Raw genomic sequence first — 230,686 nt, 5'->3', positions numbered from 1 at the left:
CACGGTGTCGTCGCGCTCGGTCACCGCGATCACGCGGAAGCCGAAGCCGGGCCCCGAGTAAACCTGCGCAGACTCGGGCAGCACGCGCGCCAAGGGTCCCTCGTAGGCCTTCGCGGCCGGCACCTCGGCGCCGCGATCGCGATCGCGGGGCTTGGCCGCCGCCGCGGGTGCGAACGCGAGCACCGCGATCGCGAGGCTCAACGAACTCGCGACGGCGGCCACGGCCGCGCGCGGTCGCGGTGCGTCGATGACGTCGGTGGCGCGCTCGCGTGCGGGTCGGTTCATGTGCCGCCGTCGAGCCAGGTCTGGATGAGGTCGAGCTCGGGACCGTCGGCCTTGAACAGGTCGCCGCCGCCGTGCGCGAGCGTGTTGCCGCCGGCGGGCTCGGAGTACAGCGGTGCGATCTCGGCGAGGTCGCAGTCGCTGACCTGGGCCGTGGTCGCGCGGAAGTTCTCCTGCCACGGCACCGGCCACGCCGACAGCGGATCGCTGGGCAGCGGCGCCAACACCATCGAGGTGTCCTGCAGGCGGAAGATGCTGTTGGCGTTGCTCGCCAGGTGGCAGCCGGCCTTCTTGGTGCAGCCGATCTTGGTCAGGTACTCGGGCTCGATGTGCTCGACGAAGTACGACGCCGTGAGCACGCAGCGGTTGGCGACGCCGACCTCCGGGCCCGGATCGACGATCTCGCAGCCCAGGGCCAACACGGCGAAGCAGGGCAGCACGCAGCGCACGTTCGCATCGTACCAAAGTGAAGCGTGCGACCAAGGGGTGCCAAGACCACAGGGGGCCGGATCGACGACCGGCGATCGCAAGCGCATGGGTCCGCGCGTCCGCGCGGCCCCTGGCCGTCGGGGTGGTGGTCCTGTTAGCTTCGGCGTCGCTGGCCCTCGCGAGTCGGCGGACGACGCATGACGCAGGGCAACGAGGTGATCCACGAGGTACCGGCCGATGCCGTCGCGGCGGCGCAGCGGCTGCGCGCCGCCGCGGTTCCGCCCGAGATCCTCGAGGTCGCGCAGACGCTGCAGCGGGGCGGGCACGCGGCCGTGCTGGTCGGAGGTGCAGTGCGCGACGTGCTGATGGGGCGCGGCGCCGACGACTGGGATCTGGCCACGTCGGCGCGCCCCGAGGAGGTGCAGGCCGCCTTTCGTCGCACGATTCCGACCGGCATCGAGCACGGCACCATCACCGTGCTGGTGCGGCAGTCGCGGGAGCGCGGCGGCGAGACGGTGCCGGTCGAGGTCACGACCTTCCGTGGGGAAGGGGCCTACATCGACGGCCGAAGGCCGAGCGCGATCACGTTCCTGCGTGACCTCGAGGAGGATCTCGCGCGGCGCGACTTCACCGTGAACGCTTTCGCGTGGGATCCGATCGCGTGCCGCTTCACCGATCCGTTCGCGGGCCTCGACGATCTCCGCGCGGGCATCCTGCGGGCGGTCGGTGAGCCCGCGCGGCGCTTCGGCGAGGACGGCCTGCGGACCATGCGAGCGGTTCGGCTGTGCGCGACCCGGCGGTTGCAGCTCGACCCCGCGACCGAGGCGGCCATCGGCGGCGCGCTCGAGGTGCTCGCGAAGGTGAGCCGCGAGCGGGTGCACGTCGAGCTGAGCAAGCTGCTCGGTTCGGCGGTGCCGTCGGTCGGGCTGTGGCCGATGGCACGCACCGGCATGTGGGCGCTGGTGCTGCCCGAGCTCGACGCACCGGCGCAGGCCGCCGCGATCGCGGCCGTCGACGCGCTTCCGGCCGACCCCGTGCTGCGACTGGCGCGGCTGCTGTGGCCCGCGGTCTCGACCACCGTCACGCCGACGCTCGATGGGTTGCGCCACGGCCGAGCCGAGCGCGCGCGACTCGGCGCGCTGCTCGGTGAGGGGGCCCGCGCGCTCACGGTTGCCGCGGATGCGGTCGCGATCCGTCGCGCCGCGAGCGTGCTCGGTCGCGCCAACCTCGACGACGCGATGGCGGTGGCCGAACTCGACGACGACGCGCGCGCGCGGGTGCACGACGCCGTACGGGACGCGGCGCTGTCGACCGACGAACTCGTGCTCAAGCCGCGCGACCTGATCGCGCAGGGCGTGGCGACCCCGGGGCCGGCCATGGGTGCGCTGGTGCGAGCGATGTTCGAGGCGGTGCTCGTGGATCCCTCGCGCAACCACGTCGACGCACTGCTGGCGCTCGCGCGCGAGCGCGGCGCGGCGCCCTGATCTCAGCGGCCTTCGACGTGGGCGAGCTGGCGCAGGCGCGCGTCGAGGATCACATAGCCGCGCTCGTCGCCGGTCAACCGCACCGGCGACAGCTCGAGCTGCTCGAGGCGCGCGGCGAAGCGCTCGACCAACATCGAGGTGCGCAGCAGCACCTGTGCGAGCACGCGGGGATCGGGGTCGCTGCCGCGGCGCAGCGCGGGCACCGGGATGCCCGCGAGCACGGCGTGGGCGAGCTGCAGCGCGTCGGTCGGCGAGCAGGGGGCCAGCGCGAACGCGGGCTCGATCGCGATCTGCCCCGCCAGCGCGCACGCGTGGATCGCATGCTCACCGCCGGGCATTCGCAGCACGCCCACCTGCACGTCGAGCCCCTCGGGCACGTGCTCGGCCACGACCACGCCGTCGAGCCGCGCGGTCGGGGCCCGTCGCTCGACGTTGTCGACGATCGCCGCGTACGCGCGGCGGACCGCGGCTGCGTTGGCCAGCTCGAGCTCGATCGCACCGATCTCGCTGCGACGCCGCAGCGCAGGCGACAGCGCCTTCAAGACCACCGGGAAGCCGATGCGCTCGGCGTAGCCCGCCGCACCCGAGGGCGAGTTCGCGACCGCCTGCCGCGTCACCTGCAGGCCGACGCCGCGCAACACGACCTTGCTCTCCTGATCGGAGAGCTCCTCGGCGGCCTGCTCGAGCACCTCGCGGGCGCGCTGCAGGCCGTCGTCCGGCGGCGCCGTCACGGGGCCGAGCCCGGTCGCCAGCACCGCCCGCAGCGATCGCTCGCGCAGCAACGCGCGCTGGGCCAAGAACGTCGCCGTCGGCGCGGTCATCGGCAGCGACGGGTCGGGCTCGTGCATGCCGAGCACCGCCCCGGTCATCGGCAATGCGCGACGGGCCTGGTCCCACACCGCCAGTGTCGCGGGGTCGGGCTCGTGGGCGGGCGCGGTGCCGCCGTGGCGGTGGCCGTGCAGGATCGCGATCACCCGCGGCGACGGAAACACCGGCCCTGTGAAGCGCTCGAGCGCGTGGGCGGCCACGATCGCGTCGAGCGCGGGCGCGCGCGGTCGCGGCGGCGACAGCTTGGGCACGCCGACCGGCACCAGCACGTCGCGACCGTCACCTGCGATCGCGCGGCGGGCCCACGCGACGTCGAGCACCGCGGCGGCGACGGTGCCGAGCAGCGGTGCACCGTCGAGCTTGCTGTGGGCCAGCGAGGCCGGCAGCCAGCGGGGCGTGGGGGCCAGCGCCAGCCGCACGGCGGTACTGCCGAGCGCGCGCACGAGGCCCGCCAGCTCGCCGGCGGCGTGGGCGACCACCACCGCCGCGCCGCCGCCGACGTGCACGCTCGCGTGGGGACCGAGCCAGCTCAGGTGCGCGATGTCGTCGAGCGCCGCGATCTCATCGGGCGCGAGCGCCCCGCGAACCACCAGCAGCGCGGGTCGGTGCTCGCGCAGCGTCCGTCGCAGCGCCGCCGACGGCCGATCGACGAACACCACGTCGGGCGCCCGCGCGGCCCGCAACGCGTCGAGCAGCTCCTTCTCCCGCATCGCGGTCGCGACGAAGCCCGACTCGCGCTCGGCGATCGCGTCACCGAGCGCGACCACGCGACGCGCGGCCGGACGGGCGCCCAGCAGCGCATCGATCGCGCCGCTGGTTCGCGTGGTCATGTCAGCGCGCGTCGCCACGCCGGCGTCTGCAGGGCGGCGAGGACATCGGGCCATGCGCCCGGCAGCACCCAGTCGGCCAGCGCCCACGTGGCGTCCAAGGTGCCGTCGGGGCCAGGGAGCAGCAGCACGCGGCTGCCCGGACCACGGTGCGCGAGCGCGTCGGGCAGCGGCCCCGCGCCGGGCTGCAGCCACAGGGTGTGACCGATGGTGGCGAGCGCGACATCCTCGACGCGCGTGGGCTTGGCCCCGACCGCAGCGAGCTTGGCCCGCAGCTCGTGATCGATCGCGTCGGGCGCGACGTAGCGCAGCTGCGGCTCGCCGATGATGAGGCGGTCGGTGCCGCCGGCCCCGACCGGCGGCGGCACCTCGGCGACCCACGCCGGCATCGGCACCTGATCGACATCGCCCTGGTACTCGGCCTCGAGCTGCTCGTCGAAGTCGTGCCAGGGCAGCACGCCCGCCACGATGCCACTGGTCGCGTCGGGCGAGCCCCAGTCGGGGCGCCGCGCGTCGACCCAGCGTGGAATCGCAGCGCCGCTGACGAGCCCGGAGGCGGCGGCGATGCCCTCCGCGGTCCACGGCACCAGCGTGTGCACCGGCGACAGTCGCTGCTGCAGTCGCTCGATGCCGCCCGGTCCGCAGAACACCATGACGTCGGCGCCGTGACGACCGGCCGCCGACACCATCGCGCGATCGAGCTCACCGGCATCCCCCGCACACATCGCGGTCACGGTCGCGCCCCGCTCCGAACCCAGGTCCCGCGCCAGGCACAGCGCGACCGCACTCGCGGGGTGCAGCCCCTGCGGCGTGCGCTGCAGGTAGACCAGGATGTGCGCCATCAGCTCAGTCCGTGCTTGCGTTTCACCAGCTCGAGCTGCTTCTGGTACTCGATCTCGAAGCTCGAGGTGCCCTCCTCGAGGTGCTTCAGGTGGCGACGGACCTCGCGATCGAGATCGTCGTCGGCCTGCATGTTGCGGCGCAGGATGTCCTTGAGCGTGCGTCGGAGCGCGCCGTCCTCGGCGAACACCTCGTCGACGAACTGCGACTGCATGAACATCTCGACCAGCTGGTTGGCGATCCAGTTGACCGAGTCGTCGCCGATCGCGAAGTCCTCGCGCTCGGCGAGCTGGCGCTTGGTCTTGTAGAGCTCGGAGTAGGGCAGGCCGCGCGCCTCGAGCAGGTCCTTGGCCGACTCGGTCAGCACCCGGTCCTTGCGCAGGTACTCCTTCAAGATCGACTCGATGTCGCGCTTGAACTCCTCGCGGTTGCTGATCTCGAGATCACCGGCCTCGACGAGCGTGCGTGTCACGACGTCGGTGATGTGGGGAATCTTGCTCGCGAAGAGGCGCATGCGTACTCGGGCTGGAGGATAGTGGGGGAGATCGCGGGGAGTCCAGTCCGATTGCCAGCAAACCCGTCCGATGCGGGCGTGCGTTGCACCGCGCGGGGCTTTCGGGGCGCGCGGGCGCCGTGGCACGCTGGCCCGGTGGACGTCACGCAGGCGCGCCTGTTCGTGGTCGCGGGCCTCGTCTGGCTCGACGACGCGCGGTTGCTCGTGCAGCGCCGCGGGCCCCAGGCGCGCTTCGGCGCGGGGATGCTCGAGCTGCCCGGTGGCAAGCTCGAGCCCGGTGAGGCGCCGACGACGGGCCTGCGGCGCGAGCTGGTCGAGGAGTGGGGCCCCGCCGCGGCGCAGCTGCGCGTCGGGGCCGTGCTCGAGCTACTGCACCACGTCTACCCACCACCGGGGCCCGAGGTGCTGATGGCGGTCTACGACGTCGACGCACGCGCGTGGGGCCAGCGCTGGCGCGAGCTCGCGGTGCCCGAGCCGGGCGCGACGCTCGAGGTCCACGCGGCGGCGGCACTGCCCGTCGAGGCGTTCCTGCCGGCCGATCGCGAGTTCATCGCGGGCGTGCGCGCGCGCGCAGATCGGTGAAGCGATCGGCTGCGCGCCATCACTGCGTCGCGCATCGCCAAGGGTCGAGGCTGATGCCATCGTCGGCGCCGAAGTACAGCGCGCCGCCGGTCGCCGTGAGCGCCTGCACGCCGTTGTCGCCCGCCTCGCTGAAGGCCTGCACCACGTGGGTGCCCGCGACGGTGCCGTCGGAGACCCACAGCCGTCGACGGCCGGTGAAGTAGTCGGGCAAGAACGCGAACAGGTGCCCGCCCACCACCGCGGTGGGGCCGATCGCGCCGCTGCCCAGCAACACCAGCAGGGTGGTGCCGGCCTCGCTGCCGTCGGTGACCCACAGGCCGTGCAGGCCCGCATCGCGGGCGTCGACGAGGCCGAGCCCGCCGAGGCCGACCAGGGCGGTCGTCTGCTCGAAGGTGCGGATGCGGGTGGTGCCCGCGACGCTGCCGTCGGTGCGGTAGAGGCCGTCGGCGGCGCCGAAGATCGCCGCGCCATCGACCTCGCCCGGGGCGATCGCCTGCGACGACGCGCGCACCAGCGTGGTGCCGAGCGCGGTGCCGTCGCTGCGCCACAGATCGACGCCGCCGCCCGCCCGCGCCACGGAGAAGAACGTGAGGCCGAGGCTCGCGACCGGCGGTCGCACGACCGGCGCGCAGCTGCCCGCGCCGCCGACCTCGGCGATCATCGTGGTGCCGCCCGGGGTGCCATCGGTGGTCCACAGCTGCTGGCCGAGCGCGCTGCAGGGGCCGGTCGTGAACCACACCGCGTCGTCGATGCGGGCCAGCGAGCGCGGCCAGCCGTGCGCAGCACCGGGCGCCAGGTCGGCGAGCAGGCTCGTGCCCGCGGGCGTCCCGTCGCTGACGTCGAGCTCGAGCCCGACCACGTTGGTGCCGCCGCGGTAGACGAGCGCGTCGTCCAGCACCGCGCCCTCGAACACCGAGTCGTAGAGCTCCTCGACCCAGGTGGTGCCGGCCTCGGTGCCGTCGCTGCGCCACAGAGCGATGGGGCCGGTCGTACGCCCGCCGAACACCACCGCGTCGCCCAATGGGATCGGCGCCGAGGCGTCGAAGTAGACCTCGGTGGTCACCGGCGCGGCGACGCCCTCGGCGGCGCGCCACAGCGTCGCCTGCGACTGACCCTCGACGTTGCGGCGGTGCCAGAACAGCACGCCGTCGTCGAGCGAAGCGAAGCCATCGAGACGGTCGCCCACCGCCGCGCCCGCGATCGCGACCCGCTCGCAGCTGGCGGTGCAATCGTTTTGGCAGCCGTCGAGCGACACCGCGTTGCCGTCGTCGCAGGTCTCGCCGAAGTCGACCACGCCGTTGCCACACTCGCACGCATCACCGACGCCATCGGCGTCGCCGTCGGGCTGATCGGCGTTGGCCACGTGCGGGCAGTTGTCGTCGCGGTCGGCGAGGTCGTCGCCGTCGGGGTCGAGCACGCGATGCAGATCGGGCGCGGTCGCGGTCGCACCGATCGCGTCGAAGCGCGACTGCAGCGCGGCGATCGCCGCGTCGGCGTCGAGGTGAGCCTCGGCCTGCGCGAGCGCGGTCTGCCGCGCGATCGACAGCGTGCCGTCGACCGCGAGCTCGGCCGCGATCGCGTTGGCCAGCTCCTGGACCGCGGCGTCGACCGGACCGTCAGGGCCGACCTCGTCGCGCGCGGCCTGCAGCAGCACCGCACCGACGGCGAACGCGTACGCGTTGGCGTCGTCGTCGCCGCCCAGCAGGTTCATCGCCGTGCCGGTGACGCCGGGATCGAAGCCGGTGGGGCCGATGCCGAGCGCCGCACGCAGCTCGGCCTCCGCCTGCGCGGTGGCGGTGGCCAGCGGCGCGCCGCCTTGCACGAGGGTGCCGACGCGCAGGTGCGCGAGGTGGGTGACGAGGTTGAGATAGACCTCCTGGGTGCCACCGGTGGTGAGCTCCGCGAGCGCGCGCAGGGTCATCGGCGCGCCCGAGAGCGCGCCGGCGACCTCGTCGAAGTGGAAGCCCTCGCCGACCAGCGCGACCACGCCCGGCACGCCGAGCTCGACGGTCAGCTCGAACTCGCCGCGATCGCTGGCGGTCTGGCTGTGGAACACCAGGCCGGTGGGGTTGCCGTCGTCGTCGAGCGCGGCGAGCTCGATCGACGAGCCGATCACGAACGGGCCCTTGTGCACGCCGCCGACGATGCGCGTGGTCGTGGCGGGCTCGCCCTGCGTGGTCGCGTCGTCGTCGAGCGAGGTGCTGGTGACGTCGGCCGCGGTCTCCCCATCGTCGGCGGCCGGGCTGATGGTCTCGTCGCCGCCGCAGCCAGCCGCGAGCACGAACACGAGATGCCGAGCGAGGTGATGCTGCACGGAGGTACCCATTGCCGGGCCGCCATGGCGGCATGACGCGGGATCCGTGGCGAGACGCGAGAACGTCACCGACCGCGCGCCACGGGCGGGTGCGAAGCTCGCTGCGCTCGGTGTGAACCCCGACGGTCCGTGATCGATCGACCGGTTGTCTAGCCGCGGTCGCCCGCGCCCGGCTCGAGCCAGCCGCGCATCGCGTCGAGCACCGCGGCGCTCGACAGCAGCTCGAGGTGGCCGGTGTCGAACACCAGCGCGCAGTGCAGCGGTGGAAACGCCAGCGTCAGCTCAGCGCGCTCGCAGCGTCCGAGCGCGCTGTCGACCGGCACCAGCCCGTCGCCCGGTGGCGTGGGCTCGGGGGCAGGCGCCAGCGAAGCCGCGACTGCGTGGCATGCGACGCCCTCGGGCAGCGGCAGCGGGCGTCGGCGATCGACGTGGTCGGCGAAGCGATCCGCGTCGTCGTCGCCGCGGCGCACGTCGCCGAAGCGCAGGCACGTGACGCCGGCGCTGCGGATGCGCGCGAGCTGGGCCAGCGGCGCGCTGTAGCGACTGACCGACAGCAGCGGTCCGACCCAGTTGCCGGCGCGCTCGAGCGGGGCGCCGTGGTGGGGCGTGCCGAGCGTGACGATCGCCCGCAGCAGCTTGCGCCACGCGTGACCGGCGAGCTCGCCCTCGTGACACGCGCTGCGCGTCACGAGCCCGCCCATGCTGTGGCCGACGATCGTCAGCGACGCCGGTGCGACCGGCCACTGCGCGACCAGCTGCTCGAGCAGCGCCGCGAAGCGCTCGCCGTTGTCGGCGACGTGCAGGCCGCTGTTGTAGTGCAGGTACACCGGCGTCAGCCCCAGCGCCTCGGCCAGCGCCGCGCCGTGGTCGTGGTCGTGGCCGCGGTGGCGCCACTGGCGATCGTTCATGCACGAGCCGTGGACGAGCACGAGCAGGTCCGCGCTTGCACTCGGCAGGGCGGCCGCCAAGGCTTCGCGCTCGAGTCGCAATGCGCGGCCGTCGACCCGCAGCGCCATCTCGATCGCCAGCGGGTTGTCGGTCGCGTGCAGGTAGTCACCGAGCACGCCGTTCAGCGCCGCCAGCACGGCGTCGTGCTCGCCCCGCGCGGCCGCCTCGGTCGTCGGGGCGCCGTCACCCCGCAGCGTTCGCGTCGCCTGCGACAGCCCCGGCGCGAGCGCGGCCACCTGCGCGAGCGCGGCGTCGATGCCACCGCCGACCAGGCCGGTCGCCGCCTGCACGCCGCGATACAGTGGCGACAGCAACGCCTCGGCCGCGCCCTCGAGCGGCTTCCCCAACACCGCGGGCCCGCCGAGGATCGTGCGATGCATCGTCTCGACCAGGCCGGTCACGCCCTGCACGGCCGCGATCGCGAGCCGGCTCGCGCCGCGGAGATCGTCGACGGGATTGCGCGGCTTGGTCATGGCGCTTCGCGACGCTTGATGGCCGGGGTGCATGGGCACCCGCTCGAGTGCGCCTCAGATCGCCGCCCCCTCGAATCGTGCGATCTCGACGTACCGCTCGCCGTCCTGCCGGAACAGCTTGGCCTCGACGATGCCCTGATCCTGCACGTCGACCACCAGGTAGTCGCAGGGATACCCGGCCCCGAGCGCGGCGCGGGTGTCCTCCTCGGAGAAGTACGCGCCGACCCGCGGATGCGAGTGGTAGATGATGCGGGCCGGCTGCTCCGATTCGAAGCTGCGCACCAGCTGCAGCAGCTGCTTGCCGCCGATGTTGTAGCCGTTCTCGGCCGTGCGGGGATGGGCCTCGGGGTCGAGCGCGTGCAGCTGATCCTGGCGGTTGATGCACGGCACCAGCTCGGCGCGGTCGCCCTCGCCGAGGATGAAGCCGCAGCACTCCTTGGGGAACTCCGCGCGCGCCTGGCGATAGATCGCCTCGAGGTGCGCGGGCGCGATGACGTTCGAGCTCGATTCACCAGACAAAGTTCCGCTCCCACTTCAGCGGCGCGAAGTAGCGATCGCCGCGGTCACACAGCACCGTCACGACGCAGCCGCGCTGACCCTGCTGCGACAGTTGCTTCGCCACCCGCAGCGCGCCGGCCACGTTGGCCCCCGAGGAGTGCCCGACGAACAGCGCCTCGTGCGTGGCGAGCTGCTCCGACACGTCCCAGCCCTCCTCGGTGGGCATCCAGATGGTGTCGTCGAGCACGCCCTCGTCGTAGATCGGCGGCACCAGGCTCGACGGGATGTGCTTGAGGCCCTCGAGCCCGTGCATCGCGTCGTCGGGCTGCACCGCGATGCAGCGCACCGCCGGGTTGCACTCGTGCAGCCGTCGCGAGGTGCCCATGACGGTACCGCTGGTGCCGATGCCGGTCACGAAGTGCGTCACGCGACCCTCGGTCTGGGCCCAGATCTCGACCCCGGTGCCGTCGTAGTGCGCGCGCCAGTTGGAGTCGTTGGCGTACTGGTTGGGGTAATAGTACCGATCGGGATCGGCGTCGACGAGCGCGCGCGCGTGCACGATGGCACCGTCGCTGCCCTCCATCGGATCCGAGAAGATGAGCTCGGTGCCGAACGCCCGCGTGACCTGCTTGCGCGGGTTGCTGACGTTCTCCGGCATCACCAGCGTGATCGGCACGCCCAGCGCCGCGCCGACCATCGAGTACGCGATGCCGGTGTTGCCGCTGGTGCTGTCGATGAGTCGCACGCCGGGCGGCAGATCGCCGCGGGCCTGCGCGTCGCGGATGATCCGCAGCGCCGCGCGGTCCTTCACCGAGCCGCCGGGGTTGGCGAACTCGCACTTGGCCCACAGCTCGACCCCCGGGCACGCGGCCTCGAACCACCGCAGCCGCACCAACGGGGTGTTGCCGACCAGCTCGACCACCGAGTCGACCGCGCGCGGCCGGGCGCGCGCCGCCAAGGCCACGCCAGCCGGCGCGTCGACACCGTCGATCCGCGGCGCGAACCCTGGCTCGCTCGGACTCACATGCCCCCTGCGATGGCCGGGATGATGCTGACCTCGTCGCCATCCTTGACCGCGGTGTCGAGGTTGTCGAGGAAGCGGATGTCCTCGTCGGCGACGAACACGTTGACGAAGCGACGCACCGCGCCGGTCTCGTCGCAGATGCGCTCCTTGATCCCGGGGTAGGCGCTCTCGAGGTTGCCCAGCAGCTCGCGCACGTTGGCGCCGGCGACCGTGACCTCCTCCTTGCCTTGGGTGAACTTGCGCAGGGGCGTGGGGATGCGGACTTGGGCCATGGCTGCTTCTCCTTTGGGGCTGCTCTCGTCGTGCGAAGGCGAGTCGTCTTCGAGTGGGGTGGGCGGTACGAGGACGCGGGAGGTCTACAACGATTCGGACGTCACGGCAGCGGTTGCGGTGACGCGGGCGCTCGCGCAGCGGCAGTCGGGCCGGCTACGGCCGGACAGCGCGCGCAGGTGTCCAACGCCGAGCTCGAGCACGAACAGTCGGCCGACGGCGTCGTGCCCGGCGTCGCCGGCGAGCAGCGCCGCGAGGTGGGCCATGAACATGCCGACGGTGCCGACCGCGGGCCCGAGCACGCCGGCCTCGGCGCAGGTCGGCACCAGCTCGACCGGCGGCGGCGCCTCGTACACGCAGCGGTAGCACGCCGAGCCCGGCGCGACGGCGATGGCCTGGCCCCGCAACGCCAACGCAGCGCCGATGACCCCGCGGCGACCGAGCGCGACCAGGGCATCGTTGCAGGCGAACTTCACCGCCGGCGCGTCGGTGCAGTCGAGCACGATCGCGGAGTCCGGCAGCGTGGCGATGCGATCGTGGAGCTGCTCGGACTCGACCCGCTCGACGTGGGCGCGCGCGTCGACCCCGAGCGCACGCAGCCGGGCCGCCGCGACCTCGGCCTTGGGCGCGCCGATGTCCCCGTGATCGAACAGCACCTGCCGCGGCAGGTTGCCCAGCTCGACGCGATCGTGATCGATGATGTCGATGCGCGCCGCGCCTGCGGCCCGCAGGCCCAGCAGCGCGGGGCAGCCCAGGCCGCCGGCACCGATCACCACGAAGTGCGCCGCCACCACTTGCTCCTCGCCGCTAGCGACGCTCGGCGTCGGTGAAGAACTCGTCGAGGCTGAAGTAGCGCTCGCCGGTATCGCACAACACGGTGATGACGTTCTTGCCGGGTCCGAGCTCGGCGGCGAGCCGCTCGGCCACCAGCACCGCGGCGCCGGCCGAGATGCCGACCAGCAGGCCCTCTTCGTGGGCCAGCCGCTGCTTCATGCGGTAGGCCTCCTCGTCGTGCACGCCGACGATGGCTTCGTAGACCTTGGTGTCGAGCACGCCAGGCACGAAGCCGGCGCCGATGCCCTGGATGCGGTGGGGCCCGGGCAGGCCGCCGCGCAGCACCGGGCTGCGCTCGGGCTCGACGCCGAGGATGCGGATCGCGGGGTTGTGGGCCCGCAGCACCTGGCCGACGCCGGTGATGGTGCCGCCGGTGCCGATCGAGGCCACGAAGCCGTCGATGCTGTGGCCCTCCATCTGCGCCAGTAGCTCGGGGCCAGTGGTGCGGCGATGGATCTCGGGGTTCGCGGGGTTCTCGAACTGCTGCAGCATCACGTGGCCCGGGCGGCGGCACAGCTCCTGCGCGGCCGCGACCGCGCCTTCCATCGTGCGATCGTCGGGCGTCAGCACGATCTCGGCGCCGTAGGCCTTGAGCAGGTTGCGACGCTCGAGGCTCATGCTCTCGGGCATGGTGAGGATGAGGCGATAGCCCTTCACCGCGGCCACCAAAGCCAGCCCGATGCCGGTGTTGCCCGAGGTCGGCTCGACCAGCACGGTCTCGCCGGGGCGCAGCTTGCCGCTGCGCTCGCCGTCCTCGATCATCGCCAGCGCGATGCGGTCCTTCACGGAGCCGCCGGGGTTGGTCATCTCGCACTTGCCCCACACCGTCGCGTGGGTCTTGTCACCGCCGCACACGCGGCGCAGGCGGACGATCGGCGTGTTGCCGATCAAGCCGAGGATGTTTCCGACCAGGGGCGGGCGTTGCATGTGTCGAGGTCTCTTCGGACGCGGGGCGTGGCGAGGGCAGGGGCTTCGCGGGCGGCTGCTCAGATGACGTAGTTGGCGGCCGAGCGACGGTGACGCTCGCGCGCCTCGCCGAGCAGCTGCTCGAGTCGGAGATCGCCGACCGCGGCGCGCAGTCGATCGTCGATGGCGCGTTCGACCAGCACGGTGATCTCGTCGGGCGCCGCCGCGGGGCTTGGATCGGACTGGCCGCTGCTCAGGGCCGCGAGCACCTCCGACAGCGCGATCTCGGCGGCCGGGCGTGCGAGTCGATATCCCCCACGCGGCCCGCGTTTTCCCACCACGAGGCCGGCGCGGCGGAGCTCGCCGATGATCTCTTCGAGGTAGCGTGCGGGAATCGCCTGGCGCTCGGCGATGGCCTGGGCGGACGCGTACCCCCGGTGCGCCACGTCGACGAGCGCGCGCAGGGCATAGCGGACCTTGGTCGAGAGGCGCATTTCCCGGTAACCTTTGAGGTAAACCGTGAAATAGGCTGCCACAGGTCGGCCCGCCCCGCAAAGGGCGCGGGCGTGACCCCGCCATGGGTGCGCCGGCCCCGGCGCTCGGGCGCTCGGGCGCCCGGGTTGACAGGGGCCCCACCCGTGAAGGACAAGCCCCGCGCGACCCGTGGGATCACGGGATCGCAGGAACCGAACATGGCAGCCCTCGACGTCAGCGAACTCAAGAAGAACTCCAAGGTCGACATCGACGGCGTGCCCTTCGTCGTGGTCGAGTTCCAGTTCGTGAAGCCCGGCAAGGGCCAGGGCCTCTACAAGTGCCGCATCAAGAACATGATCACCGGCGCGGTCATCGACCGCACCTGGCGATCGGGTGAGCGCTTCGAGCCCGCCAACGTCGAGTCGAAGAAGATGCAGTACCTCTTCTCGTCGGGCGAGAGCTTCACCTTCATGGACAACGCGACCTACGAGCAGGTCGAGATGGCCGCCGATCTGATCGGCGACGACAAGTGGTTCCTGCTCGACAACATCGAGGTCGAGGTCCTGTTCTACAACGAGCGCCCGGTCGGGGTGAGCCTGCCCAGCCACGTCGTGATGGAGATCGTCGACTCCGAGCCCGGCGTGAAGGGTGACACCGCCACCAACGTGACCAAGCAAGCCACGGTCTCGACCGGCTACGCGGTCGCGGTGCCGATCTTCATCAAGGTCGGCGAGCGCATCAAGATCGACACGCGCACGGGCGCGTACATCGAGCGCGTCAACACGTGACGACCGGCGGCCGCGCGCGGCCGCTCGAGCTCGCGGACCGCATCGAGCTGTGGGACGCCGCGCTGGCGGCCACCGCCGCGTGCATGCGTGCGCGTGGCCTCCGCGAGGTCCGTACGCCACCGGTGGTCGACGAGGTCGCGCTCGAGCCGTGGATCGAGCCGGTCGCGGTCGGTGCTCGCTTCGTCCAGACCAGCCCCGAGCTGGCCATGAAGCGCCTGCTGGCCCACGGCGCTGGCGACATGTTCCAGCTGGCCGCGGTCGCGCGGGCCGGCGAGCGCGGCCGCTGGCACGCCGAGCAGTTCACCCTGCTCGAGTGGTACCGCCGCGGCGACGCGCAGCTGCAGGTGCGCGCCGACGTGGAGGCCGTGGTCGAGGCGCTGTTCGACGCGCTCGCGCCGTGGCAGCGCGCACCGACGCGGCGCCCGCGGACGTGGTCGAGCGTCGCGTGGCTCGACGCCTTCGCCGACGCCACCGGCGTGGCGCTCGTCGGCGACGAAGACGGGGACGAGCTGGTCGCACGCGTGCACGGCTGCTGGCCCACGCCGGCGCTGCGCGGGGTCGATCCCGATGCGCGCACGCTGGAGGCGTGGACCTCGTGCTTCACCGGCTTCTGCGACGCGCATCTCGACGGTTGGCTGCGTGCGCGCGCCGACGAAGGCGTCGCCGTGCACCTGGTCGAGTTTCCGCGGGCCCTCGCGGCGCTGTCCGAGACCAGCCGCGACGCGCACGGCCGCACCGTCGCGGCGCGCTTCGAGAGCCACGTCGGCGGTCGCGAGCTGGCCAACGGCTACGGCGAGCTGCGCGACGCCGTCGAGCAGCGGCGGCGCTTCGCCGCGGTCGCGGCCCTGCGCGCGGCCTACGAGCTGCCCGCGCTGCCGCTGCCTTCGGCGTTCCTCGACACGCTCGCGCACCCGGGCCTGCCGCGCTGCGCCGGCGCGGCGCTCGGGCTCGAGCGCATCATCGCGATCGCGATCGGTGCCGACGGCATCGAGGCCCACGCATTGTCGCCATGAGCACCGCACCGGCGTGCTGTCAGCAGCGACGGCGCGCCGCGTTGGACCTGCCGTGACGGCGCGTGCGCCCCTGCGCATGCACGCCGTCGTGGGAGGACGAGCGCATGTTCGACACGTACATGATCGCCCACGCGATCGACCCGGGCTTCCGTCGCCGCGTCACGATCTCGCTCGGTGCGGCCCTCGTGGGCAGCGCGCTCGCGATTGCGAGCTACCTCGGCGTCGAGAAGCTGGGCGTCGCCCGCGTCGGCGCACCCCACGTCGAGCTCGACGTGTTGATGGCGACCACGGTGCCGGCGCCCAGCGCTGCGCCACCACCGGCTGCGCCACCGGCCGCTGCGGCGCCCGAGGAGCCGGCGGCCGCCGATGATCCACCCCCCGAGGATCACCGCGCGCGCGTCGAGGAGGTCCCCCTCGAGTCGTCGCGGCCCCGTGCCCGCGGCGAAGCCGGCACTGGCGTGCCCACCGGCAGCGGCATCCCCGGCCTGCATGGCCTCGGCGTGGGTCCCGTGCGCGACGGCCCGCCGTGCCCGATTCCCGGCACCTGCGTGGCCACGCCGCCGCCGGTGCGGCCGCCGACGCCGGTCGCCGCGGCGTCCACCAAGGTCCCGCTGTCGGTGGTGAAGAGTCGTCTGCGCTTCTCGCCGAACCCCACGCAGGCCGAGCTCGCGCGCACGCCCGCCGGCATCGCCCGCCGCGGCGGCACCAGCGTGGTCGAGTTCTGCATCGATCCCGCGGGCAAGGTCGAGCAGGTGCGCACGCGCAAGTCCGCCGGCGATCGCGAGATCGATCGCCTGTGTCGCGAGGCGGTCGCGCGCTGGCGCTTCAGCCCCACACAGGTGCAGGGCCACGGCGTGCGCACGTGCAGCGAGTCCTCGTTCGAGATCACCTTCGACTAGCGCCCGCGAGGACCCTCGCGTCGACGTCGCGTCCGGTGCGTGTAAGCGCCGCGCGCGTCGAGGGTTGCAAGAGCCCGCGCATCGCCGCCCGGGTGGGGCGGCGCGGCCGCGCGCGCGCCATCGAACGTGCCCGCGTTTCGCCGCGATTGCACGAGCATCCACGATCACACGACGAACCGCAGGCAATGCCAAGATCGCGTGACCAGCAAGCATGCACCGTCGAGGCCCGGCCGCGCGGCCCCGATCCGACGACGGCCCGCCACGCAGGCGAGCTGCGTCCGCGAGAAGCGGCGTGCGCGGGCCCACACGCCGATCCGCTTGATTCTTCACGGCCTCCATGCTGTAGACTGCAGCCTTCCATGGGTCGCGATCATCGCCCCACCACACGCATGAGCACACGCGCCATCACCTGCATGACGGCGCTGCTGCTGTCGTTGGCCACCCCTGGCTGTGCGAAGATCGAAGCTCGCGACGCGATCCGCGACGGCAACAAGCTCTACAACGACGGCAAGTTCCTCGACGCCATCGCGAGCTACGACAAGGCCGAGCAACTCGAGCCCGACGGCGTCACGGTGTTCTGGAACCGGGCCTGCGCGGCCGAGGCCCAGGTCCTCAAGATGAAGGACCCGACCGAGAAGGCCGAGCGCAAGCAGTACGCCGACATGGCGCTGAAGGACTTCCAGACCTGGTACGACCGCCTCGAGCAGAAGACGCCCGAGGACGAGGAGCAGGTGAAGGGCCACCGGCTCGCCATCTTGAAGGCCGACGAGCGCTGCGACGATCTCATCGAGCACTGGCTCGAGCGCCACCGCGCCGACCCCAAGGACGAGCGGCTCTACAGCAAGATCGCCGCGCAGTACGACGAGTGCGGCAAGCCCGACCAGTACATGGAGTGGATCGCCAAGCGCACGAAGGACTTCCCGGAGTCCGTGCAGGCCTGGCACACGCTCGCGACGCTGACCTTCATGCCGCTGTTCCCCGACCCCGAGAAGGGCCTCGGCTACAACGAGGCCATCTCGCCGTCGGACCGCATCGCCAAGGCCAACGAGGTGATCAAGCTGCTCGACAAGGTCACGCAGCTCGACCCCAAGTTCGCCGACGCCTACCGCTGGCGCTCGATGGCGTACACCCAGCGTCAGCTCGCGCGGGTCATCATCGAGACCCCGGAGAGCCCGGACGAGCGGCTCGAGCCGATCCTCGCGCGCGAAGACACCATGCTGGCCTGGAAGCAGCAGAAGGCGGTCTGCGACCTCGAGGAGCTGGGGGAGTGCCCCAAGGACAAGGTCCCCGATGCGCCGTGCTGCCCGCCGCCGCCGCTCAGCTCCGAGGAGCAGGCCAAGGACGCCGAGAGCCGCCGCCAGATCGAAGAAGAGCTCAAGATGATCGAGCAGGGCATCGATCCCGCCGACCCCGACGGCAAGGGCAAGAAGAAGAAAAAGAAGGGGAAGGGCCGGTAGCCCGCGGGCCTACGCTCGCGCGTGTAAGCAGCCGAGGATCGAAACGCGATGTTCGACAACTACATGCAATATCAGCATGCGGACCCGAAGCGACGGCTTCGGCTCCAGATTGCATCGGCATCCGCAGGGGTGATCACCTTCTCGATCATCCTGTTCATGTGGGTCGCGAACAAGATGTCGATCATGCGGGTCGACCCGCCGCCCGGCATCGAGTTCATCATGACCCAGCTGGTGGAGGAGGAGGCCGTCGCGGCCCCGCCACCACCGCCGCCGCCGCCCCCGGCGGCCGCGGAAGAAGAAGAGGAAGAAGAAGAGGAGATTCCCGAGGAGGAAGTGCCCCTCGAGGAAATCGTCCAGCCGAAGGAGACCCCGGACAAGGTGCCCGATCCCAACAAGAAGGGCGGCACCAAGGGTCCGAGGGTCCCCGGTGGCGTGCCGGGCGGTGTGCCCGGTGGCGTGCCGGGCGGTGTGCCCGGCGGCATGCCCGGTGGCGTGCCCGGTGGCGTGCCCGGTGGTGTCGCGACCAAGCGCGACGTGCAGGAGAAGGACGTCGCGAAGGCGCCCATCTCCTCGGTGCGATCGCAGGCCATCTACGACCCCAACCCCGACCAGCGCAAGCTCGCCGGTACCAAGGCCGCGACCTTCGACAAGCGCCCCGGCACCGTGAAGATCGCGTTCTGCGTCGATCCGGGCGGCAAGCCGACCGACGTGCGGGTCTCGAAGAAGTTCCCCAACGATCCGCAGGTGGATCAGATCGTCAAGGAGACGGTCCAGAAGTGGCGCTTCAAGCCCTTCATCGTCGACGGCAAGGCCAAGACGACCTGCACCGAGGCCTCGTTCGACATCGTGTTCGAGTGAGGCACTCCCCGCCGGTGCCGCGCGTCGCGGCCCGGTGCTCCGTTCCCCGATGCGGGCGCCCGCCCGCGACCAGCAGTCCGTAAGCAACAGGAAACACCATCATGCACACCCTTTCGATCCTCATCGCCGAAGGCAGCGATTTCTCCCTCACGGGCATGTGGGAGCAGATGGGCCTGTTCGCCAAGATCGTGCTCATCGGCCTGGTCGTGATGTTCGTGATCGCACTGGCGGTCATCATCGAGCGGCTGCGTGCCTACGCCCGCGCGAAGCGACAGTCGATCAACTACATCATGCTGCTGCGCACCTATCTGCAAGAGCGCAAGATGCAGGAGGCCGTTGCGGCCGCCCAGCAGCACGGCGACAGCCCGGTGGCGAAGGTCGTCGGTGCCGGCTTGAAGGAGTACCTCGATGGGCTCGAGGCGCTGCGCGAGGAGGGCCCCGACGATGTCGGTGACTTCGACCTCGTCGACGCGGTCAACCGTCAGATGGAGCGCGCCAAGGAGCGCGAGACCGCCAACCTCAAGCGCGGCCTCACCTGGCTCGCGACGGTCGGCTCGACCGCACCGTTCGTCGGTCTGCTCGGCACGGTGGTCGGCATCATCAACTCGTTCCAGGGCCTGTCCTCGGACGGCGGCGGCGGCCTGTCGGCGGTCGCGGGCGGCATCTCCGAGGCGCTCGTCGCCACCGCGGTCGGCCTCCTGGTCGCCATCCCCGCGGTGATGATGTTCAACGCCTTCAACGCGCGCGTCGAGTCGTACCAGATCGACATGAACGACGTGGCCTCGGAGCTGGTCGACTTCGTGTTGAAGGAGGGTCGCTACTCGTGAAGCACGTCGGCAAGCGGACCCGTTCGATCCCGTACAAGTCGGATCACGGCGTCGATCACTCGGCCCCCAACAGCGACATCAACGTCACGCCGCTGGTGGACGTGTGCCTGGTGTTGCTGATCATCTTCATGGTCGTCACGCCCATGCTCGGGCGCGGCAAGGACGTGCGCCTGCCGGTGCTGTCCGACGCTGCGGAGCACAAGGAGGGCGACCAGGTCTTCGTGTCGGTCGACGACGCCGGCGCCTGGATCGAGCAGGACCTCTACAACGACAAGGCCTCGTTCCTCGGTCGACTCGAGGAAGACCTCAAGATCGCGTTCGGCAAGGCGGCCGCGGTCGGGTACAAGGGACCGATCCTCTTCGTGAAGGGCGACCGCGACACCGACTATGGCCGCGTGCGCACCGTGATGGAGTGGATCAACTCGAGCGATGCGGCGGTGACCGACATCGCGCTGGTGGTCGACAAGACCGAGAATTGATCGCGCAAGAGGCCGGTGATGTCACCGGCCGCGCAAGGAGACCCGCACCATGGGAATGTCAGCCGGCGGCGGCAAAGGCGCCAAGAGCGAGATCAACGTCACCCCGCTGGTGGACGTGTGCCTCGTGCTGCTCATCATCTTCATGGTGATGGTGCCTCGCAACGTGCCCGAGATCTCGGTGCGGGTGCCGCCCGATTCGAAGATGCAGCAGCGTAAGCCGCCGACGGAGGAGCCGTTGGTGATCGGTCTGACTGCCGATGGTGCGCTCACGCTCAACAAGGCACCGACCGACAAGAGCAAGCTCGCCGAGCAGATCACCAAGCAGCTCGAGTTCCGCGAGAAGAAGGTCGTGTTCATCGACTTCGAGGACAAGGCCAAGTACGGCGAAGCGGTCGACGTGCTCGACCTCGCCAAGCGTGCCGGTGCCGAGGTCCTGGGAATCATGAAGCCCAAGGACAAGACTCGCACGCCCGACAAGCTCAACGGATGACCGAACCCATGCCTCGCCGCGTCGAAACCGCGTCGACCCTGTGGCCGCGGACGACGGCGGCGACGCTGACGTCGGCGCTCGCCCTGGTCGCGCTCGCCTCCACCTCGGGGTGCCTGCAGGACACCGATTGCGGCATCTGCGACGAGAAGAACCTCGTGCTGCAGATCGTGTCGGGGCCCAACTACGCCGGCGAGCTGATCCACATCGTCAGCCCGGAGTGTGTCGGGCCGCGCTGTCCGGAGCCGTTCACCGCCGCGCGTCGCTTCGTCGAGCGCATCGGCCCCTGCGAGGACACCGACGCCGCGATCGGTAGCGCGCGGGCCCCGAGGAGTACTGCAAGATCGCGCCGATCGTGGTCTCGGACGGGCTGCAGTTCGTCTTCAACAACCTGCTCGAGGACACCAGCATCGAGCTCGTGCGCAAGCGGCCCGACGTGCCGGCGCTGTTCGAGATCTACGACTGGAAGACCCAGTTGCTCGAGCTGCGAGGGCCGGTCTCACGCTGGGCCGGCGACTGGCGCCACGACAAGACCGAGGACCGCGACGTGGTCACGCGGCTGGTGAACCACTCGTGCGTCGCCAACCTCCGCGATGCCGGCATCGGCTACCCGTTCGACGCCGCGCGGGGGGACACCACTGCGCTGTGCGACGAGCTCGACGAACACGGCGTGCCCCGCAAGCTCCACGCCGCCCAGGTCGTCACTGCCACCCGCGGACGCTGGGACGACCGTGCCATCGGCGAGGCCGTCGGCTACGACTGCGAGACCCCGGCGGCTGGCGTCGATACCTGCTGCTCGGTGTGCGACCACGCGCTCGGGGTCCGGGTGGCGAAGTACGGCGCCGGTGAGCGCATCGCCTGCGATCCGGCCGGCGATCGGCTGATCGAGTGCGCGGGCTTCGTGAGCCAGACCGATCGCAGCGACGAGGTCCACTGCGATCCCGCCGATCCCGAGTGCACGCCATTCGAGCTCGACCGCGCGGATGCGATCCGCGAGCTGCACCCCGACGCGCGCCAGGGCGATCGCATCGGCGCGGCGTGTGAGAGCGACGACGAGTGCCGCGACGTGTCGGGGCAGGGGCTGCCCGGCGCGGAGTGCATCGGCACCAACGCGGCCGGTCAGGCCTGCTCGCCGCAGGGCGGCGACCCCGAGTGCGGCGGCGGCCGCTGCCGTGCGCCGTGGTTCGTCGACTGCGTGGCCGACCCCGACACCACCGGTGCGCAGGGCTACTGCGTCGATGTCCGCCACGACGCCGACGCGGCGGCGGCGTGCTTCGTGGGCGATGGCTTCCGCATCTGTGACGCCAACGGGAACTGCGGCACGGCGGCGGGCGACGAGCGCCTGTCGAGCTGTGATGCCAACGCCGACGGTCACCTGACGGCGGCCGAGTGCTGCCCCGACGGTGAGGCCTGCGACCCGGTCTACGATAGTGCCGTCGAGCCGCTCATCCGCTACGAGCGCAAGGCCACGCTGCCGAGCGTCACGCGTGAGCTCAACTGTGGCGACACCTTTGCCGCGCACCTGTGCGACGGTGCGGACTGCTGCGACGGCGATCTCTGCGAGGCGCCCTCGGGCGCGACGTGTCGGCTGTCGACCGGCAGCTGCGACGGCTGCACCCACGAGGAGGCGGCGCTGTGCGCCGTGCAGCCCGATCGGCTGCAGACCTGCGCGTCGTTCGAAGACGCCGGCGACTACGCCGTCAACCTCGTGACCAAGCTCGGCGGCATCATCTACGACCCCGCGCTCAAGGGCATCAAGTGGCTGCCGGCCGATCGCGGTGGGCGGCCGCGCGCGGTGATCGAGGCCTGTGCCGAGTCGCGTGGCCGCATCGCGCCACGCAACGTCGCCGACGGCTGGCGTGCCCACGACGGGCTCGGCCTGGGCGTGGAGCTCGAGGCCGACTGGGACCTCGGGCTCTGCTCCGATCAGACCTACACGGTGGTGTTCGCCACGGACGCCGGCCACGAGCGCCTGAAGGACAAGCCGGGCAACACGCTGGCGGGCAAGTCGGAGTACACGTTCCAGACGCCCGCCTTCCACGTGGTGCCGAACTCGGGCTTCCCGGCCGACAACCTTCGCATCGGGCCCTGCGACACCTTCAGTCTGTCGTTCTCCAACAAGTACGATCTCTCGCCCGGCAACCTCGCCAAGATCGAGCTGCACCGCGTCGACGGTGCCGGCGGCGTGCGGGTCGCGGGTGGTCGCGACTGCGCGAACACGCGGGCCGAGATCGAGGCTGGCGTGGCGCCGGTGCCGTGCCTGCAGACCGACGTCAGCGGTCACGAGCGCGGCGAGGTGCACGTGCGCATCGACCCGGTGGCGTTCGGGCCGTGGCTCGAGGACGGCGTCACCTATCGCATGGTGGTGCCCGGCCTGCACGACGGCGACGACCCAGCCGATCCGAGCGTGTACGCCAGCGCGTTCTGGGACGTCTGCGGCATGCCGCTGCAGCTCGGCGGCGCCAGCGATCCGTCCGACTACGACTACACCTTCGCGGTCGATCCGACCCGCTGCGACGAGGACGAGGACCGCGACGGCATCACGCTGTCGTGCGACAACGCGCCCGATCTCTACAACCCCGAGCAGTTCGACGTGGACGGCGACGGTGTCGGCGACGCCATCGACCTGTGCCCGGCGTCGCCGGGCTTCGCCCGCGACACCGGCGACTCCGATCGCGACGGCATCGGCAACGCCTGTGACGCCTGCGCCAAGCCGGTTTCGCGCTACAACGAGCTCGCGGTCGCCAACGCCGTGCCGGCGTACATGCAGGTGCGCGCGGTGCCGTCCCAGGACGACGCCGATCGCGACGGCGTCGGCGATGTCTGCGACAACTGCCCCGCCACGGCCAACTGCGGTGTCTACGGCGACGATCGCCCGTACCGGCTCGACGACCCGCTCGACGTCGACGCGGCGACCTGCCAGCGCGACGTCGATGCCGACATGATCGGTGATGCATGCTTCGGCACCCAGGACGAGCTCGCGGCCGGTCCGGTGGGCTACGGCGACGGCGACGACTTCGACCAGGACGGCCTGGCCAACCTCGTGGATGCATGCCCGCGACAGCCCGAGCGCGACCGCGTGGCTTGCGAGGACGATGCCGGTTGCCCCGTCGATCGCAGCTGCGTGCGCGCCCTGCCCGACGACGCCACCGGGGTCTGCAACCACGCCGACGCCGATGGCGACGGGGTCGGTGACGCCTGCGACACCTGCCCGGCTGTCGCCAATGCAATGCAGACCTTCGACGGCGGCGCGCAGGCCGACGACCCGGACGGCGACTTCGTGGGTGCGGCGTGCGAGCTCGACGTCGCGTGCGGCGATCAGGCCAGCCCCCGACCGCTGGCGTTCTACGCGGTGGCCGCGGCCGGTCAGTGCTGCACCACGCTGCTGGTGGAGCAGGGCACCGACCTGTTCGATCGCGCGACCATGCGGCGCGTCGAGGACAGTGACGGCCTGCCGATTCGACGCAGCTGTGACGGTGACGACTGCCGTGCGCTGCCCGCCGTGTTGGCCGCGACCCCGGGCGTGTTGGTGGCGCCGGCGGGCTGCGACGACGCGCTCGCGGGCGCCGGCGTCTCGCTCGACGGCAACGTGCCCGTCGGTGCCGCGTGGACCTCGGGTGATCTGGACGCGCTGTGGCGGCTGCAGTGCCGCCTGCCCACGCTCGACCAGGACTTCGACGGTCTCGGCGACGCGTGCGACCTGTGTCCGTTCGCGTTCGATCCCGACAACGAGCCCTACACCGACGAAGCGGGCAAGCTGTGGCCCAACGATGGTGCGGCGTGCAGCGGCGCCAACAGCCCGCAGGCACGCTGCAGCGGGGCCGTCGACCCCGCAGACGGCGGCGCCACGGACGACGGCGGCTCGAGCGACGGCGGCGGCTCGAGCGACGGCGGCTGACCCCGGGCAAGGGGCGATGATGCGATGATGCGATGATGGGCGATCGGCCGCGCATCAGCTCGCAGCTCGCCCTTCGCCCGCTGCGCTTTCGCGTCGCCGCCGACGTGGACGCGCTGTGGCAGCGCATCGTCGAAGACCCGGACGTGCGCGTGAGCGACGACGCTTCACCCGAGCCTGGCCCGCCCCACGGCGCACCGCTGCTCGCGAGTCGTCGCGACGCGAGGACCATCGTCGTGCGCCACTGGTCGGGCCCCGCCGACGCCATCTCGCCGCTGTTGGCACTCCACCTCTCGCCGCGCGGTGATGTCGTCGGCGTCGAGGCCGAGCTGCAGCAGCCCAGCACGCGCGCCATGCCGGGCGAGGTCCGCGAGGGCAGCGTGTGGCACATCGCGATCCCGATCGTCGCGCTGGCCGCAATCGTGGTGCTCGCGTGGGCGGTCGCGGGCTCAGGGCTGCTGTGGGCGTTGCCGCTGTTGCTGCTGCTGTTCGCGATCCCATCGGCGCTGGTGATGTTGCCGGCGCTGGCGCTGTGGAACGCCGAGAGTCGACGGACCCAGCGCGAGGTGCTGATGGCGTGGGTCGGGCGGGTGTTCGTGCCGATCGCGTTGCCGCCCGGCGATGACGACGATCCGTTTCGCTAGCAGCCCAGCCCGGTCACGGCGCTGCCCTCAGCAGCGATGGCAGCACGGCCTCGATCTCGGCGGGCGTTTGCTTGGGCTCGAAGCGTCGCAGCACGCGGCCGTCCTTCGCGACCAGGAACTTGGTGAAGTTCCACGTCACGTCGGTGGTGCCGTCGGGGTTGGGCTGGGCCGCGCGCAGGAACTGGTACAGCGGCGCAGCGCCGTCGCCGTTGACCTCGAGCTTGGCGAACATCGGGAACGTGACGCCGTAACGCGAGGTCGCGAACTCGAGGATCTCGGCGTTGCTGCCGGGCTCCTGACGCCCGAACTGGTTGCAGGGGAAGCCGAGCACGGTCAGCTCGGGGTGATGCTCGTGGAGGGCACGCAGACCTGCGTACTGGGGCGTGAGCCCTCAGGCGCTGGCGACGTTCACCACCAGGCACGCGGTGTCGGCGTAGATCGACAGCGACACCGGCTCGCCGGTGATGGCGGTCACGACGAAGTCATGGAAGCGGGGCACGTGGGACGAGCATAGCGGAGCTCGCCGCGGCACGCTCGCGAGGCATCGGGTCAGCCCTCGGGCGTGGGGTTGATGACGCCGGTGCCCAGACCACCCGGGTACGCGTAGCTGTCGACGGTGGTGTAGCCCGCCACCAGCACCCCGAAGGCGGCGTCGCCCTCGAGCACGTGCACGCCGTCGGCCGCAGGTACCCGCGCGACCTCGTGCGCGCCGACGGTCACGAAGGCGGCGCCGGGCACGGCCACGCCGTCGAGCAACACCGGTGCACCGGGCTCGCGCATGAGCGTGATGACGTCGGTGGTCCACGAGGTCGGCACCAGCACCACGTATCGCGGCAGGTACTGCTCGACCGGGGGCAGCTGCACCATCACCGGGTCGCCTTGGCTGCCCGCCAGCGAGCTGCCGGTCATGTAGTTCACCACCGCGATGGGCTTGTCGGCGTGCACGGCGAAATCGCCGGGCTCGCTCGCGTCGCCGCCGACCTCCAGCGTGACGAGTTCGCCGGCGTCGAGCGACACCGGGGCCGCGGGCAGGCCCGTCGTCGCCGCCGAGCCCTCGAAGTCGACGGTGGTGCCGTCCTCGCTGGCGTAGATCTGCCACACCGAGGTCTCCGGCGCGGCGGCGACCCGCGGCGGCACGCGGGCGGCCACGAAGTCGAGGCCCCACTGGCGCACGCCGGTGAGCTGCTCCTCGATGTGATCGCAGGAGTACGCCAGCACGAAGGTGCACTCGGCGCCCGAGAACACTGCAACGGGGTGCTCGGCGTCCGACTCCACCCGCGTGCCCGACAGCGTCTGCATGCCGGTGGCGACGTTGAGCTCGACGACGTCGCCGGCGTCGAGCGACACCTGCATGGCGACGCCGGGGATCCCGGCCGGCACCATCGCGCCGGCCTGCGTCGCGATCGTCGGCGTGATGTCGACGACGGTGCCGTCGACCGCCGCGACCACCGTCAAGTACGCACCATGGCCGTTCTGCGCCAGCGGCTCCCAGCCGACCACATGATTGATGTAGTCCCAGCTCGACACCGGCAGCAGCAGCGATGCGTCGGACGACGCCGAGTCGGGCTCGATGTTGAGCGGATTGAACTGGTAGGCCACCACCGGCACGTCGGCGCGGATGCGGTACGAACCACCGACGAGCACGCCGCTGCCCTCCTGGTGGAGATCGGGCAGCAGGAACGTCGACTCGTCGAGCGACGCGATCGCCATCGGGCCCGCGACCGTGGTCCAGGCCCCGCCGACGCGTTGCTCGATCGTGACGTTGGCGACCACGTCGGTCTGCACGTTGGAGACCGCGATCGCGAACTGTAGATCATCGAAGCCGTCGAGCTGATCGAGGTCGACCGCGAAGAACTCGCAGCCCACCGAGGTCGCGCCGCTGGCCGCTGCCGCGCAGGTGGTGGGGATCGGCTCGACCGGCATCTCGCCGACGTCGGGCAGCGGCCCGAGATCGAGCTTGAGCGTGCCGCCGTCCGAGGACGAGTCGGCCTGCGTGGTGGAGGTGGTGGTGCCGGCGGTCGTGGTCGCAGTGGTGCCGTCGGTCTGCGAGCCACTGCCGCTGGTCATCACGCCCGCGTCCGAGCTGCCCTGCGTGCCGCTCGCGGCGGTGCCGTCGTCACTGCAGGCCGCGAGCGCCAGCAGCAGCGCCGCGCCGCCGGCACGACACGCCATCGTGCATTCCATCTCCATCGTCCACCGTGGCCGCATCGTCCGATGCTACGTGGGTGGGATCGATCCACGCAACCGCATGTGCCAGTGCCCGGGGCGGGACTCGAACCCGCACTCTTTCGAAGGGGATTTTAAGTCCCCCGTGTCTACCGTTCCACCACCCGGGCGAGGGGCGTGCGGCGTCGCGTCACGCCGCGCGCGCGTCGGTCATGCGCTGCCGTAGACCTGGATCGCGCTGCCTCGCAGGTCGCCGGCCTCCTCCGAGGCGAGGAAGCCGATGGTCTCGGCGAGTCGCTCGGGCTTCACCCACTTGGCCGCGTCGGCGTCGCCCATCGCGGCGCGGTTGGCCGGGGTGTCGATGATGCTGGGTAGCACGCAGTTGGCGGTGATGCCGGTGCCGCGGGTCTCGTCGGCGACCGCACGGGTGAACGCGAGCACGGCGGCCTTGCACGCCGAGTACACCGAGGTGGCGCCGCTGGGCTCGAGCGCCGCCCGCGAGGCGACCGTGACGATGCGACCGCTGCCGACGGTCTGCATGCGCGCGAGCGCGTGCTTCACCGCGAGGAAGGTGGTGGTCAGGTTGAGCTCGATCTGCTCGTGGTAGGCGGTCAGCGTGAAGCTGGTGGTCGGGCCCATCGCGAACCCGCCGACGAGGTGCACCAGCGCATCGAGTCTCGGCATCTCGGCGGCGATCGCCGCGACCTGGGCCTCGTCGCGCAGGTCGGCCTCGACCAGGCGCACGTGGCTCGACAGCGGGCCGAGCTCGGCCTGCAGCCTGTCGCCCTCGCTGCGTGCGTGCACCGGCACCGTCACGCGCGCGCCGCGACGGATGAGCGCCGCCGTCACCTTGTTGCCCAGGCCACCCGCACCGCCGGTGCACAGCACGTGTCTGTCTCGCATCGACGGGAGGATACGGGACCGAACGGGCGGCGTCTGCCGGTGCTGAACATGCGTGCAGAGAGCGCGGGGCCGTGCTAAGCATTCGCCCGCGCGGCTGCTCGCCCTGGGGATCGGCCGCCGCCCCAAGCACCGCGATGCCTGCGCCCAAGCTCCGTTCCGTCGCCGCCGCCCCCCGCCTGCGCCGTCCCGCCTCCGCCGAACCCGATGCGATCCAGGTCGTCGGCGCGCGCACGCACAACCTCCGCATCGACGAGCTGTGGATCCCCAAGCGCCAGCTGGTGGTGTTCACCGGCGTGTCGGGCTCGGGCAAGTCGAGCCTCGCGTTCGACACCCTCTACGCCGAGGGCCAGCGTCGCTACATCGAGAGCCTCTCGGCCTACGCGCGGCAGTTCCTCGGTCAGCTCGACCGGCCCGACGTCGAGCACCTGCGCGGGCTTTCGCCGACCATCGCGATCGAGCAGAAGAGCGCCAGCAACAACCCGCGCTCGACCGTCGGCACCATCACCGAGATCTACGACTACCTGCGGGTGCTCTACGCTCGCATCGGCATCCAGCACTGCCACGTGTGCGGCAAGCCGGTGCGGGGCCAGAGCGCCGAGCAGATCGTCGCCGACGTGCTCGCGCAACCGGAGGGCACCAAGCTGGTGTTGGTGGCCCCGTTGGTGGTGCACCGCAAGGGCGAGTTCCGCGACCTGTTCGAGGAGCTGGCCGGGCGTGGCTTCCTGCGCGTGCGGGTCGACGGCGAGATCCACCGTCTCGATGCGCCGCCCAGCCTCGACAAGAAGCTCAAGCACGACATCGAGCTGGTGGTCGATCGCATCACCGTGCGGGCCGCCGACAAGCGCCGCCTGACCGAGAGCGTCGAGCTGGGCCTGCGCGAGGGCAAGGGCGAGCTGCGGGCCGAGTTCGACGGCGACGATCGCCGCGCGCCGCTGGTCTACTCGGAGTCACGCACCTGCTGCGGGCACTCGTTTCCCGAGCTGTCGCCGCAGTCGTTCTCGTTCAACAGCCCGCTCGGCATGTGCCCCAGCTGCAACGGCCTCGGCACCCGCATGGAGGTCGATCCAGAGCTGGTGATCCCCGATGCGCGCAAGAGCATCCGCGACGGTGCGATCGCACCCTGGGCCAGCGCGATGGACCGCGGCGAGGGCTGGACGTACCGCATCATCGAGGCGCTCTCGAAGGCCTGCGAGGTCGATCTCGACGTGCCGTGGAAGAACCTCGGCAAGAAGAAGCAGGGCCAGGTGCTGTTCGGGCTCGGCGGCAAGCGCATCAAGGTCAGCTGGGGGCAGGAGGGCAGCGAGTCCCACGGCAGCTGGGGCATGCGCTACGAAGGCGTGATCCCCAACCTCGAGCGGCGCTTCCAGCAGGCCGCCTCCGACAGCGCGCGCGACATGTACCGGCGCTTCTTCGCCGAGCTGCCGTGCGAGGACTGCAAGGGCAAGCGCCTGCGGCCCGAGAGCCTGGCGGTGAAGGTCGCGGCGCGCAACATCTCGGAGATCACCAGCTACACCGTGCGCGCGGCCTCCGACCACTTCCACGGCCTCGCATTGGTCGGCAACCAGCAGAAGATCGCCGAAGGCGTGCTGCGCGAGATCCATGCCCGCCTGGGCTTCTTGCTCAACGTCGGGCTCGACTACCTCACGCTCGATCGCGCCGGGCCGTCGCTGTCGGGGGGCGAGGCCCAGCGCATCCGCCTCGCCAGTCAGCTCGGCAGCGAGCTCTCCGGCGTGATGTACGTGCTCGACGAGCCCAGCATCGGGCTGCACCAGCGCGACAACCAGCGGCTGGTCGCGACCCTGCAGCGGCTGCGCGACCTCGGCAACACCGTGCTGGTGGTCGAGCACGACGAGGACACCATCCGCGCGGCCGACTACGTGATCGACTTCGGCCCCGGCGCTGGCCACCTCGGCGGCGAGGTCGTGTTCGCGGGCACGCCCGACGAACTCGAGCGCGCCAAGGGCAGCGCGACCGCCGACTACATGGTCGGGCGTCGCCGCATCGAGGTGCCCGCGACCCGGCGCAAGCCCAGCGGCAACATCTTCGTGCGCGGCGCCAGCGAGCACAACCTGCAGGACGTCGACGTCGCGTTCCCGCTGGGGGTGCTGTGTGCGGTGACCGGGGTCTCGGGCGCCGGCAAGAGCTCGCTCGTCAACGGCATCCTGCTGCCGGCGCTGTCGCGCCTGCTGCACTTCTCGAGCGATCGCGTCGGCGTGCACCGCAGCATCGAGGGCCTCGACGCGCTCGACAAGGTCATCGCCATCGATCAGCGCCCGATCGGTCGCACGCCCCGCAGCAACCCCGGCACGTACACCAAGGTCTTCGACGAGATCCGTAACGTGTTTGCGCAGCTGCCCGAGTCGCGCACGCGCGGCTTCAAGGCCGGGCGCTTCTCGTTCAACGTCAAGGGCGGCCGCTGCGAGGCGTGCGAGGGCGACGGCGTGGTCAAGGTCGAGATGCACTTCCTGGCCGACGTCTACGTGCCGTGCGAGGTGTGCCAGGGCAAGCGCTACAACGCGCAGACCCTCGGCATCCGCTACAAGGGCCTCAACATCCAAGAGGTGCTCGAGCTCTCGGTCGACGACGCCCGCGACATGTTCGAGAACCACCCGCCGATCGTGCGCGTGCTCGAGACCCTGCGCGATGTCGGGCTCGGCTACATGAAGATCGGTCAGAGCGCGCCGACGATGTCCGGCGGCGAGGCCCAGCGCGTGAAGCTCAGCCGCGAGCTCGGCAAGCGCCACACCGGCCGCACGCTGTACATCCTCGACGAGCCGACCACCGGCCTGCACTTCGAGGACATCCATCGCCTGCTCGGCGTGCTGCAGCGGCTGGTCGACGCCGGCAACACCGTGGTCGTCATCGAGCACAACCTCGACGTCATCAAGTGCGCCGATTGGATCATCGATCTCGGCCCAGAGGGCGGCGAAGGTGGCGGCAAGATCGTCGCCGAGGGCACGCCCGAGAAGGTCGCGAAGGTGAAGGCCAGCCACACCGGGCGCTTCTTGGCGCCGCTGTTGGGGCGCTGACGGCGGGCGGCGCCGGGCGTCGTCAATCCGCCTTCGGCCAGCTGCGATCGCACTGCGGCGCCATCACCAGCGCATCGTCGGGCCCGATCAGGTTCGCGGGCCCGTACATGTCGACCACCAGCGCTCGCGCGTCGTCGGGGCCGCCGACGCGGTCGATCGACTCGACGAAGAAGGCCTGCTTGTCGCCCTCCATGCGCACGTGGATCGGCAGGTAGCGCGCGCCGACGACGGTCGCGTTGCCGTCGGCGCCGCGGCGCAGGCCGAGGTAGGCGATGATCGAGCTGCGCCGCGGCAGCGAGCGCTGGTGGTGGGCGAAGTTGCCGAGCGAGTAGAGCACCAGCGCCTGGCGACCATCGGGGGCGACGAGCTGCTCCCACGGCTGCAGCACATGGGGGTGGGCGCCGAGCACCGCGGTGGCGCCGGCGTCGACCAGCTGCTGCGCGAGCACGCGCTGCTTGTCGGCGGGCTGCGGATCGTACTCCTTGCCCCAATGCGGCGTGACGATGACGGCGTCGACGTCGTCGGACTTCGCGAGCTGCTCGACCTGCGCCAGCAGCTGCTTGGTCTGCGTGAAGCAGTGCAGCACCTGGCCCTTGTCGTCCTTGCCGAAGTTCGTGTGGAGCGTGCACGCGACCCACGCGATGCGCAGGCCCTTGGCGGTGGTGATCGCGTGCCACGGCTCCTTGGCGCTGCGGCGACTGCCGGCGTGGGCGAGGCCGACCGCGTCGAGGGCGTCGAGCGTGCGCACCAGGCCGTCGCTGCCGCGATCGAGCGCGTGGTTGTTGGCGGTCGAGACGATGTCGATGCCGGTGTCGACCAGGTCCTTGGCGAGGATCGGGTTGGCGTTGAAGAACGGGTAGCCGGTGTAGACCGCGTTGTCGAACGTCATCCCGGGGTCGTCGGCGGCGCCGTCCTTCGTGAGGCCGGCCGCGATCGGGACCTCGAGGTTCGCGTAGCTGACGTCGGCGCGCGCGATGAGATCGGCGACGCCGGACCACAGCACGCCGAAGTGGTCCTTGGCGGCGTAAGCCTGCTTCTGCAGCTCGTGGTGCATCAGCACGTCGCCGATCGCGGCGATCGTGACGACCTCGCCGCGCTCGCAGGCGCCGTCGAACGCGAGGTAGCGCGCAGGGAAGCGCGCGGGGTCGGGCACGAACGCGGGCGCGACGGGCTCGGGCGTCGCCGGCGGGGCAGGGGCCACCGCAGGGCTCGCCGGCGGCGCGGCAGCTGCGGCCGCGGGGGTCGGTACGGGATCCTCGTCGGCCCGCGCCGAGCTCTCGGGTGCGCGGGCGCACGCCGTCAGCAGCAGCAGTGCGGGCCAGCTCGCGGGTGCGCAGCGCATGGGGATCTCGGCGACGAACGAAGCGATGGCGGCCACGCGCGGCCGACCGCGCGATCGGCCGCCACCGACGATCCTAGCAAAGTGGGTGGGGCCGCGCGAGTTCGGCGCGCGCGCGTGCGCGGGCGAAAGTCCGCTACCTTTGCCGCGGATCCCAAGGTGCTGCATGACGCCATCGATGCCGCGAGCCTGTCGGCCCGCGACGCGTACCAGCTGCTGACCGACCTCGTCGCGCCGCGACCGATCGCGTGGGTCTCGACGCAGGACGAGCACGGCCACCGCAACCTCGCGCCGTTCTCGTTCTACCAGGCGGTCTGCTCGGCGCCGCCGATGGTGCTGTTCTCGTCGTCGTGGCACGGCGACGGTCGGCCCAAGGACACCCTTCGCAACATCCTCGCGACCGGCTCGTTCGTGGTCAACCATGTCGACCGGCCGTTGGCCGGCGCGATGAACCACACCGCGGGCGACTTCGAAGCGGGCGTCGACGAGTGGGCGATGGTCGATGCGGCCGGGCTCGGGCCGCTGACGCCGGCGCCGAGCCACGCGGTCGCGCCGCCGCGGGTGGCCGAGGCCAAGGCCGCGCTCGAGTGCCGACTCGTGCACGCGCTGCCGCTCGGGCACGGCGTGCACGGCCGCCCCTCGACCACGCTCGTGATCGGCGAGGTGGTGTGGTTCTGGCTGCAGGCGGGGCTGCGCACGGCCGATGCACAGGGACGCCCGCAGGCGATCGACACGGCGCGGCTCGACTCGGTCGGTCGCCTCGGCGGGATCGCGTACACTGACACCCACGGCGCCTTCACGATGCCGCGGCCACCGCGGCCCGGCACCGGCAAGCCCCCCGGCACCGCCTAGCCCCCGGCACCGCCCAAGTCCCCGGACTCGCACGCGTGAACGATCTCCACACCGGCAACGACGGCCCCGCGATCGACCTCTTCGAGGCCGTGCCCGCGGCGGTCTCGATCTACGAGGTCGGACCTCGCGACGGCCTGCAGAACGAGAAGGCGGTCCTGCCCACCGATCGCAAGCTCGAGCTCATCGAAGGCGCGGTCGATGCCGGCGTGCGCCGCATCGAGATCACCAGCTTCGTCGACCCCAAGTGGATCCCGGCGCTGGCCGATCACGCCGAGGTCGCCCGCGGTGTGCATCGCAGGCCCGAGGTGGCCTACAGCGCGCTGGTGCCCAACATGCGCGGGCTCGATGCGGCGTCGCGCAGCGGCATGCACGAGGTCGCGGTCTTCATGGCCGCGAGCGAGACCCACAACCGCAAGAACATCAACAAGAGCACCGCGGAGGCGCTGTCGACCTACCGTGTGGTGGTCGACGAGGCGCTCGCGCGCGGCATGAAGGTGCGCGGCTACGTCAGCTGCGTTTACGGCTGTCCCTACGAGGGCACCGTCGCGCTCGATGCGGTCGTGCGCGTCGCCCACGGCCTACTCGAGCTCGGCATCTACGAGCTCAGCCTGGGCGACACCATCGGCGTCGGCACGCCGCGACAGATCGAGTACGTGCTGCGCGGGCTCATGCGCTCGGGCATCGATCTCGGGCGTCTGGCCGTGCACTTCCACGACACCCGCGGCACCGCGCTGGCCAACATCACGGTCGCGCTGCAGCTGGGCGTGCGCACCATCGACAGCGCGATCGGTGGGCTCGGCGGCTGCCCCTACGCGCCCGGGGCCTCGGGCAATGTCGCGACCGAGGACGTGGTCTACATGCTGCAGGGCATGGGCATCGAGACCGGCGTCGATCTCGATCGCCTGGTGGCGGTGTCGACTCGCTTGAGCGGCTACCTCGGGCGCGAGCTGCCCAGCAAGTACCTGAAGGCGCACCTCGGGCACTGCGCTCGGATCGGCCGCCCGGTGTGACGGCGTCACTCGCCCGGTGACGGCGTCTCGCGGGACTTGCGGCGGTAGATCAGGCGCTCGAGCGCACCGCTGGCGCCCTCGGAGGCACGGGTGATGCGATCGATCTCGACGTCGACCGCGGGATCGATCGCGAGCAACACCACCGGGACCTTGTCGCGCAGCCGGATCGGCAGCACCAGCGCGTTGCCTTCGATGCCGCCCATCGCGTCTGCGAAGGCGCGATCGATCGCGCGCTCGCACGGCCACGGGCCGTAGTAGGGCACACCCGAGCGAATCGCGTCGGCGAAGACGGAGGCGGGTTGGGTCGGGATCCGCACCTGCGTCACGGCCTCGCGCAGCAGCTCGGGGCCGCGCGCGTCACGGCCACGCAGCTGGTGCTGCAGGTGCACGAACACGATCACGTGACGGAAGCCGGCCGCGAGGAACTCGACCAGCTGGTCGAGGATCGCGTCGCGATCGCCGGCGGTGTGCAGGCGCGTGAGCAGCTGCTGGTAGGCCAGGCTCGACAGCGCCAGCACCATGCCGCCCGCGGGCGTGCCCTCGGTGCGCGGCAGCTCGCGCGGCGTGCTGGGGGCGGTGCGGGCCGCGGGCCGCGGGCCGTGATAGCGGTAGATGGCCTCGCGCAGGGCCGACAGCGGTGCGACCGCGCGGATGAGGTACGCGCCGCTGTGCGCGGCGGCGGCCTGCACCGCGCGGAGATCGGTGGGGTCGGCGAGCGCGACCGTGAGGTTGTTGGCGTCGTCGAGCGAGATCGGCAGCATCGTGTGCTCCCACGCCAGCTCGGCGGGCAGCTGCGCGACGGTGTCGCCGTCGAGCCGCGCGAGCAGCTCGGCGTCGACCCACGGGATCATCAGCTGCGAGTGCAGGAAGCCCGCGAGCCGTGGCTCGTCGAGCAGGCCCAGCCGCACGACCGCCTCGGCCGGCGAGACCCGCTGCTCACCGGCGTGGCGGGTCGCGTTCGCGATGGCGTCCGCGGTCAGCAGTCCCGCGCGCTGCAGCGTGAGCAAGAGCGTGCTCAAGTGGCGACATCATCGCGGTCGCCTCGGTCGCCCGTCAACGGATCGGACCACCAGCGCGCGCCGCGAAGTGCTATGGGAAGCGACAGGTGATCGACCTGGATCGCAACGCCGGCGCGCCCCTGCGGGCCGAGGCCCTCGCGGCCATGCAGGCGGTGTGGGCCGATCGGACGCTGGGGAACCCCTCCAGTGTCCACCGGCCCGGACAGCGCGCGCGGGCCCTGCTCGAGCGGGCGCGGCGAACCATCGCCGCCACGTTGGGCGCGACGCCGGCGGAGGTGGTGTTCACCTCGGGCGGGACCGAGGCCGATGCGCTCGCGATCCTCGGGCTCTCGCGCGGGCTGCGTGCGCTCGGTCGGCCCTGCGGCGTGGCGTGCACGGCCATCGAACACCCCGCGGTCACGGCTGCGACGCGCCGGCTCGCCGACGATGGCGTCGCGGTGCACACCCTGGCGGTCGACGCCCAGGGCCGGCTCGTGCCCGACGCGGTCGCCGAGACCCTCGCCGCACAGCCCGAGATCGGCGTGCTGTCGATCACCGCCGCGCACCACGAGCTCGGCAACGTGCCGCCGCTGGCCGCGATCGCGGCGGCCGTGCGCGCGCGTCGGCCCGAGCTGTTGCTGCACGTCGACGCGGTGCAGGCTTACGGCCGGCTGCCACTGTCGCGCGCGGCGCTGGGGGCGGACGCGCTGTCGGTCTCGGCGCACAAGCTCGGTGGTCCGGTCGGCATCGGTGCGTTGGTGGTCGCCCGCGAGGCACCGCTGGCGCCGTTGGTGATCGGCGGCGCGCAGCAGCACGGGCGCCGCGGTGGCACCGAGTCGGTCGCGCTCGCGGTCGGCTTCGCGGCGGCCGCGACCGCAGCGCTGGCGACCCGCGAGCACGATCAGCTGCGCGTCCGCGGGTTGCTGGAGCGGCTGCGGGCGATCGTGCAGAGCGCTGGCGGCGAGCTGCTCGGCGATCGCGAGCATCACGTCGGCAACACCGCGCTGGTGCGCTTCGACGACTGCGACGCGCACACGCTGATGATCGCGCTCGATCTCGCGGGCATCGTGTGCTCGACCGGCGCCGCGTGTAGCTCGGGCACGGTGGAGCCCTCGCCGGTGCTGCGTGCGCTCGGCTTCGATGCCGCGGCGGCTCGCGGCGCGCTGCGCTTCTCGCTGGCCCCCGAGCACGGCGACGCGGAGCTGGCGCAGCTGGCCGCGGTGCTGCCCGAGTGCCTGTCGCGGGTGCGCGCCGCCGTGCACCCGGCGCCACGAGGAACCCCATGAAGATCGTCTGCGCGATGTCCGGTGGCGTCGACTCCTCGATCGCCGCAGCGTTGCTGGTCGAGGCCGGCCACGAGGTGCTCGGCATGACCATGCGGCTGTACGACGCCAGCGCGCGCGGCCGCGCCGGCAGCTGCTGCTCGCCGGCCGAGATCGATCAGGCCCGCGAGGTCTGCGCGCAGCTCGGCATCGGGCACTGGGTGGTCGACGAGCGCGAGCGTTTCGCGGCCGCGGTGATCGAGCCCTTCGCCGACGACTACGCTGCCGGCCGCACGCCCAACCCGTGCACCCGCTGCAACCAGTCGGTGAAGTTCGCCCCGCTGCTGACGCGCGCGCGGGCGCTGGGCGCCGAGCGCCTCGCGACCGGGCACTACGCCCGCCACGAGCACGGACGGCTGCTGCGGGCCCGCGACGCCAGCAAGGACCAGAGCTACTTCCTGTTCGCGATGGGCGCCGACGCGCTCGCGCAGACACTGTTCCCGCTGGGCACGTGGACCAAGGACGAGGTCCGGGCCAAGGCCACCGCGCTGGGGCTGCCCAACGCGGACGCGCCCGACAGCCAGGAGCTGTGCTTCGTGCCCGATGGCGATCACGGCGCGGTGGTGCAGTCGCGGCTGGCGGCGCGCGGGCTCGCGACCGACATGCTCGCGCCGGGACCGGTGGTCGACGTCGACGGCCGCGTGCTCGGGCGCCACGACGGCATCCACCGCGTGACGGTCGGGCAGCGCCGCGGCCTGCATGTGCCTGGCACCGAGCGTCGCTACGTGCTGCGCGTCGTGCCCGAGTCGCGCACGGTGGTGGTCGGTGAGGCGAACGACGCCGCGCTGACGCGGCTGCAGGTCGGTGAGCTGCAACGCTTCGCGCTCGTCGACGGCGAGCATCGGTTGTTGGTGCAGGTGCGGCACCGCGGCCAGGCCACCCCCGCGCGGGTATGGGTCGAAGGCGCGCAGGCCCGCGTCGAGTTCGACGCGGCGCAGCCGGGCGTGGCCCCCGGGCAGGCCGCGGTGTTCTACGACGACGACGCGGTGGTCGGCGGCGGCTGGATCAGCGCGGGGTCCCAGCGCTGAACCCAGCGCGGATCCCAGCTCCGCGCCGCGCTCGGTTCACGGCTTGAGGATGCCGTCCAGCTCGTCGTCCTCGAGCACCTCGATCGCGAGGTCGGCGATGTCGGCGTCGCTGATGCCCATGCCGGCTGCGACCTTGCGCAGGTAGGCGTCCTCGGCCATGTCGATCTCGTCGTCCGACTCGCTCACGCTGGCGATGAGCTCGAGCACGGTGCGCTTGTTCTCCGCCGACTCGAAGCGCAGCCGACCCGCGGCCGCGGTGGCGTCGAACTTGGCGGGGTTGAAGCCCGCGATGCGATCCTTCTGCGCCTGCGGCAGCGCGTCGACCGCGAGCAGCTTGCACAGCATGCCTTCGATGGCCGCGATCTCGCCGCCCTCCAGTCGCTTGTCGGCGTAGGCGGATCCCAACAGCAGGTCGGTGATGGTGTCGATGTGGGCTTTCATGGCGCGGGGCCGCGGCGAGGCTGCTCGCGTGCGGATGCAGATGCTACGGCACCGCGCGAAGCCGCGACAAGTCGACGTGCACCGAGGGGCCCGTGACCGGTCGCAGTCGCCGGCGCGACGTCGTAGGATGGCGGGCGTTGGTGCGTCTGCCCGAAACCCTCGCGGCCCTGCCGGATGCGGCCGAGCCCGAGGTCGATGCGCCGCCCGGCGGCGTGGCGGCGCTCGCGGAGCTGCAGGGGCGTCTCGGCTATGCCTTCGCGCGACCGAGTCTGCTGCGCGCGGCGCTGACGTTGGGCTCGTGGGCGAACGAGCACCCCGACGCGGGCTGGCCCAGCAACGCGTGCCTCGAGTTCTTCGGCGATGCCGTGCTCGGGTTGCTCGCCGCCGACGCACTGTGGCAGCGACACCCGGGCCTGCAAGAGGGCGAGTTGACGCGCCTGCGCGCGAGCGTGGTGTCGGAGTCGAGCCTGTTCGAGGTCGCGCGATCGATCGACCTCGGGGCGTTCCTGTGGCTCGGTCGCGGCGACGACAAGCTCGGGGGGCGGCAGCATCGCTCGACCCTCGCCGACGCACTGGAGGCGGTGCTCGGGGCGGTGTTCCTCGACGCCCGTGCACAGGGGTTGCGGGCCGCCGACGAGGCCGCCGCGGTGTTCACCCGGCTGTTCGACGCGGCGCTCGCGGGGGTCGATCCCGACACCGCGCTCGATCCGAAGACACGATTGCAGCACTGGGCGCAGGCGCGACACCGCGTGGCGCCGTCGTACGTGCGGCTCGACGTCCGCGGTGACGAGGGACCACCGCGCTGGCGCGCCCGCGTCGAGCTGCGGCTGGGTGAGGCGGCACCGCTGGTGCTCGGCGAGGGTGAGGGCACCAGCATCCGCGAGGCCGAGCGCCACGCCGCCGAGGCGGCGCTCGCGACCCTTCCGGCCGGCACCTGAGGGGCGCGCGTCAGTCCTTGTGCGGTGCGTCGACGGTGAGCCACATGCTCACCGATTGCACCGTGACCAGGCCGCCGGCACGGGTGAGGTCGACGCGATCGCCGTCGAACTCGAGCGCGAGCAGCTCGACGCGCAGGCGCGTGAGCACGGCGTCCGCCAGCACCTTGGTGTAGCGGCCCAGGCCCAGCGCGTCGCAGCGGGCCGAGAAGTCCCGCGCGACCCGCTCGACCAGCACGCCGCCGTCGAGCAGGTTGGCGTGGGCCCACGCCAGATCGTCGGGGCCGAGCGGCGCGAAGCGGGCGGTGTGGCCCGGGAGCTGCGTGTGCACGATCGCCGTGCGCAGGAGATCGCCGAGCGTGAGCTTGGCGGGCTCGTCGATGCGCGCCAACCACACCGGCTCGACGCCGTAGCCGCGATCGAGGTACGTGAGTGCGGCCAGCGCCCCGGCCTCGGCGATGCGCTCGGTCGCGCGCGCGACGTCGGCCAGTGAGCGGAACGGCCGCGACGAGCCCTGGGTCGACTCGAGCGCGAGCTCGGGGTACCAGCGCACGGCCGCGGCGACCGCTGGGCCCCACGGGCGGTCCAACAGCGAGCCCACGGCGTCGAGCGAGATCCGCATCGAGCGGTGCAGCGCGATCGCGGCGCGGCGCAGCTTGTCGAGGGCGCCGTAGCCGACGCGGAAGACGTCGCGCAGGCCGATCGCGGCGATGCGCTCGGCGAGGTAGGCGTCGGGCTCGGGGTGGCCGGGCCGCGCCTGCAGCAGCAGCTCGAGCCCGAGCCCGAGCGTGGCCTGGGTCTGATCGATGGCACGCTGCTGCACCGACTCGTCGCCCGGCGGCAGGCGCTGCGCCGAGATGACCTCGTTGACCAGCAGCAAGAACTCGCGCGAGCGCACGCCGTGCTCGACGTCGGTCATGCGGGCCATCGCGCGCCGCAGCAGCTCGCCGCCGCGCAGGTTCGAGACCGACGCGCCGAGCTCGACGTCGGACAGCCAGCGGAAGTCGCGGGGCTCGGCGTCGGCGGCCGCGCGGTGATCGAGCGGGCGGAACAGCTTCACGGCGTCCTGCCACTGCACGAAGCCGAGATCGGCCAGGCGGCCCGAGCGGAAGCGCAGCAGCGTCTCCTCGATCTCCGAGGCCAGCGCCGCCTCGATCGAGAGCACCAAGCGTCGGCCCTGACCGAGATCATCGTCGTACACGCGGTGCAGCACCCGCAGCACCGCGCGGCCCATCTCGTCGTCGGGCACGCCGATGATGAAGAACCCGTCGGGGGTCTCCCACGCGCGCAGCTCGGCCAGCTCGTCGTAGGCCTGGTCACGTGCGGCGTCGTCCTCGAGGTCGAGCACGATCACGCGCGTGCCGGCCAGCAGCGCGAAGGTCCAGAACTCTGGATCCATCGCGTACATCAGCTCGACCAGCGCCCCGCGGGGCTTGTCGGCGGCGGCCCAGCTCTCGCCGATCGCAACCAGCCAGCGGCGCGCGCGGGTGTTGTCGATGCGCTCGTCGACCCACGCGTCGAGGTCGAGCAGCGCGATCAGCTGATCGGCGGTCGCCCGCGGCAGCAGCAGATCGAGGCGGCCCTCGTCGCGGAGGATCCGGGCCATGCGCACGAACGACGCCGATGGCAGCGCAGGCACCAGGGTGTCGGCGTCGTCGCGCCGCTCGAGCGCGAGCGGGTCGTCGATCACCTGACGGAGTTCGTCGACGTCGACGGCTTGGGGTGTGACCGGGATCTTCACCGTGGCCGCGGGGTACTATCGCAACCGTGGGCGCGACGCCAGCACGACACCCCAGCATCGGCGCTGCGCTGGGCCCCCTGCGTCGCGTGCTCGAGCGCGCCGTACCCTCGCCGGCCGCCGTGGTGGTGGGCGTGTCCGGCGGCGCCGACTCGATGGCCGCGCTGGGCCTGCTGCTGCTGCTGCGCCGGCGCCTGGGGCTGACGTTGGTGGTCGCGCACGTCGATCACGGCCTCCGCCAAGCGGGCGCGGCCGAGGCGGCGTTGGTGGCCGCGATCGCACGACGCGAGGGCTTGCGGTTCACGATCGATCGCCTGGCGCTGGGGCGCGGGCCCGATCTGGCGGCGCGGGCCCGCGCGCTGCGGCGCGACGCGCTGCGCGAGCGGGCGCAGCAGCACGGGGCCTCGGCGCTCGTGCTCGCCCACACCGCGACCGATCAGGCCGAGACGATGCTGCTGCAGCTCGCCCGTGGCACCGGCCTCGCCGGCCTGGCGGGCATGCCGGCGATCGAGCCGCTGAAACCCGACGCGCCGGCGCGCCGTCTGGCCGAGGGAGCCCGCATCGTGCGTCCACTGCTGCACTTGACCCGCGAAGAGACCCGCACGCTGGCGGCTCGGCTCGCGCTGCCGTTCGTGGACGATCCCAGCAACGACGATCTCCGCCAGCCCCGCGCACGCGTGCGGCATGGCCTGCTGCCGCTGCTGAGCGCGTTGAACCCCGCGGCCGTGCGCCACCTGGCGAACACCGCGGAGATCGTCGCGGGCTCGCTCCCCGCCGCCGACGAGATCGCTGTGGCGCCCTCGGTGCTGTCGCGCAGGGAGCTGCGCGCGTGCTCGAGCGCCGTGCGGCGACGGGCGATCCGAGCGCTGTGTCGCGCGCACGGGCTCGCGGCCGACGCGGTGCCCCACCGCGTGGTGGCCGACATCGACGCCGCGCTGGCGTCGGTCCCCGGGCCACGCGGCTGGGACCTCGCGGGCCATCGTCGCCTGCGGGCCGACGGCGACGCGGTGTGGATCGAGCACAGCGGCGCCGACGGGGCCGAGCCGCCGTGTGCGCCCACGGGCCCGGTCGTGGATGGGTCCAGCCCCACCACGGGACGTGCCGATGCGGGCCTGCAACCATTGACCCACCCCAACCCGGCGGCTATCCTGCCCGAACCCGGTCGAAGCGCGTGAAACAACAGACCAAGACGCTGCTGGTATGGCTCGGCCTGATTGTGGCGGTGTTGGCGCTTGCCAACCTGTTCAACACCAGCCAGCAGGTGAAGACGATCAGCTACGCGAAGTTCGTGGAGCAGGTCGACAAGGAGTGGAACACCTTCGCTTCGACCACGCTGTCGATCGAAGTGCACCCCTCGCACGTCGACATCGCGTACGAGCAGGACGGCCAGGCCTACGCCGTGGTCGGGCCCGCGACCGACGAACTCTACCTCAAGCTCAACGAGCACCACATCGACTACCGCGTCGAGCCCGAGGACGACAGCAGCCTCCTGCAGTTCGCGATCATGTGGCTGCCGATGATCCTCATCGTGATCATCATGGTGATGTTCATGCGCCAGATGCAGGCCGGCGGCGGCAAGGCGATGAGCTTCGGCAAGTCGAAGGCGCGGCTGCTCACCGAGCACCAGGGCAAGATCACCTTCAAGGACGTCGCCGGCATCGACGAGGCCCGCGAAGAGGTCGAAGAGATCATCGATTTCCTCCGCGACACCCGCAAGTACATGCGGGTCGGCGGCCGCATCCCCAAGGGCGTGCTCATGATGGGCCCGCCCGGCACCGGCAAGACCTTGCTGGCGCGCGCCATCGCGGGCGAGGCCGGGGTCTCGTTCTTCAGCATCTCCGGCTCGGACTTCGTCGAGATGTTCGTCGGCGTCGGTGCCAGCCGCGTGCGCGACCTCTTCGAGCAGGGCAAGAAGAACGCCCCGTGCATCATCTTCATCGACGAGATCGACGCGGTCGGCCGCCACCGTGGCGCCGGCCTGGGCGGCGGTCACGACGAGCGCGAGCAGACGCTCAACCAGCTGCTCGTCGAGATGGACGGCTTCGAGAGCAACGACGGCGTGATCTTGGTCGCCGCGACCAACCGCCCCGACGTGCTCGATCCGGCGCTGCTGCGCCCCGGTCGCTTCGATCGCCGCATCGTCGTGGGCTTGCCCGACGTGCGCGGTCGCGAGGCGATCCTCAAGGTCCACACCCGCAAGGTCCCGCTCGAGGAGCGCATCGACCTGTCGGTGGTGGCCCGCGGGACCCCGGGCTTCTCGGGCGCCGACCTCGAGAACCTCGTCAACGAGGCCGCGCTCATGGCCGCCCGCGAGAACCGCGATCGCGTGGCGCTGCGGGACTTCGAGCGCGCCAAGGACAAGGTCCTGATGGGCGCCGAGCGCAAGAGCGTGATGATCTCCGACGAGGAGAAGCGCACCACCGCGTGGCACGAGGCCGGCCACACCCTGGTCGCGATGATGCTCCCCGGCGAGCACGTCGACCCGATCCACAAGGTCACCATCATCCCGCGCGGCCAGGCCCTGGGCGTCACGCAGCAGCTGCCGGTCGAGGACCGCCACAACATCGAGCGCCGCTACGCCGAGGCCCGCATCGCCATCCTGATGGGTGGTCGCATCGCCGAGGAGCTGGCGCTGTCGGGGCAGCAGACGACGGGCGCGGGCAACGACATCGAGGTCGCGACCTCGCTGGCCCGCCGCATGGTGTGCGAGTGGGGCATGAGCGATCGGCTCGGGCCGATCGCGTACGGCAAGAACGAGACCGAGCCGTTCCTCGGCCGCGAGCTGTCGCGGCCGCAGAACTACTCCGAGGCGACCGCGCAGGCGATCGACCAGGAGGTCCGCGGCATCGTGATGGGCCAGTACGAGCGCGCCAAGGATCTGCTGGCGACCCACCGCGACGCGCTCGAGCGCCTCGCCAAGGCGCTGATCGAGCGCGAGTCACTCGGCATCGAAGAGGTCACCGCGTGCATGCAGGGCGTGCCGATGCCGCCCGTCGAGGACCCGAAGGTGCCGCCGAGCAAGGTCGCCACCGCGGGCAAGCCGGCCGACGAGCGCGCGGTGCGTCCGGGCCTCCCGGTCGCCGAGCCGACCTGATCGCGCGCCGGCAGGGCGTGGGCGCCGTGCCGGCAACCGGCCCGTCACGGCCCTTCAGGGCGTGCCGGCGAGCGCGGCATCGATGGCCGCCAACAGCTCGGGATCGTCGGCGGTCACGGTGCCGTCGCGACGCCAGCGGACGTGGCCGCTGCGATCGACGAGGAACGAGGTCGGGTAGCCGCGCACGTTCCACGGCGTGATGGCCTCGCTCTCGGGATCGAACACGATCGGGTAGGGCAGCCCGAATTCCTCGACCATGCGGCGCACGCCCATCAATGCGTTGCGGCGATCGACGCTCACGCCCACGACGCCGAAGCCCTGGCCGGCGTAGCGCTCGTGAAGGCGCCGTAGCGCCGGCAGCTCCTCGCGGCACGGTGCGCACCAGGTCGCCCACACGTTCAGCAGTACGACCTCGCCGCGCGCCGCGGCCAGATCGTAGGGCTGGCCGTCGATGGTCTTGCCGGTGAGCCCAGGCGCGGCCGCGTACGGCGAGGGGTCCTGCGCTGCGCTGCGCTCGTCGTCGTCGTCGTGTCGGCCGGCGCCGGCACCCTTGCCCTGGCAGGCCAGCAGGAGCGTGAGCGCGGCGATCGACGGCAGGGTACGCATGGGTCCGGGGACGGGGCCCGCACGATGTCGCGGTCGCCCGCGCGCGTCAACCCGTGCCTCCGCGGCGCCGGGTCGGTCACGCCGCGTGGGCGACGGCGCCGCCGAAGCCGAAGCCGCGGGCGTAGTCGGACAGTCGCTCGCGCAGCAGTCGACGGGCGCGGTGCAAGCGGCTCATCACGGTACCGAGCGGCACGCCGAGTCGGTCGGCGGCGTCGCGGTAGGGCAGGCCGCCGAGATCGACCAGCTCGACCACGCTGCGGTAGTGGGTCGGCAGCTCTGCGAGCGCCTCGATGCACTCGTCCGACAACGAGCACGCGGCGACACCGAGCTCGGGGTCCAGCGCCGCCTCGAGGCGCGCGCCGTCGAAGAGGTGATCGACGAGATCGCAGCGCGCCTGCACGGTCGTCACCACGCGCAGGTGACGGTGCCGCGAGATGAACGCGTTCATCAGGATGCGCGAGAGGTACGCGCCGACGTTGCCCGCGCGGTCGAAGCGATCCCAGGTCGCCCACGCGCGACACATCGCGTCCTGCACGAGGTCGGCGGCGTCGCTGGGTTGCCGGGTGAGACGGAGTCCGAGCCGGTAGAGGCGGGTGGCGTGCGGGGCGGTGGCGCGGGCGAACTCGGCGGCGGCGGTCATGCGCCCAGCACATGAGCAAGAGCGTCGCCCGCGGCGCCTCGCCTGCGATTCCAGCGAGTTGCCGAGCGAGCCCTGGGCGGACCCCCGCGAATGTCATCGAGCCGGGTTCGCTTGCAATGGATCGTCGCAAACCCTCCCTGGGCACAACGCGAATGATGCTGGAGCCCCCCGTCGGAGGGCGGGTTCACTCCGCGAGGCGCACCGGACCGAGGCCCGGTGCCGCCGCGAACAGCTGCCCGCCGATGCGCACCGCCGGCAGGGAGAGCGGGCTGCCGCCATCGACGGTGACGGCGATCCACGGGCTGCGGCCCTCGGGCGCTTCGACCTCGGCGACGCGGTGCACCCACGCGATGCCCTGGCCGCGGCCCCGGCGACGCCGGGCGTGGCGAGCCGCCTGCCGTACGCGGGTGTCGGGATCGGCGGCGGCGAGCCACGCGATGCGACGCCGCTCGAGCCGGTTGGGTCCGGCCGCCGATGCGGCGAGGATCGCCGCGACGCGCACGCGTGCGTCGGGGTCGACCAGGGCGCGGTCGTCGGCGCGCTGTACGAGCGCGCGCCAGCTCGCCGCGGCGCAGGCCCGCACCGCGGGGTCGCGATCGGCCAGCAGCGCCGCGGTCTCCCGACGGGCGTACTCGATGGCCGCGCCGCCGCGGTCGACCGCCCGCAGGGCCCACGCCGCGAGGCAGCGATCGCTGCGGGCGGCCGCGTGGTCGCGCGCCCATCCGACGATGCGCGCGACCACGCGGTGATCGTCGCGGCCGAGCGCGAGCGCGGGGCCGCGGAGCACTGCCAGCCCGAGCTCGACGCGACGATCGACCAGCGGCTCGTCGAGCCCGAGGCGCGCACGGATCGCGGCCGCGTCGATGCCGTGCGCGACCCGACCCAGGTGGGCCAGCGCGTCGACGTCGGGGAGCCGCACCAGCGCATCGAGCGAGCGCGCGTCGACGTGCAGGCGCGGCGCATCGTCGGGCGCCGGTGCATCGCGACCGGTGCGCACCGGCACGGCGAGCGCGGCCAGCTGGCGATCGATCTCGAGCTCGAGATCGGGCGAGAGCCCTGCGGCCCGGGCCTCCCGCAGCGCCGCGGTCGCGGCCGGGCCCCAGGCGACCAACACCGCCAAGGCCGGTCGTGCCAGGCTGGGGTCGCGCAGGCGCGCGGCGACCTTCGCCACCAGCGACGCGCTCGGGTCGGCGCGCAGGCCCAGCAGCTCGGCGACGTCGTTGCTGGTCAGGCCGGCCGGCGGCTCGTCGAGCGCTGCGATCAGCTCCCCGTCGAGCTCGACATCGTCGTCGCCGCGGTCGCTCGTGCGCAGCTGACACAACGCGGCCATCAGCGCGCGCGTGACCGGCGGCTCGTTCACCGCAGCGACCGCGCGGCCCAGCGCGCCCGCGACCCGCGGATCGCCGATCTGCCCCAGCGCACGCGCGGCGGCCATGCGCACGCTGGGCTCGGCGTCGTCGAGCAGCCGCGCCAGCGGCAGCGTGGCGTCGTCGGCCGCGAGCAGGCCCAGGCTCTCCACCGCGTACAGCCGCACGGTCGCCGACAGATCGCCCAGCTTGGCGAGCAGCGCACCGATCGCGCGCTCGCGTCGCTCGCCCCGTAGCCGCGCCCAGCCGAGGATCTGCGCCGCCTGGCCGCGCAGGCCGTCGTTGTCGTCGCGCAGGGCCCTGAGCAGCGCGTCGAATCCGGCGCCCTCGGGGGCGAGCGCCATCACGCGCAGCGCGGCGACCCGCAGGCTCGGCTCGCTGGCCGCCGACCACAGCGCCAGCGCCGACGGCACGCAGGCCTCGAGCTCGCGCTCGAAGCAGATGCGCAGGGCTTCGCGCTTGACCGCCGTCGACGGGTCGCCGAGCGCGTGGACCAGCCACGGTTCGATGATCGGGGTCGCGTAGGCGTCCAGCTCGAGCAGGGCCTCGACGCGGGTGTGATCCTGATCCTCGCGGGCGCGCAGCGGCGCGGCGGCGTGGGTGACCTCGGTGGGCCAGCGCGGCCAGCGATGGCGTGCGTCGCTGGGTTCGGCCGCGCCTGACACGGCCAGCGACGACAGCAGGGCGAGCGTGTGGATCATGCCGGCGACGTCGGTCACTCTACCAGTCGCGCGAGTGCGTCGTCGCCGGGAAAGCGCCGCTGCGCGCGGCGCAACGCGGTGCGAGCCTCGTCGTCGAGTCCGGCGTCGCGCAGCGTGACGACGAGGGTGTAGTGCACGTCGGAGCGCGCCTGGCCCTCGGCATCGACGGCCGCGCGCGCGTGACGAACGGCGGCCCCGTGGTCGCCGCGCGCGTGCTCGACGAGCGCGAGCGCCAGGTGCACCAGGCCCGGTCGCGCATGACGGGGCAGCAGCGCGAGGTAGTCGTCGCGGGCCGCATCGAGCTGGCCCTGCGCGAGCAGGAACGCGGCCTCGGTCTCGAGCAGCGTGAGGTCCGCGGGGTGTCGTGCACGACCGGCCCGCAGCGCGTCGCGAGCGGCCTCGAAGCGGCGCAGCTCGGTCGCGAGCACGGCGAGGTTCACGTAGCTGGCGGCCGCGCCGTCGGTGGCCTCGATCGCGGCGCCGGCGGCCCGCAACGCGGCGCCGGCGTCACCGAGCCGCACGAACACCACCGCGAGGCGTTCGAGGCTGCCGGCGTCGTGCAGCCGCGGCAGCAGCCACCGCGCGTCGTGGGCCGCCCCCTCGCGATCCTCCCGCGCGAGCCGCAGCTGCGCGCGCACCAGCACGATGCTGGGATCTTCGGGCGCGCGCGCGGCCGCCTCGACGATCGCTGCGTGGGCACCGTCGATGTCGCCGGCGCGCTGTCGGGCGCGCGCGAGGTCACGCCACAGCGCGGCGTCATCGCTGCCGCGGACCGCCATCGCGAGCTGACGCGCCGCCTCGCGGTCGTCGCCGCGGGCGAGCGCGGCGCGGCCCAGCACCGCGGGATCGGACGCGCACGCGACCACGCCGAGCAGCGCGACTAGGAGGCCGATGCGCGCAGCCACAGCCACACCCCCGCGCCGGCGAAGCCCGCGACCGCGATGGCGATCCACAGCGCCGTGCCGCCACCGGCGCGCACCGGCGCGGTCATCATCGGTCGCTGCGCGATGGGCTCGGCGAAGGGCGCCGCGACCACCGGTGGCGGCGCGCCGACCACCCGGCCCAGCTCGCTGCGTAGCTCGTGCAGGTCGACCACCTTCACGCGGCGCTGCGTCAGCGGGTGGATGAGGGTGTCGGTCGCGAACACCTCGCCGCGCCGGATCATCGCCTGTAGCTGTCCGATGGTGAACTCACCGAGCGGCCGACCGTCGCGCAGCAGACCGTGCACCCGCGGCTGCTCGTCGATGTCGTCGTCGTCGATGGCGATGGTGCCCCGGCGTGCGCGCTCGTGGGACTCCGGCCCCGGCACCGCGACCGCATCGCCCATCGAGCCGAAGAACGCGCCGCTCTCGGAGGATGGCGGCGTGGAGGGGTCGCGCTCGACCATCTCGGGCGCGTGCTCGCCGTCGACGGTCTCGAGCCGTCGCGCCGCGTCCTCGACGTCGCGGATGTCGAGCCGCAGCGCCGATGCGCTGGCCTCGGCTCGCCCTCCGTCGGAGGCCAGGCGGGTCGAGCTCTGCGACACGTCTTCGGTCAGCTCGAGCACCGCGTCGGTCGGCGCCGACGCGGCGATGCGCCGGGTCGCCCGATCGAGCTCGGCGAACGCATCGGTGTCCATGTTGGGTCGAGGCGCCCGCGTGGGCGCGTGCGGAGTCGCGGCCGCGGCGTGCATCGGCATGCCCACCAACATCGGCACCACCGTCGGCACACCGCCGGGGCCCGCCATCGGCACCCCGACCACGCCCATCGGCGCGAAGCCGGGCGGCAGCACGCCGCTGCCATGCGGCACCGCGATTGCGCCCGGCATCATGCCCGCCGGCATCACGCCCGCCGGCATCATGCCCGTCGGCATCATGCCCGCCGGCATCATGCCCGCCGGCATCATGCCCGCCGGCACCATGCCCGCCGGCACCATGCCCGCCGGCACTGGCCCTGGCGGCATCGCTCCTGGCGGCATCGCGCCTGGCGGCATCGGCATCGGCACCCCCGGATGCGACAGATCGATCGGGGAGGGCAGACCGGCATGCATCCGCGGATCGGCGAAGCCGCTGCGCGCGTCGCCGGGCGCCCGCAGATCGATCACCGCGCCGTCGGCGAGCGACTCGGCCAGCTCGGCCTTGAACGTGAGGATGTCGGGCTGTCGCGCGCCCAGGTCCGGCGCGGTGGCGCGCTCGAGGCAGAGCACGAGATCGTCGGGGCCGAACAATCCCAGGCCGGACAATGGCGTGCCGGCCTCGGGCAGGGGGCGCGCCGTCAGCAGCTCGATGAGCAGGCTCGCGACGCCGAACACGTCGCTGCCGATCGCGAGCTGCGGCGGCGCCAGCAGGTGCTCGGGCGTCAGCTGCGGCAGGCGTCCTTCGCTGCGCATGCGCTCGAGCCGGCGGGTGCGGCCGAGCAACGCGCCCACGCCGGGCTCGGCCAGGCTCACCCGGCCCGACGCGCTGATCCACACCGTGTCGAGCGTGACGTAGCCGTGGACCATCACACGGTGCAGCGCGGCCAGGGCGTTGCAGACGTGACCGACGATGGTCTGCGCCGCCTCGCGATCGATGGTGCGGCCGCGGGCGGCTCGCTCCTGCACCAGCGCGCGCGCGCTCTGGCCCTCGGGGTTGCCCTGCACGAGGTAGAGCCGGCGGCCCTGCACGACGTGGCCGTACTGCGTCAGCAGGTTGCGATGCTCGATCGGCGCCGCGCGGGCCACGTTGCGCAGCAGCCACGCGCGGACGTCGGCCTGGGCTGCGAGCACCGGGTCGATGAAGGTGACCAGCACGCCGGTGTTGCCGAACCTGCCGCGGTAGAGATCACCGTGGGGCAGGTCGGTGACGCGCTGCTCGATGCGCACGACCCCGCCGGTCTGGCCGCCGATGCGCAGCGACTCGGCCGAGATCTCCGTGCCGGGTTCGACGAGCTCCACGGGCCCCACGACCATAGCAAGCCGCGGAGGCGATCGCGACGTCGCGGCGATCCGGGCTCGCGGGCCCGCGGGCCGGTGCGCGTCACTTCCTGCCGAAGACCTCGTCGACCGACGGTTTCGTGCGGTCGTCGCGACCCTCGCGGATGCCCGTGAGCACCGCCCGCGCCCCCTCGCGCACGAAGGCGGTGACGTCGGCGTCCTGCGTGCGGCGCTCGAGCCAGGGCTCGACGACCTTGCGCACCTCGGGGGTGGTTGCCCTCATCTGACCCATGCTCATCAGGATCTCGAGCGCGAGGGTGTCCTCGGGCAGCAGGATCTCCTCGGCATCGTCCTGACCGTCAGGACTCATGAAGATGCGGATCCGCGGGCACACGAAGGCGAGCTCGGCGTCGGTCGAGTTGTCGTAGGTGCGCACCAGCGCGAGGTTCGACTGCTCGTGGGCGAAGATGCCGAGCGCGTGGACGATCGCGCAGCGCAGCTCCACGTCGGCGGTGGGCAGGCGATCCTCGAGCACGTTGACGAGCTCCTTGGCGCCGCGTTGGTCGCGGTGCTGGGCGATCGCCCACGCGGCGACCCGCTGCGCCAGGGCATCGCCGCGCTGCAGCACCTCGCCGAGCACCTCGCGCGAGCTCAGCACCTGCACCGAGCCGAGCGCGAAGAGCAGCCGCGGATCGACGGGGCCGCCGCCGGCGAGGTCGGCGGTGACCTCGTCCTGCAGCGCGACCACCATCGAGCGCTGCTGCAGCCGCCCCAGGGCGATCGCCGCCTCGCGGCGGGTGGCGTCGTCGCCGGTGCGCACGGCGGCGACCAGCGGCGGCACCAGCGGGCGCCGGTTCTGCACGTCGCGATGGCGGCCGATCGCCCACGCGGCCCACGGCGCCGCCTCACCGCCCTTGGCCAGTGCGACCCGCAGCGCGGGCAACACCTCGGGCGCGCGACGGATCGACAGCTGCTTCACGGCCTCGATCTGCCGCGGGCCGTCGCCGCGCTCGAGCGCGCCGAGGTAGATGCCGATGTGCTTGTAGTAGCCGTCGACATCGTGGGTCACGAAGTTGAACGCCATGCTCGTGACCAGCCCCGCGCTGAGCAGCAGCGCCGGGAAGCTCCACGTGCTGCGCTGCATCGACACCGCCACGCCCTCGACGTCCTCGTCGCGCCGGGCCGCGCCCGGCAGGCGCCCGGTGATGTGCGTGCGGCGGAACGCGCCGTCGAAGACCAGCTCGTCGAGCAGGAGCGCGTCGAACAGCGCGGCGATGGCCACCACGGTGAAGCCGGCGATGCGCAGCCATTGCTCGGCCGAGTCGGTTGCCGGCACGTTGCGGATCAGCCGGGCGACCCACACCGACACCGCGATGCCGCCGGCGTTCGCGATCACGGCGAACGAGAACAGCTTCGCCCAGGTCGGCGTCGCGCGCGTGGTGACGACCTGGATGGATGGTCGCCCAGAAGGCTCCTCGGAGTCCGACACGCGGGGAATCATGACCCGGATGCAGACGCCTTCCCAGCGCGGGAGTTCCCACCCGCCGGGGTGGCCTTCGTTCGTGCGGGTTTCTTGCGTGCGAGGGCGTCGGGGCCCTAGCGTGCGCCTCGACGACGATGGTCGACATCCCAGGGCAGCGGCGCGGCGAAGCGGCCGATCCCGCCCACGCCTCCCGCCTTGCGGGCCCGGCGTCGGGCCGAGCGCGACGTCCGTCGCGCCACCACGCGCACACACCGGCCACGGTGACGCGCTGGCTGGCGCGTGCCGAAGCGGTGGCGTTGACGGCCGCCGTGGTCGTGGCCCTCGGCCAGGCCGCGGGCTCCTATCGCGCATCGCTCGAGGATCCGCGCCCGATCGCGGGGGTGCGCGCGGGCGGTCTCGCCGTCGGCGGTCTCGCCGGCGAGGGTCTCGATGCGGTGGTCAGCGCCGCCGCCCAGGCTGCGCTCGATCGGCCGATCACGTTGCGCGCCGGTGAGGTCGAGGTGACCCGCTCGCCGCGGGTGATGGGCGCGCTCGCCGAGCCCACGCTGGCGGTCGAGCAGCTGACCCGGGTCGGCAAGTCGGGCCACCTGCTCGACGATCTCCATACCCGTGTGCTCGCGGCGCGCCACGGCATCGACGTGCCGATGAGCTTCCGCTTCGACGAGCCCGCTGCGCTCGCGCAGCTGGTCGAGCTGGCGCCCGCAGTCGATCGACCGTCGCTGGCGACGCGCCTCGATCTCGAGCGACGCCGCGTCGATGCGGCCGAGCCCGGCAGCGCACTGCTGGCCCACGACGCGCTCTCGGCGGTCGCGGTCGGGCTCGCAGCCGGCAGCGCCACGGTCGAGCTCCCGGTCGCCGAGAAGCCACCGGTCGCCGACGATCCATTGGCGCAGCTGCAGCATGTCGACATCTCGACGGTGCTGGGCTCGTTCGACACCCCGTACTCGACCGCCGAGAAGGACGCCGACCGCACCTTCAACGTGAAGGTCGGCGCGACCAAGCTCTCGGGCTTCGTGCTGATGCCGGGCGAGACGTTCTCGTTCAACGACGTGGTCGGGCCGCGCACGCCGGAGAACGGCTTCCGCTACGGCGGCGGCATCACCGGTGGGGAGCTCGTCGACGTGCTCGGCGGTGGCATCTGCCAGGTCAGCTCGACGCTCTACGGCGCGGGCTTCTTCGCCGGGCTCGAGATGCTCGAGAACCGCCCGCACAGTCGTCCGAGCAGCTACGTCGACATGGGCCTCGACTCGACGGTCGTGTTCCCCGACGTCGACCTCAAGATGCGCAACCCGTTCGACTTCCCGGTCGTGTTCTCGATGGTCGTGCGTCAAGGCAAGGTGCACGCCGAGGTGCTCGGCGCGCGAAGGCCCTGGCAGGTGGCCTTCGAGCGGGAGCTGGTCGAGTCGATCCCGTATGGGACAATCTGGCGCAATGACGATAGCTTGCGCGCGGGTGCTCGAGTGGTTTCTCAACGGGGCATGCGGGGCTTCAAGGTGAAGCGGACGCGCAAGATCTATCAAGCCGGCGAGCTCGTGCGCGAGGAGCCACGCGAGCTGAAGTACCCGCCGACCAGCGAGATCGTCCGGGTCGGCACCAACCCCACGGGGGCGGTGCCCGAGGACAAGCCGCACGCCCCGCTGCGTGATCCGGCGCCGCATCTTCGCATCGTGCAGTAGCGCGTCGCCGCCTCGCGGTGGGCGTTCGTCGATTTCTTGGCGAACGATCGCGGCTCGATCAAGGTGGCGCCACGCGGCCTTGGTTTCGACAACCCGCCCGTTGCCGCGGGGCCTGCTGCGTGCGGAGATCGTCATGCGAGACATTCACAAGTGGAAAGACAAGGTCGAGCTGAGCCTCGACAATCGCCAGATCTTCTTCCTGTTCTTCGGGCTGTCGATCGTCGGGTGCTTCGTGTTCGCGCTCGGCGTGATGGTCGGACGACGGGTGGACTTCGACACCGTCGCCCAGGCCGACGCCGAGCCGGCCGCCGGGCTCGCGTTGCTCGACGTGCCCCCGGGCGAGCCCACCTCCTATGATGCGGGCCTGCGCGACGACGCTGCGGTGTCGCCGTTGGCCACGCCGCCGGTCGCGATCGCGCCGGAGGCCGACGCCGCGCCAGCGCTGCCCGGCGCCGCGTCGTCGTCGGCAGCGAAGTCGGCCGGCAAGCCCACCGCAGGCAAGGCCGAGAAGGCCGCCGCCGGCGACAATGCCGCGCCCGTGGCCGCGAAGCTCGACGATGCCACGCTCGCCGCGTCGAGCAGCGCCGTCGCCGGTCGTCGCTTCACGCTGCAGATGAAGGCCTTCGCGAAGGCCGAGGAGGCCGAGGCCTTCGCCGCGCCGCTGCGCAGCAACGGCCACGACGTGCGCGTCGAGGCCCACGAGATCAAGGGCCGCGTGTGGCACCGCGTCCGCATGGGTGAGTTCGACACGTGGGAAGAGGGCCTCACCGCCAAGGGCGACTTCGAGAAGTCCGAGAAGATGATCGCGTACGTCGTCCGCCTGTAGCGGCCAAGACGCACGCCAAAGGGGCGAGTGGGCCCCCACGATGCGCGACGGATCCCTGCCGGGACCGTCGCGTTTTCACGTGGTTGGCCGCGCGCGAGGGCCGGCCGCCGCCGCGCCGTGATACAAGTCCGCCGTCGTCATGCCGGCGCCGCACAACTCGGCCGATACGCCCGTGATGCGCCAGTTCCTCGAGGTGAAGGCGCGCCACCCCGATGCGATCGTCATGTTCCGCATGGGCGACTTCTACGAGATGTTCTTCGAGGACGCGGTCGCGGTCGCGCCCGTGCTGGACATTGCGCTGACCAGCCGCGACAAGGGCGTCGAGGACCCGGTGCCGATGGCCGGCGTGCCCTACCACGCGCTCGGCGGCTACCTGCGCACGCTGGTGGAGCGCGGCTTCAAGGTCGCGATCTGCGAGCAGCTCGAGAGCCCCGAGGATGCGCGGCGCCGCAAGGGCCCCGGCGCCAAGATCGTCAAGCGCGACGTCGTGCGCGTGGTGACCCCCGGCGCGTTGCTCGACGAGGAGCACCTGCGCGGCGAGGAGCCCAACTACCTCGCGGCCATCAGCGGTGCGGGCATCGGCGAGGCGACCGGGCCGTGCAGCCTGGCCTGCTACGATCTGAGCACCTCCGACTTTCTGGTCGTGCGGGCCGACTCGTGGAGCGCGCTGCGGGCCGAGCTCTCGCGGCTCGCGCCCCGCGAGGTGTTGGCCGACGCCGGCGTGCATGACTCGCTGCGGGCGGCGTTGGCCCCCGAGCCGCCGCGGCTCGAGCCGCTGGCGGCCGCCGACGTCGCCACACTCGCCCGCGTGCGCGCGCTGGCGAAGGAGAGCGGGCTGCAGGCGATCGACGACGATGGTCTGCGTGCCGCCGCGGCGGTGCTGGCCTATGCCGAGGCCACGCAGCCCGGGCAGACCCTGCTCGTGCACCGGCTGCGACTGCACGAGCCGGCGCAGCACCTGGTGCTCGACGAGGCCTCGCTGCGCAACCTCGAGGTCTTGAAGACCATGCGCGATGGCTCGCGCCGGGGTAGCCTGCTGTGGTCGCTCGACGCCACGCGCACCTCGATGGGCGCACGCTCGCTGCGGGCGTGGATCGGCGCCCCCTCGCGTGACCGCGGCGTCATCGCGGCACGCCAGGACGCCATCGACGCGCTGGTTGCCGAGGCCCGCGTGCGCGAGACCGTGCAATCGCAGCTCAAGGACGTGCGCGACGTCGTGCGACTGACGGCGCGCACGCGGCTCGGCACCGTCACGCCGCGGGAGCTGGGTGCGCTGCGGGCCTCGCTGGCGGCGCTGCCGGCCCTGGCCAAGAGCCTGGCGGAGCTGGCGCGACGACGTACCGACCGCCAGGTGCCCGCGGCGATCGATCTCGGCGACGATCTGCTGCACGACGTGCTCGCCGATCTCGCGGCGACGCTGGTCGACGATCCGCCGGCGGTGACGCGCGACGGCGGCATGATCCGCGACGGCGCCGACGACGAGCTCGACGAGCAGCGACGACTCCGGGACGGGGGCCAGCGCGCGCTCGCGGCGATCGAGGCGCGCGAGCGCGAGCGCACCCAGATCCCCACGCTCAAGGTGCAGCACAACCGCGTGTTCGGGTACTTCCTCGAGGTCTCGCGGGCGCACCTGTCGAAGGTGCCCAGCACATGGGTGCGCAAGCAGACCATCGCCGGCGGCGAGCGCTTCGTGACCGAGGAACTCGCCGGCCACGAGGCCAAGGTGCTCGCCGCCCACGATCGCCAGCTCTCGCGCGAGCTGGAGCTGTTCGTCGCGCTGCGCGGACGCGTCAGCGCGCAGGCCGAGCGGCTCGTGACCGTCGGCGAGCGCATCGCGGCGATCGACGTGTTGGCCGGGCTCGCCGAGCTGGCCGCCCGCCACGACTGGGTGCGGCCCGAACTCGTCGAGGAGCCCTTGCTCGCGCTCGAGCGCGCGCGCCATCCGGTGGTGGAGCGCATGCTCGAGACCGGGCGCTTCGTGCCCAACGACACCTTCGTGCGGGCCCAGGCCGGCGGTCAGGAGGCGCGCCTGCTGCTGGTCACGGGCCCCAACATGGGTGGCAAGAGCACGGTGATCCGGCAGGCCGCGCTGGTGACCTTGATGGCGCACATGGGCAGCTTCGTGCCCGCCGCGCGCGCGCGCGTGGGGCTGTGCGATCGCATCTTCACGCGGGTCGGTGCGGCCGACGACCTCGGTCGTGGCGAGAGCACCTTCATGGTCGAGATGCGCGAGACGGCGCAGATCCTCGAGCGCGCGACCGCCCAGAGCCTGGTGCTGCTCGACGAGGTCGGGCGCGGCACCGCGACCTTCGACGGGCTCTCGCTGGCATGGGCGATCGTCGAGCACCTGCACGACCAGATCGGCGCGCGGGCCCTGTTCGCCACCCACTACCACGAGCTGTGCGCGCTCGAGGGCACGCTCGCCGGGGTTCGCAACGTGCACGTCGCCGTGCACGAGGATCGCGGGCGCATCCTCTTCCTCCACCAGCTCGCCCCGGGCCCGGCGGGTCGCAGCTACGGCATCGCGGTCGGTCGCCTCGCCGGCCTGCCCGCACGGGTGCTGCGTCGCGCCACGCGGATCCTCGAGCGGCTCGAGGCCGATCACGTCGGCGGTGCGCGGCCGCAGCTGGATCTCTTCGCGGCGGCACCGTCGACCGCCGCCGGCCCCGAGGTAGGCCTGGCCGCGTCGCTGTGGGACGAGCTCGGCCAGCTCGATCTCGACGCGATGACGCCGCGGGACGCCCACGCCTGGCTCGCCGGCTGGGTCGAGCGCGCGCGGCGGTCGTAGTGCCTCCTCGGCCGTCCTTGCTCGAGGGGGGCGCGCGGCCGCGGGTCGGCGCACGGGTCGTCGGGCCCGGTCGCCCGCGCGTTGGTTCGAGGCGTCGGGCCCCCCGAATGCCAGACGTCGTCGACGGCCGGGGACCTCGATCGCCGGCGATGTCGGCCCCATCGTGGGCGATCCACTCGCGATCGCCTACATCGATCGCTCGACGATCGTCACCTCGAACCACCGCGGCGCGACCGGATCTCGCGTGTCACAGCGCGGGATTGCGCGGTAGCATGCACCTCGAGGCGCTCCCTGGGCGTCGCTTGGGGGCCGCGGCCCCACGCGTTTTTCACGAAGCGGGGACGCCGGCCCCGTGATCGCACCGGCGGTCATCGAAATCCCAGGCGTTTTTCGCGAGCACGGAACCTGCTCATCATACCCATCGAACGAGGAGTGGACGCGATGCGACGCACCCGACTGCTAGCCACGATGACTGCCGCACTGTTGGCGCCGCTGCTCCCGGGCTGCGGCGACGCGCCCACCAAAGACGACGAAGGACTGCGTGTGCTCGCCGATGGCGGCATCGCAGACATCGCGTTCATCTCGCGACCCAAGCGCGGCGGGGTCGGTGACGTGTTCCAGTACAACTCCTTCTCGGTACAGGACGCCGACGGCAACCCGCTGAGCGCGAACATCATGCGCATGCGGACGGTGTCGGGCGGCGGCAAGGCCGAGCCCATCACGCCGTTCGGGACCGGCGAGTGGGGCAACGCCGACATCATGTCGATGGACGTGTCGTTCGACGGTCAGGAGATCGTGTTCTCCGCCCGGCTCGAGACCGACGCGAACTACAACCTCTATCGCATCAAGATCGACGGCACCAACCCGGAGGAGGCCGGCAAGAAGGGGCCCGCGTTGATCCACACCGGCCCGTACGACTCGGTCTATCCGGTGTACCTGCCCGGTGATCGCATCTTCTTCACGACCAACGAGACCTCGGCCGCGGGCGTGAAGCAGTTCCGCGACGAGTACGAGCGCGGCGTCACGGCCCAGGCGGCGACGATCGACAAGCGCGGCGGCGATCTCGAGTTCGGCCCGCGCAACCTGTCGCACCGCGTGTCGCCCACGCTCATCACCACCGCCGACGGCCGCGGTCAGATCCTCCACACCAACTGGGACCACCTCACCAACGTCAACGAGGGCAACCTGATGGTGATGAACCCCGACATGACCGGGGGTGCCGAGTTCTTCGGCAAGGAGGGCTCGGGCGTCGCCAACAGCTACCTCAAGGCGCGTCAGGTCAACGGCTCGCAGTTCCTCGCGATCGCGACCTCGCGTGACCGGACCTTCCAGGCCGGCGCGGTCATCCTCATCGACCACGGCAAGAACGAGGTCAGCTCGACCGCCGAGGTGCTCACGCCCGACGTGCCCCGCGATCGCAGCCCGTCGTTCGACAAGATCGGCCGCTACTACGACGCCTTTCCGGTCACCGACGACGCCGGCAACCTGCGCCACGTGCTGACCTCGTGGGCCAACGGCCCGGTGCAGACCGACGTCGCCGCCGGCGGCACCAACGAAGAGGGTGTCGACTACGGCGAGGGTGCAGGGCCGCCGGACTTCGGCATCTACGTGCTCGATCCGAAGACCAACACGCGCCTGCCCATCTACAACGACGAGGACATGTGGGACGTGCTGCCGCTGGCGATCGGCAAGGCGCGCCCGGTGCCGACCTCGCCGGCCGGTGCGACTGCGGACACCCCCGACGGCACCGCGCTCATCGGTGCGCTCGACGTGCGCGAGAGCAGCCTCGGCGGCGCACCGACCGGCGGCATGTACCGCGTGCGCGTGATCGAGGGCTTCTCGGCGGAGGAGGGCATCCCGATGGACTTCGGGCTGACCGAGTCCGACGGCGCCATCTTGCTCGGCGAGGCGCCGGTGGTGCACGACGGCGACTACTCGTTCGCGGCCTACGTGCCGGAGGAGCGGCCGATGCACCTCCAGACGCTCGACGGCTTCGGCATGTCGATGCTCAACGAGGACCGGTGGTTCTCGGCGGCCGCCGGCGAGCAGCGCTTCTGCGGCGGCTGCCACGAGGAGCGCGGTGGCTCGCAGCTGGGCGATCCCGGCGTGACCCAGGCCATGGGCATGGGCGCGGCCAACCTCGCGCTGGCCTACGAGGAGCGACGCCTGCCCGATGCGGCGTCGGCCGACTATGCCGCGATGATCGGCAAGCTGGTGACCCCGGACGATCCGCAGTTCGCCGACGCGCCGCGCGTGCGCGGCATCCCGTGGGACCTCGCGGTGCAGAAGGTCATCGACGATGCCGGCTGTGCCACCTCCGGCTGCCACGACGGCGCGCAGAGTGCCGCCAACCCGTGCGCGACCATCACGCCCGACATGCCGCCCGGTGAGCCCGCGGCGACGCCGGTGACCTGGTGCTTCGACCTGCGCGGCGACGTGATCGACTGGGAGTACGGCCGCATGATGGGCGCCTACACCCGCAGTCACATCTCGATGCTGTTGATGGCGGGCATGTCGAACGAGCCCGACGTGGAGATCGCGAGCGCCGACCCGGCGCATCCGTACCAGGCGTACATGGTGCCGCAGTCGGCCCGCGACTCCGTGCTCATCAAGTACGTGCAGCCCGAGCAGGTCTACCCGGTGCACGACCCGGCGGTGGTCGCATTCGCGGGCGAGATGAAGGCCAACGGCCAGCCCTACGCCAGCTCGCACCCCAATGCCGACACGCCCGGCTTCGACGCCGCGGTGCATCGCCCGCTGACGACGCAGGAGAAGTACCTGCTCGTCGTGGTCGCCGACCTCGGTGGTCAGTACTACAGCCTCGAGAACGCGCCGGGCCAGGACTCGTACGGGAACTGAGGAGGAGATTCGCCATGCAGACACGCAAGCAAATCCTGGGAGTGTGCAAGGCCCTCGCCCTCGTGACCGCGCTGGCGCTGCCGCAGGTGGCCAGCGCGGGCAAGGGCGCCAGCTACGCCTCGCTGCGCAACGCGATCGCGACCGGCAATCGCGACAGCATCCTCGCCGAGGTCGAGCGGGCCGAGAAGCTGCCGTGCGGCCCCTGCGTCGACCTCGTCACGCCGCTCATCGATCACGACGACGCCGCCGTGCGCGACGTCGCCGCGTGGTGGCTGGCCAAGCGAGGGATTCGCGATCAGATCCGCGATCAGATGTTCGAGCGCCTCGCCGGCGGCGACGCGATCGCGGCCCGCAACGCTGCGCAGGTGTTGGGGCGGTTCGCCCATCCCGACGCACTGATGCCGCTCGAGCTGGCCATCCACGACGACGCGCTCGGCGACGAGGCCCGGGTCGCGGCCGCGATCGCGGTCGGCGACATCGGTGACTACCGCGGCAAGGACGTGCTCGAGGCCGCGATCACGTCGGAGTCGGCCGCGGTGCGCGAGGCCGCCGCGCGGGGCCTGCGGAACATCCGCGGCAACGTCGATGCGGTCGCGGTGGTCGACCTGCTGGTCGACACCGAGGAGGGCGTCGTGCGGGAGGCCGTGCTCACGGTCGGGGCGCTGCGCGAGCGCTCGGCCGTCGGTGCGCTCACCGACGTCGTGCGCGACACCACGCTCGCGGCGACGGTGCGCCGCGACGCCGCGTGGGCGTTGGGCAAGATCGGCGACGGCAGCGCGCGCGAAGTGCTGAAGGCGGTCGAGGCCGACGACGCCAGCATGCTCGTGCGCGGCGCAGCCCGTGCGGCGCTGCAGTCTCTGCGCTGACGCCGATCGATCGCGGGTGCGAAGCATCGCACCCGCGATCCTCGCCCGTCGCGCGCGGTTGGTGCTTGTGGGAACGCGCCGCCCCGTTCGACACTGATCCAAGGTGAGCATGGACCGTCGACCTCACGCCCTCGGCCTGCACGTGCTCGGCTACGCCGTGATCGTGCTTGCGGCCTGCCAGGACCCCGCGCTCGAGCAGCGCACCTACTACAGCCAACGGATCGCGCCGATCCTCGAGGAGAACTGCGTGCGCGGGACCGCCGACGGTCTGTGCCACGTCGAGTCCGACGAGTCGCCGGGGCAGGCGCTCGGCAACCTCGACCTGAGCACTTTCGAGGCGGTGCACCGACGGCCGGAGCTGCTCGCCAGCTACGGCAGCTACCCCGAGCCGGTGCTGTTGATGAAGGCCGTGAAGCCCAACGAGCTCACGCTGCAGTACGCCGGTGCGCCCTACGACAGCGAGATCGTGCACGCCGGCGGCGGCATCCTCTCGGCCTCGTCCGAGGCGTTCATCGATCTGCAGCAGTGGCTGCGCGACGGCGCGACCTTGGATGGCGTGCCGCCCGAGCGCGTGGCGCAGCAGGGCTCGGGCCCGTGCTCGACGGCCCTGCGCCCCGAGGTGATGCCGTTCCTCGGCAGCGCGACCGGGCCCGCGTTCGATGCATTTGTGAAGGACGTGCAGCCGATCCTCGGCGCGCGCTGCAGCTACGGCAGCTGCCACGGCTCCACCCAGAGCGACCTCTACCTCACCTGCGGTCAGACCCCCGAGCAGCAGCAGCACAACTTCATCGTCGCGCAGTCGTTCGTGTCGACCGAGACCGATCGCAGCGAGCTGCTGCTGCGCCCGCTGGCGCCCAACGCCGGCGGTGTCGATCACTCGGGGGGCGACATCTGGAACAGCGCCTCCGATGCCGAGTTCGCCCGCCTGCGCAAGTGGAGCGAGCTGGCGGGGCCGCTGGTGCTCTCGGACGCGACGGCGGAGTTCGACTACTTCGCGGGGCATGTGATGCCGGCGCTGCTGCGCCGCGGCTGCGCGATGCCGCAGTGCCACAGCCCGCAGGGCTTCAACGACTACCGGCTGCGCGCCGGTTCGCGCGGCTTCTTCAGCCCGCTGGCGCTGCGCCGCAACTACGACGCCACGCTGCGGGAGTTCGTCAGCCTCGACGCCGCCGATCCCAACGAGTCGCGCCTGCTGAAGAAGAACGTCGCGGGCGCTCGCGGCGGCATCCAGCACCGTGCGGGCATCGTGCTGCTGGACCAGATGGGCGCCGACGACCTCGGCAACCCGGAGGTGTGCCCGGCCGGACAGGACGAGCAGCCGACGTCGTACTGCACCGTGGTCGAGTGGATCCGCCGCGAACGAGCGGCGGCGCTGGCGGCCGATCGCGTGTCGGCGCTCGCCGAGGGCGACACCGTGCCGGTGGTCTACGTCGATCGGCCCGCGGATCCCGATCGCGTGATCGACTTCGCGACCTTCCGCGGCGGCGCCCAGCTCATGCGCGTGGACGTCACGCTCGGGCCGGGCGGCACCATCGTGGGCGCTGGCACGCCGAGCGCCATCGACCTCTCGGGCTGCGGGGTCGGGGCCGACCTCGACATCCGCGGGCCCGAGGTCTCCTACGACGCGACCCAGCTGGCGTTCGCGCTGCGTGACGGCGAAGGCGACGGTCTCGACATCTACGTCGCGGGGCTCGACGGCAGCGGCTGCGCGCAGCTCACGACCGACGGGCAGGGCAGCGTCGACGGGGTCGCGCAGCACAACCTCGATCCCGTGTGGGTGCCGGTCGATGCCGTGCACGCGCCGCAGGGCGCCATCGTCTACGCGTCGACCCGTGCCGGGCGCTCGGGCCACGCCAACCTCTCGCCGCGTTACCGGCTGCCCGCCACCAACCTCTGGCGCATGACCCCGGACGGCGAGGACCTGGGCCAGATGACGTTCTTGAACGGCTCGGAGCTGATGCCCGCCGTGATGCAGAACGGCCAGATCACGATGACCACCGAGAAGGCGACCGAGAGCTTCTATCAGCTGTCGGGACGCCGCATCAATTGGGACCTCACCGACTATCACCCGCTACTCGCCCAACGCGACAGCATCGGCTACGGCCAGGCGACCTTCGTGCGCGAGTCGTTCGATCGCGACTTCCTGATGATCGTCTCGGATCCAGCCGCGCGGTTCTCCGGCGGTGCGCTGGTCGCCTTCAATCGCAGCCTGGGCCCGTTCGAGATGGCGCGGCTGGGCGAGGACGCCTACGCGCCGTCGCTGAGCTTCCTCGATCCCGCGGCGGCGAACGCTGGCAAGGGCAGCGCGACCGGGGCCTACCGCTCGCCGTATCCCGCGCCCGACGGCTCGGTGCTCGTCAGCTACGCCGCCGGCACGCTCGATCTCACCAACGCGGCGGCGGCCGTCGACTACGACCTGGTCGTGCTCGATCCGGTCACGGGCGTGCGCACGCCGATCGCCGGGGGCCCGGGCTTCCAGGTCGACGGCGTGCTGGTGATGCGACGATCGCTGCGCAACGTGTTCGTGAACCTGCCCCAGCTGGTGTTCGGCGGCGTGAACGTCGGCGACGCCGCCGGTCCCGACGAGGCGTGGGCGCACTTCCCCGATCTGCCGATGCTGGCCACGCTGCTGACCGACAACCACCGCGGTGGTCGCGATCTCGAACGGCTCGCGGCCGGTGACACGCTCGCGGTCTACGCCGCTGCGCCGCCACCGGGCGGCGACGTCGACGATGGCTCGACCCACCAGGCGTGGCAGCTGCTGGGCACCCACGCGCTCGCCGATGACGGCTCCGCGTTCGTGCGCGTGCCCGCCGGGCAGCCGCTCGTGCTCGAGCTGCGCCAGGGCAGCACGCCGCTGCTCACCATGACCGAGGAGCACCAGTTCGGCCCCGGCGAGCAGACCAGCCTCGGCATCAGCCGCACGTTCTTCGACGGCGTCTGCGGTGGCTGCCACGGCTCGATCGAGGGGCCCGAGCTCGACGTGGTCGTGAACCCCGACGCGCTCACGGGCGCGAGTGTCTCGGAGTCGCGCCCGCAGCCGGGCGCGTTGCCATCGCCCTTCTGATCCCCGGCGCGGGGACGATCCCCGCGCGCCTGCGCAGGTGGGCCGAGCCGGCGGCGGTGTCTGGTCGAGGGCCACACGGCCGTGCTAGGCTGCCGCGCCGGAGGTGGCACCCATGCGTGTTTCGTCGATCCTTTGCTCCCTCGCGATCCTGCTCGCGCCCGTAGCCTGTGAGAAGAAGGGGGAGGGCACCGAAAACCCCGACGAGGTCGGCAGCAACTTGCTGGGCCCGACCAAGCGCACCGAGTCGATCGAGAGCATCACCAACAGCGACGACGACGCCGACCTGAGCGCCTCCGAGGACGACGGCGACGACCCCGCCGAGCTCGACGCCGAGATCGCCGAGGCCGAGAAGCTCGCCAAGGCCAAGAAGAAGGGCCCGAACCTGCCGCCCAAGGCCTCACCCGTGCAGAAGTGCACCGGCAAGGGCAAGAAGAAGACCTGCAAGGAGGTCGATCCCAAGCCCGAGGTCTCGGCGTCCTACGGCGTCTACACCATGATGGGGCAGGGCCAGTTCAAGTGGGGCCAGTCGCCCGACGACGTCTTCAAGTACGTCACCGCCGAGATCGAGAAGGAATACGAGGACCGCCAGGCCAAGGCCAAGGACGCCATCTCGCAGGACCAGAACCTCCGCTGGCGCCGCGATCAGATCAAAGAAGCCAAGCAGAACCACGTCAAGTTCGTGAAGAACTCGAACCATCGCTGGGGCGTCTCGCTGATCCAGTTCGAGTACGAGGACGACGCGAACGAGGAGATGATCTGGTTCAAGAACGACGGCGGCCTGCGCAAGTTCTTCTTCTTCAAGGATGGCGAGCTGTGGAAGATCATGTACGCCTATCCGACCGATAGCTTCCCCGGAAAGACCTACGAGCAGGTCGTCGACGAGAAGTTCAAGAAGTGGTTCGGCATCAGCCCGGTCGCCAAGGTCAAGCAGGACCCCAAGACCGCCGCGCCGATCGTGCGCTACAACGAGTGGACGGCGATGAACGACGAGCATGTGCGCTCGTTCGACATGACCGCGGTGCACGGCGTGATTGCGCTCAGCCTGGTCGACGGCAAGGCCGAGAAGCGCATCGGTGAGCGTCTGCCCAACGTCGGCGCCGACGACAAGGTCACCGACGTCGTCGGCGACGTCCTGGGCGGTAGCGACGTCTGCTACGACAAGTCTGGCAACATCGCCGAGTGCCCCAGCAAGTAGCGCTTTGCGCCCACCCGGTCGCCCGGGCGATGATCGTCGCCGGGGCTGACCGCACGCGGTGGACGACCGACACGACCTTCCGACCGGCGACGCCGGGGCCATCGAAGCGCCCACGGTGCCGTCGCTCGAGCCGTTGGCGTCCGACGTGCTGCGACCCGGCACGCGGCTGGGTCGCTATGTCCTCGGCGACGTGATCGGCATCGGTGGCATGGCCACCGTGCATGCCGCGTGGGACCCCGAGCTGGCGCGGCAGGTCGCGCTCAAGGTGCTGCGCGTGCGCGCGGACGCCGGCGACATGCGCCGCGACCTGCTGCGAGAGGCGCAGGCGCTCGCGCTGCTGTCCGACCCGCACGTGGTGCCGATCTACGACGTCGGCATCGGTGACGATCGGCTCTTCATCGCGATGCCCGAGCTGCCGGGCGGCACGCTGGCGGCGTGGCTGCAGGCCGAGTCGCGGCCGTGGCCGGCGATCGTGGCGATGTTCGTGGCGGCTGGACGCGGGCTCGCGGCGGCGCACGCGGTCGGCCTCGTGCACGGCGACTTCAAGCCCACCAACGTGCTCATCGACGCCGACGCGTTGCCGCGGGTGGTGGACTTCGGGCTCGCGCGCCGTCGGGGCGAGCCACCGGCGGCCGCTCGCGACTCGCAGGAGATCGACATCCGCGCCAGCTCGGGCGCGCTCGCGGTGCCGCTGTCCGACGCGCGCACCCAGGACGGCTTCGTCCGCGGCACGCCCGTGTTCATGGCGCCCGAGCAGGCCCGTGGCGGCGCGCTGGAGGCCCGCACCGATCAGTTCTCGTTCTGCGTGGCGCTGTTCTGGGCGCTGTTCGACCAGCACCCGTTCGCGGCCGAAGACGAGGCCGATGCGCGTCGCCGTCTGCAGCAGCGCATCGCCGCAGGCGCCATCGCCGATGTCACGGCCGCCCGCGCGGCCAAGGGGATTCCGCGGCGGCTGCTGCGGGTGCTACGGCGGGGCCTGGCGGCCGATGTCGAGCGGCGATGGCCGTCGATGTCGGTGCTGCTCGAGCGCATCACCGCCAGCTGCGAGCCTCGCGGGCAGCTGTGGTCGGCGACCGCCGCCGCGGCGGTGCTGGGGGTCGTCGCGATCGCTTGGGTCGGCCGAGCCCCGGGCCCCACCTGCGACGGCGCCACGGCGCTGGGCGACGCGTGGAGCCCCGAGCGCGGGGCCTTCGTGGCCACGCGGCTGCGCGGGCTGTCGACGCCGTATGCCGGTGAGACCGCGGCGCTGGTGGTGCGCGATGCCGACGCGTGGGCGCAGGCGTGGCGCGAGGCCTACGAGCATCATTGCGCCGCCGAGGACGACGGCGCCCGTGCGGCCGCGCTCGCGTGCCTCGCCGAGCAGCGGGCCGCGCTGCGCACCACCGCGGCCATGCTCGAGCGCATCGACGAGCGACGGCTGCCCCACGCGATGCGCAGCGTCGAAGCCCTGGGCCGGCCCAGCGACTGCGATGCCGGGCGATCGGAGCTCGAGCCGGCGTCGGCCTCGCTGCGGGTCGCCGCCGCCGAGATCGGGGCCATGGACGCGGCCGGCGAGTACGACGCGGCGCTGGCGGCCGCCCGCGCGCTGGTGGCCGAGGCCGACGCGCCGGCGCACGCGGGCGACGACGAGATCGGTGCGGTCGCGCATCGCTTGCTGGGCGGCGCCTACGAGCGCGTGGGGGCGTTCGCCGAGGCCGAGCGCGAGCTCGATCGCGCGGTCTTCCGCGCGACGCAGGCCGGGCGCGACGACCTCGCGGCGGAGGCGATGGCCGACCTCATCAAGATCATCGGTGTCGATCTCGGACGCATCGACGACGCCGCCGAGTGGTCGCGCCATGCCGACGCCACGCTCGCGCGGCTCGACGGCGACGATCGGGTGATCGCCGCGGTGCGCAACGCCCAGGCCCTGCTGGCGCTGCAGCGGGGCGAACTCGACGTCGCGCTCGCGATGTTCGAGCAGGTCATCGAGCGCAGCCCCCGTGGTGACGTCGCCGCCGATGGTCGCCGCGCGACCGCGTTCAACAACTACGCGAACGTGCTGCTCGACGCCGGGCGCTGGAACGACGCACGCGACGCCTACGAGCACGCACTCGCGCTGCGCGAGGCCCGGCTCGGGCCCCATCACCCCGATGTCGCCGCCACGCTCAGCAACCTCGGGCTGGTCGCCCAGCGTCAGGGCGACAACCTGCAGGCACGGGTCTTCCATACCCGCGCGCTGCAGGTTGCCCGCGAGTCGCTCGGCGAGGACCACCCGATGATGGCGGAGCTGACCAACAACCTCGCCGTGCTGGACTACGCCCAGGGCAACCTCGAGCCCGCGCAGGCCGGCTTCGAGCGCACGCTGGTGTTGATCCGTCGCCTGCTGTCGCCCGATCACCCGGCGATCGGGAAGGTGCTCGGCAACCTCGCGCTGGTCCACAACGAGCGCGGCGAGCCGGCGGCCGCGCTGCCCCTGCTCGACGAGGCCATCGCGCTGCAGGAGCGGCTGCTCGGGGCCGATCACGCCGACGTCGCGCAGAGCCTCAACGCCCGCGGCAGCGCGCTGCGTCGGCTCGGCCGGCTCGACGAGGCACGGGCCGACTACGAGCGTGCGCTGCGGATCCGCACCGCGGCGCTCGGCGCCGAGCACAGCGAGACCGCCGGGGCGATCGACAACCTCGGACTCGTCGCGCTCGCGCAGGGACACCTCGACGAGGCCGCCGAGGACCACGGTCGCGCGCTGGCGATCTGGTCGAAGCAGCTCGGTGAGCGCCACGCGAAGCTGGTCGGGGTGTTGCTGCACCTCGCAACCACGGTGCGCGCCCAGGGCGACCTCGTGCGCGCGCGCGGGTTGGTTGCGCGCGCGCAGGCCATCGCGTCCTCGCTCGATGGCCTCGATCCGGTGGAGGCCGCGCGGGTCGAGCTCGCGCTGGCCGAGGTGAACACCGACGACGTGCCCGCCGCCCGCCGTCTGGCCCGTCGCGCGCTCGATGCCTTTGGTGCCGCGGGCAGCCGCGCCGACGTCGACGCCGAGCGGGCGCGGGCGCTGCTGCACCGACTCGGCGGTTGATCGCGCGCGAACCGATCAGGTCCCGGACGCGAAGTAGAGCATCGCGGTGCGCATGGCCTCGCCGCCCTCCCACTCGACCATCCGTGGCCGCACGCCCTCGGGCCGCCGCACCGGCACCATGCGGTGCGGGATGCCGGCGATCGCTCGGCGCATGAAGTCGGTCCACATCGGCGTGGCGGTGGTGTAGCTGGCGTCCTCGTCACCGAGCGAGCGCTCGTAGGTGTCGTCGCCCATCCACGCTGCGGTCACGAAGCGGGAGGTGAAGCCGACGAACCACGTATCGGTGGTGTAGCTGTTCTTCGACGCCGTCCCGCTCTTCCCGCCCGCCGGCACGCCGGCGCGGCTGGCCGCGCGTCCGATGCCGTTGGTGACCACGTCGCGCATCATCTTGGTGATGAGGAACGCGGTCTGCACGTCGACGCGCTGGTCCGGGGGTGTCAGCGCGAGCTCGGCCATGGCGTCGATGCGACCAGCCACGTCGATCGCACCGTCGTAGGGGTGGCGATCGTCGATCACCACGCGGCCGTTCTTGTCGGTCACGCGTCGCACGTAGATCGGGTCGACCCAGCGCCCCTCGCGGACGAAGGTCCCGAACGCCCGCGACAGCTCGTCGGTGCGCACACACGACGCGCCCAGCGACAGCGCCTTGTCGGCGATGAGCTCGGTCGTGAAGCCGAGGTTGCGCGCCCACGCGACCACGCGGTCGGCCCCGAGCCGGTTGAACAGGCGGATCGACGGCAGGTTGAGCGAGTGGATGAACGCGTTGCGCAGCAGCACCTCGCCCGACAGCGAGCCGTGGAGGTTCTGCGGGTTCCACTCCTCACCGGGCTCGGGCTGGTAGGCACGGTCCTCGAGCACGGTGCCCATGGTGAAGTCGCGGGTGTCGAGCGCGAGCGCGTAGTAGATGGCCTTGAACACGCTGCCGGGCTGACGGCAGCCCTGGGTGGTGCGGTTGAACTGCGAGCGGTCGTAGTCGTGCCCGCCCTGCATCGCGAAGGTGTAGCCGGTCTGGTGATCGAAGCTGTAGATCGCGGCCTCGACCCGCGGGGTCTGGCCCAGCTCGACCTCGGGCAGCTCGATGTCCTCGTTGCCCGATTGCGGTCGCCGGGACACCGGCGCGCGGCGGACCCACACCACGTCACCCGGCTCGAGCGCGTCGCGGACGTCGTCGATGTGCTTGTCGTTGGTGCCGGTGTTGCGGTCGTAGCGGCTGGCCCAGTTCATCCCGCGCAGCGGAAGGATCGCCTCGAACTCGCCGATGCGGACCCATGCGTTGAAGCGGTTGACCTTCTCGACCAGCGCCAGCCGCCAGCGCGGCTGGCAATCCGGCGCCGTCGGGACCGGCTGCGCGGCGGGGGAACACATCGCGCCTTCTTCGTTGGGGCACGTCAGCTCGAGTCGCTCGTCGGGCGCCGCCGGCACGCACACGTCGGCCGCGAGCGGATCGGCGCCGTAGCGGGCCTGCATGCGCGTGCGCAGCTCCAGCTGTGCGGCCTCGTCGTCGACGTGGGACACGGGCCCGCGGTAGCCCTGCCGGCGATCCATGTCGCGCAGCGCGTTGTCGACCGCGCGATCGGCCATCGCCTGTGCCGGCAGCTCCAGCGCGGTCTCGATGCGCAGCCCATCCTGCAGCAGCGCGTCCTCGCCGAGCCGCGTGGTCACCTGCTGGCGCACGTGCTCGGCGTAGAACGGCGCGCGCGCGCGGAACACCTCCGGCTGCGTGGCCAGGACGATCGGCTCGGCGGCCGCGGCATCGCGCTGGCTCGCCGTGATCGCGCCGGCCTCGACCATGTCCTGCAACACCACCGCGCGGCGGTTGCTGGCGCGATCGAGGCTCACGAACGGGCTGTCGCGGCCGGGCGTGCGCGCGAGCCCGGCGATGAGCGCACACTCGGCGAGCGTCAGCTCGGAGAGCGACTTGCCGAAGTAGCGGCTCGCCGCCGAGGCCACGCCGTAGGCGTTGTGGCCGAAGAAGGTCTTGTTCAGATAGATCTCGAGGATCTTCTGCTTGCCCAGGCGCGACTCGATGCGCACCGACAAGATGGCCTCGCGGAGCTTTCGCAGCAGCGTCTGCTCGTGGGTCAGGAAGCCCTTGGCGACCTGCTGCGTGATGGTGCTGCCGCCCTGGCTGACGGTGCCCGAGCGTAGGTTGGCCAGCGCCGCGCGGGCCAGCCCGCGCACGTCGAGGCCGGCGTGTTCGAAGAAGCGACGGTCTTCGGCGGCCAGGATCGCGGCGACCAAGTCCTTGGGGATGTCGTCGTAGGCGGCGTAGGCCCGGTGTTCGCGGGCGAGCTCGGCCAGCAGCGTGCCGTCGGCGGCGTAGATGTGCGTGACCCCCGGGGCCGACGACGCGTAGGCCTCGATCGTGTCGAGCTCGGGCAGGTCCTGCGCGAGCTGACGGTAGGCCCACACCATCGCGCCGGCAGCGACCACCAGCGCGACGACCACCGCGAGCAGGTAGTAGCGCAGCAGCCACACGATGAGCCCGCCGCGCGCGGGGTTGGTGATCCACACCCGCGCGGCGCGGCGCGCCTTCAAACGCGACGACCCGCCGGCTGTCGTCGCGGGCGGGTCGGCGTCGGTCGGGCGTGGTGGCAGGCCCGACTCAGGGCTCGGGCTGCGGGTTCGATCCATCGACGTCGGGGTTGCTCGCGTAGTTCTCGAGCGCCTTGAGGGCGGTGGTCTCGGCGGCCGACATCTCGGCGAGCTTGTCGGCGATGCCCTTCATCAGGAAGTCACGCATGCGCGCGGCGTTCTTCGCGGGCTCCTGGCCGACGGCGTAGGTGTAGACCCCGCCGGCGGGTGCGATGAGCGTGACCTGATCGGCCGCGGTGCCCTTGGGCACGACCTTCTCGGCGGCGCCGATGCCCTCGACGACCTTGTAGGCGGTCGCCGTGGCCGGGTCGTCGCAGTCTTTCAAGGACGCGGCGTCGGCCGGGTTCTCGCCGCACATGAGGCCGGTGACCGCGACCATCTGGCCGGGACCCTCGGCCTGGAACTTCACGCCGAAGAGGCTGGGGCCACCCGAAGCGCCGAGCGCGTCCTTGTTGGTCTCGAGGAAGACCGCGAGGTCCTGCAGGCCCGACTTCACGTGCTCGGCCCGATCGAACAGCTCGAAGACCTTCTTCACGCCCGAGGTCGCGATCGCGCCGAGCTGCCAGCCGAACAGGTTGCTCACCTCGGGGTGCTTGTCGAAGCTCTCGGAGAGCAGCGACTTGATCGCGGTCGCGCCCGCGGCCGGATCGGTCATGACGACCTTCTGCACCTCGTCGAGCTTGAGCGCGACGCCCTTGCGGGTGTCGGAGACCTTCTGCACTTCCTTGTACATCTCGTCGCCCTTGGCCTTGGCGGCCTCGAGGCGCTCGCGACCACTGAGGATGCGCTGGCCCATCCAGCCCACGCCGAGGCCCACCGCCAGGAAGATCACGCCCGCGAAGGCGATCACACCGACGTTGCTGCGCTGCGGCACGTCGCCCATGTCGAGCGCGGGGCCGGGGTCGAAGCCGCCGGGCGGACCCGCGAACGGGTCGTCGCTCACCGCGGGTGCGGGCGCGCCGTAGCCGGGCGACGGTGCGCGCACCGGCTCGGGCGCGAACGTCGGCTGCGGCGGCGGATCGTAGTGCTCGACTGGCGCGGGCGCGGCCTGCTGCACGGGCTGCGGGTCGTAGTGCGCAGGTGCGGCCTCGACCGGTGGAGCTTCCTCCACCGGCGCTGCCTGGGGCGCGGGCTCTTCGCCTTCCTTGCCCTTCTTGGCAAGGCGAGCCTTGAGAGCCGCGAGATCAGTTCCGGGTTTCTTCGGTGTGTTCAAGGCCGAGCCCCTCGTTCGTGCAGATGCGGTGAACCGACGGCTGTCACGATGCTGGGCGGCACAATAGGGACATGGCCGGGGGTGTGTCAACGTCCGCCCCGGGGAAAGCGAACTTTGTGCGAGGGCCGCTGACCCTCACGCAGCGTCGCGCGCCTTACGTCGCTTGCCGGGGGTACGGCGGCGCGGAGCGGGCGTGCGGGCCTCCACCGCCGCGGGCGTGACGGCGGTGGCTTCGTCCACGAGGGTGGCTGGGGTCGCGCCCGGCGGCCGGGATCGCGCCGGGCGAGGCGCTTCGAGCTGGGCACGTGCCCGCAGGCGCTGCATCGCGAGGGCGTCCATCGCGACCGCGAGCACGCCGGCGCGTGGATCGGCCAGCGGCGCGAGCGTGCCGAGGATCGGGCCCGCGTGGGGTTCGCTCGCGGGGGGCGGCGCGAGCGGAGTCCACCCGTCGTCACCCGCGGTCGCGCGCGACCGCGTCGGATCGCAGGGGCAGGCCCACAACGGAATCAGCTCGACCTCGATCGGCGCGACCGCATCGGTCCCGCCCGAGCGCTGCGCGAGCTCGGCGATCGCGGCCAGCAGCTGCGGCAGCTGCACGCACGCCGACACCATCGCGAGCGCGGAGCTGCGGCCACGCGCATCGACGTGCTGCCACAGGCTCGACCACGCGCGCCGAGCGACGCGCTCGATCGGATCGATCGGCGCGCTGCGGGGATCGAGCGCGAGCATGAGCAGACCACCGTCGGTGATCGACAGCCCGCGGGTGATCATCCACGCGTCGGTGCCCCCGGCCGCGACCGCGTCGAGCCGCGCCCGCGGCACGCGGACGCCGAACACCACCGGTAGTGCACGATGGGCGCACGCGGTGAACTGATCGACCGGTGCACTCGCGGGCTCGTCGGGTACGCCGGGCGCGAGCTCGAGTGCTTCGTCGATGGCCCGCGCCAGCGCGCGGTCCTCGGCGCGCGAGAGTCCACGGGGACCGCCGCGGCGATCGAGGGCGACGTCGGCCGTCGCGGCGGTGCGAGCGGTACGCGTCGTGATCGACAGGCGCGAGGGCAGGGGCGCGACGGGCACGAGCATGGCTGTCAGCGTTGCCACGAACCCCGGCCCGCCACCAAGAAAGCCGCGTCCCGGCGCCGCTGCGGCAGCGGCCGCCGCGGCTGCCGACGGGGCCTGAGACGTTGGCTGCGCGCACACGTGGTTGCCAACGGTTTCGCGCGCCTAGCCGACGTCCTATCGTGCGTCGCATGAACTCTGCTCCGGTCCTCGGCGTGCTCGGTGGTGCCTTCGATCCGCCGCACCTCGGCCACGTGTTGCTGCCGGCGTACCTGCGTGCGCGCGGGTGGGTCGACCGTGTGATCGTGGCGCCGGTCGCCGATCACCCCTTCGGCAAGTCGATGCCGCCGTTCGCCGAGCGGCTCGCGTGGTGTCGGGCGGCGATGGCCGACTACGGTCCGTGGCTCGAGGTCAGCGACATCGAGCGCGAGCTCGCGGCGGCCGACCCTGGACCGAGCTACACGCTGCGTCTGCTCGAGGCGATCGCGGCGCGTCATCCGAGCAGTGTCGTGCGCCTGGTGGTCGGCTCGGACATCACGGCCTCGGGGGACACCGCGAAGTGGCACCGCTGGGACGAGATCGAACGGCGCTTCGCGCCCTTGGTGGTCCCGCGGGCCGGCTACGCGCCGCCCGATCACTGCGCGCTGCCGGAGGTGAGCAGCCGGGCGATCCGGGGCTGGATCGCCGAGGGCACCCCCGCGGCCGCGGCGAAGCTGGCCGAGGCGGTGCCGGCCGCGGTGCTCGCGATGCTGCGACCGACCGGCGCGTCGGTGTGGCTGGTCGGCACCGGCCACGTGCGCGCGCACGCGGAGCCTTTCTTGCGTCGGCGCGGCCACGCGGTCACGGTGCTGGGCGGGCACGCGACCGCCGACGGCGGGCCGCTGCCCGCGGCGCCACCCGACGTGGTGTGGATCGCCGTGCGCGACCCCGCGATCACACCGATCGCCGCCGCATTGGTCGGTCGCATTCCACCCGGCACCGTGGTGCTGCACGCCGCCGGTGCGCGCCGCAGCCAGGACGTGCTCGCGCCGCTGCGCGCCGCCGGGTACCCCTGCGGATCGCTGCACCCCGCCGCGAGCATGCGTGCCGGCGCGACGCCGCCGTCGATCCTCGACCACGCCGCGTTCGGCATCGAGGGCGACCCCGCCGCCGACGCGATGGCGCGCCGCCTGGTCGGGCCCGCGCCGGTGCTCGACTTGAACGGCCTCGACGCCCGCGCGCGCACGGCCTACCACGCCGCGTGTGCCCTGGTCGCCAACCACCTCGCGGTGCTCACCCTCGAGGCCGAGTCGGTGTGGCAGGACCTCGGCGCCGACGCGTCGCTGCGCACCGCACTGCTCGGCAGCCTGCTGACCAGCGCGGTCACCAACCTGCTCGCGCTCGGCGTGCCCGCCGGCATCAGCGGCCCCGCGACCCGCGGCGATCGAGCCGGCATCGCCGCGCACCGCGACGCACTGCCGCCAGGCGCCGCCGCGGTGTACGAGTGGGTCGGGACCCGGCTGCTCGAGCGGCTGCAGGGGTGAGCCGGGCGGCGACGCCGACGTCGACAGCGCTTCGCGACGTGCCGCGTCCGCTCACCGGCGGTGGTAGCCCTTCGCGCCGACGCGGGCCGCGAGCGGTCCGAGCACGTCATCGCCCGCCCGCACGCGATCGAGCACGTGACGGAAGTCGAAGCGGGGCTGCCAGCCGAGCTCGCGGCGCGCGGCGGTGTTGTCGTAGACGCGGTCGAGCGTGGCGGGCAGCTGCCAGCCGCGCGCGGCGTAGATCGCCGCTGCGTCGGGGAAGCGCTCGCGGATCACCGCCGCGGCGTCGAGGGCCAGCCGCGGTGCGTCGGCGGGTACGAACGGCGTGGTCGCGCTGATGATGTAGCGGCGCCCGCCGATCGCGTCGGCGCGATCGAGCGCGGCGACGTGGGCCGCGACCGCGTCGGCCAGCTCGACCCGGCGGTACAGGAACTCGTTGGCCTTGAGGTTGTCGCTCGAGGCCCGCGCGCGCGCTGCCGGATCGTCGTCGTCCTCGGGGAAGAACCGCGAGGTCCGCAGCACCACGCAGGCGAGCCCGTGATCGCGGTGGAACAGCGCGCACAGATCCTCGGCGGCGGTCTTGGTGACGCCGTAGATGTTCTTCGGCACCGGCGTGACCGCCTCGGTGATCCACGCCGCGGGCTCGCCGGGCGCAGGCGTCAGCGCGCGCCCGAAGGTGCTGGTGGTGCTGGTGAACACGAAGCGCGGGCAGCCCTCGCGCACGGCGGCCTCGAGCAGCTGCAGCGTGCCGGTGACGTTGGTGTCGACGAAGGCCTGCCGGGGGTGCGTGTCGACGTGGGGCTTGTGCAGCGTCGCGGTGTGCACGATCGCGTCGACGCCCGCGACCGCCCGCGCGACGACGTCCGCATCGGTGATCGAACCCAGCAGGTCGGTGGTGGGCGAGGGCAGGCGATCGAGCCCGCGGACCCGGTGGCCGGCGTCGCGCAGCGACAGCACCAGCGCCTCACCGAGGTGGCCCGCGCTGCCGGTGACGAGGATCTGCATGGCGGGGTCTTGGCGCACGCGGGGGGCCGCGGTCAAGCGCGGGGATTGTCGCGCCGCCGTCGATCCGGCTGTCGATCCGGCTGTCGATCCGGCTGTCGATCCGGCTGTCGATCCGGCTGTCGGTCCGGCTGTCGATCCGGCTGTCGATTGGGGCCGGCCCCGATCGACCCCTGGTCGAACCCATGCAGACCTGGACCCACGACCCCACCTTCCGCGCGTACGCCCTCTCGATGATCGTGCTGTGCGGCAACCTGCTCTACCTCTGGGCCCGCAGCGGTGCCCTGCGCGGCCGCTCGAAGACCGTGATGAACCAGGAGGACCTCGGCACGGTCGCCCGCGGTGCGACGCTGGTGCCCACCGATCCGGCCGAGGTCGCCCGGGTGCTGCGCGCCCACGGCAACGCGATGGCGCTGACGGTTCCGTTCGCGCTGCTGGGCCTGCTCTACGTCATGGCCGGCGGTCCGGCCCTGCCGGCGCAGCTCGGCTTTGGTGCCTTCGTGGCGACCCGCATCGCCCACGCGTACGCGTACCTGCACGAGCTGCAGCCGTGGCGCACGATCAGCTTCGCGGTCAGCGGCGTGCTCGCGCTCGCGCTGCTCGGGCATGTCACCTGGCTGGTCGCGTTCGCGTGAGCGGGGCGCCGCGTCAGCGGTGCCTGCCTCGCGCCCCCGATCCTGCTACGATCGCGGACATGGGTGTCGAGCAGGAGCTCGTCGTGCGCCGCGGCTTGCGTCGTGGATGTTGGGCGGTCGCGGTCGCGCTCGGCTGCGGCCCCGCGGCGGTCGTGACCGACGGCGGGGGTGCCCACGGCGGCGGTGGGCAAGCCACCACTGGCACGTCCTCGACCGACGCCACGCACGACGCGGACGCTGGCGGGGCCAGCGATGGGCGCACGAGCGCCGCCGATGCCAGCACGGGTGATGGCGACACGGCAGCGCCCGGTTCGGATGACGACGGCGGCTTCCTCCTGCCGCCGGATCTCGGCGCGGCGGTGCGGGGTTGCGATCCCTGGGCGCAGGACTGCCCGCTCGGCCAGAAGTGTGCGTGGTACGGCACCGACGGCGGCTGGGAGGCCGCCCGCTGCGTGCCGATCGTTGCGCGTCCGCTCCCGGTCGGGGCCAGCTGCACCGTCGAGGGCGAGCCCTACGGCGGCTTCGACGATTGCGAGCGCGGGGCGATGTGCTTCGCGGCGGCCGGCGAGCCGAGCGAGTGCGTCGCGCTGTGCCGCGGCAGCGAGGCCGCACCGTGGTGCGCCGATGCCTGCAGTCCCTGTCGCCGCGGCAGTAACGGATTCGCGCTGTGCATGACGATGTGCGATCCGCTGGCGTCCGACTGTCCGGTGGACTTGGGCTGTCGTCGATCGTCCGAGGGCTTCATGTGCATGCCCAACGCCGATGAGCTCGCCGGACCCGGTGGTCCGTGCGACTTCGACGACGCGTGCGCGATCGGGCTGCGCTGCGTGCCGGCGGAGCAGCTCCCGGCCTGTGCAGCCGCCGGCTGCTGCTCGCCGTACTGCGATCTCGACGGCGCCGACGACTGCGGCGCGGTGCTGCCCGACACGCACTGCGTGGCGGAGTTCGAGACGGGTCAGGCGCCGAGCTGCGGATCGCTGCCGCACCTCGGCGCGTGCAGGTTCGCGTTCCAGTAGCAGCTGCCCCCGGCTCGTCGCGCCCGCGTCAGCGCACCACGAAGCCGCTGCGGTCGACGTCGACCACCAGCTGCGCACCCGCGCGCACGCGACCCCGCAGCACGCGATCGGCCACCAGCGGATCGACCTCGCGCGCCACCAGGTGACGCAGCGGTCGGGCGCCCAGGCGCGGGTCGTCGCCGGCCTTGGCGATGAGCCGCTCGCAGGCGTCGTCGGACAGCTCGTAGCGGACGCCGCGCTCGCGCAGGAGGCGATCGCTCGAGGCGCGCGCGAGCTTGCGGCAGATCCGGCGCAGCTCGTCGTGGCCGAGCGGCTGCATCACCAGCGGCGCCTCGATGCGGTTCCACAGCTCGATGGGGAAGGCGCCGCGGGCCGCGTCGAGCACCGCGTCGGCGTCGAGATGGACGCCGTGGCGATCGCGGCGCAGGTGATCGGCGCCGAGGTTCGAGGTCATCAGGATCGCGGCGTGGCGGAAGTCGATCGTGCGCCCGCGACCATCGGTGAGCCGGCCCTCGTCGAGCACCTGCAAGAGCAGCTGGTGCACGTCGCGGTGGGCCTTCTCGATCTCGTCGAGGAGCACGACCGCGTGCGGCCGTGCGAGCAGCGGATCGGTGAGCGCGCCGCCCTGTTCGAAGCCGACGTAGCCCGGCGGGGCCCCGACGATGCGCGCGACCGCGTGGGGCTCGCTGTACTCGCTCATGTCGAGCCGCACCAGCGCGTCGTCGCGCTCGAACAGCGCCTGCGACAGCGCCTTGGCCAGCTCGGTCTTGCCGACCCCAGAGGGGCCCAGCAGCAGCGCCGTCAGCATCGGCCGCGAGCCGGCCAGGCCCGCGCGCGCGCGACGGACCAGCTCGGAGATCGCCACCACCGCCTCGCGGTGCCCGACCACGCGCTCGGCGATGCGGCCCTCGAGCTCGAGCGCGTCCTGATCGGAGTGGGCCTCGATGCGCGAGCGCGGCACCCCGCTGCGCTCGGCGACCAGCTCGAGCACCGCGGTGCGCTGCACCACCGCGTCGCCGCGTCGACCGGCGCGCGCGCACGCGAGATCCAAGAGATCGAGCGCGCGGCCTGGCTGGGCAATACCCCCGAGGTAGCGATCGCTCAGCCGCGCGAACTCGGCGGCCGTCAGCTCCGGCGGCAGCGTGACACCGTGGGCGCCGAGCACCGTCGGCGTCGCAGCAGCGACCGCCTCGGCGATCGCGGGCCCGACCAGCGGCGCGATGCGGATCACGTCGGTCGACTCGAGCACGCCCGGCAGCCACTGCGTGAGCCGCATGAGCCCCTCGAAGGACACCACCGGCAGCACCCGCGGCGCATCGCGGGTCCACGCCTGGGCCAAGAGCGGCAGCCAGCTCGGCGCGCTGTCGAGCACGCGCTTGTCGAGATCGTCGAACAGCACCAGCGCGCCGCGATCGTCGGCCTCGGCCAACGCCTCGGCGAGCGCGTCGTCGTCGTCGTCGAGGTAGTCGAGGGCACTGAGCGCGAACACGGGGCGCGCCTCGGCGCGCGCGAGGTGGCGGGCCAGCAGCGAGCGCCCGCTGCCGGGCGCGCCGCACAGCAACACCGTGCGACCGGTGGTGCGCGCGGCCGCGTCACGCAGACGCGCGAGCTCGTCGTCGCGACCGCACAGCTTCGGCAACGCCGACGGATCGAGGGGCTGCGGCCGCGGCTGTCGCGATCGCGCGACCGCGGCCGGGGCGATCGCCGTGGGCATCGGGCTCGCGATCGGCGTGGCCGCCACGGCCGCGCTGGTCGGCGGTGGGACGGCCGGCTCGCCGCGGCGCGCCGGCGGTGCGTCGTCGGGCGTACGTCGGGGCGTGCGCACGCTCGGCTCGCTGGGGCCGGCCGGCGCGAAGGCCCGTGGGCGTGGGCTCGTCGCCCGCGGCTGTCGCTCGGCGTTGCGAGGGGTCAACGGCAGTCGCGGCACCCGGGCCGAGTCCGCGCGATCGCTGCGGTCGATGCGTCGCACGGCGCGTTCGCTCCGCGCGGCGAGGCCCCGAGCCGCCGGCCGGCGCCGCTCGACCAAACCCCGTCGCAGCGCCGGGCACGAGACCCCGACCGCCTCGAGCAGCCGGTAGCCGTGGCTGTCGGCCGAGCGCACGATCGCCAGCAGGCGCTCGTGGGGATCGTCGCGCCCGCCGTCGCCCAGGCGTGCGCGCCAGTCACCGGATTCCGGGCCGCAGCTGCCGTGCAGCGCGCTGCGGGCCTCGGCCAGGCGCGCGCCGTCGAGTCCGAACTCCGTCAGAAGGCTTGCGACCGCGGAGCCCGTCGCGAGCTGCTCCACCACTTCGCACGAGCACGGAGGTCCACTGCGGGCCATGGTCCGGGACGCTAGCAACCCCGGGCCCGAAACCCCAAGGAATCGGCGGTTGCGGCCGCCGGCGGGATCTCCCGGCCGGTGGCCCCCGGCCGGACTACGGGATGAAGTTCATGCAGCCCTCGGCGACCTTCGTGAGCGCGTCGTCGAAGAACGCGTCGTAGCCGGAGGCGCACACGCTGCCCTCGAAGTGGGTCTCGAACATGTCGAAGAACATGCGCAGCCGCGTGCTCTGCTCGGCGCCCTTGCCGTCGGCCGACAGCGCGGTGCAGTCGGCGAAGCGCGGCGAGCCGCCGATGAGGCCGAGCGCGACCACGTTGGTGCTCTTGCCGTTCTTCGCCACCACCAGCTGATCGTGCCAGTCGCCGGGCTCGCCGTTGCTGCCGCCCTGGGGCGCCGGCGCGTCGGTGTGGTCGTCCTCCTCGTCGGTGATGAGCAGGAACACCAGCAGCGCGTCGTCGCGGACGAAGCCCTCGTTGCACGCGCCCGCGCCGCTGTTGGCGGGGTCGACCGAGGCCGTGAGCGCACCGAGCTGCTGCTCGACCGGGTTGCCCTGGGTGCCGACGATCGCCGCGCACGCGAACTCGTCGGGGAAGCTCTCGGCGGCGCCCTCCATGTAGGCGGCGCCGGTCGAGAAGTTGCACGAGCTGGCGGGGTCGGCCGCGGACTCGGGCTTGTCGAGGAACGCGCCGAGCTGGTAGTCGCACGCGCTGCAGTCGACGCCCTCGGTGGGGCAGCCGTCGACCGGGTTCTCGAGCGTGCCGAGCCCCGGGTAGCTGTCGGTGTCGACCACGCCGACGCGGAACGACTTCACCGTCGGCAGCGCGGTACGCATGGCGTCGACGAAGCCGGGCACCGCCTCGACCAGGTTCTGCTGCTCGTCGGCCATCGACGACGAGTTGTCGATGACGAACACGAAGTCGATCTTGTCGCAGTTGAGCTGGGTCGGCTCGCCGCTGCTGGAATCGGCGCTGCCGTCGTCGCTGGTGGTGGTGCCTTCGGCGCTCTGGCCGGAGATCGAGAAGATGCCGTCGATGGTGGTCGAGCTGTCGTCGGCGTTGGTGCCGGGATCGTCGCCGCCGCACGCCGCGATCACGGTGGCGGCGACGAGCGAGCGGGCGAGGCGGGCGCGCGGAGAGCGGGTGGTCATGGTGCGATGCCCCGTCATGGTCAGAAGTTGTCGTAGACGATGACGACGTTGTCGCCAACGACCGGGACGTTGTTGGTGATCGTCAGCGTGCAGCTCGGCGCGTCGTAGCTCCAGTCGGTCGCCGGCATCGGGATCGCGTTCACCAACACCTCGATGGTCGCAGGGTTGATGTTGAGGCACTGCCCCGCGGGGTTGCCGGTGAGCACGTAGGTGTCGTTCGGGATGCTGCTGACGATGTCCGACGCCAGGCCGTCGAGGTCCCAGTCGTTGGCACAGATCGCGGTCATGGAGTCCTGCCGCGAGGTGAACAGCGCCAGGCGCACGTACTCGATGCCGTTGGCCGCCCGCGTCGCGCACGAGAACTCGTAGGCATCGTCGCCGCCGGTCAGCACGTTGGTGCCGGTGCCGCCGATGATGGGGTAGAACGACCAGTCGGCATCGGGCACATGGGCGGGGAAGAAGTTCGCCATGAAGCCCTCGAACCCGAAGTAGCCGTTGAAGCCGTAGTTGGTCGAGTTCTCCGCCAGCGAGGTGTAGAAGTTGTTGGAGTTGGGGTCGTCCCAGCGGCAGGGGTCGCCGGTGGTGTTGTCGGCGATGAAGCCGTTGCTGCACTCGGCGTGCTGGCCACCGACGACACTGAGGTTCAGCGCGGTCTCGGTGAAGCTGGTGTCGTCGCCGTTGTCATCGGTGGTGACGATGAACGCGATGTGCGATCCGGTCTGCAGGCGCGGGATCCAGGTCGGCGACTGCTGCATGATGCGGCCGAGCGCGTTGTTGCTGTGCGCCATCGAGACGCCGGTGCCGTTGGTGTCGTACTGGTAGAACTGTGGCGCGTTGTCGGCACAGGCGTTGCCACCCAGCGGCGGCGCCACGCAGATGTTGAAGGTGCCGGTGCCGCGATCGGCGATGAGGTGCAGGCGGGTCGACGAGCCCGAGGCGGCGAGGGTCGACGCGAAGCTGTTGATGTTGTCCTCGACGGTCTGGATCTCCTCGGACATCGAGCCCGAGGTGTCGATGGCCCACACGATGTCGACCGGCCGGATCTGGTTGTCGGTGCCGACCAGGAAGGTCTCGACGCAGTCGGGCGACTCGCCGTCGCAGTTGTTGTCGATGCCGTCGCCGCAGATCTCGTCGCCGCCCGGCAGCGGCACGCAGCTCTCGGGCGGCTGCGGCACGCCGTCGATGCAGGTCGGCACCGAAACCTGGCAGTCGAAGCTGCCGCAGACCCAGTTGCCCTGGTCCTCATCGGTGAGGCCGTCGCAGTCGTTGTCGATGCCGTCGCACTCCTCGGTGGTCGCGCCGTCGTACGGATCGCAGGTCTGCGGGATGCCGTTGATGCACGCCGGCAGGGTGTGCGCGCACTGACCGACGCCGCAGCTCAGGTCGCCGAGATCCTCGTCGGTGTCGCCGTCGCAGTCGTTGTCGATGCCGTCGCAGACCTCCATGCTCGCGCCCTCGAGCGGGTCGCACGCGGGCGGGTTGCCACCGTCGTCGCAGGCGCTGACGGTGTGCTCGCACTGGCCGAGGCCGCACTCGACCTCCTGGTCGCCGAGTCCGTCGTCGATCATCCCGTCGCAGTCGTCGTCGAGGCCGTTGCAGACCTCCATGCCGGCGCCCTCGTTGGGATCGCACTCGTTGGGCTCACCGTCGACGCAGGTGGCCTCGTCGTGGGCGCAGATGCCGAGCCCGCAGTGCGAGGTGCCCTGGTCCTCGTCGACCTCGCCGTCGCAGTCGTTGTCGAGGCCGTCGCAGACCTCCATCTCGGGCGTCTGCTCGTCGCCGCACGGGCCCCACTGACCGACGTCGAGGTCGATCTGCTGACACTCCTGGATGCCGGGATGGCAGATGCCGATGTTGTAGGTCGGCGGCGCGCCGCTGTAGCACCACTGCTGCTCGCCGGGCGGGTTGCACAGGCCGACGTCGACGCCCGGCGGCTCGGTCGGCGGATCGCCGGGCCCGATGCCGGTGTCGGAATCCGAGTCGGTGCCTGCGGAGTCGGTGCCCGCGGAGTCGGTGCCTGCGGAGTCGGTGCCCGCGGAGTCGGTGCCCGCGGAGTCGGTGCCTGCGGAGTCGGTGCCCGCGGAGTCGGTGCCCGCCGAGTCGGTCGCGCTCGAGTCGCTGCCCGCCGACATCGAGCCCTGCGAGGCCGACATGCCGCCGCTCGAGTCCGCCGAGGCCGCGGTGAGCGTGCCGATCGAGTCGGTCGCGCCGCCGCTGCTCGCCGAGCTGTCGGCACCGCCACCATCGGCCTCGGTGGCATCACCGGCGCAGCCCGCCGTCAGCACACCGAGGTTGCAAGCGACCAACAAGGAAAGACGAAGTGCACGACGATGCATGGATGGACCTCGCGATGGTTCGCGGCGTTTCGAGGCGTCGGGGTCGACACGGGCTTCGACCCTTCGTGTGCGGAAATTTCCGTGGCCGAGCTAGCCCCCCGCCGCTCGGCTTCGACCGTTCATACTATGAAATAACTGTGAGCGTGAGCCCAAGTCAATCGATTTGATCGACCGCGCGCATCCGAGCATCGCCGCGGGATGGCCCCAGCGGACCGCGACCTCGCGGGGATCGCCCGAACGGCCACGCCGGCGGGCTCGGGATCGCCCGGCCCAACTCGGGAGCGAGGCCGCGCATGTTGTCCTGGAATGTTGATTGAAAAATAGGTAACCATGGTTGCACGTACGGGTATCACACCCGCACATGCTCACGGCCACGCTCCGGGGGGACGTTCATGCGCCGCACTGCATCGCTTGCTCGACTTTCGCTTCTACCCGCGCTCGCACTCGGCATCGCCGCATGTCCCAACGAGGACGTGCCGGCGACCGACGACACCACCAGCGCCGGCGACGGCATCGACACGCTCTCGGGCGGTGACAGCAGCAGCGCCACCGCCGACGACAGCACCACCGAGCCGACCGCCGGCACCGCGGGCGAACCGGATTGCTTCGACGGCGTGCACAACGGCGACGAGACCGACGTCGACTGCGGCGGCAGCTGCCACCCGTGCGACGACGGGCAGGGCTGCGCCGTGCTCGAGGACTGCTACTCGCTGGTCTGCGACGGCGGCGTGTGCCAGAGCGCAACCTGCTACGACACGGTGCAGAACGGCAGCGAAGACGGGGTCGACTGCGGCGGCGATTGCCCCAACGCATGCGGCGGCAGCGGGGGCTGCGAGGACGACAACGACTGTGCGCAGACCGAGTTCTGCAACGCCGGCGTGTGCGAGCCCGCGGCCTGCGACAACGGCGTCAAGGACAGCCACGAGAGCGACGTCGACTGCGGCGGCATCGACTGCCCCGACTGCGGCCCTGGCGACGACTGCAAGGTGAACGCGGATTGCGACTCGCACATCTGCGATGCCGCCACCATGACCTGCGCGGCGCCGGCCTGCGACGACGGCCACTTGAACGGCGACGAGACCGACATCGATTGCGGCGGTGCCTGCGATCCGTGCGGCAACACGCTCAGCTGCGTCGACAACTCGGACTGCGTGAGCGGAATCTGCGAGAACGGCAACTGCCAGGCGCCGGGCTGCAACGACGGTGTCCAGAACGGCGACGAGACCGACGAGGACTGCGGCGGCACCTGTGCCGACTGCCCCGACGGCGGTGGCTGCAGCGTCGGCACGGATTGCCAGAGTGGCGTGTGCACGGCAGGGAGCTGCGCGCTGCCGGCGTGTGACGACGCCGTGCAAAACGGCGACGAGACCGACGTCGACTGCGGCGGTACCTGTGGCGCGACCTGTACCACCGGCGAGGACTGCTTCGACGGCGGCGACTGTGCGCAGGGCGTGTGCGAGTTCGGCCACTGCTCGGCGCCCGACTGCCTCGACGGTGTGCTCAACGGTGATGAGACCGATCTCGACTGCGGCGGCACCTGCGGTGCGAGCTGCGAGGTCGGCGAGAGCTGCCTCGACGGCGGCGACTGCATCGAGCAGGTCTGCGAGAACAACCTCTGCTCGGCGCCCGACTGCTTCGACGGGCTCGAGAACGGCGACGAGACCGACGTCGACTGCGGCGCCAGCTGTGGTCCCACCTGCATCACGGGCGATCAGTGCATCGCCGACGACGACTGCGTCAGCGACGTCTGCACGCTCAACACCTGCCAGGCGCCGAGCTGCAGCGATGCGACCGCCAACGGCGACGAACTCGGCATCGACTGCGAGGGCAGCTGCCCCAACCCCTGTGACATCGGGGGCGAGGACACCGTCAACACGTACACCACCGATCTCCAGCTCGCGCCGACCATCGGGGCTGCGCCCGGCGGCAACTACTATGTGGTCGCGTGGTCGAGCGTCGCGTCGCTGGCGAACGCCGGCCAGGATGGCGACGATTCCGGCGTCTACGCGCAGATGTACGACAACGCCGGCCAGCCGTTCGGCACCGAGTTCCGCGTCAACACCACCACCGCGGGCGCACAGCGCAACCCCTCGGTGGCGGTCTACGACAGCGGCTTCGTGGTGACGTGGGAGTCGCCCGACGGCGACTCCACCGGCGTGTTCGCCAAGCGCTACGACTCCGGTGGCAACGTCGCGACCGCGGAGTTCCAGGTCAACGCGAGCACGACCGGCATCCAACGTCGCCCCGACATCGCGGCCGACAACGGCGGCGCGTTCGTGATCTGCTACGACGATCGCCCGGTCGCGAGCTTCGAGGTGATGTGTCAGCGCTACAACAGCAGCGCGGTCGCGCAGGGCGCTGCGATCCAGGTCAACGCCACCACCAGCGGCGATCAGCAGCTGCCGGCGGTCGGCCGCGCGAGCAACGGCAACTGGACCGTCGCCTGGCAGTCGAGCAACGATCAGGACGGCGATGGCTTCGGGGTCTACCACCGTCGCTTCAACAATGCCGGCACCGCGCTGGCCGGCGAGACCGCGGTGAACACCACCACCACGGCGAACCAGAGCCAGCCGAGCATCTCGGTGAATCCCAACGGCGCGTTCGTGATCGCGTGGACCAGCGACAACCAAGACGGTGACAGCAGCGCCGTGGTCGCTCGGCGCTACAACAGCTCCGGGGTCGCCCAGGCCGGCGAGGTGATCGTCAACACGTACACCAGCGGCTCGCAGAACAACCCCACCGTCGCGCTCAATGGCGACGGCGACTACATGATCGCGTGGGTGTCGGCCAACCAGGACGGCAACCTCACCGGCGTGTACGGCCAGCGCTACGACCTGGCGGGCGCCGCGGTCGGGGTCGAGTTCCGCGTGAACCTCGTGACGACCGCGTTCCAGGAGGAGCCCGAGATCACCATCCGCGGCGCCGACGAGCCCATCGTCGCGTACAGCAGCGGCTCGGCCGCGGACCGCAACGTGTTCGTGCGCCGCTTCAACGGCAACTTCCCCTGAAAGGTGGCGGTCGCAAGGGCGGCCCGTCACCGGCCGCCGGCGCCGCGGTGGGGCGCTCAAGTCGGCCGCTTCGGGGGTCGATGCACGGGCGGCAAGGGGAGCCCACCATGTCGCGCCGCGTCATCGTCCGATCGATTTCATGCCTCGGCCTCGTGGGGGCGCTGGTGCTCGGCGATGCCGGCACTGCGCTCGCGGCCGAGGCGCCCGCGCGTAGCGTCGAGGAGCTCTCGACGCAGCTGCTGGGCTGGTTGCACGATCCCGATCCCCTGGCCGCCGCGGCGGTGGTCGAGCGGGTCCACCAAGGCGTGCCGCCGGGCGTGCTGCTGGCGCTGCTCGATGCCTATCGCGCGGCGCCGCGCGCCGAGCTCGATGCACTCGTGCGGGAGCTGACTGGCTACCGGCGCGCCGAGGTCCGCGTGCGCGCGGTGGCGGCGTGGGCCGAGCAGGGGGCCGCCGCGGCCGAGTCCGCGGTCGCCTTCGCGGCCGCCGATGTCGACATCGCGGTGCGCAGGCTGGCGGTCTCGCTGGCGACGCTGCACCCGAGTGCACGCGCGGACGCGTGCGTGCAGGAGCTGCTGGCCCGCGACGCGGAGCTCGCCGCCGAGCTCGCGCAACCGCCGGCGTTGTGGGTGGAGGATCCGAGCTGATGGCACGTGCGGCGGTCACCGCGGCGCTGGTGCTGGGCGCATCGCTGCTGGCGACCGGCTGCGCGCGCGTGCTGGCCCACGACGCGCCCGCACACGGCAACCTGCTGGCGCACGCGGCCGATGGCTCGCGCGCGGGGGCTGCACGCGAGCTCGCGACGCAGGTCGTGGTGTTGGTCGAGCACGGCAGCGTGCGCGCCATCGATCCCGTGCACGCGCGCACGCTGTGGACCCTCCCGGTCGACGTCACCGGGCACCCCGTGGCCAACGCGACGACCGTGTTCCTGCCGATCACGGGCCATCGCCTGGTCGCGGTCGATCGCGCGACCGGGGCCCCGCGGTTCTCGGCCGAGCTGCCGGGCGAGGCCCTCACGGCGCTGGCCGCCGACGGCGGCGCCGTGATTGCGACCGTGGTCGGAGGACGACGCGGTGCGACCGCCGAGGTCGTCGCGCTGTCGAGCTACGACGGCCACGTTCGCTGGCGTCGCGCCGCCGATCGATTGCTGGGCGCGCCGGCGGTGGCCGGCACCGTCGCGGTGGTGCCGATGGGCGACGAGGTCGTCGCGCTGCGGCTCGCCACCGGCCGCGAGCTGGCGCGCGAGCAGCTGCCGTCGGCGCTGGGCGCCGGGGCCCGGGTGCTGCACCGCGGCCACGCGTGGTTCGTCGGTGGCGGCAATCGTTGGGTCGAGCTGGGGCAGGGCGGTCGCAGCCACGCGCTCGAGGGCGCGGCGGCGCCGGTGTTCCCGGCTGGCCGCGTGATCGACGACGGTCACGGCGACGACGAGCGGCTGCGGCTGTTCCTCGATCTGGGCGAGCGCGCGCTCGGGCGCGACGCGATCCTGCTGTCGCGACGCGCGGTGGTGGCGATGCGGTTGTCGGCCGACGGTCGCCCACAGCGCACCCGCTGGGTGCATCGCGAGGACAAGGGCGAGTTCGTGGCGATGGAGGTCGCCGGCGAGCGCGTGGTGTTGGTGCGGGAGGACGGCGCGATCGTCCAGCTCTCGCGCGGGTCGGGGCGCGAGCTCGATCGCATCGCGGGGGCCGGTGCGGTGCGGGGCGCGTTGGTGCTGGTCTCGGATCGCGTGGCGCAAGGCCATGCCGACGACGCGCCACCCGGCGACGACGTGATCGCAGGGTTGCACGCGCTGGTGCAGGATCCCGATCCGCGGCTGCTGCCGGCCCAGCGCCTGGCGGCCGAGCTGCTGTGGCGCGACGACGAGGCCCACGTGCGCGCGGCGGTGCTGGCGTTGTCGAGCGGACAGATCCGCGGCGAACAGACCCGTGCCGCCGAGGCGCTGCGCGACCACGCGGCCGTGCTGGCGCGCGGGCGCTGGGGCGCGGGCTCCGAGGCCGACGTCGCAGCGGTACTGACGGCGCTGCGCGAGCGGCCACGCTTCGGCGACGACGCGACCTCCCGCGTGCGGGCGATCCGCGACGCCGCGAGCTCCGGGCGGCGCGAGGTGATCGACGCGCTCGCGGTGTTGTTGCTCGACCCCGGCACCTCGGCGGCCGAGCTGGTCGAGGTGGTCGAGACGCTGGCGCAGCTGCGCGATCCGGCCGCCGTCGATCCCCTCGTGACGTTCGTGCGGCGCTACCACGCCGATCAGGCGGTGGCCTACGAGTCGACCGCGCTGCGCCAGGCCACCGCGGCGCTGCTGTCGATGTCGGGCGACGACGGTGCGCACGCCGAGCTGGCCGCCGACGCGCTGCGCGAGGTGGTCGCCGACCCGTTGTGCGAACCGGCGCTGCGTGCTTTCATCCACGCCGGTCTCGACGACCGCCGTCGGCCGGCGCACGCGGCGACGCGCGAGACCAGCTGCACCCAGGCGAACTGCACCGATGTCCCGACCCCGCTACTGTCTGCGCATCTGTGATGGCCCGAGCTGCGGTGTGATGCACGAGAGCGAGCGGTTGGTGCAGCTGGTGGAGCGCACCATCGCCGCCGACCCCTCGCTGCAGGGGCGCGCGGTGGTGCGCAGCTACACCTGCTTCGGTCGCTGCGACGATGGGCCCAACCTGTTCGTGCAGGAGCTGCGGCCGAGCGACGACGTCGACGCCGACCCCGACCTCGACGTGCTCGAGCAGCAGCGCGGGTTCTATCCCGGCATGGACGAGACCAAGATCCTCCGCGTGCTGGTGGGCCACTGCGGCGCCGACCAGGTGGTCGCGGATCTCGTCGACGACTACTGAAGTCGACCCTCCGAGCGCGCGCATCGGCGATCACGGCGATCACGAGGGCAAGACGGCGCGGCCGCCTCGCTCGTCGACGCCGACGCGCTACGCCGGGGGCGTGAACGAGGCGCAGGTCGAGACCCCCGCACCGGCGATGTGGATGCCGGCGTCGGGGTTCACCACCGTCAGACCGCCACCGTCGCTGCCGTCGTAGTCCAGCCGCGTGACCTTGCTGGTGCTCGCGCCCGGGCTGGTCTCGGTGAAGAAGTAGACGTCGCCGCCCCAGAAGGCGAACGCGAACGCGTTGGTGATGTCGAGGCCGACCAGCGGCGTCGACTCGAGCTCGGCCCCGCTCGACTTGTCGAGCTGCACGAGCACCGACTGGTTGCTGGCCACGGTCGCGAACGCGAACAGCCGCGCGTCGCCGGTGCCGCTCAGCTCCGCGACCGGGTACGCGGTTGCGCCCAGCGGCACGGTCGACGCGGTGGCGTCGTCCCAGCGCGCCAGCTGCGAGCCGCCGGGCGCGAAGTCGGGGTAGTCGGTGTACTGATCGCTGTCGTAGACGAACAGCGTGTCGCAGCTGCTGCCGGCGCCATCGACCGCGTAGCCCATGCCGAGCAAGAACCACGCGCCCTGGGCGTGGTAGCCGAGATCCTCGCAGTCGGTCAGGTTCGACAGCGGCGCGCGGTACATCCGGCCGCTCGGCTGCAGGCCCGACAGCGAGTAGTAGTTCAGCGTCGCGTTGCCCTGGCGATCGATCGCCATCGAGTTCGCGGTTGCACCGAGCTCGGCGACGCAGCCCAGCTGCCCCACCGGCGTGAAGGTGTTGGCAGGGGGATCGTAGAAGTACACCGCCGGTGGATCGGTGGAGTGCAGCACGTAGATGCCGTCCAGGACGTTCTCGCACGGGCAGTCGCCACCCTCACCGCCGTCGCCGGCCGATGCGCCGCTGACCTGACCGACGTCGAGCACGTCGGCGTCGTCGTTGCCGGTGGCGCTGGGATCGATGCCGTCATCGCTGCCCTGGCTGATGCCGCTCTGCGCGGCAGCTCCCGCGTCGCCGGCGTCGCGGCGGTCGCTCGCGCAGCCGCCCGCGGTCGCGAGCGCGCCGGCGAGCACGGCGTCGCAGATGGTGGGGTGCTTCATGGTCATGCCCTCGTCGAGGGCAAGCGTACGTCACTGCGGCGGCGACACGAGCTCCGCGAAGCGTCGCGGCGCCAGGTTGGCACCGCACACCAACACCGCGACCTCGCGGCCGGCGAGCCGCTCGGCCAGCGGCCCCAACACCGCTGCGGTGGCGGCCGCCGCGGCGGGCTCGACCGCGAGCTTGGTCTCCGCGTACAGCAGCGCCATCGCGCGGATCATCATGTCGTCGTCGATACGCACGAGATCGTCGACGAAGCGTCGGCACAGCGCGAAGCTGTAGGGCGCGGCATGGGGGGCGCCGAGGCTGTCGGCGATGGTCCGCACGGCGTCGATGCCCTGCGGCGAGCCGGCCGCGAAGCTGCGGTGCATGGAGTCGGCGCCGATCGGTTCGACGCCGTACACCGCCACCTCCGGGCGCAGCTGCTTGGTCGCGGCTGCGATGCCGCCACACAGCCCACCGCCGCCGATCGGCACCACGATGGCGTCGAGTCGCGGCAACGCGTCGAGGATCTCGAGCGCGATGGTGCCGGTGCCGCGCGCGACCGTGGGGCCCTCGAACGGGTGGATCATCGTGCGCCCCTCGTCGTCGGCGATGCGCTGGGCAGTCGCGAAGGCGGCGTGGACGTCGTCGACCAGCAGCACCTCGCCGCCCTGCTCGCGGCACCGCTGGACCCGCCACGGATCGGCGCTGCGCGGCATCACGACCTTGGCGTGGCTGCCCTGCACGCGGGCTGCCCACGACACCGCGATGGCGTGGTTGCCGGCACTGACCGCCACCAGCCCGCGCGCGCGGGCGTCGGCGTCGAGTTCACGGGCGGCCAGCAACGCGCCGCGGGCCTTGAAGCTGCCGGTGGCCTGCATCAGCTCGAGCTTGAGCTGCAGCCCGATCGGGCCGCGGCTTGCCGTGATCGCGTCGGTCCGCCACCACCACATCGGGGTCTGCACGATCGCGTCGGCGAGGTTCGCCGCGTCGGCTCGGATCTGCGCCAGCTCGGGTGCGCGGTGTTCCATCGGAGCTGCGAATCCTAACAGCGGGCCGAGGTCGCGGCGAAGGACCGCGTTCGCCGCGATTTTCCTGGCCAAGCGCGGCGCGCTTGTGGCATCCGTTCGAGGTACCCGCGAAGCGACGACGCGACGTCGAAGGTTCGCGACCCTAGGAGACTGCGCCACCATGAAGATTGATCCCCAGAAGTTCCTCGCCCTGGTCTCGTTGATGTCGGCGCCGCTGGTGTCGCTCGCGCCCGGCTGCATCATCACCGACAACGGTGACGACAGCGGTGGCGACAGCGGCTCGGCCAACACCACTGCGAGCACCACGGCGTCCACCACCGCGAGCACCACCGATGCCAGCGCGACCGACTCGGCGAGCACGGGCGCAGCCGACAGCGGCAGCTCGGGTGTCGCCGACAGCGGCAGCTCGGGCGCGGCCGACAGTGGCAGCACCAGCGCGGCCGACAGCGGCAGCGGCTCCGACTCCGGCGGCATCGACGTCGGTGACTGCTGCGAAGCCCACGCGACCCCCGGCTGCACCAACGAGGCCATCCAGGACTGCGTGTGCGGGATGGACGAGCCCTGCTGCGCGTCGGGCTGGGACGACATCTGCGTCGAGGACGTCGACGCGTTCGGCTGTGGCATGTGCGGCGTGTGACGCAGGCGACGCCAACTCCTGGCCGAGGTCGAACGCCGTGATGCAGCCCGATCGGCCCACGCAGCCCCCGTTCGGATGGGCCGAGGGCTTCTTCACCATCGGGGTCACCGGCACCAACGGCAAGACCTCGACCACGCAGCTGCAGGCCGCGATCGTGCGCGCGTGGGGCCACTCCGTGCTGACCATCAGCACGGTCGGCTACTTCATCGACGAGGTGCGGCAAGACGATCTGCCACGCACGCTGCACGGCTTCCATGTCGCCTTCGAGCGCGCGCAGCAGCGCGGCATCACGTGGGCCGTGGTGGAGGCCACCAGCAAGGGACTCGCCGAGGGCTACGCCAAGCGCTGGCGCTTCGACCTCGGCGTGTTCACCAACCTCTCGCCCGATCACCTGCAGACCCACGGCACGTGGGAGCACTACCTCGCCGCCAAGGCGCAGCTATTCGTCCACCTCGGGCCGGGGCGGACGTGCGTGCTCAATGCCGCCGATCCGGCGGCGATGCTCATCCACCAGGCGGTGCCCGCCGACGTGCGGCGACGCTTCTTCCACGCGCCCGCCCGCGGCCCGGCGCTGACGCCCGCCGATCTCGCGATCGCCAGCACCGAGCTCACCGCCGCCGGCACCACGGCGGTCTTGGTGCCCGGTCCGCTCGCGGATGCGCTCGGCGGCGTGCTGCGGCTGCGCATGGTCGGCGACGTGTTCGCCGAGAACGCGCTCGCGGCCGCGCTGGCGATGGACGCCGCGGGGGCGCCCGCCGACGCGATCGTGCGGGGGCTCGCCAGCGCGTTGCCGGTGCCGGGGCGCTTCGAGGTGCTGCACGACGACCCGGTGGTCGCGATCGACTACGCCCACTCGGCCGACGCGCTCGCGCGCACCTGCGACGCGGCGCGACGGCTCGCGCGCGGTCGCGTGCTCGTGGTGTTCGGCGCCGGCGGCGACAGCACGCCCGAGAAGCGCGAGCCGATGGGCGAAGCGGTGGGCGCCCGGGCCGACGACGTGTGGATCACCAACGACAACCCTCGCCGCGAGGACCCGGCCGCGATCGCGGCCTCGCTCGTCGCGGGGGTCGTGCGCGGCGCTCGAGCCCGGCCGCGCGTCGAGCTCGATCGGGCCCGTGCGATCGAGCAGGCGATCGCCGACGCCGGCCCCGGCGACGTCGTCGTGGTCGCGGGCAAGGGCCACGAGCGCGGCCAGCTGGTCGGTGGCGAGGAGCTGCCGTTCTCCGACGTCGACGAGGTCCGGCGCGTGCTCGGGGCCCGTACGTGAGCACGTCGTCGTCGCTTTCGTCTGCGCACGCGGCCATCGACGAGGTTCGTGCGTGGGCGCTGGCGCAGTTCGGGTGGACCCACGTGCGGCTGCAGGTCGACGGCGACGCCGGCCACCTGCGCGTGCACGGCGAGGTGGTCGCGCCGCGCCTGCTGTCGCGGATCCGTCGCAGCCTCGCCGCGGCGGTGCCCGGCGCGACCATCGATCTGCGCGGCGTCGGGTGGCTGGCCGGAGACGGCTTCCACGCGGTGCCCGGCGATGTGGTGTCACTGTGGCGTCGGCCGGACCGCGACGATCCGCGCGAGCGCGTCACGGAGCTCGTGCCCGCCGATGGTCCGCTCGAACGTTTGGCGGTGCTCGACGACGCGACGCTGGTGCGGGTGCCCGACGGCACGCTCGGCTGGCTGCAGGGCATGCCGCTCGGCCCGCGCGTGCCGGCACCCTGCTTCGCATCGCCGCCGTCGTGGCACGACGGGGCCGTCGCGGCCGCGGTGCAGCTTCATCTCGGTGCGCCGTACCGCATCGGCGGCGGCACCCCGAACGGCATCGATTGCTCGGCGTTGGTGCAGCGACTGCTGTCGGCGATCGGTTGGCGGGTGCCGCGACACTCCGCCGATCAGCTCGCGATCGGTCCCCACGACGGGCTCGGGCCCGACCGCGCCGGTACGCTCGTGGCACAGTGGAGCGAGCTCGAGGCCCCGTGCCACGTCGGCCTCGCGCTCGGCGACGGCACCATCGTCCATGCCTCGCGCTCGCGTCGCGAGGTCGTCATCGATGCCCGCGATCGCTGGTGCGGCGCGGCGGTGCGGCTGGCCCACGTCGAGCGCGAGGCCATCGAGGCGCTGCAGCGACGCGCCATCGGGCACCGCAACCTGCTCGAGGTGCTGGCGCTCGGCGAGCTCGAGCCGTGATGCCCGGGCGCGTCAGGGCGTCAGGGCTCGACGTGGACGCGCACACGGCCGCGGGGCGCGGCCTCGAGGTGACCGATCACGTGGCCGACCACGCCCGCGGCGTCGAGGGCCGCGAGCGCGCGGGGTAGGGCGCGTGGGCCGACCGCCGCCAGCAGCCCGCCGGAGGTCTGCGCGTCGGCCAGCAGCAGGCCCGAGGTCTCGGGCAGCCCCGGCGCGAGCACCAAGCGCTTGGCGACCGATGCGAGGTTGGCCCGCGAGCCGCCGGCGAATGCGTCGAGGTGCGCCAGACGCCGCGCTGCCGCGAGTACCGGCACCGCCGCCAGCCTGAGTCGGGCCGACACCTTCGAGCCATCGAGCATCTCGAAGAGGTGGCCGAGCAAGCCGAAGCCGGTGACGTCGGTGACCGCGTGCACGCCTCGCCCGATCGTGCGCAGGGCCGCCGCGGCGTCGCGGTTGAGGGTCGACATCAGCCGCGTCACTGCGCGGATCTCCGCCGGACGTGCGAGGCCCCGCTTGATCGCCGTGGTCACCACGCCGACCCCGAGCGGCTTGGTGAGCACCAGCGCATCACCTTCGCGGGCGCCGACGTTGCGCCACACCGCCTTGGGCGGCACGACCCCGAGCACCGCGAGCCCGAACTTCGGCTCGGGGTCGTCGACCGAGTGGCCGCCCCCGACGGTGGTCCCCGCCTCGCGACATGCATCGGCACCGCCGCGGAGGATCGCTGCGATGGTCCGCGGGCCGAGCAGCTTGGCGGGTGCGGCCAGCAGGTTGAGCGCCACCCGCGGCGTGCCACCCATGGCGTACACGTCCGAGAGGGCGTTGGTCGCGGCGATGCGGCCGAAGTCGTACGGGTCGTCGACCACCGGCGCGAAGAAGTCCGCGGTGAACACCAGGGCGCGCGAACCCATTCGGTACACCGCCGCGTCGTCGCGGGTCTCGGTGCCGACCATGAGGTCGTCGTCGTGGTGGTGCGGCAAACGGCGCAGGACCTGCGCCAACTCCGAGATTCGGAGCTTGCCCGCTCAACCAGCGGCGCGACTGAGCTCGGTGAGGCGAACCTTCATGGGTACGGCTCGGTTCGTACCACGGCTCGCGGCCGCGGCGAACCGCGGGTGATCGTGGCGGCGGGACCTCGTGGTGCGCTACCATGCTCGCCATGCGGTCGGCCCCTGAAGTCGGGCCGCGACCGCCCCGAGGAGCGCCCGCCATGTCCCACGATCTCGACATGATCTTCACCGTCGTGCTGATGGTCGCCGCCGGCGGGTTCGCGCTCGGCTCGCTGATGTGGATCGCCGCCCGCCTGGGCGGCCGCGCCGGTGGGCCCGCGGGTTGGGTGATCGCGCTGTCGCTGGTGCTGTACCTCGGTGGTGGTGCGGCCGGTGCCGCGGCGCGGGTGGAGATGACGGCGCGCGAGGCCGCGGACGCGGTGTCCAGCGCGGCGTCGGTGAAGCCCGCGGCCGAGCCCACGCCCGCGAAGGCCGAGCCCACGCCGCCACCCGCCCCGACGCCGAGCCCCATCGCGCCGCCGGCCGAGGTGCCCGCGGCCGGGCCCGCCGCGGCCGCGCCGGTCGAGGCGGCGGCACCGTCCGTGCCGCCAGCGCCACCGGTCGCCGCCGCGCCGGCCGAGGCCGCGCCGGTCGAGCCCGCGCCGGTCGAAGCGGCCGCGCCAGCGGAGCCCCCGGCCCCGGAGCCGACCCCGGCGCCCAAGGCCGCCGCCAAGAAGAAGAAGGAAAAGAAGAAGAAGGCCAAGGCGAGCGCCGCCAGCGAGCCCGCCGGTGACGAACCCGCGGACGCCGAGCCCAAGGCGGAGCCCGAGCCGAAGCCCGAGCCTGCGCCCGCCGAAGAGAAGCCCAAGAAGCCCGAGCTGCTCGACGTCGATCCGCCGGCGCCCAAGGCCCCGCCGACCATCGAAGGCGCGTGACCTCGCGCGGCCGTCAGCGCGACGCCGCGATCGCGATGCACACCTGGGCGCCGTAGTAGAGCGGCAGGCCCCACGCGCGGTTGAAGAACTCGCGGCGCACGAACACGTCGCGCGCGACCGCGAGGTCGGAGAGGTAGAACGCAGTCGCGCCGGCGCGGATCCACGGCGTCGCGTGGCCGGCATCGCAGGTCCACGCGCACGCGAGCATGGCCGTGATGGCGACCACGTAGGCCAGCACCGGAACCCGCATCCCCGGCTCGAGAAAGGGTCGCAGCCAGCGCAGCACCGCCCAGGCCGGGAGCGCGAGCACGGCCGCCAGCGCGAGCGCAGGGGTCGGTGCGACGCCGCGGCTCGCGAACGCCCACGCGTAGCCTGCGTGCCCGATCAAGAACGCCGACAGCCCCGCCAAGAACCACGCTGGCCTGCGCGACAGCAGGCACACGTCGCCCAGTGCACAGGCCACCAGCGCGACAAACAGCACCCGGCCGAAGTCGTGCTCGCCGGCGCCCACGCGCCACGCGAGCCACAGGAAGCCCAGCGAGGCCAGCGGCTTCGCCACCCGCTGCAGCGCCGCATGCTCGCGCTGCTCGGCCATCAGCAGCGCCGCGAGGGCGAGCCCGATCAACGCCAATGGCAGCACCAGCGTCATCGGCTGGACTGCTCCGGCGTCGATGCGAACACGAACGGGTAGGTCACCGAGACCGACCCACCGCCCTCGGGTGGCTCGAACGAGAGGCTCATCATCGACTCGCGCATGCACTCGTCCATCGCCGCGTTGCGCAGGGTGCTGCTGGGATCGACCTCGGCGGCATCGACCACGCCGCCGACCTCCTCGTCGCCGACGATCTGGAATGTCATCACCATCTTGCCGGCGAGCTTCGGATCGTCCTCGAGCACGGACTCGTAGCACTCGGTCGCAAGCGGCACGAGGTCGTCCTTGATGCGGGCTTGGATGTAGTCCTTGTCGAGCTCCGCCGGCTGCGGCGCGTCGCCCTCGGCCGGCGCAGGTGGGCGGCCGCCGCCGTGGCTGCGGGCGCGCTCGCGCAGCGCCAGCCGCAGCGCGTCGCTGCGGGCCCGATCACGCTCGGTCTTGCGCGGCGGCGTCGCGGGCGATGCCACCGGGGCCGCCGCGGTGCTCGCGGTCGCGCCCGCGGCTGGCTCGGCGCGCTCGGGCGAGGCGCCGCCGCCGGGCTGCGGCCGCGCCGGCACCTTCGGGGCCGGCGCGGCGGCGGGTGCATCGGCGCCGGCGGGCTGCTGCGCGCGCCACAGGTAGTAGCCCAGCAGCAGCGCGGCGGCGACGAGGGGTAGCGCGAAGTTCTTCCACGAGCCCATGATGGTTCACGCTCCCACGTCGTTCGAGGCGTAGCACCGATGCCGGTCAGGTGCCGCCGTAGCGCTCGCACAGCGCCGCGAAGAGCCCCCGCACGCCGAACACTTCGCCGCCGGCGGGGCGTCCGGGCTTGCCCGAGACGTTCCACGCCATGGTGTCGACGTGCAGCCAGCGACGCTGGCGTCCCACGAACTCGCGCAGGAACAGCGCCGCCGTGATGGCGCCGCCCTCGGACACGCCACCGACGTTGTTGAGGTCGGCGATCGGACTGTCGAGGTGCTTGCGATAGGCGCGGAACAGCGGCAGCGGCCACATCGGATCCTGCACCCGCTCGCCGGCGGCGATGATGGCGTCGCGCAGCGCGTCGTCGGTGCAGAAGAGCGCCGGCAGGTCGGTGCCGAGCGCGACCCGGGCGGCGCCGGTGAGGGTCGCGAAGTCGATCAGGAGATCGGGATCTTCGCTGTCAGCCTCGGCCAACGCATCGCACAGGATGAGCCGCCCCTCGGCGTCGGTGTTGCCGATCTCGACCGTCAGGCCCTTGCGGGTGCGGATGACGTCGCCGGGGCGGTAGGCGTTGCCGGCCACGCTGTTCTCGACGATCGGCAGCAGCAGGCGCAGGCGCACCGGCAGCGCGGCGTCCATGATCATGTGGGCCAGCGCGATCATCGAGGCCGCGCCGCCCATGTCCTTCTTCATGAGCTTCATGCCCGCCGCCGACTTGAGGTCGAGCCCGCCGGAGTCGAAGCACACGCCCTTGCCGACCAGCGTCAGCTTGGGCGCAGCGGGGTCGCCCCAGCGCAGGTCGAACAGCCGCGGCGCGCGGTTGCTCGCGCGGCCGACCGCGTGGATCGTGGGGTAGTTGTGGGCCAGGAGGCCATCGCCGACGATCACGCTGTGCTCGGCGCCGAAGCGCTCGGCCAGCGCGATGCCGCTGGCCGCGAGCTCGACCGGCCCCATGTCGGACGCGGGCGTGTTGACCAGGTCGCGGCCGTGCACGATGGCCTCGACCGTGCGCGTGACCAGGCCGCGATCGGCCCCGGCCGGCCACACCAACACCGCGGCCTTGCGATCGCGCTGCTTGTAGCGACCGAAGCTGTAGCTCGCGAGCGCCCAGGCCATCGCTGCATCGCTGGCGCGGGGGCCATCGACGCCGCGGCTGAAGCGATAGCGGCCCGCGGGCAGCTTGCCCACCGGCGCGGCGTAGTCCCACAGGTCCGAGCCGTCGCCGAGGCCCAGCACCACCTGCGCGAGCTTGCCGTCCTTGCCGGGCACCAGCGCGACCTTGCCGTGCTCGCCGCGGAAGCCGTTGGTGTCGAGCCAGTTGCGGACCATCGCCGACTGCGACTTCAGCCACGCCGGCAGCTCACGTCGCGTGATGGCGACGATCGGTGTGGCCGTGGGCTTCTCGCGCGGAGTCAAGCTGTCGAGCATGCGCGCGACGTTAGCAGAGCCACGCCGGGCTCGCGACGCCGGCGCTGGTCCTCAGCACGCGGCGCAGGACTCGCTCGCCGTCTGCACGCAGGCGTCGTCCCACGGCTCGAGGCAGCACACGAAGTCGGCCGTACACACGCACTGCTCGATCTCGGCGTCGTCGCAGCCGGGGTTGCCGTGCGCGGCACAGCAGTCGCCGTCGCCACCGATGCCGGCACAGCTCGCGCAGCCGAGTCGTACCGCCTGCACCGTGCAGTAGAGATCCCACGCGATCGTGCAGCAGAAGTCGTCGTCGGCGCAGACGCAGGCCTCGATGTCGGCGTCGCCACAGCCGGCCCCATCTTGGGCCTCGCAGCAGGCCCCGCCGGGGCTGCCGGTGTCGCTGTGCGAGTCGCCGCTCGAGCCCGACGTCGCGCCGGTGCTGCCGGGGTCGGAGCTCGAGCCGGCGTCGCCGTCGGTGGTGCCGCTGCCGCGACCGGAGCTGTCGTCACCGACCGTCTGGGGATCGCTCGAGTTGGTGAACGTGGTCGAGGGCTCGGAGCTGGGGTCGCCCGAGTTGGTGAAGCTCGTCGAGGGCGTGCTCGAGGCGTTGCCGCCGTGGGTCTCGACCGTGGTGAAGCCGCCGGTGCTGGTGTCGGCCGCGTCGCCGTCGTCGGCCTTGCCGCACGCGGCCAGCACGAACGCGAGCAGCAGGGGCATGGCGGGGGTCCGGTGCGGCGGCGGCAGCATCATGCCCCGGGATGCTCGCACCGATCGCGCGCGATCGACAGACGTGGGCGGCGTCAGCCGTCGTCGGCGGAGTTCGTCGCGCCCTCGAGCGCGCCGGCCACATGGCGCCACAGCGAGTCGGCGTCGAACGGCTTGGGCAGGATCGTCACCCGGCCCAGCGCGCGCAGCCGCAGCGAACGCTCGGTGTCGGCGTGACCGGAGGCCACCACCACGCGCAGGCGCGGGTCGAACGCGCGCATGCGGATGATGGCCTGCTCGCCGTCGAGGTTGGGCATGTCGAGGTCGACGATCGCGACCTGGAACGGCGACGGGCTCTGGGCCTGCACCGCGATCGCGTCGAGGCCGTCGACCGCGACCGCCACCTCGAGGCCGAAGCGCTCGAGCATGCGCCGCGTGGTGCTGCGCACCAGCGGCTCGTCGTCGACCACCAGCGCGCGCCCCTTGAGCTTGCCGCGGCGCGGCGGCTCGGGGGTCATCGGCGCGGTGTCGCCGGGGTTCGCCGCCGGCAGCGTGACCACCAGGCGCGAGCCGACGCCGAGCTCGCTGTCCATCGTCACGTCGCCGCCGTGGGCCCGCACGATGCGGTATGCGGTCGCGAGCCCGAGTCCGGTGCCCTCGCCCTTGGGCTTGGTGGTGAAGAACGGCTGGAACACGCGGGCGAGTGTCGCGGCATCCATGCCCGCCCCGGTGTCGGAGATGGTGATGCGCACGAAATCGCCGCCGCCACCTGCGGTCATCGTCGCGCTCGCGGAGCGGGCCGCTCGCTCGGCCGGCGTGCCGCCCGGCGAGGTGCGCTGGGCCTCGATGCGCAGCACGCCGCCGTGGGGCATGGCCTGCTTGGCGTTGACGCAGCCGTTCATGAGCACCTGCAGCAGCTGGCTGGGATCGCCGATGACCGCGATGTCCTCGGGCACCGCGGTGACGATCTCGAGCGAGCGCGGCACCGTGCGCCGCAGCAGTGCGACCACCTCGGCGACCAGCCGCGTGACCTCGACGACCTCGCGGACCCGCCGCTGCGGCCGCGCGAACGACATCAGCTGGGCGGTGAGCTCGGCGGCCCGTCGCGCGGCGCTCTCGATCTCGTCGAGGCAATCCGCCATCTCGCTGGCGCCGGGCGGCGAGTCCTTGAGGTAGGTGACGTTGCCCAGCACCGTCACGATGAGGTTGTTGAAGTCGTGGGCGATGCCCCCGGCGAGCTGGCCCAGCAGGTGGAGCTTCTGCGCCTGCAGGACCTGCTCCTCGTAGCGGTCGTGGTACGTGAACAAGAGGATCGTACCGGTGCCGATCGCGATCTTGTCGCCCGATCGCAGCGGCGCGGTGCCGATGCGGATGCCGTTGACGTAGGTGCCGTTGCGGCTGCCGAGATCCTCGATGATGAACTCGCCGCTGGCGCTGCGACGGATGACCGTGTGGCGACGCGAGACGCCGTCGTCGGCGACGCAGATCTCCGCGTCGGCGTCGCGGCCGATCACGACGTCGCCCTCGATGGCGTGACGACGGCCGGCGTCGGGTCCGACGATCACGACCAGCTGGGTGGTGGTTTCGCTGCCGACCGAGGGGGCATCGGCGGCGGTGAGGCCCATGGCCATGGTCGACTCGAGGGGGTTGTCGCGCGACATGTTCGACGGGCCGAGCCTCTGTCATGGTATCCGCCGTCCGTGGCCCGTGGCGACGAGTCTGGCCATCTCTCGTCGGCGATCTCGGCACCGCGGCCAGATGGCCGCTCGTTGGGATTCTCGCGACTTAGCGCCGCCGACGTTGGAGGCACGCGGCTTGCGAAGTCGAGTCCGCATGTCGCCGACCGCCGCCGAAGCTTCGGACCTCCACGGCTCGCACCGGCCGGCGGTGCTCGATCGCGCCTGGGCGTTGTCGGACGCGCTCGCGCAGACGTGGGCATGGGCCCGTGCACCGCTCGACGAGGCCGAGGCGGTCGCACGCGAGCTGGTGGAGCTGGCCGAGCGACGCGATCTGCCCTACGCGGCGCTGCGCATGTTGACGCAGATCGCCCTGGGCGAAGAGGCGCGCGCGGCGGTGGTCGACCGCTGGCTCGAGCAGGACCCCGAGGTCGTCGGCGTGCTCGCGCGCGTCCGCCAGATCGGGCGTGACCTCGAGGGCATGTCGGCGCGGGCGCGCACGGCCAGCCGACGCGCCGTCGAGCTCGCCCTCGAGGCGCCGCGGGTGGCGAAGCAGGCCGCCGCAGCCGTGTTCGCACAGGGGCCGACGGCGGCCCGCGACGAGATCCTGCGTGGGCTCGAGCGCCTGCCCGCGCGCCTCAAGTGCGAGGCCGACCACGTGCGTGCCGAGGCGGCGCTCGCCGGCGCGCGCGCCGAGACGGCGCGCCGACGCATCGTCGAGGGGCTGCGGGCCCGCGCACGTGCCGGTGGTCTCCAGCGGACCGATCGCCTGGCGGCGGTGCGGTAGCCCGCGGCTCCCCGCGGCTCCCCGCGAGTCCCCGCGAGTCCCCGCGAGTCCCCGCGAGTCCCCGCGAGTCCCCGCGAGTCCCCGCGAGTCCCCGCGAATCAGAGATCGGCGGCGTGCATCACCACGAACTGCGCCCCGGCGCCCGCGAACACGTCGCCGGGCTCGACGAAGATCGCACGGCGCAGCGGCTCGCCATTGCGATGCAGCTCCGCGCCGCCGGGCCCCGGCCGGATCTGGATCGGACGGGCACCACCGCTCCAGTCGACGATCGCGACCAGCTCGTCGACGCCCGGCAGCACGATGTCGGCCGCCTCGCCGCCGAGTCGACGGCGGCCGGGCACCAGCGGTGCGTCGATCGACGTGCCCCCCGGCGTCCGCACGCGCACGCGTCCGGCTGGGGTCGCGTCGAGGTCCTCGTGGAGGATGCTGCCGAGCACCCGGGCCATCGCGCCGGCGTCGGTCGGGCGCCGGCTGGGGTCCTTGGCGAGCGAACTGCGTAGCAGCTCGAGCAGTGCGTCGGGCAGCCCACCGCAGCCGGGGTAGCGCGAGATGGGCACCATGCTGCGCATCGCGTGGGCGTCGAGCCACGCGACCGGGTTGTCGCGCAGCGCCTCGACGACGTCGCTCACGTGCCGCTGGGGAAACAGCACCGCGTGGCCGCACAGCAGCTCGTACAGGATCGTCGCCAGCGAGTAGACGTCGGACGCCGGCGTGAGCTGGTCGGTGACGAGTTGCTCGGGCTGGCAGTAGTGCGGCGTGCCGACCACCGTGCGGGCCGCGGTCGCGTTGGTGCCGAAGGCCCACGGCACCCCCCACGCACGTGCGAGCCCGAAGTCGAGCAGCTTCACGGTGCCGTCGTCCTCGATCCACAGGTTCGCCGGCTTGACGTCGCGGTGTACCACGCCCTGAGCGTGGGCCTCGGCCAGCCCCATGCATGCCTGCAGCACGATCTCGAGCGCCTGCGCGACGCCCATCGGGCGATCGAAGTCGTGGAAGTGATCGAGCTGGTGACCCTGCAGGTAGTCCATCAGCACGTAGAAGTGATCGTTGCCGATGCTCGAGCCGTGCAGGCGCGCGACGTGGGGGTTGGTCAGCGAGCGCAGCACCGCGACCTCTCGGATCGCGCGCTTGATCATGTCGTCGCCCATGCGGACCTCGTGGGCGATCTTCAGCGCGAGCGGCCGGTCGAAGCCCGGCGCCAGCACCTTGTAGACCTTCGCGAACGAGCCCGCCCCGATCTCGGCGAGGATCTCGAACTCGCGGTACATCGTGCCGGGCTGCAGCGAAGCGGTCATCGGGGGCGGGTCAGCGTAGCAAACTTGCCAGCCGCACCGTCGGCGTGCGGACGAAAGCCGTGGTAGAGGATGTTGGTCTCGCGATGACGTCGCACTCCCACGTTCACGCGCCGGCGCGGTGGATCGAGCGGCTCGTCGCGATGGGCGCGGGCTCGCTGCTGACGTGGTGGTGCGTGGATGTGCCGCGCGCGGACCGTGGCGACGACGACGATCGTGCGATCGCGCGGCCGCTCGAACCGGGCGAACCGGGCGAGCCGAGCGAGCCGCTCGAACCGGGCGAACCGGGCGAGCCGAGCCCGACCGCCGGCTCCGACGGTGCCGCGGCGATCGTCGATGGTGCGGGGCCACGCGCGTCGGACTCGCTGCCGCGTGGTGACGAAGTGGTGGGCAGCCTCGCCACGGCTGCGCGGCCCGCCGATGAAGCGGCGGCCGCCGGGGAGCTGGTCGCGCGCGTCGATCGCACCGCCACGGCAGCCGAAGCGAGCGCGATGATCGATGGGAGCCCAGCACCATCGGCAGCGCCGGCGGCCGCCACCGAGGCCCCCGCGCTCCCACTGCCGCGCATGCCGGGCGCGACGCGGCTGTCGGAGTCGGTGCGCTACGACGAGGTCGCGGGTGCATGGGTGCGCAAGGCGGCGTTTCGCGTGCATGCGCGGGAGCACCACGTGCTCGCCTTCTACCGCAAGGCGCTGGAGAACGAGGGCCTGGTCGTGACCGAGGGCGAGGACCCGCCGGACGAAGCGGGCGGCGTGCGCCGTTACCTGCACGGTCGCAGCCGCCGCGTCACCGCGCAGGTCGGGGTCCGCACGCGCGTCGGAGCGCTCGAGACCCGCGTGTGGATCCTGTGGCGAGCGCGATCGTGAGCCCGGCGGAATGCCGGCGCTGGCGGTGGCGTCGCGATCCGGTGGCCAGGCCAGCGTGGCGCGTGCTCGTGATGTTCGCGGTGGCGGCGTGCGGCCCAGGCGAGCCGGCGTCGACGCAGCACGCGGCCGCGCCGGTCGCGGGCGCGCGCTGCGAGCCGGGGCCGCTGCCGGCTGCGTTCGCGCCCGGCGTCACCGCGGCGCTCGAGCACGCCGACGCCTTCGTCGTGCCCGGCGACGACGCGGTGCTCGTCGACGCCGACGCGCTCGCGCGCCTGCGGCTCGCCGCTGCGGTGGGCGAGCGCGCCGGATCCGACGGGCTGGATCCGTGGCGCGCCGGATGGGGGCCCGAGGGCGCGGCCCTCGACGCGCGCGCACGGGTGGCCTCCTACGCCGGCGAGCTCGCCCGCGGCGAGGTCGTCGAGCAGCAACGCGACGCGATCGCGGCCGCACGCCGCCGCGTCGACGCGCTGCAGCCGGTCGACCACGCGCGTCTCGTGGTGGCGCAGAGCCAGCTCTACTGCGCCCCGATCGAGGGCGCGGTGCTGCGGGCGCCCCATGACCCCGCCTTCGATCGCAACCTCTGCAGCACGCTGCACCCCGGTGAGCTGTTGCGCGTGCTGGGGCGCAGCGACGCGGGCGCGTGGTTGCTCGTCGACGCCGGCCACACGATGGGCTGGGTCCGCGGCGACACGTTGTCGGCGCGGCTGAGCGAGGCCGATCGCATGGCCTGGCGCGACGCGCCGCGGCTACACGCCTTGCGCGATGACGTTCGCACCCGCGCGGGGGTGCCGGTGCGCATGGGCGTGGGTCTGCCGCTGCTCGGCCGCGACGACGATGGCGCGTTCCGGGTGCGCGTCGCTGCGGCGAAGGGCCCGATCGACGATCACGTCGAGAACGACGCCGCGGTGGTCGAAGGCTACGCCGCGCTCACGCGCGCCGCGGTGTTCTCGGCCGCGTTCGCGCAGATCGGTGCGCCCTACGGGTGGGGCGGTCGCGACGGCGGTCGCGATTGTTCGCAGTGGTTGCGCGATACCCTGCTGCCGTTCGGGCTGACGCTGCCGCGCCACTCGAGCCAGCAGGCCTTGGCCGGCGTGCGCACCGTCGACGTCGCCGGCCTCGACGACGCCGCCAAGCTGGCCGCGATCGCCGACGCGTCCGCGACGGGGCTCGTGCTCGAGTACCTACCGGGGCACGTCATGCTCGACGTCGGCGCCCGCGATGGCCATCGCTTCGCGATCTCCTCGATCGCCGAGTTCCTGGTGCCGTGCGACGGCGGTGGGGGCGACACGCTCTACCGCCTCGATCGCGTGGCGGTCACCGATCTCGAGACCGGTCGCGGCAGCGCGCGCACCTCGTTGCTCGAGCGCATCACCACGCTGGCTGTGTTCGGGCCTGCGTGAAGCGCCGGGAGGGGGAGCTCCGCACCGGAGCCGCTTGGCGGACTCGAACCGCCGACCTACTGATTACGAATCAGTTGCTCTACCGACTGAGCTAAAGCGGCCTGTTGGGGCCGGGACTCTAGCGATCCGGCCCGGGCGCGTCAACGGGCAAGCAGCGGGCCCATCGTCAGGGCTTCCACTGGAAGCCGCGCGAGCCGGGTGCCTGGTCGGGCACGGCGGTGGTGTTGCCGCCCAGCCGCGCGAGGACCTCGCCGCGGATCGCCTCGGGGCTGATCCAGCCCAGCACGCGCGAGTCGCAGCAGCGGCCCTCGTCACGGTTGTCGGCGAGCACGAGATAGCCGGGCGCGACCACCTCGTCGTCGTCGTGGGTCGGCGGCGTGGCGTCGTCGTGGCTGGCGAGCTCGGCCGCGGCGGCGACCAGCTGCTGCCACTGCGGTGCGACCGCACCGGTGTCGAGCACCTGGTAGCGACGGGGACCGGTCTGCTCCCACAGCACGCGGCGCGCTCGCGCGGCGTCGTCGTACTCGAGGCGCAGCTCGAGCGGCGCGCCCTCCTTCTGTTCGACGCGCTGGCCTTCGATCGCGAGGCCGAGTCCGCCGCGCTCGCGCACCAGCGCGACGCGATCGCCGGGCCGCGCGAGCACGCGGCCGACGCGGTAGGCCGTGCGCGTGGCGAGCCCGGCGTCGGCGCGCGCCTGCACCACGCGCCAGTTCTCGTCGAGCGCCTCGCCGAGCTCCTCGGGGTCGACCACCGCGGTGTTGCGCAGCTCACCCTGGGGTGCGCGGCGGGCATCGGGGAACTCGCTGCCGTCCTCGCGGTGCGATCGCGGTGCGTCGCGCTCGCGCGGCGTCGCGGCCGGCGCGACCTCGGTGGGCAGCGACGCCGCGTAGATCACGACGTCGCCCCGATCGACGCTCCACGTCCCGCGCAGCAGCAGCACGTGGTCGCCGTCGAGCAGGGTCGGGGCCATGCCGTCGCCGTGCACCGGTACCGCGGTCGCGAACGCGACCCGCAGCGCGATCAGACCGCCGCCGGCCACGAGCACGCCCCACGCCAGTCGCGAGGACCACGTGCGCGCGCCGGTGCGCGGGGGCGGCGAGTCGGGGACGGGGGCGCGGGCCATGGCAAAGGGGCGCTCGGGCGCCGACGTGGCCGACATCTTGGTGCAGCTTTGCCGCGACGACCAAACAAGCGGCGGATCCGCTGGCTCGAGGTACTAGTACCTCGACACAGCGATAGTGACGGGCCATAACACCGCCCTGACCGCGCCTCGCTGCGTTGCCGCACCTTGAAATACGCCCGGTATTCCGGCGGCACGGCGCCTTGCGGAGTCGCGGCCATGACGGCGTTCTGACCCATCACTATCGCTGTGTCGAGGTACTAGCCGAGCGCGCGGACCATCGCGCCGACGTCGGCGGCGACCTGCGCGGGCGCGCCGAAGAAGGCCGCGATGCCGGCCAGGCCGTGGGCACCCGCGGTGATGCAGGCCAGGGCGTTGCCGCCGTCGATGCCGCCGAGCGCGAACACGCGGGCGCCCGGCGCTCGCGCCATGCGGGCGAGCGCGCCGGGGCCGAGCGGCGTCGCGGCGCCCGGCTTCGGCGTGCGCGGGGCGAACACCGGCCCGAGTACGGTCGCGTCGCAGTGCGGGTGCCCGGCCGCGTCGGCGTCGTGGCACGAGCGCAGCACCCACGCCGACGGGCCCAGCCGCGCGCGTGCCTCGGCGAGCGCGTCGCGATCGGGGTCGCCGCGCAGCACCACGCCGGCCATCGCATAGGCCGCGACCAGCGAGGCCGCTCGCTCGAGGTCGACGCTGGCGCAGCCGAGCAGCAGCGGCACGCCGCGGCCTCGCGCCGCGTGCACGAGCGCCGCGTGGGCGTTCATCACCTGGGCCGGCGCGGCACCGGGCACGCGCAACCAGATCGCGATGCGATCGCGCGCGCCGTGGGCGAACCACGCATCGATGCGCGCCGGATCGGCGGCACCTTCGGGCGGCGTGATCGCCAGCAGCCGCACCTGTGCGAGCACGACCGGCTACTCGATCGCGCCGGCGGTGGGGCTGCTGGCGTTGGCGTGGCCGCGGATCGGCATGCGTCCGGCGCGGTACGCCAGCCGCCCGGCCTCGACGCCCAGCCGCATCGCGGTCGCCATCGCGATCGGATCGCGGGCCTCGGCGATCGCGGTGTTGAGCAGCACGCCGGCACACCCCAGCTCCATCGCGACGGTGGCGTCGCTGGCGGTGCCGACCCCTGCGTCGACGATGACCGGCACGTTCACCGCTTCGAGGATCATGCGCAGGTTGTGGGGGTTGCGGATGCCCATGCCGCTGCCGATCGGTGCCGCCAGCGGCATCACGGCGGCGCAGCCCAGCTCGGCCAGCTTGCGGCACGCGATCGGATCGTCGGTGACGTACGGCAGCACCGTGAAGCCTTCGTCGACCAGCAGCTTGGCGGCGCGCAGGGTCTGTTCGTTGTCGGGCAGCAGCGTGCGCGGATCACCGATGACCTCGAGCTTGACGAGATCCGCGATGCCCAGCTCGCGCGCGAGCCGGAGCGTGCGCACGGCCTCCTCGGCGCTGTAGCAGCCGGCGGTGTTGGGCAGCAGCGTGTAGCGATCGCGATCGATCCACGACAGCAGGTTGTCCTTCGCCGAGAGATCGACGCGCCGCAGCGCGACGGTGACGATCTCGGCGCCACTGGCCGCGAGCGCCGCACGGGTCTGCGCGGCGTCCTTGTACTTGCCGGTGCCGACCACCAGTCGCGAGCGCAGCGTGCGTCCGGCGAGGACCCATGTGTCGTCCTGCGACACGACATCGTTGACAGGGGCGGCGTGGGTGGGCTCGACCATGTTCATCCTCCTCCGACGAAGGTCACGACCTCGAGGCGATCGCCGTCGTCGAGCGTGGTCGTCGACCACTGCGCGCGCGGGACGATCTCGAGGTTGCGCTCGACCGCCACATGCCGTGGATCGAGCGCGAGCTGCTGCAGCAGCGCGAGTACGGTGGTGCCGGGCGCGAGCGTTCGAGCCTCGCCGTTGACGGAGACCGCGTGCACGTCGCCGGCTGCATAGCATGCCGCTGGCGGCCCTGCGCTGCCGCGGGCTGCGCCAAAGCCGTGCGGTGAAACGCCACGCGGTCGTCTGTTGCGTCTGCCACTGTTGGGGTTTCGCCACAGCCGATCCCGCCCCGCTTGGTCTGGAGCGAGGCGCATTTGTGCAGTCATTTCCAAGGGCTCGCAGTTTGTCGCCGGAGTGTGGTCCATGGCACGCCGCGTGCTCTAACCCCTTGCCATGCCGACGCCCGCCGATTCCCGCCTGCACACCATCCCCCTCGAGCGGATGCCCGTGGCCGATGTCCTCAGCTGCGTCGAACCGTTCACCGCCGCCCGCGCGCCCGAGATCGAGCTACTGGCACAGTCGGCGGTGCGGATCCGCAAGCCCGCCGGCGCGCCCATCATCGAGGAGGGCGCCGCCCCCGATGGCCTCTACGTGGTGCTGCGCGGCCGCGTGAACCTGGTGCGGGCGGGCGAGGGCAACCGCGATCTGATCCTGATGACGGTCGGTCCCGGCGACGTGGTGGGTGAGACCTGTGCCTTCGATCGCGGGCTCGCGACCACCGCGGCGGTCGCTGCGGTGCCGGTCGAGGTGCTGCGCATCCCCGCGGACGTGCTCGCCGCCCACCTGCGCCGCGAGCCGGAGACGCTGCTGCGCCTGGTCCAGCTGGTGGCCGACAAGCTGCGGGACATCGAGAGCGTGGCGTCGTCGTTGGCGCTGCACGATGTCGAGGAGCGCCTGCGTCGCACGCTCGTGCGCCTGGCCCGTCGACAGGGCCGCGTCGGCGCGACCGCCAGCACGCCGCTGGTGTTGGCGCCGGTGCCGACGCAGTCGGAGCTGGCCCGCATGGTCGGCTCGTGCCGCGAGACGGTGTCGCGCACGCTGTCGGCGATGGCCCGCGACGGCCTGCTCAGCTCGAGCGGCCGCCGCATGATCCTCGACCCCCGCCTGCTCGGCACCGCGGCCGCGTAGCGTCGCCGGCGCCCGCCGAGCGCGCGGGAATGTCCGGTGCGCGCCGAGGCGTCGCGGCGACCGACGCCGTCGCTGCCGACGGCCCCCGCCGCCGATGACCCCGCGACCGCGTGATATAAGCCCATCCGTGCCCTCGGAACCCGCCCTCGGCGTGCGCAGCGGTGCCGCCGCGGTGACCGTGCGACCGACCTTCGCGAAGGTCGACACCGCCCAGCTCGCGGGCAACCTGCAGGTGGTCGCACGCCACGTCGGCGCGGCGACCCGCGTGCTGGCGGTGGTCAAGGCCGACGGCTATGGCCACGGCGCGGTGGAGGCCGCCCGCGCGTTCGCCGATGCCGGCGCGTGGGGCCTCGCGGTCAGCCTGGTCGAGGAGGGCGTCGAGCTGCGCGAAGGCGGCGTGCTCGCGCCGGTGGTCGTGCTCGGCGGCGTCCCGCCGACCGCGGCCGACGTCTTGGTGCACCGTCGCCTGCGACCGGTGGTGTGGAGCGTCGATCACCTCGAGCCGCTCTCGGCCGCGGTCGTCCGCACGGGTGCCCACGCGCTGCCGGTGCACCTCAAGATCGACACCGGCATGTCGCGGCTGGGCCTGCTGCCCCGTGATCTCGCGCCGGTGCTGGACTGGCTCGCGCGCGACGGCGGCCGCACCCTCGCGTTCGAGGGCGTGATGACGCACCTGGCGTGCGCCGACGAGATCGACGACGAGCTGTCGAGCGCGCGACAGCTGGCGTGCTTCCAGGATTGCCTCGGCACCATCGCCGCGCGCGGGCTGCAGCCGCAGCTGCGCCACGCGTGCAACTCTGCGGGGCTGGTGCGCTTCGCCGGCGCCCACTTCGACATGGTGCGCCCCGGCATCGCGCTGTACGGCGCGGCCTCCAGCGCCGACGTGCAGCTGGCGGGCCTGCGCCTGGCGCTGTCGGTGCACTCCCGCGTGCTCGGCATCCGCGAGCTGCCCGCGGGCGTGCGCGTGTCCTACGGCGGGCGCGCGCAGCTGCAGCGCGACGCTCGACTCGCGATCGTGCCGGTCGGCTACGGCGATGGCTACCCGCGGGCGATGTCGGGCCGCGCGCAGATGCTGGTCCGCGGCCATCGCTGCGACGTGGTCGGCAACATCACGATGGACGTGTGCATGCTCGACGTCACCGATCTTCCCGACGTGCGGGTCGGCGAGGAGGTCACGTTGCTCGGCCGGCAGGGCCTGGGCGCGATCGATCTGTACGAGCTCGCGAGCTGGGCGGGCACGGTGCCGTACGAGATCACCTGCGGCCTCTCGAAGCGGGTGCCCCGGCGCCACACCGGGCCGTGAGCGTCACTTCGGCGCGGGCGTGGGCGCGGGCGCGGTCTCCGGTGCGGGCGCGGTCTCGGGGGCCGGCGTCGCGCACTCCTTCTCGCCGACGTAGTCGGGGTCGCAGGGATCGGTGATGGCCTGCACGTCGCCCCCCTCGGCGCACTCCTTCTCGCCGACGTAGTCGGGGTCGCAGGGGTCGTCGATGCTCTGCACGTCGCCGCCGTCGGCGACGCCGGCCGCCGTGCCCTCGGCGGTCTTGTCCCACTTCACGTCGACCTTCCGAAAGCTCATGCCGTTGACCGGATCGAAGTCGCGGGACTCGCCCCGCACGTCGGCGAGGAAGCCCGCGGTCGAGAACATCGCGGTGGCCTTGGTGTCGCTCTCGGTGGTGCGGCTGCCGTCCTTGGTGGTGAAGACCTCTTTGCGCTTCTCGACGATCTCGAGGCGCACGACGTCTTGCTTGCGGGCCTCGTCGCGGAACATGCCGGCGACCTTGGTCTCGACCTTGCCCTCGACGTAGCGACCGAGCTTGCCCTTGCGGCCGCGGTGCTCGTCCTCGGCCCAGCTCTCGCCGTCCTTCACGGCGCGATCGGGCACCACCAAGAAGCCCTCTTCGAGGGCGCGCAGCACCTGATCGATGAACTGGCCCAGCTCCTCCGACACGTCCTGGGGCGGTGGCGGCATGAAGGTGATCTCGCCCGTGGGCTTGACGTTGAAGGTCACGTTCATGCCCTGCAGCTTGGCGGTCGCGTCGGCGACGAAGGCGGCCGGCGACATCGGGGCCGACGGCGGCAGGCCCCACTTGAGATCGACGTTCGAGAAGGTCGCACGCACGAGCGCACCCTTCGGATCGTCACCGACGACGACCATCTTCACGTCGCACTCGAGCGCCTGGCTGATCGACTGCCCGTCGAACGACTGCGTGTTGCCGATGCGCAGGTGACCGGCGTAGCTGGCCCCCGGCGTGAGGTCGTAGCGCATGTGCACGCCGGCGGTGGGCACGGCGATCTTCTGCAGGCCCTTGGGCCCACAGCCCGACAGCGGCGGCACGGTGGCGGCCAGGCCCAGGGCGAACACGACTCGGGCGACGCGGCGAAGGGCGATCATGGCCGCGGAGACTAGCAAAGTTGCCCGCGGTGGCTGCGGCCGCGGGACGAAATCGATCCCGCCGGCGGCGTGGGATCACTCCGGTGCCGGCCACAGCGGGGCGTCGAGGTCGCCCTCGAGCGCCGCCTGCTCGGCGCGGCGGCGCTCGGCGGCCTCGGTCTTGCGCTTCTCCTCCGCGGGATCCGGGGGCCCGATCGGGCGCTGCTGCGTGAACTCCAGCCCCTCGGGTCGGCTGCTGTCGCGCACGTGCACGATCGCCGAGTGGCTGAGGTCGCTCGGCAGGTAGCCGGTCCAGCCGCGTGGCAGCGTGGGGCCGACCTAGTCGAACAACCATTGCGTGTCGAGCGGGGCCATGTTGACGCAGTCGTGACTGCGACGGTTGCCGAAACGGTCGTGCCAGTACGCGCCGTGGATCGCGTTGTGGCCCTGGAACAGCAGCACCCAGGGCACGCCCTGAACCATGAAGGGCTTGTCCTCCCAGTCCTGGTTGGCCATGTCCATGCTCGCGACCTTGGCCCAGATGGGATAGTTGCCGAGCGGCGTGGGTGAGCTCTTGCCGGTCGCGACCAGGGTGGTGAACACGGGGGTCTCGCCGCGGTACGCGACCAGCACCTGCTCGCCGATGTCGACGTCGATCCACTGGTCGTTGGCGGTCGTGCGCATGCGCTCGGGCACCACCACGCCGTCGGGCGGTGCGATCACGTGGACCTCGTTGAGGTCGTCGGCGTCGATCCACTCGCCCTCGCCGATCCGCCACCACGCCGGTCGATGCTCGCCGCTGGGCTCGAGCAAGGCCACGCGCTCGCGCAGCGGCAGTGTGCGGAGCTTGGCGGCGTCGCTGCGCGGGGCGTCGCGCACCTGCGTGTGCTCGCCGTTGGTCCATGCGAACGCCGGCCCGGCGGCGACGCCCTCGAGCACCACGCCCGACCACGCCGAGCCCTGGCCCATCCAACCCACGCCCTCGCGGGGGATGAGTGAGCCGTACTGGCTCTCGATGTACTCGGCACCGTCGACGTCGATGCTCTTGCGCACGACGATGCTCATGCTCTTGACCAGCTCGCGTCGCAGCACGCCGGTGCGCACGGCCTCGACGTTGGCGTACTCCGGCACGCCGTCGTGCCGAACGATCGCGTAGCTGTGGGGCAGGCGGCGGCCGGCCAGCGGCGGCATCGCGGCGCCGGGCTCGGGCGGGAGCTCGGTGCGCTTGACGTGCTCGGAGCACACGAAGCCGAACGGCCGGACCGCGTACCAGAGCTTGCCGTGACAGCCGACGTCATCGCGACTGGCGACCTCACCGCGGACCGCGAAGCGGGTGCCGCCGGCGACGGTCGCGATGCGCTTGTGCGGCACCCACGGTCGCCCACGCACGACGGTCTCGCCGTGGCGCGCCTCGACGAACGCGACCTCGCTCGGGGTGACGACGACCTCGCCCTCGGTCGCCCACGCGGTGGGCTCGAGGCCCGCCAACGCGGTGAGCACCCGGAGCAAGGACAGCGAGCCAATGATCATCGCGGCGGCCAAGTTAGCACCTGCAGTGACGACGGCGACGCGCCGGCGCAGCGCGGCATTTCAGTGCCCATGCGCACGGACGCCGTCCGCGAAGCGCACCGCGGCGAGCCCGACGACGCCCGAGGCCGGCGCCGGCAGGGGCGCCAGTCGCTGGGCCAGGACCTCGCCGCGGACCTCGGTGCACAGCTCGCACAGGGTCGCCAGCACCGGCAGACCGCTGGGGCGCCCCTGACCGAGGCGGTCGTCGGCGCGCGCCAACAGCTCGCGCGTGCGCCCGCGGCACAGCGCGGCCAGCACCTCGACGTCGCGGCCGGCGAGCTCGGCCCGCGCGGCGTCGTCCAGGGCGGGGCGGCCGTACGCGGGGCCGGCGTGGGTGAGCTCGGCGGCCCCGACGATCAGCACCGCCGCGTCCTCCATCAAGGCCTCGAGCGTCGCGACCAGCTCGCCCACGGCGTCGTGCAGACGGTCGTCCTTGCCGACCACGGTGGCGCCGGCGAGCAGCGGCACCACCTTCGGCATCGCGCCGCCCCAGGCGTGCTGCAGTGCCAGCACCGCCCACTCGAGGCTGTGCGAGGCGCGGTGACGGATCGCCTCGCGATCGATCCAAGGCAGTCGCCGTCGCAGCGCGTCGACGACATCGCCGGCGATCGCCGTGGTCCCCAGCGGGGTCGCGTAGGGGCGATCGCACAGCGCGTAGGGCAGCAGGCCCGGGTGGTGATCGGCGCCGAGCAGGATCACCGCGTCGAGGCTCGCCGCCGGCGGCAACGCGCCAAGGGCGGCACGCAGCTCGGGCGCTGCGAGATCGATGGGCGCGTGGGGCAGGACGATCGCGCGCGCGGGGCCGCCCTGCGCCAGCGACTCGGCCGCGCCGAGCACCGCCAGCTCCTGCCGCAGCGCGATCGGGTCGGCCGCGTACAGCACGTCGGCGAGGATCGGCGCGCGCGAGGGCGCCGCGAGGAAGGCCTCGTGGGCCGCGGCCCACCGCTCGCGGAAGCGATCGTCATCGAGCAGGCCGGCCTCGCCGAGCTGTGCCACGAAGGCCTCGAAGTCGGCGGCGTCGAGCACCAGGCCGCCGGTCATGGCCAGCGACTGCCGCACCTGCGTGAGCGTGCGCCGCCCGTCGAGGGCGTCGAGCACCGGCGCAAACTCGGCATCGATCGCGAACGGCTCGGCCAGGCCCATGGGGTCGCGCAGCACCAGCAGCGCCTCACCGGCGCGCGACAGCGGGATGCGTTCGACGTTGCGTAGCTTGGGGCGCTCCATGACAATGCGACGAAGGTGTGGCCGTTGCTCCTGCCCCCGGTGGCCGCGCCGCCGCCGGCCACGGATCTCGTGGGCGTCGTGTGGCACGACGAGGCTACGGTCGATCGCGCGGCGAAGCAACGCGTGCTGCAGGCGGCCCAGCGCGGCAGCAAGCGCGGCACGCTGGTGATCGACGGCGCCGATCGACGGGCGCGGGCGATCGTCGCCGGCGAGATCGATCGCGAGGTTGCCGACCGCCAGGTTGCGCGGCTGGCCGCGCTCGAGGCCGCCGAGGCGCTCTACCGCAGCGGGCAGTCGGCCGAGGCCCTCACCGCCAGCGACACCATCCTCGCCGACTTCCTGGCCGATCCCATCGCGCCCGGGGCCGCGCAGGTGCTGGTGCGGGTGCACCTGCTGCGCGCGCAGGTGCAGTGGACCGAGGGCGCGATCGCGGCGGCCGAGCAGGAGCTGCGGTCTGCGCTGCACTACGACCCCGAGGCCCGCACGAGCACCCGACGCATGCCGCCGGATCTGGTCGCGCTGCACCAGCGCATCGCTGCGGAGCTCGACGGCGAGCGCGCGCGCTGGGCCACGCCGCGCATCACCCTGGGCGACGACGCGCTGGTCGAGCTCGACGGTCGCGCGGGGCTGCGTCCGGTGCCGCCCGGATCACACCTGGTGGTGGTGCGACGTCCCGGCGCGCGGCCGGTCGCGGCGTTCATCGAGTCCGACTGGGATCCGCCGCCGCCCGAGGAGATCCTCGCCGTGGGCCTGCCCGAGGACGCCGCGGCGGCGCAGCGCACGTGCGATGCGCTCGCGCTGCGCGAGATCCTGCTGGTGCGCCTGCGCGGCAATCGGGTCGGGGTGCAAGCGTTTCGCTGCGGCGACGCGTTCGCGATGCCGTGGTACGGCCGCTTCGACGCGATCGAAGACGGCACGCGCACGGCCCTGCGCGCGGCGGTGCAGCCCGATCCCGCGCAGCGCATCGCCAGCGACGACGCGTGGCCGAAGCTCGTGCGTCCGGGCAGCGACACACCGCCGTCGCCGACCACCAAGCCGTGGTACCGGCGCGCGTGGGTGTGGACGGTGCTCGGCACCGTCGTGGTCGGTGCGGTGGTCACCGGCGCCGTGGTCGGCACGCTGCCGAAGCAGTCCGCCTACGGCATCGACACCGACTCCTTCCTCGGCCGTTGACGCTCGACTACTCGGCGTCCACGCGGGTGAGCTCGCCGGCGCGGATCGTGACGCTGCGCTGCAGCAGCACCTGGCGGCTCGGGCACGCGTCGGTGCAGGTCACGACCACGCGGTGCGTGCCCTCGGGCAGCGCGTGCTTCTTGATCGGTGTCGCGCCCACGCGACGGCCGTCGACGGTGACCTCGGCCCACGCGACGCTACCCGCGAACACCGCCAGCGTGCCCTCGCCGGCGGGACCTCGCGGCTTCAACACCACCGCCGCGGGCAACGGATGCGTCGGGTCGACGGTGAAGGTGCGCGGCAGGTGGCCGGCGCGCTTGACCACGACCTCGGCACCGCCGGCGGGAATCTCGATGGCCCCGTGGTCGGCGGCGGCCCGCCCGTCGACGGTGACGATCGCGTCGGCCGGCGTCACCGCGAGCGCGACGGTGGTCGGCCGCGCCGGCGGGTCCTCGGCCGGCGGGCTCGCCTCGGCCGAACTCGACCCGGGGGTGCTGGCCTCGGACGCGGCGATCGACTCGGCCGGCCCGCTGCCCTCGGGCATGGTCGCGTCGAGGCTCGGCGCGCGCTCCGGCACCGGCCGCGCGGCCGGGCGCGCCGCACCGACGCCGGCGGCGGGCGTCGATGGATCGTCGACGGCGATGGGGGTCCGCGCGGCCTCCTCGGCGCCGCTGCGGGTACCGAGGGTCCAGCCGAGCGCGGCCACGCCGAGGGCGAGCACCGCCGCGACCGCGACGGTCTTGGTGCGCCCGCTGCCGCCCGCGGCGGCCGTGGCCGGGGGTTCGACCGGCAGCGAGCGCGTGATCACGGTGAGCCGGGTGGCGAAGGTCTGCGTCGACGGGCGCTCCTTCGCGCCACGCTTGACCGCCGAGCCGGCGATCGCCGGCTGCGTGGCGCCGCCCTCGAAGCCCTCGGGGAACAGCTCGCGCAGGTGCGCGGCCAGCTGCGAGTCCACGTAGCTGGCCGCGTGACGGGCGAACGCGGGGCCCAGCCGTGACAGCAGCGCACCGGCGTCGGCCGGGCGCGCGGCGGCCTCGAGCGACAGCGCCGCGCCGACCGGCTCGCGCAGCTCGCTCGGCAGCAGCGAGAGATCGGGCGCGGTCCACACGCCCTCGCGGGGGAACGCGCGCTCGAGCGTGACCAGCTCGTACAGCACGCACGCCGCCGAGAACACGTCGGCGCGGGGATCGACCGTGTCACCGCGCATCTGCTCGGGCGCGGCGTAGCCGGTCGAGCCGCCGCGCATGTCGACCTCGGCGTCGGCCGGCGCCGCGATGCCGAAGTCGACGATGCGGACCTGCCCCGAGCGGTCGACCAGCACGTTGCGCGGCGTGATGTCGCGGTGCACGACGGCGGGGCGACCGGGCTCGGCGGTGTGGGCGTAGGCCAGGCCGGTGAGCACGCCACGGGCGATGTGCAGCGCGGCGCCGAGCTCGAGCGCACGCTCGCTGACGCGGCAGCGCTCGAGCACACTCGACAGCGAGGGCCCGTCGACGTGGCCCATCACGATGTAGAACGTGTCGCCGGCGCGACCCAGCTCGTAGATCGGCACGATGTTGCCGTGCGAGAGCGCGACCGCGGTCTTGGCCTCGGCCGCGAACATGTCGACGAAGCGGGGCTTGGCGGCCAGCTCGGGCAAGATGGTCTTGATGACGAGCTTCTTCTCGAAGCCGAGCTCGCCGACCAGTCGCGCGAGGTAGACCTCGCCCATGCCGCCGCGGGCCAACAGCCGCGTCAGCCGGTACTTGCCGAAGGACAGCGAGGTCTCGCTGCTGGTCAGCAAGTCGGTGCGCGAGTCGTCGCTGCTCACCGCGGACAAGGCCGCCATGGTAGCATGCGGGGACGTGACGGCCGCGACGCACGCCGATGCCCGCCTGCGCGCGCGCTGCCGGCCTGCGCGGGCGTGGGCTGTGGCGCTGTGGCTGGCGTCGGGGGGCTGCGGCGACGAGATCCGCGCGACGCTGGTGGCGCTGCCCGGCTGCGGCCTGGAGGAATTGGATCTCAACGCGGTGCGGGTGGTGCCCCGTGGCGACTTCCCCATCAGCGCCGCGACGGCGCGGGTGTTCGGGCCGGGGCAGGGCACGCTGCCCGAGCTGCCCGAGGCCGCCGATGCGCTGACCGTCGAGGGCCAGTTCGGCGACTTCACGGTCGCGGTCGGTCGCACCGCGCGACTCGACGATGTCCGCGGCCCGCTGCCGGTCTACTTCGCGCCCGAGGATCAGCTGTGCGCGCTGCCGTCGGGCGTCGACTTCCGTGACGTCGGTGGGCTCGCGGTCGGTCCCGAGGGCGACGTGCTGCTGGCGGGCGGCCGCGATCGCAACGGCCGCCTGCTCGACGATGTCATCCACGCCCGCGACGACGATGATCTCGTGACGCCGCTCGACCGTGGGCTGCCCTCACCGGTGACCGGGGTGGTGGTGGTGCCGACTGGCGCCCGCAGCTTCGCGATCATCGGCGGCGCGCGGGCCGACGGCCGCGCGCTCGATCACTACGTGCCGGTCGATCTCGATCGCAGCACGCCGGTGCAGCCCGCGTTGCGGATCGACATCGACGGCATCGACACCGCCCGGGGTTATCACGCCGGTGTGGTGCTGCCCGACGGCCGCATCCTCGTGACCGGCGGGTGCAATGCGCTGGACCTGCAGTCGCGCTGCGTGCCCTCGGATCGCCACGTGTTCGCGACCGGTTTCGTGGTCGACCCGAGCACCACGCCGCCCGGCTTCGAGGCCGCGCCCCCGATGGCGCAGAAGCGCTACGAGCACACGCTGCTGCTGGCCCGCGACGGCACCGTGCTGGCGGTCGGCGGGCGCAACGGCGACGGCAACGGGGTCGCGACCATCGAGCGCTGGCACCCCGACGCGCCCGAGTGGACCGCGTACGCGGATGACTTCCGACTGCAGCGCGTGCAGGGCAGCACCGACGGCGAGACCCAGGCGATCATCGGCGCGGCGCTGCTCGAAGGCGGGCTCCTGGCGATCGCGCTGTCGGATGGCACGCTGGCGTGGGCGACCGACGACGCCGCGGGGCGCTGGCCGGGTTGGTGCGACGGCGTCGACGAGCGGGCCTGCTTCCACGAGCACGGTCCGCTGGCGCTGGCGAACCCTCGGCGGCAGCTGCTGGCGCTGCCGGGCGAGCGACTCTTCGCCGATACCTGGTTGCTGCCGTTCCCGACCCTGGCGGTCGAGCCCGACGACGCCGTCGACCTCTCGCGCGCGCAGCTGGGACTGGCCCAGGTACCGCCGGTGCGCCGCACGGCCACCAGCATGGTCGCGCTCGCCGATGGCAGCGTGCTCGCGGCCGGCGGTCGCGACCCCGACACGCTCGAGCCGGTGCAGCCGTTCCTCGTGCGGCTGCGGCCGCGACTCGATGGCCCCGACGAGAACATCCCCGGCGTCGACACCCTGAGCGCCGGCAGCCTGGTGGTGCACGAGCCCTCGCGCGTCGCGTTCGCCGGCGATCGCGTGGAGCTGCGCGCGAGCGGCTCGGCGCGGGAGTTCCCGGCGGTCTGGGCCCACGTGCGCAGCTTCACCAGCGCGAGCTTTCGCTTCGACGTCACGCTCGGCGTGGTGCCCGACACCGAGGGCGTGGTCGATCCGCCGGCGGTGCACGTGGTGCTGTCCCACGGCGCAGTCGCACGCACCAGCATCCGCTTCGGCGAGCGCATCGAGGGCTTCGGCCGCGACGCGCTCGGCGAGGTCACGCGCTTCACCTGCGCCGCGGATCCGGTCGACTTCGTCACCAGCCCGCGGCCGCTGCAGATCTACGTGCGGCCGGGCTCGATCGACGTGCGCCTGGGCGGCGTCAGCGTGGCGCGCTGCCCGGTCACCGCCACCGTGCCGGCGGCGATCGGCGTGGGCGTGTCGGGTGGTGGGTTGCTGACGGCGACGCAGATGAAGCTGACGCGGATCTGACGGCGCAGCGACGCGCGTCGTCGTCGTCGTCGTCGTCCTCGCATACCGCCACGCCCTCGCTCCACAGCGCGTCGAGCGAGCCCGCGGCGGCACCACCGACCTCGCCACCCTCGCGGACCCATGCGCACAGCACCGCCTGCACCTTGGGCGTGGGATGGGTGGCGTGACGCAGGCTCTGGGCCAGGCGTCGGGCGTAGCCGGCCTCGGGGCGGCCCGCGAGGACCTTGGCGACCGCGTCGGCCCCACGCGCGCCGAAGCTGCGGGCGAGCGCACGTGCGGCCTCGGTCGACAGCTCGGTCGCGACCGCGTCGTCGGTGAGCATGTCGACCAGCGCAGGGAAGGCCGCGTCGCCGCACCGCGACAGCGCGCCGATCGCCGCACGCTGCACGATCGGCTCGGCGTCGGCACCGTCTTGCACGCCGCCGACCCGTGCGCGCAGGCTGCCCACGAGCTTGCGCTCGCAGGGGCCCGCGACGCGGTCGAGCGCCGAGGTGCGCACGCTCGGCCACGGGTCGTCGAGCGCGCGCGACAGCCACGTGGTGCCGCCCGGTAGCGGCATGGTCGCCCACGCCAGCGCCGACAGCCGCGGCGCCGGCGAGCGATCGAGGCCGTGGCGCTGCGCGAGCGCGCCGGTCTGCGCGGGGGGCAGCGCCTGCAGCGATAGCCACGCGAGGATCTCGTGCGCCTGCGTGGTCGCCGGCAGTGTGGCCGCGGCGACCCGCTGCAGCGCGGCGCGGGCGGCCTCGCGTTGCTCGCCGTCGTCGTCGCCCGCGAAGGCGGCGAGTCCACGCACCGCGGCGACCCGCACCGCGAACGGGCGCTGGTCATCGAGCGACCACCCGGCGAGCCGCTGCACGAACCCCGGGTCGGCGCCGTCGATCACCGCGGCGCGCAGCTGGATCAGCGCCGGCAGTCGCGTCGCCTCGGCCCGCTCGAGCTCGCCGTCGATCGCGGCGAGCACGGCGGCGCTGGCCTTCGCGGAGCCCCGCAGGCGTCGTCGCATCGAGCGCGTGAACTGCTGGCGCAGGCTGGTCTCGCCGCGACCGGCCAGCACCAAGAGCTCGGCCACGCCGGCGTCGGGGGTCAGCTGCACGAGGTCGTCGAGCAGCACCGCACGGATCGCCAGCGGCAGCTCGCGATCGGCGACCAGCTTCGCGAGCGCGGCGTGGGCGTGCTCGCCCAGATCCCGCAGCACCGGTCGCCAGGTCTCGGCGGCCGCCAGCGCCGAGACCTCCGCGGCCTCGCGCAGCACGGCCGCACGCAGCTCGTCGCCCACGCGCGCAGCCACGTCGGCGCCGCCGCACTCGGCGAGCACGTCGAACAGGCGCTTGCGCTCGGCGCTGGTCGGCGGCGGCACGGCGCCGAGCCGCGCGAGTAGGGCCGCCTTGCCCAGCTCGGCGTGTTGCACGAGGCGCGCGCGTGCCTGCAGATAGGCGCGGCTCTGATCGGTCAGCACCACGGTGACGTCGGCCTCGGCCCGTGCGACGTCGTACTCGCCCGCGTCGAGGGCCGGCTGTGCGGTGGGCCCCGAGCGGGCGACGCCCGCTGGCGCTGCGGCGGTGCCCGCGGGAGCCGCGGCCGCGCCCGCGGGGGCCGCGGTGGCGAGCGCGAGGATCACGGCCACGGGGTGCAGCCACGCGGGCACGAAAGCAGGCATCGGTCGAGCGAGCTTGCCACAAGGGCAGGGCCGCGGCCAAAGTGCGCCCCGCCCGTGGAACCCGCCGACTTCGACTTCGAGCTGCCGCCGGCCGCGATTGCGCAGCAACCCGCCGCGCGCCGCGGTGACGCGCGCTTGCTCGGGGTCGGCCGCGACGGGGTGAACGTCGATCACGTCGCGCGCGAGCTGCCGTCGCTGCTGCCCGAAGGCGCCTTGGTGGTGCTGAACGACTCGCGGGTGATCCCCGCGCGCCTGTTCGGACGCCGCGCCGACGGCCGCAGCTTCGAGCTGCTGGTGACCGCGCCGCGGCCGACCAGCGTCGGCGCCCGGGTCGAGGCGTGGGTCCGCGGCGGCCGTCGGCTGCGCCGCGGCGATACACTCGAGGTCGGCGCCCTGGTGCTGCGGGTCTGCGACGATGCCGGCACCGCGCGCGAGCGCAGCTTCGAGGTCTGCGCCGGTGAGCTGATGGCGGCTTGCCGTGCGTTGGGGCAGGTGCCGCTGCCGCCGTACATCGTGCGCCCCGAGGGCGCGACCGCGGCCGACCTCGAGCGCTACCAGACCGTCTACGCCGACGCCGACGGCAGCGTCGCGGCGCCGACCGCCGGGCTGCACCTCGAGCCGGACGTGCTCGCGCAGCTCGACACCGTCGCGATCGCGCTGCACGTCGGGCCCGGCACCTTCTTGCCGATGGACGTCGCGGACGTCCGCGACCACCGCGTCGGGGCCGAGCGCGTGCATGTCGGCGAGGCTGCGGCGGTGCGCATCGCCCAGGCGCAGCGTGCAGGTCGGCCCATCGTCGCGATCGGCACCACCGTCGTGCGCGCGCTCGAGCACGTCGCGCGGGCCTGCGGTGGCATCGAGCCCTACGACGGCGCGACCGAACTCGTCATCACGCCCGGCCATCGCTTCGCCGCCGTCACCCACCTGCTGACCAATTTCCATCTGCCGCGCAGCAGCCTGTTGATGCTGGTGTGCAGCTTCGCCGGGCACGCCCGCACGATGGCCGCGTACCGCGAGGCGGTCGCCCGCGGCTATCGCTTCTACAGCTACGGCGACTGCATGTTCGTGGAGGCCGCACCGTGACCGAGCCCTTCGATCCCACCGCCGGGCTGTCGTGCGACGATCCCGAGCTGCAGCGAGCGCCGCCCGGCCGCTTCGAGCTGCTCGCGCAGCACGGCGACGCCCGCACCGCGCGGCTGTGGACCGCCCACGGTCCGGTCGACACCCCGTGCTTCATGCCGGTCGGTACCTACGGCGTGGTCAAGGGGCTGCGCGCGGCGGACCTGCGCGCGGTCGGATCCCAGGTCGTGCTCGGCAACTCGTACCACCTCGCGCACCGCCCCGGTGCCGAGCGCATCGCCCAGCTCGGGGGGCTGCATGCGTGCAATGGCTGGACGCGCCCGATCCTCACCGACTCGGGCGGCTTCCAGGTCTTCAGCCTGCAGGGGCTGCAGCGCATCGACGACGACGGTGTCGACTACCGCACGCACTTCGATGGTTCGGCCCATCGCATGACCCCCGAGAGCGTGCTGCGGACCCAGGCGTGGCTGGGCACCGACATCGCGATGGTGCTCGATCACTGTCCGGCCGCCGGCGTCGATCCGGCGCAGCTGCGCATCGCGGTCGATCGCACGACCCGCTGGGCCGAGCGCGCCGCGGCGGCACGCGGATCGATCCTCGGCGCGCAGCAGCTGTGCTTCGGCATCGTGCAGGGCGGCATCGACCTCGCGATGCGACGCGAGCACGTCGCGACCATGTCGGCCTTGCCGTTCGACGGCTTCGCGCTCGGCGGCCTGTCGGTCGGCGAGAGCCCGGCGCAGATGCACGCCACCATGGCCGCGATTGCACCGCTGCTGCCCCGCGACAAGCCCCGCTACGTGATGGGCATTGGCATGCCCGAGGATCTGCTGGCGGCGATCGACGCCGGGGTCGACATGTTCGACTGCGTGCTGCCGACCCGCAACGCACGCAACGGCCAGCTCTTCACCGACGCCGGTCGCATGTCGATCAAGCGCGCCGCGTTCCGCGACGATCCCCGGCCGATCGATCCCGCGTGCGGGTGCCCGAGCTGTGCCGCACCGACCGCGGTCGCGCGGGCATGGCTGCGCCACCTGCATGCCTGCGACGATCCGTTGTTCGGACGCCTGGCCAGCCTGCACAACCTGTGGTTCTTCCACGCGCTGGTCGGACGGCTGCGGGCGGCGCTGCGCCGCGGCGACTATCCGGCGGTGCGCGATGAGACCAGGCGCACGCTCTCGACCCCGGCGCCGTCCGACTAGGCGCGCGGCCGTGCCCCCGACGCGGGATCGCGTCGCCGGACGGTGGGCGCCCCGGCGCCGCCGTGCCTCGGCGGCGCGCGATGGCCCCCCGGCGGCCCTTGACCCCCCGCGGCGCCCTTGCTACCCCTGCCGCCCCGAGGGACCCCGACGTCCTCGGGTCCGCCCAATTGTCCGCCGGCGGTCAGGGCCCCATGACCCTCCAAGCCACCGGTCAGACGTGGCCGAGGTGTGCTCTACGATTCGGGCCGACGAGAGCGAGCCGTACATGCCGTTGAACTCCTTCGTGTCCCTGGTGTCGCTCACGCCCCGCGCCGTGTTGATGGGCGAGGGTGCGGCCTCGAGCCTCTTGGGTGTGCTGCCGCTCGTGCTGATGTTCGCGGTGGTCTACTTCATCGTGCTGCGGCCGATGAGCAAGCAAGAGAAGGATCGCAAGAAGCGGGTCGAGGGCCTCAAGAAGGGCGACCAGGTCGTCATCGGCGGCGGCATCCTCGGGCGCATCTCGAACCTCGACGATCCCAAGGTCGCGGTGGTCGAGATCGCCGACCGCGTGAAGATCCGCGTGCTCCGCAAGGACATCCTCGACGCCGCCGAGGCTGCGATGAAGGACCCGGCCGGCGCGAAGCCAGAGCCGAAGCCAGAGCCGAAGCCGGAGCCGAAGCCGGACGCGAAGCCGGAGCCCAAGGCCACCAAGAAGGCCGACAAGGACATCGACGACAAGGACGAGGCCGAGGCCCGCGCCTAGCACCTCCAAGGGCCCCCTGACGACGAGCCGCTGCGGCTCGCGCCCCACGAAGCCACCACCATGCGTCGATTCCTCAAGATCAAGACCCTGCTCCTGATGTCGCTGCTGGCGGTCAGCGTGATGTCGTTGCTGCCTTCGTTGATGCCGGCCGAGCGCCTGCCCAGCTGGCTCACCGACACCTTCACGCGCAAGTTCCAGCTCGGCCTCGACCTCCAGGGCGGCCTCCACCTCGAGTACTCGGTCGCCGTCGACGAGGCCATCGAGAACAAGCTCGACCAGATCGCCGCCGAGCTCGAGATCGGCTTCCGCGAGAAGAAGAACCTCGACGTCGAGATCACCCGTGACGGCATCGACACCCTGGTGGTGACCTTCCCCAGCGCCGAGGACGTCGCGCTGGCGACCGACGACGTGATGGGTCTGACCTACGGCGTGCTCGATCGGCTCGACGCCGAGGAGGGCCAGGCCGCCAACGTCATCGTGCTCAAGATGCCCGCCGCCGCGCTGGCCGAGAACCGCAAGGCCGCGGTCGCCAACGCGCTCGAGACCATCAGCAAGCGCGTCGACGCGATGGGCGTCGCCGAGCCCAACATCTATCCCAAGAACCGCCAGATCGTGGTCGAGCTGCCGGGCCTGGCCGACGAGAGCACCGAGCTGCGTGCGGCCGCCAGCGACGCCGGCGCGCGACTGGGGCAGATCCTCGCCGCCGCCGGTGCGGCGCAGGTCTCGACCGCCGACGTGCGCGATCAGGCCGGCGCGCTCAAGCTCACCATCCCCGACGGTGATGTGCGGGCGCTGCTGCAGCAGGCCTTTCCCGCGCAGATCACCGACGACGGCATCATCGTCGACGACCGCCTGCCCGCCGAGCTGCAGCTGCTGCCGCCGGATCCGACCCAGCCCGATCCCGGCACCGCCACGCTCGCGCTGACCGAGCGTGCGCGCGATCAGATCCTCGCCGGGGCCAGCGAGTTCCACCGACTGCTCAAGATCATCGAGCGCCAGGCCGTGCTGCGCATGCACATGGTCGACGACGAGACCCCGTTCGGCAGCACCGGCAAGCCCTACCTGCGCGCGCTGTTCGACGCCGGCATGGTCACCCAGGGCATGGGCATCTCGGTCAACGTCGAGGACGAGTACGGCCGCGAGGGCGGCGTGACGGTCAAGGACCCGTTCGTCTACTACGCGAAGGACCTCGCGACCCTGGAGAACTTCTTCGCCGGCCTGCCGCCGGCCTGGCGCCTGCCGGCCGACATGAAGGTTGCGTTCGGCACCGCGCCGGTGACCACGCGCCGCGGCCAGCCACCCGAGACGCTCTACCGCACCTACGTGATCAAGGCCCGCGCCGAGGTCACCGGTGAGAGCATCGTCAACGCCTCGGTGGCATTCGACCAGCAGACCGGGCAGCCCGAGGTCAACGTCAAGCTCGACCGCGTCGGCGCCGATCTCTTCGAGGAGATGTCGGGCAACAACGTCGGCCGCAAGATGGCCATCATCCTCGACGACCTGGTGCGCTCCGATCCGGTGTTCAACGAGCGCATCCCGGGCGGCAACGTCCGCATCACGCTGGGCGGTGGGCCCGGTCAGTCGGCCCGCGAAGCCGCCAACGACCTCACCAAGGTGCTCAAGAGCGGCTCGCTGCCGGCCCGCCTGCAGAAGGAGTCGGAGATGCGCGTCGGCGCCGACCTCGGCAAGGACGCGGTCGAGAGCGGCGCCAAGGCCTTCGCGATCGGCCTGGTCGCGGTGGTGCTCTTCATGGGCTTCTACTACCGCCGCGCCGGCTGGGTCGCCAACCTCGCGCTGGTCATGAACGTCGTGTTCATGCTGTCGGCGATGGCGTTCTTCCGCGCTACCCTCACGCTGCCCGGCATCGCCGGCGTCGTGCTCACGCTCGGCATGGCCGTCGACGCCAACGTCATCATCTACGAACGCATCCGCGAGTTCGTCCGCGAGGGCTACACCGCGCGCGCCGCCATCGAGGCCGGCTACGACCGCGCGTTCACCAGCATCCTCGACTCGCAGCTCACGACCGCAATCGCGGGCCTGGTGCTGTGGCAGTACGGTTCGGGTCCGATCCGCGGGTTCGCGGTCACGTTGCTCATCGGCATCGCGACCTCGATCTTCACCGGCGTGTTCTGTACCCGTCTCTTCTTCGACGTCCAGGCCAACCGCCGCGGATTCGACAAGGTGTCGGTGTGATGCAGGAAGGCCGTCAGAAGTTCTACGAGGTCATTCGCCCGGGCACGAACGTCCCGTTCGTGGCGCAGCGATGGCGTTTCATCTGGATCTCGATCGTGCTCGTGCTGCTGTCGGGCGCGACCATGGTCTACAACCAGGTCGTCCGCGGCGCGCCGCTCAACTGGGGCATCGACTTCGCGGGTGGCTCGACGGTTCGTCTGCAGCTGTCCAAGCAGGTGCCGGTCGAGGACATCCGCGTGGCGCTCGATGGCTACGGCTACGAGGGCAGCTCGGCGGTGACGGTGCCGGGGGCCGACAACGAGGTGCTGCTGCGGGTCAAGGAGGTCGTCAGCATCGACGAGACGACCCTCGCGGCGTGCAAGGCGGCCGTCACCGAGGTGCGCCGCAACCCGATGGCGGCTCCGCCCCCGCCACCGGAGGACGGCAGCGCGCCCGCGCCGGTCGGCGAGACCGTGCACCTGCTGGGGTTCTACCAGCCCGACGGCGGCAGCAAGCTCTTCCTCAAGTACGACGGCGAGCCCGACTGGAGCGAGCTCGATCGCCGCATCGACGAGGCCGGCTGCGACGGCTCGGTCGACAAGGGCTTCGAGGTCCGTGCCGGCGAAGTGCCGGTCGAGGTCTCGCTGCTGGGGATGGGCAACAAGCTCGCCGAGCAGCTCGACGAGCGCTTCGGTGCCGGCACGGTCGCGCAGATCGTCCAGGCCGAGACCGTCGGCGCCAAGGTCGGCGACCAGCTCAAGATCGACGGCTCGAAGTCCCTGCTGTACGCGATGGGCTTCATCTTCCTGTACGTCATGATCCGCTTCGACCTGCGCTTCGCGCCGGGCGGCATCGTGGCGCTGGCCCACGACGCCTTCATCACGGTCGGCGCGTTCGCGCTGACATGGAAGGAGTTCAGCCTCACGACCATCGCCGCGGTGCTGACCATCGTCGGCTACAGCATCAACGACACCATCGTGGTGTTCGACCGCGTGCGCGAGCGCGTGGCGCTGTTCCGCGACGAGGACATCGAGGGCTCGACCAACCAGGCGCTCAACGAGACCCTGAGCCGCACGATCCTGACCTCCGGCACCACGCTGCTCAGCGTCATCGCGGTGTACTTGATGGGCTCGGGCTCGATCGCCGACTTCGCATTCGCGCTGATCGTCGGCATCACGGTCGGCACGTACTCGTCGCTGTGCGTCGCGACGCCGGTGTTCCTGTGGGTCAACCGCCGCTTCTACGGCGGCGAGGGGCACCTGCGGTGGCGCAACGACGGCCCGGTCGGCGAGACCCCGGCCGGCGCCGAGCGGCCGGTCCTGGCGGCCGGCGAGGGCGAGGTCGACGAGGACGGGCGCACCGCCGGCGAGGTCCGCGAGGTCGAGCGCGGCCACGACCACGACGCCGAGGCCGAGGGTGATCACCTCGACCTCGAGCGCGCGGCGCAGGCCGACGGCGAGGGCGAGGGCGGTGACGACGGCGCGGTGCCGAAGGCCTCGCGTCGTCGCCGGCGGCGACCGCAGTCATGACCGGGGCGGGCGGACACCACCCGCCCGCGCTGGCCGAGCGGGCCAGCATCGATCCCGCGGATCTCGAGCGCACGGCGGTGCGGCTGCGGCTGCCGACGACGGCCGTGCGGCTCCTGCTGGCCCGCGGCATCCGTGACGACGAGGCCATCCGCCGCGCGTTCGCGCCCAAGCTCGCGGACCTCCGCAAGCCCGAGCGCATGGCTGGATTCCCGGCCGCGCTCGACCTCTTGCTGTGGGCCCACCAGTCGCGCGCGCGCATCGGTGTCTTCGGCGACTACGACGTCGACGGCGTCACGACCGCGGCGATCCTCGCCGGCTACCTCGAGGCCTTGGGGCTGCGCGTGGTCGTGCGGGTCGCCCATCGCGATCACGGCTACGGCTTCACGGTCGCGGACGCCGATGCCTTCGCGACCGCCGGCGTGCAGCTGCTGCTGCTCGGTGACACCGGCACCAGCGACGTCGAGGCGCTCGGACGTGCGCGCGCCCGCGGGCTGCGGACCATCGTGATCGACCACCACCAAGTGCCCGAGCAGATGCCGCCCTGCGACGCGCTCATCAACCCGCACCAGCCCAGCTGCGAGTTCCCGTTCAAGGGCCTGTGCTCCGCCGGCGTCGCGTTCTATCTCTGCGCGGCGCTGCGCACCAAGCTCGGCGACGCCGCGCGCCCACCGGACCCCCGCGGGCTGCTCGACTTGGTCGCGATCGCGACCATCTGCGACATGATGCCGCTCGTCGAGGAGAACCGGGTGCTCGTGCAGCGCGGGCTCGCGCTGCTGCGCACCGCACCGCGACCGGGTCTGCGTGCGCTGCTCGAGCGCGCCGGTGCGTGGGGCGAGAACCCCATCGACGAACAGACCGTCGGCTTCCGCGTGGGCCCGCGGCTCAACGCACCCGGTCGCCTGGGCTCGGCCGAGCCGTCGCTGCGGCTGCTGCGGGCGCGCACCGTCGCCGAGGCGCAGCCGCTGGCGGAGCAGGTCGAGGGGCTCAACCAGCAGCGCAAGGCGCAGTCGGAGCGCGCCGTGCAAGACGCGTGGGCGCAGCTGCGCGAGGATGATCCGAGGACGCTACCCGCGGGCCTGTGCGTCGCCGAGCGCGGGTGGTCATCGGGCATCGTGGGTCTGGTCGCCGGTGCGCTGAGCGAGCGCGCACGACGACCGGTCGCCGCGCTCGCGATCGACGACGGCCTCGGGGTCGCGCGGGGATCGGTGCGCAGCTTCGGCGGTGTCGACGTCCGCGCTGCGCTGGCCGCCTGCGCCGGCCTGCTGCAGCGCTTCGGGGGCCATCGCGAGGCCGCCGGTCTGACGCTGTCGATCGACGCCATCGCGGACTTCCGCGCCGCGTTCGCGTCGGCCTGCGCGGCCGCGGGTGCGCAGGCCACCGGCGCGGAGCTGCTCCACGACGGCAAGCTGCCGCTGTCACGCCTCGATCTGGCGTTCGTCGACGGCCTCACCGCGATGGCCCCCTACGGGGTCGGCTTCGCCGCGCCGCGCTTCGTCGGCAGCGCGCAGATCGTGTCGATGCGGGTGCTCAAGCAGCGTCACCTCGCGCTGCGGCTGCGCGAGGACGGCGCCGAGCTCGACGCGATCGCGTTCGGTCAGGCACCGCTCGACGCCGCGGTCGCGGGCGCGGGCGTGGATCCCAGCCAGGCGCCCGGGTCGCCGGCTGCGCCGCACGACGGCCCGATGCTCGAGCTGGCCGACCTGGCACCCGGCCGCGCGATCGGCTTCCTGTTCGCGCCGAGCATCGACGTCTACCGCGGGCAGCGGCGGCTCCGCGTCGTCATCGAGCGGCTGTGGGCGACGCCGCAGCACTGAGGCACGTTCGACCCCACGCCGGCGCCTGCGGCGAGCGACGCGTCGGGCGATGCGTCGGACGTCGCGGCGGCGACGGACGTGCCGTCCGTCACCCGACTTTGACGGCACGAAAGCGACGATGCTAAGAATCCACCATGTCCGTGTGTCGCTTGGGGCTGGGATCGCTGCTGGTGGGATGGCTCGCGCTGGGCTGTGGCCTGCGCTCCGATCCGCTCTTCGAGGGTGATCTCATCGACGAAGCCGGCACCGGCGCGGGGACGATCGACGCCGGCACCGACCCGGGCGCCTCGGCGTGCGACGCACCGATCGAGATGCCGGTGCAGAACATCACCGTCAACGGCCAGCTGAGCGGCGGCAACCACGAGCGCGGCTGGTGCGGTCAGGACGACGGGCCCGAGCAGGTCTACAGCCTCACCGTGCCGTACAATGTCGACGTCACCCTGGCGGTGACCAAGGCCGATTCGCCGCTGACGCTGCGCATCGTCGAAGACGGCTGCTCGGACGGCGAGGGGCGCACGGTCATGTGCGCCAACGACTTCGTCGACGCGCCGCACCACTTCTTCGCGTTGGCCGGCCACACCTACTCGATCATCGTCGACAGCGAGGACGGTGCCAGCGGCGAGTTCTCGTTCGACGCGGTGTTCGGCTGGCCGACGATCGACCAGTGCACGGTGCACGACGAGGTCATCTTCCAGCAGCCCGGCGGCTCGTTCGTGTGGTTCAACGACTTCGGGCGCGGGCAGGGCGACGTCGACGGCGCGTGCGGTGGCCCCGGCCGCGACAACATGTTCCCGGTCCAGGTCAGCTACCCCGGCAACATCTACGTCGACGTCACCGCCAGCGGCGGGCTGTCGCCGGTGGTGAGCCTGCGCACCAGCTGCGCCGGCGTGTCCGAGCTGACCTGCAGCAGCGGCGGAGCCAACGGCACCGCGTCGATGACGTGGTTCATCGACGCCTCCAGCCCCGAGTACTACCTCGTGGTCGACCAGGCCACGATCGACGGTGGTTCGTACGGGCTGTCGGTGTTCTTCGACTAGTACCTCGACACAGCGATAGTGATGGGTCAGAACGCCGTCATGGCCGCGACTCCGCAAGGCGCCGTGCCGCCGGAATACCGGGCGTATTTCAAGGTGCGGCAACGCAGCGAGGCGCGGTCAGGGCGGTGTTATGGCCCGTCACTCTCGCTGTGTCGAGGTACTAGCAGCCCGCGACGACCGCCCCCAAAGGCGCTCCGGTGCCGCGTCAGCGGATCATCAGCGCGCCGTTGCGGACGATGCACACCGGCGCACAGTCGGGCCCGTTGGGCGCGAACTCGTCGACCGCGTCGGCCGCGACCTCGACGTCGACGGCCAGCTCGGTCTCGCTGTCGACGTCGGTGATCGTGACCCGCAGCGTGCGGTCGCTGGTGGCGGCGCCGACCATCAGCTCGAAGCCCTCGGCGTCACAGGACAGCTCGGGCGAGTTCGGCGTGCCGCCGGGCGGCACCGGGCCCAGGCAGCGGGCGTGGTAGCTGGTCGAGGCGCCGACGACGTCGAGGTCGTACGCGCCATCGACGAGCCCGGGTGGGTACGTGATGATCGTGTCGTCGTCGCAGCCGAGCAGCGTGCAGGTATCGCCGGCGCAGGCCGGACCGAGCGCGGCGATCACTGCGGCGACGACGAACGGCAGCGCCCGGCGCATGGGGCGGGCAGGGGAGCGCGCGGGGATGCGTGATCGCGACATGGTCTCGGGCGAGAGCATAGCAAGGGCATTCCCGCCGCCGCCGGCTGGTTGGGACGAATTGCCGGCGAACCGACTACACTGCAGGCCGTCGCGGACGCGCGGGCCTCCGACGTCACGACTCCGGCATCGCCCCCATGTTGGGTCCACTGCATCGCGTCGTTCGCCCGCTCGATTGGACCGGCTCTGCGGTGGTGGTGGCGTCGTGGCTGGTCGCAGGGCTGGGGCTGCTCATCGCGCTGCTGGTGGCGTTGCCCTCGCGCTGGGTCGCGGCCGCCTTCGACAGCCCGGAGTTGGTGCGGCTCTCGTTGGCGCTGCTGGTGGTGCTGACGGTCGCGCTCGTGCGGCCGTTCGTGGTCGCGCCGCTGCCGGGCGCGGTGGTGCTGTCGTGGCGCACGCTCCGCTTCCGCAGCGATGCCCGCCGCCGGCGCATCGCGCTCGAGGACATCGCGCGCGCCGAGCTGGCCGTGCGACCGCCACCGGTGTTCGAGGCGGTCGTGATCGTGCTGCACGACGGCCGCACCCTCGAGGTGTGCCCGCTCGACTGGCCCGGCGCCCCGCAGCTGCTGCGATCGCTGGTGGCCCGCGTGGGCCGGCGCCGGCGCCCGTCGCCGGGCGCGGATGCGCCGGCGACGTCGCTCGGGGACTAGCTGGCGCCTTCGGCCGGATCGGGGTCGACCTCGACGAGGGTCGCGAGCAATTCGCTGGGCGCCCGACGATGGCGCGCGACCGGGATGCGTTCGCGCGCGGCCGCCAGCGCCTCGGGCTCGAGCGTCGCGCACAGCACCGCGTCGTGCTCGCCATCGGCCTGCGCGAGCACGCGTCCCCACGGGTCGACGATCATTGCGTGGCCATGGCTGCTGCGGCCGCGCCCGTGCTCGCCGTGCTGGGTGGCAGCCAGCACGAACGCCTGGCACTCGATCGCCCGCGCGCGCACCAGCGTCTGCCAGTGCGCCGCGCCGCTCTCGCGGGTGAACGCCGCCGGGACCACCAGCAGCTCGGCGCCGCGATCGACCAGCGCCCGGTAGAGCTCGGGGAACCGCAGGTCGTAGCAGATCGACAGCCCGATGCGCGCGTCGCGGGTGCGGATCACCACCGCGGTGTCGCCGGGGGCGGTGTCGTCGCTCTCGCGCAGCCGCGGCTGCCCGGGGATGTCGGCGTCGAAGAGGTGCAGCTTGCGGTAGCGGGCTCGGATCGCGCCGCCGACGATCACGAACGCGGTGTTGAACAGCCGCCCGTCGACCGCGCGCTCGGGCGTGCCGCCGGCGACGATCGTGAGTCCGTGCCGGGCCGAGAGATCGCACAGGGGCGCCAGCGCCGAGCAGGCCGCGGGATCGCCGGGTTCGGCCGCGAATGCGCGCTTCGCCCCTGGCGACGCGATCCCGGCATAATTCTCCGGCAGCACCACCAGGCGCGCGCCCTGCCGGGCGGCGTGCACCACCGCGTTGGTGACGTCTCGCATGCAGCGCGCGTGGTCGTCGTCCGCGCGCATCTGCACCACTGCCGCGTGGATCGTTCGCATGGCTTGCAGGGGGCCGGTCGCGCCGCAGGCCGCCGGCACCACGAAGGTAGCATCGGTGCGTCGCGAAGGCGTCGCAACGGGTGAACCCGCGTTCTCGGGAGGCGCGCGTCACCGCGGCTGCAGACGGGGCTGCCCTGGGCGGGCGGACGCCGCCGCGCGTGCGGTGGCCGCCCGAGCCAGGCCGCGAGCACCCCACCGCCGTCGATCCCGTCGCTTTAGGGCCGATTGCGGACCGATCTGCGCTGTGCTATCGAAGGGCCCGAAACAGGCGCGCGAAGCACGAGAGTGGGCGCCCTCGGGTGACCGCTCTTTTTGTACCGAGAAATCCGCGCCTCGATCCGAGACCCACGTCCATCCCACCCATGTCGACAGACCACCCGAACACCGACGCCGAGCGCCACGAGCGACTCGATCCGCAGGGCGACGACGCCGACGCGGACGCGCGCGGTGAGACCGAGGACTCGCCCTCGGTGCCGGCATGGCGGGCGGCTGCGGCGGCGGTGCGCGTGCTCGAGGCGGTGGTGGAGCCGCTGGTGCGCACGATGGGCTACGAGCTCGTGCTGCTCGAGTGGGCCGCGACCGCACGCCCCCGCGTGGTGCGTCTCTTCATCGATCATCCAGGCGGCATGACGCTCGACGACTGCGCACGGCTGTCCCCGATCATCGGCAACGGGCTCGACGCCGCCGAGCACGATCCCGCGTCCGAGTCGCTGCGCGCACTGCTGGCGACGCCGTACGTCCTCGAGGTCTCGTCGCCCGGGGTCGAGCGACCGCTCGCGCGACGCAGCCACTTCGAGCGTCAGCTCGGTGCGCGCGTCACCGTGCGCACGCACGCGCCGGTGCGGCCCGATTCGTCGCAGAAGACCTTCCACGGCACGATCGCGGGCGTCCGCCCCGATCCGTCACAGCCCGAGGACGACCGCGAGGGCATCGCGCTGGTCGCCGACGAGGACGGCACCTGCGTGCACGAGATTTCCCTGTCGCTCATCCGCCGCGCGCATCTGGTGTGGACGCCCGATCCGGGGCCCACCCGTGCACCGCGTTCGAAGCGACCGTCGCCAGAAAAAGCAGTGTAGCCATGGAAGAACCCGTCAACCTCAGTGCCGTCATCGATCAAGTCTGCCGCGAGAAGAACATCTCGCGTGACGTCCTCACGGAGACCGTCGTGCAGGCGGTGCTCGCCGCCGCCAAGAAGGTGTTCGAGGACCGCGAGATCGAGGCGCAGTTCGATCCCGAGACCGGCAACGTCAACCTGTTCCAGGTGCTGTACGTGGTCGACGAGATCGACCACGAGAGCCGCGAGATCCTGCTCGAGCAGGCCCAGCGCGCCGGCCTCGAGGCCGAGTCGGGCGACGAGCTCCTGTTCCAGATCTTCTACCTCGAGGCCGACAAGAAGCGCGCCGAGCAGCAGCTCAAGGACTACCCCGAGCTACCCATGCTGCGCCTGGGCGGCCACGGCTTCGGCCGCATCGCGGCCCAGACCGCCAAGCAGGTCATCATCCAGCGCGTCCGCGAGGCCGAGCGCGAGAACCTCTTCGACGCCTACAAGGACAAGAAGGGTGAGCTCATGACCGGCACCGTGCGCCGGTTCGAGCGCGGCGCCATCATCGTCGAGGTCGACAACGGCCGCGCCGAGGCGGTGCTGCCGGTGCGCGAGCAGGTCCCGCGCGAGTCGCTGCGGCCCGGCGATCGCATCGTCGCGTACGTCAAGGACGTCGACAAGTCGGCCCGCGGCCCGCAGATCATCCTCTCGCGCACCCACCGGGGGTTGGTCGAGAAGTTGTTCGAGCACGAGGTCCCCGAGATCTACGAGGGCATCGTGCGCATCGAGGCCTGCGCCCGCGAGCCCGGTGCGCGCTCGAAGATCGCGGTCTCGAGCCGCGACCGCGACGTCGATCCGGTCGGCGCGTGCGTGGGCATGCGTGGCAGCCGGGTGCAGGCGGTCGTGCAGGAGCTGCGCGGCGAGAAGATCGACATCGTGCCCTACAACGAGGACCCCGCGCGCTTCGTGTGCAACGCCATCCAACCCGCGCAGGTCTCGCGCGTGCTCATCGACGCCGACCGCCACACCATGGAGCTCATCGTGCCCGACGACAAGCTCTCGCTGGCGATCGGCAAGAAGGGCCAGAACGTGCGCCTGGCCTCGCGGCTCACCGGCTGGCGCATCGACATCCACTCGGAGAGCAAGATCCGCGAGATGGAGCGGCGCTCGTTGGCCGAGATCGCCGCGATCCCGAACGTCGGCGAGGACCTGGCGCTGTTGCTGTTCCAGAACGGCTGGCGTGGCCTGCGGGACCTCGCGGTCGCCGACGCCGAGGAGCTCGCGTCGATGCCGGGCGTCGACACGCTGGAGGCCGCGGAGGCCATCATCGAGGTCGCCAACGACGCCGCCAGCGGCAACATCAAGCTCGACGTCGCGTATCCCCCGACCCGCAGCGACGAGCTGATGGAGATGGGGCACGCGTCGCCCGGAGGTGACGAGTGAAGCACGCGTCACCGCAACGGACCTGTGTGGGTTGCCGGAATCGCATGTCGGCGGCGTCGATGCTGCGTCTGCGTCGTCGGACCGACGGCGTGGTCGTGCCGGACGTCGCCGGGCGTCGGCCCGGTCGCTCGGCGTGGCTGTGCCCGCGCAGGGAATGTCTCGAGACCGCGGTTCGGCGGCGCGCGATGGGTCGCGCGCTCGCAGGTCCCGCAGGTCTCACCGTACGCGAGCCGATGGTCGATGCGTTGTGGTCCGCACTCGCTGACGACACCACGGCCAGGCTCGAGCTGCTCCGTCGCACTGCGCCGGTCGGAGCCGAACAGATTTCCGCGCTCGCACGCCTGCAGCATTCGCTGCAGGGTGCGGGGGAGGTTGCGTGATCGATGTCGACGAAGGTTCGCGTCTACGAGCTCGCTCGTGAGCTCGACAAGGACAACAAGACCTTGGAGGAGGCCATCCGTGGCCTCGGCATTCCGATCAAGAACTACATGAGCACGCTGTCGCCCGACGAGGTCGATCGTGTTCGCTCGGCGTTCGGCGGCGGTGGTGGTGGCGGCGGTGGTGGCGGTGGCGGCAGCAGCCGGCCCGCGCCGCGTCCGGCCCCGACCGCGCCGAGCGGCGGTGGTGGTTCGCCGTCGCATGCCCCGGCCGCGCCCACGGGCCCGGCGGCCGCGCCCGCGCAGGTGATCCGTCGTCGCGCCGACGTGGTGCGCAAGCGACGGGAAGAAGAAGAGGCGGCCGAGGCCGCCGAGGCAGCAGCGGCCGCAGCCACCGAGCTGAGCCGTCCGGCACCTCAACGTCCGCTGCCGCCGACCGGTCCGATGATGCGGCCGCAGGTATCTCCCCGACCCAACCCCACCGTGCCAAGCTCCGCCGCCTCCGCTCCCCTCACTCGATCCGCCACCGATCGCCCGCCCTCGTCGTCGATGTCCTCGTCGGCGCCGGTGGCCCCGGCGGCCGGTAGTCCCAGCAGCACCAGCACGCCCGAGCGCGGCCCCGCCGTGGGCACGCGCATCGAGCTGCCCCCGGGCACGCGCCGCTTCGCGACCGGCATGGCCTCGCGGCTCGAGCGGCCCGGCGGCGGCGAAGAGGCCGTCGAGCAGCAGCCGGCGCCGCGCCCCTCGCAGGCGCCCCCGAGCGCCGGTCCGCGGCCGACCCCGAGCACCGCTCGCCCGGGCGCAGAGCCCCCGCGAGAGGCCCTGTCGGCGACCCCGCGGCCCCCGACCGAGGCGAAGCCCACCAGCCCGACCTCGACCACCGAGGCGCCGGCGAGTCCGTCGGCGCCGGCCGCCGCCGAGTCGGCGCCGGCCCCCGCGGCACGACTACCGGGCCAGATCGGCTCGAGCGTCGGCACGCCGTCGGCCGATGGTCGTCGCGTGCTCCGCAACGAGGAGGGCGTCATCGTCGGCGCCGCCTCGCAGCGATCGGAGCCGAAGATCCTCGGCTTCATCCCGCTGCAGCAGAGCCGCAAGAAGCAGCAGGTCATCATCACCGACGTCTCCGAGGAGGGGAAGCAGGGCCGCGCCACGCAGCGCAAGCAGCGTGAGGAGCGTGTGCAGGCCCAGGCCCGCCGCCGCAAGATGACGCGCAAGCCGATGGGCAAGGGCATGCCCGGCTCGCGCTCGTCGACCGCGGAGATGAGCGAAGAGAAGAAGCGCATCCGCATCGACGAGGCCATCCAGGTCTCGGACCTCGCGCACCAGATGGGCCAGAAGGCCTCGGTCGTGCTGCGCACGCTGTGGGGCATGGGCCTGCGCGGGTTGACCATCAACCACGCCATCGATGCCGACACCGCCGAGGTCGTCGCGGCCGAGTTCGGCTACACCGTCGAGAACGTCTCCTTCCAGGAGAACTCGATCGTCGGTGGCGGTGCGGACATCGACGCCGAGATGCGGCCGCCGGTCGTGACCATCATGGGTCACGTCGACCACGGCAAGACCTCGCTGCTCGACAAGATCCGCGAGGCCCGCGTGGCCATCGGCGAGGCCGGTGGCATCACCCAGCACATCGGCGCCTACAAGGTCGAGACGCCCCGCGGCGACGTGGTCTTCCTCGACACGCCCGGCCACGAGGCCTTCACGGCCATGCGTGCCCGCGGCGCCCAGGTGACCGACATCGTCGTGCTGGTGGTCGCCGCCGACGACGGCATCATGCCGACCACGATCGAGGCCATCAAGCACGCCAACGAGGCCGAGGTCCCGATCGTCGTCGCGATCAACAAGATCGACAAGGGCGAGGCCAACCCCGGACGCGTCAAGCAGGCGCTGATGGAGCACGGCATCGTCGGCGAGGAGTTCGGCGGCGAGACCCCGATCATCGAGGTCTCGGCGAAGACGGGCGTCGGCATCGAGACCCTGCTCGAGCAGCTGGTGCTGCAGGCGGAGGTGCTCGAGCTCGTCGCGCCGCTGACCGGTCGTGCGACCGGCGTCGTGCTCGAGGCGCGGATCGACAAGGGCCGCGGCCCGGTCGCCACCGTGCTCGTGCAGTCCGGCACGCTCTCGGTCGGCGACATCCTGGTGGCCGACGAGTCGTCGGGCAAGGTCCGCGGCATCTTCGACGACCGCGGCGCCAAGCTCACCCACGCGGGCCCGTCGACACCGGTCGAGGTGCTCGGGCTCGACACCGTGCCCGCGGCGGGCGACCCGGTGAACGTGGTCGAGAGCGACCGCGATGCCAAGACCCTGGTCGCGCACCGCCGCGAGCAGCGGCGCCGCAAGGAGAGCGTGCGCACCGGTCCGTCGATCCAGGAGATGCTGCAGCGCAAGAAGACGGCGGTGCTCAAGATCGTCCTGCGCGCCGACGTGCAGGGCTCGGCGCAGGCCGTCAAGCAAGCGCTCGAGGATCTCTCGACCGACAAGGTCAAGGTCGAGGTCATCAAGTCCGAGGTCGGTCAGATCAACGAGACCGACGTGAAGTACGCCCGCGCCGGCGAGGCGGTGATCTTCGGCTTCAACGTCAAGACCACCGGCAAGGCCGCGCCGACCGCAGAGGCCGAGGGCGTCGCAATCCACACCTTCGAGGTCATCTACGCCGCGACCGACAAGGCCAAGGAGTTGATGGTCGCGATGCTCGAGCCCGAGTACCGCGAGAAGGAGCAGGGCGAGGCCGAGGTCCGCGCGCTGTTCCCGATCCCGCGCCTGGGCGTGGTCGCGGGTTGTCGCGTCACGCGGGGGCTCATCCAGCGCTCCAGCCACGTTCGCGTGGTGCGTCAGGGCAAGGTCCTGCACGTGGGCACCATCGGCTCGCTTCGCGTCTTCAAGGACGACGTGAAGGAAGTGAAGGACGGCTTCGAGTGCGGCATCGTGGTCGACGGCTTCGCCGGCTTGGCGGAGGGCGACACGATTCAGGCGTACGAGGTCGAGGCCATCACCCCGAGCCTCTGATGCCCCCCGCAGACGTCACGGGCGACACGGTCCGCGCTGACGCGCCGCTTGCCCCCCAGGGGGGGGCGAGGGGTGGCGTCGTCGCGGCGCCGTTGGTGATGTCGCCCGCAGACGTCACGGGCGACACGGTCCGCGCTGACGCGCCGCTTGCCCCCCAGGGGGGGGCGAGGGGTGGCGTCGTCGCGGCGCCGTTGGTGATGTCGCCCGCAGAGGGCACGGGCGACACGGTCCGTGCTGACGTGATGCGATGAGTGAGCGGACGCAGAAGGTCGAGCAGGTGCTGCGGCGCGAGATTGCGGCGCTGCTGCTGCGGGGTGAGCTCCGGGATCCGCGGCTGCAGCCGATCGCGGCGATCTCGATCACGGGCGTGAAGGTGTCGCCGGACCTGTCGAGCGCGCGGGTGTTCGTCGATGCGCTGCCGGGGCAGGTCGACCTGAAGAAGGTGCTCGCGGGGTTGAACGCCGGCGCGGGGGTGCTGCGTGCGGCGGTGGGGCGGAGCGTGCGGCTCAAGCGGACGCCGTCGCTGCGCTTCGAGGCCGACGAGAGCATCGCCTCGGGCACGGCGGTCGAGGTGCTGCTGGCGCAGATCGCCGCCGACGCGAAGGCCCAGGCGAGCGCGGAGGCCGACGCGACCGGCGGGCCGACCGACGACGCGGCGCCCGATCCCGACGAGGATTGAGGTGCGACGACGGGGTGCCCGGGTTCCCGCGGTCGCCCCGGTCGACGCGCACGGGAACCCACGGGGCCCGTGGACCAACGTCGTAGGCCGTGGGGTCCGTGCCTGCGATCGCAGCACCGTCGGCGGCTTACGTGCTGCGCATCCGCCATCGCGGCGGCCGGGCGCGCGAGGTGAGGATCGACCGGGCGCGGGTGATCGTCGGTCGCGAGGGCGCCGACCTGGTGCTCGACGACGACCACGTGTGTCGCGAGCACGCCGAGCTGGTGTGCAAGGATGGCGTGATCGGCATCCGCGATCTCGGCAGCCTGCGCGGGCTGTGGGTCGAGGGCAAGCGCGTGCCGCGGGCGATCCTGCGGCCCGGTCGCGACGTGACGCTCGGGCGCACGCGGATCGAGCTGCTCGATGCCGACGCGCAGCACGACGCCGGGGTCCACGACGACGCGCAGACCCGCTTCGTGCTGCGACCCGAGGCCGGGCCCGATCCGCTGGCGGTCCGCGGAGGGCTGTCGGGACCGGGGCGCGCAGCGGCCAACGCCGCGCTGCCGCGTCCGGCCGCCGTGCGCGGCGTGCTCGACGTCCGCAGCAGCGAGCGCAGCACGCCACGCGCACCGGTGCCGTCGGTGCGGATCAACGGCGAGACGCCCTTGCCGTCGCGGGTCGAGCGGCCGCGCGGCGATGCGCCCCCGCCGGTTGCGGTGCCGGCCCCCGCACCGGCCATGGCACCCGCCATGGTCTTGGGCTCGCCGATCGACGCGCCCAGACCCGCCGTGCCGCCGGCGGCCCGCGCTGCCGTGGTGGTGATCGTCGGTGCCGATGGTGCCCGCGGTCGCTGGCTCGCGGAGGCGCTGGCCGGCTTGCCGGTGGTCACGGCCCACGACGCCGGCAGCGTGATCGCCCACGTGCAAGCGAGCCCGCGCGCGGTGGTGCTCTACGCCGGGCCGCTGCGCGACGCGACCGCGCCGCAGCTGCTCGATCGCCTGTCGCGGATCCGCGGCGGTGACGACCTGGCGATCGTCGCGGCCGACACCTGCGTGCCCGAGCTGCCGTCGCTCTACTACCGCGTGCCGGCGGGGCTCGGCCCCGTCGATCTGCGTCGCGTCGTCACCGGTGCGCTCAACCAGCGCGGTGCGATCGCAGCCGCGACGCCGATGACCGAGACCCGTGCGTGGACCCACCGGCAGGTCTTCGACATCTGCGCCGCGGTCGGGCTCCACGCCGACCCGCAGACCGCGGCGGCGGCCATCGAGCAGGGCATCGCGCAGCTGCTGCCGTGCGCGCGCGCCAGCTGCATGTACTACGACGCCGACTCGGGCGAGCTGTGGCGCGGCAGCGGCGAAGAGGGCGGCGAGGGCGTGGCGCAGGTCGGCCTGGTCGGCTTCGTCGCGCGCACCGGGGCGCCGCTGCACGTGCCGCAGACCGGCGCAGACCCCCGCTTCGTCGCGCGGCTCGACGACCCCCGCGGGAGCGGTCGAGAGTCGCTGCTCGCGGTGCCGGTGCCGGGACCGCGGCGCGAGATCCATGCGGTGCTGGTCGCCGTGCGCGAGCCGACCCAGGGCCCGTTCGAGCCCCGCGCGTGCCAGACGTTGTCGCAGCTGGGGATCGAGCTCGGTGGCGTGCTGCATCGCGTGGCCAAGGCCAGCGAGGCCCAGGTCGCGCTCGAGCGCGTGCATCAGGGCGCGGCCGCGCAGCTGTTCCGGCCCGAGGCGCTGCAGGCGGTGCGCGAGCGCGGCGAGCACGGCGACGTCATCCGCGTGACCGGCACGTGGACCAAGGTCATGTACTGGTCGCTGTGCGTGATGCTGGTGGTGCTGGTCGCCGGGCTCTGCATCGGCGAGGTCTCGCAGTACAGCACCGGCCCCGCGGTGGTGCGCCAGCACGGCCGCAGCGACCTGGCCGCGCTGACCAACGGCGCCGTGCACAGCATCGAGGTCGCGCCGGGTGACCCGGTGCGCAAGGGCCAGATCCTCGTGCGACTGTCCGATACCGTCGAGCGCGCCACCTACGATGCGACGCTGCAGGACTTCGACACCCAGCTGCGCGCCCGCCTGCGCGATCCCAGCGACGAGACCGCGGCCACGCAGCTGACGTCGCTGCGCCGCGCGCTCGAGGCCGCCCGCGCCGGGCTCGAGGGCCGCGTCGTGCGGGCGCCCCACGACGGCATCGTCGCCGACGTCGCGGTCACGCCCGGCCAGCACATCGACAGCGGCGACGGTGTGCTCGCGGTCATCGATCGCAACGCGCCCGGGCTCGAGCTGGTGGTGTTCCTGCCCGGCGGCGACCGACCGCAGCTGCAGCCCGGCATGCCACTGCGGCTCGAGCTCGGCGGCTTCGACTACGCCTATCAGGATCTGCAGGTCGGGCCCATCAGCGAGGGCGTGATCGGGGCCGAGGAGGCGCGCAGGATCCTCGGGCCGCAGCACGCCGACACATTGCCGCTGGGCGGCAGCGTGGTGATGGTGCGCGCGTCGCTGCCCGCGACGACCTTCGAGTCCGACGGCGAGCGCTATCCGTACCACGACGGCATGGGCGGCACCGCCGAGGTGCGCCTGCGCGACGAGACCCTCATCGAGCTGTTGATCCCGGCGCTCAAGGAGTTCTAGCGACGATGTCGACTGCAGCCCACGCCGCCTCGCCGATCCCCGCCGCGCCCAGCGTCGCCGACTACCCGGCGCTGGCGCAGCTGGGTGCCCGCCGCGATCGCAAGCGCGTGCCCTACGTCGCGCAGATGCAGGTCGCCGAGTGCGGCGCGGCGTGCCTGACGATGGTGCTGCAGTACTTCGGCCGCCAGGCGCGGCTCGACGAGCTGCGCGGCGTCATCGGGGTCGGTCGCGACGGTGCGACCATGGGCGCCATCGCCCGCGCCGCCGAGCGCTACGGCCTGCACGCCCGCGGCCTGCGGCTCGACCTCGCCGACGTGCGCTACCTGCCGCGCGCGACGATCCTGCACTGGAACCTCACCCACTTCGTGGTGTTCGAGTCGTGCAGTCGCAAGGGCGTGACCATCGTCGATCCGGCGTCGGGTCGACGCCTGGTGTCGTGGGAGAACTTTGGCAAGTCGTTCACCGGCGTCGCGCTGGTGCTCGACACCACCGCCTCGTTCGAGCCGCTGGCGGCCGGCGGCTCGCGGCTGTGGGCCTACCTCAAGGCCATGCTCGGCGATCGCCACAGCATCGGTCGCGTCCTGACGATGTCGCTGCTGCTGCGGGTGCTGGCGACCGCGCTGCCGCTGCTGACCGCGCTGGTGGTCGACCGCATCGTACCGCGTGCCGACCTCGGGCTGCTGTGGCTGGTCGCGATCGGGCTGTTCACGGTGATCGTGTTCCAGGTGGTCTCGCAGCTGGTGCGCGCACACCTGCTGCTCGAGCTGCGCACGCGGCTCGACGTGCGGATGTCGCTGGGCTTCCTCGAGCACCTCATCGGACTGCCGCTGCAGTTCTTCCAGACCCGCTCGGCCGGCGACCTGATGATGCGCGTCAACAGCAACACCGAGATGCGCGAGAAGCTGACCTCGACCACGCTCTCGGCGCTGCTCGACGGCGTGCTGGTGCTGGTCTACCTGGGCATGATCGTGGCCATCAGCCCGAGCATCGGCGCGGTGGTCGGGGTGCTGGCGGCGGTGCAGGTGCTGCTGTTCTGGTCGACCCGTCGCCGCTACCACGACCTCATGACGCAGCAGCTCGAGGCCCAGGCGCAGTCGCACGGCTACCTCGTGCAGCTCATCGGCGGCATCGAGACCTTGAAGGTCGCGGGCGCCGAGCGCGAGGCGGTGGTGCGGTGGTCGAACATGTTCACGCGGTCGCTCAACGTCGGGCTCGAGCGCGGCCGCCTCGAGGCCGCGGTCGGGGCGTTGCTGGGCGCGGTGAAGGCCGGCGCGCCGATGGTGGTGCTGTGCGTCGGGGCGTCGATGGCGGTCGCCGGCGACATCACGCTCGGCGTGATGCTGGCCTTGAACGCGCTGGCGGTGGGCTTCCTGACGCCGCTTGGCACCTTGGTCGACAACCTGGTGTCGCTGCAGGGGCTGACCTCGATCATCGAGCGCATCGACGACGTGATGCGCGAGGCCCCCGAGCAGGACCGCGCGGCGGTGCGGCCGGCCCCGCGGCTGTCCGGCCACATCCGCTGCACCAACGTCTCGTTCCGCTACGCCGGCGGCGCGCCGCTGGCGGTGCGTCAGGCCTCGCTGGTGATCGAGCCCGGCATGAAGGTCGCGCTGGTCGGCAGCTCGGGCTCGGGCAAGTCGACGCTGGCGTCGCTCATCCTCGGGCTGTACACGCCCGAGTCGGGCAGCATCGAGTTCGACGGCTGCGATCTGCGGCAGCTCGACGTCCGCAGCGTGCGGCGGCAGATGGGCATCGTCACCCAGGATCCGTACCTCTTCGCCGGCACGATCCGCGACAACATCGTGCTCAACTGCGCCGACGCGCCGCCGGCCCGGGTGGTGCGGGCCGCCAAGCTCGCGCGGATCCACCAGGACATCATGGCGATGCCGCTGGGCTACGACACGCCGGTCGCCGAGGGCGGCTCGTCGCTGTCGGGCGGGCAGCGCCAGCGGCTGGCGCTGGCGCGGGCGCTGTGCGGCGAGCCGGCGGTGCTGCTGCTCGACGAGGCCACCAGCGCGCTCGATGCCGCGACCGAGGCCGAGATCAGCGCGAACCTGGCGTCGCTGCGCTGCACGCAGCTGGTGATCGCCCATCGCCTGAGCACGGTGGTCGGTGCCGATCTGATCCTCGTGGTCGAGCAGGGGCAGATCGTCGAGTACGGCCGGCACGCCGAGCTCATCGCGCGCCAGGGCCACTACGGGCGATTGATCGCCGCGCAGACCCTCGGCACGCCGTCGCCCACGGGCGCGGCGTTGCCCGGCAACACGGCTGGCCCACGGCTGGCGATCGGAGCGTCGTGATGACTGCGTGCGCACCCCGTGCTCGTTCGTTCGTGCGCCGCGTGCTCGCGGCGTGCTTGGGGCTGACCGCCTGCGGCGCGCCGGCCTCGAGCGTCACGCCGGCGCCGGCCTCGAACACGGCCACCGCCACGGCCGAGCAACCACTGGTGCCGGTGCAGCCGGGCTGGGTGGCGGTGCTGATGCCGGCGAAGTCGATCGATGTCGCGCCCGAGTTCGAGGGTGAGATCGCCGAGCTCACCGTCGGCGTGGGGCAGGCGGTCGAGCAGGGCGGCACGCTGGCGAAGTTCGACACCGATGCCGCGCGTGAAGAGCTCGCGATCGCCAAGGCCGATCTGCTGGCGGCCAAGGGCGCCGCGGCCCAGGCCGCCGCCGCGGCCAAGGGCGCGCGTCGCAAGTTCCTCACCGAGCAGCGCCTCGCCGCGCAGGGCTACAGCGCCGCCGAGGCGGTCGCCGACGCGCGGGCCGAGAGCGGTCGCACCGGCGGCGCGACCTCCAACGCCGCCGGCCAGGTCGCGGCCGCGCGCGCCCGCGTCGACGCGCTCGAACGTCGCCTGCGCGAGACCCAGCTGGTCGCGCCCTTCGCCGGTCGCGTGGCCGTGATCTACCGCGAGCAGGGTGCGCTCGCCGGCCCCGGCGCGCCGCTGGTGCGCCTCATCGACACCAGCAGCACCATCGTGCGCTTCGCGGTCTCGCCCGCCGACGCCGCGTCGCTACCGACCGGCACCGCGGTCGAGGTCGTGGTCGACTGGCTGCCGCAGGCGCTGCCCGCCCGCGTGCACCACAGCGCGCCGGAGATCGACGCGCCCACCGGGATGGTCTTCGTCGAGGCCGAGGTCGATGGCATGGGCGGGGTGGATGTGCCGCCGCAATCACCGGCGTGGGTGCGCGCGAAGGGCTGACGGTCGCGGCTGCGCAGCATCGATCGATCGATCATCCCCGAAGCACCGTCGCAATTTTCCCCGCGCGCCGCGATCAAAACCCGCACTCGCGGGCCTAAGGCGCCATGCGTCGTCTCCCGCTCGTGTGGCTCGCGTCCGTTCCCCTGTCGTGTGCGCGATCGGAGGTCGAGCCCGAGGCGGTCGCGGTGGGCCCGCGGGCCGGCAACGTGGCCAACGCCGATGCGGCGCTGGTGCTGCTGCACGACTCGCTGCCGGCGGCGCTGGCGGCCGCGAAGCTGAAGGCCGACGTGCAGGCCGCGCTCGTCGACGCCATGGCGTGGGGCGGTGAGGATCCGTTCGCGCTGCAGGTGCGTCGCGGGCCCCGCGGGCAGGTGCACGGGGTTTCGGCGCGGCTGCTGGCCTACGACGGCACGCCGGCGCTGCCGAAGGCGCCGACCCAGGCGCGTGCGAAGGCGCTGGTCGACGATGGCGGGCTGGTGCGCGCGCTGCTGGGGCTCTCGGAGGGCGACGCGCTCGAGCTGCGCGGGCAGATGGCGCTGCAGGGCGGGGAGGTGCGCTTCGACTTCGCGCAGTCCTTCGACGGCACGCCGGTGCACGACGCGGCCGCCCACCTCGTGCTCGATGCCAAAGGGCGACTGCGACGGGTCGACGCGACCACGGTGCCGACGCAAGACCCGTCGCTGATGGTCGCGATCGCCGATACCGACGCGATCGCCACCGCGATCGCCGACCTCGAGGCGCAGGGCGACCCGCTGTGGAAGAACGCGCCCATCGAAGCCCGCACGACCGAGCTGGTGCTGCTCGATCAGACCCCGATCGACGGCACCACGCGCGAGCGCATGGCCTGGCGCGTGGAGCTCGGCGCCAAGGCGCCGGCGATGGCCGGCGATCGCGAGGTCCTGGTGGACGCCGAGAGCGGCGCGGTGCTGTCGAGCGTCGAGCGGGCCCGCCTCGCGCTGGACGGTAACGACCACATCGCGATCGCGACCGGCGCGATCGGGATGGGCCTCGCGATCGGCGACGAGCTGCGCTGGACCGGCCTGTCGGGCTGCACGCCGCCGCCGGTGTTGCCGGGCGACAGCCCCGCGCTCGGCCGCGATCTCGAAGAGGTCGTCGCGGCGCTGTGCGAGGCCGACGAGATGCTCATCGGCCTCACCGGTCAGGACGCGCAGTTCTGGTTCGACCGCGGCGCCGGCATTCGCTTCGGCGTCGGCGCGACCCCTGGCATCAGCATCGGCGTCAACACGACGGAGGGCATCGCCTTTGCCGAAGGCGCCGCGCGGGCCGAGGTCGTCGGCCACGAGCTGTGGCACTCGGTGATGGGCGGCGCGCGCACGGCCTTCACGCGCGGCATCCCCGAGGGTTCCGCGATCGAGGAGCACATGGTCGACGTGTTCGGCATCCTGCTCGAGCGACGGCTCGATCGCCGCGAGGACGACTGCCTGATCTCCGACGACCCCGACACCATGGCTGCGATCGCCGGCCAGACCTTCACGCCCGGTGAGACCACCCACCGTCCGTGCGCGCTGACCGGCGAGCCCCGGGCGTGGCGCAGCAGTTGCGAACCCACCGACGAGAACGGTGGCTGGTGCGAGGGCGCCGTGCGCTACGCGGACATGGCCGCCGGGCCCTTCGACGCCTACGGCACGCCACCGGAGCTGCTGCATCCGGCCACCGATGGCTACGTCCCGAGCCACACCAACCTCGGGATCGGCAATCGCATGGTCATGTCGCTGCTGGGCGAGCCGACCACCCCCGCACTCGGGCCCGGCTTCGGCGACGACACCGTCGCGCGGCTGTTGTTCGACGCCAGCTTGCGCATGCCGCCGTCGTCGCAGTGGGCCAACTGGGCCGACGCCTGGATCGAGGCCGCGGCCGCACTCGAGCCCGGCGCCGCGCCGGGGCCGATCGAACACCGCGTGCGCCAGATGGCGGAGGCGTCGATGCTGTGGACCACGCCGACCGAGGTGCTGCCGACGCTCGGCGGCGTCACGGCGCCGCGAGTGCCCGCGCGCATCGATGCGCGCCCCGCTGCGGCGTCGGTGGTGGTGCCGGGCGGCGCTGAGCTGACCTACGTGTTCTACCGCGACGCCAGCGATGCACTGCGCTACGTCCGACGCCGCGAGCCCGACGGCGGCACGGCGGCCGGCCCGACCACCACGGTCGGTCCGTGCACGGTGCCCGGCGTGACCACGCACCACGATCCCGCCGCGGTCGGGCGCGACGACGGTGGCCTGTTCCTCGCCTTCAACGACACCGCGGTCGCGGGTACGCCGGGCCAGCTGCAGCTGCGCACGCTGTTGTCGGCGGCGAGCGGCGACACCTGCGACGACGTGTGGATGCCGCTCGAGCCCGCCGCGCCGCGCGAGCTGGTCGGCGCACCCACGCTCGCGAGCTGGACCGCCTCGGCCGATCGCACGATCTGCGACATCATCGCCTCCGATCTGCCGGGGCTGCCGTTCCCGTTCGTGACCTCGGGCGCGATGGGCCTGCAGATCGGCGACTGCGTGGATGTCATCGAGCGCATCCCGCCGTTCGACGTGAGGTGGTTCGATCCGTGGCTCGGCGAAGATCTGTTCGATCTGCTGGGCCAGCCGCTCGATGCGTGGCCAGGCCTGCGTGGCCCCTCGCCGATCGATCCGTGGAACCCCGGGCTGCGCGCGGGCGAGGTGGTCGATCGCATCGCACTCGGTGCTTTGTTCACCAAGCCGGACGCGACCACCAACGCGCTCGGCAAGCTGCCCAAGCTGGGGCACCAGCTGCAGCGCGTGCTCGATCCCAAGCGCGGCGCCGATGCGCTCACGGCCGAGCTGCAGCTGCAGTGGCAGGGCGTGACGCTCGGCAATGGTCTGCCGCAAGGGGACCTCGAGACCGTCGACCTGCGCATCGTCGACGAGCGGCTCGTGGTCGGCTTCCGCGACCCCAGCGATCGACTACGGGTGGTGCAGGTGACCGATCCGCGCGAGACCGACGGCGACGATCCGATCCCGGTGCTGGCGACCTCGTTCGACGGAGATCCAGTGCTGGCGACGGCGTCGGCCCGCTACCGCGAGTGGGGCGAACCGACCGTCGAGGTCGAGTACCTCTACGCGTTCTACGTGCACGCCGACCCCGAGGACCCCGCGCTGCACAGCCGGCTGAGCTACCGCGTGGCGACGCTGCTGCCCCACGACGCCGACCCGGGCGATCCGGCGGCCTTCACCGCCGAGCTGTTCGCGGCGCCCGAGCGCCTCGACACCATCACCGACGTCGAGGGCGTGCGGCGGCAGGTCTCGTACGCCTACGCCCGGACCAAGCGCACGCCGGTCGTGGTCGGCGAGGTCGACCGTTTGAACCTCTTCACCGTCGCGTTGGCCCACGGCGCAGGTGCGCCCGACCCCGCGCTCGACACCGAGGTCCGCGCGAGCCGCAATCGCGTGCGCTGGGCCAGCCTCGCGGTGGCGCCCGGCGGCGCGCTGTCGTGGGACAGCGAGCGACCGGTCATCTTGCCGGAGACCGCTGCGGCGCACTCGAGCCACGACACCGCGGTCACCACCGCCGGCGCGGCGGTGCGCTCCCACGGGCGCGAGCGCGTGGAGTGGTACTACCCGATGGATCTCGACGACCTCGGTCCGCGCCTGCAGCGACGCGCGCGACGCTAGCGGTCGCGATCGATCACTGCAGCGGGAACGGCGTGCGCACGTAGTCCGTGCCCATGCCGTGGCAGCCGGTGCACAGCGCGACGCCGGTGTCGTCGGCATAGATCGCGTCGCCGACGACCTCGTACCAGTACCAGCCGTCGCCGCCCTGGCCGGTCGCGAGCTTGCGCATCACGGCCCAGCCGCCCACGGCGTCGCCGTCGTAGAGCTCCTTCACGATCGCAGCGCCGACCGGATGCTCGGCGTTGCCCGCCGACAGCGATGCGAAGAGCACGTCGTTGACGAAGGTGCGCACGCCCATGCCGTGGGGGCCGGCGGAGGTGTGCACGCCGGACTCGGCGGCCCAGCCGAGGTAGCTGCCGTCCTCGAGCCACGGGCGCAGCGCGGCGTCGCCCTGCGGCGGTGGCTCGTCGGCGTCGCCGGTCGTGTTGCCACCGTCGGTCCCGTTGCTACCGTCGGCACTGGCACCGTCGTCGCCGTTGCCACCATCGTCGGCGCTCGCGGTGGTGCCCGCGGTCGTCGTCGCGCCGCTGGTCGCGGGGCCACCGGATGCGCCGTCGCCGTTGCCGTCGTCGCTGCCCTGCGACGCGCCCGAGCTGTCGCCGTCGGCGGCGGTGTCGGCCGCGGTGTCGACGGGATCGGCCGCGTCGTCGCAGGCGCCGGCGAACGCGAGGAACAGGACCAGGGCAGGGCGCAGCGGGGTCGTCATGGCGGGCGGCTGTATGCGGGCCCGTGCGTCGCGGTTACCGAGCCCGCGATCCCACCGTCGCGCCACTGCCCCGCCCGTGCTCGGGCGCACCCGTGGTACTCGTCGCGCCGTGGCGATCGAGGCCCACCACGGCGTGCTCGTGGTCGACAAGCCCGCCGGGCCCAGCTCCCACGACGTGGTCGCGTGGGTGCGCTGGGCGCTGCGGCAGCGCAGCGTGGGTCACTGCGGCACGCTCGATCCCCCGGCGACCGGCGTGCTGGTGATCTGCGTCGGCGAGGCCACCAAGCTGGCGGCGCGCCTGGTCGACGACGACAAGCGCTACCTCGCGAGCGTCGCGTTCGGGCGCAGCACCACCACCGGCGACGCCGAGGGCGAAACGATCGCGTCGGTCGAGCTCGACGCCGACGTGCTGCCGCGCGCGGTCGCGGTCGCACCCACGCTGGTCGGCGCGTTCGCGTGGGCACCGCCCAACGTCTCGGCGATCCGCGAGCACGGCGTGCGGGCCCACGCCCGCGTGCGCGCCGGTGAGGACTTCGAGCTGCCCGCCCGCGCGATGCGGATCGATGCGCTGCAGGTCGGCGCGATCGATGCCGACGCGGGCGCGATCGACATCGACGTCGCGGTCGGCAAGGGCACCTACGTACGCACGCTGGCCGAGCAGTGGGGCAAGGCCATCGGCGTGCCGGCGCACCTGCGATCGCTGCGTCGGGTCGCGGCTGGCGACTTCGCGGTCGACGAGCCCGGGGCGGTCGGGGGCCTCGTCGCGATCGCCGGCCCACCGCGCCCCGATGGTAAGCCGCGCTGGCGCGTGACCCTGGGCGATGGCGATCGCGATCGCACCGGGGCGATCCTCGCGGCCGCGTTGATGCCCGCCGACGTCGCGCTCGCGCGCCGGGATCCGATCGTGCGCGCGCGGGATCCCGACGCGTTCGCACGGCTGTGCCGCGGCCAGCCGATGCCCTGGGCGACCCTCGACCCCGGCGGCCCGCCGCCGCCATGGGGGGCCGTCGGGGCTCGGCTCGATTCCGCCGTGGGGGCCGCCCAGGCGCTCGTGCTTGCGACGCTGCGCCCCGCCGCAGACGCCGGCGACGCGCCCGTCGTGCACCCCCAGCGGGTGCTCGATCCGGGCTGCGCGACCGTGCGCGAGCCCCCGCCGGCACGCCCGCCCGAGGGCCCCGCGCCGGCTTGACAAACCCGGATCCGGCGAGGATTCTCCGCGCCAAGTCAAAAAGCACCCACGCAATGCCGCTGGCCAGGGGGCCGGCGCCCAGAAGAGCTGAACGACGACATGCTTTCGAACGACCGCAAGGCCGAGACCATCGGCAAGTTCCGCCGCGCTCCCGACGACACCGGCTCCCCGGAGGTCCAGATCGCGCTGCTCAGCCAGCGCATCACGTACCTCACGGACCACTTCCGCACGCACCGCAAGGACTTCCACTCGCGTCGCGGCCTCCTGAAGCTGGTCGGCCAGCGTCGCCGACTGCTCGACTACCTGCGCGCGCAGGACGTCGAGCGCTACCGCACCGTCATCACGGCGCTCAACATCCGCAAGTGAACCGCCGCGCGCGTCGTGGTGTCGTGGCGGCCGTGCTGGCCGCCTGAAGCGACGCATGCGACGGGCGTGGCCCTCCTGGCGGCCTGCCTGCGCGCGCCCGCGTTCCGCGGGTCGAGGAAAGTCCGCCGTTTCGCCCGCGTGTCGTCGTGCGCACCGCGTCGTCGTGCGCACGTCGGCGTGATCGTAGGCACCGCCCCGCGGATGCGAGCGCGCGTCCGCACCCCACCCATTCCCGAAGGAGATTCCCCCATGAACATCATCACCGAGTCCTGCCAGATCGGCAACGCCACGATCTCGATCGAGACCGGCAAGATGGCGAAGCAGGCCAACTCCGTGGTCGTCCGCCTCGGCGACACCGCGGTCCTGGTCACCGCCGTGTCGGCGCAGGAGCCCAAGCTGCTGCCGTTCCTGCCGCTCACCGTCGAGTACCGCGAGAACGCCTTCGCCGGCGGCAAGATCCCCGGCGGCTACTTCAAGCGCGAAGGTCGTCCCAGCGAGGCCGAGACGCTGACCTGCCGCGTCATCGATCGCCCGATCCGCCCGCTGTTCCCCAAGGGCTGGCGCTTCGACACCCAGGTCATCGGCCACGTGCTCTCGCACGACCGCGTGCACGAGCCCGACGTGCTCGCGATCACCGGCGCCTCGGCGGCGCTGACCATCTCCGACGCCCACTGGGAGGGTCCGATCGCCGGCGTCCGCGTCGCGCGGATCGGCGGCCAGTTCGTCGCGTTCCCGACCTGGGAGCAGATGGCCGCGGCCGACATCCTGCTGGTGGTCGGCGTCAGCAAGGATGCGATCGTCATGGTCGAGGGCGGCGGCGAGCAGGTCCCCGAGGCCGCGATGATCGACGCGCTGATGTTCGCCAAGGACGCCGCGCGTCCGCTCATCGAGCTGCAGGAGCGCCTGCGCGAGCGCGCTGGCAAGCCCAAGCGCGCCTGGGCGCCGCCGTCGGTCGACGAGGCGTTCATGGCCGAGGTCATGGCGTTCGCCGAGCCGCGCATGAAGCCGGCGCTGTCGATCAAGGGCAAGCACGAGCGCCGCGACACCGTCGCTGCGATCGAGAAGGAGACCCACGAGAAGTTCCTCGCGGCCCATCCCACCCGCGGCGACGAGATCGCGAACGCGCTCGCCAAGCTCGAGAAGAAGATCGTCCGCAAGAGCGTCATCGACACCCACGTGCGCATCGACGGCCGCGGGCTCGAGGACGTCCGCCCGCTGCACATCGAGGTGCACCCGTTCGAGCGCCCGCACGGCTCGGCGATCTTCCAGCGCGGCGAGACCCAGGCCTACGCGACCTGCACGCTCGGCACCGAGTACGACGCGCAGCGCCTCGACACCCTGCGTGGCGACGTCAAGCGCACGTTCATGCTGCACTACAACTTCCCGCCCTACTCGACGGGTGAGGCCAAGCCGATGCGCGGCAGCTCGCGCCGCGAGGTCGGCCACGGCGCGCTGGCCGAGCGCGCGCTCAAGTGGGTGGTGCCCGATGCCAAGGCGTTCCCGTACGTCGTGCGCGTCGTCAGCGACACCATGGAGAGCAACGGCTCCAGCTCGATGGCGTCGGTGTGCGGCGGCTGCCTGGCGATGATGGACGCCGGCGTGCCGATCAAGGCGCCGGTCGCCGGCATCGCGATGGGCCTGATGCAGGAGGGCGACAAGATCGCCGTGCTCACCGACATCCTCGGCGACGAGGACCACCTCGGCGACATGGACTTCAAGGTCACCGGCACCGCCACCGGCATCACCGCCCTGCAGATGGACATCAAGGTCCAGGGCCTGACCCGCAAGATCCTCGAGGACGCGCTCGAGCAGGCCCGCAAGGCCCGTCTGCACATCCTGGGCGCGATGCTCGAGGTGCTGCCGACGCACCGCTCGGACATCAGCCGCTTCGCGCCGCGCATCGTCACGGTGCAGGTCAAGGTCGACCGCATCCGCGACATCATCGGCCCCGGCGGCAAGATGATCCGCGCGATCATCGAGCAGACCGGCGCGCAGATCAACATCGACGACCACGGCCTCATCACCATCGCCTCGGAGAGCATCGAGTCGATCGAGAAGGCCAAGCGCATCATCGACGGCATCACCGCCGAGGCCGAGATCGGCGCCTACTATCAAGGCGTCGTCACGCGCACGACCGACTTCGGTGCGTTCGTCGAGATCCTGCCGGGCACCGACGGCCTCGTGCACATCTCGGAGCTCGAGAACCGCCGCGTGCAGACCGTCACCGAGGTCGTCAAGGAGGGCGACGAGGTGGTGGTGAAGGTGCTCAACATCGATCCGACCGGCAAGATCCGGCTGTCGCGCAAGGCTGCGTTCGGGGTCGACCCGAGCGAGGTCCTGAACATGCGCGGCTAGGCCGCGGCCGGCGGACGATCGATGACGCTGCGGGTCGAGATCGAGCTGCTGCACGCGGGCGCGTGGATGCCCGCGCGCATGACCGAGCTCGCCGCGGGTTACGACCTCGCGGCGTGCCTCGGTGGCCAAGAGATCGAGCTCGTCCCGGGCGCTCGCGCACGGGTGCCGACCGGGCTGCGTCTCGCGATCCCGGCCGGCTACGAGGGCCAGGTGCGTCCGCGTTCGGGCTGGGCCGCGAAATCCGGCGTCACCGTGCTGAACGCCCCCGGCACCATCGACGCCGATTTCCGTGGCGAGCTGCAGGTGCTGTTGGTCAACCTCGGGCACGAGGCCGTGACCGTGCGCGACGGTGATCGCATCGCGCAGCTCGTGATCGCACCGGTGTGTGCGGTCGCCTTCGAGACCGTCGATGTGCTGACGCCCTCGGACCGCGGCGAGGGCGGCTTCGGCAGCACCGGGGTGTGATCCGGGCTGCGACCGGTGACCGGGCCGCGCTGCGTGAAATCCCGGTAGTTTTCGCGACGCAGAAGCCTGATAGTCTCTGACGTGGGGTCGACCCTCTTCACGAGGTCCCACCGTCCGCGAATGGTCGTGGGCCGGGTACACCGTCGACCCTGACACGCAGCGTCTGGGGACATGGGGCCGAGTCGAGGCGACACCATCTGCGGCAACGTCGTGATCGAAGCGTTGGCGCCGATGCACTTCGGTGCGATGGCGCTGGGCCCGGTCCACGTCGCGCGCAGCCCCACCGAGCCACGTTTGTGGCTGGTCACGGTCGAGCGCACGTTGCTGCCGCGCAGCGTCGACGTCTCGCGCTTCATGGCCGGTGTCGGCGAGCTCGCGACCGCGTCGATCCGCGGTGCGGTGCCGCTGGTGTTGGTCGATCGCGAGGCGGACTTCTGCGTGGTCGGCTACCGCGCGCCGGCGTCGTCGCACACGCTCGCGCAGCGGGCCGAGGCCGGCCCCGACCTCGACGAGGCCCGCGACCTCGCACGGTCGTTGGCGCTGACGCTCGCCGATCTCCATCACCGCGGCTTCGTGCACGGCCTCGTCACGCCGACCACGGTCGTGATGATCGACGACACGTGGCAGACGTGGGAGTACGGCATCGCGGGCCTGTTTGCCGACGCGCGCTTGGCCCCGCGCGTACGGCCGCTCGGCGGCGACGCCCTCGCGCCCGAGGTCCGCGTCGAAGGGGTCGTGTCGGCGGCGAGCGACGTGTACGGCTGGGCCGCCGCGGTCGCGTGCCTGTGGACCGGCGAGATCGGTGCCGAGGCGGTCGCCGCGGTGCAGGACGGCGACGACGACGACCCGCTGGCGAACCTGCTGCGCGCGTGCCTCGAGTCCATCCCAGAGCTGCGCCCACGTGACGGACTCGAGCTGTGCGAGCGCCTGCGTGGGCTCGGGCTGCTCGACGATCGCGCCCCATCGCCGGCGGGCGCGAGTCGCAGCGGCCGCTTCGGATTGCCCGGCGAGCGCGTGCAACCTTCGGCGGAGCCCGACGAGTTCTCGTTCGCCGACCTCAACGAGCCCGACGTCGCACCCGCGGTGCCGAGCCAGGCTGCACCGCCCGAAGCGGTGATCGAGATGCTGGTGCTCGGGCCCGACGAGGACCTCGGCGACGACGAGCCCACCACCACGGCGGCGCCCGAGGTCTGGCGCGAGCTCGCCGAGCAGTACCTCGCCGGCGGTGCCGAGGCCGCTGCACGCGCGACCGAGGAGCCCGGTGCGATCGCGGCGACGCCGACCGTCGATCCCGCGACCCTGACGGTGGTGCCGACGCTGCGACGTCCGGCCGAGATTGCCCGCGTCGCACTGGTGCGCACGCGCGTGCGAACCGGGCCGCAGACTCGGCTGCCGCGCGACGAGTTCGCCGCCGCGGGGAGCTTCGAGATCCCCGACGAGCCACTCGCGGAGCCGACCGTGCCGCCGCGCGCCGCGAGCGATGCCCGCGACCTGCCGCTCGGTGGCGGCGAGGAGGACGACTGGCACGACGATGCGCCGGTGTTCGACCTCGACGCCGAGGGCGGTCCGCGACAGGTCTCGCGCACGGACCTGCCGTCGGAATCGGATCCCATCGCCCTCGAGCCGCTGGAGGGCGACGTCAGCTGGCCGCCCCGCGCCCGCACCGAGGCCGCGCCCGACCCTGCGTGGGGCGAGCCCACGCCGATCGACGGGCTCGGCAGTGCACGCCTGCGCGCGGCGCCACCACCCAGCGAGTGGGGCGAGCCCACGCCGACCGTCGGGCTCGGCAGTCGCGACGACGACGACGACGACGACGACGAGCTGTTCGCCGCGCGCAGCGGATCGTCGTCGCTCGACGCCGCGGCGGCGCGGGCGGGCACGCCCGAGCCGGTGCGCACCGCCGACAGCGGACGTCTGCGTGGACCCGAGCGCGGCACGCCCGAGCCCGAGCGCGCCGGCGACAGCGGTGCGCGAGCCCGCGGGCCCGAGCGCGTGGCGGCGGCGGACAGCGGCAAGCTCGCGCTGGATCGCGACGTCGACCCGCGTCGACGCACGCCCGATCCCGAGGCTGATCGCGCCAGCGACAGCGGCCGCCGCCGCGCGGGGGAGCGCCCGCAGGCGCCCACGCCCAGCGGGCTCGAGCTCGATCGGCCGCGGGCCGCGGGCGGCAGCGCCGAGCCGTCGCGCCGCAGCTCCGACGAGGTCGCGGCGCCAGCCGGCGAGCGGGCCGGGCGGCCGGCAGCGAAGGCCACGATCGATCGTCCCCCGTCGCGTTCGCACCCGGCGATCTCGGCCTCTGCGCTGGCCCTGCCGGCGCGTCCGCGCTCCGGCACCACGGTCGCGTGGACCATCTGCGCCGCCGCGCTGGTGCTGGCGCTCGGCACCACGCTGTCGCTGGCGCGCCACCGCGGCGGACTCTCGCAGCTGCTCACCGGTGACGACGCGCCGATCGGTGAGACCGCGGCCTCGGCCGTCGTCGAGCCGACCCGGCGCGCACCGAGCGAGCCGGTTGCGGCGCCGCCCCGGACGTGCCCCGAGGAGATGCGCGCGATCGAGGCCGACGCCAAGCCGGGCGTGTGCATGGACCAGGGCGAGTTCCCCGGTCTGCGCCAGATCCCGCGCACGCAGATCAATCTCGCCGAGGCGCGCGCCGCCTGCCGCGATCGCGGCGCGCGGCTGTGCACGATGGAGGAGTGGCGCACCGCGTGCCGCGGCCCGCACAACTGGCGTCATCCGTACGGTCAGCGCGGCGAGCTCGATCGCTGCAACGGCGCATCCTCGTCGGGCGCGGTGCAGGACCTGAGCCGCAGCGGTGCGCGCGATCGATGCGTGACCCCCGGCGAGCACTACGATCTCGAGGGCAACGTCGCCGAGTGGGTCGAGGACGGGCTCGCGTTGGGCGGTGACTCGGCGACCCGCTCGCCGTCGTGCGACGCGCGGCTGCGGCCGTCGGCGGACACGCGCGCGCCCACGGTGGGATTGCGCTGCTGCCTCGACCTCGCGCCGTGACGACGGCCCGCGACCACGCGTCGCCGCCGTCGACCCGGCAAGCCTGGTAGCCTCGCGCTCGCCCATGGCCATCGACGCCGCCTCGCTCGCCGCCGCGCTCGCCCCCGAAGGAACCCTCGATGCGCTGGGTCCGGAGTTCGATCGACTGGGGCATCGCTACAGCGGCAAGGTGCGCGAGAACTTCTCGCACCAGGGTCGCCGCACCATCGTGGTGACCGACCGCATCTCGGCGTTCGACGTCGTGCTCGGCACCATCCCGTTCAAGGGGCAGGTGCTGAACGCGGTCGCGACCCATTGGTTCGAGCGCACGGCGGCGGTGTTCCCCAACCACCTGGTCTCGGTGCCCGATCCGCAGGCCGTGATCGCGATCGAGTGCACGCCGATCCCCGTCGAGATGGTCGTCCGCGGCTACCTGACGGGCGTGAGCAGCACGTCGATCTGGCGCGCCTACGAACGCGGCGAGCGCAGCTTCTGTGGTCACGCGCTGCCCGACGGCCTGCGCAAGCACGAGCGACTGCGCGAGAACCTGGTGACGCCGTCGACCAAGGCCGCCAAGGGTGACCACGACGAGAGCGTCGCGAAGGACGTGCTGTTCGACCGCGGCATCGTGACCCCCGAGGTGTTCGAACGGCTCGAACGCGCCGCGCTCGAGCTGTTCGCGTTCGGCCAGGCCGAGGCCGCCCTGCGCGGGCTCATCCTCGTCGATACCAAGTACGAGCTCGGGGTCGCGCCCGACGGTCGCGTCGTGCTCATCGACGAGATCCACACCCCCGACAGCTCGCGCTACTGGTACGCCGACGGCTACGACGCCGCGCTCGCGGCAGGCGAGGATCCCCGCGCGCTCGACAAGGAGTTCGTGCGCCGCTGGCTGGTTGCACGCGGCTTCTCCGGCGAGGGCCCACCGCCGCCGCTGACGCCGGAGATCCGCAGCGAGGCCGCGCAACGCTACGTCGAGCTGGCCTCGGTGCTGCTGGGCCGGCCGTTCGTGCCCGATGCCGAGTCGCCGCTGCCGCGACTGCGACGCAACCTCGGTCTGCTCTGACGTCGCCGCAGGCCCCGCGGGGCGCCGACGCCCACCCGCGGCCGCGGCCGCGCACGTGGGGCGAGGAATGCCGCGCGGGCCCATGAAGTCGTGGTGCGCTACAGTTCGACGCCGGCGCACGGGCGGGGCCCGCCCGCGCGCGCGCCGAGACCTCCGCTCGCCCCAAGGGATCCGAACCCATGGCTCAACTCGTCGCCTCCACCCTCGGTTTCGCGCTCGGCTTCCTGCTGGTGCCCATGCTGGTGCCCGGCATGCGGGTCAAGGGCATGGGCGCCGCGCTCAAGGTCGGTCTCGCCTGCGGCGTGCTGAGCGTGCTGCTCGGCAAGCTGCTGATGGTCGTGCTGTCGATCATCTTCCTGCTGCCGATCGCATTGCTCGGCCCGCTGGCGGTGGTCGTGATCCAAGCGCTAGTGAACGCGACGCTGCTGGCGATCGCCACCCGCATCACCTCGGGCGTCGAGTTCGATCGCACGCGCTCGCTGCTGTGGGCGGCCTTCGCGCTGACGGTGCTGCAGTGGGTCGCGCGCGCGCTGCTGTGAGTCGCCGGCAGCGGCGCCCGATGGCCGCAGGGTGACCGGCGTGGTACTTCCTTCGCCGCCATGTGCGGCGTCTTCGGCATCTACGACCATCCCGAAGCGGCCAACCTGACCTACCTCGGGCTCCACGCCCTGCAGCACCGAGGACAGGAGTCCGGCGGCGTCGTGTCCAACGACGACGCGACGCTGCACGGCATGCGGGCGATGGGCCACGTCCGCAAGATCTTCACCCGGGAGGTGCTGGCGCAGCTCCCGGGGCGCATCGCGATCGGCCACGTGCGCTACACCACCGCCGGCGGCTCGCTGGCGCGCAACATCCAGCCGCTGCTCGTGCAGTACCGCGGCCGCTCGATCGCGATCGGCCACAACGGCAACCTCGTCAACGAGCAGCAGCTGCGCGAGGAACTCGAGCGGCAGGGCGCCATCTTCGCCACGCTCTCCGACACCGAGGTGATGCTGCAGCTGATGGCGCGCAGCGAAGCGCCGGCGATCGAGGACCAGCTCGTGGAGGCGCTCGGCCGGGTGCAGGGCGCCTACAGCCTCGTGCTCACCACCGAGGACAAGCTGGTCGCCGTGCGTGACCCCCACGGCTTCCGGCCGCTGGTGCTGGGGCGGCTGCGCTCGCACCCCGATGCGTGGGTGGTGGCGTCCGAGACCTGTGCGTTCGATCTGATCGAGGCCGAGTATGTCCGCGACCTCGCGCCCGGCGAGATCCTCGTCATCGATCGCGAGGGCCAGCGCAGCGTGCAGCTGCCGGCAGCGCCGCGGAAGTTCTGCGTGTTCGAGCACGTGTACTTCGCCCGACCCGACAGCGTGCTCGACGGCGTCAGCGTCTACGAGGCCCGCATCGCGATGGGCGCTGCGCTGGCCGCCGAGCACCCGGTCGCGGCCGACATCGTGGTGCCCGTGCCCGACTCCGGCGTGGTCGCGGCGCTGGGGTATGCCCGCGCCAGCGGCCTGCCGTTCGAGATGGGCCTCATCCGCAACCACTACGTCGGCCGCACCTTCATCGAGCCGACCGACTCGATTCGCCACTTCGGTGTGCGGCTCAAGCTCAACGCCGTGCCACAGCTGGTCGCCGGCAAGCGCGTGGTGATCGTCGACGACTCGATCGTCCGCGGCACCACCTCGCGCAAGATCGTGCAGCTGCTGCGCAACGCCGGCGCACGCGAGGTGCACGTGCGCGTGTCGTCGCCGCCGATCGATGGTCCGTGCCACTACGGCATCGACACGCCGACCCGCGCCGAGCTGGTCGCCAGCGAGCAGAGCGTCGCCGAGATCGCGCGCACCATCGAGGCCGACTCGCTGGGCTACCTCAGCCCCGAGGGCCTGCGTCGCGCGGTGCGACAACAGGCCGGCTTCGGCTACTGCGACGCCTGCTTCACCGGCGACTACCCGGTTCGCCCGGCGCGCCCCGGCGCCCCCCGGGCGCTGCGCGTCGTCGAGGTATGAAGGCGCCGTTGCCGGCGTGCGTGGGCGCTGGGCTCGTGATAGCTTGCCCGCACGATGGAAGTGCAGGGCAATACCCCTCCGCTGCCCGAGCACGCCAAGGCCTTCGAACGCCTGGATAGGCTTTCGGCCCGCGTGCTCGAGCTGCGGAGGCATCTTTGACTACGATGGCAAGCGCGAGAAACTCGAGGAGCTGGACGCCGCGACCGCGGACTCGTCCCTGTGGGACGACGCCGCGCGTGCGCAGGCAGTGACGCGCGAGCAGGCGACCATCAAACACACCCTGGCCGAGCTCGACGCCGCGACGATGTCGGTCGACGACGCGCGCACGCTCTACGAGATGGGCCGCGAGGAGAACGACGAGCCGACCCTGCGCGAGGCGTGGGGGCAGATCGACGCCGCCGAGGCGCTGGTCGGCAAGCTCGAGTTCCGGCGCATGCTCTCGGGCACCTTCGACGCCAAGGACGCCATCCTCAGCATCAACGCCGGCGCCGGCGGGGTCGACAGCCAGGACTGGGCCGACATGCTGCTGCGCATGTACTCGCGCTGGGGCGAGCGCATGGGCTTCACGGTCAAGCTCATGGACGTGCAGGAGGCCGAGCAGGCCGGCATCCGCAGCGCCGAGCTGGTGTTCGAGGGCGAGTACGCCTACGGCTACCTGCGCTCGGAGATCGGCGTGCACCGGCTGGTCCGCATCTCGCCGTTCGACGCCAACGCGCGCCGGCAGACCAGCTTCGCCAGCGTGATGGTGGTGCCGGACATCGGTGACGAGACCGACATCGACATCGAGGTCAAGGAGTCCGACCTGCGCGTCGACAAGTACCGCGCCGGCGGCAAGGGCGGCCAGCACGTCAACAAGACCGACTCGGCGGTGCGCCTGACCCACAACCCCACGGGCATCGTGGTCGCGTGCCAGGCCGAGCGCTCGCAGCACAAGAACTACGACACTGCGATGCGCATGCTGAAGGCGCGCCTGTGGGACCTCGAGCGACAGAAGCGCGAGGCCAAGATGGCGGAGCTGCGCGGCGAGGAGCGCAGCATCGAGTGGGGGAGCCAGATCCGCTCGTACGTGCTGCAGCCCTACCGCCAGGTCAACGACCACCGCACCGGCACCAAGCTCGGCAACGTCGACGCCGTGCTCGACGGTGACCTCGATGCGCTGCAGCAGGCCTACCTGCTCGGCCAGGGCAAGCCCAACACGCCCGGTGACGACGACGAGGCCTGACGATGTTCCAGCAGCTCGATTGGATGATCGCGTGGCGTCACCTGCGGTCGGGTGACGTGCTCGCGCCGTGGGTCCGGCCGCTGCTGCTCGGATCGATCTACCTGATCGTGATCGGCGCGCTGCTGGCGGTCTATGCCGGCACGCTCGACGACGCCGGCGGCGTGGCGCTCGACGCCGCCGATCCACCGAGCGCGCTGCAGCGCTACTTCGGCGGCTTCGGTGGCATCACGCTGCTCGCTGGCGTCATGGCGCTCGCGTTCGCCCTGCTGGCGCGCTTCTTCAATCTGCTGCCGACCATCATCGCGATGAGTGTGTTGCTCGGCTGCATGGCGCTGGTGGTGGTGCTGAGCCTCATGAGCGGCCTCGAGGCCGACATGCGCGTGAAGATCCTGAACCAGAAGGCCCACATCCGGGTCGCGCGCGCCGACGGCAAGCCGTTCGACGACTACGTCGCGCTGGCCCACGCGCTGGCCGAGGTGCCCGGCGTGGTCGGGGCCAGCCCCTACCTCGAGGGCGAGATCATGGTCCGCTCGCGGCTCAACCGGCAGGGTGCAATCCTCTCGGGGATCCTCGCCGACGAGCACGCCACCGCCTCGAACCTGCCGTCGCTGGTGCAGGAGGGCAGCTACGAGTACCTCTCGCATCCCGCCGACATCCCCAACCCCGATCCGTTCGCACTCGACCCCGAGAGCACGCCGTGGCGGCTGCGCCACCTCGACAAGAAGGACGGCGAGGACACCAAGCTTCCGCCGCCGCCGCCGCCCGCCAGGCCGGTGCCCGACGCGGGCACGCCCACCGCCATCGCCGACAAGCGCCCGAGCGCGCTGTCGCGGGAACTCCCGCCGCCACCGGCGACGAGGGACGACGAGGGCTGGGAGGACCCCAACGACGCGCTGCGGCCCGAGGCCGCACGCGTGCGGCCGGACCCGGCTGCGCTCGCCCCCGACGACGACGACGAGGGCGGCTGGGAGGACCCCAACACCGGCAGCGTCGACGCCGGCCGCAGCGATGCCACGGACGATCGCGCCGAGCCCGACGGCGAGCGTCCATCCGACGCCGACGGCGGCTGGATCCGCAGCAGCGACGACGACGACGTCATCGAAGACCCGATCCTCATCGGCCGCGAGCTCGCGATGGAGCTCGCCATCGGTGTCGGCAGCGAGGTCCAGCTCATCACGCCGGTCGGCCGCATGACGCCGGCGGGGCGCCTGCCGGGCAGCCTCATCGCCAAGGTCGGCGGGGTGTTCTTCTCGGGCATGTACGAGTACGACCGCAAGAACGTCTACGCGCCGCTCGCGGTGGTCCAGCGGTTCCTGCTCGCGGGCGATCGCGTCAACGGCATCGAGGTCAAGCTCGCCGACGTCGACGCCATCGACGACGGGCATCGCGCGGTCGCGGCCGCGGTCGCGGCGGCCGGGCGCGGCGACGAGCTGGTGGTCGAGGACTGGCGCGAGCTGAACCGCAACCTGTTCTCCGCGATGTTCCTCGAGAAGGTCGCGATGTTCATCGCGCTGCTCTTCGTCGTGTTGGTGGCCTCGTTCGGCATCCTCGCGTCGAACCTCATGAGCGTGATGGAGAAGAGCAAGGAGATCGCGATCCTCAAAGCCATGGGCACCAGCGATCGCGGCATCATGCGGGTGTTCATCGCCGAGGGCCTGTGCGTCGGCATCCTCGGCAGCCTCGGCGGCATCTGCATGGGCCTGGGCCTGTGCTGGGCGCTCGACCGCTACGGCCTGCCGCTCAACGAGAACGTCTACTACGTGGAGAAGCTGCCGGTCGTCGTGAACCCCGGCGAGGTCACGCTCGTGGGCCTCGCGGCCCTGGTGATCGTGTGCGTGTCGAGCCTGTATCCCGCGCTGGTGGCCTCGCGCCTGCGCCCGGTCGACGCACTGCGCCTGACCGAGAAGTGATCCCGGGCCTGGCGGGAGCGCGGGGGGCGGATCCCGTGATCGACGCACGCCGGCCGGCCTCCGCATGCCCAAGGCGGCGCTCGCGGGGCGGTCCCGGTCGCGTTGACACCCGAGATCGGGCGTTCTAGCCTGCGCGCGGCCCTACGCGCCCGATCATGGCCCGATCCGATTCCGATGGCACGCCCGTGTTGGTGCGGGTGGTGCACATGACCAAGCAGTTCGTGATCGGTGCGCAGGTCATCGAAGTGCTGAAGGACGTCGACCTGACGCTCGGCGTCGGCGAGATGGTGACCATCATCGGCGCTTCGGGGGCCGGCAAGTCGACGCTCCTGCACTGCCTGGGCACGCTCGACCTGCCGAGCTCGGGCAAGATCCTGTTCGACGGCGTCGACATCGTCGAGCTGCCGCCGCCGGAGCTGGCGCGCTTCCGCAACCGCACCATCGGCTTCGTGTTCCAGTTCCACCACCTGCTGCCAGAGTTCTCCGCGCTCGAGAACGTCATGATGCCGGCGTTGGTGGCCCGCATGCCGGTGCGAGAGGCTCGCAGTCGCGCCGAGCACATGCTCGAGTCGGTCCGCATGTCCCATCGTCTCGCGCACCGCCCTGGCGAGCTCTCCGGTGGCGAGCAACAGCGCGTCGCGATCGCCCGCGCACTGGTGATGCAGCCCAAGCTGCTGCTGGCCGACGAGCCCACCGGCAACCTCGACACGCGCACCAGCGAAGAGGTCCACGAGCTGCTGTTCCAGCTCAACGAGTCCCAGCGCATCACGATGCTGGTCGTCACCCACAACATGGATCTGGCGCGTCAGATGCCGCGAAAGATCCGCATGGCGGACGGGCGGCTGATCGGCGACACCATCGAGGAGCCGGTCGCACGCGATGCCGCGCGGGACTGAAGCCGCCGCGGCCCCACGAGCGGGGCGTCGCCGTGTCCACGCCAACCGCTGGCGTCGCTGGTGCGTGGGCCTCGTGGCGCTGTGCGTCGTGCTGCTGGTCGGCCGCTCCGCGCAGGCGCAGCCACTGCCGCGGGGCGACTGGCAGGCCATCTGGACCGCGGCGCAGCTGGCCGAGGTGCCCGGCGAGCTCTACGGCCACCCGATCGCCGAGATCCGCTTCGAGGGCAACAACCGCGTCGAGTCCGAGGCGATGTTGCTCGAGCTGGACTCGAGCGTCGGCGAGCTGTGCCAGCCCCGCAAGCTCGGCGCCGACCTCAAGCGACTGTGGGGCCTCGGCTACTTCGAGGACGTCCGCGTCGAGGGCGAGATGGGCCCTCGCGGCGTGGTGCTGACCTACGTCGTGAAGGAGCGCCCGACGATCCGCAAGATCATCATCGAGGGCAACGACAAGGTCAAACTCGACGACATCAACGAGCAGCTCGATCTGCAGAAGAACCAGGTCCTCGATCTCGGCAAGCTCAAGGCCAACATCGAGAAGGTGAAGCAGGTCTACACCGACGGCGGCTTCTTCCTCGCCGACGTCAGCTATGAGCTGCGACCGGTCGAGAAGGAGCCCGGCAAGGTCGACCTCGCGATCGTCATCGACGAGGCCTCCGAGGTCATCGTCCGCAGCATCGACTTCGTCGGCAACAAGGCCTTCGACGACAAGGATCTGCGCAAGCACATCCTCACCAAGGCCGGCGGCTACATCAGCGTGGTCGCGAAGAAGGCCGGCGGCGTGTTCAACAAGGAGGCCTTCCAGCAGGACTTCGCGTTCCTGCGGGCCTACTACGGCGACAACGGCTACCTCGACGCCAATCCCAAGGACCCCGAGCTCTCGCTGTCGCCCGACCGCCGCTTCGTGGTGCTGACGATCCCCATCGAGGAGGGGCCTCAGTACAAGCTCGGCGGGCTCGCGGCGCGCGAGATGCTGGGCCGGGGCGAGACCCTGCTGTTCGATCCCGACACGCTCAACGAGTCCATCGCGCCGGTCATCAAGGTCGGCGACGTGGCCTCGATGGGCAAGATCCAGAAGATCCGCGAGGACATCGAGCGGCGCTACAAGGACGCCGGCTACGCCTACGTCAACGTCAACGCCGACCAGCGCTTCGACCGCGAGAAGCTGCTTCTCTACATCAACTTCGCGATCGAGAAGGGCCCGCTGGTCTACATCGAGCGCATCGAGATCAACGGCAACGAGAAGACCGCCGACAAGGTCATTCGCCGCGAGATGACCATCTCGGAGGGCGACCTCTACTCCGAGACCGGCAAGGAGAGCAGCGAGTTCCGCATCATGCGGCTGGGCTACTTCTCCGCCGTCAACGTCTCGACCTCGCGGGGCTCGGCCGACGACAAGATCGTCGTGAACATCGAGCTCACCGAGCAGCTCACCGGCACGTTCCAGGTCGGCGCCGGCTTCTCGACCATCGAGAACTTCGTGCTGCAGGGCCAGGTCGCCTACGACAACTTCCTCGGCCGCGGCGCCACCGTCCAGGTCATCGCGCAGTTCTCGAGCCTGCGGCGCCTGTTCAACTTCTCGTACTACACGCGCCACTTCCTCGACAGCAAGTGGAACTTCATCTTCAACGTCTTCAACTCGCGCAACCTGTTCCCGTCGTTCTCGCGACAGAGCACCGGTTTCCGCTTGAGCTGGGGCTATCCGATCTGGCGCGACCTCACCGCGTTCGTCGGCTACGAGCTCGAGGACGTCAAGGTCGGCTTCGGCTCGTTCGGCACCGTCGGCGGGGTGTTCTCGCCGGGTTCGCTCGTGACGGTGCCGCAGCAGGCGCTCATCACCAACCTGTTCGCCAACGGCATCACTTCGGCTTTGGAGGCGCGGCTGCAGTGGGACTCCCGCGACAACTTCCTGTTCCCCACCTCGGGGCAGTACCACCAGCTGCGGACCACCTTCGCGTCGAAGTACCTCGGTTCACAGAACCGCTACAACCGCTACGTCCTCGACAGTCGCTTCTACTTCCCGGTCATTCGCACCGAGAAGGCCTTCCGCGCGTGGGTCGTGTTCAAGGTCCGCCTGCAGGTCGGCTTCGTCCACTCGACCCAGGCGCGCGGCGTGCCGATCTTCGAGCGGTGGTTCCCGGGCGGCATCTACGGCGACGGTGAGATCCGCGGCTTCCGCCTGCGCAGCCTCGGACCCAAGATCAAGGTCGCGAGCTCGCCCGACCCGACCTCGCCGCTCATTCCCTACGAGATCGGCGGCAACCTGCTGACCGCGCTCACCGGCGAGTTCGAGTTCATGATGATCCCGCCGGCCAACATCAAGGGCGTGATCTTCTACGACATGGGCAACGCCTTCAACACCGAGAAGGTCCTGTACTGCGAGACGGCGAATCCTTCGCTGCTTCCGAAGTCCGACCCCTGCGGCAACTTCGGCTTCAGGAACCTGCGCTACTCGATGGGCTTCGGCTTCCGCTGGCAGTCGCCAATCGGGCCGCTGCGGTTCGAGTGGGGCTTCCCGCTCGATCGCCAACGACCGACCAAGTTCCTGCGTCGCGGCGACGACCCGGTGGTCTTCGAGTTCGCGATCGGCAACTCGTTCTAGGCCTCGGGCGTCGGCGCCCCGAAGCGCCCCGCTGCGCTTGGTTTTTGTCCCAGGCGACGCGCGATCGCGATCACGGCCTGCGCAGGGCTCCGCGAATCAATCCCATGCACGGCCGTCTGTGGACTCCCAGCGCTTGCCGTCACGAAGGGCGGCGGCTAAGGTTCGCGCCATGCAGCGTTTCGCACGTCTCGCGCTCCCGGCACTGCTGTTGCCGGCGATGCTGTTCGGCGCCGGCAAGCCCGCCGCCGCTGCAGTTCCCACCATCGAGAAGGTCGCCGTCGTCGATCTGCAGCGATGCTTGCTCGACACCAAGGAGGGCAAGACCGCGAAGACGACGTTGGAGGCAGCGTTCAGCCGCGGGCAGGCCCGACTGACGAAGAAGGCCGAGGCGCTGCAGCAGCACGCGAAGGACCTGCAGGCCAAGGGTGCGATGCTGTCGAAGACCGAGCTGCAGAAGCGTCAGGAGGACCTGATGCGCGAGCAGGCCGAGCTCGAGCAGCTGAGCGCCGAGCTGCAGGAGGACGTCGCCCAGAAGGAGGGCCTCCTCACCGAGAAGATCTACGGCAAGGTCGCTGCGATCGCGAAGCAGATCGCGATCGAGGAGGGCGTGCAGATCGTCCTCGTGAAGTCGGAGATGACGGTGTTGTACGCCGACCCGAAGCTCGACCTGACCAATCGCGTGATTGTCCGCCACGACAAGGAGCACAAGTGATGAGCATCTCCCGTACCCCCCGTCGTCTGTTGCTCGCGCTCGCGCTCGGCCTCGCCGTCACGCCGGTGCTCACCGTCGCCAACGACGCCGGTGCCGAGGTGCCCGCGGTCAAGAAGATCGTGCTGGTCGACATGCAGCGCGTGCTCAACGAGACCAAGGCCGGCAGGAAGGCCCGCTCCGGTCTCGAGACCAGCAGCAAGGCCAAGCAAGAGAAGCTCGACAAGCGGCGCTCCAAGCTCGAGGCCGACGCTGCCAAGCTGCAGTCGCTCAAGGGCGAGGCGCTGGTCCAGGCGCAGGAACGCCTGCAGCGCGACTCGATGGAGCTGCAGGAGACGCTGATGACGCTGGAGAACGAGCTCGGCGAGCAGCACAACGCGCTGCTCGAGTCGATCTACGGCAACACCCAGAAGATCGTCACCAAGCTCGCGCAGGAGCGCGGCATCGACCTCGTGCTGGTGCGTGACGCGATGACGGTGCTCTACGCGAAGGACGGCTTCGATCTCACCGACGAGATCATCAAGCTGTACGACGCCAAGCACGCCAGCTGACGCACCGCCGCGGACGGCGGGGTGGGGCGTCGCGCCATCCACCCGCTGCGCGGCTTTGCGGTATGCTCCGGCCGTGCTCGACGCGGTCGCCCTGCAGAAGATCCTGCCCCATCGCTACCCGTTCCTCTTCCTCGACCGCGTCGTCGAGGCGACGCCGAACGAGTCGATCGTCGCGCTGCGGATGGTGTCGATCAGCGATCCGATCCTGCAGGGGCACTTTCCGGGCAACCCGATCGTGCCCGGCGTCGTGCAGGTGGAGGCGATGGCCCAGGCCGCAGTGGTGCTCGCGAACCTCTCGGGCGCGTTCGATCCCGCGACGCAGGACTGCTTGTTCATCGGCATCCAGGACGCGAAGTTCCGCGCGGTGGCGGTGCCCGGCGAGGTACTTCGCATCGAGGTGAAGGCCGAGCGCCTCGGCCGCATCGGCAAGTTCACCGGTCGCGTCACCTGCGGCGAGCAGCTCAAGAGCTCGGCGTCGTTCAGCGCGATCGTGGAGCCCAAGAGGAACGGATGAGCCGGTCTCGGGGGCTGTGGCTCGTGCTCGCCGCCGCGCTGCTCTCGGCCTGCGCCGGGGCGGCGCGCCGCGAGGTCGCGGCACAGTCGCGTTCCCTGTCGCGCGCGGTGCACCGCGGTGACGCCCGGGCGACCCATGCGCACGTGTTGCCCGCTGCGCAACCGTGGGTCGACGACGCGACGCTGCTCGGGGCCCAGCGGCGGGCCTGGGCCAAGCGCCTGCGCCGGCCGGTCGAGATCACGCCCCGGGCGGGCGTGCTGCTGACCCCCGAGCTCGCCGCGGAGGCGAGCTGGACCAAGGACGGCTGGCGCTTCGACGCCGACCCCTCCGCCGCATACGCCCAGGACACACCCGAGCACGCGATCGCGGCCCTGGTCCGTGCGAGCCGGGCCGGCCGCTGGGACGTCCTGCTGCGGCTCGCACCGAGGCGGTACCGCGTGGGCCTGTCCGCGGAGGACCTCGCGGCGGCGTGGACCGAGGGGGAGCAGGCGGCCGCGCTACGCGAGGCCCGAGATCGCCTCGCCAGGGTGATCGGCGACCCCGTGCCCCACGACGACCACGACGCCCGGCTCGACCTCGGCGACGGCCACATCGTGCGGCTCGAGCGCGAGGACGGCGGCTGGGTCGTCGTCGACTTCTAGCCGCGGGAGAAGCCCCGCCAGAGCCCACCTACGGGCGCCCTGCGGGGCTTTGGTGCTGGCCTCGAGTGGTTGCCGGCCCGCCGTCGTGGCTGGACACCTGTGCCGGTGGGACCATCACGCACGAAAAAGCCGGCGACTTGCCTCGGCCTGCAGGCGCGTTAGGCTGAGTAACAGAGGTGACGGGGCACGGCACTCCACGGTCGACCCACCTGACACGGCTGTCGCGGTCGTGTCCGGTCGATTCGTCCCGCCCGACGGTCCAAACGGCCGACCTCTGCCAACTCACAGTAGTTCCATCACGCCCCCTCGGGAGTGGTGTGGAGCTTGCAGCTTTTTCAGGCCGAGTGACTGAGTCGACGAGGGCCGAGCGTTGGCAGGATTTCGAACCGGAATCCTGCGCACGGCGTACTCGAGAGAAGGGCGTCCCCACGAAGGTGAGGCTGGAGATGGCAGAGAACTGGACCCACGATCGTCCGAGCCGTGCTTCGACCCGCAAGACCCGACGTCACGTCGTCGAGCAGCCCCGCCTGGAGCTGCCGGTGCCGGTGCCGGTCGAGCCGCGGGAGGCCGAGGCCCAGCCCGCAAAGGAGCCCGAGCGCGGCTTCGCGTTCATCGATTTCTACGTGTGACTCCACTCGAGCCGGGGGAGTGACGGGTAGTCCCGAAGGGACGGCGCGTGGCAGCGCCGTCCCTTCTTCATTTCTGGCGTCGGCGTCGACCGTTGCCGCGCTCCCGCCCGTGGGTGTAGCGCAGGTACAGCGACAGCAGCAGCGCCCCCGAGCTGCGCAGCGCCGGCATGCCGATGAAGCTGGCGATGAAGCCACCCGAGATGTGGCGATCGAGGCTGTGGACGTCGAAGGAGAGCGCGGCGTCCCACGCGACGCCGAAGCGTCGGTTGTCGGGCGCGACGCCGGCGATCTGCAGCAGGTTGTTGCTGGTCTGCATCACGCCGAAGCCGCCGTGCGCGGCGATCATGAAGCGGCGAAATGGCACGCCCAGACGCAGCTCGCCGGTGTAGACGCCCTGACCGAGCAGCTCGCGGTGCAGCACCGCGTCGTGGTAGCGGTGCAGCAGGCCGGTCGCATGCAGGTCGAGCGCGATCCAGCGACGGATTTCGTAGCCGGCGCGCGCGCTGAACGAGAAGCCGGGCGAGAGCACCTTCGCGGTGGCACCGATCGGTACCGCGGGGCCCAGCGCCGCCTCGACGAAGAACCCGCGGCTGAACTTCCTCGGGTCGGGGAACACCGTGGGGTCCGCCTGCGGCCGCTCGACGATGCCCACGTCGCCGGTCTCGGCAGGACGGGTCGACGCCTCGGGTGCGATCGCCAGCAGCAAGCAGAGCAGCGCTGCGTTCACCCGCTGCTCCCGCCGTCGTCACACACGGCCATGTCGGCCCCGGTGCTGCCGCCCGCCATCGCCGCGGCCGCCGAGGGCAGCACGTACAGCTCCGGCATGGTCTCGTAGCGCCGCGCATCGCGGGCGCTGTCGAAGATGATGCCCTCGCTCTCGCGCAGTCGCACCGCATACTCCAGCGAAGCGGGTGCCGACGCGCCCAGCGTGAGTCGGAGCATCACCGCGCCCGCGAGCACCGCGTCGGACGGCACCGCATCGGTGCCGATCGGGTCTGCCTCGTGGCGGTGGTTGAGCACCGCCAGCGGGCCCGCACAGAAGCGCGTGACCGCGTCGAGGTCGTACATCGCCTCGCGCAGGTCGTCCTCGCGGAACTCGCCCTCGCGGACCTCGTGGGGCTCGAGCATGATCGGTGTGAAGCCGAGCAGCGAGGGGAACTGCACCTCCTCATCCTCCTCGCCTCCGGCGGCGCCGAAGCCCGCGATGGGGTTGTAGTCGTAGAACTCGGTCGCGCCGTCGAGGGTCACCCACGCACGCAGCGGCTGGTCGCTGTCGTTGGTCAGGGTCCACGGCACCGAGATCGTCAGCTCGTCGCGGCGCACCCATGGATCCTGCTCCATCGGTGTGCTGCCGGGCGGACGCAGCGCGGCCAGCTCGGCGTCCGTGGGGTTGCGGAAGTCGAGCCAGTACTCGCCCTGCACGTAGGCGCCGACGGTGGGATTGGCGTTGGCGGCCCCGTCTTCGGCGGCGGCGGCGATGTCGGCCGCGCGCACCACCAGGCGCGTCGCGCCGGGGTAGTACGCGGGGTTGTTGCAGCCCGTGCCCACGATCGTGCACGCGAGCCCCGTCGCGAGCAGCGAACAGCCGGTGGTGACGTGCGTGTGCATGACCATGATTGCCTCACTCGGTGTCGAACACGAACGGGTACTCGACCTCGACCACGCCGCCCTCGGGCTTGGGGAAGTGCCAGTTCTGCAGCGCGCGGACCATGCAGCTCTCGGCGTCGCTGTTGCCCAACGAGCTGCTCTTCACCTTCGCGCTGGTGACCGAACCGTCGAGGCGGATGATCCACGACAGCGAGACCTTTCCCGATAGGTCGGGCTGGCGCGCGAGCTGCTTGTTGTAGCAGAAGCCGATCTGCGCGCGGTGACGACGGACCTCCTTGTCGATCAGCTCCTTGCTCAGCTGGCCCTTCACACGGGCGGTGCCCGGCTGCACCGACACCTGCTTCTCCTTGGGGCCCTCCTTCGCCTTGACGGTGCGACGACGCGCGTCGGTGCCGCTGCCATGCAGATCGATGTCGGCGGTGCCGTGGATGACGCCCTCACCCTCGCCGCCACCGCCCTGGCCGCTGCCGCGGGTGGACATGCCGTACGTGCCGTTGCCGACCACCAGGGGGCCGTTGTCGGTGCCGCTGATCTGACCGCCGACCGCGAGCAGATCGGCCATGGTGCTGGTCTGCGCGAGGTCGTTGAGCTCGCGCACCAGCCCGACGTTGGTGGCGTTGCTCGAGCTGGTCGCGTCGGTCTTGGGGATGTTGCTGCGACCGACGCGATCGGGCCGGCCGAAGGTGCCCTCGTCGCCGGCAGCGCGCTTGCGCGGCTTCTCGGCGGGCTTGTCCTCGTCGGCGGCCAGCGGTGTGTCCTCCTCGGGCGGCGGATCACGGGGTGGATCGTTGAACATCGCCCGCGTGATGCGGGCGTCGAGGTCGTCGAGCTCGAGCTTGTGCCGCTCGGGGTCGTAGCGCAGGTACGCGATGCCGAGCAGCAACGCCATCGCGATCGCGCTGAAGGTGGTCGCGGCGTACAGCGGCCGATTGGCGCCGTCGCTCGGCATCGGCGGCAGTACCTCGCGCGCGACCTGCAGCACCACGAGCCGCAGCTGCGGCGACTCGTGCAGCCACAGCACGCCCCAGTCCTCGGGCGCGAGCGGCACGGTCGTTCGGCCAGCCGCACGGAGCTCGGCGACGTCGTGCTCGACACCGTCGAGCACCAGGCGCCCGTCGAAGCCGGGCGGCAGAGTGATCGCGCCGCGACGCACGAGGGTCGTGCGGGCGATCGCTGGCGTCACCGGCAACACGAAGTCGCAGCCGTGACCATGACCGACACGCAGCGAGCCGCGCCCGTCGACCGTGGCCTCCTGCAGCACGGTGCGACCCAGCGCGAGCACGACGCGCGTCGCATACCCAGTGGTTGTGGCGCGCGCGGTCACGGTCTCACAGTGCGTCCTCGGTGATGGTCTGCGCCAGCTCGGGCATGAAGCTGCGGTGGGGTATGCCGACGGTCTCGAACTCGCCGCCGATGCGCGCGAGGAACTGCAGCAGCGCCGGCGTCCGCAGCTCGCCCTCGATGTCGAGGCCGGTGAAGGTGTAACGCGTCACGTCCTCCTCGCGATCCCTGGGGCTGGGCGGCCCCGCCGGCGGGGGGGTGGCGGCCGCGTCGGCGGCGGGCGCCTTGGCACCGGCGCTGGTCGGTGCGCGCTCGGTCGCGCTGCGTGGCGCCGCCGTCGAGGCGGTCGGCGGTTTCGCGGCCGCGGTGCTGCTCGCGGTGCCCGAGGTGCTGGTCGCGGCGGGCCCCGCTGGCGCCGGCTTGACCGCAGGGGGGCCTGCCGGCTTGCCGGCGGGCTTGGCCGCAGGGGCTGCGGCCGCCAACACCACGGCGATCCACAAGGTGCACGCTGCTCCGCTGGTCATCCTTTTGCGCCGCCTTTCGTCTTGCTCATGCCCTCGAGCAGCGCGAGCCGCTCCTTGACGTCGGCCGCCTGCGGGCCGTCGCCGCCGGTGACCTGCAGATAGCGTTCCAGGTGCTTGCGCGCGATCTGGGGTCGCTCGGCAAAGTCCATCTCGAGCACCGCGAGGTTGAAGATCGCCCCCGCATGCGCGGCATCGATCGCGAGCACGCGCTCCCACGCCGTGCGAGCGCCGGGCAGATCACCCGAGAGCCGCGCGCAGGTGCCCACGCCGAGCAGGGCGTCGGTGTTGCCGGGCTCGATCTGCAGGACCGCGTCGAGCTCGGTCTTGGCCCGCTTGGCGTCGCCGGCCCCGAGGAAGAGCGCGGCCTTGTTGAGGCGACCCACGACGTAGCGGGGGTCGGCTGCGCTCGCCCGCTCGAACAACGCGAACGCGGTCTGGTCGTCACCGCGCTTGAGCGCGACCAAGCCGAGGTTGGTCAGCAGCAGCGGATGCTCCGGATGGCGGGCGAGGCCCTTGTCGAGCAGTAGCTGCGCGAGGTCGAGTTGTCCGCGATCGATCTTGATGGCGCCGAGGGTCGCGTAGGCGGCGGGATCGAAGGCGTGCTCACCGAGGATCGCGCGGCACTCGGCCTCGGCCTCGTCGAGCCGACCGACGCGGCGCAGCGTGACGGCCAGCGCGTTGCGAACCCGCAGATCGTCGGGGTGCTCGCGCAGCGCTCGCTCGTACAGCGCGAGCGCTTGCTTGGCCTTGTTCTGCCGCAGGTACACCTCGCCGAGCGCGTCGAGGGCCTCGGGGCTGGCGTAGATCGCCAGTGAGGCCTCGAGCGCCTTGGCAGCCTCGCCGAGCCGTGCGCGCCGCAGCTCGATCACACCGATGTCGAGCCACGCCTCCCACAGCTTGGGCTCGAGGGCGATCGCGGCCTTGAACTGCGCGATCGCATCGTCGTACTCGTTGGCGCCGGCGTCGAGCTTGCCCACGCCGGCGTCGAAGCGCTGCCGCGCAGTGGCCGAGACCGCGGTGGTGGGCGCGACGGTGTTCGTCGGCGTGCGGCGACCGCAGGCCGGTAGCCCCGCGCCGAGCAGCGCGGCGAGCACGATGAGCCTCGGCGTCATCGCTCGAGCCTCCGGATCGCCTGCGCACCCGAGCCGCCCTCGGCCACCCGCAGCTCGCTGCCGACCTCTGCGATCGGCGGGAACTCCTGTGCCGAGAGCCGGCCCAGCGACGCGCGGATCTTGCGGGTGTACGTGTTGTAGATGCCGAGCTCCATCGCGCGGGCATAGCCGCTCTTGTAGGCGCCGATCGCCTCCTCCTCGAACGCCAGCGCGAAGGTGTCGAGCTGCTCGGAGTACTCGTCCTGCTGGGCCTGGCTCAGCCCCGCGGGCACGGGATACTCGCGCAGGCCCTTGGCGAACAGCTCGTAGGACTGCCCGATGCGGAACAGCGCGGCGGTGGTCCACTCCGCGGTCGAGTAGGCCAGTACGTCGAGGTAGACATCCTTCGCCGAGCCCAACAGCTTGGCCTTGCGATCGAGGCTCGCGCCGAGCTTGCTCGGCTTGGGGTCGAGCTTCTGCGCCTCGAACTCGCGGTAGATGAGCTCGCCCTGCAGGTACCTCGCCTCGGCGCCGGCGACCCGCGCGGGGCCCTCGGCGGTGCGGCCGGACTTCGCGGCCTTGGCCAGCGCCTTGTCGGCGTCCTTGAAGCGCGACACGGCGATGAGCGACTTGCCGAGCTGTGTGTTGGCGACCACGGCTTCGGGCGCGCTGCCGTGGCGATCGACGAACTTCGAGAGCGTCGCGATGGCGGCCTTGTGGTCACCGGCCCGGGCCTGGACGAGGCCCGCGCGCAGCTCGACCTGCAGGCTGTCGGACTCGCCGGGGAACTGCTTGGCGTAGGTGGCGTAGCGGGCAGCGGCGAGCTTGGTCTGCCCGAGCCCCTCGTAGAGCACGCCGGCGTTGTAGAGCGCTTCGGCGCGGCCGGCATGCTTGGGGTAGCGCTCGACCAGGCCGTCGTAGCGTTGCGCGGCGCGCTCGTAGTCCCCCATGTTCTCGAACACGTGGGCGACCACCAGCGTCGCCTCGGCGGCTTGCGGGCTCTTGGGGTAGTCCTTTGCGAGTCGCTCGTAGATCTCGGTGGCGGCCTGGGGCTTGCGCGCGCGCTCGAGCGCGGCACCGGCGTTGGACAGCGCCAGCGGTGCCTTGTCGTGGCGCGGGTGTTCGGCGGCGACCCGCAGGTAGTAGCTGGCGCCGCGCGCCGCGTAGCCGCGCTCGACCAGGGTGTCGCCCTGCTTGAGCAAGCTGTCGACGATGATGCGATCGAGCCGTGCTTGCTCCTCGGGCGCGGCGAACGACTTGGTGGCCTTGAGCTTGCCGGCCCACAGCTCGATGTTGTCGTAGTCCGCGGCCTTCTGCAGGCTCTCGAGGATGCGATCGCCGGCGGCCCCGGCGTTGCCATCGGCGGGGTGATCGACCACGAGCTTGCCGTAGCGCTGCACTGCGCCGTCGTAGTCGCCGCGGTTGTAGAAGAAGTCGCCCAGCGCGTAGAGCACCGCGCCGTTTTGCTCGTCGTCGGGGAACAGTGACGAGAACAGATCGACCGCGCGGATGAACTTGCGCTCGAGCGGGCTGTAGCGGGTCGCGTCGGCGGCCGCCTCGGGCGAGGTCTCGGCGGTCGCGGCCGCGCCGCCCACTGCACTGCCGCCCGCTGCGGTGCCGTCGGTTGCTGCGGTGCCGATCGGCGCCGAAGCAGCGGTGACTGGTGCGGTCGCGGCGGTGCCGGCCGGCGCCTGCGCGATGGCCTGCTCGTAGGCACCGATCGCCGCCAGCAACGCGTCGTGGTGGAGCGCGCCGACCGGGGCCGACTCGCCGACGCGCAGGTAGGCATCGCCAGCGCGCTCGGCCTGGCCGAGCTTGAAGAAGTAGATGTCGCCGGCGAGGTAGGAGACCTCGACCGCGTTGGGCTCGCTGGGGTAGCGCGTGATGAAATCGTCGTAGGCACGCGCCGCCAGGGCGTAGCGCTCCTTGTCGGGCACCTTGGTGTCCTTCTCGGCCGCCTGCGCGCCCTCGTGGATCGAGCGCCCGAAGTCGAACAGCAGCCCCGAGGCGTCCTCGTGGGCGGCGCGCGCGGCCTTGGGGTGGGCCTTGGCCCACGGGGTGCCCAGGCCGTAGCGCTGATGGATCACGCCGAGCTCATCGAGCGCCGGCGCGAGCTTGCCGTCGCCGCGCAGGCCCGCGACCACGTGCAGCTCGAAATCCGCGGCATCGACGTGCGATGTGTCGAGCTCGATGAGGAAGCGCCAGGTCGGCACCGACTTGTCGTAGCGGGTCTGGGCCTCGTAGGCCTCGCCGAGCCGCACCAGCACCTTGCGGGAGTACTGCGAGCCGTCGATCGAGGCCAGGAAGTCGTAGATGTCCTTGGGGGTGTTCTTCTCGTCTTCGCTCAGCACCTGCACGAGGTACTCGAGCGCTTCCTCGCGCAGGTCGGCGAGGCGCTTGCGACTGGCGTCATCGGTCTCGGGTTCGGCGCCCTGATCGAGCACCTGCTTGAACCGCTTCACCGCCTCGGCGCTCTGACCCAGCTTCCAGTGGCACCACGCGGTCTTGAAGAGCGCCATCGCGTAGGGGTCGCTGTCGGGGTGCTCGAGCACGTGGCCATAGGCCTCGAGCGCCGCGTTCCAGTCGGTGCCGGCGTAGAAACGATGATCGCCGATGGCGAGCCACGCATCGGGCACGAAGCTCGAGCCAGGGTGCTTCTTGATGATGGCCCAGAACTGCGCCTGCGCGGCGTCGGTGTGGCCCTGATCGCGCAGCGAGAACGCGTAGAGGTAGCGCACCGTGTCGAGCTTGCGGAAGCTCGGGTAGTCGCGGATGAGTCGCACGTAGATGGTCTGCGCGCTCGCGAGGTCGAGCACCGGCTCCGCGGGCGGACCGTCGGGGCAGGTCTCCGGCGCGTCGCGACAGCCATCGACGGCATCCGCCCAGCTGCCCATCGCGGTGAGGAACTGCTCCTGGCTGCGCTCCCAGTAGAGCGCGGCCAGGCGGTAGAGCGCCTCGGGCATCGCACGATTGTCGGCGTGCTTGGTGATGAACTCCTCGAGCAGCGCGATGCCACGCTTGCGATCGACGGTGATCTGGCCCTCGCGCGTGCGCAGCTCGAGCTCGAGCTGGTACGAGGTCAGCGGCGGTGGGGTGTCGTCGGGGGCGGCGGCCTTGCGTCCACGGCCACGACGCTTGTTCGACGGCTCGGGGGCGGCGGCCGCGGCCCTCGTGGCGCCGCCGCTGCGCGCGGCGGATCGCTCCGCCGGTGCGCTGCCACGGGCCCACGCCGACGCGGGCAGCAGCCCGAGCGCGACGGCGAGCGTGAGCGCGGCGCGTCCGCCCGTCATCGGTAGCCCTCGTATTCGTCGGCCCAGTACTCGCCCTGGTAGGGCCAGAACTCCTCGTCGTCGCCGACCAGGCCCTCGATCTGCAGCTTGCCGAACAGCTCGGGCGGGAAGCGGCCCGCGGCCATGTCGCGGACCTCGATCTCGAGCTTCTTCTTGGCCCCGAGCACGGCGTCGATGCGGCCCATGCGGGCCTCGCCGAGCATGTCGTCGATGCGCCGCGAGAGCTTGCCGAGCCGTGCGCTCGCGACCCCGGCCGCCTGCGCGTCGAGTCGATCGGCGAGCGCCAGCGCGCCGCTGCGCAGTGAGAGTACGTAGCGGCGCTCGTCGGTGAGCGCGGTCGACAGCCCGCCGGTCACTGCGGCGCCGACCCCCGGGGTGGTGCGCACGACTGCCGTGGCGTCGCGTCGTAGCGTTCGCAGGCGCTCGCGCAGGCCCGCGGCCTCCTGCACCAACGCATCGGTGGCCGCGGCGTCGGCCCCCGCCGCGCGGACCTGACGGATCTGCGCCTCGAGGCCGGCGATGCCGCGCTGCAGTCGGTCGGCCTCGGCGAGCACGTCGAGCGCGTCGCCCTCGGGCGCGCGACGGGTCGCCGTCTTGGTATCGCCCAGGCGGGTGGTCAGGCGCGCGAGCTCACCGTCGAGCGCGTCGGCGAACGAGGCCTCTGCGCGCAGCACGTCGGCCTGGTGGCCGAGGCGCACGTACGCGGGATCCTCATCCATCATCGAGAGCAGCAGCCGGTGCTCGACCAGCTCACCGCCCATGGTGTCGCCGCGACGCAGGCGCGACAGCTCGCGGTGCAGCGCAAGCAGCTGCTCGGGGTCCTTGCGGATCTCGGCGATGTGGTCGCCCACCGGCGCGAGGTCGTCGATGAAGCGGGTGAACTCGCCCTCGGCGCCGCGGAAGTCGCAGTCGTAGAGCTGCAGCAGCGCCGCCAGCAGCCGCGCCTCGACCGTCTGCGGCGCGTCGGGGAAGCGCTCGCGGAGCTCGGCGAGCAGGTCGCGGGCGATCGCGTACTCACCGGCCTCGGCCATCGTCCACGCCGACTCGAACAGCGCGTGGGAGAGCTCGTCGGAGTCCTGCGGCACGCTGAAGTAGTGGTAGAACGCGTGGCCGTTGCGGCCCTCCTCGTGGGCGATGCGACCGAGCCCGAGCTGCGCCAGATCGCGGACCGGGAAGTAGCGACGATCGACGTAGTACGCCTCGGTCTTCTGATCCTTGCCGCCGATGACGTCGCAGAACGCCGACTCGGCGGCGCGGAACTGCTTGCGCTGGGCGTAGACCAGGCCCTGCAGGTAGCGTGCAGCGCTGTGGAAGCGGCTACGCGCGCCGACGGCCGCGTACGAGGTCAGCGCGGCGTCGAGCTCACCGCGCTGACCTTCCGCCCGCGCCGCGAGGTACTCGCGCTCGTCGAGATCCTCGTCGCGCAGCGTGATGGGCTTGCCGCCCGGCGCGAGGTCGCGATCGAGGTCGGCGAGCGCGAGCACGAAGTCCTTGCTCGCCAGGCCGAGGTCGACGTGGCGTCGCAGCGCGGGTGTGAAGTAGGGGTCCTCGGGGCCGCGCGCGAGCACCTGCGCGAACGCGGCCTGGGCGGTCGCCTCGGCGCCCCAGGCCGCCAGCGACATCCCCAGGTGGTAGTGCGCCGAGCTGGCCTCGGGGGTCTCGGCGAATGCCGACCACCGCGGGTTGGCGACGAGATCGTACAGCGCCAGCGCGCTGCCCAGCACGTCGCCACGCACGTAGCGATCCTGGGCGTCGGCGAGCGCAGCGGTGTACGCCGGCAGCGTGGCCTCGCGATCATCGGTGAGGCCCGCGGCGGTGAGCTGGCCGTAGAGCGCCTGCAGGCGTGGATCGAGCAGGCTCGGTCGCGACGGCGTGCTCGCGGGCGCGGCGGTGGGCACGTCGGCGCGCGTGGTCGCAGCGTCGTCGGCCGCCGGCGACCACGACCACAGCGCCTGCGCGACCAGCCACCACGCGATCACGGCGCCTTGCCTTTCGTCGACACCGAACCCGACGCGCGCGCCGAGGCGGCGCCGCGCTTGGCCGTCGACTTGCTCTTCGCACGCAGGCGCACGCGCAGGTCGCTGTGTCCGCGCCGCTTCTGGGCGAAGCGCCACATGTCGCCAGTTTCTCGCAGCAGCAGCTTCGTGGAAACCACCATGTCGGTGTCGACCGCGAACCAGATCGCGTAGTCGATGCGAAGCTTGTAGGTCGCATCCCTACGGGCCACCAGGTTGGCCGATACGGCGAGCTCGTGGGAGCCCGGGGCCGCGAACACCTCGAAGAGGTTGCCCTCGGTCTGCGGCAATCCCTTCGCTTGCACGTAGACCGGCGCGCCGTCGACCCGCAGCGTCAGATCGGTGACCTCGTAGAAGCGCTCGAGGTTGCTGCGCAGCTGCAGACCGACGCGGGTGGTGAAGAGCTTCGACGCCACCAGCGACACGCGGCCTCGGGCCTTGAAGAGCGCGTCGCGGAGCTCGCGGGCCTGCGCCTGCAGGGCCGCGACCGCGCTGGGATCGACGGCATCGGCGGCGGGCTCGGGCTCGGTCGCGGCTTCGTCGGGCGTGGCGATCGGCTCGGCGGGGACCTCCTCGGTCGGCGCCGCGGGCTCGCTCGCCGGCGGCTCGGCGACTGCTGGCGGAGCTTCCGTGGTGGCGGTCGTCGTCGCGGCGACACCGGGCTTGCCGGGTTTGGCCGGCGCCGCCGCGTGCACCGTCACCGCGGTGAGAAGGCACGACAACGCGGACACGACCAGTGGGCAGGCTCGGGTCATGTGTCAGTTCCTCGTGGGCAGCAGCACGGACAAGCCGGTGGTGAAGGCGAGGTCGTTGACGTAGAACGACTCCGAGAGCAGCTCTTGGCGGTACAGGTAGTCGCGCACCTCGAAGCGCAGCGCGACGGCCTGGTGGAGGAACACCCGGAAGCCGAGACCGAAGTTGCCGGCCGCGCCGAAGCTCAGCGGATCGACCACCACGCCGGGGCCCGCGAGCAGGTAGAGGTCGTAGCGCCAGATCGACGCTGCGACCAGCCGCAGCTTGCCGTACAGCGGCGACCACGTGAGGCTACCGAAGGCCCGCACGACGTCGGGGCGCCCGAGGTCGATCGCGAACGCATTGGCGCCCTCGATGGTGTCGAGCACGCTGGTGCGCAGGCGGGACCACGACACGCTCAGTTCGGTGCCGAAGTTCTCCGACATGAAGAAGGTGTACTGGCCGCCGAGCGTGAAGGTGGAGTCGAAGAGGTCGCTGACGTAGTAGCCACCGTTCAGGGTCAGCTCGTGGCGCAGGGCCTTCACGAACAAACGGTCGCGCGTGAGTCGGAAGCGGCGCTTCGCCAGCAGCTGTTCCTGCAGCGTGGCGTCGACGCACTCGCCGGGCTGGCCCGGGACCCCGACCGGGGCAGCCGCGGCGGACGTGGGCGCGTCGCGATCGCGGCCACGACGGCCGCGTCGCCGGGGGGTCGTGGTGGTGGCGGTTGCGGTCGCCTCGGTGGCGGATTTCGCACAGGCCTGCGCGTCGGCCTCGGGGGCCGTCGCGAGCGCGAGCGTGAGCAGCGGGGCGAGCATGGTGACTAGCGGCGGCGCGGCGGGATCCAGAAGCCCACGCCGGCAGAGAAGACGAGGTCGTTGGTGATGCGTCGGCTGCCGATCGCCTCCTGGGCGTAGATCCGATCGGTGAGATCGAAGCGCACCGACAGGAACGAGGTCGGAAACAGGTAGAGGCTCATGCCGACGTCGAACGCGGCCGCCTGCACGGTGTCGTGCAGGATGGCGCCGGCGCCCCCCTGCAGCACGAAGTCGCCGTGCACGATGCGATCGCCGCGCGCGCGCAACTTGGTGTGGATCGGCGAGAACAACAGGTGGCCGATCGCGGCGTAGGAGAGGTTGCGACGCACGCCGTCGGGGAAGCGGTTCTCCTGCGTGAAGCTGGTGGCGGCCCGCTCGATCCGCAGTGTCATCGGCGTGAGCCGGAACTCGGCGTCGAAGCCGAAGGCCTCGAAGGGCCAGAAGCCGATGCTGCCGCCGGCCTGCCACTGCGTGTCGGTGAGGTCGCCGCCTCGGACGCCGCCGAACAGCGAGAGCACCACTCGCTTGGCCTTGCGGAAGTCACGGGGCTGTACGCCCTTGCGGACGCTGGCGCGACCGAACTCGTCGATGAGGCTCTCGTCGAGGCACTTCACCCGCCGCGGCGTACGGCCGAGCGCCGCGGCAGCCGAGTCGGGTGGCGTCTCGACCTGCGGCGTGTCGGGCCCGGCACCGAGCTCGACGGGATCGACGGGCGCATCACTGGGCGCTTCGTCCGGGGCCCCGGCGTCGGACGTCGGCGTCGACGCGGCGGGGTCGGTGACCGTGTCGCCGGCCGCGGTGGGCTCGGTCGGCGCCGCCTCGCAGTCGCGCGACGCGTCGTCGCGGTGGGCGTGCGCGGCCGCGGAGGTCGGCACCGCGGCCACGAGCCAACACGCGACGAAGCCCGGGACGGTCGCGCGCGGCGACATCCCGGGCCTCGGACTCGCCGACGGGCGAGGGTTTCTCGAGCGGACGTGCACGCGCGCTTGGACGGTCGCGATCGTAGCGGCGCGATGCTTTGCGCGTCAACGCGTCCACCCGTGCAGGTGATCGCGCCGCCGACTTGGGGGGCACACGGCGGACCGCCGCACGATCACCCGGACCGACCGAGGCAAGCATTGCGCGATCGCGACGTCGCAGGATCGACCACAACCTTCACTCGCGCGGCACCGCCGTGCCGGCTTTGAGGCCTGCGGCCCCCCAGACGTCGCCCACATACCCCATCGTGTGGACGCAGGCGCTCTGCTAGCGTAGGCCGAGTGTCAGAACGTAGAGAGGATCGCGTCGAGTCGACGGTGTTGCACGAGGACCAGCACCCGCTGCGTCACCTCGGATACCGCCTGGTGGTGCTGAGCGGCGAGCTGCGAGGTCGCGACATCGAGATCACCAGCGACAGCATCACCATCGGCAAGTCGCGCTCGTGCGACGTGGTGCTGCCCGACGATTCCGTCAGTCGCGTGCACGCGGAGATCCGCCGCGAAGGCGACGCCTACCGCGTCACCGACAAGAGCTCGACCAACGGCAGCTTCATCGACAACGCGCGGATCACCGATGCGTTCCTCAAGCCCGGCGACGTGCTCGGCATCGGCAAGGTGCAGATGCGGTTCCTGCCCCGGGATGCGCGGGCCGAGCTGCTGCCCAGCGAGAGCGAGCGCTTCGTCGACGTCATCGGTCGTAGCCTCGCGATGCGCAAGATCTTCGGCGTGCTCGAGCGGGTCGCCGGCACCGATGTGACGATCCTGCTCGAGGGCGAGACCGGTACCGGCAAGGATCTGATCGCCCGCGCGGTGCACCAGATGTCGCCGCGACGCGATGGCCCGTTCGTGGTGGTCGACTGCGGCGCGGTCGCACCGAACCTCATCGAGAGCGAGCTGTTCGGCCACGAGAAGGGCTCGTTCACCGGCGCGCACCAACGTCGCCAGGGCGCGTTCGAGCTCGCCGACAAGGGCACGGTGTTCCTGGACGAGATCGGCGAGCTGCCCAAGGATCTGCAGCCCAAGCTCTTGCGCGTGCTCGAGACCCGGCGGCTGCGGCGGGTCGGTGGTACCGACGAGGTCGACTTCGACATCCGCGTGATCGCGGCGACCCACCGCCACCTGCGCGAGCAGGTCGAGGCCGGCGAGTTCCGCGAAGACCTCTACTTCCGGCTCGCGGTGGTGGCCGCGACGATTCCCCCTGTGCGCGAGCGACGGGAGGACATCCCGCTGCTCATCGAGCACTTCTCGCGCAGACTCCCGGCCGGCATGTGGAAGCCACCGGACGCCGAAGCGATGGCGCGACTGGTGGGCTACGACTGGCCGGGCAACGTCCGCGAGCTGCGCAACGTGGTCGAGCGCAGCGCCTATCTGTCGCCGACGGGCGTCATCGACCTCATCACCACCGGCAAGAAGCCGCAGGGCTCGAGCGAGCAGATCGACTTCGATCCCACGCTCACCTTCCGCGAGCAGAAGGAGCGGGCGGTCGAGTTGTTCGAGGAGGCTTACCTCGCGTGGCTGATGCAGCGCGCCGAGGGCAACATCTCGCGCGCCGCGCGGGAGGCCGACATGGACCGCAAGTACCTGCACAAGCTGTTGCGCCGCTATGGCATCGATGCCAAGCAGTGGGGCCGCGGCCGCAGCGACGACGACTGAGCCGCGCGCGCGGGTGGGGGGCCGCGCACGGCCCCCGCGATGCGCTACCATTCGCCCCGTGCACGCAGCGCCCGAGCACAGCCCGCCGTGGTCTCACGCCAAGGGTGAGCTGTCCCTCGATCGCGCGCGCGTGATGGCGGTCGTCAACCTGACGCCCGACAGCTTCCACGATGGTGGCAAGCTGGTCGCCGAGGGCAGCGACGCGCCGAACGTGACCGTGGCGCTGCGGCGGTGCCAGCAGCTGGTCGCGCAGGGGGCCAGCGTGCTCGACATCGGTGGCGAGTCGACGCGGCCGGGGGCCGAGCCGGTGTCGCCGGCGATCGAGCTGGCGCGGGTGCTGCCGCTGCTGCAGCGCCTGGCCGGCGACACGACGCTCACCGCGGTGCCGGTCTCCGTCGACACCCGCCATGCCGAGGTCGCGGCGGCGGCGATCGCCGCCGGCGCGGCGATCGTGAACGACGTCAGCGGGCTCGCCGACCCCGCGATGCTCGACGTGATCGCGGCCTCGCGCGCCGGCCTCGTGGTCGGCCACCTGCGCGGCGAGCCACGCGACATGCAGCGTGACATCCGCTTCGCCGACGTGCTCGGCGAGGTCGCCGACGAGCTCGCGCACACCGTCGAGCGCGCGGTCGCGGCCGGCGTCGCGCGGGCGCGGATCCTCGTCGATCCCGGCATCGGCTTCGGCAAGACCGCGGAGCAGAGTGCCGCGCTGGTGGCCGCGTCTGGCTGGCTGCGGGCCGCCACCGGCTGCGGCGTGTTGATCGGTGCCAGCCGCAAGAGCTTCCTCGCCGCGCTGGTACCCGATGGTGGCGCCAGTGCCAGCAGCGACCGCATGGTCGCGTCGGTGACCGCGGCGGTGATTGCCGTCGAGCGCGGCGCGGCGGTGCTGCGGGTGCACGACGTCAAGGAGACCGCGTGCGCGCTGGCGGTCGCGCGCGGCCTCGCGGACGCCTTCGAGCGTGCGCGCGCCGGTGCGGCGGGCCGCGGGGGCCCGCGCGCGTGAACGTCTCGGAGTGGCTCGCCGCGCTCACCTGGCGCGACGCACTCGACTTCCTGCTGCTGTTCGCGCTGGTCTACGGCTTCCTGCGCATGGTCAAGCGCACCCGCGCCGCGCCGGTGCTCGCGGCCGTGGCGGCCTTCGGCGTGGTCGCGTGGGTGGTGCGGCTGCTCGATCTGATCGCGGTCGCGACGCTGCTGCGGTACGTCTTCGACTCGATCATCCTGCTGCTCATCGTGGTGTTCCACCAGGAGCTGCGGCGCCTGCTGCTGCTGCTCGGGCAGCGGCTGCTGCCGGCCGGTCGGCGCAGCGCTGCGGTGTCGGCCGTCGGTGAGCTGGTCGCCGGCTTGGCGCAGCTGCAGCGGGCGCAGTTCGGTGCGCTGGTGGTGCTGCAGGGCGAGATCGACGTGCTCGCGGCGGTACAGAACCGCGGCGTCGAGATCGACGCCGCGCTGCGGGCCGCGACCCTGGTCGCGCTGTCGATCCCCCACGCGGCCAACGACGTGCACGACGGCGCCATCGTGGTGCAGAACTTCCGCATCGCGCGGGCGGGCGTCATCTGTCCGCTCTCCGAACAGCACCTCGATCACGCGTTCGGCACCCGCCACCGCGCGGCGATCGGCCTCAGCGAGGAGACCGACGCGCTGGTGCTGGTCTTGAGCGAGGAACGCGGCGAGCTGCGCATCGTGCATCGCGGTGCCATCTCCGAGGCGCTGCGCATCGTCGATCTCGAGGGACGCATCGTGCAGTGGCTGGCGACGCCGCGCGCCGAGGCCACGCGCAGCCCGGCCAAGACCGACGCCGTCGCGCCGGACGCCGGGGTCTTCGATCCCCCCGGTGGCACCGACGACGACGCCGGGCTGTCGGCGATCGATCTCTCCCGCAGCGCGCTGTTGGACCCCGACCGCGAGGACGCCCGACGATGACCGACGAGCGCCGCCGTTCGTCGCTGCTGCGGGCAGTCGCCGAGGTCGTGCAGCTCGACTGGGGCATCAAGGTGCTCGCGTTCGTGATCACGCTGGTGTTGTTCGTGGGCACCCGCGACGAGGTCACGCGCACCTTCACCGTGCCGCTGCGGCTGCGCGCCGATCCGGAGCGGGTGCTGCTGACGCCGGTGCCCGAGGTGGTCTCGGTGCAGGTGCGCGGCCCGTGGACGCGGGTCAGCCGCATCGAGTCGCAGGACTTCGGCGTGGTCACGCTCGACCTCGCCGACGCCTCACCGGGACCGATGGTCATCGATCGCAGCACCGTGGTGATGCCCCACGGCGTGGTGCTGGCGGAGCTCTCCTACGACGAGGTCGACCTGCGCTTCGATCCGGTGATCGAGCGCGACGTGCCGGTGGTGCCCAACGTCGGCGGCACGCCGGCGGTGGACTACGAGCTGGTGCGCGTACGCAGCGAGCCCGCCAGCGTGCGCGTGCGGGGCGGTCGCTCGCGGGTGCTGGCCACGCCGCAGCTGTCGACCGTCGCCTACGATCTGCACGAGGCCGACGCCGATGTCAGCGCGACGGTGGCGCTCGTGCGTCCGCCGGACGGCGTCGAGCTGGTGGGCGCCGGCGCCGAGGCGCTGCGCGTGCGCATCATCGCCGAGGTCGCACCCAAGCCCGCCAGCCGCACCGTGCGGGTACCGGTGTCGCGCGACGAGACGCTGGCGAGCTCGGGGATGTCGTTCGAGGATCTCGAGGCCGAGGTCCGCGGCGGGGCGCCGAGCCTGCGCGCGCTGACGCAGCTCGACATCTCACCGTGGCTGGTCGGGGTCGCGACCGCGCGCCCCGGCGATCACCCGTGGGTCGAGATCCACATCACCTGGGCGCCGGCGGTGCCCGAGCAGTTCCGACGCGCGCTGACCTACGCGCCTGCGCAGCGACGCATCGAGCTACCGCCGCCTCCGTCACCGCTCGCGCCCGAGCCCACCGCACCCGGTGCAGCGGTGCCGTAGCAGCGCTCGGCCCCGAGACCACGCACGATCACGCGATGTCGGCCGAAAAGCCCTGGCGGGCGCACGTGTGCGGTGTGATATGAACCATCGTAGCGACGATGGCGACGCGACGACTGTTCGGTACCGATGGCATCCGCGGTGAAGCCAATGCGCACCCGATGACCCCGGAGACCGCGCTGCGGGTGGGCATGGCGGTCGCGGCCCATTTCGGCAAGCAGGGCCGCGTGCTGGTCGGCAAGGACACACGCCTGTCCGGCTATCTGCTCGAGAGCGCGCTGGCCTCGGGACTGTGCGCGATGGGAGCCGACGTGTGGTTCGTGGGGCCGCTGCCAACCCCCGGCATCGCCTACCTGACGCGCTCGATGCGGGCCAGCGCCGGCGTCGTCATCTCGGCCAGCCACAACCACTTCGCCGACAACGGCATCAAGCTCTTCGCCCACGACGGCTACAAGCTGCCCGACGAGGTCGAGGAGCGGCTCGAGGCCGCGATGGACGACGGCTCGCTCGAGCAGCAGCGCGCCCGGGGGGGCGACATCGGTCGCGCCTGGCGCATCGACGACGCCGCGGGTCGCTATGTCACGCACCTCAAGCAGGCGTTCCCCAACCACGCCGACCTGCTCGGTCTGAAGGTGGTCGTCGACTGCGCCCACGGGGCCGCCTACAAGATCGCCCCCACGGTGCTCGAGGAACTCGGCGCGGAGGTCACCGCCATCGGCGTCGACCCCAACGGCCTCAACATCAACGACGGTGTCGGCGCCATGCACCCCGCCGTGATGGCGGCCAAGGTCCGCGAGGTCGGAGCCGATCTCGGCATCGCGCTCGACGGCGACGCCGATCGACTCATCGTCTGCGACGAGCGGGGCCAGGTCGTCGACGGCGACGCGGTGCTGGCGATGTGTGCCCGCGATCTCCACCAGCGCGCCGAGCTGCGCGGGGGCGCCGTGGTCGCGACGGTCATGAGCAACCTCGGGCTCGAGCGCAGCCTCGCGGAGGTCGGCATCGGCCTGACGCGCACGCCGGTCGGCGATCGCTACGTGGTGGAGGCCATGCGGCAGAGCGGCTGCAACCTCGGCGGCGAGCAATCGGGGCATCTGGTCTTCTTCGACCACTCGACCACCGGCGACGGCATGGTCGCAGCACTGCAGGTCCTCACGATCATGCGACGCACCGGCAGTCCGTTGTCGCGGCTGTCGACGGTGATGACCGCGATCCCGCAGGTGCTGCGCAACCTGGTGGTGGCCCGCCGTGCGCCCATCGAGTCGCTGCCGCAGCTGAGCCGCACGATCCGGCAGGTCGAGGGCGAGCTCGGCGACAGCGGCCGCGTGCTGGTGCGGTTCTCGGGTACCGAGGCCAAGCTGCGGGTGATGGTCGAGTGCGAGGACGCGGCGCAGGCCGACGAGGTCGTGGGCCGCATCTGCGACGCCGCCGTGCGCGAGCTGGGCGCGGCTAGTACCTGACGGCAGGGCAGGGCAGGGCTGGCGCGGGCGGGGCGACCTGCGGTAGTCAGACTGCAGCATGGCGGTACGCGGGGTAGGGCTCGACGTCTGTCCGGTGGACCGCATGACCGCCGCGGTCGAGCGCCACGGCGACCGATTCCTGCGCAAGGTCTTCACCGACGCGGAGATCGACTACGCGCTGGCCCGACGCAACCGCGACGAGACCCTCGCGGCCCGCTTCGCCGCGAAGGAGGCCTGCAGCAAGTCGCTCGGTGCCCCCAAGGGCATCGGCTGGCACGACGTCGAGGTGACCCCGGCGCGCAGCGGCGAGCACGGGCCACAGGTGGTGCTGCGGGGACGCGCGCTCGAGGTTGCCAGCGCCCGCGGCATCACCCGCGTGATGCTCACCATCACCCACGCCGCCGGCATCGCGGCCGCGGTGGCGATCGCGGTGGACGAGTGAGCGGGCTGCCATTGTGGGACGCCGCGACCGCAGCGGCGGTCGATCGCCACAGCATGGGCGCCGCGGTGGGCATGCCCTCGCCGGTGCTGATGGAGCGCGCGGCCCTGGCCTGCGCCCACGAGCTGGTGGCGCTGAGGGCCGGCTCGGGCCTGCCCGTCGTCGCGGTGTGCGGCCCCGGCAACAACGGCGGCGACGGCCTCGCGATCGCCCGCATCCTGCACGGCTGGGGATTGCCGGTGTCGTGGTTCGACGCCGCCGGCGGCGGCAACGAGGCCCGCACGCAGCAGCGCACGCTGGCGACGGCGTGCGGCGTGCCCGAGTGCGCCGCGCTGCCGCGCGCGGCGGTGATGGTGGACGCGTGCCTGGGCACCGGCAGCCGCGGAGCCCCGCACGGCCGCATCGCCGACGCGATCGCAGCGATGCACGGCTGCCGCGGCCCGAGACTCGCGGTCGACCTGCCGAGCGGGGTCGACTGCGACGATGGTTCGATCGCCGGCGTGGCGGTGCGGGCCGACGTCACGGTCACCTTCGGTGCCAGCAAGCTCGGCCTGCACGTCACGCCCGGGCGCGATCACGCCGGCCGTGTCGTGGTGGCGGACATCGGCCTGCGCGCCGCGGCCGACATGCCTGCGATCGCGACGTTGTTGGCCGGCCCGTCCATCGCTGCGGCGCTCGCCGGGGCCCCGACGCCGCGACACAAGGGTGAGCGCGGGCACCTGGGGCTGCTCGGCGGCGCCGCCGAGACGCCCGGTGCGGTGTTGCTGGCCGCGACCGCGGGCTTCCGGGCGGGCGCCGGCTTGGTCACGGTCGCGTGCGACGACGCGGCCCTGCGCGCGGCGGTGATCGCCGCGCGTCCCGAGATCATGCTCGCGCCGCGGCGGCTGCCGGCGGTGCCGGCCGCCGAGGTGTTGGTGGTCGGCTGCGGCCTCACCGACGCGGCCGCGATCGCAGGCCTCGACGCATCGTTCACCGACGATCCAAGGCCGGCGGTTTGGGACGCCAGCGCGCTGCAGCAGCTGCGTTGCGGCACTGCGCCGGCGGGCGCCCGCGTGCTCACGCCGCACCCCGGCGAGGCCGCGCGCATGCTGGCGAGCCTCGAGCCCGACGCCGGCTGGACGCCGCAGCGCGTCCAGGCCTCGCGCATCGACGCGGTCCGCCGACTCGCGCGGGCGACCGCCAGCACCGTCGTGCTCAAGGGTGCCGGCACCCTGGTCGCCGATCCCGATCGTCTCGCGATCGCGTCGCTCGGCGACGCTGCGCTCGCGACCGCCGGCTCGGGCGACGCGCTGGCCGGCATCATCGCCGCGCGCCTCGTGCACGCCGTCGATGCCTTCACGGCCGCCTGCGAGGGCGTGATGATCCATGCCGCCGCCGGCTGCGTGGCGGGGCGACGTCACGCCAACACGATGGCGGGCGACGTGGTCGCGGCGATCGACGAGGCGCGGTCGTTCCTGGCGTCGGCGGCCGCCCACGCCGCGCTGCCGTCGCTGCGCCTGGCGTAGTCGCGGCGCGTCAGCCCTGATCGCCGAGCTCGCACGGCGATCGCAGCTCGTCGGGCACATCCGGCGGGCACTCGCCACACATGCGGTTGCCCGGCACGGCGTAGGGCATCTTGCGCGGGTAGGGCAGCTGCAGCGCCGCCATGATCTCCACGAACGCGTCCTCGTCCTTGCCGGCGAGTCGGGGGTTGCGATCGCGCTCCTGCGCGATGGTCGAGACCCGGCGTCCCTGGTAGTCGTGGCCGGGATAGACCAACGTATCGGGCGGCAGCGCGAACAAGACCTGCGTGATCGAGCGGTAGAGCGTGCGCGCGTCGCCGCCCTGGAAGTCGGTGCGACCGCAGCCGTCGATGAGCAGTGCGTCGCCGGTCAGGACGCACGGAACCATGCCGCCGGCGATGACGTATGCGTGGTGCGTGTCGGTGTGCCCGGGCGTGAAGCGGGGCACGATTGCGATCGTCCCGAGCTGGAGGGTCTCGCCGTCGCGCACACCGATGTCGGCGCAGGGCAGGGCGTCGAGTGCCGGCGCGACCACCCGCGCGCCGGTGAGGTGCCGCAGCTTGCGGGCCGACGTCAGGTGGTCCGCGTGCACGTGGGTCTCGATCGTGTGCGTGAGCCGCAGGCCCAGCGACTGCAGCAGCGCGAGGTCGCGATCGACGGTCTCGAGCACCGGGTCCACCAGCGCCGCGACGCCACCGATGGGATCGGCCAGCAGGTACGTGTACGTGCTCGAGAGCGGCTCGAAGAGCTGTTGCAGCAGCATGGCGGGCGACGTTTGTCGCACGGGCACCGACCCCGTGTCGCGGCCCGTGCTCGAGGGGCCTGACAGGCCCATGCGGCATCGAGTAGATTGGCCCGATGCGGCTCACCGCGCTCCTGCTCGCCTGCGCGGTGACCTCGATGGCCTGTCGCGTGGGTACGCGCCCGCGCACGCGCGAGGGCACGGGCGCCGAGGACGGCAAGGTCGAGGCCGACGCTGGCGGCGACGGCGGGGGATCGAGCGGCGCCCGCGAGCCGCCGCCGTGCAACGGTGTCGGTCGCATCTGGGACGGTCGCCCCGAGGGCTGCGCCTACGAGCACGACAGCTGCTGCTACGACGACGCCGAGGCGGCCTGCGCTGCAGCGGGCTGCGAGGCCGCCGCGTGCACGGTGCTCGAGTCGCACCCGGCCGCGGTCCGCTGTCGCGGTGCCGAGGCCGGCGTCGACGCGAACCAGCCCTGATCCCCACCAACCGCGGGCGCACGAGGGCGGGCCCACGCGTCGCGCGTGCACGGGCTGCGATTAGTCGTTGGTGGGCAGCGGCGGTTGGTCGTCGTCGCCGCGCGGGTTCTCCGAGCCCGGTGCCGGCGCGTTGGCCAGGAATCCGCCCGAGCGCGGGTTGCCGCACTGGTAGGCCCAGCCGCCGGGCGTGCCGGTCGACAGGCACGGGCGCTCGTTGCTCGAGAGGAAGGTCAGGCTGGCGTCGATGTGGCCGCCGCCGACGTCGATCGGCGCGATGCTCTGATCGAGTGGCACGAAGCCGGCGTCGGTGTGCTGGATGCGACGCATGCCGAAGCGCGTGCGATCGGAGGCGTCCTCGTAGGTGTCACCGACCCACAGCGCATTGGCGTCGTCGAGGCGCGGCACGAACACCGGCGACTTGAGGCCGAGGCCCATCGCGCCGCCACCCGCCCGCATCGCCGCGTAGGAGCCCTCGTGCACGCCGACGGCCCAGGGCTGCGCGCGGTCGGCCAACCTCGGCGGCACCGCGACCAGGTGGTGGCCGCTGGTGTCGGGATCGAGCGCGGTCATGCGGCGCGTGGTGGGGTCGAACGCCAGCAGGTGACTCTCGGAGTAGGCGCCGTCGGCCTGCATGTACAGCATGCCGTCGGCCGCGAAGCCGGCCAGCGAGTGATCGCCCGCGCTCGCGCTGCGCACCAGACACGCCGAGCCGGCCCCGAGCTCGCGCATGGCGAGCGCGCCGGTGCTGGTGCGGTAGGCCAGGTGCACGCCATCGGGGGTGGTCGCGCGCAGGCCCGGCAGCACCTCGAGCGGTACGTTGCCGTTGACCGCGCTGCCGCTGAAGCGATCGACGCGGTCGCCGTCGGGGATGCCGTACACCGAGGTCTCGGCGCCTTCGCCCTCGCCGCTGGTGACCACCACGTAGGCGTCGTCGGCGGTGATCTCGACGCGCGAGAGGTCCTGCGCGAGCGGCAGGTCGACCACGCCATCGAACTCGTGGTCCTCGCCGATCGGCACCAGCACCACGCGGTCGTGATCGCCGTCGACGACCTCGCGGCCGACCACGTACGACTCGCCGATCGCGACGATCTTGAGCTGCGGGTGATCGGGCGCCACCGGCCGCGCAATGCCGGTTGCGGCCTCGAGCCAACGCAGCTCGCGGCTGGTGTCGCGCACCAGCACCATGTCGCTGCCTCGCATGCCCGCCACCAGCTGCGCTGCGTCGTCGCCACCGATCGCACGCGAGTAGATCTCGTGCACCGGGTCCTCGGCCCAGGGATCGATCCGCCACGTGCGGAGCTCCGACTCGGCGAGGTCCACCGCGACGACGAAGCGTCCGGTCGAGGTCACCAGCAGCGTGCTGCCACCGCCGAGCGGGACGATGTCGTCGCGCAGCTGGTGGCCACGCTCGGCCGCCCCCGCCGGCACCGCCGACAGCTCGCTCTCGAGGTACGTCCGCTGATAGCTGCAGCCGAGCGCGACGCTGGGCTCGACGTCGCGGCCCGGGCTCGGCGGGCAGCGCCAGTGGACGATCCATGGGCGCGGCGCGTCGGACATCGCGATCACGGCGGCACCGGGCTGCGCCGCGACCGTGGCCGCGCGTGCCTCGTCGATCGCGATCGCGGAGCACGGAACTGCGGGGTCGCTGATCTGTCCGCACGCAGACGAGCCCGCGAGGGTCAGCAACGCACCGATGAACGACGACGTACGCACGCGACTCCGAACAAACCCGACATTGGCATCGTACACGTCCGCGCGCGGCTGTGGCAACCTGGCGGTGATGATTCCTGCGTCGTCTCGCACCGGGACCTCGCGGCCCGCGGGGGCCCACACCACGATCGATGGTGCATGGTGGGCGGGGTTGGTTTCCGTGTCGCGGTCGGCCGCTCGCAGCGGCGGTGCGCGTGGGTACGGGCGTCGGCTCGCTTGCGCGCTGGTCCTCGCGCTCGCGGGGGTCCACGCGGGTGGGCTCGCATGCGGCGGTGAACCCAGCGGCTCGATGACACCGCTGCCCGCACCGCCGCCACCGGCGGCGTTGGACGACGACGCGTTGGCGAGCCGCTACGCCGAGCTCAAGCGCGGCTTCGATGCCGACCCCGAGCACTTCGGTGGCGCGGCCGGCTCGAAGGAGTTCACCGAGATCACGTCGGAGTTGCGCAAGCTGGGGGCGCAGGCGCACGACGTGCATCTGCAGGCCAACGCCGCGCTGTTGCTGGGTGCGATGCACCAGGAGCGTGGCCACGCGGCCGAAGCTGCGGGCGCGTACCGACGCGCGACCGAGCTGGTCGGCGACGACGCGGGGCCCCACATGGCGCTCGCGCGGGCGCTGTTGCAGACGCAGGACTACGCCGCCGCCGAGGCGGCGCAGCGTCGTGCGATCGAGCTCGACCCCGACAACCTCGAGCAATACCTCGCGCTCGGCGAGATCCTCGTGAAGGCCGGCAAGCAGGACGCCAGTGCCAAGGCCTACGCCGATTACGAAGTGCGGCGCGCCGGACTCATCGATGGCCTCACCCTGCGGCGTGATGGCGCGTACATCGTGGGCACGCAGGAGCGGGTCGCGTGTGCACAGGCATTGGCATCGGCGAGCGATGTCGGCACCGCGTTCGCGCTGCTGTACGCGCTCCAGAGCGAACCCGACGCGGCGGTGCGGGCCGCCATCGCCACCACGATGGGCATCCACCGGCTCGCCGGCTACAAGCCCCGACTGACCACGGTGCTGGCGGCCGAGACCTCGCCCGAGGTCCGCGAGGCGATCGCGTGGGCGCTCGGTGAGATCGACCGCGACCCGGTCGACACCAAGCTCGACGGGCCGCCGCCGGCCGGCACGCCCGGCACTGCGGCGCCGGGCAAGCCCGCGGGCGACGCGAAGCCGGCGCCCGACGGCCCGCCGGTGCCGGCGGGCGACGCGAAGCCGGCGTCGCGGGGCGGCGAGGGTGGTGGCGGCGACGCGGCGCGTGGTACCGATCCGGTTCCCGCTCCGGCTCCTGCTCCGGCTCCCGATTCGGCTCCCGATGCCGCTCCCGATGCCGCTCCCGATCCGCGGCGCCAAGCACCGTAGTCGCCCGTCGCCCCGACGATGTCCCCCCGCGCGCCCGCTTCGCTACGCATCGAGCACCTGACGCATCGCTACCCCGGCGCCGCCCGGGCCGCGCTCGACGACGTGGCCTGTGCGATCGCAGCCGGTCAGCGGGTCGGCCTGCTCGGTCCCAACGGCGCCGGCAAGAGCACGCTGATGCGGATCCTCTGCGGCTTCCTGCCGGTGCGCTGGCCGGCCGCGCAGGTCGAGGTCGGCGGCCTCGATGTGCGCACCGACTCGCTCGCGGTGCGCCGCGCCACCGGCTACATGCCCGAGCTGGTGCCGCTCTACCCCGAGCTGCGCTGCCGTGAGCAGCTGCGATTCCGCGCGCAGATCAAAGGCCTGCCCACCGCCCGGGTCGCGGCCGAGATCGACCGCGTGGCGGCGGCCACCGGGCTCACCGACGTGCTCGCGACCCCGGTCGGCAAGCTCTCGCGCGGCTACCGTCAGCGGGTCGGCATCGCCGACGCGCTGCTGGGCTCGCCGCCGCTGTTGGTGCTCGACGAGCCGACCGTCGGGCTCGATCCCAACCAGATCCGAGAGATCCGCGCGATGCTCCGCGAGCTCGGCGGCGCGCAGACGCTGGTGTTCAGCTCGCACATCCTCGCCGAGGTCGAGACGTTGTGCGATCGCGTGGTGATCCTCGCCCACGGCCGCGTGGTGCTCGACGCGGCGATGGACGAGGCACTCGCGGCCAACGAGCTGCACGTGGAGCTGGCCTGCGATCGCGCCCGCGCCGAGGCCATCGTCGCGGCGGCCTGCGACGCGGTCGGCCACGCCGGGGCGACGCCGAGCCTGGTGCCGGTGCCGGCCGGCGAGGGCGGCACCGCGCTGCGGATCGAGCTCGCCGCCGACGATGATCGCACCGTGGTGGCGCTGCGGCACGCCGTCGGTGCGGCATCGCTGGCCGCCGCGGTGGCCGTGCGCGCGCTGGTGCCGGGCCGCACGCGACTCGAGGCCCGCTTCGCCGAGGTCACCGGGGGACAGCGCGCATGAGTCCGCTCGCGCGGGCGCGGGCGTGGACGCGCGGCACGCTGGCGATCGCGTCGCGCGAGCTGCTGTCGCTGTTCGTGACGCCGCTCGGCTACGTGGTCGCGACGCTGTTCCTGCTGCAGCAGGGCTACGACTTCGCGCTGCTGCTGCGCGTGCTCAACGACCCGCTGGCGGCGCCCGGGCCGGTGATGCAGTTCTACTTCGGCGGCAGCTTCTTCATCTTCTGGCTGCCGGTGGTCGCGATCTGCTCGGCGGTCGCGATGCGTCTGGTCGCCGAGGAGCGCCGCCAGGGCACGCTCGAGGCGGTCCTCACCGCGCCGGTGCAGCCGAGCCAGTTCGCGCTCGGCAAGTTCATCGCTGCGTTCGCGTTCTATGCCGCGCTGTGGCTGCCGACCGCCGTGTTCTACCTGCTGCTGCGCGGCGCCGCGGTCGAGGTCGACGTCGGGCCGATCGCGGCGGGTTACCTCGGCACCGCGCTGGTGGGCGCGAGCTTCCTGGCGATCGGGCTGGTCGCGAGCGCGGCCGCGCGGTCGCAGCTGTCGGCCGCGATCGCCACCTTCGTGGTGTGCTCGCTGGTGCTGATGCTGGGGCTGCTGGCGCCCGAGGTCGAGTCGCCCACCCTGGCCGCATGGCTCGAGCAGACCAGCCTGCTGGCGATGATGCAGGACCTCGCGCAGGGGATCGTCGACGGCCGCTGGCTGTGGCTGCACGGCGCGATCGTGGTGCTCGGGGTGTGGGCGGCCGCGTTGCTGGTCGATCCGCGTCGCGATCTCGAGCGGGTGCTGCAGTGGGGGCTCGGTGCGATCGTGGTGGTCCACGTCGCGTGGTGGGGCGCGCGACATGCCACGCGTGACGACTGGACCGGCGGGCAGGTCTACGCGCTCTCGGAGCGGGCGCGCGAGCAGCTCGAGGGCATCGCGCAGCCGGTCGAGGTGCGTACGATGATCCCGCCGCTCGGCGGCGGCGGTCGACCCAACCCGCTGGCCGGCGAACTGCGCGAGGTGCTGCGACGCATGGCCGAGGTCTCGCCGCAGCTGCGCGTGACCGAGATCGATCCCGATCGCGATCGGCAGGAGGCCGAGCAGCTGGTGGCGCAGTACGGGCTCTCTGGGCGCGACCTCGCCGACGGCGTGGTGTTGGTGCAGTCGGGGGTCGGCACCGCGTTGCGGCGCACGCAGATCATGCCCGACGAGCTGGTGGTGTGGGCGACCGGCGCCGACGTGCAGCAGACCGGACCGCGGGTCGAGGAGTTCCGCGGCGAGGAGGCGCTGCTGGGGGCCTTCGCGCAGGTGCAGGACGCCCGCGAGACCCACGCGTGCGTGACCCAGGGCCACGGCGAGCCGGCGATCGACGGGCTCGAGCCCTACGGTGGCATCGCCCACTTCGCCGACCTCCTGCGCGCGCGCGACATCGAGGTGCAGATCGCCGATCTCGACGGCCACGACGGCCTGGCCAGCTGCGACCTGGTGATCGTCGCGGGCCCCTCGGGCCAGCTGCCGGTGGCCCACGTCGATGCGATCACGCGCTACGCCGACGGCGGTGGTGATCTGCTGGTGCTGGCCGGTGCGGTGATGCTGCCGGGGCAGGACCGGCTGGCGCGCCACGGGCTCGAGCCGCTGCTGGCGCGCTGGGGGCTCGCGCTCGGCGAGCGCGTGGTCGTCGATCCGCACGCGATGCCCGGCGGCACGCCGCTGCTGGCGTTCACGCTGGTCGAAGGCTGGGGCGACCACCCGATCGTGCGCGCGCTGGTCGGTCGCGCCGCGAGCCTGATGCTGGTCCGCGAGCTCGAGCTCGGCGCCAGCGAGGGCGAGCCGCCGGTCGCGTTGCTGTCGGTCGGCGAGGACGGCTGGGCCGAGTCGGACCTCGCGGGGCTCGCCCGCGGCGTGGTCCCCGAGCGCGGTCCGGGCGATCGCGAGGGGCCGGTGGTGGTCGCGGCGGCCGGCGTGCGCGGCGGTTCGAAGCTGGTGCTCGTGGCCTCCGACCAGTTCGTGCTCAACGCATTCCTGCGCGACGACGTCGTCTACGATCACGGCCGCGATCTCGTGCGCAACGCGATCGGCTGGCTGACCGATCGCGCGCGGTTGCTGGGCATCGAGGCCCGCCCGCGCGAGCACGTGAAGCTGGTGCTGTTGCCGGCACAGCTCGAACGCATGACGTGGGTGTGTCTGCTGGGCCTGCCGGGCTTCGCGGTCGCGATGGGCCTGTGGATGCTGTGGAGGCGGCGGCGATGAAGCCGAGCACGACCACCTGGGCGCTCGCGGCAGCGGCGATCGCAGCGGTCGCGCTCGTGCGCGTGGATCCGTGGCAGCGCGAGCGGACCGAGGGTGCGTACGTGTCGAACCGCAGCGTGGCCGCGCGGCTGCTGCCGGAGCTGGCGGCGGGCATCCCCGAGGGCGCCAGCATCGAGCTGCAGCGGGCCGACGGCAGCCGCTGCAGCATCGCCAGCCACCCCGACGCGGCCGGCCTGTGGGTGTGGGCCGATCGCGAGCTGGTCGGCCCCGCCGACCCCGATGCGGTCGACGGGCTGTGGTCGGCGCTCGCCGCCGCGACGAGCCTGCGCGCCGCCAGTGTCAGCGCGAACGAGGCGGCGATCGGCAGCGCCGGGCGGGTGCGGGTGGAGGACGGCCGCGGCAGCTTCGAGCTCGCGCTGGGCGCCCGCAGCCCCGACGGTGCTGGGCTCTACGCCGCGCGTGTCGGCGTCGACGACGACGCGGTGTGGGTGGTCGAGCGCGAGCTCGGCGACTGGGTCGCCCAGGACGCGACCGCATGGATCGCGCGGCGGGCCTTCGTGCTCGAGCCGGCGCAGGTCCGCGAGGTCACCTTCGCCGACGCGCGCGTGCGCCGGGGCGACGACGGTCTGTGGCGCGCCGACAACGACGGCCGCACGGCGCTGCTGTCGAGCACGGCGGTCGATGCCCGGCTGGGGCGCGTGCTGTCGGCGCGCATGGATCCGCTGCGCGAGCCGCTCGCCGATCGCAGCGGTGCGCCGTGGCTGACCCTGCACACCGACGACGGCCGCACACTGCCGCTGTGGCGCGGCGAGGCCTGCGACGCCGAAGCTGAGCGCGTCGTGATCGATCGCGGTCTTGGTCGCGCGGGCTGTGTCGACGCGCGGGTCACCGCGCCGTGGCCGTGGCCCGGCCGCGGCGACGATGCGCCGTCGTGGATCGAGCCCCGCTTGGTGCCGTGGGACTACGGCAGCGTGATGTCGATCGAGCAGCACACGCCGACGCCGTCGCGTCTGCGCCGCGACGCGAGAGGCTTCGTCATCGAGCACGACGGCAGCGCGGTGACCACGGTGCCCGAGGCCGAGGTGTTCCGCTGGTGGAACGCGCTGCACGACGCACGGCTCGCGACCGACGCGCCGCAGGAGCTCGGCACGCCCGAGCTCGATCTCACGTTCCACAGCGACACCACCGCGCAGATCCGGCTGCGCTGCCGCGTGCTGACGCCACCGTCGGCGTGGCTGTGCGCGCGAGACGACGAGCCCGCGTTCCCGGTGCGGCTGACCGACACGCCGGCGTTCTCGGCCAGCTCGTTCGGCGATCGCCAGCTGGTGTCGATCGCCGCCGGGGACCTGCGTGCGCTCGAACTCGACGGCCCCGACGCGCTGCGGCAGAGCGTGCACCTCGACCTCGGGGTCTGGCGGCTCGACGCGCCGCGGCACCCCGAGGGCGATGCGGTGCTGGATTCCGAGCGGGTCGAGGCGTTGTCGGCGACCATCGCCGGAGCCCGCGCGATCGCGTGGGTGACGACCCCGAGCGGCCCGCCGCTGCGGACGATCCGCGCCGAGACCGTGGCCCGCGACGGCCGCGGCGACGCGCTCGAGCTGACGCTGTGGGACGGCTGCGTGGTCGCGGTCGATGGCGGCCGCGCGGCCACGGTGGGCGAGGGCACCTGCGCATCGCTGCGCGAGGACCTGCTCATCGACACGCCGCTCGAGCGCGTGCTCGAGGACGCCGACGCCGTCGTCGTGCACGAGGGCGACGCCGCCACGTCGCTGGTGCGCCAGGATGGCGAGCTGGTGCGGGAGGACGGTGCGCCGCTCGGTGAGCTGGGCGCAAGCCTGCGGCGCTGGCCGATGTGGCGGGCGATCGCGCTGCGCCGCGGCCGTCCGTCGGACGAGCCGCGCGTGTGGCTGTCGGTGGCCCCGCGCAGCGGCGAGCCGTGGGTGCTCGAGCTGGGTACCGACTGGGCCCGCGTCCGCGGCGAGCCGTGGTACTACGCGATGGAGAATTGAAAACGGGGGGGCCGCGCGAGCAGCTCCCCCCCTTGGCTCCGGTCGCCCGCGGCGACCTACGGCTGCTTGATTGCGGTGGCCTGGGCCTTCTTGGCCAGCTCGGCGTTCTCCGCCTCCTGCGCCTGGATCGTGAGCGGGTGCCACGGCGAGTTGGGCGGGTAGACCCAGGTCGACGACTCTTGTCCGGTCGCGGGGTCGATGGGCTTGTAGGCCACGAACTCGAGCAGACCGCGGTCGAACGCGAAGCCGGTGTCCGAGAACTGCTTGAACTTGCCGAGGAACGTGTAGCGCTTGTCCTTCTCGAGGATGACCTGCGGCACGTCCTTCCACATCTTGGCCTGGTGCTCGGGGATCGAGAAGCGGTAGTTCACGACCATCATCGCGCGCTTCTTGCCCTGCTCGCCCTGGGTGTCGGTGATCCACACGTGGGGCTGCTTCGGCGGTGCGCACACGCCCTCCGGGCAGGGCGGCGCGACGTAGATCTCTTGCACCCAGCCCTTGACCTGGATTTCCTTGTTGTTCTCGCCTTCCTTGACGCGCTCGTCGAGCTTCGAGCGAAGCCCGTAGATCGAGTACGAGCCGTCTTCCCACTGCTCGGGCGCCTTGCCCTCGTCGAAGTTGGGCGAGGGCGGCAGCTCGACCTTCACGTTGCTGACCGGAGCCTCCTTCTCGTCGAGCTTGGACTCCGCGACCTCGGCCTTCTTGTCACAGGCGACGAAGAGGCCCAGGGGCACGAGCAGGGTGGCGAGCGCGTATCGAACGTGGGTCATGGCGCGGTGGCGGCCTTTCCGGGAGAAGAGTACCTCGTGGCCCGCCCCGCGAGGGGCGACAGTCGGCACCCATGGTCCCGTAATCGCTAGCGTAGGTACCATGGCGCCGTCGGGCTTTTCAAGGGGCGGGTGGGCGCGACCGGCCCGCATGCGGTAAGCGAGAGGGGCCGCGCCCGGCCCTTTGGGGGGCGGCCCCGTGGCAGCGATGATCGCAGACGAGATCCAGCGCAGGCGGCGTCCGCAACCGGCGGCGAGCGGGGACGCGTACGCGCAGCCGTGCCGAGCGACGCCGACCGGGGATCGCGATGGCGCGGTGACCAGGGGATTGCGCGGCGTCGTGCAGGCGATCGTGCTTGCGCTCGCGACGACCCACGCGCTCGCCTGCGGCGGCGAGCCGGAGCCCGATGCCGAGGCGGCCGGCCCACGCGAGGCGACCGTCACCGAGCCGCCGCGGACGGCGTTGCCCGACGACACGCTCGTCATCGCCGTGCGCCGACTGCCCGAGGGGCTCGACCCGATGGCGGAGCTCGACCCGTGGGGACAGCGCGTGGTCGACGATCTCGTGTTCGAGGGGCTGACGCGGATCGCGGGCGACGACGCACCCTTCGTCGAGCTCGCGCTGGCCGACGACTGCGTGCTCACGCCCGCGGCGGCGCCCAAGCACGCCTGGTGTCACCTGCGGCCCGACGTGCAGTTCCACGACGGCAGCCGCGTGCGCCCCGAGGACGTGCTCGAGGCGATGTCGGCGTGGCTCGACCCCCGCCGCGATGCGCTGCGCGCCCGGCATCAGCTCGGCGAGCTCGAGCGCGTCGAGTTGGTCGATCGCCCGCCGGCGGCCGCGGGCACGCACGCCGAGGACCGCGGCAAGTGGGTCCACGTCGAGGTCGAGCGCGCCGATCCGCTGCTGCTCGAGCGGCTCGCGGCGATGAAGATCTGGCCCAAGGGCAAGCGACGCGGTGGCGGCTTCGCGAAGGCACCGATCGGCACCGGCCCCATGCGGGTGGTCGCGTTCGAGCCCGATGCGATCGTGCTCGAGGGCAGCGGTGGGGCCCGTCGCAGCGCCGCCGTGCGACGCATCCGGCTCGAGGCCAGCACCGACGGCTCGCAGACGCTGGTGCGACTGCGCCGCGGCGACGTCCACCTCGCGCTCGAGATTCCGCCGAGCTTCGTGCCGCGCGAGCTGGCCAAGCCCGGCATGGCCGCGCGCTTCACCGCATGGCTGCTGACCCCGCCGCGCTTCGACCTGCTGTTCTACAACCTGCGCAAGGGCCCGCTCGACGCCGTGGCCCTGCGTGCGGCGCTCGATCGCGCGATCCCGCGGGTCGCGATCGCGGCGACCCGCGATGCCATGCCGCCGGTGGCCGCCGACGCGCCGGTGGATCTGCGCGCACCGGTCGAGATCGATCTCGCGGGACTGCACGCGGCCAAGGCCGCGGCGGCGTGGGGGGCCTTCGGGCTGCCGGCGCCCGCCCCCGGCGAGGGCGACGGGCCGGCGATGACCGCCGCGGCGGCGGCCCTCGACGCGCTGGGCTGGCGCATCGATCGCGGCGTGCGTCGCCGCGGCGAGGGCTCGCTGCGGCTGGTGTTGATGTGGGACGGCGCCGGTGGGACCGCGAACGCGACCGCGGCGGCGCTGCGACGGGCGTGGCAGAAGCTGGGCGTGACGGTGCCGCAGGCGACCGCCAGCTTCGCGTACCTGTTCGGTCTGATGCGCCAGGGCTCGTTCGACGTCGCGATGCTGCGCCTGTCGACCGCCAGCGATGCCGACCTCTACCCGTACTTCCATCGCAAGGGCGAGCTCAACATCGCCGGCGTCGCCGACGACGCGCTCGACCGCGCGCTCGAGGGCTATCGCGCCGCGACCACCCGCGCCGCGCGGCGCAGCGCACTCGCCGAGGTCGCTGCGCGGCTGTCGGCGCTGCGCGTCGCGAGCGTGTTGCATGCACCGAGCTCACTGGCGATCGTCAGCCGTCGCGTGCAAGGGCTGACGTTCGTCGACGACCTGCCGCAGCTCGACCTGCTGCAGCTGTCGGCCGCCGATCGCTGGCCCCCAGCGCCGTAGCGATGATCGACGCCGTGCCGATTTCTTGCGGGGAGATCACCGCGCGATCCATAGTGCCGCCGGACCCCGCACCGGACGCACGCCATGTACCTCTGGATCGCACTTTTCTCGCTGTTCCTGCCCACGCCCGCCGCCGTCAGCCCGAACGCCTCCGTCGCGCTGGCGCAGCCCGGCATCACCGACGTCGACGACGACGCGCCGCTGCGCTATCGCGGCATCGAGCGATTGTTGGCCAAGTTCGACGCCGAGCAAGACACGCCCGCGCAGCGCTAGACCACGCGCTCGTGCGTCGTGCTGCACGGTCGTCGCCACGTCCGCTCGCGCGGGTGCTGGGCACGACTAGAAGCGGTACGCGATGCCGATCGAGCCCGACAGCATGGTCGAGAACGTCGCCATCGGCGCGCGTCGACCCTCGTCGTTGGTCCTGGCCAGCACGGCGCCGCTCGACTTGGCGCCGCGGCGATCGGTGACGATGCCGTAGGTCCGGAACGACAGCACGATTGCGATGCGCTTGAGCAGGAACTCCGCATCGGCGCCCACGCGCAGCGTGAAGGCGCCGTAGCGCTGGCGACCGGTGGCATCGAAGGCGTCGTAGCGCAGCTGCGTCGCCATGCCGCCGAGTCCACCGGCGAGCGCGAGCTGGAACACGTCGCCGCGCCCCAGGTAGAGCAGCGCGCCGACGTCGACCAGCAGCTGGTCCTGGCGCACCGAGACGTCGGCGTCCTTGCGGGTGTACCTCACCGAACCCGAGCGGATGTCGAGCTCGAGGCCGACGATCGGTCGCGGTCGGAAGCGACCGAACAGCCCCAGCCCGCCGAGTGCGACGGTGCGGCCCACGTCGCGGGGATCGATCGGCACCGCGCGCAGGCGCAGCGGCGGCACCTGCATCAACACGCCTGCGATGCCGACCAGGAAGCGGCGCTTCGAAGGTGCGCCCTCTTCGACCCACCGCGCGCGCCGCTTGGCCTTCGCGTCGAGCTCGGGCGCCGGCGCGGCGGCGGTGCTCGGCTGCTCGGACGCGCCATCGCGGCGCGGCGTGTCGACCGGCGCCGGTGGGCCGCCTTGGTCGGTCGCCGGCAGCGGAGCGTCGTCGTCGGCCGGCGCCGGTGCGAGCGCGAGCGCGAGCGCGAGTGCGGGGAGGGCGGCCACGGGCGGCGCAGCATAGCAAGCGCGGCGGCGCGGTCGCGACGTCGCCGTCGCTTGGCCGTCCGCGCGGGCGTGCGCACGGCACCGGCGTCGAGGGCCCCGTCGCAGGTGGCGCGCGTGCGCCCGGTAGCCTTTCTCTGGCGAGCGCGGCCGGTGTTTGCGAAGATGCGCGGACGCCCGTGCCAGTCTGCAGCATGACGGGGTTCGGCGCGGCGTCCCGCACCTGGGAGCCCGCGCCGGCCAGCCGCGCGACGCTCGAGGTCGAGGCGCGCTCCGTGAACGCGCGTCACCTCGAGCTCAAGATCCGGCAGCCGTTCGGGGCCCGCGTCGATCACGAGATCCGCGGCCACGTCGAGGCGCGTCTCGGTCGCGGGCGGGTCGACGTCACCGTGGTGGTGCGCGCGCTGCATGCCAGCGCCGCGACCGACGGCATCGCCGCGTGGGGCGTCGAGCCCGCGCGCCTCGACGCGCTACTGTCGGCGCTCGCGCAGACCACCGCCATCGCGCGTGAACGTGGACTCGAGCTGTCGCCACCCAACGTGTTGGATGTCCTTCGCTTTGCGTCGACGCCGACGCGCACCACCGGGGCCGAGCCCGAGCCCGAACCACCGGCGTTCCTCGGTGAGCTCGTCGCCCAGGCCCTCGATGCGCTCGCAGGCTTCCGGCGCGGCGAGGGCCTGGCGCTCGCGGAGGTGCTGCTGGGCTTGCACGACGAGCTGGCGGCGAGCGTCGCGGCCATCGCGGCGTGGGTGCGCGACGAGGGCGGCACGCAGCGCGAGCGCCTGGCCGCGCGCCTGCACGAGCTGTGTGCCGCCGCCGCGGTCGCGCCCCCCGACGATCACCGCGTGGCGCAGGAGCTCGCGATCCTCGCGGGCAAGGCCGATGTGTCCGAGGAGCTCGCGCGGCTCGACATGCACCTGGCGCGCATGCGCGAGGTCATCGCCGCGCCGGCCGCCACCGGGCAGGGGCGCACGCTCGAGTTCGTGGCCCAGGAGCTGCTGCGTGAGGTCACCACCATCGGCAGCAAGGTCGCGAGCCACGCCGCCGCCGCGCGGGTGATCGACGCCAAGGCGACCATCGAACGCATTCGTGAACAGGTGTGCAATGTCGAGTGAGGCCAGGGGCCTGCTGTTCGTGGTGTCGTCGCCGTCGGGCGCCGGCAAGACCACGCTGTGCAACCGCTTGCGGGCCGAGTTCCCGCGGCTCGAGTTCAGTGTCTCGTACACCACGCGGCTGCCCCGCCCGGGCGAGACCGACGGCGTCGAGTATCACTTCGTGGATCCCCCGACGTTCCAGGAGATGATCGCCCGCGACGAGTTCGCCGAGTACGCGATGGTCCACGGGCACATGTACGGCACCGCGGCCGCCCGGGTGGAGCAGGCGCTGTCGCAGGGCCGCGATCTGTTGTTCGACATCGACTATCAGGGCGGACGCAAGCTGAAGGCCTCGTTCGTCGACGACGTGGTGCTCGTGTTCATCCTGCCGCCGTCGATCCGCGCGCTGGCCGAACGCCTGCGGCGCCGCGCGACCGACAGCGAAGAGGTGATCGAGCGGCGCCTCCGGGTCGCGCGGGCCGAGCTCGAGCACTACGATGAGTACGACTTCCTGGTGATGAACGACGAACTCGAGCGGGCCTACGACGCCCTGCGGGCGATCTATGTCGCCGAACAGCACCGCCGCGTGCGCCAGCGGGCCGCGGCCCAGGCGGTGCTGTCGGGGCAGGAGTCGTTGCTGTGAGCTCGCCGGACGCGGCCGCGACCGCCGCGACCGCCCCGCGGCGCGGGGACGAGCCCGCGTCGCCCGCGGCGACGATCGCCGAGCCGGTGTCGACGATCGCCGAGCCAGTCGCCGCCGAGCCGGTCGCCGCCGAGCCGGTGTCGACGATCGCGGAGCCGGTCGCCGCCGAGCCAGCGGGCGCCGAGCCCACCGCGGACGCCTTCGGCCTCGAGATCCCCGCGGCGCTGCGGACCCCGGTCGTCGGCGAGCGCGAGCTCGAGGACGGCAGCGCCCGCACCGCGCTGGTCGCCGAGGTCCGCCGCCATCACCCCGCGGCCGACACCGACGCGATCGAGCGGGCCTTCGCGCTCGGCGTCGAGGCCCACCGCGGCCAGTTCCGCAAGAGCGGCGAGCCCTACTACGTGCACCCGGTGCGGGTCGCGACCGTGCTCGCGCAGCTCGGTCTCGACGGCGCGGGCGTGACCGCGGCGCTGCTGCACGACGTCGTCGAGGACACCGAGACCACGCTCTACGATCTCACCGAGCAGTTCGGTCGCGAGGTCGCGACCATCGTCGACGGCGTCACCAAGCTGGGCAAGGTGCCGTACCTCTCGCGCCAGGAACAGCAGGCCGAGAGCTTCCGCAAGATGTTGCTGGCCATGAGCCAGGACATCCGCGTGCTGCTGGTCAAGCTCATCGACCGGCTCGACAACATGCGGACGCTCGAGCACATGCCGCGCGACAAGCAGGAGCGCATCGCTCGCGAGACCATGCAGATCTACGCCCCGCTGGCCGGGCGCCTGGGCATCGAGATCGTGCAGCGCGAGCTGCAGGAGCTGTCGTTTCGCTACCTCGAGCCCGCCGCCTACGCGGCCACGCGGGCCGACATGGTGCGGATGCTGAGCGGCAGTCGGGGCCTGCAGTCGTCGCTCGCCAACCTCGCGGCGGTGTTCGACCACACCGCGTGCTCGCTCGACGACGCCGGCGAGGCGACCGCATGGCCGGCGTCCTTCGGGGCCGTCGAAGTCCGCATGGGCAGCCGCAGCACCTACCGCGTCCATCAGATGCTGCAGGGCGAGGGTCGCGGGCTCGACCAGCCCTCCGACGTGGTCACGTTCCGCATCGTCACGCGCGACCGCGGCACCTGCTACGCCGCGCTCGGACACCTGCACGCGTACTTCCAGCCGGTGCCGGGCCGCTTCCGCGACTACATCGCATTGCCGCGACCGAACCACTACCGTGCGCTGCACACCAGCGTGATCGATCGCGAGGGCACGCGGCTCGAGGTGCAGATCCGGTCGGAGCGCATGGACGCGGTCGCCGAGCGCGGCATCGTGGCCGAGTGGGAGCTCGATCGCTTTGGCGGCAGCGAGGCCCGGCGGATGGCCTGGCTGTCGCAGCTGATGGACTGGCAGCAGGAGGTCTCCGACCCCAGCGAGTTCATCGAGGCGGTGAAGGCCGACCTGTTCGCCGACGAGGTCTACGTGTTCACGCCCGGTGGCGACATCCACACCTTCCCGAAGGGCAGCACGCCGATCGACTTCGCGTTCGCGATCCACACCGACGTCGGCATGCACTGCACCGGCGCGCGGGTGAACGGGCAGCTGGTCCCGCTGCGCTACCGCCTGCGCCAGGGCGACACCATCGAGATCCTGACCAACCCCTCGGTCGAGCCGCGCGAGGAGTGGCTCAAGATGTGCGTGAGCTCGCGGGCGCGCGCGAAGATCAAACAGTACCTGCGACAGCGCGAGCGCAAGCGGCACCGGGCGGTCGGCAAGAGCCTGATCGAGCAGGAGCTGTCGTCGCGCGGGGCCGCCATCGCCGGGCTCGAGGATCTGGGCGCCATGGCGGAGCACGCCGAGGCGCTGGGGCTGCCGCGCGAGACCGGCGACGACGGGGTGTTCGAGGCCGTCGGCGCGGGCCAGATCACCGCCGCGGTGCTGGCCGATCGACTGGCGCCCGCACCCGTGACGCCGCCGCCCAGCGATCAGAGCGGGCTGTTCGCCCGCATGCTGCGGCGCATGACGGCGCGGCCCAAGGGCGGAACCGGCGAGACCTTGGGTACCCAGGCGACCGCGCCGATTCTCATCACCCGCGAGCGCGTCGAGGGCCGCGGCACCGGCCGCGGCATGATCACCCTGGCGCCGTGCTGTTCGCCCGTGCCGGGCGACCCCCTCATCGGCTTCTTCGAGGCCGGCAAGGGCATCGTCGCCCACGTGCAGGGCTGCCCGGAGGCGCTCGAACAGCTCGGCGAGCGGCGGATCTACCTCGGCTGGGAGGCTGGGCTCGTGCTCGACTGCCCGGTCACCCTCGAGGTCCGCACCGCCAACACGCTGGGCCTGCTCGCCGAGATGAGCCGCGCGTTCTCCCACCACGGCGTCAACATCAAGCAGGCCAACTGCCGGGCGATCGGCGACGGCGAGCGGGCGATCAACACCTTCTACGCGACGGTCGGGCGGCTCGAGCAGCTCGAGTCCCTGGTCGCCACGCTCAAGCGCATCGACGGTGTGGGCGGGGTCGAGCGCGTGTTCTCCCAGGGCGCAGCCTGAACCCGGGCCGCCTTCAAAAAGGCGCGGCGCCCGCGCTTGACACCCTCGCGCGCGGCGGCTAAGTCACCGGCCTTCCGTCATGGCATCGTTCACAGCGATCACCCGCAAGAAGCGCGCCCGTCGACACCGCAACGCTGGCAGCGCCCGCAAGGCCAAGCAGGCCCGTCGCAGCACGCTCAGCGCAGCCGAGCTGTTCGCCAGCCTCGGCGAGCCCGGTAAGCCCGCGCCTCAGCGCGCGGCGACCAAGGGCTGACGCGCGCGCCCGTGACGAAGCCGCGCGCCCGCGGAGCCCACTCGAGGACCGGGGGTGTGCGGCGTCGCGTCGCGCCGCGGGAGATCGCAGGCGGTGACGGGCCAGGACAATTCTTGATCACGACGTCGCGTGCACCGTAGTCTCTTGCTCCGGGCCGGTTCGGCCTCGAGGAAGGCTACGGACTGATGAGCTCGGCACAGCTGGCACCCGGCACCATGATCGAGGGCTACTCGATCGTCGGGGTCGCGCGGGAGCGAACGGGCGCCACGGTGTACGACGCGACCGACGCGGGCGGCGGCGCGGTGCAGCTCACGGTCCACGACGCGGCGTGTTTTCCGTCGGCATTGGTGCTGGAGCGAAGCCTCCGCGAGCTGCGGCAGCTGCAGGGCCTCGAGCACCCGCGCGTGGTGAAGGTGCACGCCTGCGGCAAGCTCGCCGACGGTGGCACGTGGGAGGCCCACGCCGCGCTGCCGGGGCCGACGCTCGCGGAACACCTGCGCCAGGGACCGTTCTCGCAGTCCGACACCCTCGCGATTGCCCAACAGATCGGTGAGGCACTCGCCGAGGCGCAGAAGGTCGGCGTCATCCATCGCAACCTCGGTGCCGACGTGCTGTTTCCGTCGCCGGGCGGCATCGTGGTCGCCGGCTTCACCGTCGGCGCGCCGCAGGGCGGCAAGAGCTTCGGTCCGCTCGATGCGATGGCGCCCGAGCAGGTCGAAGGCAAGGTCGTCGATCAGCGAACGCTCATCTACAACCTCGCCGCGCTGGTGCAGTACATGCTGCGCGGCCGCCCGCTGTACGAGGGCACGGTCGAGCAGATCCTGCAGGCGCACCTCGCCGGCGAGCTCCCCGACGATCTGAGCAGCACGCTGCGCCGCGGACTCGCCAAGGACCCGCGCGTGCGCCCGATGATGCTGCGGCAGTTCGTGAACGAGCTCGCGACCGGTGTCGGCGCGGCCCCGGATCCGAGCGTGCCGAGCAGTCGCGGGTGGACCATGTTCACCGCCGGTGACGACGCCTCCGGTGGCGCCTCGACGCCGCCACCCGCCGAGGCGGTGCCGAGCACCCGCGGGTGGACCATGTTCATGAAGGCGCAGCCGGACGAGCCGCTCAGCCCGGGCGCGCCCGCGGCGAGCACGGCCCCCGCGAGCCCGCCACCCTCGGCCGCGACGGCGAGCGCCGCTGCACCGGCGCCGGCATCCTCGCCCGTGGACGCGGCCGAGGATGCGCCCAAGCCGAGCACCCGCGGTTGGACGATGTTCATGACCGCCGCCGAGGAGGCCCCGGCAAGCGCCAGCGGTGGTGCGACCGCGAGTGCCAGCGGCTCGGCGACCGCCAGCCCGGCGGCCACTGGCGGCACCGCGACCGCGACCCCTGCGGCCGGCGGCGAGCCGCCCAAGCCGAGCGCGCGCGGGTGGACCATGTTCACCGGCGCTGACGCGCCAGCATCGGAGCCGACGCCGGCGACCAGCGCCCCGGCGGCCACCGCCCCGGCGGCCACCGCCCCGGCCCCCGAACCTCCGAGCACGCCGGGCGAGGCCCCCAAGCCGAGCACGCGGGGTTGGACGATGTTCACGCGGGACGAGCCCGAGCCCGCCGCCGCGCCGGCGCCCATGCCCGCGGCCGAGCCCACGCCCCCGGCCGCGGAGGGCGGCGAGCCGCCCAGCAGTCGCGGGTGGACCATGTTCATGGAACCCAACGCGGCGGCAGCCGTCGCGGCCCAGGCCTCGGCGATGGGCGCGGCCCCGCCGACCCCCGGCGGCACCCAGACCACGCCCGCCGCGGGCAGCACCCAGACGACACCCGCCGTCGCCGACCCGGTCGAGCCCGCCGCGGGTGCGCCCAAGCGGGGCTGGACCATGTTCATGGAGGCGCCGATCGACGCCGCCGCGCCGCAGGCGTTCACACCGGTCGTCGCCGGCCCCGAGCCGGCCGCCGCCGCGCCCGAGCCCGCCGATGCGGGCGCCTCGGACAACCGCGGCTGGACGGTCTTCGGCACGCCCTCGCCGGTCGCCCCCGGCACCGCCACCGCCACCGCCTCCTCGCAGCCCACGCCTGCCGCGACCGCGTCGGCGTCGGCGGCCACGGTCGTCGAGACCGACGGCAAGCGCAACACCGTCATGGTCACGCCGCAGCCGCAGCCGCAGCCGCAGCCGGCGGTACAGGACGCGAGCGCGGGCCCGGTCGCCTCGGGCTCGGTCACTGCGAATCCCGAGCCCGAGCCGGTCCCCGGTCGCGGCCGCACCATCGTCGCGACCGGCGTGCAGGCGACCCCGGGTGATGTCGGCGGGGTCACGGGTCGCACGGTGTTCCCGGCCTCGGGGCCGGGCATGCCGGACACCAGCTACTTCCGCCGTGGCGACATCCAGGCCGAGCGTCCGACCAACCGCAGCACCGCGGTCGACATCCCTGCGCCGCCGCGTCCACCCGCGGAGGAACGTACCGCCGGTGGCGGGCGTCCGCCGCTGGACGCACCGCCGGTGCTGGCCTCGTCGAACGCCCCCGTGGTGCACTCGAGCAACCGCACCACCATCCTCGTGGTCGGCGGCATCGTGCTCGCCGGTGTGGTCGTCGCGCTCGCGCTCGCGATGACCTGAGCCGCGGATCCCTACGCCCGCCGCCGCGAGGGCCTGCGGGCGTCGTTCGTCGCGCTCGTCAGCTGCGCTCGCGCGGCTCGCCGTCGGGGCCGAGCTCGCCGTCGGTCTCGACGTCGGCGTCGATCTCGGTCTCGTACGCGTCGTCGTCGCCCGCCGCGGCCTCGCCGTAGGCCGGCACCTCGCCCTCGTGGGCCTCGCCGCCGCCATCCCATGCGCCGCCTGGCATCGCGCCACCGGTGCCGTAGACCATGGTGGAATCGACGTCGGCCGGTGGTGTCGACCAGCCGCCCTCGACGGGGATGGCCTCGCGCGGCGTGCCGCCGGGGCCGGCGTCGTACGTCGGCACGCCGTAGGCCTGCGCGTCGTCGTCGTAGTCCTCGGCCGACAGCTCCGTGCTGGGTTCGTCGTCGGTGGCGAGCGGCGCCGCGACCATCGGCTGCGGCAGCGTCGGCGTGGAGGAGGGGAGGATCACACTCGGGCGTCGGCCGGCCTGCCAGTCGGCGATCGTCTGGCACAGGATCGCGTAGTCGATCATCGTCGCCGATGCTAACGCGGCGCCGCCGACGAAGGAAGCGGGGCCGGCACGATCGGGAACACGACCTGCTCGCGGTCGCCGTCGCGCATGCGCACCACGTGCAGCGCCTCGAGGGATCCGGCCCGCTCGAACAGCTTCGCGAAGGCGGTCGGGGTCTCGACGCGGTCGCCCTCGACCGCGAGGATGATGTCGCCGCGCCGCAGATCGCAGCCGGTGGCGCACAGCTCCGGTGCGTCGGGGAACACCGCCGTGATCTCCCAGCCGACGAAGCGCGACCCCTCGCTGTAGGGCTCGGGGCCGAGCTGCCGCAGCAACCACGCCGGGCCATGCGCCAGCGCCGACTCGAGATCGGCGCGCGCGATCGTGCCGGGGGCGCTGCCGGGCGTGGCGGTCGGCGTCGTCGCAGCCGGTGACGCCGCGGTGGTGTCGCGTGCTGCGGTGGTCGGGGCCGGCGGGGTCACGGGCGGGGTCGGAGCCGGCGCAGCGCGGCGCGAGCAACCGAGCAGCGAGCAGGCCAGGGCCAGCGAGAGGAGGGCGCGCGACATCCCCGGGAGTGTCTCCGCCGCGCGACCGCTGCCGCCAGTTTCGTGCAGGTTCGTCACAGCCCCAGCGCGATGGCGGCGTCCAGCACCGCGGCTGCAACCGCATCGATGGGTGTGGTCGCGTCGATCGACAGCACGCCCGGACGCTCGGACGCGACCAGTGCTGCGTACGACTGCGCGACGCGACGCTGCAGCGCGAGCGCGTCGAACAGCTCCTCGGCCTCGCCGCGGGCGGTCGCACGGGCCGACACGCGCGCCGCCGCGACCTCCGGCGGCACCGTCAGCACGCATGTGAGGTCGGGCCACCGCGCATGGCTGTTGATGGCCTCCACCCACGGCAGCGGGCACGCGAGCCCTTGGTAAGCCCACGACGACGCGACGTAGCGATCGCACACCACCACCTCGCCGCGTGCGAGCGCCGGCGCGATCACGTGGTCGAGGTGATCGAGGCGGTCGGCCGCGAACAGCAGCGCCAGCGCGCGTGGATCGAGGGGCTCGCCCTCACGGCGCAGATACCCTCGGATTGCGCGGCCGAGCGCACGGTCGCTGGGTTGCGCGGTGCGGACGACGGTGTGCCCGCGCTGCTCCAGCGCCACCGTGAGCGCGTGCGCAGCGGTGGTGGTCCCGGCACCATCGAGGCCCTCGAGCACGATGAAGCGTCCGACCACGGTGCGCGCGAGCGTAACAGCAAGGCGGCCGCCCACGCATGCGCTTGCACCCATGCAGCGTTCGTCGCGACCGACGATCGCTTTGGCGGGCGCCGACGACCGTGGCACACTGGCGAGGCAGCGCCCGCGCCCCTTGCTTCGACGTGGGCGCGCGCGGATCGAGGTCGTCGATGAGCGGGCCCAGCACCACGCGGCAGAAGGAGACCATCGCCATCGGCAGCGGTGGCCTCGGCGATCCCAACGCCCCAGCCGCGGTGCCGACCACCGCGCCTGCGCCATACCCCGCAGCACCGACGGGCGCGCAGGCGTCGACGCCGGGTCCGTATCCACCGGCGCCGTACCCATCGCCGTCGCCGTCGGCCCCGTACCCCGCCACCGCGTCGGCCCCGTACCCGCCCGCGTCGCAGCCGTACCCGCCCGCGTCGCAGCCGTACCCCGCGTCGCAGCCGTACCCGCCCGCCGCGCAGCCGTACCCGCCCGCCCCGGCCGCCGTCCCGGCGATGCCGTATCCGCCGCAGGCGCCCATGCCCGCCGCGGCAGCGCCCCACGGCGGCGGATACCCGGCGTATCCTGCCGCAGCGAGTTCGCCCGCGATGCACCAACCACCCCCGCAAGGTCCGCCTCACCCCGCCCACGGCCAGCGCCCGCCGGCGGCTCCGACCGCGAGCCGCGACGACGAGCTGATGGTCGGTGGCAGCAAGACGGTCTTCGAGTTCACGGGCACCGCCGCCGACACCGGCCGCGGGCCGCAGGGATCGAAGCCGACCTTCGTCGGCGGAGCTCCACTCGATCTTTCCCGCGCGACCTCGCATCGCGACTCGAACCTCAGCTCCGGCGCGAGCACCTGGATCTTTCTCGGCTTCGGCGCCGCGGCGCTGGCCGGCGTCTTGTTCCTCCTGACCCGCAACCAGGACGCCGCCGCGGAGGAGGGCTCCGAGCCCTCCGTGGTCGCCGAGCCCGAGACGCCCGCGGCAGCCGAGCCCGAGGCCAAGGCTGAGCCCGCGCCGGCCGCCGAGCCGGCCCAGCCCGCCGAGCCGGCCGCAGATCCGGCCAAGCCCGCCGAGCCCGCGCCCGCCGCGGCCCCGACCCAGCCCGCCGGGCCCGCCGCGGGCGATCCCGCCGCGCCATCCCCGACGGACCCGGCCAAGCCGGTCGAGCCGGCCAAGCCGGTCGAGCCGACACCTGCGGCCGGTGGCAGCGATCCGGCCCCGGCCGCGCCGAGCAAGCCCAAGTCGAAGCCCAAGGGCGGCGGCAGCTCGAAGCCCAAGAAGCCCGATCCGCCGAGCGACGAGCCCAAGACGCTCAAGCCCAAGAAGCCGCCCCGCGATCCGCTCAAGGATCTACCGCAGCCGCCCTGAGCCGCCCGCGCGCGCGGGCACGCCGACGCCCGTTCGGCCGCCGCCGCGATCAGGCCGCCTGTGGGCGACGCCGACCAAGCCCGCGCAGCGCCACCAGGCAGGCGAACGCCAGCCCGACCAGCGCGACGCCGAGGCCGATGCGCGGTCGGCTGAGTTCCGGCGCGCTGGGCTGCGCGCGCGCGAGTCCGGCGAGCGCACCGTCGACGTGGGGATCGTCGGGCCGAAGACCCGCGGCGGTGCGCAACAACATCTCGCGCCCCGCCTCCGGCAGCGCGGGCAGCGTGGCCTCGGCCAGCAGGGCCTGCACCTGCAGCGTGTCGGCGAGCTCGGGATCACGGCTGCGCACGAGCACCGAGGCCTTGCGGCTGAGCGCAGCGGTCTTGGCGGCGTCGCCGTCCTGCAGCGCGGCCGCGGCCGCCTCGCGATAGGCCTCGACCAGCACCGGCGCGTCGCCGAGCTCGGGGCGCTCCGCCAGCAGTCGATCGAGTGCAGCGACGCGGGCGTCACGATCGACGGCGGCCAGCGCCAGCGCGATCGAGCGGCGGGTGTCGCTGGCGCGCGCGGTGTCCAGCGCAGCGAAGTAGGCCGCGGCGTGGCGCGCGGGCTGTTGCTCGCAGGTGGGATCGAGCGGTCGACCGCGGGGATCGAGGGCCAGGTCGCACGGCGCCTCGAGCAGCTGTGGATCGAGCCGTACGATCGCGTCGCGTACCGCCAGCGCCGCGAGCTGTCGGTAGTTGAGATAGGCCTGCGCGTGGCCGGTGCCACCGCCGAGCAGCCGCACCCTGCGGCTGACGCTCTTGGGTGGCGGGCCCTCGACCAGCGCCACGAAGGCCGCGCGGGCCGCAGCGCGCACGCTCGGGATCTTCGAGTCGACGTGGGCCAGCATCACCGGCGCCGCGTGACCGTCGCGGGCCTCGCCCCAGGCGGTGAGCGCCGCTGCGAGTCGTCGCGGCTCGGCGCGCAGTGCCGCCTCGGCCCGCTCGGGAATCCAGCGATCCATGCGGTCGAGCAGCGCCTGCGCGTACGCGGCCCGCTGTGCGGCCTCCGGGTCGCGACCCTGGGGTGGGATCGCGCGTCGCAGCAGCCACGGCACCGCCTCGTCGCCGATGCGAGCGACCGCGCGGCCGACCTCGTCGCGGAACGTGCCCTCGTGCACGTGAGCGGCCTCGAGAAGCACATTCACGACATCCTCGGAGTACGCGGGATTCTTGCCGATTTCGGATGCAGCTTGGAGCAGCGCCGTGGTCAGCACGCAGTCGCGATAGACCGGCACCAGCGACGGCGACAGCTTCGATCGCGGCATCACCAGCAGGTCCTCGAACCAGTCCTCGGAGAGCTTGGTGGCGAAGCCGTGCGCCTTCTTCCAAGCGAGATCGAAGTGGCCGTAGCGGTTGGGGACGTCGCCGCCGATCGCCGCCAAGGTGGAGCGGTAGTCGCCCTTGGGTGCGCGCCGCGGCGCGAGCAGCAGCGCCCGCAGCTGCGGCCACAGCGAGGCCTCGGCGTGCTGGAGTCGATGCGCCGGGCCGCCGATCTCGTCGAGCGCACCCTTGCGGATCGCGACCACCAGATCGTCGAGCTCGTCCACCGCACGCGGCGGGTGCACGGGACCGGCGAGCGCGGGCAGCTCGGCCTCGCCGGTGGCCTCGTCGCGACCGAAGAGCGCGCGCGCCATCACCGACACGTCCTGGGCGCGTGCGGCCGGATCGTCGCGCCGCGCCCGCGAGCCGATCGCGGTGTCGACCTCGACCTCGAGCGACGGCGTACACGCCAGCGTCGCCATCACCAGGATCCAAGGCAGGGCTCGATGGTTCATGTCGTGCTCCCGTGGGCGCGACGGTGCGCCCCGGCTTCGAGGGGCTGCGCGCGCGTCAGTGCGTGGGCAGGTCGGCTGCGACGCCGCCGAGCTCGGGCAGGAACCGCAGGAATCGCAGCCCGACCCCCGACAGTGCCCGCAGCCCGTGATCGTCGGCGTACTGCAGGTAGTAGTGGTTCTGCACCGCTGCCATCGCGCAGATCGAGGCGTGCTCGCTGCCGTCGGCACAGAACCGCACCACGACCTTGCAGCGCAGCGGCAGCGGGTCGGGCATCTCGACGAACATCCCGGTGGTCGAGATGTTGCGCGCGACGTACCAGCGCTCGCCGTGCAGGTCGCTCGTCACCAGCACCCGGAACACCTTGTCGATGCGCGCAGTGGCGCGCCGTTCGATCTGCACGTGCGGCATGGCCACACGATGCCCGGCGGACGGGGAAGGAGGCAAATATCCTACATGTAGGCATGGCGAGGGCCGTCGGGGGGCGGTCGTTCAGGGCAAGGCCACCGCCACGCCCCACAGCACGGCGATCTGCAGGCCGGCGACGAGCGCCGCCGCGGCCCCCCCGGAGGTGGCGACGGCCCGCGCGAGCACCGGACCGGGGCGTAGCCCCATCGCGATGGCGGCCAGGCCCAGCACCGCGCCCGGCCAGGCCGGCATGCCCAGGCCCGGCCATGCGCCGGCGATCGCGAGCAGCAGGGCGGCCGCGGCCAGCGCGGCTGCGACCCGGGCGTGGAGGACCGACGCGAGCATCACCGCTGGCCGTTATCAGAGTCGCAGGACAGTTGCACGATTTCGGCCCGCGGCCCCACACTCGCCCGCCCGTGGCAGCCCCCCATCGATTCGGCTTCGTCGCCGTGTGCGGCCGGCCCAACGTCGGCAAGTCGACGTTGGTCAACGCGCTCGTCGGTGAGCCGGTGGCGATCGCCACCGATCACCCGCAGACCACACGCGAGCGCATGCTCGGCATCTGGTCGGGCCCGAGCTTCCAGGCGGTGATGGTCGACACGCCGGGGCTGCACCGGCCCAAGAGCGCACTCAACCGCTACATGGTCGCCGAGGCGCTCGCCGGCTGCCGCGATGTCGACCTGGTGCTGCTGCTGGCCGAGTGCCCTTCGCTGGGGCTCGACGATCTCGCGGCGTGGCAACCCGGTGCGGTGGCGCGCGAGGGCCTCGATCAGGTGGCTGCGTTGGGCAAGCCGGTGGTGCTGGTGCTGACCAAGCGCGATCGTCTGCGCCACCCCGACGCGCTGCTGCCGGTCACCGCGGCGTGGTCGAAGCTGCACACGTTCGCGGCGGTGGTGCCGGTCGCGGCGCTGCGTGGCGAGGGCATCGACGCGCTCGGCGAGGAGATCGTCGCACGACTGCCCGAAGGCCCCGCCCACTACCCCGACGACCAGCTCACCGATCGCCCGCTGCGCTGGCACGCGTCCGAGTTCGTACGCGCCGAGCTGTTCGCCCACCTCGGCCAGGAGCTGCCGTACAGCTGCGCGGTGGTGATCGAGCGCTTCGACAGCCGCGAGGATCGCGACTACGTGACCGCGACGATCTACGTCGAGCGCGAGAGCCAGAAGCCGATGGTCATCGGCCGCGGCGCCAAGGTCGTCAAGGCGATCTCGATGGCCGCGCGCGCCCGCATCGAGCGACTCACTGGTCGCAGTGCCGACCTGCGGTTGCGGGTCGACGTCGCACCGGACTGGACCCGCGATCCCAAGCGACTCGCGCAGCTCGGCTACGCGGCCGGCGATCACGGAGGCACGACATGAGCGACGACGACTTCGAGGACAGCGACGAGCCCGGCGCGCCGGCCGGCACCGCCGCGAAGGTGGTGGCCATCGTCGGTCGTCCCAACGTCGGCAAGTCGACGCTGTTCAACCGCCTGGTCGGCGCCCGCAAGGCCATCGTCGAGGACAACCCCGGCGTCACCCGCGATCGCCTGTACGGCGTCGCCAACTGGGGCAGCGGCGCATTCGTGGTGGTCGACACCGGCGGCATCGATCCCTCGCTCGACGACGGCATGCCATCGCACATCAAGGCCCAGGCCGGCATCGCGATCGCGGAGGCCGACCTGGTGCTCTTCGTGGTCGATGCCGAGGCGGGTCGCACCTCGGTCGACGACGAGGTCGCGGCGCTGCTGCGGCGCTCCGGCAAGCCGGTGGTGGTGGCCGCCAACAAAGCCGACTCACCCGCGCGCGAGCGGGCCGCCGCGTGGGCGTGGGAGCTCGGGGTCGGCGACGTGCTCGCGGTCTCGGCCGCCCATGGCCGCGGTGTCGCCGAGCTGTGCGACGCGATCGCGGCGCTGCTCGGGCCCGCCCCCGCGCAGGTCGAGCTGGTGCCGCCGGGCATCCGCATGGCGTTCCTGGGCCGCCCCAACGCCGGCAAGTCGTCGCTCGTCAATGCGCTGGTCGGGGCCGCCCGCGTCATCGTCGACGACGTCCCGGGCACCACCCGCGACGCCATCGATCTGCCGCTGCGCTGGCACGACGAAGACTTCGTGCTGTGTGACACCGCGGGCCTGCGACGGCGCCGCCAGGTCGCGCGCGCGCAGGAGCAGCTCGCCGCCATCAAGTCGATCCGCGCGATGGAGCGCACCCACGTGGTCGTGCTCGTCATCGACGCCACCGAGGGCGTGACCGACCAGGATCAACGCATCGCCCGCATGGCATTCGAGCGCGGCAAGGGCGTGGTCGTGCTGCTGCACAAGTGGGACCTCGTGAAGGACGACCGGGCCCGCGCCAGCGAGATCGCCAAGCAGTCGGCCGAGGCGCTGGCGTTCCTCGAGGAGCCGGATCTGATCAAGACCTCGATCGTCGGCCACGGCCGCGATGCGGGGCAGGGCCACGCGCGCAACCTCGACGTCGTCATGAAGGCGGTGCGCCGCACGGCCAAGGCGCTGTCGCGGCGCATCTCGACCTCGGATCTGAACGACGAGCTGCAGCGCGCCGTCGCGGAGCTGTCGCCGCCGGCCCACCGCGGCAACCTCGTGCGGCTGTACTTCGCGACCCAGGCCGGCGTCGAGCCGCCGCTGTTCGCGATCTCGGCCAACCGCGGGCGCTCTCTGCCCCCGGCCTACGAGCGCTACCTGCTGCGGCGCTTCCGCAAGCGGTGGGATCTCCACGGTGTGCCGCTTCGGATCGTCGTGCGCGGCCGCGGCCGCGGCGGCCACATGCCCGGCGAGTCCCGCGACGACTGACGCCGACGCCCAAGCCGCGGCCCCACGGCACCGGCCCGCCGGCCGGCTCGCCGCCACTGGCGTTGCGTGCAGGGCCTTGCCGGCGCAACCGAGTTGGCGCCCCGCGGGCGTGGCCCTCGTGCGCCGCGCGGAAAACCCAGCCGCTTTTCGGGGATTGTCCCTGGCGGCCGGCTTGCTTTAGTCTGTGCTCGGCTCGAGCGGGCGCGATCGAACCCAATCCCCGCGCCGTCGCCCGTCGACCTGTGACCCAGGCCGCCGCCGCCTCGAGACCCTCGTTCCCCTGGAGGAATCCATGCGCCGCCTTTCGCTCTTCTCCCGCACCACTCTGCTCGCTGGCGTCGGTCTCGCGCTGCCCACCTTGCTGGCGTGTCTCGAACACCCCTTGAAGGGCGTGAAGTACGAGGCGGCGTCGGAGAAGCAGAACGCCGTCCAGCTGACCGTCAACAAGGACGTCGACATCCTCTTCGTGATCGACAACTCGGGCTCGATGGGTGAGGAGCAGGGCCTGCTCGCCGCGAACTTCCCGGCGTTCATCGGCGTGCTCGAGGCCGAGGACGTCAAGGCGAACTACCGCATCGGCGTGACCACGACCGACAACGGCAACCCGTGGTGCGGTGCGACGTCGCCCGAGGCCGGCAAGCTGCAGATGTCGAGCTGCCGCGGCCGCACCGGACAGTTCGTCTTCAGCGGCAACCCGCCCGCCGACGCGACCGCGGCCGCGTGCACCGACGTGTGCAACTTCGACGAGATCTCGACCACCGACACGGTCACCGAGTTCGACGGCATCCCCAAGCCGCGCCCGTGGCTGGAGAACATCGAGGGCAAGAACAACCTCGCCGAGAAGGCCGACGTGAACGGCATGTCGCGGGTGCCGACCACCACCGAGGCGTTCCAGTGCTTCGGTCCGCAGGGCATCGCCGGCTGCGGCTTCGAGTCGCACCTCGAGTCGATGTACAAGGCGTTCCTGCGCGCCCAGAAGAACGACGAGGAGCAGTACGGCTTCCTGCGCAGCAACGCGATCCTCTCGATCGTCGTCATCTCCGACGAGACCGACTGCTCGTACAACAACGCGTACCAGTCGATCTTCTTGCCGGCCTCGATGGGCGGCAATCCGGCGGCGTTCTGGAGCGACCCGACCGCCTCCGCGCCGACCTCGGCGGTGTGCTGGCGCGCCGGCGTGCACTGTGACGGTGGCGGCACCCCGTACGACAGCTGCGAGTCGGTCAACAAGGACGTCGACGCCAACGAGGGCGTGGCCGACGACAAGGCCGTGCTCCATCCGGTCAAGCGCTACACCGACTTCGTGCAGCAGCTCGAGATCTCGAAGCAGATGATCACCCCCGGCCAGGAGGTCCTGGTCGCGATGATCGCCGGCGTGCCGCAGGGCTACGAGACCAACGCCTCCGAGATCTCGTACTCGAACGCGCTCGATCCGGTCGAGCAGAGCGACTTCGGCATCGGTGCCGGCTGCATGTACGACGACGGCGATCCGATGACGCCGATCGGCACCGCCCGACCGCCGGTGCGCGAGCGCGAGTTCGCCGAGGCCTTCGCGGTCGGCGGCAGCCGCAACCTCTACTCGATCTGTCAGGAGAGCTTCACCGGCGCGCTCGACTCGATCGCCAACACGATCAAGGACCAGATCAAGCCCGCCTGCATGACCGCCTGCGTCGCCGACTCCAACGTCGTCACGCCGGAGCTCGAGCCGTCGTGCACGCTGATCCAGGAGGCGCCGGACGTCGACACCGGCACCACCATCGAGTCGGACATCCCGCGCTGCCTGGCCGACGGTGCGCTGCCCGATGGGCAGGACGTCTGCTACGAGGCGCTGGTCGGTGACAACCTCTCGCAGGCCTGCGTCGACGAGGGCTGGAACCTCGAGTTCCGCCTGGTGCGCCGCGACGGCGTGCCGGCCCCCGGTGGCACGTCGGTCAGCGCGACCTGTCAGCTGTCGCCGAACAAGAAGCTCGACTGCCCGAACCTGCCGTAGCGCAGCAACGCGAAGGCCCCGCAGACGCGGGGCGAGGCCGAGGGTCGGGGACGCGAGACGTCCTCGGCCCTCGCGTCGTTCGTGGGGGCCGAGCCGTCGCCGCGACTAGAAGCGCACCGTCGCGCGCACGCCGGTCTGCAGGTAGACCGGGAACACCGTGGGTGCCAGCAGCAACGCGAAGTAGCGCAGCATCACGCCGATGCTGAAGCGATCGGCGACCAACACCTCGATGCCGGCCCCGGCGTGCAGGCGGGGCACCACGCCCTGGCGGCAGACGTTCTGCGCGGTGGCGCAGAAGAGGCCCACGTCGCAGCCGCCGCCGTCGATGCAGGCGCCGCCCAGCTGCCCGTCCTGCACCGGATCCCGCGGCTGTCGCATGAGCAGGATGCCCGCGCCGGCCTCGAGCATCGGGCGCACGCGGCCGAGATCCATGGCCAGCAGCAGCGCGCCGCCGGCATCGACGGTGTGCAGCACGCCGCGACGCGCGGTCTGCTGTGGCGCCTCGCCCTCGGGCCGCTCGAACTGGTCGAACAACGCGTGGGCGCTGTACGAGGCGCCGACCCGCAGCCACAGCGGCGCCAGCAGCTGCACGTCGAGGTCGACCGCGAGACCGCCGCCGCGGGCGGGCTGCAGCGGGCGACCGATGAACGCGAGCCGATACGACGCGAAGATCGGCGCCACCGACAGCGCGAGCCGCCGCCGCGAGGATCGCCCACGCGACCAGTCGTCGCCCAGCCGGCGATCGGAGGTCGGCGGCTGGCCCCCGCGCGGCGCCATCATGGGGGCGTCGTTGGGATCGCGCGGGCGCGCCGTCGCGGCCGCGTTGGCCTCGGCCTCGTCGCTGGTGGGGGACGCCTGCGCGTGCCCCGGTCCCGCCAGCGCCAGCGCCAGCGTGGTCGCGGACGCGGCGGCGCGGACGGCCCCGGGCCACAGACCGCCCCAGCGGGCCCCGCATGCCGAAGACGCCACCACGGGGGCGGAGTATAGCTGGCATGGCCGTGGACATCGCGGCCGCGGGTACGGTAGGAACGGCACACCCGCGGGCGCGCGCCCGCGCGGCACTCCCGTAGGCCCCGACGAACGATGAGCGACGACGTCCCGCCCGAGCCGCCGAAGGCACCGGCACCCCCGCAAGACGGCGACGTGCCGGCGGAGCGCATGGATCTGCCGAAGTGGAACCGGGCCCGCGTGAAGCGTGCCCAGCCCGCCGCCGACGATGCACCCGACGGCTTCCAGCAAGGCGTGCGTGCGGCCGGACGCACGGCCGTGCGGCGTGGGCCGCTGGTGTTCGCCGGCGTGGCCGCGATCGCCGGCATCATCGGCGGCACCATCTGGTGGACGCGGCACAAGGCCGAGGCCACCGCCGCGTCGACGCGTCTGCTCGCGCAGTCGGCCGCCTGGCGGGCGCGCGGCATCGTCGAGGACGTCGACGCGATCATGAAGGAGCGCAAGCGGCCCCCACCGCTGCCGATCGCCCGCGACGAGGCGGAGCTCGATGCGAATGTCGACGCAGCCATCGCAGCGTTGATGGCCGGCGACGACTCGAGCGCGCAGCACCTCGGCCTGCTGGTCCGCGCCGCGGAATCGTTCGAGCGCAGCGACTTCGCGGCCGCGCAGGCCAGCTACGACGAGTTCCTCACCAAGGTCGGCGATGGCCACCTGCTGGCGTTCATCGCCCGCGAAGGCATCGCGCTGGCACGCGAGGGCCAAGGCGATCTCGAGGGGGCCCTCGCCGAGCTCGACAAGCTCATGGGTGCCGAGGGCGACTTCTATCGCGACCAGGCGTTGTGGCAGCGGGCGCGGCTGCTCGAGCAGCTCGGCCGCAACGACGAGGCGCTCGCGCTCTATCACCAGTACGCGACCGAGTACCCCCTCGACAAGGCGTCGATGGCCAAGGCGGCCGTTCGCGAGCGCCTCGGCGAGCTCGATCCCCAGGCGGTGCCACCCGAGCCGGGCCTCGGCGGGCCGGGCGGGCTCGGCGGGCTCGGCGGGCTGGGCGGGCGCTGATGACCAGCACGGCGCCAGCGGCTCGGACGCATCGGGCCGGCGGTGCCATCCGCGGCCACGCGCTGGTGGTCGCGCTCGCGGGACTGGCCGCGTGCACCCGCGGCGACGAGCCGCCGCCACTGCACGCCGAGGGTTCCGACGCCGCGCGCAGCTTCGGTGTGGTCGAGCTGATGCGGCAGATCACCGTGCCCGACAACTTCATCCTGCGGCCCGACGAGTTCGCCGGCGTCGGCATCGACGATGCCCGCGCGCGCATCTACGTGGGTAGCCGCGAGGGCACGCTGCTCGCGCTGGAACGCGACCGCGGCGAGGTCGTCTGGGAGCGTCCGATGGGCGGGCCGGTGGCGTCGCGGCCGGTGCTGGCGGGCGAGGGCGCCGAGCAGCAGCTGCTGGTCGGCACCGACAACGGCGATCTGTTCGCGCTCGATCCCGCCGATGGCAGCGAGCGCTGGCGACACCCCACCGACGGCCGCATCCGCAACCCCGCGCTGCAGCACGAGGGCGTGGTGTTCGTGGTCAACTCGCGCGACCAGGTGTTCGCGCTCGACGCTCGCACCGGTGCGTGGCGCTGGCAGGTCGAGCGCCCGCTGCAGACCGACTTCACGGTGCACGGCCACGCCGGGCTCTCGTTCACCGCCGGCGGCAACGACGGCGACGGCGAGGTCGGGACGCTGTGGGCGTGTTTCGACGACGGCTCGGTCTCGGCGATCGCGGCCGCTTCGGGGCAGCTGCTGTGGGACGTCACCGTGGCACCCAAGGAGGGCGGCAACTTCGTCGACTGCGACACGACCCCGCTCGTCGATCGCGAGGGCGAGCTGTTGTTCGTCGCGGGCCAGTCGACCGGCGTGACCGCGCTGGCGCGCAGCGACGGCGCCGAGCGCTGGGTGTTCCCGGTGCGGGGCGTGGGCGCGCTGCAGCTCGGCCCCGGTGGCATCTTGATCGCGGTGTCGTCGCTGGAGGGTGTGTTCGCGCTCGATCGCCGCGGCGCGCTGCTGTGGCGCACGCAGCTCGACGTCGGCAGCCTCGGCGAGCCGGCGGTGGTCGGCGACACCGTGATCATCACGCACGTCGAGCGCGGCTTGGTCGCGCTCGATGCCGGCTCCGGCGATGTGCTCGATCAGCTGCTGACCGGCAGCGGCATGTCGAGCGTGCCGGTGTGGGATCCGACCACGGCGCGCATGTACGCGATCACCAACCGCGGCGTGCTGCTGGGCGTGCGGCTGCTCGAGCCCTGATCTGCGGCGCGACTAGCTCGCGGACTCGTGGGCCCGCAGCATGCGCTGGACGTGCTCGGCCTCTTCGCGGGTTCGCACCACGAAGTGCACACCGAAGCCGGCGTCGTGGGGATTGCGTTGGATCCACGAGACCTGCGCCTGCAATCGCAGGATCGGCGAGGTCGCGGTGGCCTCGAACTCGAGCGTCACCATCGCGCCCACCAGCGGCTGCAGATGCGAGAGCACGAACGCACCGCCGCGGCTGAGGTCGCGGGCGCGGCTGTCCTGGCGCAGCTCGCCGCACTGCCAGCGCACCGCGACGTCGCAGGGGATGCGGCGGTGGGCGCGAGGCATCGGCGCACGATCACCGCGCACGATCGACTCGACATAGCTGAGCTGGGCGGCGTGTCGCGCCGGGATCGCGATCACCACCAGCGGCGCCTGTCCGCCGTCGCGGGCGCGCAGCTCGACCACCACGCCGTCGAGTTCGACCTCGTCGACCAGCGCGCCGAGCCCGATCTCCACCAGCACCGCGTCGCCGAGCGCGACCGCCTCGCGCGAGGGCACTTCGAGGCGCGCCGACTCGTCGGCCCCGCGGCCGGCCACCAGCATCGCGACCAGGCGGGCGTCGCCACGCAGGCGCAGCCGGCGAGGCGTTGCGGCGCCGTCGCCGATGCGCGGCAGTGAGACGCTGGACCGGCGCTCCACCATCTGCGCTCGCAGCATAGCGCAGGCGACCGGCCGTGGCCCGCGCCGGCGTGCCGGCACGGGCCGGCACGCGCTGCACTCGTTCAGGCGCTCGCGGCCATGCGCACGGCCTCGGCGTGGCCAGCCACGCGCACCGGCGACCAGGCGTGTTCGACACGCCCGTCGGGTCCGATCACGAACGTGCTGCGGATGACGCCGATCGTCTTGCGACCGTACATCGACTTCTCACCGACCACACCGAACGCCGATGCGACCGCGCGCTCGGGATCGCTGAGCAGTGTGAAGGGCAGGCGCTGCGCCGCTCGGAACTTCGCGTGACTCGCCAGCGTGTCGCTCGAGATGCCGAACACCCGCACGCCCGCGGCCTCGAAGGCCGCGTGGCGATCGCGGAAGTCACAGGCCTCGACCGTGCAACCCGGCGTTGCGTCGCGCGGGTAGAAGTAGAGCACGTAGCGCGAGCCCGCCAGCGAGCTCGACGACCAACGCACGCCGTCGTCGCCATCGAGGCTCCACGACGGCACGACCTCACCGACACGCGTGACACCGCGGCCCGCGGGCGAGTTGCCTGCGGACGACGCGGTGGCGGCACCACGCGGCGTGTCGGCCCCCGACGCGCGCTTCGTCGCCGGGCGCTTGCCCGCAGCCGGGGTCGCTCGACCGGCACGGACCTGACGCGACGAAGCGCCGGTTAAACCATCGTCGTCGTCGTCGCCGCCGGCGTCGTCGTGGTCGTCGTCGTGATCGTCGTCGGCCTCGGTGGCGTACGACTTCGCGGCGGCCTTGAGCGCGCCGGTGGCGGTGGTGCGCGACTTGGTGGCACGCGCGACGCGGTTGGCCGCCGCACCGCCGTAACCGCCATCGGTGTACGACGCGCCGACGTCACCGACCGACGCCGGCTTCGCGTCGGCCTTCGCCGCCTTCTTGCCGCCGGCCTTGGCCGGCTTCGCGGCGGCCTTCTTCGCGGCCTTCTTCGCCGGCTTCGCAGCGGGCTCGGCGGCCTTGGGCGCCGGCTTCGCGGCGGCCTTCTTCGCAGCCTTCTTCGCCGGCTTCGCGGCGGGTTCGGCGGCCTTGGGCGCCGGTGCGGGCGCTGCCTTCGCGTCGGCCTTCTTCGCAGCCTTCTTCGCAGGCTTCGCCGGCTTCGCGGCCTTCGCCGGCTTCGCGGCCTTCGCTGGCTTGCTCGGCGCCGCCGCCGGTGCAGCCGCGGGCGCGCTCTTCTTCGCGGCCTTCTTCGCCGGCTTGCTCGGCGCCGCCGCGGGTGCAGCTGCGGCGCTCTTCTTCGCGGCCTTCTTCGCCGGCTTGCTCGGTGCAGCTGCGGGTGCAGCTGCGGGCGCGCTCTTCTTCGCGGTCTTCTTCGCGGGCTTGCTCGCTACGCTCGGCGCAGCGGCAGCCTTCGCGCCACCGCGCTTCGCAGGCGCGGCGGGGGTTGGGGCGGCCTTCGCCGCAGACTTCGAGGACGCACGTGGAGTGGATGCGGGAGCGCTCGCAGCCGCAGCTGCTTTGCCCCGTTTCGCGTTCGAGGTGGTGGCCATGGGATGTGATCTCCTGGGCAGCGATGCGCCAGTTGGTGCGAGCGTGCCACGTTCGTCATGGCAGCGACAAGCGAAGGCCTTCGACGATCGGGGGGCGACGACGTGCGAAGGGGCGACGAGGTGCGAGCGATCGTCTCGCGACCGCGGGCTTCGATCTCCCCCGCGCGTCGGGGGTTTACAGGGACACGACCGGCTCGCTATCGTGGGCCGCCGCCGCACCCCAAGGACCAAGCCGTCGGGCCTCGCCCGGCCGCCGCTGGTCGCATCGGCCCCGGCCGCGAGGAGTCACCCATGTCGCCCGTGAAGCAGCACTCCCCCGTGATGGCCCTGGCGCTGTGCCTGGCAGCGATGCCGGCCTGCGACCAGCAGAAGTCGGGTCCCTCCGTGCGCGAGGCGCTCGAGACCGAGGCGCCCGAGACCCCGCCGGACTACAAGCCCAACCCGAAGCCGCGCCCGACCGACCTCGCGCCCCCGACCGATGCCGAGTTCGCGGCGTGGAACCGCAAGGATCCGGAGGGGGAGAAGCACCTCTACAAGTGGGACAAGGCCAACGGCCAGCGGATGCTCGGCTACTGGGAGCAGCTGCAGTGCTTCCGCGAGGCGGTGCTCGCCGAGGGCCAGAAGGCCTTCGGGGCCGAGGCCGGCAGCCCGGCCGAGGAGCAGTGGTTCCAGTACAAGCGCGCGTACGTGGTCTACGTCGACGGCTGGCAGAAGCGGTTGTTCGCGGAGGAGCCGCGGATCCTCGAGAAGTCGAAGTTCATCGGCAACATCCTCGAGGCCCACGAGCACGTCATGAACAACTACCCCAAGGCCTTCAACGAGGGCGACAAGACCGAGCTCGAGAAGGTCGAGGCGCAGTGGACCATCGTCGAGCAGAAGATGAAGAAGTACGCCAAGAACCTCGGCCTCGAGTGGATCGAGCGCGATCTGACCGACCCCAAGCAGGCCGAGGCCCACAAGAAGGTGTGCGACATGGTCTTCACGCCGCCCGACCGCTCCGGCAAGGAGAAGCGCCGCACCAAGCGGAAGGGCTCGATCTGACCCGCCGGCGGCCGCCAGGCCGCCGTGCTAGCCTCTGGCACCCACGTTGACCGCCCCCGCCGCCAACCCCGACGCCGACGCCGAGCGCCTGCTCTCGCAGCTCAGCAACGAGCTGATGTCGCCGTTCTGCCCGGGCCGCACCATCGCCAGCTGCCCGTCGGACCAGGCCCGCAAGCTCGAGGACCGTATCCTCGCCGACGCCAAGGCCGGCAAGTCGCGCGCGGAGATCGAGCAGGCCCTGGTCGAGCGCTACGGTGCGGAGATCATCGGCTACGCGCCGCAGCCGGTGGTCCTCTACGGTGCCGCCGGGGCCGGGCTCGCCGGCGCCGTGCTGCTGGGCTGGGCCGGCCGCCGCTGGCTGCGGGGTCGCCGGGCCGCGGTCGGTGCGATCTCGACCGCGCCGACCGAGGCGCGCAAGCCCGCCGGTGCGGTGAGCAAGGCCGAGCGCGACGCGCTCGACGACGCCCTCGACGAGATCGACGAGTTCTAGCAGCCGGTGGTGGACGCCCGCGGCCGGCTTGGCCCCCGACGCGGCCGACCCAAGCGGCCTGCGATCGTCGGTCGGAAGTCCTTGGCAGAGGCACGCTCGCCGGGGTAAGCGATCTCCCGTGTTGCGCGTCGTCGTGCACGAGAAGGGTGGCCGCACCCAGCGGTTCAACTTCGAAGGTGACCACTTCTCGGTCGGCCGCGAAGAGGACAACGACCTCGTGCTCGATCGCGTCAACGTGTCGAAGCACCACCTGCGCTTTCGCAGGCACGCCGCCGCGGTCGAGGTCGTCGATCTCGGCAGCACCAACGGCACCTACGTGAACGGCCGCAAGGTCGCCGAGCCCCGCGCGGTGCGGCGCTCGGATCGCATCTACGTCGGCGACTACATCCTCATGCTCGAGGGCGACGACGACGCCATCGCGCCGCTCGAGCGCGCGGAGCTGCTGGTGACCGGCGCCGACGGACGTCCGTCGGCCCGTGCCATCGCGGTGCCGCCCCATCCCGCCAGCACCGAGCCGCTGCCGCCCCACATCGAGCGCATGGTCGGCGACGGCGGCGACGACAGCGGGCTGTTCACGTCGGCGCGGCGGATGGCCGCACCGGGCGTGCAGAGTAGCTACCTCGACCGCATCGCCAACCGCGTGCTGCAGACCGTGATGGTCAACCTGCACGCGCTCGATCCGGTGCTGGCCCAGGACATCGGCGAGTCCGAGCGCGAGGAGGCCATCACACTGGTCGACGGGCTCATCGCGCAGATGCGGCAGGCCGGCGAGATCGAAGAGGGCGTCGACGTCGACACGCTGCGCATCAGCATCGTGCGCGAGCTGGTCGAGTACGGCCCGCTCGGCGAGCTGATGAAAGACCCGCAGGTGCAGGAGATCGAGATCGTCGGCAACGCGCCGATCCGGGTCGTCCGCGACGGCGGCACCTCGGGCCAGCTCGAGGTGCTCGATCGGCGCTTCTCGGGCGACCGCGCGCTGGTGCTGACCGCCCAACGCCTGGCCCGCAAGTGGGGCTTCTTCAGCGAGGGCACGCAGATCCTCGAGGGCAAGGTCGAGCACGGCTTCACGATGTACGCCCTGCTGCCGCCGACCCAGGTCCGCGCCGCGGTCGTGCACCTGCGACGCAACCGCACCGACGCCAACAACCTCAACGCGCTGTGCGACGAGGGCGTGCTGTCGAGCGACATGGCCGAGCTGCTGCAGGCCGCGATCCGCGGCTGCCGACGCATCCTCATCGTGGCCTCGGGCGCGACCAACCTCGACCGCTTCATGGGCGCGGTGACGGGCGAGATCCCGGAGGAGTTCCGGGTCATGACGATCTCGGACACCGGCATGCTCGGCACCTCCCGCACCGGCTGGGTGCAGGTGCGTCGCATCGGCGACGTGGCCGACGGGGTCGCGCTCTCGGATGCGCTCGGGGTCGTGCTGCGCGGCGGCGTCGACATGCTGGTGTCGCAGCGTGCCCGCCACGAGGATGCCGCGACCGTGATGGACGCCTTCGCCGGCGCGACGCGGGGCGCGATCGTGTCGCTGTGGGGCATCGACTCCGCCCACGGGCTGTGGCGCATGGCCGGCCTGTCGACCGTGGCCTCGGGGGCGATCTCGGCCCTGATGACCTCGCTGGCGCGCTCGCTCGACCTGCTGGTGCGGCTCTCGGTCGGGGTCGGTGGTGAGCCCATGCAGGTCATCGAGATCATCGAGCCGCGCGTGAAAGAGGGCGGCGAGCTCGAGCACCTGCCGATCTTCCGCGCCCACCGCAGCGCCAGCGGAGCGACCGAGTTCAAGCCGACCGGGGCGGTGCCGAGCTTCGTGCGCAAGCTGGCCGAGGGCGGCATCGCGGTGCCGACGCGGATCTTCAAGGCAGCCGCACCGTGAGTCGCTCGCGCGGGGGTGCCCCTGGCAAGCCCGGCCGGCAGGGCCACGCGGCGGCGCCGACCCGCGCCGACGAGCGCGCGGCGGCGCTGTTCGATCGCATCGAGGACCGCCTGCGCGACGCCCCCGATGGTTTCCACGACGCGAGGCCGCCGGCGACCGCCGACGCGCTGAGCGACGCCGCGTTGCCCGACGACGAGCGCGCGCTGTGGCGACGGTGGGACGGCATCGACTTCGCGGCCGGCGAGGCCCGGCTGCTGCCGGCCCGCGAGATCGCGGGCGCGACGGCGGCGGCGCTCGCCGAGGGCCTGATCCAGGCCGGCGACCGCGTCGTCGCCGAGCACGGCCGCGATCTGTTCGTGCTGCCCGAGGACCCGTGGGCGGAGGGAGCCGGGGTCGTGCGCGTCGAGGAGGCCGGCGACCGCAGCCCCGAGTCCACCAGCGTCGCGCACCTCGTGCTGGGTTGGCTCGGCGAGTTCCAGGTGCTCTACGACGAGCACGGCGACTTCCGCGAGGATCTCTTCGGCGACGACGGTGAGCCCACCGCCGCGGTGCAGCGCAAGCTGTGCCGTCGTCGACTCGACTTCGATCCCGACGCCCCCAACCCGCGCCTGCGCCTCGCCGAGTTGCTGCGCGAGGCGGGTGAGCACGTCGCCGCCAAGGCCGAGCTCGTGCAGGTGATCAAGCGCGCGCCCGAGTTCGCGTGGCCGCACCACGAGCTCGGGCGCACGTTCGCGGCGCTGGGCGAGCGCGAGCGTGCGGTCGCGAGCTTCCGACGCGCTGCGGAGTGCACCACCTCGGTGCCGCAGCAGGCGTTCCACCTCGCATGGGCCGCGTGGCAGGCCGACGATCGTCAGCGGGCCGCGCTGGCCGCCGAGGTCACCGCCCTGCGCCCCGAGTTCGCGCTGCAGCAGGCCGGTGCGGTCGCCGAGCTGATCGAGCGCGAGCGCTTCGATGCCGCCGCCGAGCAGCTCGCGATCGGGCTCGCGATCGGGCCCGGTCACCTCGAGCTGCTGCGGCTGCGTGGCGTCCTCGCGCAGGCCCAGGCCGACGCCGCCGCGGCACCCCCCGAGCCGCCGTATCCCCACGACCCATCGCTCGACGACGACGAGCTCGACGACGCGCTCGACGACGACGACGCGCTCGAGCCCTAACGGGCGTCGGGCGTGCCCGCGTCGGGCGTGCTCTCGACGGGTGTGCCTGCGTCGGGCGTGCCCGCGACGGGTGTGCCCGCGTCGGGCTTGCCCGCGTCGGGCGTGCCCGCGTCGGGTGTGCCCGCCTCGGGTGTGCCCGCGTCGGGCTCGCCGGTGCGATCGAGTCGCTGCTCGACGAGCACCCGCGTGCCGTCGTCGCGGGTGGCCGCGAGCACGAGCACGATGTGGGCCCCCTCGGGCATCGCATCGGGCGTGATCCCGCGGACGCGGTTGCGCGGGTGGGGCAGGGCGATGCGCCGTGCGACCGTGCGGCGGCCGTCGGCCTGCTCGATCACCACCGTCAGCTCGCCGTCGTGAGTGCCCTCGA

187 protein-coding genes, 2 tRNA genes and 1 pseudogene (1 of these 190 cut by a window edge) are annotated in these 230,686 nt (G+C 72.5%); 109 read left to right on the top strand and 81 right to left on the bottom strand.

What is annotated here, in order from left to right; all coding sequences use genetic code 11:
• A protein-coding gene (locus IPH07_06465) for a hypothetical protein (protein MBK6917025.1) crosses the window boundary here: on the bottom strand, positions 1 to 285 show its start. It extends 606 nt beyond the left edge of the window; 285 of the gene's 891 nt are visible here — the first part of the coding sequence; it begins with the start codon at positions 283 to 285; the stop codon falls past the left edge of the window.
• A complete protein-coding gene (locus IPH07_06460; GenBank protein ID MBK6917024.1) occupies positions 282 to 731 on the bottom strand; it encodes a hypothetical protein in 450 nt (149 codons plus the stop codon). The genes IPH07_06465 and IPH07_06460 overlap by 4 nt, the downstream gene beginning before the upstream one ends.
• A 177-nt stretch (positions 732 to 908) precedes the next feature.
• On the opposite strand from IPH07_06460, the gene IPH07_06455 reads away from it, so the two are divergent.
• On the top strand, positions 909 to 2,195 hold the full coding sequence (locus tag IPH07_06455; protein ID MBK6917023.1) for a hypothetical protein: 1,287 nt from the start codon (positions 909 to 911) through the stop codon (positions 2,193 to 2,195).
• 2 nt (positions 2,196 to 2,197) lie between these two features.
• Here IPH07_06455 and IPH07_06450 read toward each other — a convergent pair whose 3' ends face one another.
• Genes IPH07_06450 through IPH07_06440 form a run of 3 tightly spaced genes read right to left on the bottom strand, consistent with a single transcriptional unit; the run spans position 2,198 to position 5,204 of the window.
• On the bottom strand, positions 2,198 to 3,853 hold the full coding sequence (locus tag IPH07_06450) for an acetate--CoA ligase family protein (protein MBK6917022.1): 1,656 nt from the start codon (positions 3,851 to 3,853) through the stop codon (positions 2,198 to 2,200).
• On the bottom strand, positions 3,850 to 4,692 hold the full coding sequence (locus IPH07_06445; GenBank protein ID MBK6917021.1) for a hypothetical protein: 843 nt from the start codon (positions 4,690 to 4,692) through the stop codon (positions 3,850 to 3,852). The genes IPH07_06450 and IPH07_06445 overlap by 4 nt, the downstream gene beginning before the upstream one ends.
• The gene (locus IPH07_06440) at positions 4,692 to 5,204 is read right to left on the bottom strand and encodes a DUF507 family protein (protein MBK6917020.1); all 513 of its coding nucleotides are present in this window, start codon (positions 5,202 to 5,204) and stop codon (positions 4,692 to 4,694) included. Before IPH07_06440 ends, IPH07_06445 begins: the two co-directional genes overlap by 1 nt.
• Before the next feature lie 135 nt (positions 5,205 to 5,339).
• Here IPH07_06440 and IPH07_06435 point away from each other — a divergent pair, with 135 nt between their 5' ends.
• Positions 5,340 to 5,786 (top strand): NUDIX domain-containing protein, encoded by a 447-nt coding sequence (locus IPH07_06435; GenBank protein MBK6917019.1) that lies wholly within the window; start codon positions 5,340 to 5,342, stop codon positions 5,784 to 5,786.
• Between the two features lie 19 nt (positions 5,787 to 5,805).
• Here IPH07_06435 and IPH07_06430 read toward each other — a convergent pair whose 3' ends face one another.
• The 8 genes from IPH07_06430 to IPH07_06395 all read right to left on the bottom strand — a co-directional run bounded on the left by IPH07_06430 (position 5,806) and on the right by IPH07_06395 (position 13,547).
• Entirely contained in the window at positions 5,806 to 8,112 is a 2,307-nt protein-coding gene (locus IPH07_06430) for a hypothetical protein (GenBank protein MBK6917018.1), read from the bottom strand.
• A gap of 137 nt (positions 8,113 to 8,249) precedes the next feature.
• Positions 8,250 to 9,521, bottom strand: a complete 1,272-nt coding sequence (locus IPH07_06425; protein ID MBK6917017.1) for an alpha/beta hydrolase — start codon at positions 9,519 to 9,521, stop codon at positions 8,250 to 8,252.
• Positions 9,522 to 9,575: 54 nt separating this feature from the next.
• Positions 9,576 to 10,040 carry a Mov34/MPN/PAD-1 family protein gene (locus tag IPH07_06420; GenBank protein MBK6917016.1) on the bottom strand — a complete coding sequence of 155 codons (465 nt, stop codon included), beginning with the start codon at positions 10,038 to 10,040 and terminating at the stop codon, positions 9,576 to 9,578.
• Entirely contained in the window at positions 10,030 to 10,983 is a 954-nt protein-coding gene (locus IPH07_06415; GenBank protein ID MBK6917015.1) for a PLP-dependent cysteine synthase family protein, read from the bottom strand. Before IPH07_06415 ends, IPH07_06420 begins: the two co-directional genes overlap by 11 nt.
• A gap of 56 nt (positions 10,984 to 11,039) precedes the next feature.
• Complete coding sequence (locus IPH07_06410) at positions 11,040 to 11,315, bottom strand: MoaD/ThiS family protein (GenBank protein MBK6917014.1); 276 nt, start codon at positions 11,313 to 11,315, stop codon at positions 11,040 to 11,042.
• 84 nt (positions 11,316 to 11,399) lie between these two features.
• The gene (locus IPH07_06405; GenBank protein ID MBK6917013.1) at positions 11,400 to 12,104 is read right to left on the bottom strand and encodes a HesA/MoeB/ThiF family protein; all 705 of its coding nucleotides are present in this window, start codon (positions 12,102 to 12,104) and stop codon (positions 11,400 to 11,402) included.
• Between the two features lie 16 nt (positions 12,105 to 12,120).
• On the bottom strand, positions 12,121 to 13,074 hold the full coding sequence (gene cysK, locus IPH07_06400; GenBank protein MBK6917012.1) for a cysteine synthase A: 954 nt from the start codon (positions 13,072 to 13,074) through the stop codon (positions 12,121 to 12,123).
• Between the two features lie 59 nt (positions 13,075 to 13,133).
• A complete protein-coding gene (locus IPH07_06395) occupies positions 13,134 to 13,547 on the bottom strand; it encodes an Rrf2 family transcriptional regulator (protein MBK6917011.1) in 414 nt (137 codons plus the stop codon).
• Positions 13,548 to 13,745: 198 nt separating this feature from the next.
• On the opposite strand from IPH07_06395, the gene efp reads away from it, so the two are divergent.
• From efp to IPH07_06345, 10 genes are all read left to right on the top strand, one after another.
• A complete protein-coding gene (efp, locus tag IPH07_06390; GenBank protein MBK6917010.1) occupies positions 13,746 to 14,315 on the top strand; it encodes an elongation factor P in 570 nt (189 codons plus the stop codon).
• The gene (locus tag IPH07_06385) at positions 14,312 to 15,328 is read left to right on the top strand and encodes a hypothetical protein (GenBank protein ID MBK6917009.1); all 1,017 of its coding nucleotides are present in this window, start codon (positions 14,312 to 14,314) and stop codon (positions 15,326 to 15,328) included. Before efp ends, IPH07_06385 begins: the two co-directional genes overlap by 4 nt.
• 104 nt (positions 15,329 to 15,432) lie before the next feature.
• Positions 15,433 to 16,227, top strand: a complete 795-nt coding sequence (locus tag IPH07_06380; GenBank protein ID MBK6917008.1) for an energy transducer TonB — start codon at positions 15,433 to 15,435, stop codon at positions 16,225 to 16,227.
• A 389-nt stretch (positions 16,228 to 16,616) separates the two neighbouring features.
• On the top strand, positions 16,617 to 17,684 hold the full coding sequence (locus tag IPH07_06375; GenBank protein MBK6917007.1) for a hypothetical protein: 1,068 nt from the start codon (positions 16,617 to 16,619) through the stop codon (positions 17,682 to 17,684).
• Between the two features lie 129 nt (positions 17,685 to 17,813).
• Complete coding sequence (locus IPH07_06370) at positions 17,814 to 18,542, top strand: TonB family protein (protein ID MBK6917006.1); 729 nt, start codon at positions 17,814 to 17,816, stop codon at positions 18,540 to 18,542.
• Between the two features lie 101 nt (positions 18,543 to 18,643).
• On the top strand, positions 18,644 to 19,369 hold the full coding sequence (locus tag IPH07_06365) for a MotA/TolQ/ExbB proton channel family protein (GenBank protein ID MBK6917005.1): 726 nt from the start codon (positions 18,644 to 18,646) through the stop codon (positions 19,367 to 19,369).
• Complete coding sequence (locus tag IPH07_06360) at positions 19,366 to 19,848, top strand: biopolymer transporter ExbD (GenBank protein MBK6917004.1); 483 nt, start codon at positions 19,366 to 19,368, stop codon at positions 19,846 to 19,848. The genes IPH07_06365 and IPH07_06360 overlap by 4 nt, the downstream gene beginning before the upstream one ends.
• A 49-nt stretch (positions 19,849 to 19,897) precedes the next feature.
• Entirely contained in the window at positions 19,898 to 20,338 is a 441-nt protein-coding gene (locus IPH07_06355) for a biopolymer transporter ExbD (GenBank protein MBK6917003.1), read from the top strand.
• Positions 20,339 to 20,690: 352 nt separating this feature from the next.
• The gene (locus IPH07_06350; GenBank protein ID MBK6917002.1) at positions 20,691 to 24,233 is read left to right on the top strand and encodes a thrombospondin type 3 repeat-containing protein; all 3,543 of its coding nucleotides are present in this window, start codon (positions 20,691 to 20,693) and stop codon (positions 24,231 to 24,233) included.
• A 32-nt stretch (positions 24,234 to 24,265) separates the two neighbouring features.
• Entirely contained in the window at positions 24,266 to 24,874 is a 609-nt protein-coding gene (locus IPH07_06345) for a hypothetical protein (GenBank protein ID MBK6917001.1), read from the top strand.
• Between the two features lie 13 nt (positions 24,875 to 24,887).
• On the opposite strand, the gene IPH07_06340 is transcribed toward IPH07_06345, so the two are convergent.
• The 4 genes from IPH07_06340 to fabG form a co-directional block, all read right to left on the bottom strand.
• Positions 24,888 to 25,373 carry a glutathione peroxidase gene (locus tag IPH07_06340; protein ID MBK6917000.1) on the bottom strand — a complete coding sequence of 162 codons (486 nt, stop codon included), beginning with the start codon at positions 25,371 to 25,373 and terminating at the stop codon, positions 24,888 to 24,890.
• Positions 25,374 to 25,423: 50 nt separating this feature from the next.
• A complete protein-coding gene (locus IPH07_06335) occupies positions 25,424 to 27,046 on the bottom strand; it encodes an IgGFc-binding protein (protein ID MBK6916999.1) in 1,623 nt (540 codons plus the stop codon).
• A gap of 85 nt (positions 27,047 to 27,131) precedes the next feature.
• Positions 27,132 to 27,210, bottom strand: a tRNA-Leu gene (locus IPH07_06330).
• Between the two features lie 40 nt (positions 27,211 to 27,250).
• Positions 27,251 to 27,943, bottom strand: a complete 693-nt coding sequence (gene fabG, locus IPH07_06325; protein MBK6916998.1) for a 3-oxoacyl-ACP reductase FabG — start codon at positions 27,941 to 27,943, stop codon at positions 27,251 to 27,253.
• 134 nt (positions 27,944 to 28,077) lie between these two features.
• Here fabG and uvrA point away from each other — a divergent pair, with 134 nt between their 5' ends.
• Positions 28,078 to 30,972, top strand: coding sequence for an excinuclease ABC subunit UvrA (gene uvrA / locus IPH07_06320; GenBank protein MBK6916997.1), 2,895 nt, complete (start codon positions 28,078 to 28,080; stop codon positions 30,970 to 30,972).
• A gap of 22 nt (positions 30,973 to 30,994) precedes the next feature.
• Here the strand turns inward: uvrA and IPH07_06315 are convergent, their stop codons facing one another.
• Entirely contained in the window at positions 30,995 to 32,350 is a 1,356-nt protein-coding gene (locus IPH07_06315; protein ID MBK6916996.1) for a CapA family protein, read from the bottom strand.
• 120 nt (positions 32,351 to 32,470) lie between these two features.
• Here IPH07_06315 and IPH07_06310 point away from each other — a divergent pair, with 120 nt between their 5' ends.
• Positions 32,471 to 33,163, top strand: a complete 693-nt coding sequence (locus tag IPH07_06310) for a flavin reductase family protein (protein ID MBK6916995.1) — start codon at positions 32,471 to 32,473, stop codon at positions 33,161 to 33,163.
• A gap of 89 nt (positions 33,164 to 33,252) precedes the next feature.
• Positions 33,253 to 34,173, top strand: a complete 921-nt coding sequence (locus tag IPH07_06305) for a hydroxymethylglutaryl-CoA lyase (protein ID MBK6916994.1) — start codon at positions 33,253 to 33,255, stop codon at positions 34,171 to 34,173.
• 5 nt (positions 34,174 to 34,178) lie between these two features.
• On the opposite strand, the gene IPH07_06300 is transcribed toward IPH07_06305, so the two are convergent.
• Positions 34,179 to 35,192: a hypothetical protein gene (locus tag IPH07_06300; protein ID MBK6916993.1), complete on the bottom strand. Its 1,014-nt coding sequence runs from the start codon at positions 35,190 to 35,192 to the stop codon at positions 34,179 to 34,181.
• An 86-nt stretch (positions 35,193 to 35,278) separates the two neighbouring features.
• On the opposite strand from IPH07_06300, the gene IPH07_06295 reads away from it, so the two are divergent.
• Together IPH07_06295 and mnmA are read left to right on the top strand one after the other, a co-directional pair.
• A complete protein-coding gene (locus IPH07_06295) occupies positions 35,279 to 36,457 on the top strand; it encodes a cysteine desulfurase (GenBank protein ID MBK6916992.1) in 1,179 nt (392 codons plus the stop codon).
• Entirely contained in the window at positions 36,454 to 37,521 is a 1,068-nt protein-coding gene (gene mnmA / locus IPH07_06290; GenBank protein ID MBK6916991.1) for a tRNA 2-thiouridine(34) synthase MnmA, read from the top strand. Before IPH07_06295 ends, mnmA begins: the two co-directional genes overlap by 4 nt.
• Positions 37,522 to 37,557: 36 nt before the next feature.
• On the opposite strand, the gene IPH07_06285 is transcribed toward mnmA, so the two are convergent.
• Entirely contained in the window at positions 37,558 to 37,962 is a 405-nt protein-coding gene (locus IPH07_06285; GenBank protein MBK6916990.1) for a TerB family tellurite resistance protein, read from the bottom strand.
• Between the two features lie 140 nt (positions 37,963 to 38,102).
• On the opposite strand from IPH07_06285, the gene rnc reads away from it, so the two are divergent.
• The gene (gene rnc, locus IPH07_06280; GenBank protein ID MBK6916989.1) at positions 38,103 to 38,900 is read left to right on the top strand and encodes a ribonuclease III; all 798 of its coding nucleotides are present in this window, start codon (positions 38,103 to 38,105) and stop codon (positions 38,898 to 38,900) included.
• 10 nt (positions 38,901 to 38,910) lie between these two features.
• Here rnc and IPH07_06275 read toward each other — a convergent pair whose 3' ends face one another.
• On the bottom strand, positions 38,911 to 40,638 hold the full coding sequence (locus IPH07_06275) for a hypothetical protein (protein MBK6916988.1): 1,728 nt from the start codon (positions 40,636 to 40,638) through the stop codon (positions 38,911 to 38,913).
• 26 nt (positions 40,639 to 40,664) lie between these two features.
• Here IPH07_06275 and tilS point away from each other — a divergent pair, with 26 nt between their 5' ends.
• Both tilS and ftsH read left to right on the top strand, forming a co-directional pair.
• Positions 40,665 to 41,810: a tRNA lysidine(34) synthetase TilS gene (gene tilS, locus IPH07_06270; protein ID MBK6916987.1), complete on the top strand. Its 1,146-nt coding sequence runs from the start codon at positions 40,665 to 40,667 to the stop codon at positions 41,808 to 41,810.
• Positions 41,807 to 43,729: an ATP-dependent zinc metalloprotease FtsH gene (ftsH, locus tag IPH07_06265; GenBank protein ID MBK6916986.1), complete on the top strand. Its 1,923-nt coding sequence runs from the start codon at positions 41,807 to 41,809 to the stop codon at positions 43,727 to 43,729. Before tilS ends, ftsH begins: the two co-directional genes overlap by 4 nt.
• Before the next feature lie 54 nt (positions 43,730 to 43,783).
• Here ftsH and IPH07_06260 read toward each other — a convergent pair whose 3' ends face one another.
• From IPH07_06260 to IPH07_06235, 6 genes are all read right to left on the bottom strand, one after another.
• The gene (locus IPH07_06260) at positions 43,784 to 44,335 is read right to left on the bottom strand and encodes a TlpA family protein disulfide reductase (protein ID MBK6916985.1); all 552 of its coding nucleotides are present in this window, start codon (positions 44,333 to 44,335) and stop codon (positions 43,784 to 43,786) included.
• 76 nt (positions 44,336 to 44,411) lie between these two features.
• Positions 44,412 to 44,975: a sigma-70 family RNA polymerase sigma factor gene (locus tag IPH07_06255; GenBank protein ID MBK6916984.1), complete on the bottom strand. Its 564-nt coding sequence runs from the start codon at positions 44,973 to 44,975 to the stop codon at positions 44,412 to 44,414.
• Positions 44,976 to 45,159: 184 nt separating this feature from the next.
• Positions 45,160 to 47,061, bottom strand: a complete 1,902-nt coding sequence (locus IPH07_06250) for a HEAT repeat domain-containing protein (protein MBK6916983.1) — start codon at positions 47,059 to 47,061, stop codon at positions 45,160 to 45,162.
• On the bottom strand, positions 47,058 to 47,948 hold the full coding sequence (locus tag IPH07_06245; protein MBK6916982.1) for a tetratricopeptide repeat protein: 891 nt from the start codon (positions 47,946 to 47,948) through the stop codon (positions 47,058 to 47,060). The genes IPH07_06250 and IPH07_06245 overlap by 4 nt, the downstream gene beginning before the upstream one ends.
• Positions 47,924 to 49,957, bottom strand: a complete 2,034-nt coding sequence (locus IPH07_06240; protein MBK6916981.1) for a hypothetical protein — start codon at positions 49,955 to 49,957, stop codon at positions 47,924 to 47,926. Before IPH07_06240 ends, IPH07_06245 begins: the two co-directional genes overlap by 25 nt.
• 82 nt (positions 49,958 to 50,039) lie before the next feature.
• Positions 50,040 to 51,425, bottom strand: coding sequence for a HEAT repeat domain-containing protein (locus IPH07_06235; GenBank protein MBK6916980.1), 1,386 nt, complete (start codon positions 51,423 to 51,425; stop codon positions 50,040 to 50,042).
• Between the two features lie 254 nt (positions 51,426 to 51,679).
• Here IPH07_06235 and IPH07_06230 point away from each other — a divergent pair, with 254 nt between their 5' ends.
• From IPH07_06230 to IPH07_06195, 8 genes are all read left to right on the top strand, one after another.
• Positions 51,680 to 53,095 (top strand): VanW family protein, encoded by a 1,416-nt coding sequence (locus IPH07_06230; protein MBK6916979.1) that lies wholly within the window; start codon positions 51,680 to 51,682, stop codon positions 53,093 to 53,095.
• Between the two features lie 133 nt (positions 53,096 to 53,228).
• Positions 53,229 to 53,921, top strand: a complete 693-nt coding sequence (locus IPH07_06225; GenBank protein ID MBK6916978.1) for an SPOR domain-containing protein — start codon at positions 53,229 to 53,231, stop codon at positions 53,919 to 53,921.
• 139 nt (positions 53,922 to 54,060) lie between these two features.
• On the top strand, positions 54,061 to 56,709 hold the full coding sequence (mutS, locus tag IPH07_06220) for a DNA mismatch repair protein MutS (protein ID MBK6916977.1): 2,649 nt from the start codon (positions 54,061 to 54,063) through the stop codon (positions 56,707 to 56,709).
• 468 nt (positions 56,710 to 57,177) lie between these two features.
• Positions 57,178 to 59,568 carry a hypothetical protein gene (locus IPH07_06215; GenBank protein MBK6916976.1) on the top strand — a complete coding sequence of 797 codons (2,391 nt, stop codon included), beginning with the start codon at positions 57,178 to 57,180 and terminating at the stop codon, positions 59,566 to 59,568.
• Between the two features lie 14 nt (positions 59,569 to 59,582).
• Positions 59,583 to 60,434, top strand: coding sequence for a HEAT repeat domain-containing protein (locus IPH07_06210; protein ID MBK6916975.1), 852 nt, complete (start codon positions 59,583 to 59,585; stop codon positions 60,432 to 60,434).
• Positions 60,435 to 60,543: 109 nt separating this feature from the next.
• Positions 60,544 to 63,501, top strand: a complete 2,958-nt coding sequence (locus tag IPH07_06205; GenBank protein MBK6916974.1) for a hypothetical protein — start codon at positions 60,544 to 60,546, stop codon at positions 63,499 to 63,501.
• Positions 63,502 to 63,613: 112 nt separating this feature from the next.
• Positions 63,614 to 64,696, top strand: coding sequence for a hypothetical protein (locus IPH07_06200; GenBank protein ID MBK6916973.1), 1,083 nt, complete (start codon positions 63,614 to 63,616; stop codon positions 64,694 to 64,696).
• Positions 64,697 to 64,754: 58 nt separating this feature from the next.
• Positions 64,755 to 67,745 carry a serine/threonine protein kinase gene (locus tag IPH07_06195; GenBank protein ID MBK6916972.1) on the top strand — a complete coding sequence of 997 codons (2,991 nt, stop codon included), beginning with the start codon at positions 64,755 to 64,757 and terminating at the stop codon, positions 67,743 to 67,745.
• A gap of 15 nt (positions 67,746 to 67,760) precedes the next feature.
• Here IPH07_06195 and IPH07_06190 read toward each other — a convergent pair whose 3' ends face one another.
• The 3 genes from IPH07_06190 to IPH07_06180 all read right to left on the bottom strand — a co-directional run bounded on the left by IPH07_06190 (position 67,761) and on the right by IPH07_06180 (position 72,636).
• A complete protein-coding gene (locus IPH07_06190; GenBank protein MBK6916971.1) occupies positions 67,761 to 70,379 on the bottom strand; it encodes a PBP1A family penicillin-binding protein in 2,619 nt (872 codons plus the stop codon).
• The gene (locus IPH07_06185; protein ID MBK6916970.1) at positions 70,351 to 71,553 is read right to left on the bottom strand and encodes a hypothetical protein; all 1,203 of its coding nucleotides are present in this window, start codon (positions 71,551 to 71,553) and stop codon (positions 70,351 to 70,353) included. Before IPH07_06185 ends, IPH07_06190 begins: the two co-directional genes overlap by 29 nt.
• Positions 71,554 to 71,688: 135 nt before the next feature.
• Positions 71,689 to 72,636 (bottom strand): hypothetical protein, encoded by a 948-nt coding sequence (locus IPH07_06180; protein MBK6916969.1) that lies wholly within the window; start codon positions 72,634 to 72,636, stop codon positions 71,689 to 71,691.
• Positions 72,637 to 72,803: 167 nt separating this feature from the next.
• Here IPH07_06180 and IPH07_06175 point away from each other — a divergent pair, with 167 nt between their 5' ends.
• Positions 72,804 to 74,135 (top strand): DUF2520 domain-containing protein, encoded by a 1,332-nt coding sequence (locus tag IPH07_06175; protein ID MBK6916968.1) that lies wholly within the window; start codon positions 72,804 to 72,806, stop codon positions 74,133 to 74,135.
• A 51-nt stretch (positions 74,136 to 74,186) separates the two neighbouring features.
• Here IPH07_06175 and IPH07_06170 read toward each other — a convergent pair whose 3' ends face one another.
• Positions 74,187 to 75,140 carry an NAD(P)-dependent oxidoreductase gene (locus tag IPH07_06170; protein ID MBK6916967.1) on the bottom strand — a complete coding sequence of 318 codons (954 nt, stop codon included), beginning with the start codon at positions 75,138 to 75,140 and terminating at the stop codon, positions 74,187 to 74,189.
• 182 nt (positions 75,141 to 75,322) lie between these two features.
• Between IPH07_06170 and IPH07_06165 the strand changes: the two genes are divergently transcribed.
• Both IPH07_06165 and IPH07_06160 read left to right on the top strand, forming a co-directional pair.
• Positions 75,323 to 75,772: an MAPEG family protein gene (locus tag IPH07_06165; GenBank protein MBK6916966.1), complete on the top strand. Its 450-nt coding sequence runs from the start codon at positions 75,323 to 75,325 to the stop codon at positions 75,770 to 75,772.
• A 59-nt stretch (positions 75,773 to 75,831) separates the two neighbouring features.
• Entirely contained in the window at positions 75,832 to 76,788 is a 957-nt protein-coding gene (locus IPH07_06160) for a hypothetical protein (GenBank protein MBK6916965.1), read from the top strand.
• A gap of 28 nt (positions 76,789 to 76,816) precedes the next feature.
• On the opposite strand, the gene IPH07_06155 is transcribed toward IPH07_06160, so the two are convergent.
• The 3 genes from IPH07_06155 to IPH07_06145 all read right to left on the bottom strand — a co-directional run bounded on the left by IPH07_06155 (position 76,817) and on the right by IPH07_06145 (position 82,564).
• On the bottom strand, positions 76,817 to 79,108 hold the full coding sequence (locus IPH07_06155; protein MBK6916964.1) for an AAA family ATPase: 2,292 nt from the start codon (positions 79,106 to 79,108) through the stop codon (positions 76,817 to 76,819).
• Positions 79,109 to 79,202: 94 nt separating this feature from the next.
• Complete coding sequence (locus IPH07_06150) at positions 79,203 to 80,255, bottom strand: VWA domain-containing protein (GenBank protein MBK6916963.1); 1,053 nt, start codon at positions 80,253 to 80,255, stop codon at positions 79,203 to 79,205.
• A gap of 20 nt (positions 80,256 to 80,275) precedes the next feature.
• The gene (locus IPH07_06145) at positions 80,276 to 82,564 is read right to left on the bottom strand and encodes a hypothetical protein (GenBank protein MBK6916962.1); all 2,289 of its coding nucleotides are present in this window, start codon (positions 82,562 to 82,564) and stop codon (positions 80,276 to 80,278) included.
• Between the two features lie 419 nt (positions 82,565 to 82,983).
• Here IPH07_06145 and IPH07_06140 point away from each other — a divergent pair, with 419 nt between their 5' ends.
• From IPH07_06140 to IPH07_06125, 4 genes are all read left to right on the top strand, one after another.
• On the top strand, positions 82,984 to 85,599 hold the full coding sequence (locus IPH07_06140) for a hypothetical protein (protein MBK6916961.1): 2,616 nt from the start codon (positions 82,984 to 82,986) through the stop codon (positions 85,597 to 85,599).
• A 107-nt stretch (positions 85,600 to 85,706) separates the two neighbouring features.
• Positions 85,707 to 86,246 (top strand): hypothetical protein, encoded by a 540-nt coding sequence (locus IPH07_06135; GenBank protein ID MBK6916960.1) that lies wholly within the window; start codon positions 85,707 to 85,709, stop codon positions 86,244 to 86,246.
• Positions 86,246 to 88,117: a PQQ-binding-like beta-propeller repeat protein gene (locus IPH07_06130; GenBank protein MBK6916959.1), complete on the top strand. Its 1,872-nt coding sequence runs from the start codon at positions 86,246 to 86,248 to the stop codon at positions 88,115 to 88,117. The genes IPH07_06135 and IPH07_06130 overlap by 1 nt, the downstream gene beginning before the upstream one ends.
• On the top strand, positions 88,083 to 88,433 hold the full coding sequence (locus tag IPH07_06125) for a (2Fe-2S) ferredoxin domain-containing protein (protein ID MBK6916958.1): 351 nt from the start codon (positions 88,083 to 88,085) through the stop codon (positions 88,431 to 88,433). Before IPH07_06130 ends, IPH07_06125 begins: the two co-directional genes overlap by 35 nt.
• Before the next feature lie 87 nt (positions 88,434 to 88,520).
• Here IPH07_06125 and IPH07_06120 read toward each other — a convergent pair whose 3' ends face one another.
• Positions 88,521 to 89,561, bottom strand: coding sequence for a hypothetical protein (locus IPH07_06120; protein ID MBK6916957.1), 1,041 nt, complete (start codon positions 89,559 to 89,561; stop codon positions 88,521 to 88,523).
• Positions 89,562 to 89,591: 30 nt separating this feature from the next.
• Positions 89,592 to 90,572, bottom strand: coding sequence for a pyridoxal-phosphate dependent enzyme (locus IPH07_06115; GenBank protein ID MBK6916956.1), 981 nt, complete (start codon positions 90,570 to 90,572; stop codon positions 89,592 to 89,594).
• A gap of 160 nt (positions 90,573 to 90,732) precedes the next feature.
• On the opposite strand from IPH07_06115, the gene IPH07_06110 reads away from it, so the two are divergent.
• Genes IPH07_06110 through IPH07_06100 form a run of 3 tightly spaced genes read left to right on the top strand, consistent with a single transcriptional unit; the run spans position 90,733 to position 93,387 of the window.
• Entirely contained in the window at positions 90,733 to 91,209 is a 477-nt protein-coding gene (locus IPH07_06110) for a hypothetical protein (GenBank protein MBK6916955.1), read from the top strand.
• 40 nt (positions 91,210 to 91,249) lie between these two features.
• Complete coding sequence (gene murE, locus IPH07_06105) at positions 91,250 to 92,476, top strand: UDP-N-acetylmuramyl-tripeptide synthetase (protein MBK6916954.1); 1,227 nt, start codon at positions 91,250 to 91,252, stop codon at positions 92,474 to 92,476.
• On the top strand, positions 92,473 to 93,387 hold the full coding sequence (locus IPH07_06100; GenBank protein MBK6916953.1) for a C40 family peptidase: 915 nt from the start codon (positions 92,473 to 92,475) through the stop codon (positions 93,385 to 93,387). The genes murE and IPH07_06100 overlap by 4 nt, the downstream gene beginning before the upstream one ends.
• A 20-nt stretch (positions 93,388 to 93,407) precedes the next feature.
• On the opposite strand, the gene selD is transcribed toward IPH07_06100, so the two are convergent.
• Positions 93,408 to 94,454 (bottom strand): selenide, water dikinase SelD, encoded by a 1,047-nt coding sequence (selD, locus tag IPH07_06095; GenBank protein MBK6916952.1) that lies wholly within the window; start codon positions 94,452 to 94,454, stop codon positions 93,408 to 93,410.
• Positions 94,455 to 94,597: 143 nt separating this feature from the next.
• On the opposite strand from selD, the gene IPH07_06090 reads away from it, so the two are divergent.
• Positions 94,598 to 95,311, top strand: a complete 714-nt coding sequence (locus IPH07_06090; protein MBK6916951.1) for a hypothetical protein — start codon at positions 94,598 to 94,600, stop codon at positions 95,309 to 95,311.
• 13 nt (positions 95,312 to 95,324) lie between these two features.
• On the opposite strand, the gene IPH07_06085 is transcribed toward IPH07_06090, so the two are convergent.
• From IPH07_06085 to IPH07_06065, 5 genes are all read right to left on the bottom strand, one after another.
• Positions 95,325 to 95,960, bottom strand: a complete 636-nt coding sequence (locus IPH07_06085) for a lysoplasmalogenase (protein ID MBK6916950.1) — start codon at positions 95,958 to 95,960, stop codon at positions 95,325 to 95,327.
• Positions 95,957 to 96,643, bottom strand: a complete 687-nt coding sequence (locus IPH07_06080) for an AgmX/PglI C-terminal domain-containing protein (protein ID MBK6916949.1) — start codon at positions 96,641 to 96,643, stop codon at positions 95,957 to 95,959. Before IPH07_06080 ends, IPH07_06085 begins: the two co-directional genes overlap by 4 nt.
• Before the next feature lie 46 nt (positions 96,644 to 96,689).
• Entirely contained in the window at positions 96,690 to 98,072 is a 1,383-nt protein-coding gene (locus IPH07_06075) for a leucyl aminopeptidase family protein (protein MBK6916948.1), read from the bottom strand.
• A 51-nt stretch (positions 98,073 to 98,123) separates the two neighbouring features.
• Positions 98,124 to 98,771, bottom strand: a complete 648-nt coding sequence (locus IPH07_06070; protein ID MBK6916947.1) for a hypothetical protein — start codon at positions 98,769 to 98,771, stop codon at positions 98,124 to 98,126.
• A gap of 83 nt (positions 98,772 to 98,854) precedes the next feature.
• The gene (locus tag IPH07_06065) at positions 98,855 to 100,420 is read right to left on the bottom strand and encodes a response regulator (protein MBK6916946.1); all 1,566 of its coding nucleotides are present in this window, start codon (positions 100,418 to 100,420) and stop codon (positions 98,855 to 98,857) included.
• A gap of 172 nt (positions 100,421 to 100,592) precedes the next feature.
• Between IPH07_06065 and IPH07_06060 the strand changes: the two genes are divergently transcribed.
• The gene (locus IPH07_06060; protein MBK6916945.1) at positions 100,593 to 101,222 is read left to right on the top strand and encodes a hypothetical protein; all 630 of its coding nucleotides are present in this window, start codon (positions 100,593 to 100,595) and stop codon (positions 101,220 to 101,222) included.
• 98 nt (positions 101,223 to 101,320) lie between these two features.
• On the opposite strand, the gene IPH07_06055 is transcribed toward IPH07_06060, so the two are convergent.
• The gene (locus tag IPH07_06055; GenBank protein MBK6916944.1) at positions 101,321 to 102,517 is read right to left on the bottom strand and encodes a serine/threonine protein kinase; all 1,197 of its coding nucleotides are present in this window, start codon (positions 102,515 to 102,517) and stop codon (positions 101,321 to 101,323) included.
• Positions 102,518 to 102,600: 83 nt separating this feature from the next.
• On the opposite strand from IPH07_06055, the gene IPH07_06050 reads away from it, so the two are divergent.
• A complete protein-coding gene (locus IPH07_06050) occupies positions 102,601 to 103,380 on the top strand; it encodes a hypothetical protein (GenBank protein MBK6916943.1) in 780 nt (259 codons plus the stop codon).
• Positions 103,381 to 103,421: 41 nt separating this feature from the next.
• Positions 103,422 to 104,780 (top strand): SH3 domain-containing protein, encoded by a 1,359-nt coding sequence (locus tag IPH07_06045; GenBank protein MBK6916942.1) that lies wholly within the window; start codon positions 103,422 to 103,424, stop codon positions 104,778 to 104,780.
• Positions 104,781 to 104,808: 28 nt separating this feature from the next.
• Here the strand turns inward: IPH07_06045 and IPH07_06040 are convergent.
• From IPH07_06040 to thiS, 5 genes are all read right to left on the bottom strand, one after another.
• Positions 104,809 to 104,881: transfer RNA gene (locus IPH07_06040), tRNA-Thr, on the bottom strand.
• A 65-nt stretch (positions 104,882 to 104,946) separates the two neighbouring features.
• Entirely contained in the window at positions 104,947 to 105,939 is a 993-nt protein-coding gene (locus tag IPH07_06035) for a S24/S26 family peptidase (GenBank protein MBK6916941.1), read from the bottom strand.
• 221 nt (positions 105,940 to 106,160) lie between these two features.
• Positions 106,161 to 106,805 carry a thiamine phosphate synthase gene (locus IPH07_06030; GenBank protein MBK6916940.1) on the bottom strand — a complete coding sequence of 215 codons (645 nt, stop codon included), beginning with the start codon at positions 106,803 to 106,805 and terminating at the stop codon, positions 106,161 to 106,163.
• 6 nt (positions 106,806 to 106,811) lie between these two features.
• Entirely contained in the window at positions 106,812 to 107,624 is an 813-nt protein-coding gene (locus IPH07_06025) for a thiazole synthase (GenBank protein MBK6916939.1), read from the bottom strand.
• Positions 107,625 to 107,626: 2 nt separating this feature from the next.
• Positions 107,627 to 107,986, bottom strand: coding sequence for a sulfur carrier protein ThiS (thiS, locus tag IPH07_06020; protein MBK6916938.1), 360 nt, complete (start codon positions 107,984 to 107,986; stop codon positions 107,627 to 107,629).
• A gap of 79 nt (positions 107,987 to 108,065) precedes the next feature.
• Here thiS and IPH07_06015 point away from each other — a divergent pair, with 79 nt between their 5' ends.
• Complete coding sequence (locus IPH07_06015; protein ID MBK6916937.1) at positions 108,066 to 108,800, top strand: Crp/Fnr family transcriptional regulator; 735 nt, start codon at positions 108,066 to 108,068, stop codon at positions 108,798 to 108,800.
• Positions 108,801 to 108,927: 127 nt separating this feature from the next.
• Positions 108,928 to 110,103 (top strand): alanine racemase, encoded by a 1,176-nt coding sequence (gene alr, locus IPH07_06010; protein ID MBK6916936.1) that lies wholly within the window; start codon positions 108,928 to 108,930, stop codon positions 110,101 to 110,103.
• A gap of 3 nt (positions 110,104 to 110,106) precedes the next feature.
• Here the strand turns inward: alr and IPH07_06005 are convergent, their stop codons facing one another.
• The 4 genes from IPH07_06005 to amrB all read right to left on the bottom strand — a co-directional run bounded on the left by IPH07_06005 (position 110,107) and on the right by amrB (position 113,964).
• Positions 110,107 to 111,192 (bottom strand): hypothetical protein, encoded by a 1,086-nt coding sequence (locus IPH07_06005; protein MBK6916935.1) that lies wholly within the window; start codon positions 111,190 to 111,192, stop codon positions 110,107 to 110,109.
• A gap of 75 nt (positions 111,193 to 111,267) precedes the next feature.
• Positions 111,268 to 111,444, bottom strand: coding sequence for a hypothetical protein (locus tag IPH07_06000; GenBank protein MBK6916934.1), 177 nt, complete (start codon positions 111,442 to 111,444; stop codon positions 111,268 to 111,270).
• Between the two features lie 66 nt (positions 111,445 to 111,510).
• On the bottom strand, positions 111,511 to 112,701 hold the full coding sequence (locus IPH07_05995; GenBank protein MBK6916933.1) for a L,D-transpeptidase: 1,191 nt from the start codon (positions 112,699 to 112,701) through the stop codon (positions 111,511 to 111,513).
• Between the two features lie 60 nt (positions 112,702 to 112,761).
• Positions 112,762 to 113,964 (bottom strand): AmmeMemoRadiSam system protein B, encoded by a 1,203-nt coding sequence (amrB, locus tag IPH07_05990; GenBank protein MBK6916932.1) that lies wholly within the window; start codon positions 113,962 to 113,964, stop codon positions 112,762 to 112,764.
• Positions 113,965 to 113,979: 15 nt separating this feature from the next.
• Here amrB and IPH07_05985 point away from each other — a divergent pair, with 15 nt between their 5' ends.
• The gene (locus IPH07_05985) at positions 113,980 to 115,137 is read left to right on the top strand and encodes a hypothetical protein (GenBank protein MBK6916931.1); all 1,158 of its coding nucleotides are present in this window, start codon (positions 113,980 to 113,982) and stop codon (positions 115,135 to 115,137) included.
• 7 nt (positions 115,138 to 115,144) lie between these two features.
• Here IPH07_05985 and IPH07_05980 read toward each other — a convergent pair whose 3' ends face one another.
• A complete protein-coding gene (locus tag IPH07_05980) occupies positions 115,145 to 116,965 on the bottom strand; it encodes a protein kinase (protein MBK6916930.1) in 1,821 nt (606 codons plus the stop codon).
• Positions 116,966 to 116,981: 16 nt separating this feature from the next.
• Here IPH07_05980 and IPH07_05975 point away from each other — a divergent pair, with 16 nt between their 5' ends.
• The gene (locus IPH07_05975; GenBank protein MBK6916929.1) at positions 116,982 to 119,048 is read left to right on the top strand and encodes a hypothetical protein; all 2,067 of its coding nucleotides are present in this window, start codon (positions 116,982 to 116,984) and stop codon (positions 119,046 to 119,048) included.
• Here IPH07_05975 and IPH07_05970 read toward each other — a convergent pair.
• Entirely contained in the window at positions 118,960 to 120,705 is a 1,746-nt protein-coding gene (locus tag IPH07_05970) for a hypothetical protein (GenBank protein MBK6916928.1), read from the bottom strand. The two genes, IPH07_05975 and IPH07_05970, sit on opposite strands and share 89 nt — an antisense overlap.
• 54 nt (positions 120,706 to 120,759) lie before the next feature.
• On the opposite strand from IPH07_05970, the gene queA reads away from it, so the two are divergent.
• The 7 genes from queA to IPH07_05935 all read left to right on the top strand — a co-directional run bounded on the left by queA (position 120,760) and on the right by IPH07_05935 (position 130,278).
• Positions 120,760 to 121,788 (top strand): tRNA preQ1(34) S-adenosylmethionine ribosyltransferase-isomerase QueA, encoded by a 1,029-nt coding sequence (queA, locus tag IPH07_05965; GenBank protein ID MBK6916927.1) that lies wholly within the window; start codon positions 120,760 to 120,762, stop codon positions 121,786 to 121,788.
• Between the two features lie 77 nt (positions 121,789 to 121,865).
• Positions 121,866 to 122,984 carry a tRNA guanosine(34) transglycosylase Tgt gene (gene tgt, locus IPH07_05960; GenBank protein MBK6916926.1) on the top strand — a complete coding sequence of 373 codons (1,119 nt, stop codon included), beginning with the start codon at positions 121,866 to 121,868 and terminating at the stop codon, positions 122,982 to 122,984.
• 319 nt (positions 122,985 to 123,303) lie between these two features.
• Complete coding sequence (gene yajC, locus IPH07_05955; protein ID MBK6916925.1) at positions 123,304 to 123,726, top strand: preprotein translocase subunit YajC; 423 nt, start codon at positions 123,304 to 123,306, stop codon at positions 123,724 to 123,726.
• 60 nt (positions 123,727 to 123,786) lie between these two features.
• Positions 123,787 to 125,919 carry a protein translocase subunit SecD gene (gene secD / locus IPH07_05950; protein ID MBK6916924.1) on the top strand — a complete coding sequence of 711 codons (2,133 nt, stop codon included), beginning with the start codon at positions 123,787 to 123,789 and terminating at the stop codon, positions 125,917 to 125,919.
• Complete coding sequence (secF, locus tag IPH07_05945; GenBank protein ID MBK6916923.1) at positions 125,919 to 127,427, top strand: protein translocase subunit SecF; 1,509 nt, start codon at positions 125,919 to 125,921, stop codon at positions 127,425 to 127,427. Before secD ends, secF begins: the two co-directional genes overlap by 1 nt.
• Entirely contained in the window at positions 127,424 to 129,241 is a 1,818-nt protein-coding gene (recJ, locus tag IPH07_05940; protein MBK6916922.1) for a single-stranded-DNA-specific exonuclease RecJ, read from the top strand. The genes secF and recJ overlap by 4 nt, the downstream gene beginning before the upstream one ends.
• A gap of 134 nt (positions 129,242 to 129,375) precedes the next feature.
• Positions 129,376 to 130,278, top strand: a complete 903-nt coding sequence (locus IPH07_05935; GenBank protein ID MBK6916921.1) for a hypothetical protein — start codon at positions 129,376 to 129,378, stop codon at positions 130,276 to 130,278.
• Positions 130,279 to 130,483: 205 nt separating this feature from the next.
• On the opposite strand, the gene IPH07_05930 is transcribed toward IPH07_05935, so the two are convergent.
• Positions 130,484 to 130,921: a hypothetical protein gene (locus tag IPH07_05930; GenBank protein MBK6916920.1), complete on the bottom strand. Its 438-nt coding sequence runs from the start codon at positions 130,919 to 130,921 to the stop codon at positions 130,484 to 130,486.
• A gap of 176 nt (positions 130,922 to 131,097) precedes the next feature.
• On the opposite strand from IPH07_05930, the gene IPH07_05925 reads away from it, so the two are divergent.
• Positions 131,098 to 131,610, top strand: a complete 513-nt coding sequence (locus IPH07_05925; GenBank protein ID MBK6916919.1) for a hypothetical protein — start codon at positions 131,098 to 131,100, stop codon at positions 131,608 to 131,610.
• Here IPH07_05925 and IPH07_05920 read toward each other — a convergent pair.
• Positions 131,607 to 132,482 (bottom strand): carbon-nitrogen hydrolase family protein, encoded by an 876-nt coding sequence (locus tag IPH07_05920; protein ID MBK6916918.1) that lies wholly within the window; start codon positions 132,480 to 132,482, stop codon positions 131,607 to 131,609. The genes IPH07_05925 and IPH07_05920 overlap by 4 nt on opposite strands.
• Before the next feature lie 362 nt (positions 132,483 to 132,844).
• On the opposite strand from IPH07_05920, the gene IPH07_05915 reads away from it, so the two are divergent.
• From IPH07_05915 to IPH07_05875, 9 genes are all read left to right on the top strand, one after another.
• A complete protein-coding gene (locus tag IPH07_05915) occupies positions 132,845 to 133,558 on the top strand; it encodes a ribosome maturation factor RimP (GenBank protein MBK6916917.1) in 714 nt (237 codons plus the stop codon).
• A gap of 2 nt (positions 133,559 to 133,560) precedes the next feature.
• Entirely contained in the window at positions 133,561 to 134,967 is a 1,407-nt protein-coding gene (gene nusA, locus IPH07_05910) for a transcription termination/antitermination protein NusA (GenBank protein ID MBK6916916.1), read from the top strand.
• Positions 134,968 to 135,011: 44 nt separating this feature from the next.
• Positions 135,012 to 135,347, top strand: a complete 336-nt coding sequence (locus IPH07_05905) for a YlxR family protein (protein ID MBK6916915.1) — start codon at positions 135,012 to 135,014, stop codon at positions 135,345 to 135,347.
• A 3-nt stretch (positions 135,348 to 135,350) separates the two neighbouring features.
• Positions 135,351 to 138,350, top strand: coding sequence for a translation initiation factor IF-2 (gene infB / locus IPH07_05900; protein MBK6916914.1), 3,000 nt, complete (start codon positions 135,351 to 135,353; stop codon positions 138,348 to 138,350).
• Positions 138,351 to 138,597: 247 nt separating this feature from the next.
• Positions 138,598 to 139,029: a 30S ribosome-binding factor RbfA gene (gene rbfA / locus IPH07_05895; protein MBK6916913.1), complete on the top strand. Its 432-nt coding sequence runs from the start codon at positions 138,598 to 138,600 to the stop codon at positions 139,027 to 139,029.
• 98 nt (positions 139,030 to 139,127) lie between these two features.
• The gene (locus IPH07_05890) at positions 139,128 to 141,629 is read left to right on the top strand and encodes an HlyD family efflux transporter periplasmic adaptor subunit (GenBank protein MBK6916912.1); all 2,502 of its coding nucleotides are present in this window, start codon (positions 139,128 to 139,130) and stop codon (positions 141,627 to 141,629) included.
• Positions 141,630 to 141,634: 5 nt separating this feature from the next.
• Positions 141,635 to 143,929, top strand: coding sequence for a peptidase domain-containing ABC transporter (locus tag IPH07_05885; GenBank protein ID MBK6916911.1), 2,295 nt, complete (start codon positions 141,635 to 141,637; stop codon positions 143,927 to 143,929).
• Positions 143,929 to 144,828: an efflux RND transporter periplasmic adaptor subunit gene (locus IPH07_05880; GenBank protein MBK6916910.1), complete on the top strand. Its 900-nt coding sequence runs from the start codon at positions 143,929 to 143,931 to the stop codon at positions 144,826 to 144,828. Before IPH07_05885 ends, IPH07_05880 begins: the two co-directional genes overlap by 1 nt.
• 104 nt (positions 144,829 to 144,932) lie before the next feature.
• A complete protein-coding gene (locus IPH07_05875) occupies positions 144,933 to 148,469 on the top strand; it encodes a hypothetical protein (GenBank protein ID MBK6916909.1) in 3,537 nt (1,178 codons plus the stop codon).
• Between the two features lie 13 nt (positions 148,470 to 148,482).
• Here IPH07_05875 and IPH07_05870 read toward each other — a convergent pair whose 3' ends face one another.
• Positions 148,483 to 149,175 (bottom strand): hypothetical protein, encoded by a 693-nt coding sequence (locus IPH07_05870; protein MBK6916908.1) that lies wholly within the window; start codon positions 149,173 to 149,175, stop codon positions 148,483 to 148,485.
• 109 nt (positions 149,176 to 149,284) lie between these two features.
• On the opposite strand from IPH07_05870, the gene truB reads away from it, so the two are divergent.
• The 17 genes from truB (at position 149,285) to IPH07_05785 (ending at position 169,260) form a co-directional block, all read left to right on the top strand.
• A complete protein-coding gene (truB, locus tag IPH07_05865; protein MBK6916907.1) occupies positions 149,285 to 150,364 on the top strand; it encodes a tRNA pseudouridine(55) synthase TruB in 1,080 nt (359 codons plus the stop codon).
• Positions 150,365 to 150,463: 99 nt separating this feature from the next.
• A complete protein-coding gene (gene rpsO / locus IPH07_05860) occupies positions 150,464 to 150,730 on the top strand; it encodes a 30S ribosomal protein S15 (GenBank protein ID MBK6916906.1) in 267 nt (88 codons plus the stop codon).
• Positions 150,731 to 150,979: 249 nt separating this feature from the next.
• Entirely contained in the window at positions 150,980 to 153,085 is a 2,106-nt protein-coding gene (locus tag IPH07_05855; GenBank protein ID MBK6916905.1) for a polyribonucleotide nucleotidyltransferase, read from the top strand.
• A gap of 21 nt (positions 153,086 to 153,106) precedes the next feature.
• Entirely contained in the window at positions 153,107 to 153,550 is a 444-nt protein-coding gene (gene dut, locus IPH07_05850; GenBank protein ID MBK6916904.1) for a dUTP diphosphatase, read from the top strand.
• A gap of 171 nt (positions 153,551 to 153,721) precedes the next feature.
• Positions 153,722 to 156,559 (top strand): SUMF1/EgtB/PvdO family nonheme iron enzyme, encoded by a 2,838-nt coding sequence (locus IPH07_05845; protein ID MBK6916903.1) that lies wholly within the window; start codon positions 153,722 to 153,724, stop codon positions 156,557 to 156,559.
• A 64-nt stretch (positions 156,560 to 156,623) separates the two neighbouring features.
• On the top strand, positions 156,624 to 157,601 hold the full coding sequence (locus tag IPH07_05840; protein MBK6916902.1) for a phosphoribosylaminoimidazolesuccinocarboxamide synthase: 978 nt from the start codon (positions 156,624 to 156,626) through the stop codon (positions 157,599 to 157,601).
• Positions 157,602 to 157,780: 179 nt separating this feature from the next.
• Positions 157,781 to 158,140, top strand: a complete 360-nt coding sequence (locus IPH07_05835; GenBank protein MBK6916901.1) for a phage holin family protein — start codon at positions 157,781 to 157,783, stop codon at positions 158,138 to 158,140.
• Positions 158,141 to 158,200: 60 nt separating this feature from the next.
• Positions 158,201 to 159,589 (top strand): amidophosphoribosyltransferase, encoded by a 1,389-nt coding sequence (locus IPH07_05830; GenBank protein ID MBK6916900.1) that lies wholly within the window; start codon positions 158,201 to 158,203, stop codon positions 159,587 to 159,589.
• A gap of 115 nt (positions 159,590 to 159,704) precedes the next feature.
• Complete coding sequence (gene prfB / locus IPH07_05825; GenBank protein ID MBK6916899.1) at positions 159,705 to 160,811, top strand: peptide chain release factor 2; 1,107 nt, start codon at positions 159,705 to 159,707, stop codon at positions 160,809 to 160,811.
• A gap of 2 nt (positions 160,812 to 160,813) precedes the next feature.
• Entirely contained in the window at positions 160,814 to 162,721 is a 1,908-nt protein-coding gene (locus IPH07_05820) for an ABC transporter permease (protein ID MBK6916898.1), read from the top strand.
• A 155-nt stretch (positions 162,722 to 162,876) separates the two neighbouring features.
• On the top strand, positions 162,877 to 163,617 hold the full coding sequence (locus IPH07_05815) for an ABC transporter ATP-binding protein (GenBank protein MBK6916897.1): 741 nt from the start codon (positions 162,877 to 162,879) through the stop codon (positions 163,615 to 163,617).
• Between the two features lie 73 nt (positions 163,618 to 163,690).
• Positions 163,691 to 166,216 (top strand): outer membrane protein assembly factor BamA, encoded by a 2,526-nt coding sequence (bamA, locus tag IPH07_05810; GenBank protein ID MBK6916896.1) that lies wholly within the window; start codon positions 163,691 to 163,693, stop codon positions 166,214 to 166,216.
• Between the two features lie 169 nt (positions 166,217 to 166,385).
• Positions 166,386 to 166,928: an OmpH family outer membrane protein gene (locus IPH07_05805; protein ID MBK6916895.1), complete on the top strand. Its 543-nt coding sequence runs from the start codon at positions 166,386 to 166,388 to the stop codon at positions 166,926 to 166,928.
• Positions 166,928 to 167,476 carry an OmpH family outer membrane protein gene (locus tag IPH07_05800; protein ID MBK6916894.1) on the top strand — a complete coding sequence of 183 codons (549 nt, stop codon included), beginning with the start codon at positions 166,928 to 166,930 and terminating at the stop codon, positions 167,474 to 167,476. The genes IPH07_05805 and IPH07_05800 overlap by 1 nt, the downstream gene beginning before the upstream one ends.
• A gap of 73 nt (positions 167,477 to 167,549) precedes the next feature.
• Positions 167,550 to 167,990: a 3-hydroxyacyl-ACP dehydratase FabZ gene (gene fabZ / locus IPH07_05795; protein ID MBK6916893.1), complete on the top strand. Its 441-nt coding sequence runs from the start codon at positions 167,550 to 167,552 to the stop codon at positions 167,988 to 167,990.
• Complete coding sequence (locus tag IPH07_05790) at positions 167,987 to 168,631, top strand: hypothetical protein (GenBank protein ID MBK6916892.1); 645 nt, start codon at positions 167,987 to 167,989, stop codon at positions 168,629 to 168,631. The genes fabZ and IPH07_05790 overlap by 4 nt, the downstream gene beginning before the upstream one ends.
• Positions 168,632 to 169,077: 446 nt before the next feature.
• Positions 169,078 to 169,260: a hypothetical protein gene (locus IPH07_05785; protein ID MBK6916891.1), complete on the top strand. Its 183-nt coding sequence runs from the start codon at positions 169,078 to 169,080 to the stop codon at positions 169,258 to 169,260.
• Between the two features lie 67 nt (positions 169,261 to 169,327).
• Here IPH07_05785 and IPH07_05780 read toward each other — a convergent pair whose 3' ends face one another.
• From IPH07_05780 to IPH07_05735, 10 genes are read right to left on the bottom strand one after another with little or no spacing between them, the layout of a single operon-like run.
• A complete protein-coding gene (locus IPH07_05780; protein MBK6916890.1) occupies positions 169,328 to 169,987 on the bottom strand; it encodes a hypothetical protein in 660 nt (219 codons plus the stop codon).
• On the bottom strand, positions 169,984 to 170,868 hold the full coding sequence (locus tag IPH07_05775; GenBank protein MBK6916889.1) for a hypothetical protein: 885 nt from the start codon (positions 170,866 to 170,868) through the stop codon (positions 169,984 to 169,986). Before IPH07_05775 ends, IPH07_05780 begins: the two co-directional genes overlap by 4 nt.
• A gap of 13 nt (positions 170,869 to 170,881) precedes the next feature.
• Positions 170,882 to 172,150 (bottom strand): TonB family protein, encoded by a 1,269-nt coding sequence (locus IPH07_05770; GenBank protein MBK6916888.1) that lies wholly within the window; start codon positions 172,148 to 172,150, stop codon positions 170,882 to 170,884.
• 46 nt (positions 172,151 to 172,196) lie between these two features.
• Complete coding sequence (locus IPH07_05765) at positions 172,197 to 172,673, bottom strand: hypothetical protein (protein ID MBK6916887.1); 477 nt, start codon at positions 172,671 to 172,673, stop codon at positions 172,197 to 172,199.
• Entirely contained in the window at positions 172,670 to 173,785 is a 1,116-nt protein-coding gene (locus IPH07_05760) for a tetratricopeptide repeat protein (GenBank protein MBK6916886.1), read from the bottom strand. The genes IPH07_05765 and IPH07_05760 overlap by 4 nt, the downstream gene beginning before the upstream one ends.
• Entirely contained in the window at positions 173,782 to 177,054 is a 3,273-nt protein-coding gene (locus tag IPH07_05755; GenBank protein ID MBK6916885.1) for a tetratricopeptide repeat protein, read from the bottom strand. The genes IPH07_05760 and IPH07_05755 overlap by 4 nt, the downstream gene beginning before the upstream one ends.
• Positions 177,051 to 179,033, bottom strand: coding sequence for a hypothetical protein (locus IPH07_05750; GenBank protein MBK6916884.1), 1,983 nt, complete (start codon positions 179,031 to 179,033; stop codon positions 177,051 to 177,053). Before IPH07_05750 ends, IPH07_05755 begins: the two co-directional genes overlap by 4 nt.
• Positions 179,030 to 179,824 (bottom strand): hypothetical protein, encoded by a 795-nt coding sequence (locus tag IPH07_05745; GenBank protein MBK6916883.1) that lies wholly within the window; start codon positions 179,822 to 179,824, stop codon positions 179,030 to 179,032. The genes IPH07_05750 and IPH07_05745 overlap by 4 nt, the downstream gene beginning before the upstream one ends.
• Positions 179,825 to 179,827: 3 nt before the next feature.
• Positions 179,828 to 180,616, bottom strand: coding sequence for an outer membrane beta-barrel domain-containing protein (locus IPH07_05740; GenBank protein MBK6916882.1), 789 nt, complete (start codon positions 180,614 to 180,616; stop codon positions 179,828 to 179,830).
• A gap of 5 nt (positions 180,617 to 180,621) precedes the next feature.
• The gene (locus tag IPH07_05735; GenBank protein ID MBK6916881.1) at positions 180,622 to 181,545 is read right to left on the bottom strand and encodes an outer membrane beta-barrel domain-containing protein; all 924 of its coding nucleotides are present in this window, start codon (positions 181,543 to 181,545) and stop codon (positions 180,622 to 180,624) included.
• Positions 181,546 to 181,911: 366 nt separating this feature from the next.
• On the opposite strand from IPH07_05735, the gene IPH07_05730 reads away from it, so the two are divergent.
• The 7 genes from IPH07_05730 (at position 181,912) to IPH07_05700 (ending at position 189,583) form a co-directional block, all read left to right on the top strand.
• Complete coding sequence (locus IPH07_05730; protein MBK6916880.1) at positions 181,912 to 183,246, top strand: sigma 54-dependent Fis family transcriptional regulator; 1,335 nt, start codon at positions 181,912 to 181,914, stop codon at positions 183,244 to 183,246.
• A gap of 133 nt (positions 183,247 to 183,379) precedes the next feature.
• Positions 183,380 to 184,249 carry a dihydropteroate synthase gene (gene folP / locus IPH07_05725; protein MBK6916879.1) on the top strand — a complete coding sequence of 290 codons (870 nt, stop codon included), beginning with the start codon at positions 183,380 to 183,382 and terminating at the stop codon, positions 184,247 to 184,249.
• Positions 184,246 to 185,169, top strand: coding sequence for a DNA integrity scanning protein DisA nucleotide-binding domain protein (locus tag IPH07_05720; protein ID MBK6916878.1), 924 nt, complete (start codon positions 184,246 to 184,248; stop codon positions 185,167 to 185,169). The genes folP and IPH07_05720 overlap by 4 nt, the downstream gene beginning before the upstream one ends.
• On the top strand, positions 185,166 to 186,182 hold the full coding sequence (locus tag IPH07_05715; protein ID MBK6916877.1) for a hypothetical protein: 1,017 nt from the start codon (positions 185,166 to 185,168) through the stop codon (positions 186,180 to 186,182). Before IPH07_05720 ends, IPH07_05715 begins: the two co-directional genes overlap by 4 nt.
• Before the next feature lie 98 nt (positions 186,183 to 186,280).
• A complete protein-coding gene (locus IPH07_05710; protein MBK6916876.1) occupies positions 186,281 to 187,639 on the top strand; it encodes a phosphoglucosamine mutase in 1,359 nt (452 codons plus the stop codon).
• Positions 187,640 to 187,742: 103 nt separating this feature from the next.
• Positions 187,743 to 188,081, top strand: a complete 339-nt coding sequence (locus IPH07_05705) for a holo-ACP synthase (GenBank protein MBK6916875.1) — start codon at positions 187,743 to 187,745, stop codon at positions 188,079 to 188,081.
• Entirely contained in the window at positions 188,078 to 189,583 is a 1,506-nt protein-coding gene (locus tag IPH07_05700; GenBank protein MBK6916874.1) for an NAD(P)H-hydrate dehydratase, read from the top strand. The genes IPH07_05705 and IPH07_05700 overlap by 4 nt, the downstream gene beginning before the upstream one ends.
• Positions 189,584 to 189,593: 10 nt before the next feature.
• On the opposite strand, the gene IPH07_05695 is transcribed toward IPH07_05700, so the two are convergent.
• Positions 189,594 to 190,343, bottom strand: coding sequence for an MBL fold metallo-hydrolase (locus IPH07_05695; protein ID MBK6916873.1), 750 nt, complete (start codon positions 190,341 to 190,343; stop codon positions 189,594 to 189,596).
• Positions 190,344 to 190,438: 95 nt separating this feature from the next.
• Between IPH07_05695 and IPH07_05690 the strand changes: the two genes are divergently transcribed.
• Positions 190,439 to 190,801, top strand: a complete 363-nt coding sequence (locus tag IPH07_05690; GenBank protein MBK6916872.1) for a hypothetical protein — start codon at positions 190,439 to 190,441, stop codon at positions 190,799 to 190,801.
• A gap of 60 nt (positions 190,802 to 190,861) precedes the next feature.
• Here the strand turns inward: IPH07_05690 and IPH07_05685 are convergent, their stop codons facing one another.
• On the bottom strand, positions 190,862 to 192,514 hold the full coding sequence (locus IPH07_05685) for a hypothetical protein (protein MBK6916871.1): 1,653 nt from the start codon (positions 192,512 to 192,514) through the stop codon (positions 190,862 to 190,864).
• Here IPH07_05685 and IPH07_05680 point away from each other — a divergent pair.
• The 4 genes from IPH07_05680 to IPH07_05665 are packed head-to-tail and all read left to right on the top strand — an operon-like array spanning position 192,495 to position 199,113.
• Positions 192,495 to 193,862, top strand: coding sequence for a HEAT repeat domain-containing protein (locus tag IPH07_05680; GenBank protein MBK6916870.1), 1,368 nt, complete (start codon positions 192,495 to 192,497; stop codon positions 193,860 to 193,862). The genes IPH07_05685 and IPH07_05680 overlap by 20 nt on opposite strands.
• 18 nt (positions 193,863 to 193,880) lie before the next feature.
• Positions 193,881 to 194,876: an ABC transporter ATP-binding protein gene (locus IPH07_05675; protein MBK6916869.1), complete on the top strand. Its 996-nt coding sequence runs from the start codon at positions 193,881 to 193,883 to the stop codon at positions 194,874 to 194,876.
• A complete protein-coding gene (locus IPH07_05670) occupies positions 194,873 to 197,104 on the top strand; it encodes a Gldg family protein (protein MBK6916868.1) in 2,232 nt (743 codons plus the stop codon). Before IPH07_05675 ends, IPH07_05670 begins: the two co-directional genes overlap by 4 nt.
• On the top strand, positions 197,101 to 199,113 hold the full coding sequence (locus tag IPH07_05665; GenBank protein MBK6916867.1) for a DUF4340 domain-containing protein: 2,013 nt from the start codon (positions 197,101 to 197,103) through the stop codon (positions 199,111 to 199,113). The genes IPH07_05670 and IPH07_05665 overlap by 4 nt, the downstream gene beginning before the upstream one ends.
• A 56-nt stretch (positions 199,114 to 199,169) precedes the next feature.
• On the opposite strand, the gene IPH07_05660 is transcribed toward IPH07_05665, so the two are convergent.
• Positions 199,170 to 199,883 carry a hypothetical protein gene (locus tag IPH07_05660; protein MBK6916866.1) on the bottom strand — a complete coding sequence of 238 codons (714 nt, stop codon included), beginning with the start codon at positions 199,881 to 199,883 and terminating at the stop codon, positions 199,170 to 199,172.
• Positions 199,884 to 200,196: 313 nt separating this feature from the next.
• Between IPH07_05660 and IPH07_05655 the strand changes: the two genes are divergently transcribed.
• Positions 200,197 to 201,945, top strand: a complete 1,749-nt coding sequence (locus IPH07_05655) for a hypothetical protein (protein MBK6916865.1) — start codon at positions 200,197 to 200,199, stop codon at positions 201,943 to 201,945.
• Positions 201,946 to 202,029: 84 nt separating this feature from the next.
• Positions 202,030 to 202,218, top strand: coding sequence for a hypothetical protein (locus IPH07_05650; protein ID MBK6916864.1), 189 nt, complete (start codon positions 202,030 to 202,032; stop codon positions 202,216 to 202,218).
• Between the two features lie 66 nt (positions 202,219 to 202,284).
• Here the strand turns inward: IPH07_05650 and IPH07_05645 are convergent, their stop codons facing one another.
• A complete protein-coding gene (locus IPH07_05645) occupies positions 202,285 to 203,094 on the bottom strand; it encodes a hypothetical protein (GenBank protein MBK6916863.1) in 810 nt (269 codons plus the stop codon).
• A gap of 176 nt (positions 203,095 to 203,270) precedes the next feature.
• Here IPH07_05645 and IPH07_05640 point away from each other — a divergent pair, with 176 nt between their 5' ends.
• The 5 genes from IPH07_05640 to IPH07_05620 all read left to right on the top strand — a co-directional run bounded on the left by IPH07_05640 (position 203,271) and on the right by IPH07_05620 (position 210,206).
• A complete protein-coding gene (locus IPH07_05640; GenBank protein ID MBK6916862.1) occupies positions 203,271 to 204,206 on the top strand; it encodes a DUF1732 domain-containing protein in 936 nt (311 codons plus the stop codon).
• Complete coding sequence (gmk, locus tag IPH07_05635; GenBank protein MBK6916861.1) at positions 204,196 to 204,828, top strand: guanylate kinase; 633 nt, start codon at positions 204,196 to 204,198, stop codon at positions 204,826 to 204,828. Before IPH07_05640 ends, gmk begins: the two co-directional genes overlap by 11 nt.
• The gene (locus IPH07_05630; protein MBK6916860.1) at positions 204,825 to 207,356 is read left to right on the top strand and encodes a RelA/SpoT family protein; all 2,532 of its coding nucleotides are present in this window, start codon (positions 204,825 to 204,827) and stop codon (positions 207,354 to 207,356) included. Before gmk ends, IPH07_05630 begins: the two co-directional genes overlap by 4 nt.
• 79 nt (positions 207,357 to 207,435) lie before the next feature.
• Complete coding sequence (locus IPH07_05625) at positions 207,436 to 207,609, top strand: hypothetical protein (GenBank protein MBK6916859.1); 174 nt, start codon at positions 207,436 to 207,438, stop codon at positions 207,607 to 207,609.
• Positions 207,610 to 207,794: 185 nt separating this feature from the next.
• On the top strand, positions 207,795 to 210,206 hold the full coding sequence (locus IPH07_05620; protein MBK6916858.1) for a hypothetical protein: 2,412 nt from the start codon (positions 207,795 to 207,797) through the stop codon (positions 210,204 to 210,206).
• Positions 210,207 to 210,264: 58 nt separating this feature from the next.
• Here IPH07_05620 and IPH07_05615 read toward each other — a convergent pair whose 3' ends face one another.
• From IPH07_05615 to tmk, 3 genes are read right to left on the bottom strand one after another with little or no spacing between them, the layout of a single operon-like run.
• Entirely contained in the window at positions 210,265 to 210,741 is a 477-nt protein-coding gene (locus tag IPH07_05615) for a hypothetical protein (protein ID MBK6916857.1), read from the bottom strand.
• Between the two features lie 11 nt (positions 210,742 to 210,752).
• Positions 210,753 to 211,286 (bottom strand): hypothetical protein, encoded by a 534-nt coding sequence (locus tag IPH07_05610; protein ID MBK6916856.1) that lies wholly within the window; start codon positions 211,284 to 211,286, stop codon positions 210,753 to 210,755.
• Positions 211,287 to 211,339: 53 nt separating this feature from the next.
• Entirely contained in the window at positions 211,340 to 212,005 is a 666-nt protein-coding gene (tmk, locus tag IPH07_05605) for a dTMP kinase (protein MBK6916855.1), read from the bottom strand.
• A 116-nt stretch (positions 212,006 to 212,121) separates the two neighbouring features.
• Between tmk and IPH07_05600 the strand changes: the two genes are divergently transcribed.
• The gene (locus IPH07_05600; protein ID MBK6916854.1) at positions 212,122 to 213,309 is read left to right on the top strand and encodes a hypothetical protein; all 1,188 of its coding nucleotides are present in this window, start codon (positions 212,122 to 212,124) and stop codon (positions 213,307 to 213,309) included.
• A gap of 49 nt (positions 213,310 to 213,358) precedes the next feature.
• On the opposite strand, the gene IPH07_05595 is transcribed toward IPH07_05600, so the two are convergent.
• The 3 genes from IPH07_05595 to IPH07_05585 form a co-directional block, all read right to left on the bottom strand.
• The gene (locus IPH07_05595; protein ID MBK6916853.1) at positions 213,359 to 215,122 is read right to left on the bottom strand and encodes a hypothetical protein; all 1,764 of its coding nucleotides are present in this window, start codon (positions 215,120 to 215,122) and stop codon (positions 213,359 to 213,361) included.
• A gap of 55 nt (positions 215,123 to 215,177) precedes the next feature.
• The gene (locus tag IPH07_05590; protein ID MBK6916852.1) at positions 215,178 to 215,522 is read right to left on the bottom strand and encodes a pilus assembly protein PilZ; all 345 of its coding nucleotides are present in this window, start codon (positions 215,520 to 215,522) and stop codon (positions 215,178 to 215,180) included.
• Positions 215,523 to 215,612: 90 nt separating this feature from the next.
• The gene (locus tag IPH07_05585) at positions 215,613 to 215,876 is read right to left on the bottom strand and encodes a hypothetical protein (GenBank protein MBK6916851.1); all 264 of its coding nucleotides are present in this window, start codon (positions 215,874 to 215,876) and stop codon (positions 215,613 to 215,615) included.
• A gap of 68 nt (positions 215,877 to 215,944) precedes the next feature.
• Between IPH07_05585 and era the strand changes: the two genes are divergently transcribed.
• The 3 genes from era (at position 215,945) to IPH07_05570 (ending at position 220,303) form a co-directional block, all read left to right on the top strand.
• Positions 215,945 to 216,886, top strand: coding sequence for a GTPase Era (era, locus tag IPH07_05580; protein ID MBK6916850.1), 942 nt, complete (start codon positions 215,945 to 215,947; stop codon positions 216,884 to 216,886).
• Positions 216,883 to 218,313, top strand: coding sequence for a ribosome biogenesis GTPase Der (gene der, locus IPH07_05575; protein ID MBK6916849.1), 1,431 nt, complete (start codon positions 216,883 to 216,885; stop codon positions 218,311 to 218,313). The genes era and der overlap by 4 nt, the downstream gene beginning before the upstream one ends.
• 292 nt (positions 218,314 to 218,605) lie before the next feature.
• Positions 218,606 to 220,303, top strand: a complete 1,698-nt coding sequence (locus IPH07_05570) for a VWA domain-containing protein (protein ID MBK6916848.1) — start codon at positions 218,606 to 218,608, stop codon at positions 220,301 to 220,303.
• 105 nt (positions 220,304 to 220,408) lie between these two features.
• Here the strand turns inward: IPH07_05570 and IPH07_05565 are convergent, their stop codons facing one another.
• Complete coding sequence (locus tag IPH07_05565; GenBank protein ID MBK6916847.1) at positions 220,409 to 221,275, bottom strand: hypothetical protein; 867 nt, start codon at positions 221,273 to 221,275, stop codon at positions 220,409 to 220,411.
• Positions 221,276 to 221,386: 111 nt separating this feature from the next.
• On the opposite strand from IPH07_05565, the gene IPH07_05560 reads away from it, so the two are divergent.
• Positions 221,387 to 222,310, top strand: coding sequence for a hypothetical protein (locus IPH07_05560; GenBank protein MBK6916846.1), 924 nt, complete (start codon positions 221,387 to 221,389; stop codon positions 222,308 to 222,310).
• Positions 222,310 to 223,545, top strand: coding sequence for a PQQ-binding-like beta-propeller repeat protein (locus tag IPH07_05555; GenBank protein MBK6916845.1), 1,236 nt, complete (start codon positions 222,310 to 222,312; stop codon positions 223,543 to 223,545). Before IPH07_05560 ends, IPH07_05555 begins: the two co-directional genes overlap by 1 nt.
• A gap of 12 nt (positions 223,546 to 223,557) precedes the next feature.
• Here IPH07_05555 and IPH07_05550 read toward each other — a convergent pair whose 3' ends face one another.
• On the bottom strand, positions 223,558 to 224,235 hold the full coding sequence (locus IPH07_05550) for a PilZ domain-containing protein (protein ID MBK6916844.1): 678 nt from the start codon (positions 224,233 to 224,235) through the stop codon (positions 223,558 to 223,560).
• An 80-nt stretch (positions 224,236 to 224,315) separates the two neighbouring features.
• The gene (locus IPH07_05545; GenBank protein MBK6916843.1) at positions 224,316 to 224,753 is read right to left on the bottom strand and encodes a peroxiredoxin; all 438 of its coding nucleotides are present in this window, start codon (positions 224,751 to 224,753) and stop codon (positions 224,316 to 224,318) included.
• Positions 224,754 to 226,052: 1,299 nt separating this feature from the next.
• Between IPH07_05545 and IPH07_05540 the strand changes: the two genes are divergently transcribed.
• The 4 genes from IPH07_05540 to IPH07_05525 all read left to right on the top strand — a co-directional run bounded on the left by IPH07_05540 (position 226,053) and on the right by IPH07_05525 (position 230,319).
• A complete protein-coding gene (locus IPH07_05540; protein MBK6916842.1) occupies positions 226,053 to 226,802 on the top strand; it encodes a hypothetical protein in 750 nt (249 codons plus the stop codon).
• Between the two features lie 46 nt (positions 226,803 to 226,848).
• On the top strand, positions 226,849 to 227,292 hold the full coding sequence (locus IPH07_05535) for a cytochrome c-type biogenesis protein CcmH (protein MBK6916841.1): 444 nt from the start codon (positions 226,849 to 226,851) through the stop codon (positions 227,290 to 227,292).
• A 118-nt stretch (positions 227,293 to 227,410) separates the two neighbouring features.
• The gene (tadA, locus tag IPH07_05530) at positions 227,411 to 229,168 is read left to right on the top strand and encodes a Flp pilus assembly complex ATPase component TadA (protein MBK6916840.1); all 1,758 of its coding nucleotides are present in this window, start codon (positions 227,411 to 227,413) and stop codon (positions 229,166 to 229,168) included.
• Positions 229,165 to 230,319 carry a hypothetical protein gene (locus IPH07_05525; GenBank protein MBK6916839.1) on the top strand — a complete coding sequence of 385 codons (1,155 nt, stop codon included), beginning with the start codon at positions 229,165 to 229,167 and terminating at the stop codon, positions 230,317 to 230,319. The genes tadA and IPH07_05525 overlap by 4 nt, the downstream gene beginning before the upstream one ends.
• Positions 230,320 to 230,327: 8 nt before the next feature.
• Here the strand turns inward: IPH07_05525 and IPH07_05520 are convergent.
• Positions 230,328 to 230,465: pseudogene (locus tag IPH07_05520) on the bottom strand (GPP34 family phosphoprotein).
• Positions 230,466 to 230,686 lie beyond the last annotated feature (221 nt).

It is taken from the genome of Deltaproteobacteria bacterium, assembly GCA_016709225.1.
GTDB classification, from domain to species: domain Bacteria; phylum Myxococcota_A; class Polyangia; order Nannocystales; family Nannocystaceae; genus Xiheibacterium; species Xiheibacterium phototrophicum.
The sequence above is the reverse complement of the archived record's forward strand: the minus strand, read 5'-3'. Positions and strand labels throughout refer to the sequence as shown.

Coding starts and splice junctions, on each gene's coding strand:
- IPH07_05620 (MBK6916858.1), top strand. CDS start 207,795: ATGAGCTCGGCACAGCTGGCACCCGGCACCATGATCGAGGGCTACTCG.
- IPH07_06175 (MBK6916968.1), top strand. CDS start 72,804: ATGAACTCTGCTCCGGTCCTCGGCGTGCTCGGTGGTGCCTTCGATCCG.
- cysK (MBK6917012.1), bottom strand. CDS start 13,074: ATGCAACGCCCGCCCCTGGTCGGAAACATCCTCGGCTTGATCGGCAAC.
- IPH07_05815 (MBK6916897.1), top strand. CDS start 162,877: ATGGCCCGATCCGATTCCGATGGCACGCCCGTGTTGGTGCGGGTGGTG.
- IPH07_05885 (MBK6916911.1), top strand. CDS start 141,635: ATGTCGACTGCAGCCCACGCCGCCTCGCCGATCCCCGCCGCGCCCAGC.
- IPH07_05710 (MBK6916876.1), top strand. CDS start 186,281: ATGGCGACGCGACGACTGTTCGGTACCGATGGCATCCGCGGTGAAGCC.
- IPH07_06150 (MBK6916963.1), bottom strand. CDS start 80,255: ATGACCACCCGCTCTCCGCGCGCCCGCCTCGCCCGCTCGCTCGTCGCC.
- IPH07_06445 (MBK6917021.1), bottom strand. CDS start 4,692: ATGGCGCACATCCTGGTCTACCTGCAGCGCACGCCGCAGGGGCTGCAC.
- IPH07_05690 (MBK6916872.1), top strand. CDS start 190,439: ATGCGGCTCACCGCGCTCCTGCTCGCCTGCGCGGTGACCTCGATGGCC.
- IPH07_06005 (MBK6916935.1), bottom strand. CDS start 111,192: ATGATCGCCCTTCGCCGCGTCGCCCGAGTCGTGTTCGCCCTGGGCCTG.
- IPH07_06210 (MBK6916975.1), top strand. CDS start 59,583: ATGCAGACACGCAAGCAAATCCTGGGAGTGTGCAAGGCCCTCGCCCTC.
- IPH07_06225 (MBK6916978.1), top strand. CDS start 53,229: ATGCGAGACATTCACAAGTGGAAAGACAAGGTCGAGCTGAGCCTCGAC.
- rpsO (MBK6916906.1), top strand. CDS start 150,464: ATGCTTTCGAACGACCGCAAGGCCGAGACCATCGGCAAGTTCCGCCGC.
- IPH07_05805 (MBK6916895.1), top strand. CDS start 166,386: ATGCAGCGTTTCGCACGTCTCGCGCTCCCGGCACTGCTGTTGCCGGCG.
- IPH07_06215 (MBK6916976.1), top strand. CDS start 57,178: ATGACTGCCGCACTGTTGGCGCCGCTGCTCCCGGGCTGCGGCGACGCG.
- IPH07_05845 (MBK6916903.1), top strand. CDS start 153,722: ATGGGGCCGAGTCGAGGCGACACCATCTGCGGCAACGTCGTGATCGAA.
- IPH07_06380 (MBK6917008.1), top strand. CDS start 15,433: ATGTTCGACACGTACATGATCGCCCACGCGATCGACCCGGGCTTCCGT.
- IPH07_06285 (MBK6916990.1), bottom strand. CDS start 37,962: ATGAAAGCCCACATCGACACCATCACCGACCTGCTGTTGGGATCCGCC.
- IPH07_06160 (MBK6916965.1), top strand. CDS start 75,832: ATGGGTGTCGAGCAGGAGCTCGTCGTGCGCCGCGGCTTGCGTCGTGGA.
- IPH07_05670 (MBK6916868.1), top strand. CDS start 194,873: ATGAGTCCGCTCGCGCGGGCGCGGGCGTGGACGCGCGGCACGCTGGCG.
- IPH07_06055 (MBK6916944.1), bottom strand. CDS start 102,517: ATGACCGCTTCGCTGCAGCCCGGCACGATGTACCGCGAGTTCGAGATC.
- IPH07_06440 (MBK6917020.1), bottom strand. CDS start 5,204: ATGCGCCTCTTCGCGAGCAAGATTCCCCACATCACCGACGTCGTGACA.
- IPH07_05715 (MBK6916877.1), top strand. CDS start 185,166: ATGACCGACGAGCGCCGCCGTTCGTCGCTGCTGCGGGCAGTCGCCGAG.
- IPH07_05595 (MBK6916853.1), bottom strand. CDS start 215,122: ATGAACCATCGAGCCCTGCCTTGGATCCTGGTGATGGCGACGCTGGCG.
- IPH07_06115 (MBK6916956.1), bottom strand. CDS start 90,572: ATGGAACACCGCGCACCCGAGCTGGCGCAGATCCGAGCCGACGCGGCG.
- IPH07_06135 (MBK6916960.1), top strand. CDS start 85,707: ATGTCGCGCCGCGTCATCGTCCGATCGATTTCATGCCTCGGCCTCGTG.
- IPH07_06450 (MBK6917022.1), bottom strand. CDS start 3,853: ATGACCACGCGAACCAGCGGCGCGATCGATGCGCTGCTGGGCGCCCGT.
- IPH07_05755 (MBK6916885.1), bottom strand. CDS start 177,054: ATGACGGGCGGACGCGCCGCGCTCACGCTCGCCGTCGCGCTCGGGCTG.
- IPH07_06430 (MBK6917018.1), bottom strand. CDS start 8,112: ATGGGTACCTCCGTGCAGCATCACCTCGCTCGGCATCTCGTGTTCGTG.
- IPH07_05905 (MBK6916915.1), top strand. CDS start 135,012: ATGTCGGCGGCGTCGATGCTGCGTCTGCGTCGTCGGACCGACGGCGTG.
- IPH07_05765 (MBK6916887.1), bottom strand. CDS start 172,673: ATGACCAGCGGAGCAGCGTGCACCTTGTGGATCGCCGTGGTGTTGGCG.
- IPH07_06075 (MBK6916948.1), bottom strand. CDS start 98,072: ATGCTCGACAGCTTGACTCCGCGCGAGAAGCCCACGGCCACACCGATC.
- IPH07_05875 (MBK6916909.1), top strand. CDS start 144,933: ATGCGTCGTCTCCCGCTCGTGTGGCTCGCGTCCGTTCCCCTGTCGTGT.
- rbfA (MBK6916913.1), top strand. CDS start 138,598: ATGAGTGAGCGGACGCAGAAGGTCGAGCAGGTGCTGCGGCGCGAGATT.
- gmk (MBK6916861.1), top strand. CDS start 204,196: ATGTCGAGTGAGGCCAGGGGCCTGCTGTTCGTGGTGTCGTCGCCGTCG.
- IPH07_06455 (MBK6917023.1), top strand. CDS start 909: ATGACGCAGGGCAACGAGGTGATCCACGAGGTACCGGCCGATGCCGTC.
- yajC (MBK6916925.1), top strand. CDS start 123,304: ATGGGCGAGGGTGCGGCCTCGAGCCTCTTGGGTGTGCTGCCGCTCGTG.
- mutS (MBK6916977.1), top strand. CDS start 54,061: ATGCCGGCGCCGCACAACTCGGCCGATACGCCCGTGATGCGCCAGTTC.
- IPH07_05790 (MBK6916892.1), top strand. CDS start 167,987: ATGAGCCGGTCTCGGGGGCTGTGGCTCGTGCTCGCCGCCGCGCTGCTC.
- IPH07_06190 (MBK6916971.1), bottom strand. CDS start 70,379: ATGGATCGAACCCGCAGCCCGAGCCCTGAGTCGGGCCTGCCACCACGC.
- IPH07_05800 (MBK6916894.1), top strand. CDS start 166,928: ATGAGCATCTCCCGTACCCCCCGTCGTCTGTTGCTCGCGCTCGCGCTC.
- IPH07_06140 (MBK6916961.1), top strand. CDS start 82,984: ATGCGCCGCACTGCATCGCTTGCTCGACTTTCGCTTCTACCCGCGCTC.
- IPH07_05625 (MBK6916859.1), top strand. CDS start 207,436: ATGGCATCGTTCACAGCGATCACCCGCAAGAAGCGCGCCCGTCGACAC.
- IPH07_05740 (MBK6916882.1), bottom strand. CDS start 180,616: ATGCTCGCCCCGCTGCTCACGCTCGCGCTCGCGACGGCCCCCGAGGCC.
- IPH07_06170 (MBK6916967.1), bottom strand. CDS start 75,140: ATGCAGATCCTCGTCACCGGCAGCGCGGGCCACCTCGGTGAGGCGCTG.
- IPH07_05660 (MBK6916866.1), bottom strand. CDS start 199,883: ATGACCCACGTTCGATACGCGCTCGCCACCCTGCTCGTGCCCCTGGGC.
- IPH07_06085 (MBK6916950.1), bottom strand. CDS start 95,960: ATGACGCTGGTGCTGCCATTGGCGTTGATCGGGCTCGCCCTCGCGGCG.
- IPH07_05920 (MBK6916918.1), bottom strand. CDS start 132,482: ATGCGAACGATCCACGCGGCAGTGGTGCAGATGCGCGCGGACGACGAC.
- IPH07_05600 (MBK6916854.1), top strand. CDS start 212,122: ATGAGCGGGCCCAGCACCACGCGGCAGAAGGAGACCATCGCCATCGGC.
- IPH07_05665 (MBK6916867.1), top strand. CDS start 197,101: ATGAAGCCGAGCACGACCACCTGGGCGCTCGCGGCAGCGGCGATCGCA.
- IPH07_05745 (MBK6916883.1), bottom strand. CDS start 179,824: ATGACCCGAGCCTGCCCACTGGTCGTGTCCGCGTTGTCGTGCCTTCTC.
- dut (MBK6916904.1), top strand. CDS start 153,107: ATGACGCTGCGGGTCGAGATCGAGCTGCTGCACGCGGGCGCGTGGATG.
- secD (MBK6916924.1), top strand. CDS start 123,787: ATGCGTCGATTCCTCAAGATCAAGACCCTGCTCCTGATGTCGCTGCTG.
- IPH07_05935 (MBK6916921.1), top strand. CDS start 129,376: ATGTCCGTGTGTCGCTTGGGGCTGGGATCGCTGCTGGTGGGATGGCTC.
- efp (MBK6917010.1), top strand. CDS start 13,746: ATGGCAGCCCTCGACGTCAGCGAACTCAAGAAGAACTCCAAGGTCGAC.
- uvrA (MBK6916997.1), top strand. CDS start 28,078: ATGCCTGCGCCCAAGCTCCGTTCCGTCGCCGCCGCCCCCCGCCTGCGC.
- IPH07_06050 (MBK6916943.1), top strand. CDS start 102,601: ATGACGTCGCACTCCCACGTTCACGCGCCGGCGCGGTGGATCGAGCGG.
- IPH07_06255 (MBK6916984.1), bottom strand. CDS start 44,975: ATGACCGCCGCCGCCGAGTTCGCCCGCGCCACCGCCCCGCACGCCACC.
- IPH07_05540 (MBK6916842.1), top strand. CDS start 226,053: ATGTCGCCCGTGAAGCAGCACTCCCCCGTGATGGCCCTGGCGCTGTGC.
- IPH07_06335 (MBK6916999.1), bottom strand. CDS start 27,046: ATGGCGTGTCGTGCCGGCGGCGCGGCGCTGCTGCTGGCGCTCGCGGCC.
- IPH07_05560 (MBK6916846.1), top strand. CDS start 221,387: ATGAGCGACGACGTCCCGCCCGAGCCGCCGAAGGCACCGGCACCCCCG.
- IPH07_06015 (MBK6916937.1), top strand. CDS start 108,066: ATGCCGACGCCCGCCGATTCCCGCCTGCACACCATCCCCCTCGAGCGG.
- IPH07_05980 (MBK6916930.1), bottom strand. CDS start 116,965: ATGGCGGCCTTGTCCGCGGTGAGCAGCGACGACTCGCGCACCGACTTG.
- IPH07_05925 (MBK6916919.1), top strand. CDS start 131,098: ATGTTGGGTCCACTGCATCGCGTCGTTCGCCCGCTCGATTGGACCGGC.
- IPH07_05610 (MBK6916856.1), bottom strand. CDS start 211,286: ATGTCGCGCGCCCTCCTCTCGCTGGCCCTGGCCTGCTCGCTGCTCGGT.
- IPH07_05735 (MBK6916881.1), bottom strand. CDS start 181,545: ATGTCGCCGCGCGCGACCGTCCCGGGCTTCGTCGCGTGTTGGCTCGTG.
- IPH07_06070 (MBK6916947.1), bottom strand. CDS start 98,771: ATGCCCCTGCTGCTCGCGTTCGTGCTGGCCGCGTGCGGCAAGGCCGAC.
- secF (MBK6916923.1), top strand. CDS start 125,919: ATGCAGGAAGGCCGTCAGAAGTTCTACGAGGTCATTCGCCCGGGCACG.
- IPH07_05915 (MBK6916917.1), top strand. CDS start 132,845: ATGTCGACAGACCACCCGAACACCGACGCCGAGCGCCACGAGCGACTC.
- IPH07_06130 (MBK6916959.1), top strand. CDS start 86,246: ATGGCACGTGCGGCGGTCACCGCGGCGCTGGTGCTGGGCGCATCGCTG.
- folP (MBK6916879.1), top strand. CDS start 183,380: ATGGCGGTCGTCAACCTGACGCCCGACAGCTTCCACGATGGTGGCAAG.
- infB (MBK6916914.1), top strand. CDS start 135,351: ATGTCGACGAAGGTTCGCGTCTACGAGCTCGCTCGTGAGCTCGACAAG.
- amrB (MBK6916932.1), bottom strand. CDS start 113,964: ATGGAGCGCCCCAAGCTACGCAACGTCGAACGCATCCCGCTGTCGCGC.
- IPH07_05555 (MBK6916845.1), top strand. CDS start 222,310: ATGACCAGCACGGCGCCAGCGGCTCGGACGCATCGGGCCGGCGGTGCC.
- IPH07_06260 (MBK6916985.1), bottom strand. CDS start 44,335: ATGCGTACCCTGCCGTCGATCGCCGCGCTCACGCTCCTGCTGGCCTGC.
- IPH07_06200 (MBK6916973.1), top strand. CDS start 63,614: ATGCGTGTTTCGTCGATCCTTTGCTCCCTCGCGATCCTGCTCGCGCCC.
- IPH07_05930 (MBK6916920.1), bottom strand. CDS start 130,921: ATGCGCCGGGCGCTGCCGTTCGTCGTCGCCGCAGTGATCGCCGCGCTC.
- IPH07_06110 (MBK6916955.1), top strand. CDS start 90,733: ATGAAGATTGATCCCCAGAAGTTCCTCGCCCTGGTCTCGTTGATGTCG.
- IPH07_06180 (MBK6916969.1), bottom strand. CDS start 72,636: ATGCTCGTGCCCGTCGCGCCCCTGCCCTCGCGCCTGTCGATCACGACG.
- IPH07_05680 (MBK6916870.1), top strand. CDS start 192,495: ATGAACGACGACGTACGCACGCGACTCCGAACAAACCCGACATTGGCA.
- IPH07_06205 (MBK6916974.1), top strand. CDS start 60,544: ATGGACCGTCGACCTCACGCCCTCGGCCTGCACGTGCTCGGCTACGCC.
- IPH07_06395 (MBK6917011.1), bottom strand. CDS start 13,547: ATGCGCCTCTCGACCAAGGTCCGCTATGCCCTGCGCGCGCTCGTCGAC.
- IPH07_05675 (MBK6916869.1), top strand. CDS start 193,881: ATGTCCCCCCGCGCGCCCGCTTCGCTACGCATCGAGCACCTGACGCAT.
- IPH07_05880 (MBK6916910.1), top strand. CDS start 143,929: ATGACTGCGTGCGCACCCCGTGCTCGTTCGTTCGTGCGCCGCGTGCTC.
- IPH07_05760 (MBK6916886.1), bottom strand. CDS start 173,785: ATGACGCCGAGGCTCATCGTGCTCGCCGCGCTGCTCGGCGCGGGGCTA.
- IPH07_06155 (MBK6916964.1), bottom strand. CDS start 79,108: ATGGCCCGCAGTGGACCTCCGTGCTCGTGCGAAGTGGTGGAGCAGCTC.
- IPH07_05995 (MBK6916933.1), bottom strand. CDS start 112,701: ATGATCATTGGCTCGCTGTCCTTGCTCCGGGTGCTCACCGCGTTGGCG.
- IPH07_05820 (MBK6916898.1), top strand. CDS start 160,814: ATGTTCCAGCAGCTCGATTGGATGATCGCGTGGCGTCACCTGCGGTCG.
- IPH07_06125 (MBK6916958.1), top strand. CDS start 88,083: ATGTCCCGACCCCGCTACTGTCTGCGCATCTGTGATGGCCCGAGCTGC.
- IPH07_05615 (MBK6916857.1), bottom strand. CDS start 210,741: ATGATCGACTACGCGATCCTGTGCCAGACGATCGCCGACTGGCAGGCC.
- recJ (MBK6916922.1), top strand. CDS start 127,424: ATGACCGGGGCGGGCGGACACCACCCGCCCGCGCTGGCCGAGCGGGCC.
- nusA (MBK6916916.1), top strand. CDS start 133,561: ATGGAAGAACCCGTCAACCTCAGTGCCGTCATCGATCAAGTCTGCCGC.
- IPH07_06090 (MBK6916951.1), top strand. CDS start 94,598: ATGTCCCACGATCTCGACATGATCTTCACCGTCGTGCTGATGGTCGCC.
- IPH07_05855 (MBK6916905.1), top strand. CDS start 150,980: ATGAACATCATCACCGAGTCCTGCCAGATCGGCAACGCCACGATCTCG.
- IPH07_05830 (MBK6916900.1), top strand. CDS start 158,201: ATGTGCGGCGTCTTCGGCATCTACGACCATCCCGAAGCGGCCAACCTG.
- IPH07_06375 (MBK6917007.1), top strand. CDS start 16,617: ATGAGCACACGCGCCATCACCTGCATGACGGCGCTGCTGCTGTCGTTG.
- IPH07_05705 (MBK6916875.1), top strand. CDS start 187,743: ATGACCGCCGCGGTCGAGCGCCACGGCGACCGATTCCTGCGCAAGGTC.
- IPH07_06410 (MBK6917014.1), bottom strand. CDS start 11,315: ATGGCCCAAGTCCGCATCCCCACGCCCCTGCGCAAGTTCACCCAAGGC.
- IPH07_05550 (MBK6916844.1), bottom strand. CDS start 224,235: ATGGTGGAGCGCCGGTCCAGCGTCTCACTGCCGCGCATCGGCGACGGC.
- tmk (MBK6916855.1), bottom strand. CDS start 212,005: ATGGGTGCAAGCGCATGCGTGGGCGGCCGCCTTGCTGTTACGCTCGCG.
- thiS (MBK6916938.1), bottom strand. CDS start 107,986: ATGCGCCTCGCTCCAGACCAAGCGGGGCGGGATCGGCTGTGGCGAAAC.
- IPH07_06065 (MBK6916946.1), bottom strand. CDS start 100,420: ATGTCGCGCGACAACCCCCTCGAGTCGACCATGGCCATGGGCCTCACC.
- IPH07_06080 (MBK6916949.1), bottom strand. CDS start 96,643: ATGGGCTCGTGGAAGAACTTCGCGCTACCCCTCGTCGCCGCCGCGCTG.
- IPH07_05785 (MBK6916891.1), top strand. CDS start 169,078: ATGGCAGAGAACTGGACCCACGATCGTCCGAGCCGTGCTTCGACCCGC.
- IPH07_05840 (MBK6916902.1), top strand. CDS start 156,624: ATGGCCATCGACGCCGCCTCGCTCGCCGCCGCGCTCGCCCCCGAAGGA.
- IPH07_06425 (MBK6917017.1), bottom strand. CDS start 9,521: ATGACCAAGCCGCGCAATCCCGTCGACGATCTCCGCGGCGCGAGCCGG.
- mnmA (MBK6916991.1), top strand. CDS start 36,454: ATGAAGATCGTCTGCGCGATGTCCGGTGGCGTCGACTCCTCGATCGCC.
- IPH07_06365 (MBK6917005.1), top strand. CDS start 18,644: ATGCACACCCTTTCGATCCTCATCGCCGAAGGCAGCGATTTCTCCCTC.
- IPH07_06060 (MBK6916945.1), top strand. CDS start 100,593: ATGTCGCCGACCGCCGCCGAAGCTTCGGACCTCCACGGCTCGCACCGG.
- IPH07_06345 (MBK6917001.1), top strand. CDS start 24,266: ATGATGGGCGATCGGCCGCGCATCAGCTCGCAGCTCGCCCTTCGCCCG.
- IPH07_06120 (MBK6916957.1), bottom strand. CDS start 89,561: ATGAAGCACCCCACCATCTGCGACGCCGTGCTCGCCGGCGCGCTCGCG.
- IPH07_05970 (MBK6916928.1), bottom strand. CDS start 120,705: ATGCCTGCTTTCGTGCCCGCGTGGCTGCACCCCGTGGCCGTGATCCTC.
- fabG (MBK6916998.1), bottom strand. CDS start 27,943: ATGCGAGACAGACACGTGCTGTGCACCGGCGGTGCGGGTGGCCTGGGC.
- IPH07_06035 (MBK6916941.1), bottom strand. CDS start 105,939: ATGTCGGCCACGTCGGCGCCCGAGCGCCCCTTTGCCATGGCCCGCGCC.
- IPH07_05835 (MBK6916901.1), top strand. CDS start 157,781: ATGGCTCAACTCGTCGCCTCCACCCTCGGTTTCGCGCTCGGCTTCCTG.
- IPH07_05570 (MBK6916848.1), top strand. CDS start 218,606: ATGCGCCGCCTTTCGCTCTTCTCCCGCACCACTCTGCTCGCTGGCGTC.
- IPH07_06165 (MBK6916966.1), top strand. CDS start 75,323: ATGCAGACCTGGACCCACGACCCCACCTTCCGCGCGTACGCCCTCTCG.
- IPH07_05775 (MBK6916889.1), bottom strand. CDS start 170,868: ATGCACACGCACGTCACCACCGGCTGTTCGCTGCTCGCGACGGGGCTC.
- murE (MBK6916954.1), top strand. CDS start 91,250: ATGCAGCCCGATCGGCCCACGCAGCCCCCGTTCGGATGGGCCGAGGGC.
- IPH07_05695 (MBK6916873.1), bottom strand. CDS start 190,343: ATGCTGCTGCAACAGCTCTTCGAGCCGCTCTCGAGCACGTACACGTAC.
- der (MBK6916849.1), top strand. CDS start 216,883: ATGAGCGACGACGACTTCGAGGACAGCGACGAGCCCGGCGCGCCGGCC.
- IPH07_05870 (MBK6916908.1), bottom strand. CDS start 149,175: ATGACGACCCCGCTGCGCCCTGCCCTGGTCCTGTTCCTCGCGTTCGCC.
- IPH07_06355 (MBK6917003.1), top strand. CDS start 19,898: ATGGGAATGTCAGCCGGCGGCGGCAAAGGCGCCAAGAGCGAGATCAAC.
- IPH07_06025 (MBK6916939.1), bottom strand. CDS start 107,624: ATGGTCGAGCCCACCCACGCCGCCCCTGTCAACGATGTCGTGTCGCAG.
- IPH07_05650 (MBK6916864.1), top strand. CDS start 202,030: ATGTACCTCTGGATCGCACTTTTCTCGCTGTTCCTGCCCACGCCCGCC.